The organism is Streptomyces sp. NPDC049879 (genome assembly GCF_044461265.1).
GTDB lineage: Bacteria > Actinomycetota > Actinomycetes > Streptomycetales > Streptomycetaceae > Streptomyces.
This window is the reverse complement of sequence record NZ_JBITKT010000007.1, coordinates 1-229,407: the sequence shown is the minus strand read 5'-3', so window position 1 is coordinate 229,407 and position 229,407 is coordinate 1. Positions and strand designations below refer to the sequence as shown.

Genomic DNA, 229,407 nt, shown 5'->3' with positions numbered 1-229,407 from the left:
TGATGCGCTCCGTCTGCGCGACCGGCAGCGGCCCGGCGTGGTCCCAGGTGGTCGTCACCGGATGCGGCAGGGACGGCGTGACGACGGTCTCCTCGGCCACGTTGTAGCCGTCCCACGCGAACACCGTGCGTTCGACGACGTCCCCGCCGCTGTCCAGGCGCTCCTTTGCCGTCCGGCGCCCCAGGGGGTCGTACCGGTAGCGCCAGACCGTGCCGTCCGGTGTCGTCAGCGACGTCAGCCGGTCCTCGGCGTCCCAGCGGTAACGCCAGGTCTCGGCCTTCTTCGACAGCCTGCTGCGGCGGCGGGCCACCAGGCGGCCTGCCGCGTCGTACGTGTACACGGTGCTCCCGGCCCGCACGAGCCGTGTGCCGTCGTGGCGGCGTTCGCCCCGGGTCCCGGGCGCGCCGTTCGACCCGGGCCAGTGCCCCGAGGTCTGGTGGCCGGACGCGTCGTAGGCGTACTCCTCACGCCAGTCGCCCGCCGTGACGCCGGTGACCCTGCCCCCGGCGTCCAGGTCCAGGGCGGCGTCCCCGCGCAGGGGATCGCGCACCGAGACGGGGCGGCCGTCCGGCCGGTAGGTGTACGCGCGGCGCAGCGGCCCGTCCGGCAGGGTCAGCGTCTGTTCGAGCAGTCTGCCCGCGGGGTCCCGGCTCAGGGTCAGCGCCATCGTGTCGCCGAGGCTCCTGGCCGTCTCCCGCCCGGCGGCGTCGTAGGCGAACTCCATCCGGTGGCCCGCCGTGGTCAGCCCGGTCCGGCGGCCCGCCGCGTCGTACGTGTACGTGGCGTGCGCCCCGCTGGGCGTGGTCCTCGCGGTGGTGCGTCCGGCGGCGTCCCTGGCGAGGAGCGTGGTCCGGCCGTCCACCGTCTCGGCGACGACGCGGCCCGCGCGGTCGCGTTCCACGGTGACGGTGCAGTCGGGGCCGGTGAGGGCGAGGGTGCGTCCGGCGGCGTCGTAGGTGAAGGCCGTGGTGCCCTCCACGGTCTCCTTGGCGGCGACGCGGCCCGCCGCGTCGTAGCGGAAGCGCACCGCCTGTCCCACCGCGTTGGTCCTGCTCGTCAGCCGTCCGGCCGCGTCGTGGGCGTACCGGACGGCGCGGCCGTCGAAGTCGCGCTCCTCGACCAGCCGTCCGGCCGCGTCGTAGGCGTACTCCCAGGTGAGGCCGTCGGGGCGGGTCGCCCGGGTCATCCGGAGCGAGGCGTCGTAGTCGAACGCGTACCGTGCCCCGTCGGGCCAGGTCCTGGTGCTCGGCAGGTCGAAGTGCGTGAACGTCGTGGTGGTGACGCCGCCTTGCGGGTCGGTGTGGCGGACGCAGTTGCCCTCGCCGTCGTACTCCCAGCGCCGCTCTGCTCCCGTCGGGTCCACGAGGCGGGCGATCTTCCCTTCGGCCGTCCACCACAGCCGGGTCGTCGCGCCGTCCGCGCCGGTGACCCGCGTGGGCCTGCCGAACGCGTCGTACGCCCGCGTCGTACGGTGCCCCAGCGGGTCGGTGACCTCCACCGGCAGTCCCGCCCGGTCGGCGACGGTCCTGACGGTCGCGCCGAGCGGGTCGGTACGCGAGGCGACGGCGCCGGACCGGTCGTACGTCCAGCGGGTCGTCGCGCCCGAGGGATCGGTGAGGGCGGTGCAGTTGCCCCGCTCGTCGAACTCCCGGCGCCACACGGCTCCGTCCGGGCCCGTCACGGTCACCGGCAGGTCGTGGTCGCCGTACGCGAACCCGGTCGTCGTGCCGTCGGGACCGGTCACGGCGGTGGGCCGGCCGTCGGCGTCGTACGTGAACGCCGTCACCTGGCCCAGGGCGTCGGTCCTCGCGGCCAGGCGGTCGGCGGTGTCGTACGCGTGACGGGTCTCCCCGCCGCACGCGTCCGCCTCGGCGACGATCCGGAACCGGTCGTCCACCGCGTAGCGGGTGACCTCGCCCGCGGCGGTGGTCAGCGTGGTGACGCGGGCTCCCGGCCACCGGGGGTCGGTGCCGTCGTAGTCGAGGGCGATGTCGATGTGTCCGCCGTCGCCCCGTTCGGCGGTGCAGCGGTCCTGGCCGTCGTAGGTGTACGTGTAGCCGCGGTCGTTGGTGTCGGTCCAGCGGGTCACGCGGAAGCGGTCGTCGTAGGCGAGGCGGAGCGGCAGTCCCGAGGAGTTGAAGGTCTCGGTGAGGTTGCCGTCCGTGTTGTACCCGTACCGTCTGACGAGGGTTTCCCGGCCGTCGGCGGCGGGGTCGGCGAGCCGCAGTTCGGTGATGCGTCCCTCGTGCGTGGCGAGGGTGATGTGGTAGCCGCCGGAGTGGTGGATGGCCGTGGGCGCGCCATCGGGCCCGTAGGCGAAGGTGACGCGGTTGCCGTTGCGGTCGGCGATGGACCGGAGCAGGGCTGTGCCGTCGGTGTCCGGTGGGGCGAAGGACCGGGTCAGCGCTCCGGGGGCGCCGGACAGCAGGTAGCCGCCGTCCTCGGCGCGCGAGAGCGTGAGGCGTGGCCCGGTGAGCGGCCGGACGGGACCGGCGCCGGGCTCGGGGTGGGGGAAGGCGAGGAGCATGCCGTCCTCGGCGACGAAGACCACGCCCTCGTCGTCCACTTCGAGGCGCTGGTCCACGGTGGACGACCATGTGGGGCCGAACCAGCCCCCCGCCCGGTAGCCCGACTCCACGCGCCGGGTGAACGCGAACGGGAGGGTGCCCGGCAGCACGATGTCGGTCTGCGGCAGGTACATCCGCCCTGTGGCCAGGTCCACGGGGTCCGTGCCGCGGCTGGGGATCAGGGAGCGCATTCGGCTGTAGGCGGCGTCCATGCCGTCGGCGAGCATGGTGCGGCCCCGGGTGGCGAGGCCGCGTACGCCCTGCGCCATGCCGCGGAGGCCGGTGCGGGCGGCGGTGAGGCCGCCGCGGAGGCCTCGGGCGAGGCCGCCGAGGGTGGTCAGCCCCTTCATCCCCGGAATGCAGTCCAACGCGGCGAAGGCGACGTCGAGGAGGCCTGCTTCGCCGCGTGCGTATTTGATCAACGTGTCGGCGAGGACGACGAGTGCTGCGGCGAGGACGACCCAGGCCAGTGGTCCGCCGATGATCATGACGACGACGCCGAGGACGGCGACGACGATCTTGCATATGTCGACTATCGTGTCCCAGTTTTCCGTGACCCAGTGGACCGCCTTCTGCCACCACTTGCGGTTCTGGATACCGGCGTCGGACGCTTCGTCGATGTCGCGTGCGGCCTGCCGTGCGGCCTCTTCCCGCATCTCCTTGGCCTGGCGGGCGAGTTCGCGGGCCGCGTCCAGGGACTCCTGCGCGGTGTCCACGCGGGCCTGCGCCGCCTCCTGGGCCTCGTCCGCGGCCTGGCGGTCACGGGTGGCCGCACGCACCTCGGCCTCGTCCGGCGGCGGCGCGCCCGCCCGTTCGCCCTCCCGCTGAAGGCGCTCGGCCTCGTCCCCGGCGCGGCCCACCCAGTCCTGCGCGCTGCCCAACGAGCCCTGCGCTGCCGTCAGATCGGCCTGCGCCGCGATGGCCCGGTCCAAGGCGCGGTCCGCCTGGCCCTGTGCCGTCTGGAGCTTCGGCCAGTACGTCTGCAACGCCTGCGCGCATAAGTCGTAGGAGTCCCGCAGCTTCTCCAAGTTGCCGGGGACACCGTCGAACTCGTTGCGGAACGCCTCGGCGGACAACCCCGCCCAGTCCCGCACCGCGCGATCAGAGGCGAGCCCCCGGACCCTCCCCAGCGCCTCGGCCACATCATCGGAGAACGTCTGCAACTCGTCCGCCAGCTCGCGGACCTGCTCGGGATCACCCGGCGTCGGATCGGAATCCATCCCCACCGGAGACCAGTCGGACGGACGGACCATGCGTGCCCCCCTCGCCAGATCCTCCGCGCCCGGACATCGGGGCGCGCCGGAGAGACCATTCCGGCGTGCACGCACGCCGGACGACGGTCCGCGCCGCTCCTCGGTATCCGGCTTCCGCCGCTGCCCGGCCGGGGAGGACTCCCCGGCGCCCCTGTGGTCGCCACCCCTGCCGGGGGACCCCCGGCCCGTACGGCACGCGGCGACTCGCCCGCGTCACAGGGGCGTCGCACGCCGTGCCGGTACTCCACGGTAGGGACGGTCGGCGTGGGGCGGCAATGGTGCGTCGGTTCCGGATCGGCGGGCCGCGTCCGCCGCGCGCCGTGAATGTCGTGAACGCGCCATGTGCCGGGTCGGCGGTCGCTCCGGAACGGCGGCGGGCCCCGGCCGCGTCGCGGTCGGGGCCCGGGGTCAAGGGCGGTCCTGCTGCCGGTGGGTCAGCCGGGCCAGGTCTCGTCCAGGCGGTCGGCGTAGAAGGTGATCGCCTCCCGGTAGTCGGTCACCCCCGCGTCGCCGCTGGTCGTGGCGAGCAGGTGGAGCAGCGTGCCGACGGCCTCCCGGTGCTCGCCCGTGTTGTACAGCGCCATGGCGAGGAACGTCCGCAGCCCGCCGTCGTCGGGGAACTCCGCCACGCCCTGCCGCAGCGTCGCCACCGACTCCGCGTAGCGCCCCAGCGTCCGGTAGGTGCTGCCCAGGCCGAGCAGCGCGCCCTTCCGGTCGTCCGGCGGCAGCCCGGGACGGCCGACCGCGGTCTCGTAGAACGGCACGGCCGCCGCTTCGAGGCCGAGCGTGTCGTGCGCCCAGGCGGTCTGGAACGCTATCTCCAGGTCGTCGGGGAACTCGGCGGCCAGCGCGACCAGTTGGTCCTTGGCGCGCTCCTTCTCGCCCGCCGTGCGCAGCGCGACCGCCCCGGCCAGCCGTTCGTCCCTCGTCAGTGTGCTCATGCCGCCATTCTGCCTGGCCGCCCGGCGGCCCACGCGTGTCGGAAATGTCGCGGCTGTCCTTTCCCGGAGAAGATCACCAGTGGTCGTCAGGGAAGGAACCCCATGTCCGCATTCCTCTTCCGGCTGGGGCGGTGGGCGTTCCGGCGCCGGCGCCTCGTCCTGGTGATCTGGCTCGCCGCCCTCCTGCTCGCCGGGACCGTCGCCGGGGTGAGCGGCGGCGCCACCAACGACGTCTTCACCATCCCCGGCACGGAGTCCCAGCGCACCACCGACCTGCTGGCGCGGCGCCTGCCCGCGTTCGGCGGCGGGCAGGCCCAGGTCGTCATGGCCGCGCACGGCGGCGCGAAGGTCACCGACCCCGGGCCGCGCGCGGGCATCGAGAAGGCGTTCCGCGAGCTGGGCGACGTGCCGCAGGTGGCGTCGGTCACCGACCCGTTCGGCGAACGGCCGCAGGTCTCGCGCGACGGGAAGGTGGCGCTCGGCGGCGTCCAGTTCACCGAGAGCGCGGGCAACGTCGAGGAGAGCACGCTGGACGCCGTGGAGCGCGCCGTACGGCCCGCGCAGCGCGCGGGAGTCCAGGTCGAGTACTCGGGCAGCGTCTACCCGGGCTGGCAGACCGAGATCTCCGAGGCGCCGGAACTGGCCGGTCTCGTCGTCGCGCTGATCATCCTGCTGGTCACGTTCGGCGCGGTCGTCGCCGCGTTCGTCCCGATCGTGACCGCCGTCATCGGCATCGCCATCACCATGACCGGCGTGACGGCCGTCGCCTCCGTCGTGGACATCGCGTCGGCCTCCACCACCGTCGCGCTGATGCTGGGCCTGTCCTGCGGCATCGACTACGGCCTGTTCATCCTCTACCGTCACCGCAACTACCTGCTGACCGGCCTGGAGCCCGAACGCGCCGCGGCGCTCGCCGTCGGCACGGCGGGCGGCTCGGTGGTCTTCGCGGCCCTGACCGTCATCATCGCGCTGTGCGGCCTGTCGGTGGTCGGCATCCCGTTCCTGACCGTCATGGGGCTGTGCGCGGCGGTCGCCGTCCTGATGGCGATGCTCATCGCGCTGACGCTGCTGCCCGCCTTCCTCGGTTTCGCCGGGCGGCGCGTGGTGTCGTTCATCCGGCTGCCGGGCCGCCCGGGACGCCCCGAGCGCACGGCGCGGCGCACCGCGACCGAGCCGGGCAGCACGGCGGGCGCCGCGTGGGCCCGCTTCGTCGTCCGCGCGCGGGTGCCCGTCCTGGCCGGGTGCGTCGTGCTGCTCGGCGTCCTGGCGCTGCCCGCGACGCAGATGGAACTCGGCCTGCCGAGCGGGGCGTCCAAGCCGGAGTCGGACACGCAGCGCAAGGCGTACGACCTCATCGCGGACGGCTTCGGCGTCGGCGCGAACGGGCCGCTGCTGGTCGTCGCGGACGGCGCGCAGGGGCGCGAGCCGGTGGAGCGGATCACCAGGGCGCTCGGCGACCTGCCCGGCGTCACCAGCGCCGAGCCCGTCGCCCAGCGCGACCGGATCGCCGTCGTCCAGGTGGTCCCGGGCACGGGTCCGAGCGACCCGGAGACCGCTGACCTCGTCCACCGCATCCGCGACGAGCGCGGCCGGATCGAGGAGGGCACGGGCACGCACATCACCGTGGGCGGCACCACGGCGTCCAACATCGACGTGTCCGCGAAGCTCTCCTCCGCGCTGCCGGTCTTCCTGGTCGTGGTGGTCGGACTCGCCTTCGTGCTGCTGACGTTCGCGTTCCGCACCTTCTTCGTGCCGCTCAAGTCGATCGTGGGATTCCTGCTGTCGGTGTGCGCGGCGTTCGGGGCGCAGGTGGCGATGTTCCAGTGGGGCTGGGGGCGGCACCTGCTGGGCATCACCCCGGCCGAGACCGTCAGCTTCCTGCCGATCATCATGCTGGCGATCATCTTCGGCCTGTCCAGCGACTACGAGGTGTTCGTCGTCTCGCGCATCAAGGAGGACTTCACGGCGACCGGCGACGCCAGGGGAGCGGTGGAACGGGGCACCGGCGCCGCCGCCCGCGTGGTGACCGCCGCGGCGCTGATCATGTTCTCGATCTTCGTCGCCTTCATGGTGACCGACGACCCGATCATCCGGTCGATCGGCTTCAGCTTCGCGGTCGGCGTGTTCCTCGACGCGTTCGTCGTGCGCCTGACGCTGGTGCCCGCCGTGATGGCCGTCGTGGGCCGCCGGATCTGGAGCCGGCCGCGCTGGTTCGACCGGTACCTGCCCGACCCGGACATCGAGGGGCACCGGCTGGAACGGCCCGGCGCGCGGCACACGCGGGAGGGCTGATCCGCCGGACCATTGCGCCCGATTCCGGCGAGAGGTTACGGTTTCGCTGGGCCCACCGCCTCAACTCGTCGATACGGAGAGCCAGATGATCCGGCCCGAGACCGCCGGATCGCCGATCCGGACGGCCCCGACCGCGACCACCCCCACGACCGGCACCCCGCCCGCCACCGTGCTCACCGTGACGGCAGCCGACGGCGGACCGCCCCGCGTCCACGACCTGCGCGGCGTCCGCGACACCGGCCCCCTCGTCCTGCGCTGGCCCGCGGGGGACCGCGTCGTCGTCTCCGGGCTCCCCGGCGGCGGCAAGTCCACGCTGATGGCACGGCTGGCCGACCCCGGCGGCCGCGTGCTGCGCATCGACTCGCAGGACGTCCGCGACAGATGGGAGGACCGCCTGCCCGCCAGGCTCCCGTACGCCGTCTACCGCCCGGCCGTCCGGCTCGGCCACCACCGCGTCCTGTGGCGCGCGTTACGCTCCCCGCTCGCCCTGCTCGTGCACGACTGCGGGCGCGGCTCCCTCGTCCGGCGCCGCCTCGCCTCCGGCGCGCGGCGCACCGGCGCCGGGCTGCACCTGCTGCTGCTCGACGTCCCGCCGTCCCTGGCCCGCGCCCGGCAGGAGGAACGCGGCCGGACGGTCTCGGCCCGCGCGTTCCGCCGCCACCGGCGGGCGATGGCCCGCCTGATCACCGCCGTCGAGGCGGGGGACCTGCCGCCGGGCTGCGCCTCCGTGACCCTGCTCGACGCGCCGGCCGCCGCCGCCGTCACCGAGCTCGGCTTCACGGGAGAGTGAGGGCGGGCCCGCAGCACGCGCAGCCCGGCGGGCAGCCGCAGGCGTCACCGGCGGCGTCGTCCTCCCGCGCGGCGCTGAGCGGCACGGCGCAGCAGGCGTCGCCGCGCCAGGCGTTCACGCCCTCCCTGACCGCCACCGCCGCGATCACCAGCGCGGCCAGCGGATCGGCCCACGACCAGCCCACCGTGGCGTTCGCCAGCAGCCCCGCCAGGAGCACGGCGGACAGCCAGGTGCACAGCAGCGTCTGCCGGGAGTCGGCGACGGCCGAGGCGGAGCCGAGCGCCCGCCCGGCCCGCCGCTGCGCGGCCGACAGGAACGGCATCACGGCCAGCGACAGCGCCGCGAGCACGATGCCCACCGGCGAGGCGTCCGCGTCGCCGCCGCCCAGCAGCGCGCGCACGGCGTCCACGGAGACATAGGCGGCCAGCGCGAAGAACGAGACGGCGACGATCCGCAGCGCCCGCGCCTCCCGCGCCTGCCGCACGGCGTGGTCGCGCGCGGAGAACTGCCAGGCCACGGCGGCGGCCGAGGACACCTCCACCACCGAGTCGAGCCCGAAGCCGACCAGCGCGGCGGACGAGGCGGCCGTCCCGGCGGCCACGGCGACGACGGCCTCGGTCACGTTCCAGGCGATGGTGGCCGCCACCAGCAGCCGTATCCGCCGGGCCAGGGCGTCGCGCCGGTCGGCGGGGCGTATGCCGGACGCCATGTCAGCAGCAGCCCTTCTCCGCCGCCTCGGCGCAGGCGCGGTCCGAGGCGACGGCCACCACGGCGTCGCGCAGGTCGTCCAGCGCGTGCCCGAGCCGCTCGTCGGCCAGCTCGTACCGCGTCCGCCTGCCCACGGGGACGGCGACGACGAGGCCGCAGTCGCGCAGGCAGGCGAGGTGGTTGGACAGGCGGGTGCGGGACACGCCGAGCCGGTCGGCCAGGTCGGCGGGGTGCGCCGGGGCCTCGCGCAGGGCGAGGAGCAGGCGGCAGCGGACGGGGTCGGCCAGCGCGCGGCCGAACCGCGTGAGGACCTCGATGTCAGGGGCGATGGTCAGCACACGGCGACTGTAGTACAGCAGATCCTGAATTCATAGATGGCTGAACAGTTGTCGCCGCGTCCGCCCGCCGGTCAGCGGGACAGCCGCAGGCGCACCTCGAACTCGTGCTCGCCCGGCACCCGCCCGACCTCGTCGGCGCGGAAGGCGGCCCCGAGGACCTCGCCCACCCGCGCCACGCCGTCCGAGCTGCCGGTCACAGTCACGTTCACGGTCTCGTCCAGCGCCGGAGCCTCCTCCGTCACCCCGGGCCGGTACGCCTCGGTGGCCACCACCATGCTCCACACGACGGGGTGTCCCGCCCGGGTGCCGCCGCCGTTCCCCTCCGGGCCTGTCCCGGGCGCGGAGCCGGGGTAGGCCGCCGTCAGGACGTCGAAGACGGCGCGGGCCGTGTCGCGTCCGCAGTCGGTGAGGTGGATGCTGACACTGTTCTCGTCTTCGGAAGTACCCATGGGCGTCACTGCTTTCAGAGCGTCAGGTGTGTCGGGAAGGCTCGTCTGCGGGTACCCGGGACCGGCCGGTCCACCTGTCCCCGCGTCGGATCTTTCTTCCCCGAAAGTCCGTTATGCCGCTCCCCGGCGCAAGCTCCCACGCCGCCGCCGCGCGCTCAGGAGCGCGTACGGTACGCGGGCGCGCGCCGCGGCCCGCCGCGCGGGCTCTCCGCCAGCAGCGGCTGCGTCCTCGGCGGCACCACCACGGACAGCACCACCACACTGGTCGAACGGGCCACGGTGCCCGACTGGTTGAGCGCCAGCAGCGTGGCGTGCAGGTCCTGGTGCGAGGACGCCGCCAGCCGGCACAGCACGTCCGACTCGCCGGTCGTCGCGTACGCCTCCAGCACGGCGGGCAGCGCCGCCAGCTCGGCCGCCACCTCGTCCAGCGACCCCTGCGCGATCTCCAGGCTGACGAACGCCTGCACGGGGAATCCCGCCGCCGCCACGTCGACGTCGGGCCCGTACCCGGTGATGACGCCCGCGCGCTCCATGCGGTCGAGCCGCGCCTGCACCGTGCCGCGCGCCACCCCCAGCAGCCGCGACAGCTCCAGCACCCCCGCCCGCGGATGCTCGCGCAGCGCGCCCAGCAGGTCGATGTCCAGCAGATCGATGTCGAGCCCCGCCATGCCCACCTCCCGTGAAGCTGGGCAGATTGTATAGCCGACCACCCGAATGCGCCGGTGATCAGAGCGCCCCGGCCAGCACGCGGAGGGCCGCTTGCGCAGCACATCGGCGCTGGCGTGTTCTAGTTGACCACGAGTGTGCGACGCGGCGAGGAGGCCCGACGTGACGATGGAAGCACCCCTCACGAGCCAGGAGCGACTGGCCGAACTCGACCTCGACCAGCTGCGCCGCCTCGTCGGCCTGGTGGACTACGACCCGGCGGGCGACCCGTTCCCCGTCTCCGGCTGGGACGCCGTCGTCTGGTCCGTCGGCAACGCCACCCAGGCCGCCCTGCACTACCAGTCCGTCTACGGCATGGAGCTGGTCGCCTACTCCGGGCCCGAGACCGGCAACCGCGACCACCAGGCGTACGTCCTGCGCTCGGGCGCCATCCGCTTCGTCGTCAAGGGCGGCGTGGACCCCGCCTCCCCGCTGCTCGACCACCACCGCAGGCACGGCGACGGCGTGGTGGACATCGCACTGGAGGTCCCCGACGTGGACCGCTGCGTCGCGCACGCCCGCGCGCAGGGCGCCACGGTCGTCGAGGAGCCGCACGACCTGGCCGACGAGCACGGCACCGTGCGCGTCGCGGCCATCGCCGCCTACGGCGACACGCGCCACAGCCTCGTGGACCGCTCGCGCTACGACGGCCCCTACCTGCCGGGCTACGCCGCCCGCACGTCCGGGTACGTCAAGCCGGACGGCGAGCCGCGCCGCGTCTTCCAGGCGCTGGACCACGTCGTCGGCAACGTCGAACTCGGCCGCATGGACGAGTGGGTGGACTTCTACCGCCGCGTCATGGGCTTCACCAACATGGCCGAGTTCATCGGCGACGACATCGCCACCGACTACTCGGCCCTGATGAGCAAGGTCGTCGCCAGCGGCAACCACCGCGTGAAGTTCCCCCTCAACGAGCCGGCGGTCGGCAAGAAGCGCTCGCAGATCGACGAGTTCCTGGAGTACTACGAGGGCCCCGGCGCCCAGCACCTCGCGCTGGCGACCAACGACATCCTCACCACCGTGGACACGCTCCGCGCGAAGGGCGTCGAGTTCCTGAACACCCCCGACACGTATTACTCCGACCCCGAACTGCGCGCCCGCATCGGCGAGGTGCGCGTCCCCGTGGAGGAACTGGCCTCCCGCGGCATCCTCGTGGACCGCGACGAGGACGGCTACCTCCTGCAGATCTTCACCAAGCCGGTCGGCGACCGGCCCACGGTCTTCTTCGAGTTCATCGAACGCCACGGTTCCCTCGGCTTCGGCAAGGGCAACTTCAAGGCACTGTTCGAGGCCATCGAGCGCGAGCAGGCCAAGCGCGGCAACTTCTGAGCCGCCCCCGCCCCCACACCCTCCTCCCCCCAGCACACCACCGCGACGCCCCGGAGGTGCCATGCCCCACTACCGCAGCATCGGCGACGTGCCGCGCAAGCGGCACACCCAGCACCCGCGGCCCGGCGGCGGGCTCCACTACGAGGAGCTGATGGGGGAGGAGGGCTTCTCGTCCGACTCCTCGCTGCTCTACCACACGGGCGTCCCCTCGGCGATCACCGACGCCACGCCCTGGCAGCCGGGCGACCTCACCACCACCCCCAACTCCCCGCTGCTGCCGCGCCACTTCAGGCTGCCCCTGCTCTTCGACGACGCCGAGGCCAAGAACCTGGACGCCGTCACGGCCCGCCGCCTCGTGCTGGGCAACGCCGACGTCCGCATCTCGTACGTCGTCGCGGGCGCGCCGAGCCCGCTGTACCGCAACGCGCTCGGCGACGAGTGCGTCTACACGGAGGCGGGCACCGCGACCGTCGAGACCGTCTTCGGCTCCCTCGACGTCGGGCCCGGCACCTACCTGATCCTGCCGCGCGGCACCACGCACCGCTGGCTGCCCACCGGCCCCGACCCGGTGCGCTGCTACGTCATCGAGGCCACCTCCCACATCGCCCCGCCCGCCCGCTACCTGTCCCGCCACGGCCAGCTCCTCGAACACGCCCCGTACTGCGAACGCGACCTCCACGGGCCCACCGAGCCCCTGACCGCCGAGGGCACCGACGTCGAGGTCCTGGTCAAGCACCGCTCCTCCAGGCCGGGCGACGGCGGCGTGACGGGCACGCGCTACGTCTGCCCGACCCACCCGTTCGACGTGGTCGGCTGGGACGGCTGCCTCTACCCGTACACCTTCGACATCGCCGACTTCGAGCCCATCACCGGGCGCGTCCACCAACCGCCGCCCGTACACCAGGTCTTCGAGGGCACCAACTTCGTGATCTGCAACTTCGTGCCCCGCAAGGTGGACTACCACCCGCTGGCCGTCCCCGTGCCGTACTACCACTCCAACGTCGACTCCGACGAGGTGATGTTCTACTGCGGCGGCGACTACGAGGCCCGCAAGGGCAGCGGCATCGCCCAGGGCTCCGTCAGCCTCCACCCCGGCGGGCACGCGCACGGACCGCAGCCGGGCGCGGTGGAACGGTCGCTCGGCGCCGAGTTCTTCGACGAACTCGCGGTCATGGTCGACACGTTCCGCCCGCTCGAACTGGGCGAGGGCGGCGCCGTCACGGACGACGGGCGGTACGCGTGGAGCTGGGCGGGCGGCGCCAGGTGACCGCCGCGCACACCTCCACGCCCGCCGCACGCGCCTGGCACGGTGTCCCCGCGGACCACCCCTTCGGCGTCCACACCCTGCCGTACGGCAGCTTCCGCGCCGAAGGGCTGCCCGGACGCCGCGCGTGCGCCGCCGTCGGCGACCGCGTCCTCGACCTCACCGCCGCCACGGCCGCCCTCCTCCCGCACCGCGCCGCGCTGTTCGCGTCCGGCACCCTCGACGGGCTCCTCGGCGCGGGACCGGCCGTGTGGGCCGAGGTCAGGGCGGCGCTCACCGCCTGGCTCACCGACGAACGCCACCGCCCCGCCGTCGAGCCCCTGCTGCGCCCGGCCGGCGAGGTGGCGCTCACCCTCCCGTTCACCGTCGCCGACTACGTGGACTTCTACTCCAGCGAGCACCACGCGAGGAACCTCGGCCGCCTCTTCCGCCCCGACGGTGACCCGCTGACGCCCAACTGGAAGCACCTGCCGATCGGTTACCACGGCAGGTCGGGCACGGTCGTCGTCTCCGGGACGCCCGTCGCCCGCCCCACGGGCCAGCGGCGCACCGCGGACGGCGTCATCACCCTCGGCCCGTCCGAGCGGCTCGACATCGAGGCGGAGGTCGGCTTCGTCGTCGGCACGCCCTCCACACCGGGCCGCCCCGTCCCGCTGGCGGACGCCGGGCGGCACGTCTTCGGCGTCTGCCTGGTCAACGACTGGTCGGCGCGCGACATCCAGGCGTGGGAGTACGTGCCGCTCGGGCCGTTCCTCGGCAAGTCGTTCGCCACGTCCGTCTCCCCCTGGGTCGTGCCGCTCGCCGCGCTCGGCCACGCCCGCGTCGCCCCGCCGCCCCGCGACCCGCGCCCGCTGCCGTACCTCGACGACACGGGCGCCGAACGGTGGGGTCTTGACATCGAGTTGACGGTGACCCTCAACGGACACCTCGTCGCCAGGCCGCCGTTCTCCGCCATGTACTGGACCGCCGCGCAGCAGCTCGCGCACCTCACGGCGGGCGGCGCGCACGTGCGCGCCGGCGACCTGTTCGCCTCCGGCACGGTGAGCGGCCCCGGCGCGGGGGAGTGCGGCTCGCTGATCGAGCTGACGCGCGGCGGCGCCGTCCCGCTGGAGCTGCCCGGCGGGGAGACCAGGACGTTCCTGCGGGACGGCGACGAGGTCGTCATCGCTGCGACCGCGCCGGGGCCAGGCGGCGTGCGAGTCGGCCTCGGGTCGGTCAGCGGCCGGATCGTGCCCACCGGCACGCCCACCGGCGCCTGAGCGGGTCAGCCGACGGCGGCGAGCAGCTCGCGTTCCTCGTACGCGAAGTGCTCCTCAAGGCCCGCCACCAGCCGTTCGAGGCCCTCCCGCATCCGCGTGACGTCCTTCTCGCCGTCCGCCGCCGCCGTCAGCTCGGCCTCGAAGGCGGTCAGCGCGTCGGCGACGACGCGGTGTTCCTCCCGCAGCCGTGCTATCGCGGGGACGAGCGCCGGGTACTGCCGCTCGAACTGGGTGAACGCGCCTTCCTCGCGCGTGTGGTGGAGGTGCAGCCCGTAGCAGTACGTCAGGCAGTGCTTCCGCAGCTGCTCCGCGAGCCCCTCGGGCGCCGCGGCACCGGCCGCCTCGCCCCGGTCGAGGGCCGCGATCAGGCGGGCGAGCTGGTCGCGGAGGTCCTGGTGGTGCCCCATCAGCTGGCGCACGACGGCCGCCCCTGCACCGGGGTCGGACGCGAGGTCGAGCAGCTCAAGGGCGACCACGGGGATGGTCCGCGACGTCTTGCGCTCGTACTCGCGGAAGGCGGGGTTGTCCGCGCACTGCGCCTCCCACAGCCGGTCGCGTTCGGCGCCCTCCAGGGGCACGGCGCGCGCGGCGAACGACCGGGCCGTGCCCTCGTCCGTCCCCAGCTCCACGGTGACCTGCGGGGACGCCAGGATGTTCAGGTACCAGTCGGGGTGCTGGTCGCCGCCCGCGTTCGACGCGAAGACGAGGTAGCGGTCGCCGTCGCGCCGGTACACCGCCGGATTGGTGTGCGGGCGGCCGGTGCGCCGCCCCGCCGTCGTCATCAGGACGAGGGGCGCGCCCTCGAACATGCCGCCCACACGGCCGTTGTTGCTCCTGAACTCGGCGATCACCTGGTCGTTCCAGCCCATCGGGAATCCTCTCCGCCCGGCGCGCGGCACGGCAGCAGCGGCGGCGCCGGGCCGCCTCGGGTAAGGGGACCAGCGTAGAGCCATTTGTTTTGAAAGCAAAAGTAATGGGGGAGAGGACCCCGGACCCGGCCCGGCGGACGCCCGGGGGACGCCCGCCGGGCGGCCGTCAGCCTGCCCACTCCTCACGGCCGGTGACCACGGGCCTGCCCGTCCGCGCCGACTCGTCGATCGCGAGGCTGAGCAGGTGGTCCTGGCAGCCCTCCGCGAGCGGATACGGCGCCTCCCCCTCGCCGCGCACCCAGGCGCCCGTCCGGCACAGCAGGTCCACCACGGCCAGGTCGTCCTCCGAGAATCCCGCGCCGGTGAACTCGTTGCGGTGCACCACCCTGCCCTCGAAGCCGATGTGCCGCAGCTCGCGCCCCTCCAGGTTGAGGTCCACACCGGTCGCGCGGCGCACGAGCGGCGACTCGACGGGCGTGCGCGGGTCCGCCATCCGCACCACCGTGTCGTCCACGATCTCGCCGAGCGAGCCGCGCACGACCACCCGGCGGGCGCGCAGCGGGTTCCACCACTGGTTGTCCGTGAAGTCGTAGAGCCCCATCCGCCCGCCGAAGTCGAGCGTGGCGATCGTCGTCGTCGCGTCCTTCGGCGTCAGGTCGTCCGACCAGCCCTTGGGGGAGAGCGGGTCGGCCAGCGGGGCGGTGAACGCACCCGCGCTCACCGTGGCCGGGTCGAAGCCCACGCCCAGCAGGTGCCGGATCAGCGACACCGCGTGGTACAGGTGCGTGGACGACAGCTGGACGGACGTCACGTCGCCGATCACGCCCTCGCGCACCAGCGCCAGCCGCGCCGCGTGCCCCGGCATCAGGTTGTACTGTTCGGCCACCTGCACGAGGCCGCTGGCGCCCGTGTCCCGCCACAGGTCGCGCAGCCCCGCCAGGTCGGGCGCGGGCGGCGTCTCGGCCAGCACCGGCACGTCCAGCGCGACCAGTTCACGCGTGGACTCCGGCGTCACCGGCCACGGCACGGACGGCACCACGAACTCCGGCGCCTCCCCGGCCCGCACCAGCTCCGCCGCCGACAGGTACGCGGGTACGCCCCAGGCCGCCTCGACCTCGGCCGCCCGCCCGGTGGACCGCGTCACCACGCCGGTCACGGTGAGCCGTTCCGGCAGGGCCTTCGCCAGCCGGACGAAGAACTCCGACCGCCATCCGCTGCCGACCAGCCCAAAACGCACAGGTGCTGCACTCACGCGACTCGCTCCTCACTCGTACGGCCGGGGGCCAGAGCGGCCCGGCGGCCCCAGCAGCGTACAAAGCCCAGGTCGCCCCGCCCTTCCTCCGGGCGCCCCGGGGGCGGAGGATGGCCGGGCACCGCACCGCAAGGAGAGCACCACCGTGACCGAGCACCGGCTCGACCCCGCCCCCGGCACCGTCACCGACGTCTTCGACCCCGCGCTGCCGCCCGTCGCGGCGCTCGACCCGGGCGACACCCTCACCGTCCGCACCCTCGACTGCGCGGGCCACCTGGAACGGCAGCTCGTCCCGGGGGAACGGCGCCCCAAGCTCATCGAGGACAGCAGGGGCCACTGCCTCGCGGGCCCGGTCCTGGTGCGCGGCGCCGAGCCAGGCATGACGCTCGCCGTCCGCCTCGACGCGCTCCGCCCCGACGCGTGGGGCTGGACATCGGCCGCCGGGCGCGACACCCCGCTCAACCGCCGGCTCGGCCTCGCCGGTACGGAGACCGCGTCCCTGCTCTGGGACCTCGACGCCGACCGGGGCACCGGCACCGACCAGCACGGGCACACGATCGCCCTCGCCCCGTTCCTCGGCGTCATCGGCATGCCGCCGCCCGAGCCCGGCGCCCACTCCACGATCCCGCCGCGCGGCCACGGCGGCGGGAACATCGACTGCCGCGAACTCGTCGCGAGCGCGACGCTGTTCCTGCCGGTGACCGTCCCCGGCGCGCTGCTGTGCGTCGGCGACGGGCACGCCGCCCAGGGCGACGGCGAGGTCTCGGGGACGGCCGTCGAGTGCGGGATGACGACGCGGCTCACCGTCGACCTGGTGACCGACCCGCCCGTCCCCGGCATCCACGCGCTGACCCCGGCGGGCCGCGTCACCTTCGGCTTCGACGCGGACCTCAACGAGGCGTCGGCCCAGGCACTCGCGGCCATGACCGACTGGCTCGCCGCCCTGCACGGCCTGCCCAGGGCGTCGGCGCTCGCGCTGGCCAGCTCGACGGTGCACCTGCGCGTGACCCAGATCGCCAACCGCACATGGGGAGTTCACGCGCTGCTGCCGCACGGCGCCATCCGCTGAGCCCGCGCCGCCGGACCCCTTCCCCTCCGCGCCGTCATGGGCTATCCTCCGGGAACGTCACCGGAGCGAAGTCGCGCGACGACACGGCCCGCGGAGTGGGGAATCCCGCACGCGCCGACCGTGGAACCGACTTGCTCCGGCGCTTGGCATGGGAGTTGACTTCTCCCCATGCAGAAAGCGCTCTACCCCGCTGCACAAGGCAACCCCTCCGACCATCGCTACCAGGGCGAACACCCGGTCCGTACCCTTGCCTACCTCTTCCGGCCCTACCGTGCCCGGCTGATCGCCGCAGTGGCGGTCTTCTGCGTGCGGCACAGCCCGCTGTGGCTGCTCCCGCTGATCACCGCGAACATCATCGACATCGTCGTCCAGCACCGCCCGCTCGGCGAGCTGTGGATGAACGCAACCATCCTCGCGGTGATGTTCACCGCCAACTACCCGGCCACCGTCGGCTTCGCCCGCCTGATGAGCGGCAGCGTCCGGCGCGTCGGCACCAGCCTGCGCTCGGCCCTGTGCGGGCGCATGCAGGAACTCTCCATCGGCTACCACTCGAAGGTGAGCGCGGGCGTCCTCCAGGCGAAGGTCGTCCGGGACGTGGACGCCATCGAGGAGAGCGCCCGGCAGACCGCCGAGCTGGGCCTCGGCGCGATCACCACGCTCATCGGCGGCCTGGTCGTCATCGGCTTCAAGGCCCCGGTGTTCCTGCCGGTGTTCCTCGTCGTCGTCCCCGCCGCATCGCTGCTGATACGTTTCCTCCGCAGCCGCGTGCGCACCCACAACGAATCGTTCCGCCGCGAGGTGGAGCTGGTCTCCTCCCGGGTGACCGAGATGACCAGCCTCATCCACATCACCCGCGCCCACGGCCTGGAGCGCACGGCGCTGGGCCGCGTGGACGGCGCCCTCACACGGCTGCGCAGCGCCGGCCAGCGCCTCGACATCCTCAACGGCCGCATCGGCTCGATCGCCTGGATCATGCTCAACGCGCTGGGCATGGTCTGCCTCATCGGCGCCGCGCTGGTCGCCTACCACGGCTGGCTCGACGTGACACCCGGCGACATCGTCATGCTCAGCACCTTCTTCACCACCCTCACCGCGTCCATGAACGCGCTGATGGGCCTCACACCCATCCTCAGCAAGGGCCTCGAATCGGTCCGCTCCATCGGCGAGGTCCTCCAGGCGCCCGACCTGGAGACCAACGCGGGCAAGCGCGAACTGCCCGAGCTGCACGGCCGGATCGACTTCCAGGACGTCGAGTTCGCCTACGAGGGCACCGACGAGCCGTCGATCAGCGGCTTCGACCTGTCCGCGAGGCCGGGCGAGACCATCGCGCTGGTCGGCCCCTCGGGGGCGGGCAAGTCCACCGTCCTGAACCTGCTGATCGGCTTCATCAGGCCGACCGGCGGGCGCATCCTGCTCGACGGGACGGACGCGGCCGGGCTCGACCTGCGCACCTACCGCCGCTTCCTCTCGGTGGTGCCGCAGGAGCCGGTCCTCTTCGACGGCACGATCCGCGAGAACGTCACCTACGGCCTCGACCACACGGACGACGACGCCCTGGCCGAGGCCCTGCGCGCCGCGAACGCCTGGGAGTTCGTCCAGCGCCTGCCGCACGGTCTCGACACCCTCGTGGGCGAGCGCGGCGCGATGCTGTCCGGCGGGCAGCGGCAGCGCCTCGCGATCGCCCGCGCGCTGATCCGCGACCCCCGCGTCCTGATCCTGGACGAGGCGACCTCGGCGCTCGACGGGCGGTCGGAGGCGCTGGTGCAGGAGGCGCTCGGCCGCCTGATGGCGGGCCGCACCGTCTTCGTCGTCGCGCACCGGCTGTCCACCATCCGGGGCGCCGACCGCATCGTGGTGATGGACCAGGGCCGTGTCCGCGAGGTCGGCAGGCACGACGAACTCGTCGCGCTCGGCGGCCTGTACGCGCAGCTCAGCCCCACCCAGGCCGCGTAGCCCGTCAGTCCCCGGCGCCCGGAACGGCGAACGGCAGGGGCCGCCCGTCCCGGCGGCCCCCGCCCGTCACCCCGGCCCGGTCAGCCGTTGCCGTCCATCGACGGCTTCAGCAGCACCTTCGTCCAGCCGTCCTCGCGCTTGTCGAACCGGTCGTACGCCATCGGCGCCTGGTCGAGCGGCAGCCGGTGCGAGACGACGAAGCTCGGCGTCGCGCGCCCCTGGACGATCAGGTCGCGCAGCTGCCGGTTGTACGACTTCACGTTGGCCTGGCCGGTGCCCATCCGCAGGCCCTTCTCGAAGAAGCGGCCCATGCTGAACACGAGCTGCCCGTTCTTCGCGGACTCGGTGGGGCCGCCGGGGTCGGAGGGCACGTACAGGCCGACGACGCCGAGGGCGCCGGTCGCGCGCACGCAGTCCACCAGCGAGTTGAGGATGATCGCGGGCTGCTCCTCGCCCTCGCGGACCGTCGCCTGGTAGCCCACCGCGTCGATGCCCTTGTCGGTGCCCTCGCCGCCGGTGCGGTCCTTGATCTGCTCGGCCGTGTCGCCCTGGGTGTAGTCGATCGGGGTGGCGCCGATCTGCTCGGCGAGCCGCAGCCGGTCGGGCTGGCGGTCCACGACGAAGACGCGCGACGCGCCGCGCAGGAGCGCCGAGTAGGCCGCCATCAGCCCGACGGGCCCCGCGCCGAAGACGGTGACCGACTCGCCGGGCGAGACCCCGGCCAGCTCGGTGGCGTGGTAGCCGGTGGGGAAGATGTCGGCCAGCAGCGCGAAGTCGTCCTCGTGCTCGGTGCCCTTGGGCAGCTGGAGGCAGTTGAAGTCGGCGAACGGCACCCGCAGGTACTCCGCCTGCCCGCCCCGGTAGGGGCCCATCGACACATAGCCGTACGCGCCGCCCGCGAAGCCGCTGTTCACGGTGAGGCAGAAGCCCGTCTTGTTCGCGAGGCAGTTCTTGCAGAAGCCGCAGGCGACGTTGAACGGCAGGACGACGCGGTCGCCCTTCTTCACGCTGACGACGCCCGCGCCGACCTCCTCGACGACGCCCATGTTCTCGTGGCCGAAGACGATGCCGGGCTCCGCGCCCGTCCTGCCCTCGTACATGTGCAGGTCGGAGCCGCAGATGGCGGTGGTGGTGATCTTGATGATGACGTCGGTGGGCGCCTCGATCCTGGCGTCCGCGACCTCCTCCACGGCGACCGAATAGGGCTCCTGGTACACAACCGCCTTCACAGTTACCTCCCGGGGCGTCCGTGTCGGGGCACGGGCGGACGTCGACTGGTGGCGTACGGCGCATTCGCGGTAATCGCCGCATATGCGGTGATTACGCCACTCGTGTCATCGTAGGGTCAGTCGCCCAGGGCGGCCACCCGACCGGCCTCCTCCGCCCGCTCCGCCAGCCGCTCGCGCTGCGGCAGCACGGTGTACTTCGGGTCGCGCGCCGATGCCATCCCGGCGTGGAAGATCCCGAACCGCGTGCACGCCGACGCAGCCAGCAGCGCCGCGCCGCCGAGCGCCGCCGCCGCCCGGCTCCGCCCGCCGAGCAGCGCCGCGCCCGCCGCCCCCGCCACGCCCAGGCCCTCCGCCGCCCGCAGCAGCCGCCCGGCCGTCCCGGCGGCGTACGTCTCGGCGACCACGCCCGCCCGCCGCCGCAGCGCCCGCATCGCGACCAGCTCGGCCGCCGTGGCGAGCACGGCCGCACGCCGCGCGGGCCCGTTCTCCGCGCGCGGCCCGGCCAGCAGCGCCATCCCCGCCGCGGCCCCGGCGGCCGACGCGCCGAAGAGGTACGGCATCTCGCGGTGCCCCTCGTGCCAGGCGGGAACCGCCGTGTCCGCCAGCAGCACCCCCGTGTACGTGGCCACCGCCGGGCCCACCGCGGCCGCGCCGAGCGCCGCCGCGCGGCCCGCGCGCGGCAGCAGCCCCGTCACGTCCGAGGCGGCGGCGGCGCCCGCCAGTGGCCCGTACAGCGCCAGCAGCCACGAGCCGACGCTCATCGGGGACGTCGGCTTGAAGACGCGCAGCATGTTCACGAACCGGTCCGGCCGCCCCAGGTCGTGGATCAGCGCGGCGGCCGACAGGGAGACCGCGCCGAGCGAGCTGAGCTTCATCGCGCGTGCCGTGCGCCGCCGCCCGCTCAGGTCCGCGCCCGCGCCCAGCACGGAGCCGGCGCCCGCCAGTCCGCCGAGGAACAGGTAGCCCGCGATGTCGGCGGCCTCCCACGCCGGTGCCTTGACCACCGGCCGCCCGTAGTACGACGTGAACTCCGCGTCCGGCACGAGCCGCCGCTCGCCGCCGCGCCCCCGCCGCCGCGCCTTTCGCGCCGAGCCGTCCATCCCGTTGCCGAACAGCGCGTCCCGGCCCGGCCGTTCACCGGCCAGACCGTCACGCGTCACCCTCGCCTCGCTCACCGCGTCTCCTCGCCCGTCTGTGCCCGCACCCGCGCCCTGTCCCGCCTCATCTGCCGCGCCTCCGCCCCGCGAACGTCCCCGCCAGCCCGGCGGCCAGCGCCAGCGCCGCCACCCCCGCGTGCCGCCACATCCGCGGCAGGTCGCGCGTCGTGACCACCGGGTCCGGCGGCAGGCCGTAGACCTCCGGCTCGTCCAGCAGCAGGAAGAACGCCCCGTCGCCGCCGACGCCGTCCGACGGGTCGGCGCCGTACAGCCGCGCGTCCGGCACGCCCGTCTCCCGCAGCCGCTCCACGCGGGCCGCGGCGCGCTCCCGCAGCTCGTCCAGCGGGCCGAACTGGATCGAGTCGGTCGGGCACGCCTTCGCGCAGGCGGGTTCCATGCCGGCGCCGAGCCGGTCGTAGCAGAGCGTGCACTTCCACGCGCGGCCGTCGCCAGGACGCTGCTCGATCACCCCGTACGGGCAGGCCGGGACGCAGTACCCGCAGCCGTTGCACACGTCCTCCTGCACCACGACGGTGCCGAACTCGGTCCGGAACAGCGCCCCGGTCGGGCACACGTCGAGGCACGCGGCGTGCGTGCAGTGCTTGCACACGTCGGACGCCATCAGCCAGCGCAGCTCCGTGCGCCCGTCGGGCGAGGGCGGGCCCGGCGTCGTCGGGCTGACCGCGGCCTGGTCCACGGGCGTGCCCGAGCCCTGCGCCGCCAGCGCCAGCACGTCGATCCCCGAGTGGTCGACGTGCGCCTCCTGCCCGCCCAGCGGCTTCGTCTGCTCGATGAACGCGACATGCCGCCATGTCGACGCGCCGAGGCCGCCGGTGTTGTCGTAGCTCATGCCGGTCAGGAGCAGGCCGTCCTCCGGTACGGCGTTCCACTCCTTGCACGCCACCTCGCAGGCCTTGCAGCCGATGCAGACGGACGTGTCCGTGAAGAAGCCGACCCGCGCCGGCGCGTCCGCGTGCCCCGCGTCGGCCGCCACGTCGGGCTCGGGGCCCGACAGCAGGCGGCCCGCCGGGCCGTCCCCGCTCACCTGTGCCGTCATGCCTCAGACCTCCATGCCCGTACGCTCGTCGCTCCCGGCGCGCCGCCGGTAGTCCGCCACCAGTCGCCGCAGGGCGGGGCCGCGGGGGCGGCGGCCCGGCCTGATGTCCGCCGACAGGGCCTTGACCTCCTGGATGTGCGCGTTGGGGTCGAGGACGATGGCGGACAGCTCGTTCGCCGCGTCGCCGCGCGAGTAGCCGTTCGGGCCCCAGTGGTAGGGCATCCCGATCTGGTGCACGGTGCGGCCGTCCGCGCGCAGCGGCGCCATCCGCGTCGTCACCAGCACGCGCGCCTCGATCGCGCCGCGCGCGGTGACCACGGTGGCCCAGCCCGTGTGGTCGAGGCCGCGCTCGGCCGCCAGCTCGGGGGACACCTCGCAGAAGAACTCCGGTTGCAGCTCGGCAAGGTACGGCAGCGAACGCGTCATGCCGCCTGCCGTGAAGTGCTCGGTGAGCCGGTACGTCGTCACCACGTACGGGAAGACCTCGTGGCCCCGCGCGTCCCCCGACGGGTGGTACGCGTTCCCCTCGTGCGGGAACAGCAGCCGCACCGGTGAGCGCGGCTGGCGCGGGTGCAGCGCGTTGGGGAACGGCGAGTCCTGCGGCTCGTAGTGCGTCGGCAGCGGCCCGTCCGCCAGCCCGGCCGGTGCGTAGAGCCACGCCTTCCCGTCGCCCTGCATGACGAACGCGTCGTCGCCCCGCAGCGCCGCCACGCCCCGCGCGTCCTCGTCCGGCACGTGGTCGGGCGGCAGGTCGGCGACGAAGTCCGGCACGTCGTGCCCGGTCCACCGGCCCGCCTCGCCGTCCCACCACACGTACGCCTTCCGCTCGCTCCACGGCGTGCCGTCGGGGGCGGCGGAGGCGCGGTTGTAGAGCACCCGCCGGTTCAGCGGCCAGGACCACGCCCACTCGGCGGCCACCCAGTCCTGCTCGGTGTGCGGCTTGCGGCGCGCCGCCTGGTTCACGCCGTCGGCGCGGACGCCGCAGTAGATCCAGCAGCCGCACGCCGTGGAGCCGTCGCCGCGCAGCTCGGTGTACGAGGACAGCGGCGCGCCGTCGGGACCCGTCCCGTTGATCTCGGCGAGCACCGCCTCGGCGTCCGGCTCGGCGTGCGGCCCGACCTCCGGGTAGTCCCAGGCCAGGTCGAGGAACAGCCGGTCGGCCGGATCGTCCGAGGCCGCGAGGCGCTCCCTGATCCGCCGGTGCAGGTGGTGCGCGAACCACAGCTCGCTGCGCGCGTCGCCCGGCGGCTCGACCGCCTGGTGGTGCCACTGGAGCCACCGGTTCGTGTTGGTGAACGACCCGGACTTCTCCGTGTGCGAGGCGGCGGGGAAGAAGAACACCTCCGTGCCGATGTCCTCGGTGCGCAGCTCGCCGGTCTCGATCTCGGGGCCGTCGCGCCACCACGTCGCCGACTCGATCAGCGAGAAGTCCCGCACCACCAGCCAGTCGAGGTTCGCCATGCCGAGCCGCTGGAGCCGCGCGTTCGCCGAGCCGACCGCGGGGTTCTCGCCGAGGACGAAGTAGCCCTTGCAGACACCGGCGAGCTGCTCCATCACCGTGTCGTACGTGCTGTGCGAGCCGGTGAGGCGCGGCAGGTGGTCGAAGCAGAAGTCGTTGTCCTCCGTCGCGGCGTCGCCGTAGTACGCCTTCAGGAGGCTGACGACGTACGACCGCATCTCGGCCCAGAAGCCCTTCCGCGTGCGCACCGCCTCGATGAACGTGCCGAGGTCCGTGTGCGCGGGGGCGTGCGGCATCGGGATGTAGCCGGGCAGGAGGTTGAACAGCGTGGGGATGTCGCTCGACCCCTGGATGCTGGCGTGCCCGCGCAGCGCCTGGATGCCGCCGCCGGGCCGCCCGATGTTGCCCAGCAGCAGCTGGAGGATGCTCGCGGCGCGGATGTACTGGGCGCCGACCGTGTGCTGCGTCCAGCCCACCGCGTAGCAGAACGCGCTGGTGCGGTCGGGGCCCGAGTTCGACGTCAGCGCGTCGCAGACCTTGGCGAACGTCTCGCGCGGTACCCCGCACACCCGCTCCACCATCTCCGGCGTGTAGCGCGCGTAGTGCCGCTTGAGGATCTGGTAGACGCAGCGCGGGTGCGTCAGCGTCTCGTCCCGGTGGGGGACCGGCGGCACGTCCTGGCCGCCCGACCCGTGCGACTCCGAGCCGCCCGCCCGGTGCTCGACGGCCACACGGTGCGCGCGGCGGTCCGGCTGCGCCTCCTGGGAACCGGTGGGGGAGGCGACCGGCGCGCCCTCGTACGCCCAGCTCGCCGGGTCGTAGTGCCGCCGCTCCCCGTCGAATCCGGAGAACACGCCGTCCAGGTCCTCCGTGTCGCGGAAGTCCTCGGAGACGAGCGCCGCCGCGTTCGTGTACGCGAGGACGTACGGCCTGAAGTCCTTGCCCTCCTCCAGCACGTGGTGGATCAGGCCGCCGAGGAACGCGATGTCGCTGCCCGCCCGGATCGGCACGTGCAGGTCCGCGAGGGCGCTGGTGCGCGTGAAGCGCGGGTCGACGTGGACGATCGTCGCGCCGCGCGCCTTCGCCTCCATCACCCACTGGAAGCCGACCGGGTGTGCCTCCGCGTAGTTGGAGCCCTGGATGACGATGCAGTCGGCGTTCTGGAGGTCCTGCATGAACGTCGTCGCGCCGCCGCGGCCGAAGGACGTCCCGAGCCCCGAGACCGTCGAGCTGTGGCACAGCCGCGCCTGGTTCTCGACCTGTACGACGCCCAGGCCCGTGAACAGCTTCTTGAGGAGGTAGTTCTCCTCGTTGTCGAGCACCGCGCCGCCGAGCGAGGCGATGCCGAGCGTCCGCGCCACCCGCGCGCCCTCGTGCTCCCACTGCCACGTCTCCCGGCGCGTCGCCACCACACGGTCGGCGACCATGTCCATCGCCGTCTCCAGGTCGAGCGACTCCCACGCGGTGCCGTGCGGACGCCGGTACAGGACGCGGTGCCGCCGGTTCCCGCCGGTGACGAGCTGGAGCGTCGCGGCCCCCTTCGGGCACAGCCGCCCCCGGCTCACCGGCGACGCCGGGTCCCCCTCCACCTGGACGACGCGCTCGTCCTTCACGTACACCTTCTGCCCGCAGCCCACGGCGCAGAAGGGGCAGACCGAGTCCACGACGCGGTCGGCCGTCTCCGTGCGCGCCTCCAGGGCCGCCGTGCGGCGCGACATCGCGGCGGCTCCGCGGCCCAGCGGGTCCGCCCCGGTCAGCTGCCGGTAGACGGGCCAGTCCTGGACCCAGGTGCGCACGCCCATGGGAGTCCTTCCGATCGGTTGCTGACCGTCAGTTCCCCGGAAAAGGCCTCTTTCACGGACAAGTGGGGCAGAACCACCCGATTGACGCCCGCCGCGCGCGCCGATTCACCCGGTGGCCCCAACGTGCCCGTCGCGCAGGCACAACTCCTCACTCAAGTCGACCTGTTCACCTTCCACGGGCCCTCCGGCGGCACCCCGGACCCGCCACGCCGCGCGACCGGCGGACCACCCCACGCCACCGGACACCGCCCACCTGCACAGTCACCCGTACGGACGCGTAGATTGAATGTTCATGGAACACCGTCTTCTCGGCCGCAGTGGCCTTTTCATCAGTGAGATCGCCTACGGAAACTGGCTCACCCACGGCTCGCAGGTGGAGGAGGAGGCCGCCACCGCGTGCGTCCGCGCCGCCCTCGACGCCGGCATCACCACGTTCGACACCGCCGACGTCTACGCCGGCACCCGCGCCGAGTCGGTGCTCGGCCGCGCCCTGAAGGGCGAGCGCCGCGAGGGCCTGGAGATCTTCACCAAGGTCTACTGGCCCACCGGCCCGGGTCCCAACGACCGCGGGCTCTCGCGCAAGCACATCATGGAGTCGATCAACGGCTCCCTGCGCCGGCTCCAGACCGACTACGTGGACCTCTACCAGGCCCACCGGTTCGACCAGTCGACGCCGCTGGAAGAGACGATGTCCGCGTTCGCCGACATCGTCCACTCCGGCAAGGCGCACTACATCGGCGTCTCCGAGTGGACCGCCGACCAGATCCGCGCCGCCCACGGCCTCGCCCGCGAGCTGCGCGTCCCGCTCGTGTCGAGCCAGCCGCAGTACTCGATCCTGTGGCGCATCATCGAGCAGGACGTCATCCCCACCAGCGAGGAGCTGGGCCTCGGCCAGATCGTCTGGTCGCCGATCGCCCAGGGCGTGCTCACCGGCAAGTACCTGCCGGGCCAGCAGCCCCCGGCCGGATCGCGCGCCACCGACGAGAAGGGCGGCGCCAACATGATCAGCCGCTTCCTCGACAACGACGTGCTGGAGGCCGTCCAGAAGCTGCGCCCGCTCGCGGACGAGGCCGGGCTCAGCCTCGCCCAGCTCGCGATCGCCTGGGTCCTGCAGAACCCGAACGTCTCCGCCGCCATCGTCGGGGCGTCCCGGCCCGAGCAGGTCACCGAGAACGTCAAGGCGTCCGGCGTGAAGCTCGACGCGGATCTGATGGCCCGCATCGAGGAGATCACCGCGCCCGTCGCCGTGACCGACCCGGTCCAGGTCTACAAGAACACCCCCCCGAAGCGCTGATCCTTCCGGGACCACAGCGGCCGGCGCGGAACCTCCGCGCCGGCCGCCGCTTTGCTGTGTCGTCGCCCGGTTGTCACGGGACCGGACGGGTATCTTGTCCCAGTCTGTACGGGCTGCCGCGCCCCGCCTCCCCGGCCGGCGCCCGCATCCGGCGGTGCCCCCCCACACGGTGCTCACCGTAAGAAAGGACCGCGACCGTGACCGACACCACGCCCCCCGCAGCCACCGCCCCCGCCCCGCCCGGCGCCGCCCCGGCGCCCGCGGGCGGCCCGGACGCCGACGTGATCGTCGTCGGCGCGGGACCGGCCGGGTCGTCCGCCGCCTACCACCTCGCCCGGCAGGGGCACGACGTCCTGCTCCTGGAGAAGTCGGACTTCCCCCGCGAGAAGGTCTGCGGCGACGGCCTCACCCCCCGCGCCGTCCAGCAGCTCCACCGCATGGGCATCGACACCTCGGGCGAGGGCTGGCACCGCAACCGGGGCGTCCGCTTCTTCTCCGGCCCCGCCTCCGTCGAGGTGGACTGGCCGGAGAGCACCCGCTTCCCCGGCTACGGGCTCACCCGCAGCCGCCACGACTTCGACGACATCCTCGCCCGCCAGGCCGTCCGCGCCGGGGCGCGGCTGTGGACCGGCGCGCGCGTCACCGCGCCCGTCGTGGACCGGACGGGACGGGTCTGCGGCGTCGAGGCCGTCGTCGGCCCGGAGAAGCGGCCGGTCACCTGCGCGGCGCCCGTCGTCGTCGCGGCCGACGGCGTCTCGGCCAGGCTCGCCGTCGCCCTCGGCGTCGAACGGGACCCGCGCCGCCCCATGGCGACCGCCGTCCGCCGCTACTACCGCAGCCCGGCCAAGCACGCCGATCCGTACCTCGACGTCTGGTCCGACCTGCGCGCCCGCCCCGGCGGCCCCGCCCTGCCCGGCTACGGCTGGGTCTTCCCGATGGGCGACGGCCGGGTCAACGCGGGCCTGGGCCTCGTCAGCGGCCCCGGCGCCGACGGCGGCGACCTGCGGCGGCTCCTCGACACCTGGCTCGGCGGCCTGCCCGCCGCGTGGGGCCTCGGCGACGAGGAGAACGGGGAGGGGCCCGTGCGCGGCGCCGCCCTGCCGATGGGGCACAACCGCAGGCCGCACTACACGCGGGGCCTCGTCCTCGTCGGCGACTCCGGCGGCATGGTCAGCCCGTGGAGCGGCGAGGGCATCCCGTACGCGATGGAGTCGGGCGAGGTGGCCGCCGAGATCGTCGGCGACGCCCTGGCACGCCCCGACACCGCCTGGCGCGAACGCGTCCTGCACCAGTACCCGCGCGAGATCCACCGCCGCACGGGGCGGTACTACCGTCTCGGGACGGTGTGGGCCGCGATGCTGACGCGCCCGTCCGCCGCGTCGTTCGTCAGCCGCCAGCTCTTCCGGTCGCCCGCGACGATGCGCACGATGATCCGGCTGCTCACCAACCTCACCGACGACCGGGGCGGCGACGCGGTCGACCGGGTGCTCGGCACGCTGGTCCGCGCCGTCCCGGCACGGACACCACGCCCCTCGACGCCCCGGACCGGGACGCGCCGACGCTGACCCCGCAGGGCGGATTCCCGGCCCGGTGCGGGCGGGGTTCGGCCCCGAGCGGTTGTCCCGGCGACCGGGCGGCTCGTGCCGGACGCGGGAGCCGCGCGGTCCCGGGTGTGTGCGCCAAGTCCCATGGCGCCCCGGATCGGGACGCGCGGATGCTGACCCCGCTCCGGCGGTGGAGGCGGCTTCCCGGGCCAGGTCGCGCCGACGCTGACCCCTCAAGGCGGATTTCCGGCCCGGTGCGGGCGGGATACGGCCCCGAGCGGTTGTCCCGGCGACCGGGCGGCTCGTGCCGGACGCTGGTCCGCGCCGTCTCCGGTGTGGACACCACGTCCTTCGGTGTCCCGGGCCAGGACGTGGGTTGCCGGTCTGGTGCGGGCGGGGTTCGGCCCCGAGCGGTTGCCCCGGCGACCGGGCGGCTCGTGCCGGACGCGGGAGCCGCGCGGTCCCGGATGCGTTCCGGGAGGGTGATTCCGGCGGCCAAGTGCCGTTCAGGGCGGACGTCTTGGCTGTCCCGCCCCGGGCGCGAGAGCCGTGCCGTGTGGGCGTTCGGCGCGCGCCCGTCGCCACGCGGCTTTCCGCGTCCGGATGCGAGGACGCTGATCCCCGGCCCGGCGGGGGAGGAATGGCCGGCTCCGGCGCCGTGGCGCCGGGCGCACCGTCCCCGCCAGGTGGAGGGACCGCAGCGGTGATTGCGGCGGCCTGCGCCTCAGGCGGGCCGGATGTCGGAGACGCCCCGTGCGTCGGCCTCGCCAGGCGGCCTGTCAGGCCCGGACGCGTACGGTGGCGGCCCGCCCGGGCCGTCTCAGGCTCGCTGTGTGCCGGACGTGGAAGTGGTGCCATGGGCGCGTTCGGCGGGCACCGCGCCCTGAGGACTCCCACACCCCGAGGCGAGGGCGCGGGTCCCGCAGGGCGGTCACCCGCCCGTTCCCGGGGATGGTCTCAGTGGCGGCCGGGGGAGCCGTGCCGTGCCGTCAGGCGTCGGCGGTGGGCGTGTCGTCGAAGCGGAGCAGCATCGTGTCCGAGTCGCCGGTGCGGCCCACCTTCACGAACCCCCGCGCCCGGTACAGCCGCACCGCCGCGTTGCCGTCCTCGACGCTCAGGCTGAGGGCGGGCACGCCCTCCTCGCGCGCCCGTGCGACCAGCGCGTCCAGCAGCGCCCCGCCGACGCCCCGGCCGCGGTGGCCGGGCAGCACCCCGAGCGTGATCTCCGGGATGTCGGGCGCCACATGGCCGTAGCCGGGGTCGTCCGCGGGCAGGGGGCGCGCCCAGGTCGCGCCGACCGGGGTGCCGTCGTCGTCCTGCGCGACGACGCCGAAGTCGCCGGGGCGCGGCCAGCCCGCCACGTAGTGCGCGATGGCCGGATCGGCCCAGATGTCGTCCAGGGTGTGGCGGCCCGGATCGTTCCAGGTGAACGCCTCCAGCAGGACCAGCGCGAGGAAACCGGCGTCGTCGGGTGCGGCGGGGTGGATGAACAGGGGGACCACTTCCAGGAGTTCGGCCGCGTGACGGGTGCGGCGGGCGGGGCCGACGCTAGAACGCCGGGCGCACCGCCCGCCACCGGATTCCGTCCGCCGTGCTCAGCTCTCCCGGTGCCGCGCCAGCGCCAGCGTGCGGTGCGCGCCCGCGACGATCGCCGGGTCGACGAAGCGCCCGTCCGGCAGCGCCAGCGCGCCGGAGTCCGTCGCCGCCGCCCGTACGATCTCGGCCGCCGCCGCCACCTCCGCGTCGGTCGGCAGGAACGCCTCCCGGATCACCGGCAGTTGGCGCGGGTGGATCGCCGTCCGCCCGAGGAAGCCCAGGGCGCGGCCCTCGGCGCACGACCTGGCGAGGCCCGCCGTGTCCCGCACGTCGGGGAACACCGACTGCGGCGGCGGCGCCAGGCCCGCCGCCCGCGCGGCCACGACGACGCGTCCGCGCGACCAGGCGAGCCCGCCGTCGTCCCGCAGACCGAGGTCGGCGCGCAGGTCGGCCTCGCCGAGCGCGATGCCCGCGACCGCCGGGTGCGCGGTGGCGACGGCGTACGCCTGCTCCACGCCGAGGGCGCTCTCCAGCAGCGCGTACAGCCGCGTCGGCCGTTCCGCCCAGGCGACGGCGCGCGCGACGTCGGCCGGGCCGTTCACCTTCGGCAGCCGCAGCGCGCCGAGCCCCGGCAGCGGCGCGAGCCGCCGCACCTCGGCGGCGGCGAGCGGGCCGTCCAGCGCGTTCACGCGGACGTGCACCGGCACGTCGTGGCGGTCCGCCAGCAGGTCGGCCGTGGCGTCGAGCGCGTACGCCTTCCGCCCGGACGGCACGGCGTCCTCCAGGTCGACCAGCACCACGTCGGCCCCCGAGCCCAGCGCCTTGGCGACGACCTCGGGGCGGTCGCCGGGGACGTACAGCCACGTCAGGAACACGTCCCGCGGCGCCAGCACGCTGCTGCCGCCCGGCGCGCCGCTCACAGCGCGCCCTCCGCGCGCAGGCGGTCGATGTCCTCGCCGCTGAGCCCGATGCCGGTGAGGACGTCCTCGGTGTCGGCGCCGTGCGGGCGCCCGGCCCACTTGATGCCGCCCGGTGTCCCGGACAGGCGGAAGAGCACGTTCTGCATGGTGACCTGCCCCAGCTCCTCGTCCTCGACGCTGGTGAACGTGCCGAGGGCCCGGTACTGCTCGTCCGCCATCGCGTCCCTGATGTCGTAGACCGGCGCGATCGCCGCCTCGGCCTTCTCGAACGCGGCCAGCACCTGCGCGCGGTCGTGGCGTCCGATCCAGGAGGCGACGGCCTCGTCCAGCTCGTCCGCGTGCCGCGCGCGGCCCGCGCCGGTGGCGAACCACTCCTCGTCGATGAACTCGGGGCGGCCCACGAGGCGCATCACGCGCTCCGCGATGGACTGGGCCGAGGTGGAGACGGCGACCCAGGAGCCGTCGGCGGTGCGGTAGGTGTTGCGCGGCGCGTTGTTGGTGGAGCGGTTGCCGGTGCGCGGCTGGACGTAGCCGAGCTGGTCGTACCAGGTGGCCTGCGGGCCGAGCACCGTCAGCATCGGCTCGATGATGGCCATGTCCACGACCTGGCCCGCGCCGGTGCGGTCGCGGCCCGCGAGGGCGGTCATCACCGCGTACGCCGTGGACAGCGCGGCGATCGAGTCGGCCAGGCCGAACGGCGGCAGCGTCGGCGGCCCGTCCGGCTCGCCCGTGACGGCCGCGAAGCCGCTCATCGCCTCGGCCAGCGTGCCGAAGCCCGGGCGTCGCGACGACGGGCCGAACTGCCCGAAGCCGGTGACGCGGGCCAGCACCAGCCGGGGGTTGGCGGCCGACAGCTCCTCCCAGCCGAGGCCCCACCGCTCCAGCGTGCCCGGCCTGAAGTTCTCGATCACGACGTCCGCGCCGGCGGCGAGCCGCAGCAGCACGTCGCGGCCGCCCGGCGTGGACAGGTCGAGGGTGATGGTCCGCTTGTTGCGGCCGAGGAACTTCCACCACAGGCCGACGCCGTCCTTGCTCGGCCCGTGGCCGCGCGACGGGTCGGGGCGGCGCGGGTGCTCTACCTTGACCACCTCGGCGCCGAAATCGCCGAGCATCGTCGCGGCCAGCGGACCGGCGAACAGCGTCGCCAGGTCGAGGACCCGCAGGCCCTCCAGGGGTGCGGGAGCGGTCATCGGACGGTCCTGCCTTCGTGCTCGGGAACGGGATGCGCGGCGCCGGTGCGGAACGCGTCGATCTCCGCCCGGTCCGGCATGGACGACGACGCGCCGGGGCGGCCCACCGACAGGGCCGCCGCCGCGGCCGCCCAGGCCAGGGCGTCCGGCATCGGCCTGCCCTCGCCGGACGCCACGGCCAGCGCGCCGGTGAACGTGTCGCCCGCCGCCGTCGTGTCCACCGCGCGCACCGGCACGGCGGGGACGGTCACCGGCTCCGCGCCGCGCGCGGCGTACAGGCTGCCCGCCTCGCCGAGCGTCACCACGACCTCGGGCACCAGGTCGAGCAGCGCGCGGGCCGCCGCGCGGGGGTCGGCGTGCCCGGTGAGGGTCTGTGCCTCGTGCTCGTTCGGCACCAGCAGGTCCACGAGGCGCAGCAGCTCCGCGGGCAGCGGCCTGGCGGGGGCCGGGGTGAGGACGGTCCGCACGCCGTGGGCGCGCGCCGTGCGGGCGCCCGCCAGCACGCCGTCCAAGGGCAGTTCCAGCTGGAGGAGCAGCGTGTCCGCGCCCGCGATCAGGTCCTCGTCGCCCGGCGCGAGGGCCGACACGGACCCGTTGGCACCGGGGACGACGACGATCGCGTTGCCCCCGTCGTCGTCCACCACGATGTGCGCCGTCCCGCTCGGCCCGGTGGCCGTACGCAGGCCCGCCGTGTCCACCCCGGCGGCGGTGAGCGCGGCGCGCAGGCCGCCGCCGAAGCCGTCGTCGCCGACCGCGCCGATCATCAGGACGTCGCCGCCCGCGCGGGCGGCCGCGATCGCCTGGTTCATGCCCTTGCCGCCCGGCACGGTGCGGAACGCGGTGCCGGTCACCGTCTCGCCGCGGCGCGGCGCCGTCGGGACGTAGGCGACCAGGTCCATGTTGCAGGAGCCGAGGACGGCGATCCTCGCGGTCATGCGGAGACCTCCCGGGTGAGCGCGGCCAGCTCGTCGAAGCCGACGCCGTCGAAGCCGCCGACGCTCGTCGCGAGCCGGTTCTTCAGGGGGGCGGTCCACCGTGTGTCCAGCGCGCCGGGCGCCCCGGCGAGCAGCCCGGCGACCGAACCGGCCGTCGCGCCGTTCGAGTCCGTGTCCCAGCCGCCGGACACCGCGCGGCAGACCGACGCGGAGAAGTCGCCGTCCGCGTGGGTGAGCGCGGCGGCGAGCAGCGCGGCGTTGGGCAGGACGTGCACCCAGTGGTGGTCGCCGTAGCGGGCGTGCAGCCGGTCCACGACCGTGTCGAAGTCGCCGCCGCGCGCCTCTTCGGCCGCCGCCACGCCGAAGCGGACCGCCTCGGCCAGCCGCGACCCGGGCGGGACGACGGACAGGCCCGCGCGCAGGCAGCCGTGCACGTCGGTGCCGCCGCCCGCCGCCGCCGCGACCGCCGCGGCGGCGAACATCGCGCCGTACACGCCGTTCGCCGTGTGGGTCAGCACCGCGTCCCGGTGCGCCAGTCCGGCGGCGGTCCCCGGGTCGCCGGGGTGCGTCCAGCCGAAGACATCCGCGCGGATCACGGCGCCGATCCACTCGCGGAACGGGTTGCGGTACGTCGCGGTGTGCGGCGGCTCGACGCCCGCCAGCAGGTTGCGGTACGCGACGCGCTCCGCCGTGAACGTACGCCCGGCAGGCAGCTCGTCCAGCCACAGCCGCGCCACGTCCGCCGTGGTGAAGTCACGGCCGTGGCGGCGCAGCAGGAGCAGCCCGAGCAGCGGGTAGTTGAGGTCGTCGTCCTCCGGGCAGCCGTCGAGGGTCTCGGCCAGCGAGGTGGCGCGCGACCTGCGGTTCCACGGGTGGGCGGCGGCGATGTCGGCGGGCAGGCCCTCGGCGGTGAACCAGGTGCGCACCGGCCAGTTGCCCGTCGCCCTGCCGATGGCGCGGATGCCGTCGAGCGGCAGCTTCTCCACCGGTTTGCCCAGGACGCAGCCCACCGCCCTGCCGAGCCAGCCCGCGTGCAGCCGTTCCAGCGGGGCGGGCCCTGCGGGGGCGGGCGGGGGAGCGGGCCAGTCGGGGCAGGCGGCGCGGATCGCGTCCAGCGCGGTCGGCTCGGCCGCGGCCAGCGGCGAGGGCAGGAGTGCCAGTTCGTCGAGCAGCTGCCCGGCGAGCGCGCGCAGCGCCGGGTCGCCGGGGCCGGGGGAGGCCCCGGCGCGCTCCGGCGCCGGGTGGCCGCCCGCGGCGCGCCAGCGCCGTTCGACGGCGGACGCGTCCCGGCCGTCCTGCGCCGCCTGGCGCAGCTCGTGGCCCAGGAGGTCCTCCGGCTGCGCCCAGGTGAGGCGGATCCCGTCGGTCACCGCGCTCACACGCCCGCGATCTCGTGGAACAGCGCCTCGTGCTCCCTGCGCCGCCGCGTGTCCCGCGCGAACACCTCGCGCGCCACCGCCGCCAGCACACCGGCCGGGGCGCGCAGGTCCAGGCGGCTGGCCCGCGCGATCTCCTCGCTCCACTCCGCCGGGACGGCGTCCTCGCCGTGCAGGGCGCCGACGATGGCGCCGCTCATCGTGGCGATGGAGTCGCAGTCCCGGCCGTAGTTCACCGAGCCGAGCACGGTCTCCCGGAAGTCGCCGCCGCCGACCAGCAGCATGCCGAGCGCGACGGGCAGTTCCTCGATCGCGTGCAGCCGCGACGGGCGGCGCGCCCCCAGCGACGGCTGCCGGTACTCGGGGCCCACCGTGTCGAACGGTGCGACGGCCTCCCGCAGCGGCTTCAGCGCGTCCTCGAAGCCGTCGATCCCGGCCGCCGCCGCCGCGACCGCCTCGATGGCCGCGCGCGTGCCGTCCTTGGCCAGCGCCAGCGCGTCCGCCACGACCGAATCCGGCGTGGCCCCCGGCTTGCAGGCCGCCGCCACGGCCGCCGCGAACACGCCCGCCGCCTCACGGCCGTAGCTCGACTGGTGCGCGCCCGCGACGTCCAGCGCCTCGGCGTACGCGGCGGCCGGGTTCCCGGCGTTCACCAGGCCGACCGGCGCCATGTACATGGCCGCGCCGCAGTTGACGATGTTGCCCACGCCCGCCTCGCGCGGGTCCACGTGGCCGTAGTGGATGCGGGCGACGATCCACTTCTCCGCGAGGAAGATCCGCTGGAGCGGCAGCGCCTCCGCGTCCAGTTCGGGGATCCACCGGGGCGTCGTGATGAGGTCGGGCACCAGGTGGTCGGCGACGGCGTACGCGTCCAGGTGGTCGCGCACCTTCTCGTAGACGCGGACCAGCGCGTGCGTCATGAGGGTGTCGTCGGTGACGTGCCCGTCGCCCTTGTGGTACGGCGCGATCGGCCGCGCCGTGCGCCACTGGTCGCGGTGGAACGGCTCCACGATGCCGCGCACCCGGCCGCCGTGCCGCTCCGCGATCGCCTCGGGGCTCCAGCCCTCCACCGCCCCGCCGAGCGCGTCGCCCACGGCGGCCCCCACGAGGGCGCCGGTGACGCGGGACTCCAGGGACGGCGCGGGGGGCGCCGTCGTGCTCGTGCCGGTCGTCGTGTCGGTCGTGGTGCTCATGCGGGGTGTCCTTCCGAACGTTCGGTGAGGGGGGACAGGTGGGGCGTGCGGGCCAGCCGCCCGGCCAGCTCGACCAGGTCGGTGCCGGCGAGGGCGGGCAGCGCGCAGCCGGCCAGGACACGGCAGCTGTCGCGCCAGGTGGCGGGCAGCGCCTCCGCGCCGCCCAGCACGCCGGTCAGCGCGCCCGCGAGCGCCGGGGCCGAGTCGGCGACCCGCGACAGGCAGGCCGCGCTCGGCACCGCCTCGGCGACCGCGCCCGCCGCCGCCGTCGCCACCGCGAGGGCCACCGGCACGGTCTCGGCCGCCGCGATGCCGTAGCTGTAGACGTGGTCGACGATCTCGTGCTCCAGGACGGGGACGAGCGCGAACGCGTTCCCCGGCTGTCCGGGGCGCGCGGCGACGGCCGCCCTGCCGAGGCCGACGGCCCGCAGCGCGTTGCGCCGGATCTCCGTCCCCTCGGGCAGCTGGCGCAGCGCCGCGTCCACGCACTCGTCCACCGGCGTGCCGCCGAGTGCCGCCGCGACGGCGGCGGCCATGGCCCGCGCGCCGTGCACCCCGTCGCCGTCCTGGGTGTAGCGCGCGTCGAACTCGGCGAGGTCGGCGGCGGCGTCCGGGTCGCCCGGGTGCACGGTCGCGAGCACCGTGGCCCGTACGCAGGCCGCGTCGTCGAAGTAGTGCGGGTTGTCGTGCCCGGTCGCCGGGGGCAGCAGGCCCGCCGCCAGGTTGCCGAGGCCCGCCCGTACGGAGATCCGGGCGCGCATCGGGATCTGCGCCGACTCGACCTCGTCCGCGCGGTCGGTGGCCGCCGCCACCTCGTCGGCGAGGCCCTGCCACGCGTCGGCCAGGGCGGCGCGGATCCGCCCGTCCGCGGGCGGCGCGCCGTCCGGCGGCGCCGAGAGGACGGCGAGCGCGGTGAACGCCGCCCACTCCGCGTCGTCGGACGGGCCGAGCCGCAGCGGCTCGGGCGGCTGGTTGAGCGCTATGGGGACGGGCAGGGTCGTCGTCGCGTTCTGCTCGGCGAAGGTGTCCAGCTCGCGGGTCAGGCGGCGCGTCCACTCCGGCAGCCGCGCCGCGCGGTGGCGGCCGGACGGCCAGCCCGCCGCGTCACCGGCCGCGAGGCCCAGCAGCAGGCCCTCGACGCGCCGCGGTTCACCGGAGACGGGGACGGGGGCGGGGCCGGGCGTGCCCGGGGTTCCCGTCGCGGCGGAGGCGTTCACACCGCCACCTCCCTGGACTCGGCGGCCTCCGACGCGGCGTGCAGCAGGTCCGCGACGTCCAGGACATGCCGCCCCGCCATCGACGGCAGGCAGCTGCCGCGCACCGGCCCGATCCGCCGCCCCCACGGCACTGGGACGGCCCCCTCGCCGCGCAGCGCCCCGGCCAGGGCACCGGCGACGGCCGCCGTCGTGTCGGCGTCGCGGCCCATGTTGACGGCCATCCGCACCGCCGGGGCGAACACGCCGCCCGCCGCCGTGAACGCGCCGAACGCCAGACCCACCGCCTCAGGCGCCAGGTCCGTCCACGGGTAGCCGCCGATGACGGTCGCGGACCGTACCGTCCGCTCCATCGACAGCTCGGTCGCCAGCGGGTCGCGCCGCGCCCGCCGCGCCGCGTCCACCGCCCGGTGCAGCGAGCGCGCCGTCCACGAGTCCTCGGGGACCACGGACAGCGCCGCCCGTACGACCTCGTCCGGGTCGTCCGTGCGCATGGCGGCGGCCACCCCGGCGGCCACGGCGCGGCCGCCGTAGATGCCCTCGCCGTCGTGCGAGACCGTGCCGTCGATGGCGACCAGCCTGGCCGCCTCGGCGGGACGGCCCGCCGCGTACACCCCGAAGGGCGCCGCGCGCATCGCGAGGCCGTCGCTCCAGGCGTGCCGGTGCTGCGCGGAGATGGGGGCGGCCAGGCCGCGCCGCAGGTTCTCCAGCGTGCCGCGCTCGCTGAAGCCCGCGCCGTGGAACGGGCCCTCGTCGCGGTCGGCGATCCACGCGTGCCACGCCGCCTCGACGTGCGCCACGGTCAGGGCGGCGCCGTGCTCGGCGAGCAGGAGGGCGGAGAAGATGGCGTACTCGGTGTCGTCCGTGCCGGCCGGGTCGTCGGAGACGTAGCCCTCGATCCGGCCCCAGCGGGCGCGGATCTGGGAGGGCTTCATGTTCTCGGCGGGGGCGCCGAGCGCGTCGCCCACGGCCAGGCCGAGGAAGGCGCCGCGCGCGCGTTCGCCCCCGGTGGGGTGCGGCGGCACCCCGGGCGGGAGGTCGTCGCCTCCCGGGACCCTGGGGTGCGGGGCCGCGCGGGACGCGGGTCGGGGGGACGGGTCGGAAAGGGCCGACACGCTGTCGGGGCTGGCGCTCATGTGCCTTCCGTGCTCACTGCTCGGTGGTGCGGGTGTGCGGGTGTGCGGGTGCGGGGAGGGGGGCCGGTGCCCGTGGGGTGGGCACCGGCCGTCCCGTTCCGTCATATTTTGTGCTGGTCTGCCATCATCAGCGCTGATACCGGTCCAGGATGCGATTGCCGTCCTCGGTCAGGTCCTCGCGCAGGTCGCCGAGGTCGGAGCCGCCGTCGTAGAACCGCTGGAACGCGGGGGTGGCGATCTTGTCCTTCCACTCCGGATAGCCCCGCACCCCGAGGACCGGCGAGGGCCGCAGATACGCGGCCACCGCCACTCCGGTGCTCCAGCCCAGCTCGTCCGTGTTCAGCGACGGGTCCTCCAAGGCGGCGCTGCTCGTCGGCAGCATCCAGTCGCCCTGGGCCAGCTCCACCGCGTGGTCCGCCTGGGTGAGGAAGGCGATGAAGTCGGCCGCGGCCTGCTGGTGGTCGCTGTCCTCCGCCACCGACAGGGTCTGCGGGGCGACGCCCTGGGCGAGCCCCTCGGGGCCGCCGCCCGACGGCATCGGCAGGACGGACCACTCGAACCCGTCCGGCGCCTGCTGCGACACCTGCTGGCGGAAGGAGAAGTTGAGCGGCAGCATCGCGTAACGGCCCGCGAAGAAGCCGGGCAGCGTGTCGGAGCCCGACATGCCGAGGCTGCTGCTCGGCGCGGTGCCGTCCTCGTTCACCTGCCGGTTGATCAGCTCGGCGACGGCGGAGTCGTCGCCGTCGAAGCGGACCTCGTTCTTCCCCTCGTCGTCCTGGTGGAAGATCCCGCCGCCGGTGGACAGCGAGAGGTTCACGGACTGGCTGACGGGCTCGCGCATGGACCAGGCGACGCCGTACGTGTCGGTGCGGCCGTCGTCGTCCGTGTCCTGCGTGAGGTCCGCGGTGACGTCCTCGAACTCGTCCCAGGTCCACGGGTCGTCGGCGGTCGGTATCCGGACGCCCGACTCTTCGAGGAGCTGCGTGTTGGCGATCAGCACGCGCGGCTCCTGGAGGAAGGGGACGCCGTAGATCCCGCCGTCGAACGTGGTCGTCCCCCACGACTCCTCGGGTATGTCGGAGCGCAGCTCCTCCGGGAGCAGGTCCGTGAGGTCGGCGAGGTAGCCGCCGTACGCGAAGTCGGTGAGGTCGGACGCGTCGTCGTGGATGATGTCCGGCGCCTCGCCGCCCATGAAGGAGGTGAGGAGCTGGTCGTGGATGTTGTCCCAGGAGCCCTGGATGTACCGCACCTGCGTCTCGGGGTGGGTGGCGTTCCACTCGTCCACCAGGGCCTGGTTGGCCTCCACGGACTCCTGCTGCCAGGCGAGGCTGAGGAAGTCGAGGGTGACCGTGCCGTCCCCCGCGCCGCCGTCGCCCGAGCCGCAGCCGGCCAGCGCGACGAGGGACAGGGCGGCGGCGCAGGCGGCGAGGCGGGTCCGCGGCCGGTTCCGGTGCGTGGCGCGCATCAGCCCTTCACCGCCCCGGCGAGCATGCCTCCGGCGAGCCGCCGCTGGAGCAGCGAGAACAGCACGAGGCTCGGCAGCGTGGCGAGGACGGCGGCGGCGGCCAGCGGCCCGAGGTCCGCGACGCCCTCGGCGCCGATGAAGTGGGTCAGGATCACGGACATCGTCTGGTTCTCCGGGGACTTGAGCAGGACCAGGGCGAAGAAGAACTCGTTCCAGGCCGTGACGAACGAGAACATCAGCGTCGCCACCACACCCGGGACCAGCAGCGGCAGGACGACGTGGGTCAGCGTGCGCAGGCGGCTCGCGCCGTCCACGGCGGCGGCCTCCTCCAGGAACTGCGGCACCGCCTTGACGAAGCCGCGCAGCATCCACAGCGAGAACGGCAGGTTCCACACGACGTAGACCAGGACCAGGCCCGGCAGCGAGTCGATGAGGTGCAGGTTCCGCAGGACGAGGAACAGCGGGATGATGATCAGCACGAACGGGAACATCTGGCTGACCAGCACCCAGCCCGTCCCCGCCCGGCTGACGCGCGAGCGGCCGTAGCGGACCATCACGTACGCCGCCGGGATCGCGATCGCCACGGCGATCAGCGCGGCGCTCCCCGCGACCAGCAGGCTGTTCAGCGCCGAGCGCAGCAGCGGCTGGGCGTCGAAGGCCGCCCGGTAGTTGTCGAACGACGGGTCGCGCGGTATCCAGGTCGGCTCGATGGAGCCCAGCTCCTGCGGCGACTTGAAGGACGTGGAGACCAGCCACAGCAGCGGGAAGGCGAGGAACGCCAGGTAGCACAGCAGAGCCGCGTACTGCCCGGTCCTGCCCGCCGCCGTGCGGAGCGTGCGGCCCTTGGGCCGCCGCGGTGCGGGAGTGACGGCGCTCACGGGGTCTCCTCCTTGAGGCGGTTGCGCAGGAACAGGGTGAGCAGCACCGCCATGACGCCGACCAGCACGAGGCCCATCGCCGCCGCGTAGCCGAACTGGCCGTACGTGAACGCCTCCTCGTAGACGAAGAGGCTCGGCAGCCGCGTCTCCCCGGCGGGTCCGCCCTGCGTCAGCACGTACACCAGGCCGAAGGAGTTGAAGTTCCAGATGAAGTTGAGCGCGGTGATGGCGAGGACCACCGGGCGCAGCGCGGGCCAGGTGACGCTGGTGAAGCGCCGCCAGATCCCCGCGCCGTCGATCTGGGCGGCCTCGCGCAGCTCGTGCGGCGTGTTCTGGAGCCCGGCGAGCAGGACGACGGTGGTCTGCGGCATGCCCGCCCAGACGCCCACGACGATCACGGCCGGCAGGGCGAGGGCCATGTCGGTGAGCCAGTCCACGTTGTCGCCGTTGCCGAACAGGCCCAGCAGGCCCAGGTCGCCCAGCGTCTTGTTGAGCACGCCCGCGTCCTGGTGGTAGACGAGGCGCCACATGATGCCGACCACGACCTCGGGCATCGCCCACGGGACGAGCGCCAGCGTCCTGGCCAGCCAGCGGAACCTGAGCCGCTGGTCCAGCAGGAGCGCGAGGCCCAGGCCCAGGAGCACCTGGAGGGCGGTGACGCAGACGGCCCAGACGAGGCCGATGCGGAAGGAGTCCCAGAACAGGCTGTCGAACCGCAGGTCGGCGAAGTTGGCGAGGCCCACGAACTGGGTGGACTCGGTTCGCCCGGACTGGGAGTCCGTGAAGGCCAGGGATATGCCGTACAGCAGCGGCACCACGCTCAGCACCAGGATCGGTATGAGCGCCGGGAGCAGCAGGAACCATGCTCCCCTGTCGAGGCCCAGGGCGCGCTTGCGCTGGGCCGGGGTTCTGGGGGGCGGGGCGCCGCGGCTGCCCGGGGCGGCGTCGGCCCGGGGGGCGGTGAGACTCATGCGCACCTCGTGCTCGGGGATGGTGACGGGTCGGGGACTGGGAATCGGCTCGGACGGTGTCGGTTCGTGGGGGGATCGGTTCGTGGGGGCGGCTCGGCGGGCGGGGGTCAGTCGGGCGGCGCGGTGGAGGCGCGGACGACGAGGCGGGGCGGCGCGGTGGTGGTGCGCGGTCCGGGCGGGGCGCCCTCCGGCGTGCCCCCGAGCCGGTCGAGGAGCAGCTCGGCGGCGCGCCGCCCGCGTTCGGACGAGCCGAGGTCCACGCTGGTCAGCGGCGGCCAGGCGGCGCGGGCGAGGGAGCTGTCGTCCATCCCCGCGACCGCGACGTCCCCCGGGATGCGCAGCCCCTGGGAGAGCAGCGCGTGGGACGCGCCCAGCGCCAGCTGGTCGTTCGCGCAGAACACCGCGTCGGGGCGCTCGGCGAGCAGCCGTTCGGCCGCCGCCGTGCCCGCCGCGATGCCGAACTCGGTGTGCGCCACCAGCCGCTCGTCGTAGGGCAGGCCGCACTCGGCGAGCGCCGCGCGGTAGCCCTCGGCGCGGTTGGCGCCAGGCACGGTGTCGGCGGGGCCGTTGACGAACGCGATGCGCCGCCTGCCCGTGCGGTAGAGGTGGCGCACGGCGCTCGCCGCGCCCGCCACCGAGTCCGCGCGGACGCTGTCCACCGGGGTCCCCGGCGGCAGCGAGCCGATGACGACGACGGGGCCCGCCGCGTTCTCCAGCGCGCGCAGGTGGTCGTCGGTGATGCGGATGGGGACGAGGATCAGCCCGTCGCTCGTCCGGTCGCCGAGGCTGCGCAGGACGGCCAGTTCGTCCTCGGCGACCGCCTCGGTGGAGTGCAGCAGCAGCCGGTAGCCGGCGGCCTTGGCCACGGCCTGGATCGCGCGGACCATCGCGACGTACACGGGGTTGCCGATGTCGGGGATGGCGAAGGTCAGCTGCCGCGTCCTGCCGTCCTTGAGGGAGCGGGCCACGGCGTTGGGCACGTAGCCGAGTTCCGCGGCGGCGCGGCGGACCCGCTCGGTGGTGTCGCGCCGGGCGCCCTGGCCGTTCAGCACGCGGGACACCGAGGCGATGGAGACGCCCGCGTGGGCGGCTATCGACACGATGGTCGGCTGGCCGCCGTGCTGCCCGCTGTTCGGCATCCGACATCCCCTCGGCCGTGGACGGTATACGGACCGTGAAGTCCTTACGGGTGGTTCGTCCGATCCTGGGCGGATCGGTGTAAACGTTTTCAGTGACTGGAATCGTTTACAGATGGTGCGACCATATGTCCCTCTCGTCAAGGGGTTCGCGCACGAAATGTTGACGGCGCACGTCACAGATGACGCCCCGTCAGCCCCGGGGGACGAGGCTGCGCGGGGTGCCGCGGCCGGGAAGACATCCAGCGGAGGGCGGCGCGGACCGCCCGGAAAGGGACGCGGATGAACCGCTACGACGCCAGGAACCGCTTCCAGCAACTGCGCGCGCTGCGCGACGGGGTGTCCAGCGACGAGCTGGACCGGATATGGGCCGGCCTCGACCCCGTCCCGGCGGGCGACATCCTCGGCCGCTGGCGCGGCGAGGGCTTCGCCACCGGCCACGCCCTCAACGGAACGCTCGCCTGCTGCCGGTGGTACGGTAAGTCGTTCAACTCTCTCAGTGACGCCAAACCCCTCATCTGTTACGACGAGAACGGCGAGCTGTTCTCCAACGTCGAGCTGGGCAGGGGCGAGGCGAGCCTGTGGAACGTCGAGTTCCGCGGTGAGGTGACCGCCACCATGGTCTACGACGGGCGGGCCGTCCTCGACCACTTCAAACGGGTCGACGACGTCACCCTCATGGGCATCATGAACGGCGACGCCGAGTTCGTCCTCCACAACGGGCGGCACTTCTACTTCCTCCTGGAGAGAGCCTGACCGCCCCCACTCGCGCAGCGGAGGAACTGGCCATGCGGATCACCGCCGCGGTGGCGCGCGCCCCCGGGTCGCCGTTCGTCCTGGAGACCCTCGACCTCGACGACCCGCGCCCCGACGAGATCCTGGTGCGCGTGGCCGCCGCGGGGCTGTGCCACACCGACCTGGTGGCGAAGGCGGCGGCCCCGGCCGGGCCCGCCGTCCTCGGCCACGAGGGTGCGGGGACCGTGGAACGCGTCGGCGGCGCGGTGCGCGGCGTGCGCCCGGGGGACCGGGTGGTGCTGAGCTACCGCAGCTGCCGCGCGTGCCGCCTGTGCCGCGCGGGCAGGACCGCGTACTGCGAGCGGACCGCGCTGCTGAACAACTCGGGCCGCCGCGCGGACGGTTCGGCCACGATGTGGCGCGACGGCACGCCGGTGGCCGGGTCGTTCTTCGGCCAGTCGAGCTTCGCGAGCCACGCGCTGGCCAGCGCGGACAACGCGGTGGTCGTCGGCCGCGACGCCGACCTCACCCGGGCGGCGCCGCTCGGCTGCGGCTTCCAGACGGGCGCGGGCGCGGTGCTCAACGTCCTGCGGCCGGGACCCGGCGCGCGCCTGGCGATCTACGGCGCCGGGTCCGTCGGGCTCGCCGCGCTGCTCGCGGCGGGCGCCGCCGGGGTGCGCGGGACCGTCGCCGTGGACGTGCGGCCGGGGCGCAGGGCCCTGGCCGTGCGGCTCGGCGCGGACGCGGCCCTCGACCCGGACGCGGGCGACCTGGTGGCGGCGGTGCGCGGCGCCACCGGAGGCGGCGCGACGCACGCGCTGGACACGACCGGCGTGCCGTCCGTCGTCGCCGCCGCGGCCAAGGCGCTCGCGCCGACCGGCACGCTGGTCGTCGTCGGCCTCGGCGAGGCCGAACTGACCGTGGACGTGCGGGACATCATGGTCGGGGGCAAGACGGTGCGCGGCTGCGTCGAGGGCGACGCGGTGCCGGAGCGGTTCATCCCCCGGCTGCTCGCGCTCCAGGCGGACGGGCGCTTCCCGGCCGGGGACCTCGTGACGGTCTACCCGTTCGCCGAGATCAACAGGGCGGTCGCCGACCACTGCTCCGGCGCCGCCGTCAAACCGGTCCTCGTCTGGTGAACCCCGCCGGGTGACCGGCCGCCCCGCGCGGCGCCGCGCCGGGACCGGCACGGCGCCGCGCGGCCCGTTCAGCGTCCCGAGAAGTCGCGCAGCACGGGCAGGTAGGCGGTCTCCCGGCCGCCGCCCTGCTCGCGGGTGGACGTCCACACGCACGGGAAGTCCGAGCCGTCGCACTCGGGGCCCCACCACAGCGCGACGTCCGCGCCGCCGTCGCGCATCCCTTCGAGGACGGCGCGGATCGCGGTGGGCGAGCTGGCGTCGGCGCCCTCCTGGAGCGGCGCGTAGAACTCGGCCCACCACAGCGGCAGGTCCGTCCGCTCCCCGATCCACTCGGAGACGGCGCGGAACATGTCGCCCGACCGGGCGGCGGGCGGGTGCCAGCCGTCCACGGTGGAGGCCCAGCCGTCCACCGTCACGAAGTCGGCGCCCGCGCTGTGCTCCAGCCAGTACTCCACGGCGTCGAGGTCGCGCCGGTCCACGGTGCCCCAGTCGCCGGTGAGCGACGAGGGGTGGCTCATCGCGTCCTCGTCCTTGTAGACGTTGAACGAGACGTACGGGCCGCCGATCGCGAGATCCGGGTCGTGCTCCTTCAGCCGCTCGTACACGAGGTTGTACATCTCGGTGTACCCCTCGTGGTCCCAGCGGTTGCGGTCGTCGTCCCAGAAGCCCTTGAACTCGTTCCACACCTGGAAGCGGCGCACCTGCGGGTAGCGCTCGGCGACGCGGAGGGCCAGGTCGGCGAAGTCGTCGTAGTGCTCGGGGGTGGGGGCCGCGTCCATGTCCCAGTCGTCGGCCTCCTTCATCCAGCCGGGGGCCGAGCACAGGGTGATCACCAGCTCGCCGCCGGTGCGTTCCATCAGGGCGACGCGCTCGTCGAGGCTCGCCCAGTCGTAGACCCCCGGCTCGGGCTCGGGGTTCTCGGTGCCCCAGCCCATGAGGTGCTGGTTCTGGAGGGGGCCGACGGTGCCGAGGATCGTCTCGGCGCGGGCGCGGGCGGCGGCGTTCCCGTCCACGCTCTGCTGGGTGTGGGTGACGCCGGTCTGGAAGCCGTCCGCCGCGGGGGCGGCGGCGGGGGCGGGCGGTCCTCCGGTCGCCTGGGCGGTGAGGCCGGTGGCGGCCAGGGCGAGGGCGGCGGCCGCGAGGGCGGCGGCCCGTACGGCGGTCCTTCCGGCGTGAAGTCGCGTGCGTGCGAGGCTTGTTCGAACAGAGCCTGGTGAGGTGTTCCGTCTCTCGAAGGGCACGGCGGCCGATCGTAGATCAGGTGCCGGGCCCGGCCAAGCCGCGCGGACCGCCGTTTCCCCTGTTGCGCACCACCGCGCGCGCCGCTCTCCGCGCGATCGCCGCTTATGCCCCTTATCGGGCTGTATGTGCGCTTCCGGTTCCCTGGTCACGATTCCGGCTCGCCCAGCCGTTCGACCCTTGACGCCATTCGGGCAGCGGTCCACACTTTCGGCTAAGTTCAGTCATTCATCCACGAACGCAGTCAGCGAGGACGCCATGCTGCCAGCGGAACGCCACCGCCGCATCACCGCCGCGGTGAACCGGGCCGGGACCCTCTCCACCGAGGACCTGGCCGCCGCGCTCGACGTGTCCGCCGAGACCGTCCGCCGCGACCTGGCCCAGCTGGAGAAGCGCGGGCAGCTCAGCCGCGTCCACGGCGGCGCCGCCGCGCTGACCGTCGCCCGGGGGCTCACCGGCGAGGAGGCGCCCTACGCCGAGCGCTCCCTCGCCCAGCGCGAGGCCAAGGTCGCCATCGGCCGGGCCGCCGCCGCGCTGGTCGTCCCCGGCATGACGCTGGCGATCGACGTCGGCACCACCGCCGTCGAGGTCGCGCGCGCCCTGCCCGCCGACTTCCGCGGCACGGTGGCCACGCCCTCCCTGCTCGTCGCCGGCGAGCTGGCCGGACGCCAGGACGTCGAGGTCTTCGTGCCGGGCGGCCGCATCCGCGCAGGCGACCTCGTCTGCTCGGGCGCCGCGACGGTCGGCTTCTTCGGCGGCTTCCACGCCGACCTCGCGTTCATCGGCTCCGGCGGCATAGCCGCGGGAGCGGGGGTGACGGACTTCTACTACGACGAGATCGCCACGAAGCAGGCGATACTCGCGCACGCCGCGCGGACGTACGTGCTCGCCGACTCCAGCAAGCACGGACGCATCGCACCCCACCGGATCTGCGACTTCGGCGGCTGCACCGGTGTGATCACCGACCCGGTCGGCGACCCCGCGCTGACCGCCGCCATCGACCGCGCGGGCGGCTCCGTCGTCACCGCCTGACCCGGCCCCGCGTTCCCCCAGGGGCGGCCCGCCGTTCACGGACCCGCCCCCACACGAAAGGCAGCACGACCCATGGCACACGCGGAACCCGGAACGCCGGGCTCGACGGCACCCACGGGTGCCGGTGGCTACCAGCAGGAGATGGCCCGCGAACTGGGCTGGTACGCCTCCTTCTCCATCGCCTTCGGCTTCGTCTCCATCGCGACGGGCCTGTTCACCGCCTACGGCTCGGTCCTCAACACCTCCGGCCCGCGCGGCATCTGGGCCTGGCCCATCGCTGTCGTCGGCCAGCTCGCCGTGGCGCTGATCTTCGGCGCGCTCGCCGCCCGCATCCCGATCAGCGGGTACGCGTACCAGTGGGTGTCCCGCATCGTCGGCCCGGTCTGGGGCTGGATCATGGGCTGGATCTCGTTCGCGTTCCTCGGCGTCGTGGTCGTCGCCGTGGACTACACGATCGCCTCCACGATCCTGCCGGAGCTGTTCCGCTACCAGGGCACGACGCAGAACGCCTGGTTCATCACCGCGATCGTCATCCTCCTCCAGGCGATACTCGTGGCCGTCTCGACCAGGGCCACCCACCGCGTCAACAACGTGGCCGTCACCGTCCAGCTCATCGGGATGGTCTCGCTGACCGTCCTGCTGTTCGTGGTCGGCGCCGCCACCGGGAAGATCGACTTCTCGACACTCTTCGAGGCCGCGCCCGCCGACCCCGACGGCTACTTCGCCCTCGGCAGCGCGGGCCACGCCGGGCCGTTCGCCCTCGCGTTCCTGATCGGCGCGTTCACCATCGTCGGCTTCGAGTCCGCCGCCAACCTGGCGGAGGAGACCAAGGAGCCCGCCCGCGTCATCCCCAAGGCCATGGCGCAGGCCGTGATCTCCCTCGGCGTCCTCGGCTTCCTCTTCCTGGTGGCCATCACCGCGCTGGCCGACGACATCCCCGCCCTGGCCGCGTCCGACACCCCGGTGGCCGCGATCATCACGGACGTCCTCGGCTCGTTCCTCGGCAAGCTGATGCTGGTCCTGGTCGTCATCTCGATCTTCTCCTGCGGCCTGGTCATCACCCTCAGCGGCACCCGCCTGGTCTGGGCGATGTCCCGTGACCAGCGGTTCCCCGCCTGGCAGGCCCTGCGCCGCATCCACCCGCGCCGGGGGACGCCGGTCGGCTCGTCGGTGTTCATGCTGATCGTCGCGCAGCTGGTGCTGCTGTCCTTCTCCGGCTCGACCGACGCCCTGTTCGACCTCTTCTCCGCCGCGACCCTGCTGCCCGCCCTGATCTACGCGGGCACCGTCGTGATGTACATCGCCAAGCGCAGGTCCCTGCCGCCGAGCCGCGGCTTCACCCTGGGCCGCTGGGAGATCCCCGTCATCGTCGTCGCCTCGGTCTGGCTGGTGTACGAGCTGCTGATCTTCCGCGACTCGTCCTTCCGCAACCCCTGGCTGTACGTCCTGATCCTCTTCGCCATCGGCGCCGTCTACTTCGTCTACCTGCTCGCCACCCGCGGCCGCGCCGGGCTGACCATGCCGGACATGATGGACATCGACAAGGCGCTCGACGCCGACGGCGCCGCCGCCCCGCAGCCCGCCGCCCCCCGGCGCGCGGACGGCGCCGACCTCGCCCAGGAGCGCTGAGCGATGACGACCGTCCTCGCCATCGACCAGGGCACCTCCGGCACCAAGGCCATCGTCACCGACACGGTGGACGGCACCCTCGCCATCGCCGAGGAGACCGTGCGCCCCACCTACCTCGACGGCGGCGGCGTCGAGCAGAACCCCGCGGAACTGCTCGACTCCGTCCTCAACGCGGGACGGCGCGCCGTCACCGCCGCCGGGCGGCCGATCGACGCGGTCGCCCTCGCCAACCAGGGCGAGACCGTCCTCGCCTGGGACCCGGACACCGGCCGGCCGCTCACCCAGGCCCTCGTGTGGCAGGACCGGCGCGCCGAGTCGGTCTGCGCCGGGCTGGCGGAGCACGCCGCGTCCGTCGCCGAGCGCACCGGCCTCGTCCTCGACCCGTACTTCTCCGCGCCGAAGATGGCCTGGCTGCGGCGGAACCTCACGACCGAGGGCGTCGTCACCACGACCGACACCTGGCTGGTGCACCACCTCACCGGCGCGTTCGTCACCGACGTGACGACCGCCAGCCGGTCCCTCGTCCTCGGCCTCGACGCCGTCGACTGGGACCCGGAGCTGCTCGCCCTCTTCGGCCTCCAGGACGAACGGCTGCCCCGCATCGTCGCCTGCGACGAGGTCGTCGGCACGACCCGGGCGTTCGGCGCCGAGGTGCCGGTCGCCGGGCTCGTCGTGGACCAGCAGGCCGCGCTGCTCGCCGAGGGCTGCCTCACCCCCGGCACCGCCAAGTGCACGTTCGGCACCGGCGCGTTCCTGCTGGCCAACACGGGCGACAACGCGGTCCGCTCCAGCGCGGGGCTCACCACCTCCGTCGCCTGGCGGGCCGCCGGGTCCACGCCGTACTGCGTCGACGGCCAGGTCTACACGGCCGCCTCCGCGATCCGCTGGATACAGGACCTCGGCTTCATCGACGCGGCCACCGACCTGGACAAGGTGGCCGCGCGGGACGCCGAGGGCGTGCTGTGCGTCCCGGCGCTCGCCGGGCTCGCCGCCCCCTGGTGGCGGCCCGACGCGACCGCCACCTTCACCGGCATGTGCCTGTCCACCCGCCGCGAGCACCTGGTGCTCGCCGTACTCCAGGGCATCGCCGCGCAGGTCGCGGAGCTGTGCCGGCTCGTCGAGGCCGACCTCGGCGCGCCCATGACACGGCTGCGCGCCGACGGCGGCCTCACCAACAGCCGGGCCCTCATGCAGGCCCAGGCCGACCTCGCCCAGATCCCGGTGGACATCTACCCGTCCGCCCACGCCACTCCGCTCGGCGCCGCCGCGCTGGCCCGGCTCGCCCTCACCCCGGGCCTGACCGTGGCCGACGCGGTCGGCGACTGGCGGCCCACGACCGTCTACGAGCCCCGGTGGAGCGCCGACCGCGCCGCCGACTTCAGGGCCCGCTGGGCGGAAGCGGCGGCCACCGCCGCCGGAACGGAAAGGGGAACCGCACGATGACCGACAGCGCGCAGCGCGCCACGGCCGTCCACGACATCGCCGTCATCGGAGCCGGCATCGTCGGCTCCGCGATCGCCCGCGACCTGGCGGGCCACGACCTGTCGGTCGCGCTCGTCGAGGCACGCGACGACGTCGGCGACGGCACCAGCAAGGCCAACACCGCCATCCTCCACACCGGCTTCGACGCCAAGCCAGGCACCCTCGAATCCCGCCTCGTCGCCCGCGGCTACGACCTGCTGGGCGCGTACGCCGAGGAGACCGGCATCCCCGTGGAGCGCACCGGCGCCGTCCTCGTCGCCTGGAACGAGGAGGAGCTGGCGGCCCTCCCCGGCCTGAAGGAGAAGGCCGAGGCCAACGGCTACCGGCAGTGCGAGATCATCGGCGCCGCCGACGTGTACGCGCTGCTGCCCGCACTCGGCGACGGCGCGCTCGGCGGCCTCACGGTCCCCGGCGAGTCGATCATCTGCACCTGGACGACCAACCTGGCGCTGGCCACCGACGCGAAGCAGCGCGGCGCGGACGTCCTCCTCGGCCACGCGGTGACCGCCGTCGCCCGGGACGCGGACACCGGCGTCACCACGCTGTCCACGACCCGCGGCGACGTCCGCGCCCGCTGGGTCGTCAACGCGGCCGGGCTCGGCGCCGACCGCGTCGACGGCATGTTCGGCCACGACCGCTTCACCGTCACGCCCCGGCGCGGCGAGCTGTTCGTGTTCGACAAGCTCGCCCGCCCCCTCGTGGACCGGATCGTCCTGCCCGTGCCGACCTCGCGCGGCAAGGGCGTCCTCGTCTCGCCCACCATCTACGGCAACGTGATGCTCGGCCCGACCTCCGAGGACCTCACCGACCGCACCGCGACCGGCACCTCCGAGGACGGCTTCGCCTTCCTGCTCGGCAAGGGCGAGAAGCTCATGCCGCGCCTGCTGGAGGAGGAGGTCACCGCCACGTACGCGGGCCTGCGCGCCGCCATCGACCACGGGGACTACCTCGTCGAGGCGTCCCCGGAGCAGGGCTACCTGCTCGTCGGCGGCATCCGCTCCACGGGCCTGACGGCGGGCATGGCCATCGCCGAGCACGTCCTCGGCCTCCTCGCCGACGCGGGACTGGCCCTCACGCCGCGCGCGGACGTGCCCCCGCCGCCGCGCATGCCCAACATCGGCGAGGCCACCACCCGCCCCTACCAGGACGCCGCGCGCATCGCCGCCGACCCCGCCTACGGCCGGATCGTCTGCTTCTGCGAGCGCGTCACCGAGGGGGAGATCCGCGACGCCTGCCACGCGACGCTCCCCGCGCCGAACCTCGAAGGCCTGCGCCGCCGCACCCGCGCCATGAACGGCCGCTGCCAGGGCTTCTTCTGCGGCGCCGAGGTCGGGCGTCTCCTCGCGACACGCGGCGCGGACACCGGCGGCGACGAGCCCACGCGGCAGCAGGGAAAGAGCTGAAGAACCGATGAGCACCACACCCACCCCCCACACCCCCGGCGCCCCGGACCTCCTCACCCCGGACGTCCTGATCATCGGCGCGGGACCCGCCGGCCTCACCGCCGCCGCACGCCTCGCGCCCCGCGTCGCGGGCGAGGTCCTCGTCGTGGACCGCGAGGCCGAGGCCGGCGGCATCCCCCGGCACAGCGACCACACCGGATACGGACTGCGCGACCTGCGCCGCGTCATGACGGGACCTCGCTACGCCCGGCACCTCACCGAACGCGCCCTGGCCGCCGGAGCCGTCATCCGCACCCGCACCATGGTCACCGGCTGGGCGGCCGACGACACCGTCGAGGTCACCAGCCCCCAGGGCCGCCTGCACATCAGGGCCCGCGCCATCGTGCTCGCCACCGGCGCCCGCGAACGGCCGCGCCCGGCCCGCCGCATCCCCGGCGACCGGCCGCACGGCGTCTACACGACCGGCCAGCTCCAGAACATCGTCCACCTCCACCACGGCAAGGTCGGCAAGCGGGCCGTCGTCGTGGGCGGCGAACTGGTCAGCTGGTCCGCCGTCCTGACCCTCAGGGAGGCGGGCTGCGACACCGCGCTGATGGTCAGCCGCTACGCCAAGGCGGAGTCGTACGCCGCCTTCACCCTGCCGGGCCGCACGGTGCTCGGCGTCCCCGTCGCCACCCGCGCCCGCGTCACGCGGGTCATCGGCAAGGGACGGCTGACCGGCGTGGAGATCGAGAACCTCGACACCCGCGCCCGCCGCGTCGTCGCCTGCGACACCGTCGTCTTCACCGGCGACTGGATCCCCGACCACGAACTGGCGCGCGCCGCCGGGATCGACCTGGACCCCCGCACGCTCGGCCCCCTCGTGGACACCGCGCTGCGCACCAGCAGGCCGGGCGTCTACGCGGCCGGGAACCTGCTGCACCCCGTGGACACCGCCGACATCGCCGCGCTCGACGGCAAGCACGTCGCCGACCAGGTGCTGCACCGCCTCGCCGGTACGGACACCGCGCCAGGCGGCCCCGGCGAGGGCGTGCGCGTCCACGCCGAGGGCGCCCTGCGCTGGATCGCCCCCGGCCTGCTGCGTCCTGGCGACCCCGCGCCGCCGCGCAACCGCCTGCTGCTGTGGACCGACGAGTTCGTCCGCGTCCCGCGCGTGACCGTACGGCAGGACGGGCGCGTCGTCGCCCGCCGCACCCTGCCCTGGCCCGCCGCGCCGGGACGGGTCCTGCGCATCCCCTGGTCGGTGATGAAGGACGTGGACCGGCACGGCGGCCCTGTCACCGTCGGCGTCACCTGAGGCGCCGCCGCGAGCCGCGCGGGCGCGGGTCCCACCCCGGGGTGACGGCCGGGACGGGACCCGCGCCCGCGCCCGTACGGGTCAGACGCCGCCCATCAGCCGCGTGAACGCCTCGGGGTCCGTGTCGTATCCCCGCAGCAGCGGGCGCAGCGCCCACTCGCCCGACCCGTCGCGCACGAACTCGCCGACCACCGCCGCCGTGGACCCGGCCACGGCGGCGAAGTCGCCCTGGGCCAGCTCGGTGTAGCCCTCGGCGATCCGGAACCGCGTGCTCGGGATGTCGCCGAACGTCCGGCGCCCGCCGCGCTGCTGGATCGCGACGCCCACGACGACCCGGCCGTACGCGGCGGCGAGCCGCTCCAGCTCGAACGTCATCACCTCGTCGAAGCCGAAGCCCTGGCCCGTCGTGCTGTCCCGGCTGAGCGTGATCGTCCCGTCGGGCGACCTGCTGTCGAAGTGCACCAGGTAGACGGGATCGCCGTGCGGCGCGTCGGCGGCGAAGGTCGCCGCGATGATGTCCACGTCATGGTCCGGCTCACCCATCGCACTGGCGTCCCACTTGACCGCCACCTCGACCTTGCCGAGGCCCTTGTTCGGACTGCCCATCGCACTTCCCCTTCCCCGGCCCTGCTGCCTGCACCCGGCGGGGCACAACCCCATGCCCCGCCTTGTCAGTTGCTCATAGTGCCATGATCGCCGCCACGCCTCACCGGTGCCGCGGTCGCGCGCCCGTCCCGCGCGGGGTGCGAGGATCGGCACCGCAGCACACCGAACGCACAGAACGTACCGATCAGCGAGGATCACGGAAGGACGGCCCTCCCATGCCCCAGGAAGTCCGCGGCGTCGTCGCACCCGGCAGGAACGAGCCCGTACGGGTCGAGACCGTCATCGTCCCCGACCCCGGCCCCGGCGAGGCGGTGGTGCGCGTGCGGGCCTGCGGCGTCTGCCACACCGACCTGCACTACAAGCAGGGCGGCATCAGCGACGACTACCCCTTCCTCCTCGGCCACGAGGCGGCGGGCGTCGTCGAGTCCGTGGGCGACGGCGTGACCGACGTCGCGCCCGGCGACTTCGTGATCCTCAACTGGCGCGCCGTCTGCGGCCGCTGCCGCGCCTGTCTGCGCGGACGCCCCTGGTACTGCTTCGACACGCACAACGCCACGCAGCGGATGACCCTCGCGGACGGCCGCGAGCTGTCGCCCGCCCTGGGCATCGGCGCGTTCGCCGAGAAGACCCTCGTCGCCGCCGGGCAGTGCACCAAGGTGGACCCGGCCGTGGCCCCCGAGGTCGCCGGACTGCTCGGCTGCGGCGTCATGGCGGGCATCGGCGCGGCGATCAACACCGGCGGCGTCGGCCGCGGCGACTCGGTCGCCGTCATCGGCTGCGGCGGCGTCGGGGATGCGGCGATCGCCGGCTCGCGCCTCGCGGGCGCGGCCCGCATCATCGCCGTGGACATCAGCGACAGCAAGCTCGCCACCGCCCGCGCCATGGGCGCCACCCACACCGTCAACTCCACGGACACCGACCCGGTCGAGGCGATCCGCGAACTGACCGGCGGCCACGGCGCGGACGTCGTCATCGAGGCCGTCGGCCGCCCCGAGACCTACCGCCAGGCGTTCTACGCGCGCGACCTCGCCGGGACCGTCGTCCTCGTCGGCGTGCCCACCCCCGAGATGACGATCGAGCTGCCCCTGCTCGACGTCTTCGGCCGCGGCGGCGCGCTCAAGTCGTCCTGGTACGGCGACTGCCTGCCGAGCCGCGACTTCCCCATGCTCATCGACCTCCACCTCCAGGGACGTCTCGACCTCGGCGCGTTCGTCACCGAGACGATCGCCCTCGACCAGGTGGAGCAGGCCTTCGACCGCATGCACACCGGCGACGTGCTGCGCTCGGTGGTGGTCCTGTGAGCGGCGCGCGCGTGGACCACCTCGTCACCTCGGGCACCTTCAGCCTCGACGGCGGCACCTGGGACGTCGACAACAACGTCTGGATCGTCGGCGACGACGAGGAGGCGTACGTCATCGACCCCGCGCACGACGCCGCCGCCGTCGAGGCCGCGCTCGGCGGGCGCACGCTGCGCGGCATCCTGTGCACCCACGCGCACGACGACCACGTGGGCGCCGCCCCCGACCTGGCCGACCGCACCGGCGCGCCCATCCTGCTCCACCCCGACGACCTGCCCCTGTGGCGCCTCACCCACCCAGACCGCCTGCCGGACGGCGAACTGGCCGACGGGCAGCGGCTGTCCGTCGCCGGGACCGAGCTGCGCGTCCTGCACACCCCCGGCCACGCGCCGGGCGCCGTCTGCTTCCACGCCCCCGCGCTCGGCACCGTCTTCACCGGCGACACGCTCTTCCAGGGCGGCCCCGGCGCCACCGGCAGGTCCTTCTCGGACTTCCCCACCATCGTGGACTCGATCCGCGACAGGCTCCTCACCCTGCCGTCCGACACGGTCGTCCGCACCGGGCACGGCGACTCCACCACCATCGGCGCGGAGGCCCCGCACCTGGACGAGTGGATCGCGCGCGGCCACTGACGCCCGTACATCCCCTCAGGCGTCGAGCAGCGGCCAGGCGCCGAACGGCTCCGACCAGTCCGCCGTCACCGTCTCCCCGGCGCTCCGCCAGCGCCGGGGAGCGGTCGTCGCCAGCCAGTCGAGCGGCTCCACCCCGCCGGGCACGCCCCCGTCGAGCGCGAGCCGGACCGCCGCCGACAGGTCGCGGTCGGCCGCTTCCGTCCGCGCCTGCGGGTCCACCGAGACGAACAGCGCCGTGCCCGAACGCGCCACCAGGCCGAGGAACCGCCGGTTCAGCGCCCAGTCCGTCGCCGGGGTGCACGGCACGCAGTCGGCGTCCAGGGCGAACAGCCGGTTGTGCTGCGGCAGCCGGAACGCCAGGGTGTTCACGCCCATGCGGCGCGTGCGCTCCCAGCGCCGCCCCGACGTGTCGTCGCCGGTGCGCTGCACGTGGACGAGTCCCGCCGCGAGGTGGCCCACCGTGTTGCAGCCGATCAGCACGGCGCCGCCCGCCGCGTCCGCCAGCGCACGGTAGAGGTCCACCAGGATCTCGGCGCTCGTCCTGCCCCGGTCGGCGGGGGCCCACCCCGGCTCCGCCAGCTCGGCGGGACCGCCCGCGACGGCGAACCGGCCGAACACGTCGTACGTGCTGAAGTCGTGCTTGACCAGCTCGAACCCCCACGCCCTGAACCGCGCGACGTCCTCCGCCACCGCCTCCAGGGCCCCCGGCAGCGACGGGTCGAGCGGATACCCGCCGTCCCGTTCCACGCCTGGCCGCGTCACCCCGGTCGGCACGCGCCACAGCAGCGGCCTGAACCACAGCCCCGGCCGCGCCCCCTCCGCCGCGATCGCCTCCGCCATGCCCGCCATGTCGTCGAACACGCCGGGCAGCCCCCGGTCCCACGGCCCGCCGGGCGCGCTGCCGCCGCCCTCCGTCCAGCCGTCGTCGATGACGCAGTACGGCCGCACCGGGTGCCCGTCCGCGTACGCCACGACGGTGCGCGCGTCCCGCAGGACCGCCTCGGGGCCGAAGCCGCGGCCGTACGCGTAGTACCAGTTGTTGGAGCCGACGACAGGGCCCGGCGGCAGCAGCGGATCGGGGGACAGGGCGCCGCACAGCTCGCCGAGCGCCGCGAAAGGACCGGCGTCCGAGGTCAGCGACACGACGGTGGCAGGCGCGAGTTCACGGTCGCCCGGCAGCACCGGCAGCCCGCCGCAGCGCACGTCGAGCCACAGGCTGACGCCCTCCTCGTCCACCGTCCACGAGCACATCGCGCCCGCCCGCACGCGCACGCCCAGGCCCCACGTCGTGCCGTCCGCCGGATCGTGCGCCAGGACGTACCAGGGCATGACGCGTTCCGGCTGGAGGAGGCCCCACCGCAGGTCGCCGTAGCTGCGCTCCCAGGCGTCGCCCAGGTAGAGCGTGCCGGGCGACGCGCGGCGCGCCCAGCGCAGCACGATCCGGGACAGCCCGTCGGGACCGGCGGCGGCCCGGACACGCAGCCCGTCCGCCGACTCCTCCACGGTGATCCGCGCGCCCCCGGCCGCCCACCGGCCCCCGGGCAGCGGCGCGGCCTGTACGGGCGGCCCGTCACCGGCCGCCACGTGCACGGACGACGGCGGCGGGGGAGTGCCCGCCGTCACGCCGCGCCGCCGCCCGGTACGCGCGCCACACCCGCCCACATCGAGACGGTCCTGTGCGTGGTGTCCTCCGGCGCGGGGCCGTCCGGGCGCCAGTCCTGCGGCGGGACCAGCCCCGGCTCGACCATCTCAAGACCGGCGAAGAACCGCTCGATCTCCGCCTTCGTGCGCACCTGCCCGGTCTGCCCGGTCGCGGCGCGGTCCCCGGCGGTGACGCGGGCGAAGGTGTCCGGGTCGAAGTCGGGCGTGACATGGGTGATCAGCAGGTAGCTGCCGGGCGGGAGGGCGTCCACGTACGTGCGGACCAGGGCGAGCGCGTCCACCCCGGCGGCCTCGTCGTCGGCGATGTAGTGCAGCAGCGCGTTGAGGCACAGGGCGACGGGCTGCGACAGGTCGAGGACCTCCGCGAGCCGCGGGCTGGCGAGGATGCTCGCCGGGTCGCAGAAGTCGGCGTGCAGGTAGGCGGTGCGGCCCTCGGGCGTGCCCTGCATGAGGACCTCGGCGTACCGCAGCACGATCAGCCGGTTGTCCGTGTAGGCGACGCGTGTCTCGGGCGCGATGGCCTGCGCGATCTGGTGGATGTTCGGCTCGGTCGGTATGCCGGTGCCGATGTCGAGGAACTGGCGGACGCCCGCCTCGGCCGTCAGCCAGCGGATGGCGCGGCCCAGGAACTCGCGGTTGGCGCGCGCCGCGATCCTGACGCCGGGCCACATCCGCTCCACGCCGCGTCCGGCCGCCTCGTCCACCGCGTACGACGACTTGCCGCCGAGGAACCAGTCGTACACACGGGCCGGGTCGGGGCGGTTCGGGTCGATCTGCTCCTCAAGCACCCTTGCTCTCCTCACAGTCGGTGGTCCATTCGCCGATGGGCACGCTGTCGGGCACGGAGGCCGCCGAGTCGAGCGCCATCAGGTAGTGCCGTACGACATCGGCCCGTTCGGTGGCGGACGCGCCGTCCACGGTCTGGAGCAGCAGCCGGTCCGCCGCCTCCGGCGCCCGGAAGCGCAGGAGCTGGACGGGCCCGCTCATCAGGGCGATGTGCGTCGTGTGGAGGGGCGTGACCTGGATCGTGACGCCGGGCCGCGCCGCGAGCGCCCGCAGGTGGGCGAGCTGGCGGTACATCACCTCGGGGCCGCCGACGCGGCGGCGCAGCGCGGACTCCTCGATCAGGGCCCACAGCACGGGCGGGCGCGGTTCGCGCCGGTCGAGGACGGCCTGGCGCCGCGCGAGGACGTCGAGGGAACGCGCCACGGTCCCCTCGTCGGCGGCGGGCGTGTGCCCGCGCAGCAGGGCGGCGGCGTAGGCGGGGGTCTGGAGCAGGTCAGGCAGGAACAGGGGCGCGTACAGGCGGATCATCTCCGCCTCGCCCTCGGCGCGGAGCTGGTCGGCGAGCCACTGGGGCACAATGTCGCGGTACGCGTCCCACCATGCCCCGCTCACGGCGCCCGCGGCCTCCGCGAGCACCGAGTCGGTCTCCGCCTGGCGGTCGTAGAACGTCAGGAGCGGACGCACCCAGGCCGGTTCGAGGGCGATCCGGCCCGCCTCGACGCCCCGTACGCGGTCGGCGGGGACGCCGAGCACCGCCGCGGCCTCCCAGACGGACCGCCCGGCGACGTCCCGCATGGCGCGCAGCCGCGAGCCAAGCCGCCTCAGCGCCGCCGACCCGGAGCGTTCCGCCGGCATCAGTGCTCCCTTCCCGCGCGCAGTGCGAGCGCCATTCTGCCAGTTGCAGAATGATCGCACGACGGGACGGCGTACGCCGGTGCGCGCGGGAATCCGTCGGGTTCCCGACCCTTTTGGTGAAGCCGCCGACTCCTCGCGTGAACACGGCACTTGGGGTGGTCACCGTGTGAACCCCCGGTGTTCCGGGGGTGGCCCGCGGGGTGGTGCGCGGGGGCGCGCGCCCCCGCGCACCGTCGGTTTCAGGACAGCCGCTCCGGGCCGGGCGCGGTCAGGCGGCCCCGCGGAACGGGCCCCGCACCTCGTAGGTGACGCCCGCGCCGTTGCTGTTGGACGCGCCCCGCTGGGAGGAGAAGTACAGCCGGTCGCCCGCGGGGCTGAACGCCGGGCCCGTGATCTCCGAGCCGCTGTGCCCGCTGACCCGCAGGAACGGCGCCACCACGTCGTCCGGGGTGATCAGGCAGATCTCCATCGTCCCGCCGTCCTCGGCCACGAACAGGTCGCCGCTGCCGCTCCCGGTGATGTTGTCCACGCCCGTCAGCGGCGGGGAGTCCACGAGGTCGTCGTCGTACACGACGGTGAGGGTCGTCGTCCTGGTGTCCAGGACCCACACCCGGTTGTCGCCCTTGGTCGTGAAGTAGCAGAGCCCGCCCCGGTAGTAGCAGCCCTCGCCGCCGTCGAACGCGCGCGTCCCGGCCACCTGCTGCCGGGTCCGCGTGGTCGCCGCCGACGGGTCGGGGACCGTGCGCCAGGCGAGGGCGCCGTCGTTCCCGGTGAGCACCTGGAGCGTCCCGGCCGACAGGTCGCCCCACGTACGGGGCGCGAACCGGTAGAACGCGCCGTCCGGTTCGTCCTCCGTGAGGTAGACGACCCGCAGGTCGGGGTCGCAGGCGGCCGCCTCGTGCTTGAAGCGGCCCATCGCGTCGCGGCGCACCGCCGCCGTCCGGCCGTGGGGGTCGGTCTCGTACACGAAGCCGCGGCTGACCTCCTCGCAGGACAGCCACGTGCCCCAGGGCGTAGCGCCGCCCGCGCAGTTGGTCGACGTGCCGGACAGGATCGCGTACGCGTCCGCGACCGTGCCGTCCGCGGCGAACCGCAGCGCCCCGGCGCCGCCCGAGCCGGAGCCCAGCTCGGCGTTGGACACGTAGATCCACCCCTGGCCGTCCGCGAAGCAGGCGCCGCCGTCGGGGGCGCCGTGCCAGGTGTGGCCCGTGCCCGCGACCTCGCGGGACGACCTGGCGACGATCCGGCTGCTGAAACCGCGCGGCAGGTGCAGGCCGTTGGCGTCGGCGGCGCCGAGCGGCCCGTACGGGCCGGTGCCGGGCCGGGCGGGGTAGGCGAGCGAGGAGCGGGACATGGTGAAGCCGAAGGCCACGGTGCCGGTGCCGACGACGGCACCGCGCAAGAGGGAGCGACGTTCCATGGCGGTTCCTCCTGAGACCGGGAGCGGTGGGGGAGCGGCGGCCGGTCACGCAGCGCCGCCGGTCGCGCACGCTCAGCTTAGGGCGCCCCGGCGCGCGCCGGAGCCACCGGCGGGCGAACTCCCGGCGGCCGTACGGCATCCCGCCGACGACGGGCGCCCGGCCCGTGCCGCCGGCCCGGGGGCTTCGGGTTCTTCTGTCCCGGATGCCGCCCGCCGAATCCGTCCGGCCCGCCCCTGGTGGGGGGCCGGGTGCGCGGCCTGCGGCGCGGGCCGCGAGAATGGCCCGCGACATCCACGGTCCTTCCCGCCTGCGCGCGGGGGCGGCGGCGGGTGCGGACGGCGCGGGCCGGGACGGTCCGGGGAAGTGGGCGATGATGGACGAGCTGGGAACGGTGCTGGCCGAGACGGTGGCCGGCGGCGTGCTCGTGGTCCGCGTGCTGGGCGAGATCGACGCCGAGAGCGCGACCGGTCTCGAGGAAGCGCTCGCGGTGTCCGGCCCGGCGGCGGCCCGGCGTACAGTGCGTACAGTGGTCGACCTGTCGGAGACGGACTTCGCCGACTCCCGGGTCCTCCACGTGCTCCTGACCGCCGAACGCGCCCACCGCGCCGCCGGGGGACGGATGGTGGTGGCGGGCCCGTTCGGCGAGACGGTACGGCGGCTCTTCGAGGTGACGGGCACCGCCGGGTACTTCACCCTGGCGGACACCGTCGAAGCCGCCCTGACGGAACTGGACCGGCCGCAGACCCCCTGACGGCCGGTGCCGCCGGAAGGGTGCATCGTCCAGCTTTTTCGGACAGGGTGCTCATGGGCCGTGTGCGACGGCCCGCGTCGGGCACGCGCATGTGGACGGCAGGGGGAAGAACTATGGAGCGCAAGGGCGTGTCGGCGGAAGAAGTGACGGGCAGGCACCACGGGCCGGTGCCCGTGAGTGCTGCGGCGGCCCGCAACCACGTCCAGCTCCTGCTGGCCGGACGCCTCCCGGCGCCCGGCGTCGACCCGAGAGACGACCTGACGCTCGCCGACGTCCTGCTCGTGACGTCGGAGCTGGTCACCAACGCCATCCGGCACGCGGGCGGCGTCACGGGCTTCTCGGCCGTCGTCTCGGACGAGGGCCTGTGCCTGTCGGTCAGCGACGGGAGCGACGAGATACCGCGCACGACCGTGGCCCACGCCGACGGGAACGGCCGCGTGTCCATCGGCGGTTATGGCTGGCCGCTCATCCACCGCCTCAGCCAGGACGTCACCGTCCTCCAGCTGACCGGTGGCGGGAAGACCATCCAGGTCGTCGTGCCCCTCGACTGACCCGCGTCCACCGCGTCCCCGCGCCCCCGGCACGCTCCCGCGCGCTGTCCGCCGCCGGGGCGCGCGCCCCGGCGGCCATTGCCATCCACGGGTCCGATGCGGGAGGCTGGGTTCCGGAAGACACGCCTCGCCCCATGCCCCGACGGGCATGACCCGGCAGGCGACCGCGTGTCCTGACAGCTGCGAGAGCCGGGTAGGCGAGAAAGGTGGTGGGCCCGCCCACGGTGGTGCCCCCGAGTGTGGACACGTCCGACATCCGTTCCGACAGCCCGCCCCATGCGGCCGACCACGGCAGCACGGTCGGCACCGTCAGCCCAGACGGTCCCCTCGCCACTGCCGCCATCCCCGGCATCGGCAGCGCCTGGGACGCCGCCCCCTGCCCCGCCCTCGCCGTGGACCGCACCGGCGCCGTACGCCGCGCCAACGAGGCCGCCCGCCGCCTCCTCCCACGCGCCGAGCCGGGCACACCCCTGTGCCACGCCGCCCCCGGCTGGCTCGCCGCCGCCCACCACGCCATCACCGACGGCACGGGCACCGGCGCGCTGACCCCTGCCGCCCACGGCCGCGTCGCCGACCGCCACATCGAGGCCCACCCCACCCCCGGCGACGACGGCGGCATCGTCTGGTGGCTCGTGGACGACACCGAACGCCGCCACGCCGAGGAGGCCCTGCGCCTCGAACAGCGGCGCACCGCCTTCATGGCCGAGACCTCCGAGGCGCTCCTCACCTCCCTCAACCTCGAACGCTGCTCCGAGGTGACCGCCCAACTGGCCACCCGGCACCTGGCCGACGCCGCCGTGGTCGTCGCCCCCGCCGCCGGCCGGCGCCTGCCCCTCACCTCCTGCGGCCCCGACGGACGGATCACCCGCGCCTTCGTCCGCGCCGACGCCGACCAGGTGCCGGGCCTCGGCGAGGCGCTCCGCGGCTTCCCGCCCGTGCCCTCCCGCTGGATCGACCCCGCGTCCGCCCCCGCCTGGCTGATCCCGCCGGGGCTCGACGGCGAGGTCGCGTCCCTCGTCATCACGCCGCTGCCGGGCCATGGCGTCCCGGCCGGGGCGCTCGTGCTGCTGCGCCGGGCGGGCCGCGGCGCGTTCACCGACGCCGAGGAGGAGACCGCGCGCCTCTTCGCCGCGCGGGCGGGCGTCGCCATCTCCGCGGCGCGCCTCTACGCCGAGCAGGCCGGCACCACGGCCACCCTCATGCGCGAACTGCTGCCGCCCCGCCTCCAGCACACCCACGGCGTCGAACTGGCCGGCGGCTACCGCGCCGCGCGCGCAGGGGAGCGCGTCGGCGGCGACTTCTACGACGTGTACCAGGCCCCGAGCGCGGGCGGCGAGTCCCTCGTCGTCCTCGGCGACGTCTGCGGCAAGGGCCTGGAGGCGGCCGTCCTCACCGGCAAGGTCCGCAACGCGCTCCAGACCCTCGCCCCCCTCTCCGTCGGCCACCAGCGCATCCTCGGCCTGCTCAACGACGCGCTGCTCGACTCCCGGCACACCCGCTTCGTCACGCTCGTCCTCGCCTCCGTCCTGCGCGAGGCCGGACGCGTGCGGCTGCGGCTGACCAGCGCGGGCCACCCGCCGCCGCTGATCGTCAGGACCGACGGCCGCGTGCACGAGGCCGACACCCAGGGCTCCCTCATCGGCGTCCTGCCCGAGGTGCAGTCGACCACCACCGTCACCCACCTCGCGCCGGGCGAGACGGCGCTGCTGTTCACGGACGGCATCACCGAGGCGCGCGGCGGCCCGCTCGGCGACGAACTCTTCGGCGACGAACGCCTGCGCGACGCGCTCGCCCAGTGCGCGGGCATGCCGGCCGAGGCCGTCGTCGAACGCGTGCAGATGCTCGCCTCGCAGTGGATCGGCGAAGGCGGGCACGACGACATGGCCGTCGTCGCCATCACCGCCCCCCGCCACGCGCACCTCAGCGCGGTGGACGGCCGCACACCAGGCAGGTACACCGCATGACCACCGGACACCCCGCACCGCCCCGGCCGCGCGCCGCCCCGCCCCGCGCCGCGCCGTCGCCCCGCACCCTGCTGTACGAGGCCGCGATCGCCGGGGACGAGTACGCCGCCGCCGCGATCGTGCGGCGCGCACTGGACGACGGCGCCGCCCCCGAGGACGTCCTCCTCGGCCTGATCGCCTCCGTCCAGCGGACCGTGGGCGAGGAGTGGGCCGCCGCGCGGATCAGCGTCGCCCAGGAGCACGCCGCGTCCGCCATCAGCGACCGCGTCATCGGGACGCTCGTCCACCGGTCGGCGCCCGGCCCCGCCGCCGGGCCGCCGCGCGGCCGGGTCACCGTCGCCTGCGTGGACGGCGAATGGCACGCGCTGCCCGCCCGGCTGCTGTCCGAGGTGCTGCGGCTGCGCGGCTGGCGGGTCGACTTCCTCGGCGCCCAGGTCCCCACGCCCCACCTGGTCACGCACCTCCACATGACCGGCGCCGACGCCGTGGCGCTCTCCGGCTCGCTCGCCACCCGCCTCCCCACCGCGCACGCCGCGATCACCGCCTGCCAGTCCGTGGGTGTCCCCGTCCTCGCGGGCGGCGCGGCCTTCGGCCCCGACGGACGGTACGCCCGGCTGCTCGGCGCCGACATGTGGGCGCCGGACGCCCGTACGGCCGCGGACCGCCTCGCCGACCGGCCGCCCGTCGCCGCCGCGCCCCACCCGCCGGGCGCGCTGCGGCACCTGGACGACCAGGAGTACACCTACGTCACCAGGACCGCGCCCCAGCTCGTCCGGGCCGCGCTCGCCGGGCTGGAGAGCCGCTTCCCGGCGCTGCGCGGGTACACCGAGCAGCAACTGCGGCACACCGCTGACGACATCGCGCAGATCGTCGACTTCCTCGCCGCGTCCCTGTACGCGGACGACCCGGAGCTGTTCACCGGCTTCGTCCGGTGGACCGCCGGCATCCTCGCCGCACGCGGCGTGCCCGCCCGTTCGCTCGTGCCCACCCTCGGCGTCCTGGCCGACCGGCTCGCCGACTTCCCGCGTGCGGCGCGGCACCTGGCCGAGGCGGCGCGGGCCGTGGACGGCGACGCACCGTCCCCCGGCGCGTCCACCGGCCAGGGGGCGGCCGCATGACCAGCCTGCCGTCCCGCGCCATCACCGCCACGGCGCCGAACCCGTTCACCGTCCGCCTCCAGGTCCACGGCGACCTGGACCGGGACACGGCGGACGAACTGCTCGAAGCGGTCACCGAGCAGCTCGCCCGCCATCCGGGACTGCTCCATCTGCGCCTGGATTTCGCCCGGCTCGGCGACTGCGACGCCCTCGGCCTGTCCTGCCTGCTGATGATCCAGCGCCGCGCCACCGCCGCCCGGGTCCGCCTGCACCTGGACAACCGCACGCCCCGCCTCGACCAACTCCTGCGCACCACCGGGACCTTGCACCACCTCACCCCCGGGCCGCCGCGCTCGGGGCAGTTCGGCCCTGGACCCCGGCGACAGGACCGGCCGGTGGCCGACTGACCAGGCGCGCGGGCCGCCGCGGACGGCGCCCGGAAGATCCCGCGAAAAAAAGATGCATGCCCGGGTGAGTCCCGGGTACGTGCCCGTTCAGGCACCACAGTCGAGCAGGTAAGGGGTGGACACCATGGCAGCTGTGACGGCGACGGCAGCGCACTCGGTGACGAAGACCGCGGAGAGCGCGGAGGACCTGGCCGGCGCCCCTCTGCCGCAGATCGGCGCCCCGCAGAAGGTGGCTCCGCGTGACGCGAGGGAGCTGTCGCGGGTCTTCTTCGCCCGGCTCGCCGTCCTCGAAGAGGGCACGCACGAGTACCAGTACGCGCGCAACACGCTCATCGAGATGAACCTCTCGCTGGTCCGCTACGCCGCCACGCGCTTCCGCGGCCGGGGCGACCAGATGGAGGACATCGTCCAGGTCGGCACCATCGGGCTGATCAAGGCGATCGACCGCTTCGAGCTGTCCCGCGAGGTCGAGTTCACCTCCTTCGCGGTGCCCTACATCGTCGGCGAGATCAAGCGCTTCTTCCGCGACACCAGCTGGGCCGTGCACGTCCCGCGCCGCCTCCAGGAGGCCAGGGTCGAACTGGCCAAGGCCACCGAGGAGCTGCGCACCCGGCTGGGCCGCACCCCGACCGTCGCCGAGCTGTCGGCCCTGATGAACCTCCCCGAGTCCGAGGTCATCGAGGCGCGCAAGGCGTCCAACGGCTACCACTCGACCTCCCTCGACGCCACGCTCACCGGCGAGTCCGGCATGGACGGCGAGGCGGTCCTCGCCGACTTCATCGGCCAGGAGGACGCGGGGATGCAGCTGGTGGAGGACATCAGCACCCTCGCCCCGATGGTCAGCAAGCTCGGCGAGCGCGACCGCCAGATCCTGCACATGCGCTTCGTGGACGAGATGACCCAGGCCCAGATCGGCGAGCAGCTCGGCATCTCCCAGATGCACGTCTCGCGGCTGCTGACCCGCATCCTCACCCGCCTGCGCAAGGGCATGCTGGCCGCCAACTGACCGACCGCCGACCGACCGACGGGGCCCGCCGCGGCCCCCGCACGACCGCACGCACCGCATCACGGCGCCCCGCCCCGCAACGGCACGTCCCGGGAGCCGCCGTCCGTCCCCACCGGTCCGCCGGCGGGGACGGACGGCGGCTCCCGCGCATCCGGCCGGGCACCGTGGACACGAGCAGGAGGGGGACGCGGTGTCCGCCGCACCGATCGAGGACTACGCCCTGCTGGGGGACCTCCAGACCGCGGCGCTGGTCAGCCGGGAAGGCTCCATCGACTGGCTGTGCCTGCCCCGCTTCGACTCGCCCGCGTGCTTCGCCGCGCTCCTCCACGACGAGACCGCGGGCCGCTGGCTGCTCGCGCCCGCCACCGGGGGCCGCACCACCGCCCGCCGCTACGTCGGCGACTCCCTCGTCCTGGAGAGCGAGTGGCGCACGCCCGACGGCACCGTCCGCGTCACCGACTGCATGCCGCCCCGGGGCGAGGCCGCCGACATCGTCCGCGTCGTCGAGGGCGTCTCGGGACGCGTCCCCATGCGCATGGACCTGCGGCTCCGCTTCGACTACGGCCAGCTCACGCCCTGGGTCCGCCCGGACGGCGGCGACCTCGCGGCCGTCGCCGGGCCCGACGCCGCCTGGCTGCGCACCGACGCCCCCACCACCGTCACCGACGACGGGCGGATCACCGCCGCGTTCACGGTGACGGCCGGGCAGCGCGTGCCGTTCGTCCTCACCCACCAGGCGTCCCACCTGCCGCGGCCCGAGCCGGTGGACGCGCTCGCGGCCGTCCCCGACACCCGGCGCTTCTGGGAGTCGTGGATGGCGGGCTGCCGCTACGAGGGCGGGTGGCAGGAACCGGTACGGCGCTCCCTCATCACGCTCAAGGCCCTCACCTACCGGCCCACCGGCGGCATCCTCGCCGCCGCCACCACCTCCCTGCCCGAGGAACCGGGCGGCACCCGCAACTGGGACTACCGCTTCTGCTGGCTGCGCGACTCGACCTTCACCCTCCAGGCCCTGCTGGGCACCGGGTTCGTCGAGGAGGCGCGGGCCTGGCGCGAGTGGCTGCTGCGCGCGGTCGCGGGCGACCCGGCGGACCTGCGCATCATGTACGGGCTCGACGGCACGCGCCGCCTCCCCGAGGCGGAACTCGGCTGGCTCGACGGCCACCAGGGCACCGGGCCCGTCCGGGTGGGCAACGCGGCGGCCGACCAGTTCCAGCTCGACGTCTGGGGCGAGGTCCTCGACAGCTTCCACCTCGCCGAGGAGAGCGGCATCGCCCCGGACGCGGACGCCCTCCGGATACAGCGCGCCCTGCTCGACCACCTGGAGGGCGCCTGGGACCAGCCGGACAACAGCCTGTGGGAAGTACGCGGCCCCCGCCGCCACTTCACCCACTCCAAGGTCATGGCCTGGGCCGGACTCGACCGCGCGGTGCACTCCGCGCGCCGCCACCCCGCCGACGCGCCGGTGGAGCGGTGGGCCGCCCTGCGCGACCGCATCCACGCCGAGGTCTGCGAGAAGGCGTACGACGCCGAGCGCAACACGTTCACGCAGTTCTATGGCTCACGCGGCCTCGACGCCGCGCTCCTGCTGCTGCCCCGCACCGGCTTCCTCCCGTGGGACGACCCGCGCGTGCGCGGCACGGTGGACGCCGTGCGCCGCGAACTCCACGAGGACGGCTTCGTCCTGCGCTACCGCCCCGAGGCCGACGGCGAGGTGGACGGACTGCCGGGCGGCGAGGGCGCGTTCGTCGCGTGCAGCTTCTGGCTCGCCGACGCGCTCCACGGCACCGGGCGCACCGCGGAGGCGCGCGACCTCTTCGAGCGGCTGCTCGCGCTGCGCAACGACGTGGGGCTCCTCAGCGAGGAGTACGACGTCGTGCGCGGGCACCACCTGGGGAACACCCCCCAGGCGTTCAGCATGGTCGGGCTGGTCAACACGGCGCGCGCCCTCAGCGGCGAGCACATCGCGACGCACGCCTCGCAGGGACGGCACGTCACGCCGTCCGCCCGCGACGGCGCGCCCGTCCCCGTGCCCGCGCCGGAGCGCGCCCCGACCGGGAGCAGCCGTCAGACGCCCGTCCGGTAGTACTCGTCCACCTGCGGCTCGGCCGCGACGGGTTCCATCCCGGCCCGCCGCAGCTGCGCCGCCCACCGGTCGGACGTCGTGACGAACGCGCGCAGCAGCGCTTCGAGGCGGGCGAGCCGCGTGCGCTGCTCCCGGTTCTCCTCGGTGACGCGTTCCACGGTGGCCTGGAGGACGGCGAGATCGACCCGCCGCTCCTCCGGGCCCGTCGTCACCGCGGCCACACGCGTGTGCGCCTCACCGGTGATCAGCGCCGCGGTCTTCGTGGCCCGCGCCGCGAGCCAGCCCGCGGCCAGCGCGCCCACCGGCCCGCCGATCGCCGCCACCGTCGTCCAAAGACTCATGCCGCCCCTTCCTTGACGGGACGCGCCGCCGGTACCGCCGCCGGCGCCGAGAACTCCGGTATCGCGCTGGCCCACATGATCACCCCGACGTGTGACGACAGGTACCAGGCGGCGATCCACAGCCCTCTCGTGTACTCGCCCGCGAGCCCGGCGGCCACGTACGCCGTGGACCACACGGTGGGCGGCGCCAGCGCGGCGGCGAACCCCGGCCAGTCGTGGCCGATCCGCACGCACGCCGCCGACACCGCCGCCACACCCGCGACCACCCACATCCACGCCCAGTAGTGCACGGGCGCGACCTCGGTCAGCAGCGTGAGCCCCTGCGGGTTGGGCGCCGGATCGAGGACGAACTGGAGGCCCCAGATGATCTCCCCTGCGCCGACGATGACCAGCAGGGCGCCACGGCGCCCGAGATGCCGCCGTATACGGGGGAACAGCATGGCGTGTCCGATCTGTTGGAGTCACTCACTAGCTTATGTGCCACGGAGTAACTCCTTGGTAACGCGTTGTCGCCCTCCCGTGTCAACGGCCTGGTGGACGGCGGTCGAAGCGGGAGGCGGCGGGGCCGCGCGCGACGGGCCCGCCGCGCCCGGTCGTTCGCGCGTGGTGCCCGCGCCGCCCTGCTTCCGGCGCCGCGCGCCGGGGGCGGGGCGTCAACTAGTCACCCAGGGCCAGGTGGTAGGCGATCTCGGGGGAGAACGTGCCGGGCGCCGCGGCGCAACCGTCCGCCTCGCCCGGGGGCTTCACCCACAGGTAGGCGGCGATCGCGGGGTCGCCCGTGTCCGTGGTGGGGCGTTCGCCGAGGCGGCGGCCCCCCGGGTCGCACCACTCCTCGCCGACCGGGCCGTTGCCGTTGCGGCTGGTGTCGATCACGGCGTGCAGGCCGCCGCCGAGCGCGCCGAGGACGTCCTTGGCGTAGGCCGTCTCGTCCGCCGTGGTGCGGAAGTTGGCGACGTTGGTGAAGATGCCGTCCGCGCTCTCCCGGGCCCCGGCGGCGCGCAGCCTGGCGGCCATGTCGGCCGGGTCGTGCCACTGGGAGTGGCCCGCGTCGAAGTAGACGCGGGCCCGGGGATTGGCGGCGTGGAGGGTGTCGGCGGCGCGGGCGAGCGCGGCGTCGCGCGCGTGCTTCGCGTCGGGGGCCATGCAGTCGTTGAGCGCCAGCGAGTCCGGTTCGAGGATCACCATGACGGGGCCGCTGCCCAGACCGGCGGCGAAACGTTCCATCCAGTGCCCGTACGCGGCCGTGTCGGGGGCGCCGCCGCCCGAGTGGCCGCCGCAGTCGCGGCTCGGCAGGACGTAGCTCACCAGGACCGGCACGTCGCCCGACGCCTCGGCCGCCGACGTGACGGCCCGCACCTCGCCCGTCACCCCGTCGGGGTCGTACCGCGTGAACCACACGCCCTGCGGCTCGTCCGCTATCTCCTCGGCGATGACCGAACGCCTGCCGTCCTGGGGATTGTCCGCGACCCACCGGCTCACCTGGCCGCCCGGGTTGACGAACAGCCCGGCCCGGATGGGCGCGCCGCCCCCGGCGGGCCTGGCGCCGCGCCCGCCCGTCCCGCCGCCGCCTCCGCCGCCCGCGCCGTCACCGCCGCCGTCCGCCGCCTCCGCGCCGTCGCCGCCGGTCCCGCCGTCCGCCGCGTCCCGCTCCCCGGTCGGGGACGGGGGCACCACGGACTCGTCGGGCGAGGGGGCGATCAGGGACTCGTCGGCGGGCGGCGCGGCGACGGGGGCGTCCGTCCCGGACGTCGGTCCCGCCACGGCCTCGCGGTCCCCGCCTCCGCCGCCGTCCCCGCCGCCGGACACGACCACGGCCGTGCCGGTCACGGCCAGCACCCCGGCGACCCCGGTGGCGAGCAGGACCTTGGCGCGTGTGGACAGCGGACTGCGGAAGTCGGGCACTCGGCAGGGGGCCACGGCGGCGGAATCCTCTCGGCGGGCTCACGCCGGCGCGAGAGCACTCAGCTGATCAGTCGAGCAGATCATTCACGCTCGCTGACCACCCGTCAATCCCCGCCAGTCACCCTCCGCCCCTCCCGCACCGCCGTCCGCCGTGCGCCCGGGACGGTGAACGCGCCGCCACCCGGACGGGTGCTTCTGCCGCCTCCCGGCCCCCGCTCCGCCTCACGGACCGCCGCCGGGGGAAGGCTGTCCCCGGGGCACGTCCCGGTTCCCCGCCCTCACCCCCCCCGGAGGCAAGCCCGTGTCCACCACCGACCACCGGCGCCTCGTGGCACGGAGCCTGGACGTCATCACCGGCAACCAGGACGCGGGCGGCGGCTATCCGGCCAGTCCGGCGTACCCGGTGTACGGCTTCTCGTGGTTCCGCGACGGCTCGTTCATCGCCGAGGCGGCGTCCCGCGCGGGCGCGCCCGGCTCGGCCACCGCGTTCCACGACTGGTGCGCCCGGATGGTGACCGACCGCGCCGACCGCGTCCTGCGCGTCGTCGCCGCGCACCGCGGCGGCGGGCGGTCCGCCGACCGCGACTACCTGCCGACGCGCTTCACGCTCGACGGGCGCGACCCGGACGTCGCGGGCTGGGGCGAGTTCCAGACGGACGGGTACGGCACCTGGCTCTGGTCGCTCACGGCCCACCTGGAGCGGCACGGGCTCGACCCCGCCCCGTACCGCGACGCCGTCGCCCTGGTCGTGGACTACCTCGCCGTCACCTGGGACCTGCCCTGCAACGACTGGTGGGAGGAGTCGGGGGACGAGCGGCACGTCTCCACCCTCGGCGCGATCCAGGGCGGCCTGGCCGCCGCCGCGCGGGCGGGCCTGGCGGACCCCGAGGCCGTCGGCCCGGTCCTCGCGGACGCCGGGAACCTCGTCGCCGAGGAGGGCACGCTGCGCGGGCGGCTCACCAAGTGGCTGGGGAACGACGCGGTGGACGCGAGCCTCGTCGCGTGCCTGACCCCGTTCGCCGTCACCGACCCGTACGGCCGCGTCGCGGCGCGCACGCTCGCCGCCGTCGAGCGCGACCTGCTGGAACCGGGCGGCGGTGTCCACCGCTACCTGGACGACGTCTTCTACGGCGGCGGGCAGTGGCCGGTGCTGGCCGGTCTCCTCGGCTGGCACCACGCGCGCACCGGCCGCACGGCCGCCGCCAGGCGGCAGCTCGACTGGATCGCCGCCCAGGCGACCCCTGACGGACTGCTGCCGGAACAGGCCGTCGGCGCGCGCCTGTTGCACCCCGAGCAGCTCGCGCCCTGGGAGGAGCGGTGGGGCCCCGTCGCGACCCCGCTGCTGTGGTCGCACGCGATGTACGTGATCCTCGCCGACGCCCTCGGCATCCACCCCACCGGGCCCACGCATCACCCGTGAAGGTGATGCGACGTCAACCAGCGTGACGCGTCGTGCCGTTGACGGGCCGGTCCGGTCACCGACCGGTCCCGCGCGGGGCGGGCACGGACCATAATGCCCTCCATGCCGGAGGCACCGGAGCCACCTTCCATCCGCAACGTCATGAGCGGCGGCACCGCCGAGTACGTGATCCAGATCGGCCAGGTCCACGGCGACGTGACGGTCCACGTACCCCCGCCGCGCGACCCCGTGGACCGCGCCGCCCACGCCCTCGCCCGCGTCGTCCGCGCCCAGTGGTCCGCCGAACTGCGCGCCCAGGACGCCGCCGCCGCCGACGAGCCGCTCCCCGTCCGCTGGCACGCCGACCGCCCCGGCCCCCGCGCCGCCGCCCCCGGGCAGGACGGCAGCGTGTCCCGGCTGGCCGACGCCCTGCTCGCCCTCGAACGGCGGCGGCTCGTCGTCCTCGGTCCGCCGGGCTCGGGGAAGTCCACCCTGGCCGTGCTGCTGACGCTCGACCTCGCCGCGCGCCGTTCACGCGGCGAGCCGGTGCCCGTCCCGGTCCCGCTGACGCTTGAGTCGTTCGACCCGTTCCGCGAGGACTTCCACCGCTGGGTGGTCCGGCGCGTCACCGAGGAGTACCCGGGCCTGCCCGCCGTCGAGGGGGCCGCTCCGGCGCGGCGGCTCGTCGGCGAAGGGCTGCTCCTGCCCGTGCTCGACGGCCTCGACGAACTGCCCGAGCACCGCAGGGCCGACGTCGTCCGGGCCGTGGACGCCGCGCTCGGGCCCGAACACCCCGTCGTCCTCGCGTCGAGGACCGAGGCGTACGCGGCCGTGCGTGCCTCCGGCGCCGAGATCACCCGTGCCGTGACACTGCACGCCCAGCCCGTGGACCTCGCCGACGCGACGCGCTACCTCGTCCGTTCCGCCCGTTCCCCTGTCCGCGACCGCTGGGCCTGGACGGCGGCCGCGCTCGCCGCCGCCCCGGACGGGCCCGTCGCCAGGACGCTGACGAGCCCGCTGATGATCTGGCTGGCCCGCCGCGCCTACGAGACGCCGCCCGCCGACCCGTGCGACCTGCTGACACGCCGCTTCCCGGTCGTCGCGGACGTCGAACACCATCTGCTGGACGCGGTGTTCGCGGCCACCTTCACCGAACGCCCGCAGTCCCTGGAGCGCCTGCACGCGCCCGGCCGCTGGCACCCCGACCGCGCGCGCCACTGGCTCACGGCACTCGCCCGCCACCTCGACCGGCGGCACACGACCGAGCTGGCCTGGTGGCGCCTGCACCGCACGCCGCTGGTCCTCGCGCTCCTCCCGCTGGTGCTGCTGGCGGCGGGCCTCGCCCTGTCCGTTCCGGTGGACGCCTTCATCGCCTGGTACGGCGACCGCCGCTCGGACCCGGGCTTCGACTGGGGCGCGACCGAACTCGGCATGGAGACCTCGCTCGCCATGGGGATGACGCTGTGCTTCCTGATGTGGCGGTCCACCGAGTTCTGGTTCGGCAGCCGCCTGTGGCAGCCGCGCAGACGCGCCAACCCCTTCCGCATCGGCGCCGCCCTGCGGTCCGCGCGGCGGCCCGTGGCGGTGCGCCGCGGGCTGGCGGCCGCGCTGGTGATCGTGGTGCCGACCGCCGGGCTCGGCCTGATCGTCGCGGGCGCGTCGGACACGCGTCCCTACCTGGTGATGATCGTGACCGGATGCGTCCTCGCGCCGCTCGCCATGGCCGTCATCGCCGCGCCCGCCGACACGGAGGACGCGGCGACGCCGGGGGAACTGCTGCGGGGCGAGCGGCGGGCCGCGCTGCTGTCGGCCGGGGTGGTCGCGCCGCTGTTCGGCGTCGGCCAGGGGGCGTTCGGCTGGTTCTGGGGCGGCACGGCGGCGGACGCCCTGGCGCGGGGCGCGGTCGGCTGGCTCGGGCCGGCGGCGCTCCTGGTGCTGCTGAGCCCCTGGAGCCGGTGGCTGTTCGCCAAGGCGGCGCTCGCGACGGTGGGCAGGGTGCCGTGGTCGCTCATGGAGTTCCTGCGGGACGCGCACCGGGGCGGGCTGCTGCAACAGAGCGGCGGCGTCTACCGGTTCAGGCACCTGCGGCTCCAGGAGCACCTGACACGCGCGCACGCGGCCGCGTCCGCCGTCACCCCCGTTCCCTTGCAGTCCCCGCGGCCGCCCGCCGAGGCGCCCTGGCAGCACCCCACGCAGGCCGTCCCCCCGCCGCGCCCGGCGCGTCCATCCCCCGAACCGATGCCCTCCCTGCGGACGACGCTGCTTGCGGCCGAACGGCAGCCGCTCGCCGCCCGCAAGCACTGGACCGTCCTGGAGGACAGCCCCGCCGCCTTCCGCGCCGTCGGACGCGAGCGGCGCGTGGTGATGGCGCACTGGCCCGTGTTCGTCTTCATCAGCGGCCTGACGCTGCTGCGCGGCGCGATCTCGGGCAGCTGGGCCACGGGTGTAGGGGGCGCGGTGGCGTGGCTGCTCCTCGCGCTGCTCGTGTCCTTCCTCTCGTGGCTGCTCAAGCCCCCGCTGCGCACCGAGCTGCACATCACGGCGGATCACTTGCTGTTCGCCATCGGCAGGCGCCACGGGTGGAGCGCGTGGAACGACGTGGACGCCGTCGTACTGCGCCGGGTCATGCGGCGGGGCCGCGACAGCAAGGTGTACGGAGTCCACGTCCATCTGCGCCCCGGCGCCGCCCCGTTGCACCGGGCACTGCACAGCGGCGGGGGCTGGTACTGCGTGCTGCCGCTGTCGGTCGTGCGTGCCGTGCCGGACGATCTGGCGGCGGCGCTCGCCAGGTTCGCCGGGCCCAGGTGGCGCCCGCCGCCGGGGTGACGGGCCCGCCGGGCGGTGTCAGTCGGCCCGCGCCGGGCGGGCGCGGACGTGGAGCCGTTCGCCCTGCGGGCCGAACAGCGACAGCACCTCCGTCGGCCGCGTGCCCCCGCTCACGAAGACGTGCGGGACGCGCGTGTCGAACTCGGCGGCCTCCCCGGCCGCGAGCGTCAGGTCGTGCTCGCCGAGGACCAGCCGCAGCTTCCCGGCCAGCACGTACAGCCACTCGTAGCCCTCGTGCGTGCGCTGCTCGGGCAGCGGGTCGTCCGGCGACCTGCCCGGGATGATCATCTTGTACGCCAGCAGTCCGCCCAGGTTCCTGGCCAGCGGCACGAACGTCCGCCCGTGCCGGACGAACGGGCGCGGGTGGACGCGCGGGTCACCGGTGGGCGGCGCCCCCACCAGGTCGTCCAGCGGCACACCGTACGTGCGCGCCAGCGGCAGGAGCAGTTCGAGCGTCGGCCTGCGCTGCCCCGACTCCAGCCGCGACAGGGTGCTCTGCGAGATGCCGGTCGTGCCGCTCAGCGACGCGAGCGTGAGCCCGCGCTCCAGGCGCAGGGCGCGCAGCCGGGGGCCCACCGTGCTCAGTACGTTCGTCAGGTTGTCGTCCGCCACGCCTCCTATTTGCCGACCCGGCAACAAGCTTTGTCAAATGATGGGGGTCCGGCCGACCATCGCCCGGGAAAGGGAGGTACTCCTGTATGACCGCACCCACACGCTCCTCGTACGACGTCGTGGTCATCGGCGGCGGCGCGGCCGGACTGAGCGGCGCGGTGGCCCTCGGCCGGGCCCGCCGCTCCGTCCTCGTGATCGACGACGGCACCCCGCGCAACGCCCCCGCGGACGGCGTGCACACCCTCCTCGGCCACGAGGGCGTGTCCCCGCTCGCGCTGCTCGCCGCCGGACGCGAGGAGGCCGCGCGGTACGGCGCCGAGATCGTCCCCGCGCACGTCGCCACCGCGGGGCGCACCCCGGACGGCTTCCACGTCGTCCTCGCGGACGGCACCGCCGTCGCCGCCAGGCGGCTGCTGGTCGCCAGCGGCCTGACCGACGAACTGCCCGGCGTCCCCGGCCTCGCCGACCGCTGGGGACGCGAGGTCCTGCACTGCCCGTACTGCCACGGCTGGGAGGTCCGCGACCAGCCCATCGGCGTCCTCGGCACCGGGCCGCTCTCCGTCCACCAGGCCCTGATGTGGCGCCAGTGGACCGACGACCTCACGCTGTTCCGGCACGCCATGCCGGAACTGACCGACGAGCAGGCCGAGCAGCTCGACGCGCGGGGCATCACCGTGGTGCACGAACGGGTGACCGGCCTCACCGTCGCCGACGACCGTCTCACCGGCGTCGCCCTCGCCGACGGCGCCGTCGTCCCCTGCGCCGCGCTCGCCGTCACCCCGCTGTTCACCGCGCGCGCCGCCTTCCTCGACGGCCTCGGGATCACCCCGGTCGAGCGGGAACGCGAGGGCCAGGTCGTGGGCACCGTCGTGCCCGTGGACGAGACCGGCGCCACGCCCGTGCCCGGCGTCTGGGCGGCGGGCAACGTCACGACGCCCTCCCAGCAGGTCGTGGGCGCCGCCGACGCCGGGGTGCGCGCGGGCGCCGCCGTCAACGCGGACCTGACCGCCGAGGAGACCGCGGCCGCCGTCGCCGCGCGCCGCGCCGCCCGCGAGTGGGACGAGCGGTACGCGCAGACCGAGCGCGTCTGGAGCGGCGAGCCCAACACGGAGCTGGTCAGGCACGTCGCGGACCTCACGCCGGGCAGCGCCCTCGACCTCGGCTGCGGCGAGGGCGGCGACGCGGTGTGGCTCGCCGCGCGCGGCTGGCGGGTGACGGCCGCGGACATCTCACGGGTCGCCCTCGGACGGGCCGCCAGGCACGCGGCGGACGCGGGCGTGGCCGACCGGATCGACTGGCAGCGGCACGACCTGGCGACCTCGTTCCCCGGCGGCGGCTACGACCTGGTGTCCGCGCAGTTCCTGCACTCCTGGGTGGACATGCCGCGCGAGCGCATCCTGCGGGCGGCCGCCGCGGCGGTGGCGCCGGGCGGCGTCCTGCTGATCGAGGGGCACGCGGGCTTCCCGCACTGGGAGGAGGGCGAGGACCACCCCGACGTGCACTTCCCGACGCCGCCCGAGGTCATCGCGTCGCTGCGGCTGCCCGAGGGGGAGTGGGAGGTCCTGCTGAGCGAGGAGCACGAGCGCACGCAGCTCGGCCCCGACGGCACGCCCGGCACCCGCACGGACAGCACCGTCATGCTCAGGCGGCTGCCCCGCTGACGCCGGTGCGGACGGCCAGCAGCAGGCCGCTCGCCCAGCCGAGGCGGACGGTGCGGAAGCCGGGCGGGCCGTCCAGCCGCGCCAGCAGCCGCCGCACGTCCGCCTCGTGCCCGGCCGGCCAGCCGGGCACGGGCGCGAGGTCGTCCACGACGTACGTGCCCCCTGGCGCGACCAGCGCCAGGGCCGTGTCGAGGTGGGTGAACTTGCCCGGCCACGTGTCGGCGAACACGAGGTCGAACGGCGGCCCGCCGTAGCCGTCGAGCCAGGCCCCCGCGTCGCCCCGCACCAGTGTCAGCCGGGGGTCGGCGCCGAGGTGGCGGCGGGCCACGGACTGCACCGCCGCGTCCCGCTCCACGCTGACGAGCGAGGCGGTCGCGTCCATCCCGTCGAGCAGCCAGGCCGCGCCCTGGCCGACGCCCGTGCCCAGTTCGAGCACCCGCCCGCCGGGGCGCGCGGCGGCGAGGGCGGCCAGCAGGGCGCCGGTACGCGGGTCGCAGGAGAGGGTGAAGCCGAGCGCGGCGGCGTCCGCGCGCAGCGCGTCGAGCGTGGCGGGGAGCCGTTCCGGGACATCGTCCATGGCGCCGATGCTGCCACTCAGCGCGGGGAGTTGGGGACGTACCCGAAGTCGGCCGGTACGGCGGGCGGGCCGTCGGCGCGCAGCGCGTCGAGGACCTGGGGGAGCTGCGGCGGCCACAGGGCCTCGTCCGCCACGGCGAGTTCGGCGGGGGACCACCAGCGCCAGCGCAGGATGCCGTCCTCGGCGTGGGCGGCGGTCAGGTCGCCGACCGGCTCGCGGCGCGGCCCGTACGCCAGGTAGATCCGCTCGCGCTGCCGTACGGGCACGCCCGCGCGCGTGTAGTCGTGCTCCCACAGGCAGAGCGTCCCGCGCAGGGGGACGCCGGTCCAGCCGGTCTCCTCGCGCAGTTCGCGCGCCGCGGCGGCCTCGGGCGTCTCGCCCGGGTCGAGGCCTCCGCCGGGCATCGCCCAGTGCACGCCCACCTCGGAGTTGTCGTACCGGAACATGAAGACGGCGCCCGCCGGGTCGAGCACCGCGACCCTGGCGGCCTCTCGTGGTGTCCGCATCGGCCCATCCTGCCCGACCGCGGCGGCGGGGCGGCGGTCAGGGGAGCGTGAGGACGCGCGGCCCCTCGTCGGTGACGGCGACGGTGTGCTCGAAGTGGGCGGCCCGGCTGCCGTCCGCCGTCCGCAGCGTCCAGCCGTCCGGCGCGGTGACGTACGCGTCGCCGCCGCCGGAGATCAGCATCGGCTCGATGGCGAGCGTCAGCCCGTGCCGCAGCGGGAAGCCCCGGCCGGGGCGCCCCCGGTTCGCCACGTGCGGGTCCTCGTGCATGCGGCGGCCGATGCCGTGGCCGCCGAAGTCGACGGGGCTGCCGCAGCGGGCCGCGCGCGTCACGCGGGAGACGGCGTGCCCGATGTCGCCGGTCCTGTGCCCCACCGTCGCCGCCGCGATCCCGGCGTCGAGCGCGCGCCGCGCCGCGTCGATCAGCGCCGCGTCCGCCGGGCTCGGGGTGCCGACCGCGAAGGTGACCGCCGCGTCGCCCGTCCAGCCGTCCAGTTCGGCGCCGCAGTCCACGCTCACCACGTCGCCGTCGCGCAGGCGGTAGCCGTCCGGGATGCCGTGCACCAGCGCGTCGTTGACGGAGATGCACGTCACGGCGGGGAACGGCGTCGGCGCGAACGACGGCAGGTACCCCAGGAACGGCGAGCGGGCGCCCGCCTCGTCCAGGACGGCGCGCGCCGCCTCGTCCAGCTCCCGCAGCGTCACCCCGGCCGCCGCGGCCTGCTGCGCGGCGGCCAGCGCCCGCGCGACGACACGCCCGGCCTCGCGCATGGCGTCCAGCGCCGCGTCCGTCTTGATCTCCACCATGTCCCGGTCCTTTCCGCGCGCCCCGGGGCACACCCCGGCGACACCCAATTCTTATACCGGTATTAGTATCACGGTCATGGTGAGGACCCCGCTGACCCCCTGGGAACGCGAACGCGGCGAGCGCTTCGGCGCACTGCTGCGCGAGGCCAGGGGCGAGCGCAGCATGGCGGACGTGGCGGCGGCGGCCGGCGTCTCCGCCGAGACGCTCCGCAAGATCGAGACCGGCCGTGCCCCGACCCCGTCGTTCTTCACGGTCGCCGCCCTCGCGGGGGCCCTCGGGCTGTCCCTCGACACCCTCGTCCGCGAGGCGGCACCGGCTGCGGACGCGGTGGACGCCACCGGGGTGCTTTCCGCATGACGGCCCGCCCGCACGACGCCGTGATCTGCGACCTGGACGGCGTGCTCAGGCACTGGCCGGACGCCGGCCCGGTCGAGCGGCGGCACGGCCTGCCCGCCGGCGCGCTCGCCGCCGCCGCGTTCGCCGACGCCAGGCTTCTCCCCGCGATCACCGGCCGCGTGACCGACGAGGAGTGGCGCGCCGCCGTCGCCGACGACCTCGCCGCGCGCCACGGACCGGCCGCCCGCGCGGCCGTCGCCGAGTGGTCGGCCCTGGTGCCCTCGACCGACGAGGAGGTGGCCGCCCTGCTGCGCGCCGCCCGCGCGGCCGTCCCCGTGGCCCTGCTGTCCAACGCGACCACCCGGCTGGAGAGCGACCTCGCCGCCACCCTCCCGCCCGGCGTCGCCGACGAGATCGTGAACACCGCCCGCATCGGCGTCGCCAAGCCCGACCCCGCCGCGTTCCTCGCCGCCGCCGACAGGCTCGGAGTGCCGCCGCGGCGCTGCCTGTTCGCGGACGACTCGGCCGCCAACGTGGCCGCGGCCCGCCGCACCGGTATGACCGCCGTGCACTTCCGCGCCCCGCGCGACCTGCGGCGCGCCCTCGCGCCCCTCCTCGGCGGAACGCCCCTGCACGCCATCGGGTGAACCCGTCGGCGCCCGCGGTTCGCCGCGGGCGGCCAGGGAAGTGATCGCCCACAGTGGTCCCTGCGTGGTCCCCGCGCCGTGGCACACCGCGTCACGGCCGGATGCGCCGTGGCCCACGCGTTGGAGTTCTCGCCCCTGTGAGGGATACGCAGATGCCGGAATCCACCGTCCTTCCCCTGCCGCTGTCCTCGTCCAGCGCCGAAGGACTGCGCCGCCGCGCCCGCGCCCTCGCCGCGCGGCTCGCGGGGGAGTCCGGCGAAGGGCCGCCCCCCGCCCGCCGGGAAGCCCCCGCGTACCCGGAGCACCGCGCCGTCCTGCTCTACGCCGACCGCGACGACTGCCTCGCCGGGCTGCGCAGGCTGGCCGCCGGGGAGGCGTCGCCGCAGGTCGTCAGGGGTGTGGCCGCCGGGTCCGCGCAGCCGGTCCTCGTCTTCCCCGGCCTCGGCGCGCAGTCGCCCGCCATGGGGCGCGGACTGCTCGCGCACGCCCCTGTCTTCGCCCGGCGCATCGAGGAGTGCGACCGCGCGCTGCGCCCGCACACCGGCTGGTCCCTGCCCGGCGTGCTGTCCGGAGCCCCGGGCACCCCGCCCCCCGACCGCATGGACGTCTGCCAGCCCGCGCTGTTCGCCGTCACGCTGGCCCTCGCCGCGCTGTGGCGGTCGTACGGCGTGACGCCCGCCGCCGTCGTCGGGCACAGCATCGGCGAGTTCGCCGCCGCCCACGAGTGCGGGGCCCTGACCCTCGCCGAGGCCGCCGAGATCGCCGCCTCCTGGGGCCGCGCGCAGGCCGCCCTGGTCGGCACGGGCGAGATGGTCGCGGTGCGGCTGCCGGTCACCGAGGTGGCCGTGCGGCTGCGCCCCTGGCCGGGGCGGCTGACCGTCGCCGCCGTCAACGGGCCGCGGTCCGTCGTCGTGTCGGGCGACCGCGAGGCGGCCGACCGGTTCCTGGCCGGGCTGCTCGCCGACCGCGTGGGCGCCCTGCGCGTGCCCGCCGGATACGCGGCGCACTCGCCGCCGCACATGGCGGCCCTCCGCGAACGGCAGCTCACCGACCTCGCGCGCATCACCGGACGCGCCGCGCCCACCCCGTTCTACTCGACCGTCACCGGGCGCCTCCTCGACACCGCGCGGCTCGACGCCGCCTACTGGTACCGCAACCTCAGCGGCCCCGTCCGCTTCGAGTCGGCGGTCCGCGCGGCGGCCGTGCGCGGCCACACCGTGTTCATCGAGGTGGGCCCGCACCCCGTGCTGACGCTCGGCATGCGGCAGACGCTGGAGACGGTCCACGAACGCCCCGCCGTCATCGCGTCCGCCGTCCGCTCGGACGGCAGCCCGGGCCGCTTCCTCCGCTCGGTGGCGGAGGCGTACGTGGCGGGGGTCCCCATCGACTGGACGGCCGCGTACGCCGGGGTGGACGTCCGCGCCATCGGACTGCCGCTGCCCGTGCTCGCCCCCGCCCCCGCTCCCGCCCCGGGGACCCCGCGGACCGGGGGCACGCCGTCGCCCAGCCCCACCGCCTGACCTGCCGTCCGGTGACTCCCGGCACGCGCGGGGTGGCGCCGCGTGGACGGCCGCCGTGGCCTCCGTCAAGAACCTGCCGGGAGTTCGTTAAGAAGCTGTCAGGGATATCCCGGCGCGCACGCCCGCGCGCGCCGTCAGGGGCGCGCCCGGCGGACCCCGCGCACGCCCCATCCGTGCCATCGTGCCTGGTAGTTGGGCCGCGCGTCCCGCCGACGGGCGCCCCGCGCGGGCTCCAGGACGCCCCCTGGACCCCGGCGCCACCGCTCCCTCCGCTCGGCGATACTCGCTCCTCGTGCCTACCGCTTCATGTGGTTCGAGTGGTCCCGGAGGTGCGCGGTCGTGACCGGCACCCAGCAGACGGCCGCCGCCGTACCGTCCCGCCGCTTCCGCGGCTGGCTGCTCGACGGCCTGAGCGAGCGCGCCGCACGCCACCCCGGCCCGCACGCCACCGGACCCAGCAGGACCGAGGGCCACCCGTGGTGGCGCGTGATGTGCCTGACCGGCGTCGACTACTTCTCCACGCTCGGCTACCAGCCGGGCATCGCCGCACTCGCCGCGGGACTGCTCTCCCCGCTGGCGACCCTCGTCCTCGTCGCGCTGACCCTCCTCGGCGCCCTGCCCGTCTACCGGCGCGTCGCCCGCGAGAGCCCGCACGGCGAGGGGTCCATCGCGATGCTGGAGCGGCTGCTGCCCTGGTGGGCGGGGAAGGTCTTCGTCCTCGTCCTGCTCGGCTTCGCCGCCACCGACTTCATGATCACGATCACGCTGTCGGCCGCCGACGCCGCCGCGCACGCCGTGGAGAACCCCGTCGCGCCCGGCTGGATGCACGACGGCAACCTGTGGATCACCCTGCTGCTGATCGCCGCCCTCGGCGCCGTCTTCCTCAAGGGCTTCCGCGAGGCCATCGGCATGGCCGTCTGGCTGGTCGGCACCTACCTGCTGCTCAACCTCGTCGTGCTCGCCACCGCCGTGCGGCACATCCTCGACGACCCGGTGGTGGTGGACGACTGGTGGGAGGCCGCCTCGGCCGAGCACGCGTCACCGATGGCGATGATCGCCGTCGCCCTGCTGGTCTTCCCGCGCCTCGCCCTCGGCATGTCCGGCTTCGAGACGGGCGTCGCCGTCATGCCGCAGGTGCGCGGCGACGCCACCGACACCGAGGAACGGCCCGCCGGGCGCGTACGCGACACCAGGCGGCTGCTCACCACGGCCGCGCTGGTCATGAGCGGCGCCCTCCTCGTCTCCAGCCTGGCCACCACCCTGCTGATACCGCGCGACGAGTTCGAGAGCGGCGGCGAGGCCAACGGCCGGGCGCTCGCGTACCTGGCCCACCGCTACCTGGGCGAGGCGTTCGGCACGGTCTACGACGTCTCCACCATCGCGATCCTCTGGTTCGCCGGCGCCTCCGCCCTCGCCGGGCTGCTGAACCTCGTGCCGCGCTACCTGCCCCGGTACGGCATGGCGCCCGAGTGGACCCGGGCGGTGCGCCCGCTGGTGCTGCTGTTCGTCGCCATCGCGTTCACCGTCACGATCCTGTTCGAGGCGGACGTGGACGCGCAGGGCGGGGCGTACGCGACCGGCGTCCTCGTGCTGATGGTCTCGGCGTCGTTCGCGGTCACGGTCTCCGCGCGCCACCGCGGGCACCGCCCCGCCACCGCCGGGTTCGGCCTGGTCACGGCCGTGCTCCTGTACACGCTGGTCGTCAACGTCATCGAGCGCCCCGACGGCCTGCGGATCGCCGCCCTGTTCATCGTCGGCATCCTCCTCACGTCCTTCGGGTCCCGCGTCCACCGCGCGTTCGAGCTGCGGTCGGGCGACATCACCCTCGACGCCACCGCCGCCCGCCTCATCGACGAGGCCGCCGCCCGGGGGCCGCTGCGCATCATCGCCAACGAGCCGGACGCCCGGGACGAGCGCGAGTACCGCGAGAAGCAGGACAGCCAGTGCGAGGAGACGCCGATCCCCGACCGGCGGCACACGCTGTTCCTCGAAGTGACGGTGGACGACTCGTCCGACTTCGCCGCCGACGTGACGGTGCACGGCGAGGAGTGCCACGGCTACCGGGTCCTGCGCGTCCGGGGCGCCGCCGTCGCCAACACCATCGCCGCCGTGCTGCTGCACCTGCGGGACCGCACCGGCACCGTCCCGCACGCCTACTTCACCTGGACCGAGGGGCACCCGCTGGGGCACCTGCTGCGCTTCCTCGTGTTCGGGGACGGCGAGGTCGCGCCGGTCGCGCGGGAGGTCCTGCGCCGCGCCGAACGCGACCCGGCCCGCCGCCCGCGCATCCACGTCGGCTGAGCCGGGGGCGGGCGCCCGTGTCAGCCTGCGGGCGCGTCCAGCCGGCGGCGGCGGCCGGGACCGGTCTGGTGCGTGCCCGTGACGCCCATGACCACCGAGTACAGGGTCGTCCGGGCGGTGATGAACAGCCGGTTGCGCTTCGCGCCGCCCCAGGCGATGTTGGCGGCCGTCTGCGGGACGACGAGCCGCCCGAGCAGCGTGCCGTCGGGGTCGTAGCAGTGCACGCCGTCGTCCATCGCGGCGGCCCAGAGCCGTCCGTCGGCGTCGAAGCGTATGTTGTCGAAGTTGGCGTTCCGGCGCGCCCCGCCCTCGGCGAAGACCTCGCCGTCGGAGAGCGTGCCGTCGTCGCGCACGTCGAGGACGCGGATGAGGTTGGCGCCGCTGTCGGAGACGAACAGCCGCTTCTCGTCCGCAGAGAAGACCAGCCCGTTCGGCCCCCGGAAGCCGTCCGCGACCAGGCGCACCTCGCCGGAGGCCGGGTCGACGCGGTAGACGTTGTTCGCGCCGATCTCGCTGTCCGCCAGGTGGCCCTCGTAATCGCTGGTGATGCCGTAGTCCGGGTCGGAGAACCAGATGGAGCCGTCGGACTTGACCGCCGCGTCGTTGGGGCTGTTCAGCCGCTTGCCCTGCCAGCGGTCGGCCAGGACCGTCACGGTGCCGTCGTGCTCGGTGCGCGTGACCCGGCGGTTGCCCTGCTCGCAGGTGATGAGGCGGCCCTCGCGGTCGAGGGTGTTGCCGTTGGTGTGCCCGGCGGAGCGGCGGAAGACGGCGACGGCGCCGGTCTCCTCGTCCCAGCGCAGCAGGCGGTCGTTGGGTATGTCGCTCCAGACCAGCTGCCGCCAGGCGGGCACGTAGACGGGCCCCTCGGCCCAGCGGCTGCCGGTGTGCAGGACCTCCAGGCCGCCGTCGCCGTTCATGCACCGGCCGGTGCGGAACCGGTCGTCGAACATCTCGTACAGCGCGGGGCGCTCGCTGGCCATGGATTTCCTCTCGGTCTGTGCTGCCGCACACTCTCCGGCCGGAGCTTTGTGCTGGTCAAGTCCCCATCGCGTGACCTGTCCCCGCCCGCCCGCGCGCCGTGAAATCCGCGTGCCCGCGCCGTGCGCCGCGTGCCACACTCCGGGCATGTCACCGTCGGACGACGTCCCCTACCGGCAGATACGCGCCGCCTACACCGCCGACACCATCACCGTCTACCAGGCGTACGCGCCCGCCCTCGGCCTGCCCGCCGCCCGCGACGGCCGCTTCCCCGCCGCCTGGAAGCGCGGCCGCATGACGTGGGTGAAGCCGTCGTTCCTGTGGATGATGTACCGCTGCGGCTGGGCCACGAAGCCGGACCAGGAGACGGTCCTCGCGATCGACCTGCGCCGCGACGGCTTCACCTGGGCCCTGGAGAACGCCTGCCTCTCCCACCACGTCCCGGGCCGCCACGCCGACGAGGCGGCCTGGCGGCAGGCGCTCCGGCGGGCGCCCGCGCGCGTCCAGTGGGACCCCGAGCGCGACCTGCGCCTGCGGCCGCTGCCCTACCGCTCCCTGCAACTCGGCCTCGCGGGCGACGCGTCGCGCCGCTACGCGGACGACTGGATCACCGGCATCACGGACGTCACCCCGCTCGCGCACGAGATCCACGCCCTCGTCCGCGCCGGGCGCACCGGCGAGGCCGCCCGCCTCCTCCCCGCCGAGCGCCCGTACCCGGCGCCCGCGAACCCCGCGATCTGACCGGCCGGGCCCGGCGCGACGGTCCTGCCGGTGTCCGACCCGTCGCGTAAGGTCGGCCCCGGTGCGGCGGCACTCGCCCCGTGCCGGGGCCCGACCAGCGAGGCACAGCCATGGAGAACACCGCCGGCACGGCGGACGCGCCCCCCGCGCGCCCCGTCCACCTCACCGGGAACGCGGAGATCGCCCGCCACTTCGCCACCCTCACCACCGCCCACGTCGCCGACGCCTGCCTGCGGCTCGGCGTGCCCGTCCGCTGCGCCCCCGCCGGGCTGCGGCCCCTCACCCCGGGCACGCGCATCGCCGGGCGCGTCCTGCCCGTCCGCCACTCGGGCAGTGTCGACGTCTTCCTCGAAGCCTTCGGGGCGGCCGCGCCGGGCGATGTCCTCGTGATCGACAACGGCGGCCGCACCGACGAGGCGTGCGTCGGCGACCTCGCCGTCCTGGAGGCGCGCGCGGCGGGCGTCGCGGGCGCCGTCGTGTGGGGACTGCACCGCGACACGGCCGACCTGCGCGCGATCGGCCTCCCCGTCGTCAGCCTCGGCGCCCTCCCGGCCGGGCCGCGGCGGCTCGACCCGAGCCCGCCCGAGGCCCTGGAGTCGGCGCAGGTGGGGGAGTGGACGGTCGGCCGCTCCGACCTGGTGCTCGCGGACGACGACGGGGTGCTGTTCGTGCCGGACGCCGGAGCCGCCGGGCTCCTCGACGCGGCGGCGGGCATCCGCGACACCGAGCGTGCCCAGGCCGACCGCATTCGCGCCGGGGTGACGCTGCGGGAGCAGGTCGCGTTCCGCGCCTACCTGGAGCGCCGCCAGGACGACCCCTCGCTCACGTTCCGTGAGCATCTGCGGACCGTGGGCGGCGAGATCGAGGTGTGACGGGCGGGGGTCAGGCCGGGTCGAGGCGCTCCAGCAGCCAGGCGGTCACGGCGCCGTACGCGGCGTGCGGCACCACGTCGCTGACCCAGTCGCCCGCGCTCCACGTCCGGGGGTCCGTCACGCGCAGCACCGTCATCGGGCCGTTGGACGCCACCAGCACGGTCAGCGTCGCCGCCATCCCGAGCGCGGCCGTCCCCGGCCGCCACCCCGCCGCGCGGAGGGTGCCCAGCGCTGCGCCCGCGCCGACTCCGGCGGCGATGCCGGTCAGCGCGCCGAGCGCGGAGACGCGGTGGGGCCGTGTGCCGTCGTCACCCGGTACCGGGATGTGCGTGAGGCCGGACAGCTTCTCGACGGTGGTCTCCGGTGTGCTGCTCGCGGGCCTGCCCCGCAGGGCCATGTCGGCGTAGGTGACGGCATTCAGCGCCGTGGTCCCCGCGGCGCCCGCTGCGGCGCCGAGGGCCAGGCCGAGGAACGGCGAGCGGTTGCGGCGCATGGGGGTCTCCTCGCTCTCCCGGGCTTCCCACCAGGGCGTTCTCCGAGACTAAGTGCCCCGCCACCCGCCCGCAGCCGGGGAGTGACGCGGGGACGTGGGTTCGCGCTCCGTGTATTGAAGCGACGCGAAGTGTGGCGCCTGGCGGAGACGGCACCGCCGCTCGCGTGGCGCTGCGGAGCGTTTCTCTCGCGCTGTGTCACCGCGGCGGCGGGACGGTCGGGTCGTGGCGCGAGGCGGCGCGCGGTTCCCGGACCGCTTTCCTGCTCCGTTCCCGTGGTGCTGCTCACACGCTTGTCGGCCGGTACTGCCTTCTTTAGTAGCACGGTAATTCCTTCGGTCCCGGGACTTTCGTCCCGGGCCGTTCCGACAAACGGACCGCGTCACTTCGCTCCGCAGCGCCGTCCTCACCGTGTACACCGCGAAGGTCCAGGTCAGAGCGTCGTGCACGTGTTACGCGGGTGCCCTTGGTCCCGCCCCCGGCACCGCGGCGGAAAACGGGCCTATTCCGCCGTCGCATTGTCGTTCTTCCCTACTACCTCGCATCGGGAATGCCTTGCTTGAACCTCTCCGGCGCCGGCGGTTATCCATGAACGTGTCAGCCCGGACCTGGGCCGACGACCCCGAATACTGCGAGGTACTTCCCATGCCGAACAGCATCACGATCCGCAGCCTGAAGGACATGCGACTGCGCTCCCGTGCGGGTGTCGCCCTGGCCACCGGTCTGGTCGCCTCCGCCGGAGTCACCGGCGCCGCAGCCGTCGGTACGGGCGGCAGCGCCGCCGAGACCACGGCGCACATCGACAGCACCGCCACCGCGACCGCCCTCGCCAGCAGCGCGGGCGCCCAGGCGGAGGCCCAGCACAAGGCCGCCACCACCTGGACCGCCCCCATCGACGGCGACTACGACCTCTCCGCCTCCTACGGCCACAGCGGTGACCGCTGGGCCCACAAGCACAGCGGCCAGGACTACGCCGTGGACGTCGGCACCACGGTCCAGGCCGTGCACGGCGGCACCGTCGTGAAGGCCGGCGGCAACGGCGCCGGCGACGGCCCGGCGTACGGCAACGCGGTCGTCGTCAAGCACGACGACGACACCTACACCCAGTACGCCCACCTCTCCGAGATCGACGTGAAGCCCGGCCAGCGGGTGAGCACCGGCGAGGAGATCGCCCGCTCCGGCAACACCGGCAACAGCAGCGGCCCCCACCTGCACTTCGAGGTCCGCAGCACGCCGGACTACGGCTCCGCCGAGGACCCCATGCCGTTCCTCCACGAGCACGACGTCAACCACTGACGCGGACCCCGCGCAGAACCGCCCCACGCCCCCTGTCGGCGCACCCCGCGTGCCGACAGGGGGCGTCTGCGCGATGGTGGAGACCCCGCCGCGCACTGTGAGGTCCGCCGAGTGACGAGTTCCGCCGCCCCCGCGTACGCCACGGGGACCGGCCCCTCCTGGGAGTCGGTCCCCTGCCCCGTGCTGGTCGCGGGCGCGGACGGGACCGTGCTCCGGGCGAACGAGGGCGCCCTCGCGCTCCTGCCCGCCGCCGCCCCGGGACGGCCGCTCTCGGAGTCCGCCCCCGACTGGCTCGCCTCGGCCCACCACCGCCTGACACAGCGGAAACCGGAAACGACTCTCGGTGACGACCACGCCGTACGCGGCCCGGTGGGCGGCCGCACCGTGCGGGCCACCCCCACGGCCGGGCCCGGCGGCGGCATCACCTGGTGGCTCGCCGACGACAGCCCCGACCACGACCTCGCCCAGGCCCTCCACCGCGAGCGCGACCGCACGGCCTTCCTCGCCGAGCTGTCGAACCGCCTCCTGGCCTCCCTGAACCTCGACCGGTGCATGGAGGCCACGGCCTGGCTCGCCTCGACCCACATCGCTGACGGCGTCACCGTGATCGCCACCAGCATGGAACCGGCCCACTTCGTCACGTACTGCGTCCGCGGCCACGACCCCCTGCGACGGACCCTGGCCCTCGACCCCGGCGACCTCCCCCCGGAGCTGGAGCGCATCCTGGGCGGCCACACCCCCACGGCCGGGGGCATCGACCCCGCCGCCCTCCCCGGATGGGCCCTGCCCCCCGGCATGGGCCCTGTCGGCTCCGCCCTGCTGACCCCCCTGCCGGGACACGGCACGTCGGCGGGCGCGATGTTCCTGCTCAAGCGCCCCGGGAGCCCGGCCCCCGACGACAGCGACGACGTGACCCTGCGGCTGTTCGCGTCCCGCGCGGGCGCCGCGATGTCCGCCGCCCGGCTGTACGCGGAGCAGTCCGCCATCACGGCCACCCTGACGCGCGACCTGCTGCCGCCAGGCGTGCCCCCGCTCGAAGGCGTCGAGTTCGCCTCCGGATACCGTCCCTCGGGCGACACGGAGCGTATCGGCGGCGACTTCTACGACGTGCACCCCGGCTCGGCGGACCGCGGCGACCCGCTCGTCGTCCTCGGCGACGTCAGCGGCAAGGGCCTCGACGCCGCCGTCCTCACCGGCAAGATCCGCACGACCCTGCACGCCCTGATCCCCGTCGCCCCCGACCACGCGACGCTGCTGCGCCTGCTGAACGGCGCGCTCCTCGACACCACGGGCGACCGCTTCGCCACCCTCGTCCTCGCCTCCATCGGCCGGGACGGCTCCGCCCTGGACCTGCGCCTGACCAGCGCGGGCCACCCCGTGCCCCTCGTCCTGCGCGCCGACGGCACGGTGGAGGCCGCCGACACGAGCGGCAGTCTCCTCGGCGTCCTGCCCGAGGTCGAGGCGCACACCGCCTGCGTGCGCCTGGAGCCGGACGACGCCTGCCTCCTCTACACCGACGGCATCACCGAGGCGCGCGGCGGGCCCACGGCCGACGAGTTCTTCGGCGACGAACGGCTCCGCGCCGTCCTCGCCGAATGCGTCGGCCTGCCCGCCGAGGCCGTCACGGAACGCGTCCAGATGATCGTCGCCCAGTGGCTCGGCTCGGGACGGCACGACGACATCGCCCTCGTCGTCCTGCGCGCCCCGGCCGCCCCGCGCGCCCGGCGGGACGGTGCGCCGTGACCGCGCCGCGCCCGGCGGAGGAGTGGGCGGCCGAGCTGTGGGACGCGGTCCTCGGCGGCGACGAGATCGCCGCGGCCGGGGTCGCCTTCGCCGCGCTCGAGGCCGGCCTGCCCGCCGAGGAGGTCCTGCTCGACGTCGTCGGCGCCGTCCAGCGCAGGATCGGCGACGCCTGGGCCGACAACCAGGTCGGCATCGCCGACGAGCACGCCGCCACCGCCATCGACGGCCGCGTGATCGACGCGCTGCTCGCCCACCCGGCCGTCCGGCGCCCCGACGCCGAGCGCGGCCGGGTGACCGTCGCCTGCGTGGACGGCGAGTGGCACGCCCTCCCGGCGCGGCTGCTCGTGGAGGTCCTGCGGCTGCGCGGCTGGCGGGTGGACGACCTCGGCGCCCAGGTGCCCGTTCCGCACCTCGTGGAGCACCTGCACCTCACCGGGCCCGACCTCGTCGCCCTGTCCACCTCGCTGTCGACCCGGCTGCCCGCCGCGCACGAGGCGATCATCGCCTGCCAGGCCACCGGTATCCCCGTCCTCGTCGGCGGGCCCGCGTACGGCCCCGACGGGCGGTACGCGCGGCTGTTCGGCGCCGACCTGTGGTGCCCCGACGCGCGCGCCGCCGCCGACCGGCTGGGCCGCGGCGCGCTGCCGCGGCCTGCCTCCGGCCACCGCGCCGTGGACGACCTGCCGCACCTCGCCGACCAGGAGTACACGCTCGTCACCCGCAGCGCGGCGCAGCTGGTCAGGAAGAGCACCGCGCCCGGCAGGCAGCCCGGGGGAGAGGGCCCCTGGGCGGGCGGGGACGGGCCGTCGGCGCAGCGCGTCGCCACCGTCGTCGACTTCCTCGCCGCCGCGCTCTACACGGACGACGACGACCTGTTCGCGGCCTACCTCACCTGGTCCACGCACGTCCTCACCGCGCGCGGCGAACCGTCCGGCGGGCTCCCCGAGGTGCTCGACGCCCTCGCGGCGCAGCTCCACGACCTGCCCCGCGCCGTCCGCATCCTCCGGCACGGCCGCGCGGCCCTCACGGACGGCGGGGGGAACGGGGGGCACGGCCCGTCCTGAGCACGTTCACAGGCCGGGGATGCGGCCGTTCCTGAACAGGTCGAGGAAGATCTGGTGGTCCGCCCGCGCCCGCGCCCCGTACGCGTGGGCGAAGTCCACCAGCAGCTCGGCGAAGCCGTCCGCGTCGTCCCCGATCGCCTCGTCTATCGCGTGCTCGGTCGAGAACGGCACCAGCGACTGCCCGCTGGAGTCGTCCGCCGCCGCGTGCATCGTCGCCGTCGCCCGCCCGAGGTCCGCCACCAGCTCGGCGATCGCGGCGGGCTCGTCCAGGTCCGACCAGTCGAGGTCCACCGCGTACGGCGACACCTCGGCGACGAGCTGCCCCGCCCCGCCCAGCTCCGTCCAGCCCAGCCACCGGTCCGCGTGCGCCTGGAGCGCGCGCTGCGAGATCACCGTGCGGTGGCCCTCGTGGCGGAAGTACGACCTGATGCGCTCGTCCGTGATGTGCCGCGAGACGGCGGGCACCTGCGCCTGCTTCAGGTAGATCACGACGTCGTTCTCCAGCGCGTCGCTGTTCCCTTCCAGCAGCAGGTTGTACGACGGCAGGCCCGCGCTGCCTATCCCGATGCCGCGCCGCCCCACCACGTCCTTCACCCGGAACGAGTCCGGCCGCGTCCGCCACGCCTCGGGCAGCGTCCGCAGGTAGGTCTCGAACGCGTCGAGCACCGCCGCGCGCGTCTCCTCGTCGAGCGCCACCGCCCCGCCGCCGGGCGCGAACCGGCGCTCGTGGTCCCGGATCTCGGTCATCGAGTCGAGCAGTCCGAAGCGCGTCCTGGCCCGCGCGTCCCGCAGCGCCCCCAGCAGCGGCCCTGTCGCCGTCTCCAGCGTGAACGGCGCCACCGCCGCGTCCTCGCCGCCGCCGTCCCCGCCGCCCGCCAGGACGCGGACGCGCTCCCGGTACGCGCGGGCGTACGTGCGCACCAGGTCGCCGATCATCCCGTCGCTGAGCGCCTTGGTGTAGCCGAGCAGCGCCACCGACGCGGCGAAGCGCTTGAGGTCCCACAGGAACGGGCCGACGTACGCCTCGTCGAAGTCGTTGACGTTGAAGACGAGCCGCCCGTTGGAGTCCATGTAGGTGCCGAAGTTCTCGGCGTGCAGGTCGCCGTGTATCCAGACCCGGCCGGTGCGGTCGTCGAGGAACGGCCCGCCGTCCCGGTCGGCCTCGACGTCCTTGTAGAACAGGCAGGCCGTCCCCCGGTAGAACGCGAACGCGGAGGCCGCCATCTTCCGGAACTTCACCCGGAACGCCGCCGGGTCCGCCGCGAGCAGCTGGTGGAACGCCGTGTCGAGCACCGCGAGGATCTCCTCGCCGCGCTCCTCGTCGGACGGGGCCGTCGTGGACGCCGCCATCGTGCACCTCCTGGGAGCGAGGAGGGCGGGGGACGCCCCGGCCCTTCCGGCGCGGAAGCCTACTCCCGGGCGGATGCGGGGGGTTTCCGGGGTGCGGGGCGGGCCGTGCGCGGCCCGCCCCGCGCGGGTCACAGCTCGGGGACCCAGTAACGGTCGAGCGTCAGCGTGCCGTTGCCCGCCGCGCCGGTCAGGGTGCCCGCCGTGTCCACGGCCAGCGTGTACCAGGAGTCCACGTAGTCGGGGTCGTCGGTCCACCAGTCGTCGGGCAGCGCGTCGAGCACCGCGTCCACCAGGGGGATGTAGAAGCCCTGGTCGATGATGGTGAGCAGCGCGCCCGCGATGGCGCGGGCCAGTTCGCGGTAATTGGTGCTGCCGTCCTCCTCCATGAGGACGACGTCGGCCAGGCTGTACTTGTAGAAGGACCAGTTGACGAGGATCTGGTTCGGTGTGTAGGTCGTGCCGTCCTCGTCGAGGTAGGGCAGCTCGACCGGGTCGACGCGCGCCTTCCCGTCGTGGCCGAAGCCGGTGACGAGCGCGTAGATCTCGGCGGAGCCCTTCGCCCAGGGCTCCTGGTCGTCCTCCAGGCGGATCGAGGTGATCCGCGAACTCCAGAAGCCCGCCTGGGCGGTGACGCCTTCGGCGTCGAGACCCGCGGCGGTCAGCTCTTCGCGGAGGACGCCGAGGCCCGCGGTCAGGGCCTCCTGCGCGTCGATGTCCACGACGTACACCGGCCGCGCGGGCGCGGTGCGGGCGTCGAGGGTGTGGGCGCGGCCGTCGCTGCCGTAGGCGGTGACGGTCCCGGCGGCGGTGTCGTCGGTGGTCGCGGCGGCGACCAGGGGGGTGGCGCCGCCGCGTGCGGTGAACGCCGCGCGCATCCGGCTGTCGCCGAGCCGCAGCGAGAGCAGGGAGCCGGCGTGGCCGGTCAGCCCTTTGGCGCGGGCGAGTCCGGCGTGGGCGCCGTCGAGGCGGCCGGTGAGGGATGCCGGGGCGCCGGTGCGGGCGGCCAGGGCGGCGATGTCCACCTCGCCGGCGGCGAGCGCCGCGTGGCGGACGTCCGCGCTCCAGGCGGGATCGGCGAGGGAACGGGCGAGGTCGCGTGCGACGGTGTCCAGGATGTCCGCGGGCCCGGCCGCCCGTTCGCCGCGGGGCTGCGCGGTGGCGCCGCCCGCGGAGAGCAGGAGGACGAGCAGGGCGGTGACGAGGGCGAACACGTCACGCCGCGCGGGGGAACCGATTCTCAAGAGAACCTCCGGGAGGTGATCTATGCGCGGAGATCGGAGCGAGGCCAAGTCTGATGCAGGCATGACAATCACGGCAACGGCGCCCCGCCCGGCCGTCGCCCCGCCCGGCGCGGGAGTCACGGCGGGTTGACGCGAAAGCGCCGTGCGCCGCCGCGCGTGCGCCCCGGTGCCCGGTGCCGGGTGGGGACGCTGGGGAGAGCCGGGAGAGGGGGAGCGGCGCCCAACCCCGCGTACGCGCCGGGGCGCGCGCGGCGGACGGGCGTCCGCCGAGGTCGGCGGCGCCCGGCGGTCCGTGGCGTGGGGATGCTGGCACGGCGGCGCCGGTCGGGCGAGGGGGCGTGACGGGCGCAGGACGTTTCCGCGCCGAATCCCGCGCCCGGCGCGCCGGTTCAGGCGCAGGCGGCCCGGCGCGGCGGCGCGAGCAGGCCGGTGACCGACGCGGTGAGGAACGCCCCGACGTCCTGCCAGGTGTCGAAGGCGCGCGGGGTGCCGTGGTGCAGTTCCGCCTCGTGCTGGGCGCAGGTGTGCGTCGTGAGGAGGGTGATGAGGCGGCTGCGCGCGGCGAGGACGGCGGGGGCGAGGTCCTCGGTGTTGTCGCGCAGCCAGCGGCGGATCTCGGTGACGGACGGGCTGCCGTTGCCCGACGCGTGGCACAGCGCGCTCGCGCCGGGGTCGGCCAGCGCCTGCTGGACGAACCGCGCGTGGTGCGTCGGCGGCGGGAGCGCGGCCAGGTGGTCGGTGAGCGGCAGGATGAGGCAGCCGACGTAGTCGGCGGCCCGCCCGGTCCCGCGCGCCCGCGCCAGCCGGGCGGCGCGCAGCGGCTCGACGGCGGCCTGGTGGCGCCGCAGGATCTCCTCGATCAGGCCGTCGCGCGACCCGAAGTGGTAGCCGACCGCGTAGTTGTTGCCGGTGCCCGCCTCCACGGCGATCCGCCGGTTGGAGACCTGGGCGATGCCGTGCTCGGCGAACAGGCGCAGCGCGACGGCGAGCAGCTGGTCCCGCGTGGCCGGGCCCCGGGCGGCGGGCTTCCTGTCCTCGCGCACTGTCCTGCCGTCCCTCGTCAGCCGACGCGGGCCTTCCCGGCCCCGTAGGCGGACACTTTACGAGTTCGGCGCGCCGCGGGGACCCCGTACGGTCGGCCGCCGGAAAGGGAGAACGCCCGCCGAGCCGGTGCGGATTCACCGGACCGTGCACGCCGAACGCGTCACCCGAATGCGGTCGCGGCGAGCAGAAGAAGCCATTCCAGGAGGCTCCCGTCCATGGTCCCGTAGGAATGAATCCCCGTTAAGTCGCTTGACTTAACGGCAACTTACTGATCCTGTCACCCTTCCCCGGGAAGGCCGCTGACCTGCGCGTCCGCTCAGCCCGTGGCGGGCAAGGACACGCGACCCCCGTCAGATCCGCGCGCCCCGCCACCGCGAGCGGTCCGCCGCCCCCGGGAATCGATGGCCCAAAGGAATCCCCGCCCCCTTGTCCCGGTCCGGGCGCCGCTCCTAGCGTCACCGTGTCCGCCGGAAATCCCGGCCGTGTGCACCTCCCGCGCGGGAAAAGGGAAATGCGCCGCGCGCCGGGCCGGTGGACGGACCGGGAACAGGACCGACCCCACCGAGAGGACCGGGAGGCCCCATGGAACAGACCGCGCCGGTGCACTACCCCTTCAACCACACGGACGGACTCGACCTCGCCGCCCCCTACCGCACGGCCCGCGAGACACCGGGACTCACCCGCGTCCGCATGAACCACGGCGAGGACGCCTGGCTCGTCACCCGCTACGACGACGCCCGCCTCGTCCTCGGCGACCGCCGCTTCAGCCGCGCGGCCGCCGTCGGGCGCGACGAGCCACGGCAGTCGGAGGGCAGGCGCAGCAGCGGCATCCTCGCCATGGACCCGCCCGAGCACACCCGGCTGCGCACCCTGGTCGCCAAGGCGTTCACCGTCCGGCAGGTGGAACGGCTGCGTCCGCAGGTCCGCGCGCTCGCCGAGGAGCTGCTCGACGCGATGGAGGCGGCGGGGCAGCCCGCTGACCTGGTGGAGGACTACGCCCTGCCCATCCCCGTCTTCGTGATCTGCCAGATGCTCGGCGTCCCGGCCGCCGACCGGCCCAGGTTCCGCGTGTGGAGCGACAGCATGCTGTCGACCAGGGCGATGTCCGAGGAGGAGTTCGCCGCCGTGCGGGGCGAGCTGCGCGCGTACATGGCGGGTCTCGTCGCCGGGCACCGGCGCGCCCCGCGGGACGACCTGATGACCGCCCTCGTGGAGGCCAGGGACCACGGCGACCGGCTGAGCGAGGAGGAGCTGATCGACCTGTGCATCGCCGTCCTCGTCGCCGGGCACGAGACCACCGCCACCCAGCTGCCCAACTTCGTGCACACCCTGCTGCGCCACCCCGACCAGCTCGCCGGGCTGCGCGCCGACCCGGCGGCGGTGCCGGGGGCCGTCGAGGAACTGCTGCGCTTCGTGCCGCTCGGCGCGGGCGCGGGCGCCGCGCGGTACGCCACGGAGGACGTCGAGGTCGGCGGCACGCTGGTGCGCGCCGGTGAACCGGTCCTCGTGTCGGTCGGCGCGGCCAACCAGGACCCCGGGCGCTTCGCCGACGCCGGCCGGCTCGACGTCGGCCGCGCCGACCCCCACCACCTCGGCTTCGGGCACGGCGTCCACCACTGCCTCGGCGCCCCCCTCGCCCGCCTCGAACTCCAGGAGGGGCTCGGCGCGCTGATCACGCGCTTCCCCGGCCTGCGGCTCGCGGGCGAGGTCCTGTGGAAGGAAGAACTGCTCGTCCGCGGCCCCCGCGCCATGCCGATCGGATGGTGAGCCCCATGACCGCCTGGCACCTCGACGTGGACCGCGGCCGCTGCATGGGCACCGGCATCTGCGCCGGTACGGCGCCCGCGCTCTTCGCGCTGGACGGCCGCCACAGCGCGCCCGTCACCGACACGATCGCCCCGGACGAAGCCGCCCTGGACGCGGCGGACTCCTGCCCGGCGGCCGCCATCACCGTGACGGAGCGGGAGACCGTCATCGGCCCGCGCCCCTGACCCGCGCGCCGCCGCCCACCACGAGCAGGCGGGCGGCGGTGGTCAACCAGGCGGCGGAATCCGGCATTTGCCGTCCGGCGAACGGGCCGCGGTGCTATGACTGGCGCATGGCCTCGACATACCGCACGAAGGACGGCCACACCGTACGGCCCGGGAGCACGGTGTGGGCGATCAACGGACAGGGCCCCTTCACGCTCACGGAGCCCGACTCTGCCCCCTCCGGTTGGGTCTGCGCGGTGAGCGCCGACGGCACCGACCTGCGCCTGCACGCCCCGGAGGACATCGCGCTCTACTACAACCTGGTCCGGCGGGTCGAGGTCTGAACCACCCTCGCTCCACCCCGCCCGCCCCGCCGTTCCGGGCCGGTCGCGGTCAGTCCAGGGACACGCCGGTCATGCGCTCGCTCATCTCCCACAGGCGGCGCGCCGACGCGGGGTCCACGGCGTACGGCAGCACGCCGAAGGCCGGTCCGGGGCCGTCCGCGCGCTCCGCGCCCTCGGGGACGAGCGGCGCGACGTCGCAGTTCTCGCAGTAGACGCCGCCGAGGCCGTCGAGCCGCGGGGACACGGCGCACCACACGGATGTCGCCGCGCCCTGCTCGGGCGTCTTGAGGTTGCGGGACGGGTCGATGACGGGGGTGCCGTCCTCGTCCACCACGCCCATCCGGCGCAGGCTCGCGGCGTCCTGGTGCCGCGCGAGCGGGGTCACGATGGAGCCGGGGTGGAGGGCGAAGCCGCGGACCCCCGAGGAACGGCCACGGCGGTCGAGTTCGACGGCGAACAGGACGTTCGCCGTCTTCGACTGGCCGTAGGCGTCCATCGGGTCGTACGGCCGCCCGGCGTAGTCCGGGTCGTCCCAGACGATGCCGGAACGCCGGTGCCCCCACGAGGAGACGGACACGACGCGGGCGCTCTCCGCGCGCAGCAGCGCGGGCCACAGGCGCAGGGTCAGCCGGAAGTGGCCGAGGTGGTTGGTCGCGAAGTGCGACTCGTGGCCGTCCGCGTCGCGGGTGAGCGGCGCGGCCATGATGCCCGCGCTGTTGACGAGGGCGTGCAGCGGCGTTCCCCCGGCGAGGAAGCGGTCGGCGAACGCGTCCACGGAGGCCGGGTCCGCGAGGTCCATGGGCAGGACGGTGACGCCGCCGATCCCGCCGAGCGTCCCGGCCGCCCTCGCGGTGTCGCGGGCGGGCACGACCACGGCGGCCCCCGCGCCGCGCAGCGCGCGGACCGTCTCGACGCCGAGGCCGGACGCCCCGCCCGTCACGATCACGGTCCTGCCGGTCAGGTCGAGGCCCGCGACGGCCTCGGCCGCCGTCGTGGCGGGGCCGAGGCCGGAGCCGAGCGGCTGTTGCGGGGTGCTGGTCAAGGGGATGCCCTCCCGTGCTCGGTACGACCGCGGAGACGGAAGCGGAGGAGCCTCCGTTCCTCCGGCGAACGTAACGGAGAACGCCCCGGCGGGCAAAGGGACGCGCGCCTCCGTACGGGCGGCGGGACTGTCGGTGGGCCGCCCTACGCTGGGCCCGTGATGGTACGACTCACCCGCCCGACACCCATCCCGCTGGGCCACCGCGTCGAACTCACCTGGTACACCCGCCCGGTGAGGGGTGGCCGGTGGAAGCCCGACTCCGGCGACGCCGCGCTGATACGCGACCTGACGACCGGCGTCACCTACAGCTCCCGTGAACACGTCGCCGACCTCAACGCGTGGACCACGGGCGTGGTCCGCCTGCGGCGGATCGAGGGCGTCGTCCCCGAGGACCTGGAGGGCGTCTTCGCCATCGAGCCCCGTAAGGACCGCGTCGTGCACCGGCGGGTCACCGGCGTCGTGACGGACTGCGTCGTCCTGCAGGAGGCCGAGTGGGCGCGCACCGTGCTCACGCTGACCGTGGAGGAGGACTCGGGAGCAGTCTGACAGGGGCCGCGCCCCCGGTCCCGTCTTCGAAGGGCGTCCCCCTGGCGGGCTGCGTTCCCCGGCCTGGCGGCTGGGGCTGTTCCCGGGCGCACACGCTCGCCGCGTTGCCGCATCGCCCCGGTGCGCCCGGTCCGAGGGCGATCCGGCGTCTTGCGGGCGCACACACCTGAGGGCTGCCCAGGTCGCCGGGCCGGGGGAGCCGCGAACGGCCGGGCATCCCCGTGGCAGACGGACCCTGGAGGTCACGCGTGCGGCGCGGCGCCGCCCTCCGCCGTGCCGACCAGGTGCCGCCTGGCCTCGTACAGCATGATGCCCGCCGCCACGCCCACGTTCAGCGACTCCGCCGTGCCCACCATCGGGATGCGCAGCCGCCCGTCGGCGCGCTCCAGCACGCCGGACGGCAGGCCCTCGCGTTCGCTGCCGAACAGCAGGGCGAGCGGCGGCCGGTAGGACGCGTCCCAGTGGTCGTCCGCCGCGCCGCCCGAGGCGGCCAGCACCCGTACGCCGTTCCCGGCCGCCCAGGCGAAGAACGTGTCGGCGTCCGGCGCGTGCGCCACGTCCACGGCGAACAGCGACCCCATGCTCGCCTTCACCGCGACCGGGCCGAACGGGTCCACGGTGTCCCCGATCAGGACGACCCCGGCGCCGCCCGCCGCGTCCACGGTCCTGATGACCGTGCCCAGGTTGCCCGGGTTGGCGATCCTGTCCAGCGCGGTGAACACGGCGCCGGGGCCGGCCACCAGGTCCTCCAGCGCGCGCGTCCTGGTGCGGACGACGGCCGCGAGCCCGGCGGGACCGTCACGGTCCACCAGCCGCTCGAACAGGGCGCGGCCGAGGCGTGCCACGCGCGTCCCGGCCGCCTCGCGCTCGGCGACCATGCGCTCCGCCGCCGTCCCCGCGAGCAGTTCCGGCGCGACCACGAGGGTGTCGACGTCCCACCCCGCCTCCACGGCGCGCCACACCGGCTGTACGCCCTCCACGACGAACGCGCCCTCGCGGCGGCGGTGCTTGCGGTCGGCCAGCGAACGGACGCGCTTCACCAGGGGGTTGGCGGCGCTGGTGATCAGTTCCTGCACGCCCGTGTTCTCCTCAGTCCGTTCCGGCGCGGCTCCGACATGGCGCAGGGCCCCGCGCCGCCCGGGTGCCCCCGGGGGCCGAAGCCCAGGGTCCGTTTTCCAGGTCTTCCCTGGCACGCGCTGCCGGCCTGGGGGGAACCTCGCCGCGTTGTCGCATCGCGCGCGTACGAAGCGAGTACGAGCTGCGGTGCTCCGCCTTGCGCGGCACCGCGTCCGGCAACGCGGCCCGACCCGGCAAGACCCGGAAGACGCGCACTGGGCCGCCGCGCTCGTCCGGCACCGGGGCGGGTTCCTCTGCGGGGCCGAGCATACAGCGGACCGCCGGACCCGGCCGTTCACGCCCGGCGGCGGCACGCGGCCACGGCGCCCCCGTTGTTCCGGAACCCGGCCCCGGCGTTCCAGGGGGTGGGCAGGGCAGGGCGGCTCTGCTAGGCAGGGGACGGAGGCGCCCCCCACCCCACCCCCACGCCTCCTCCCCCCACAGAGCCGGCGCCGCCCTGCCACGCGCCGGCCGACACAGGAGCCGCTGATGTCCCCCCACACCAACCGCAGGAAATTCCTCGCCCTGTCCGCCGCCGGTGTCACCGCCACCGGCGCGGGCGCGGGCACCGCCGTCGCCGACTCCGGCCCCGCCGCCATCCCCACCGCCGCCACCCCCGGCCCGGCCGCCGACCAGCCGCTGCGCCTCTGGTACCGCGAACCGGCCGCGGAGTGGCTCCAGGCGCTGCCCCTGGGCAACGGGCGCCTCGGCGCCATGGTCTTCGGCGGCGTGGACACCGAACAGCTCCAGCTCAACGAGGACACCGTCTGGGGCGGCGGCCCCTACGACCCCGCCAACTCCGGCGGCCTCGCCCACCTCGCCGAGATCAGGCGGCGCGTCTTCGCGGGCGAGTGGGCCGCCGCCCAGCAGCTGATCGACACCGATTTCATGGGCACGCCGCGCGGCCAGATGCCCTACCAGACGGTCGGCAGCCTGCGGCTCGCCTTCCCCGCGGGCGGCCAGGTCTCCGGCTACCACCGCGAGCTGGACCTCACCACCGCCATCGCCCTCACCCGCTACACGCGCGACGGCGTCACCTACACCCGCGAGACCTTCGCCAGCGGCGCCGACCAGGTCGTCGCCGTCCGGCTGACCGCCGACACCGGGGGCCGCATCGCGTTCTCCGCCGCCTTCGACAGCCCGCAGACGTCGGCCGGCCACTCGCCCGACCCGCTGACCATCGCGCTCGACGGCTCGGGCGAGAGCGTGGACGGGCTGCCGGGCCGCGTACGGTTCCGGGCGCTCGCGACCGTGCGCGCGACCGGCGGCACGGTGCGCAGCGAGAACGGCACCCTGACCGTCTCCGGGGCCGACGCGGTGACGCTGCTGGTGTCCGTGGGCACCAATTTCGTCAGCTTCCGCGACCTGACCGCCGACCAGGACGCGCGCGCCGCCGCGCCGCTCCCGGCGGCGGGGGACCGGCCGTACGACGAGCTGCGCGCCCGCCATGTCGCCGACCACCAGGGGTACTTCGGCCGCACCACCCTCGACCTCGGCACCACCGAGGCGGCCGGACTGCCCACCGACCAGCGGGTGGCGGCCTTCGCGGGCGGCGCCGACCCGCAACTCGTCGCGCTCTTCTTCCAGTTCGGCCGCTACCTGCTGATCTCCTCCTCACGGCCCGGCAGCCAGCCCGCCAACCTCCAGGGGATATGGAACGACCAGCTGCGCCCGCCGTGGAGCTCGAAGTACACCATCAACATCAACATCGAGATGAACTACTGGCCCGCCGGGCCCACCAACCTCGTCGAGCTGATGGAACCCGTCCTGCGGATGCTGGACGACCTGGCGGAGACCGGCGCGAGCACGGCGCGGCTCCAGTACGGCGCGGGCGGCTGGATGTGCCACCACAACACGGACGGCTGGCGGGGCACCGCGCCGGTGGACGGCCCGTTCTGGGGCATGTGGCAGACCGGCGGCGCCTGGATGGCGCTGCACATCTGGGAGCACTACCTGTTCACCGGTGACACCGAGGCGCTGCGCGGCCGTTACCCCGTTCTGAAGGGCGCGGCGCAGTTCTTCGTGGACTCGCTCGTCGAGGACCCGTCGACGGGCGCGATGGTCACCTGCCCGTCCAACTCGCCCGAGAACGCGCACCATCCCGACGCCTCCGTCTGCGCCGGGCCGACGATGGACACGCAGATCGTCCGCGACCTGTTCGGCGCCGTCGCGTCGGCGTCCGAACTGCTCGGCACCGACGCGGAGTTCCGCGGTCAGGTCCTCGCCCTGCGGGACCGCCTCGCGCCCACGAGGACCGGCGCGCAGGGGCAGATCCGCGAGTGGCAGGAGGACTGGGACGCCATCGCGCCGGAGCGCACCCACCGGCACGTCTCGCACCTGTACGGCCTGCACCCCAGCAACCAGATCACCCCGCGCGGCACGCCCGGTCTCGCCGAGGCGGCCAGGACCACGCTGGAGCAGCGCGGCGACGACGGCACCGGCTGGTCCCTCGCCTGGAAGATCAACTTCTGGGCCCGCCTGGAGGACGGCCGCCGCTCCTACAAACTGCTGCGCGACCAGCTGACGCCCGAGCGCACGGCGCCGAACCTCTTCTGCCTCCACCCGCCGTTCCAGATCGACGGCAACTTCGGCGCCACGTCCGGCATCACGGAGTGGCTGCTCCAGTCGCACGCCGGTGAGGTCAGCCTGCTGCCCGCCCTGCCGCCCGAACTCCCCGACGGGCGGGTGACGGGCCTGCGCGCCAGGGGCGGCGGGACCGTGGACATCACCTGGGCCGACGGGGAGATCACCGCCGCCGCCCTGCACGCGGGCCACGGCGGGCCCGTCACCGTGCGCGCCGGGCGGCCGCTGCGCGTCGAGGCGGACGGCGTCGCCGCGGCGGTGCGGCGGCCGGAGGGGAACGCCGTCTCCTTCACGGCCGAGGCGGGCAGGACGTACGTGCTGACGCCGCGCTGACCCGCGGCCGGGCCGGGGCGCGGCGCGGCGGGTGACACGCCCGCCGCGCCCCCGGCCCTCAGCCGGACGTCTCCCGGACGAGGGCCAGCGCCTCGACCTCCACGACCAGTTCGGGGCGGAAGAGCGCCGCCACCTGCACGGCGGTGCTGGCGGGCGGGCGCGCCGTGTCCACGTACGCGTCCCGCGCCTCGCGGACGGCGGGCAGGTGGGCGACGTCCGTGACGTAGTAGGTCAGCTTCAGCACGTCGCCGAAGTCCGCGCCCGCCGCCGCGAGGCAGCGCCGCAGGTTCTCGAACGCCTGCCGGGCCTGCGCGGCGGGGTCGCCGGTGCCGACGACCGCGCCGTCCGCGTCGAACGCGACCTGCCCCGACACGGCGACGAGGCGGCCCGTGCCGGTGACCACGTGCGTGTAGCCGGTCCCGGGGGCCACGCCCTCGGGGGCGGCGATGTGGGTCAGGGAGGAGTTCTCGGGGGATGCCATCCCGGCATTGTGGCCCACGCGTGCGGCGCGCGTCCGTCCCTACCGGCCGCCGTCCGCTCCGTCCCCCGCCCATTCGTCCGCGAGCAGGGCCCAGACCTCCAGGTCCTGCCGCGCGCCGTTCATCGGGAAGACCTGGCGCAGCGTTCCCTCGTGCCGCATCCCGAGGCGCTTGGCGACGGCGACGCTGCGCGCGTTCGCCGGGGTGACGCGCCATTCGACGCGGACGATCCCGCGCTCGCGCACCGCCCAGTCGACGAGGTGCGCGCACGCGCGGGTCACCAGCCCGGTGCCCTCCGCCGCCGGGGAGATCCAGGCGCCGAGTTCGCACACGCCGGACTGCGTGTCGAAGACGCGGAACAGCGCGCCGCCCTCCAGTTCCCCGTCCACGCGGATGCCGCACACCCGCCCCCGGCCGTGCGCCTGCTCGTCGGCGTAGCGCTCCAGCCACTGCCGCGCCGACGCGGTGTCGGTGACCGCGTGCGCCCAGGGCAGCCACGGCGCCAGGTGCGGGCGTACGCGCGCCACGTACGCCGCGAACTCCCCTGCCTGCCACGGTTCGAGCGGCTCCAGCGCGGCCGTGCCGCCCAGCGGGTGACCGAAGAGTGCCACGACAGACCTCCTGTGGGTGCGATCCGGGGATGCGCCGCGCCGCCGCCCGGCCACGGCGCCGATCATGGCAGAGGACGCGGCGGGGCGGCCCGGGGGAGCGTCATCATATGTCCGACAAGTGACCCCGCATCAACATGCGCTGCGTAGATGTGCGAACGATCGCCGTTGCGCCCGGTACAGCCCCTCGGCAGGATTCTCCGCTGTGAGATCGGCCTTTCTGGAGAAACTGTTCAACAGGGGGTAATGCGCTCATGGACAACCGGATCACCGGACTGCCCGCGGCGGCGGTGACCGTCCCTTCCGGCGGGTTCCCGTCCGCCTTTCCGCCGGAATACGGCGGACGGCACGGGAATTCCTCCGTCGCCCCGTCCGCCGATCCGCCCCGGTCCTCCGGCTTCGCGGACCACGGCTGGGGCAGCCGCGGTGTACCGGCGGCCGGCTGACGGCATCCGCATTCCCCCGCCCCGCACCGACGGATTCCGCATTCCTGGAATCCCGGCACTGCCGCGCGCGGAGAAAGCCGGACGTGAATTCCGGCCGATTCCCGGGCGCGTATTCCGAGCGAGGACCCGGACCGAGAGGTGGAAAGGCTGTGAGCATGGCTCCCGGAGTGCATGACACCGTGGCCCGGTGGGCCCGGCGGCGGCCGGACGCCCCCGCCGTCCGCGACCCGGCGCGCGGCGAGGAGCTGACGTACGGCCGCCTGTGGGAACGCGCCGGGCTGCTCGCCGCCGAGCTGGCGCGGCGCGGGGTGCGGCGCGGCGACCTGGTGGCGGTGCCGCAGGACCGCTCGGCCGACCTGGTGGTGACGTTCCTCGGCATCCTGCGCAGCGGCGCCGCCTACCTGCCGCTCGACGCGCTCGCGCCGGTGGACCGGCTGGCCGGGATCGTCGCCGAGTCCGGCACCCGCTGGGCCGTCCACGCGCCGCGGCCCGACGGCCGGTGGGCGGACCTCGCGTCCTGGCTGCCGCCCGGTGTCGAGGCGTTCCCGGTGCCGGGCGACGGCGCCGCCGCCCACCCGGTGCCCGAGCCGGGGACGGAGGGCGACGACGCCGCGTACGTCTCGTTCACCTCGGGCTCGACGGGGCGGCCGAAGGGCGTCGTCGTACCGCACCGCGCCGTGCTGCGCCTCGCGCTGCGCCCGGTGTTCTGCACCGTGGACCCCGGGGACCGGGTGGCGAGCGCCGCCAACCCCGCGTTCGACGCGACGACGTTCGAGCTGTGGAACACCCTCACCGCCGGGGGCACCGTCGTCGTCCTCCCCTCGGCCACCGACCTGCCCTTCGACGCGTGGACGGCCCTCCTGCGCGAGGAGCGGATCGACAGCATGTTCCTCACCACCTCGCTGTTCCACACCGTCGCGCGCGAGGACCCCGGGGCCTTCGCCTCGCTGCGGACCCTGATCGTCGGCGGCGAGCAGCTGGACCTCGGCGCCGTGCGCCGCGTGCTGGCGGCGGACCCGCCCCGCCGCCTGGTCAACGGGTACGGGCCCACCGAGACGACCACCTTCGCCGCGTACTTCGACTGCACGGAGGCGAACCTCGAAGGCCTCGGCCGCGTGCCCGTCGGCCACCCCCTCCAGGACACCACGCTGCACCTCCTCGGCCCCGGTCTGGAACCGGTCGCCGACGGCGAGAGCGGCGAACTGTGCGTCGGCGGGCCCGGCGTCGCCCTCGGCTACCTCGGGCGGCCCGAGCTGACCGCCGAGCGCTTCACCACCCTCCCCGCGACCGGCGAGCGGATCTACCGCACCGGCGACACGGGCCGCCGCCTCCCCGGCGGCGCGATCGAGCTGTCCGGCCGCAGCGACCGGCAGGTCAAGCTGCGCGGCTTCCGCATCGAGCTGGAGGAGATCGAACGGGCCGTGCTCGCCACCGGACTGGCCGACTTCGCGCTGGTCGAGAAGGTCGGCGAGGGCCCGGCCGCCTCCCTCGCCGCGTTCGTCCTCCCCGCCCGCGACCTCCCGGGGCAAGCCTCGGACGGCGGCGCCGACCTGCCGCGCCTGCTCGACCGGCGGCTCGCCGAGACCCTGCCCTCCTACATGCTCCCCGCCCGCTGGCTGGTCCTCGACCACCTCCCGCTCGGCTCCACCGGGAAGGCCGACCGCACCCGCCTGCTCGCCCTCCTCACCGCCCCACCGCCCGCCCCCGAAGCCGCCGCGCGGCCGGCGGAGAACGCCCCGCTGACCGCCGTACTCGGCGAGATCTGGCAGGACGTGCTTCGCGCGGACGACGTGCGGCCCGAGCACAACTTCCTGGAACTGGGCGGCAACTCCATCCTCGCCATGCAGGTCGCCGCCCGCGTCCGCCAGCGCCTCGGCGTACGGCTCGACGCGGGCGCCGTCCTCCTCACCGACTCCCTCGGCGAACTGGCCGGCCACGTCGCCGACACCGACCCGGCGGTGACCACACCATGACCGACGCCCGCGGCACCGCCGCACCCCCCGGCCCGGCGGACACCGCCGGGGACCGGCCGCCCGCCTACCCGCTGTCGTTCGCCCAGGAACGCCTCTGGTTCGTGGACGCCGCCGCGCCGGGCAACGCGACGTACAACGTCCCGCTCCTCTTCCACTCCCGCGCGCCGCTGGACCCCGCCGCGCTCGCCCTCGCCCTCCACGCGGTCACCGCCCGGCACGAGCCGCTGCGCACCGTCTTCCACCTCCGCGACGGGCGCCCCGTCCAGACCGTGCCGGCGCCCCCGCCCGTCCCGGTGGAGGTCGTCCGCCCGGCCGGCGCCGCCGCGACGGAGGAGAGCGTCCGGCGCGCCGCCGAGGCCAGGGGCCGCCGCCCCTTCGACCTCGCCACCGGGCCGCTCCTGCGCTGCACCCTCTGGACGGGCCTGTCGCACGGCGGCGACACCGTGCTCCTCACGCTCCACCACATCGCCGTCGACGGCTGGTCCCTCGCGCCGCTCTTCGACGACCTCGCCACCGCGTACGAAGCGGCCCGCGAAGGCCGCGACCCGGCGCTCCCCGCCCTGCCCGCCGCCTACACCGAGTTCGCCGCCCGCGAGCGGCAGTCCGCCGACGACCCCGCGTTCCACCGCGACATCGACCGCCGCGTCGCCGAACTGCTCGAACTCCCCCCGGGACTGCCCCTCGCCGGGCGCGCCCCCGCCGCCCCCGCGCCGGAGGGCTCACGCCCCGGACGGCAGTACGGGCGCGCGGTGCCCGACGCGGTGCGCCGCGGCATCGCCGGACTGGCGCGCTCGCTGCGCGTGACGCCCTACGTGGTCATCGGCGCGGCCGTGCAGGCGGTGCTCCACCGCTGGTCGGGCAGGACGGACTTCCTCCTCGGCACGATGACGGCGGGCCGGGTGCACGCCGACCTGGAGGAGGCCGTGGGCTTCTTCGTGAACACCGTGCCGGTCCGCTGCCGCGTCGACCCCGCCGAGTCGTTCGCCCGGCTGTGCGCGGCGGCGCGCCGCGAGGCGTTCCGGTCGCTCGCGCACCAGAGCATCCCGTTCGACCGCCTCACCGCCGCCGCCACGGCCGCCAGGGGCCAGGGGCAGCGGCCCCTCGTGGACGTCGGCCTCGTCTACCAGAACACCGCGCCGCCCCGCACCGGGGGCCTCGGCTGGTCGGCGCCCGAGGTGCTGGCCACGGGCACGGCCAAGTTCGACCTGCTGCTGATCGCCGACGAGACGCGGGAAGGGCTCACCGTCACCGTCGAGTACGACACCGACCGCTACCCGGCCGCCACGGCCGAGGCCGTCGCGGACGGAGTCGCCGCCCTGCTGGGCCACGTCGTGGCGGCCCCCGACACCGCCCTGCGCGACCTCCCGCCCCTCCCCGGCGAGCCCGCCGCCGACGCCCTCCCGCCGCCGCCCGGCCCGTACGCCCCCCGCGCCGCCGCCCCGGCGCCCGGGACCGGGCCGCGCACCGACGGCGAGCGGCGCGCGGCGGAACTCTTCGCCGCCGCGCTCACCGACCGCGAGCACTCCGGCCGCGTCGTCACCGCGGCCACGCTCGCACCGACCACCAACTTCTTCGTCCTGGGCGGCCATTCCCTCCTCGCGGTCACCATGCTCGCGGACGCACGCCGCCGCCACGGTGCCGTCGTGTCCCCCCGCGACTTCCTCACCGACCCCACCGTCGCGGGACTCGGCCGCCTCCTCACCGCCGCCGCCACGGCCGGCCCCGACCCGGCCGCCGCCGGGCACGCCGCCGCGCCCGCCCCGATCGCCGACAGCAGCCAGCACACGGCGTCCCCGGTCCAGCAGCGCTTCTGGTTCCTCGACCGGCTGCCGTCCCTGCGCGCCGCCTACCTCGTCCCGACCGTCGTCGAGTACTCGGGACCGGTGGACCGCGACGCCCTGCGCCGCGCCGTCGACACGGTCCTCGCCCGCCACCCGGCGCTGCGCTCCCGCTTCTTCCTCGACCGCCGCAAACGGCAGGTCCGCTACAGCACGGACGGCAGCCCCGCCGTCACCACCGTGACGGACGCCCCCGGCCGCACCGCCGCCCAGCTGCGCGACCACCTGGCCAGGGTGTGCTGGGCGCCCATGGACCTCGCGGGCGGCACCCTCGCGCGCGCCGAGCTGATCGACACCGCCGACCGCGTCCTGCTGGTCCTCGTCGTCCACCACATCGTGGCCGACGGCTGGTCACGCGACCTGCTCCTGTCCGAGATCGCCGCGACGTACCGCGCCCTCGTCACCGGCCGCAGGCCCGAGCCGCGCGCCGCCGTCCACCCCGCGCTGCTGGACGGCGGCGACAGCGGCGAGGGCGCCGGCGAGGGCGACGTCGCGGCGCAGACGGCCGCCATGCTGGCGCACCTGTCCGGCGCGCCCGCCGACATCGCCCTCCCGCACGACAGGCCGCGCGGCGAACTCCAGACGACCACCGCCGACGTCCGCGCGGTCCGGCTCGGCGGCGACCTCGCCGCCCGGCTGCGCACCGTCACCGGCGGCACGCTCGGCTGCACCATGTTCATGACCAGCGCCGCGCTGCTGGCCGTCACCCTCGCCCGGCGCGGCGGCCAGCGCGACTTCCTCCTCGCCTTCCCCTGGGCGGGACGCGAGGCCCCGGGCAGCGCCGACGCGGTCGGCATGCTCGTCAACACCCTCGTGCTCCGCGCCGACCTGCGCGACGACCCGACCTGGGCCGGTCTCCTGGCCCGCGTCCGGGAGAGCTGCATGACGTCCTACCGCAACGCGCACGTGCCCCTGGACGCCCTCGCCGCCGCGCTGCACCCCGACCGGGACCTCAGCCGCCCCGCGCTGACGCCCGTCTACCTCAGCTCCCAGACCACCGCGCCCGTCCCCGAGCCCCTCGCCCCCCGCATCACCGCGCGCCACCTCCCGCTCGACCCCCTGCACGTGAAGTACGAGCTGGAGCTGACCGTCACGGAGAGCGGCGAGCAGGACATCGAACTGGCCCTCGCGTACACCACCGGCCTGTTCGGCGAGGAGACCGCGCGCGGCCTGCTCGCCGGCATGGTGACCGCCGCCGCCGACCTCGTCGCCGCGCCGGACTCGCACCCACTCAAGAGGAGCATGTCGTGAACGACGCCACGGCCGGCCAGTCCCCGGCCCCGAACGACGAGGACCTGCTCGCCCAGGTCAGGCAGGCCTGGGCCGAGGTGCTCGACCTGGACAGCGCGGACGAGGTGCCGCTGGACGTCAACTTCCTGGAGGCGGGCGGCAGTTCCCTGCTGCTCATCATGCTCTGGGAGGAGCTGCACCCGCTGGCGTCCCACACCCTGAAGGTCTCCGACCTCTTCCAGCACAGCACCGTCACGGCCCAGGCCGCGCTGCTCGCCGCCCCGCCCGCCGCCACGGGGACACCTGACGGCGGCGGGGGGCGCGGCCGCGACGGCCTCCTGGGGCGCGCGCGGCGCGGACAGCTCGTATCCGAGTGACGGCGGACGGGACGGGGAGCGGACCCTTGACCAGCAGCACGAGCAGCACGAGCAGCATCAGCAGCACCGACATCGCGGTGGTCGGCGTCGGCGTGCGGTACCCCGACGCCGCGACACCGCAGGAGTTCTGGCGCAACATCGACCGCGGCGCCCTCGCCATGCGGGAGATGTCCCCGGAGCGGCTGCGGGCCGCCGGGGTCACCGACGACACGCTCGCCGACCCGGCCTTCGTCCGGGTCGCCACCTCGCTGCCCGGCGTGGCGGACTTCGCCTCCGAGTTCTTCGGCTACCCGCCGCGCGAGGCGGAGACCATCGACCCGCAGCAGCGGCTCTTCCTCGAAGCCTCCTGGGAGGCCCTGGAGGCGGCCGGGCACCCGGCGCACAAGGGCGGCCCGGTCACGGGCGTCTTCGCGGGCAGCGCCGCCGGCAACTACTCGGCGGCCCTCCTCGTCGCCAAGGCCCTGCGCGACGGCCTGCGCGCCGCCGTGGACGACCTGGACCTGACGGTCGGCGGCCAGGCCGACTTCATGACGTCCCGCACCGCCTACAAGCTCGGCCTGCGCGGCCCCGCGCTCAGCATCCAGACGGGCTGCTCCTCGTCGCTCTACGCGGTGCACTACGCGACGCTCAGCCTGCTCTCCGGCGAGTGCGACATCGCGCTCGCGGGCGGCGCGACCGTCCTCGAACCGTTCCGCGGCCACCTCCACCAGCCGGGCGGTGTCCTCTCCGACGACGGCTACTGCCGCTCGTTCGACGCGAGTTCGACCGGCACGACGTACAGCTCGGGCGTCGGCGTCGTCGCCCTGCGCCGCCTGGAGGACGCCCTCGCGGACGGCGACGACGTCCTCGCCGTCGTGCGCGGCAGCGCGGTCGGCAACGACGGCGGCGACCGGCTCGGCTTCGTCGCCCCCAGCCCGGACGGCGTGGCCGACGTCGTCGCCGCCGCGCTGCGCACCGCGGGCGTGCCCGCCGACCTGGTCAGGTACGTCGAGGCCCACGGCACCGCCACCGCCGTCGGCGACACCATCGAACTCCTCGCCCTCACCAAGGCCTTCCGCGCCACCACCGACAAGAGCGGCTACTGCGGCCTCGGTTCGGTCATGTCCAACATCGGGCACACCGGACCGGCCGCCGGGATCGCCGGCTTCATCAAGGCCGTCCACGTCGCCCGCACCGGCACCGTCCCGCCGCACCCCGCCTTCGAACGCCCCCGCGACCCCGGCGTCATGGAGGAGAGCCCCTTCTACGTGACGACCGCGCCCGAGCGGGCCACCGACCCCGAGCGGCACGTGCTCGTCAACTCCATGGGCGTCGGCGGCACCAACGCGGCGGCCGTCCTCGCCCCGCCGCCCCCGCCGGTACGGCCCGCCGCCCCCGTACGGCCGACCGTCCGGCTCGTCCTGTCCGCCCGCACCCGCGCCGAACTCGACCAGCAGTCACGCCTCCTGGCCGACGCCCTGGACGACGGCGGCCTGCCGCCCGCCGACGTCGCGCACACTCTGCGCGTCGGCCGGGCCGCCTTCGGCGAGCGCCGCGTCGTCACCGCCCCCGCCCACCGGCTGGCCGCCGCACTGCGCCTGCCGCGCCCGCCCGCCGTGCGCACCGAGCGCAGCAGCGCCCGCCGCGCCGTGATCGTCCTGCCGCCCCCGGACGCGCCGCAGCCGCCGGACGCGCTGGTCGCGGCGCTCAGGGCGCTGCTCCCGGCGGCCGCGGTGTCCGCGGCGGCGGTGACGGGCACGGCGGGCGGGGTCCCCGACGGCGCCTTCGCCGTCCTCGCCGGGCATGGCACGTCCGGCCGCGACCGCCATGCCGTCGCCGCCACGGCCGACACCGACAGCGAGACGCTCGCCGGCCTGCTGGACGAGGCCGCGACGACCGCCTGGCTGCACGGCGTGGAGGTCAACTGGTCGGCGCTGGCGGGCGACACGGGCCGCCGGGTGACCCTGCCGACGTACCCCTTCACCCGCAGGCGCCACTGGGCCCTCGACCGCCTGCCCACCCCCGACCAGCCGCCCGCCCCGCCCCCCGCCGCCGCACCCGCCCCCGGGAACCCGGCCGACGGCACGCTGGAGGCCGACCTCACCGCGCTCTGGCAGGACCTGTTCGGGCTCGACACCATCGGCCCCGACGACGAGTTCGGCGCGCTCGGCGGCACGTCCCTGCTGTCCGTCCGCATGGTGCTGGAGATCCAGCAGCGCCACGGCGTCCTCGTCAACGTCCACCGCGCGGGCGGCAGCCAGGCCACGATCCGGCGGCTCGCGCGGATCGTCGGCGGCCTCAAGGCCGGTGCCGCGGCGGGCGACGAGGAGGTGGACCCGGCGGCCGACGGCGACGGCGCCCTCGTGGACGCCGACCTCCAGCTGCCCCTGGAACCGCTGGCCGCCAGGTCCGCGCCGGGCCGCGACGTCCTGCTCACCGGCGCGACGGGCTACCTCGGCGCGTTCCTCCTCGACCGGCTCCTCGCCGCGTCCAAGGGCCGCGTCTACTGCGTGGTCCGCGCCGCCGACGAGGCGGAGGGCATGGCGCGGCTGGCCGCGGCCGCCGCGAAGTTCGGCCTGCCCGCGCCCGACCCGGAACGGGTCCACGCCGTCCCCGGCGACCTGCGCGACATCGCCGCCGTCTGCCGCGCCTACCGCGACGGCGAACTCGCCACGCGCGTCGGCCACGTCCTGCACTGCGCCGCCCGCGTCGTCTTCACCGAGCCCTACCGGACGCTGCGCGAGGACAACGTCCTGCCGCTCGTCGGCCTCCTCAACTGGATGCGCCCGCACGGCATCCGCGACATCAGCTTCATCTCCACCGTCGCCGCCACCGGCCCGGCGGGCGCCGACGGCCTCCTCCTGGAGACCCGCGAGCAGCCGCTCGACCCGCAGCTCGGCGGCTACGGCGTCGGCAAGTGGGTCGGCGAGCGCATTTTGGAGCGCGCGGACCAGGACGGCATGCGCGTGCGCGTGTTCAGGCCGGGACTCATCATGGCCGCCACCGAGAGCGGCGCCTGCAACGACAAGGACCTCATCTGGTTCCTCCTGGCGAGCGGCCTGGTCGTGGGCGCGCGCCCGGTGGACGACCGCGGCATGCCGCTGTCCCCGGTGGACGTGCTCGCCCGCGCCGTCGCCGAACTCGCTCTGTCCGCCAAGTCGGTGGGCCGCGCCTACCACCTCGTGGACGAGACGTCCCCCAGCCTCGAAGACCTCTTCGCGGCCCTCGCGGAGACCGGGCTGCCCACCAGGACCGTGCCGCTCACCGAGTGGCAGCGGCTCATCGCCGAACGGGCCCAGGAGACCGGCAGCGCCGTCCTGTCCGGCACCGCCCTCTACGAGATGGAGGGCCACGAGCTGGACGAGGCCGGTGTCCAGGCGCGCAACTGGCAGCCCTGGCTGCGCCGCGCCGGACTGTCCCCGGCCGTCACCGGCGCCCAGCTGCGCGCGGGCCTCGCGTTCCTGGCGCACCGGACGCCCGCCATCGGCGCCCTGCTCCCCGACCTGGCCGCCGAGGGCGCCAGGGCCGTCACCGCCACCGAGGAGGACAAGTGAGCGACCCCGCCCCCGCTCCCGCCACCGCCCACCGCCTCGCCGTCGTCGGCGCGGGCGTCATGGGCACCGGCATCGCCACCCTCGCCGTCGGCCACGGCCTGCCCGTCGTCCTGGTCGACGTCTCCCAGGACGCCCTGGACAAGGCCGCCGCCGCCGTCCCCCAGCAGCTGCGGCTCGCCCGCCTGACGGGCAGGCTGCCCCGCGAGGGCGCGACCGGCGACCTCGTCACCACCACGCGCCTGGCGGACATCGCCGGCACCGCCGACGCCGGGCACATCACCGCCGTCATCGAGGCGGTCACCGAACTCGCCCCGCTCAAGGCCAAGGTGCTCGCCGAGGTCTCCTCGCTCGTCGCCCCCGGCACGCTCCTGATCTCCAACACGTCGGCCGTCCCCATCGACGAGCAGGCCGACTCCGTGCGGCACCCCGAGGACCTCCTCGGCATCCACTTCATGAACCCGCCCTACATGATCCGCGCCGCCGAGCTGATCCGCGGCCCCCGCACCGGCGAGCACGCGCTCGCCGCCGCCCGCGCCCTGCTGGCGGCCCTCGGCCGGGACGGCATCGTGGTCGGCGACGGCCCCGGCTTCGTCGTCAACCGGATACTCCAGCGGATGATCAACGAGGCCGCGCGCATCGTCGCCGAGGGCATCGCGGACCCCGCCTCCGTGGACGCCGCGTTCGAGGGCTGCCTCGGCCACACCACGGGACCGCTCGCCACCGCCGACCTGATCGGCCTCGACAACGTCGCCGACTCCCTGCGCGTGCTCCACGAGCGCACCGGCGACGGCGGCTACGACCCCTGCCCCCTGCTGCTGGACAAGGTCGCCGCCGGTGACCTCGGCCGCAAGACCGGCCGCGGCTTCTTCGAGTACGGAGGACGCACGTCATGACCACCCCCACCGACAGGACGGACACGGCGCGGCACATCAGGGACGACCTCACCGCGTTCCTCGCGGCACGGACCAGGACGGACGTCGGCCCGGACGTGGACCTGTTCGCCAGCGGCCTGGTCACCTCCCTGTTCGCCATGGAACTGCTGGTGCACGTCGAGCAGTCCTTCGGCGTACAGGTCGCCGGGCCCGACCTCACCCTCGACAACTTCCGCAGCGTCGAGCGGATGACCGCCCTCGTCCTGCGCCTGCGCGGCGGCACCGATGCCTGAGCCGGAGGGGGGCGCGGCCGCCGCCGCGCTCGCCCGCCTCGCGGACGAGCTGATCGGCGACCACGCGGCCGACTGGGACCGCGCGGGCGCCCTGCCGCACGACGTGCTGCGCGCCCTCGGCGGCAAGGGCGTGCTGGCCGCCCAGATCCCCGCCGCGTACGGGGGAGCGGGCCTGTCGAGCGCCGCGAACGGCGAACTCACCGCCCACGTCGGCGCCCTGTGCTCGTCCGTCCGCAGCGTCATGACCTCCCAGGGCATGGCCGCCTGGACCGTCGAGCGGTTCGGCGACGAGGAGCAGCGGACCGCGTACCTGAGCGCCCTCGCCTCCGGCCGCCTCGCCGGGGTGGCCTTCAGCGAGCCCGGCGCCGGGAGCGACCTGTCCGCCATGGCCACCACCGTCGTCCGCGACGGGGACACCGTCGTCGTGGACGGCGCCAAGGCCTGGATCACCGTCGGCGCCTACGCGGACCTGCTCGTCGTCTTCGGCCGGTACGGAACGGGCGCCGCCGCCGTCGTCGTCCCCGCCGACGCGCCGGGGGTGACCGTCACGCGCGTCCCCGACCCGATGGGCTGCCGCGCCGCCGGGCACGCCGACGTGCGGTTCGACGCGGTGCGGCTGCCCGCCGACAGCCTGCTCGGCGGCGCGGGACTGCCCGTCGACTGGCTGGTCACCGCCGCGCTGACATACGGCCGCGTCTCGGTCGCCTGGGGCTGCGCGGGCATCCTGCGGTCCTGCCTGCGCGCCGCCTGCGCCCACGCGGCGGGCCGCGTGCAGTTCGGCACCCCCATCGCCTCCCACCAGCTCGTCACCCGCCACCTGGCCGAACTGCACGTCGCCCACGAGGCCGTCACCCGCTGCTGCGAGCACGCCAGCCGCTGCTGGGACGAGGGCAGCCCCGAGCTGCCCGCCGCCGCCGTGACCGCCAAGCACCTCGCGGCCGTCCAGGCGGCACGCGGCGCCGCCACGGCGGTGCAGGTCCTCGCGTCCGCCGGGGCGCGCGACGGCGGCACCGTCGCCCGCGCCTACCGCGACGCGAAGCTGATGGAGATCATCGAGGGCAGCAACGAGATCAGCCAGCTCCTCCTCGGCAAGCACGCCCTGGCGGTGTGGTCATGACAGCACCGGACACCGCGCCCGTCGGCATCGGCGCGATCCACTGCGTCCTCCCCACCGAGCGCGTCCCCGTCGCCGAACTGCCCGAGTTCGACGGACTCGACCCCGAGGCGGCCGAGTTCGCCCTCGGCAGCGGCATCGCCACGGTCGGCGTCCTGGAGGACCGCACCGCCGGCGACCTCGCGACCGAGGCCGTCAGGGGACTCCTCGCCCGCCTCGACGGGCAGGCCAGGCGGCCCGGCACGCTGATGCTCGTCGGCCCCCGCGCCCCCGACGTCCTGCTCGGCTCCGACGTCTGCCGCGTGCAGGCCGACGCCAAGCTCGATGGCGCGTTCGCGTTCACCGTCGACGGACTCGGCTGCACCGGCTCCAGCGCCGCCTGGGCCCTCGGGCGCGACCTGCTGCTCGCCGACCCGTCGCGCGACAGCGTCCTCATCGCCCACGGCAGCCGCCCCACCGGCTACGACCGCGTACGCCCTCCCGTCACCGTCATCGGCGACGGCGCCTTCGCCATGACGCTCACGCGCGGCGGACGGCCCGTGCTGCGCGCGCACCGCATGGAGACGGACGGCACGTTCCACGACCTGTTCCGCGTCGACTACAAGCAGGTGCCGTCCTACGAGTGGCGCGAGGAGTGCGCCTCCCCGGACCGCTACCGCTTCGAACTCGCCCTGCACAGCCGGATGCGCCTCGGCCGCATGGTGGACGAGGTCCTGGCCGACGCCGGGGTGGCGCGCGCCGACGTCACCACCGCGCTGATGCAGAACGTCACCGCCGGCGCCTACGCGTTCTACACCTCGCTCCTCGGCCTGCCCATCGACCCGGTCTGCGGCGAACACCTCGCCGCCTACGGCCACCTGGGCGCCATGGACGTCGTCCTCAACCTCGACCGCAGACTGGCACGCGGCGACCTGCGGCCGGGGGATCTCGTGCTCGTCCTCAACAACAGCCCGGTCGCCGCCTGGGCCGTCACCCTGTGGGAGGTCTGAACGTGGACGCCGCCGCCGGTCCGCCCGGCAAGACCGTCAAGTGCCTGGTCTGGGACCTGGACAACACCCTGTGGAAGGGCACCGTCCTGGAGGATGGGGAGGTCACCCTGTCCGAGGACGTCCGCCGCGTGATCACCACGCTCGACGAACGCGGCATCCTCCAGTCCGTCGCCAGCAAGAACGACCACGACCACGCCTGGGAATGGCTGGAGAAGTTCGGCGTCGCCGACTACTTCGTGCTGCCCCGCATCGGCTGGGGCCCCAAGTCCCGGTCCGTGCGCGAGATCGCCGACACGCTCGGCTTCGCCCACGGCACGGTCGCGTTCGTCGACGACCAGCCCGCCGAGCGCGCCGAGGTCGCCCACCACCTGCCCGACGTCCGCTGCTACACGGCCGACGATGTGCTGGACCTGCCGCGGCGCCCCGAGTTCAGCCCCGTCGTCACCGCCGACTCGCGCCGCCGCCGCGAGATGTACCGCGCGGGCTTCCGCCGCGAGGCCGCCCGCGAGGACTTCACCGGGCCCGACGAGGACTTCCTGCGCACCCTCGGACTCGTCATGACGATCCGCCGCGCCACCGGCGACGACCTCACACGCGTCGAGGAACTCACCCTGCGCACCAGCCAGATGAACGCCACCGGCGTCCACTACGGCGACGAACGGCTGCGCGCCCTCCTCGCCGACCCGCGCCACGAGGTCCTCGTCGTCCAGCTCGCCGACCGCTTCGGCGACCACGGCGCCGTCGGCATCGTCCTGCTCGAACGGCACCCGGGCGCCTGGCTGCTGCGGCTGCTCGCCACCTCCTGCCGCGTCGTCTCCTTCGGCGCCGGGTCCGTCCTGCTGCGCTGGCTCACCGACGAGGCCGCCCGCGCCGGGGTGCGCCTCTTCGCCGACTTCCGCCGCACGGACCGCAACCGCATGATGGAGGTGGCCTACCGCTTCGCCGGCTTCACCTCGTACGATGGCACGCGCGCCGATGCCCTCCCCGGCGACGGCACCGCGGCGCACGAGGGCATCGACCTGCTCCACATCGACCCGCGGCGGCAGGACCCGCCCACGACCATGCGGCTCGACGCACCGGACCTGGGCGTCGCCGCGCACACCGGGGAGGCGGCCCGTGGCTGACGCCCGGACGCTCCACGCGTGGTTCGCCGCCTCCGCCGACCGCCACGCGGACCTGCCCGCCCTCGAAGCCGACGGCGAGACGTTCACGTACGCCGAACTGCGCCGCGCCGCCGAGGCGGTCGCCGCCCGCATCACCGGCGCGCACGGCGGGCCGCCCGCGCGGGTCTCCGTCATGGCGACCCGCGGCGTCGTCTCCCTCGCCGGATACCTGGCCGCGCTGCGCCTCGGCGCCACCGTCACGCCGGTCAACCCGGCGTTCCCCGCCGCGCGCAACCGCATGATCACCGACCTGGCCGGCACCGAGGTGCTGCTCGCCGACGCGGCCGACGCCCGCCAGCTCGACGGCGGCCTGCGCGGCGCCGTGCCCACCGAACTGCGGCTCACCGCCCAGGAGGTGACCGCCGCCGCGCGGGACACCGCCCCGGCGCACCCGCCGCTGCCGCCGTACGCCGCAGGCCCGGACGACGTGGCGTACGTGCTGTTCACCTCCGGGTCCACGGGCCGCCCCAAGGGCGTCCCCATCCGCCACCGCAACCTCACGCCCTACCTCGCCCACAACATCGCCCGCTACGGCATCGGCCCCGGCTGCCGCATGTCCCACACCTTCGACCTCACCTTCGACCCCTCGGTCTTCGACCTGTTCGTCACCTGGGGCGCGGGCGCCACGCTCGTCGTCCCCGGCCGCGCCGACCTCCTCGCGCCCGTCGACCACGTCGCGGAGCGCGGCATCACCCACTGGTTCTCCGTCCCGTCCGTCGTCTCCGTCGCGGCCGATCTCGGCAACCTCCCCGCCGGGCGCGCCGACCGCCTGCGGCTGAGCGTCTTCATCGGCGAGCCGCTGTCGTACGACCAGGCCACCGCCTGGCGCGCGGCCGCGCCCGCCACCACCGTCGAGAACGTCTACGGTCCCACCGAACTCACCGTCGCCTGCGCCGAGTACACGCTGCCCGCCGACCCGGGCGCCTGGCCGGCGACGTCCAACGACACCGTGCCCATCGGCGAGGTCTACCCGTTCCTCGACCACCTCGTCCTCGACGAGGCGGGACACCCCGCCGACGAGGGCGAGCTGTGCGTGCGCGGCCCGCAGCGCTTCGACGGCTACCTCGACCCGGCCGACAACGCGGGCCGGTTCCTGCTGCACGGCGCCGACGGGGCCACCGTCCTCGACGGCGCAGGGCCGCCCACGCCCGAGCACTACTACCGCACCGGCGACCGCGTCCGCCGCGAGGGCGGCCGCCTCGTCCACCTCGGACGGCTCGACAACCAGGTCAAGATACGCGGCTACCGCGTCGAACTCGGGGAGGTCGAGGCCGCCATGCGCCGCCTCCCCACCGTCCGCCAGGCCGTCGTGATCGCCCTGCGGTCCGGCGGCGACACCGAACTCGTCGGCTGCTACACAGGCAGTCCGGCGGAGCCCCAGGCCCTCGGCCGCGCCCTGCGGAAGATGCTGCCCGTCCACATGGTGCCCCGGACCTTCCGGCACCTGGACGCCGTGCCGCTGAACGCCAACGGCAAGACCGACCGGCCGCGCATCACCTCGGACCTGCTGGCGCCCGCTCCGGCGGACACGGCGGGAGCTGCCACATAGGAGATCTCGGTGTCGTTCCTCCAGGACATCATCCCGCCCAAGGGAATCGTCCGCGTACTGTGCCTGAGCAACCTGTCGAAGACGTCGGCCCACGGCATCCTGATGACCGTCAGCGTGCTGTTCTTCACGCGCGCCGTCGACATCCCCGCCGCGCAGGTCGGCCTCGCGCTGACCATCGGCGCGGCCGTCGGCATGACCGCCAGCATCCCGGCGGGACGGCTCGCCGACCTGCTCGGCCCGCGCAACACGACCGTCGTCTGCCTGCTGCTGCTCGGCGGATTCACCGCCTGCTACGGCTTCGTGCAGAACTTCCCCGGCCTCGTCCTCGTGACGAGCCTGGCGCTCGCCGCCGAGTCGTCCACGGACGCGGCGCGCGGCGCCCTGGTCGCCGGGCTCATCCCGCAGAAGGAACGGGTCCGCGCCTGGTCGTACATGCGGGCCGTCAGCAACCTCGGCGTGTCCCTCGGCGCGGCGGGCGGCGCCGTCGCCCTGTACTTCGACAGCAGACCGGCGTACACGGTCATGCTCGTCGCGGGCGGCGTCCTGTTCATCGCCGCGGGGCTCGCCTACCTGACGGTGCCGCAGGTCCCGCCCGTGCCGCGTGACCAGGAGGGCCCCAAGTGGGTCGTGCTGCGGGACGCGCCCTACGCCATCGTGGCCCTGCTGAACTCCGTCCTGATCATGAACATCGGCATCCTGACCGTGGCGCTGCCCATCTGGATGACCGACGAGACGTCCGCCCCCACCTGGCTGTACTCGCTGCTGATCATCCTCAACTCGGTGGTGGTCGTCCTCTTCCAGGTGCGGGCCGGGCGCGGCAGCGAGGAGGTGTCGGGCGGCGCACGCGCGCTGCGCAGGTCCGGCGTGCTGCTCGCCGTCTGCTGCGCGTTCTTCGCCATGGCGTCCGGGCAGCCGACATGGCTGGCCGTCGTGATCCTGGTGGCAGGGGCGCTGGTCCACGTGGGCGGCGAGATGTTCTACAGCGCGGGCGCCTGGTCGCTCGCCTACGGCCTCGCGCCAGACCACGCCCAGGGCCAGTACCAGGGCATGTTCGGCATGTCCACGCAGCTCGGCACCGTCGTGACGCCCGCGCTGGCCACCGGCCTGATCGCCGGGCTCGGCCGTCCCGGCTGGCTCATCTTCTCGGTGCTGCTGCTCGCCGCCGGGATGGCCGCGCCGTCCGTCGCCGCCTGGGCGGAACGCACCCGGCTGCCCGCACCGTCCTCCGTCGAACAGTCCGTCGCATAGTGCTGTGGCTGGGGAGGTTCACCGGCCACAGCACCAAACCCTCCCCGGGAGGCCCCATGGACTTCAGCCTGTTCTACTTCGCCAACGACAGCACCGAGAAGGACCACGACCGGTACGCACTGCTGCTGGAGGGCGCCCGCTTCGCCGACCGGAACGGCTTCTCCGCCGTCTGGACGCCGGAGCGGCACTTCCACCCCTTCGGTGGCCTCTACCCGAACCCGGCGGTCACCGGCGCGGCCGTCGCCGCCGTCACCGAGCGGATCGGCATCCGCGCGGGCAGCGTCGTCGCGCCGCTGCACCACCCGCTGCGGATCGCGGAGGAGTGGTCGGTCGTGGACAACCTGTCGGGCGGCCGGGCTGGCCTGTCCTTCGCCTCCGGCTGGCACGCCACCGACTTCGCGCTCCGCCCCGAGAACTACGCGGACCGCAGGCGGCTGCTGGCCGAGCAGGTGGAGCAGGTACGGGCGCTGTGGCGCGGCGAGAAGGTGACGTTCCGCGACGGCGTGGGGGACGAGCGCGAGCTGCGGATCTACCCGCCGCCCGTCCAGCCCGAGCTGCCCGTCTGGGTCACCAGCGCGGGCGGCGTCGAGACGTTCAGGAACGCCGGGCGGCTCGGCGCCGGGCTGCTCACGCACCTGCTGGGCCAGGACACCGGCGACCTCGCCGCGAAGATCACCGAGTACCGCGCGGCGGCGGCGGAGTGCGGCAGGACGGACGGCTGGCGGGGCCATGTCGTCCTGATGGTCCACACGTTCCTCGGCGAGGACGACGACGCGGTCAGGGAGGCCGTACGCCGCCCGCTCGGCGACTACCTGCGCAGCTCGCTCGGCCTGCTCCTCGGCTCCTCGCTCGACGGGCGGCGCATCGACGCCTCGCGGCTCACGCCCGACGACGTGGACTTCATCGTCGCCCGCTCCTTCGACCGGTACTACGACGGCGGCGGGCTGCTCGGCACGGTGGAGAAGGTCGCGGCGCACGTGGAGCGGTTCCGGGAGATCGGGGTGGACGAGATCGCCTGCCTCGTCGACTTCGGGCTGCCCGCCGACGACGTCCTCGGCGGCCTCGGCCGTCTCGCGCGCCTGCGCGAGCTGACGGCGGGCGACGGGAGGACGGCGCCGTGACCGGACGCGGGTCCGCCGTCGCGGGCATCGTGGACTTCGAGGTCCGCTTCCCGTCCGCGCGCGCGGACGTCCACGAGATGAGCGCCGCCTCCGGGCTCCCCGCCGCGGACATCCTCGCCATCACGCACACCCCGTCGTTCCCCGTCCTCGACGACAGCGAGGAGGCGTGGCAGCTGGCGGCGGACGCCGCGCGGGCCGTCATCGAGCGCAACGGCGTGCGGCCGGAGGACATCAGCCACGTCATCTACTCAGGCTCAGGGGAGTGGGACCTGCCCTTCTGGACGCCCGCCGCCCGCGTGGCACAGGAGCTGGGCATCACCCGGGCGCACTGCTTCGAGATCGCCAACTTCTGCAACGGCGGGATGACCGCCGTGCGCGCCGGGATGAACGAACTCGCGCTCGGCGCCGGTCCGTTCGTCCTCGTCCTCATCGGCGACCGGCTCAGCAGGCTGGTCGACTACGAGGACCCCGAGTCCAAGGCGCTGTTCAACTTCGGCGACGCGCCCGCCGCCGTCCTGCTCGGCCGCGACGACTGCGCCCTCGCCGTCCTCGGCTCCGCCATGCGCACCGACCCGGCCTGGGCCGACTACTACTCGGGCGACCTGGAGGACGACCGCGTCCTGATGCGCCGCCGGGGCCGCAGACCGGGACTCGCCGACGCGTACCTGGAGAACTTCCCGGCCCGCGCCGCCGACGTCCTCGCCGCCGTCGGCCGCGACCTGTCCGACGTGGCGTTCCTGCTGATCAACCAGGGCGACAAGGGCATGCACGAGCGCCTGCTCGACCGGCTCGGACTCCCGGCGGAGAAGAGCGTCTTCCACTACGACCGGCTGGGCCACATGGGCGGCTCCGACCCGTTCATCGCCCTGCGGGGGCTGCTCGACGAGAAGCGGCTGGCCCCCGGCGACCTCGTCCTCGTCGCCAGCAGCGGCATGGGCTTCACCTGGGCCGTCACGGCGCTCGAACACCGGGGCGGGTGAGCGGCGCGGTGACGGACGTCGCGACCGGCGCCGGGGTGAAGGACCTGCGCCGCCTCCTCGCCCCGGCCTCCGGCGGCGGGCAAGGGGCGGGCGGCGCCGCGCCGTTCACCCTGGTGCTGGTGCACCACGCGGGAGGCTCCGCGGCGGCCTTCGCGCCGTTCGCCCGGCGGTTCCCCGCCGACTGGCGCGTCCTGGCCGCCGACCTGCCCGGCCGCCTGATGGCCCCCGACGAACCCCTCTGCCGCAGCTCCCGGGAGGCCGTCGCCTTCCTCGCCCCCCGGCTGCGCCCGCTGCTCACCGGCCCCTGGGCGGTGTTCGGCCACAGCATGGGCGCGCTGCTCGCCTTCGAGACGGCGCGCGCCCTCGCGCGGGAGGGCACGCCGCCCGTCTGGGCCGGGCTGTCCGCCGCGCCCGCCCCCGGGCACCGCCAGGACGGCGACCAGCGGCACCTGTGGCCCCGCGAGCGGCTCACCGCGTTCCTGCGCGACCTGGGCGGCACGCCGGAGGACGCGTTCGCCATGCCGGACGTCCTCGACGGGATGCTGCGCGTCCTGCGCGGCGACCTGGCGGTCGTGGACACCTACCGGAGGCATCCCGGGCCGCCGCTCGACGTCCCGCTGACCGTCTTCACCGGGCGGGACGACGCGGTGGCGACCGCCGCCACCGCCGCGCCCTGGCGCGAGCAGACGATGGCCGCGACCACGTACCGCTCATGGCCCGGCGGGCACTTCTACCTGTTCGACCACGTGGCGGCCGTCTGCGACACCATCGCGCGGGAGGCCGCCGCGGCGCGCGCCGCACTGCGCTGACACCGCCCGCCCCGACCACTTCGTCACGGACGCCGTCACGCCCCGCCCGGCCCTTCCGGGTCGGCGGGCGCCCCGGCGTCCGTGACGAAGTGGTCGGCGAGCAGGCCGTTCACGGCGATGAGATAGCCGAGCTGCGCGCGGCTGACGCTGCCGAGCCGCCGGGAGATGCGGCTGATGTACTCGGCGACCGTCCGGCGGCTGATGCCGAGGCCCCGCGCGATCCGCTCCTCGGTGTGCCCGGCGACGAGGAAGCGGATGATGCTCTGCTCGATCTCGGAGACGACGGTCCTCGGTCGCCGGTGCATCGCCGGTTCGACCGGCGTGCCGCGCGCCCACGCGTACTCGAAGACGTTGGCGAGGAACCACACCAGCGCCGGGTCGCGGACCTCCAGGGCCTCGTCCGGATAGTCGGGTCCTGTCGGTATGTAGGCGACCTCGCGGTCGCAGATGATGAGCCGGTCGAACATCTCGCCGACCGTCCTGATGTTTCCGCCCGCTTCCGCGACCTTCCTGATGTATTCCGCGGTGGGCGGGTGCGTCCATACCGCGTGCTGGTAGAGCGTGCGCTGGCTGACGCCGCGTTCCAGCAATTCCAGATTGCGCTGGACGACGGTTTCGAGGATATCGGGCGGCCGCCGCCCGCCGGGCTGTGCGGTGAGCAATTCGGATTGGCACGCGGCGACCGACGCGTCGATGGTGCGGGCGATGAGGTCGCCGCCGTGTAAGACGGTCGCGTGCGGAAGGTCTTTCCTGTGTGCCGAAGTGAACACCTCCTCGGCCGAGCGGAAGGACTCGGCCAGGAAGATCAGCCGGCGGTGGGCGGTCGCCACCTCCTCCTCGAGGGGGGCCATCGCCCGGCTGGCGGCCACCACCGGCGGGACGGGCACGTGCAGTCCGGGGTCGTCGGCGGCCGGTTCCAGCAGGCCAAGGGCCACGAGGCAGCGTGCGGCCGGTTCCGCGGCGATCCCGCCGACCGCCATCGCCTCGCGGTACTGCCGCAGCCCGGCCTCGCACAGCTCCGTACCGCCGCAGGCCGCTCTGTCACATTCTGTTTGTCCCATTTCATTCCCCCTGCATGATCGTGCAGTGCGCATACATGTTAGGGCGCGGTGTTGATTCGGCAATGGCGCGGAGAAAGGATCTGGTGACATTCCTCCGTCCCGCTCGACCAGGGCTTCTCCCACGGCTGACATTGACGTGCCTTCACGCCGTCGGGCCGCGCGTCCGTCAGGCGCCGGCGGACGGTCCGGCGCCCGGACAAGGACAGGGAAAATGACACACAGAGTTCATGGTGAAGAGTTCCGCGCCGCCGTCGCCGGGCTGAGCGTCCCCGGTATGGGCACGGAGGTCGTCGGCCCGCTGCTCGCGAACCTCATTCAGCTTCTGCGCCCGGAGCGTGTACTCGAAGTGGGAATGGGGTATACAACTCCCTTTCTCGCCGCCGCCCTCGCCGACGTCGAGGAGACCGTGCGCGCCGAGTCGGCCGCGCTCGCCGCCAAGACCCGCGACCACCTCGCCCGCGGCGCCGCACTCGACGACACCTGGCTGCTCGCCGACCCGCCCCTCGTGTCCCCCTCGCCGCACCTGGCCCCCTACCGGCCGCGGCTGGTCGCCGTGGACAACCTCTCGATCGCCGACTCCTCCGCGGGACGCGTCCGCGAGGTGCTCGGCGGGCTCGGCCTCGACGGGCTGGTGACGGTCGTCAACTCCGACCTGCGGGACGCCGCCGACCGGCTCCCCGACGGGTTCACGCCGATCGACTTCGCGTGGATCGACGCCTGGGAGTGCCTCTGGTTCTTCGACCACTTCTGGGAGCTGATCGACCCGGACGGCGGCCTCGTCGTCATGCACTACCTGATGACCTATCCCGAGGGCGAGGCCCTGCTGCGCTACATCGAGCGGTTCCAGCACGCCCACCCCGGCGAACTGGAGGTCGTGAACCTCCTGGAGTCGCAGAAGCTGATGCAGAACAGCGTCACCGTCCTGCGCCGCACCAGCGGCACACGCGACCGCCGGTACGCGGGGCGCGGCGGCCGGGTCCGCTACACCGACGAGCTGCACCGCGACGCGGAGGCCCACCTGCGCGCCGTCGAGGCCGGGGCCTGATACTCGCCCCCGGCCCCGGCGAGCGCCGTCCTAGGCGACGTCGGGACGCGTCATCAGCGGCGACCGCACGTGCAGTTCCAGGCTGGGGCCGGTCAGGGGCAGGGTGCTCCAGGTCGCCGTCGCGGTCCCCGCGTCGGCGTCGACGGCCAGCCGGACGCGGTGCGGGGTCGTGATGACGTAGAGATCGGCGGCGTAGGTGCTGCCCCGCCAGGCGCCGGCCGCCACGATCGGCCGGCCGAGCGGGGCGCTCTCCCGCCAGTCGCCGTGGCCGACCTCGACTTCGAGGAGCGATCCGAGGCGTACGCGCCATCCGCCGTCGGTGGGATCGACGGTGACCGACGTTCCGTCGGGCAGGGCCGACCCTTCGGCCGAGGCGTCGAGTCTCGCGCTCACCGTACGCCCCGGGTCGGCCGACCCCGGCACCGGCCGCAGCGACAGTCGCCGCAGCCGATCGGCGAGGATCGCGTCGTCCTCAGGGCTTGCCGCGTGACCCACGCCGGGCAGCAGACACTCCCACACGGCGTCGAACACGCCCTGGGACTCTCCTTGGGCGGTCACGGCGACGACGAGATCGTGGGACGGGACGACCACGCACTGCTGCCCGTAGGAGCCATGGCCGTGGTAGCCGTGACGCGACATCCAGAACTGGTAGCCGTAGCCGTGGGAGAAGTCGGCCTGGTCCGATCCGTCCAGGACCCACCCGCTGTCGATGTGGCGGCTGGTCGCCAGCTCCACCCAGTCGCGCGGGACGAGCTGTCGGCCGCCCCACACGCCTCCGCGCCGCAGCAGTTCGCCGAAGGCGGCGACGGCCTCGGTCGTCAGGTGCAGTCCGTGGAAGCCGAAGGCGGCGCCACTTGCCACCCGGTCCCACTCGGCGTGGTCGATGCCCATCGGCGTGAACAGGCGCGCGTCGAGGAATTCCGGGAGACCGCGGCCCGTGACCCGCTCCACCATCCGGGCCAGGATGTAGGTGGTCGAGTTGTCGTAGACGTGCCGCGTTCCCTCGGCCGTGGCGAACGGCAGGCTCAGGAAGCCCTTCACCAGGTCGTCGGGCTCCCGCTCCCATGCCTCGGTGAGGCTGTCGGTGGGGTGCCCGGATGTCATGGACAGCAGGTGGTGGACGGTGATGCGGCGGCCTTGCTCCGACACACCGGCCGGGACGCGGTCGGGCAGGACGTCCACCACGCGGTCGTCCAGCGAGAGCAGCCCGTCGCCGATCGCGAGCCCCACGGCGATCGAGGTGAACGACTTGGTCAGCGAGTAGAGAAGGTGCGGCCGGTCGGCCGAGTACGGCGCCCACCAGCCCTCGGCCACCACGTGACCGCGGTGGACGACCATGAGGGAGTGGCTCTCGCCCGATCGCGCTTCGAGCCTGTCCAGCATGGCGGCGATCGAACGGGACGATATCCCCGAGGCGGCAGGCGCCGAACGGGGAAGCAGGGTGTGGTGGGACGGCATCCCGGCTTTCTAGCATGGCCGCACGGCGGCTCGCGCGGCGTTTTCTCCCCGGCCACCGGGGACAGAGCCCGGCGTACGGCCTCGTCCCGGCCGGACGGCGGCCCTCACCGGCCGGACGAGTGCCCTGCTCGCCGCGTACCTTGCCCGCCGTCCGGCACGTACGGCGGTCGGCCGCGGCATCGGTGGTCTCCGCCTGCCGGGACGAGGACGGCACACCGTGAACAAGGCGCCCGGCCGTACCGCACGCCCGCCGCTCGGGCTTCTCCCACCCCGTCGGACTCCCCGCGACCTCCCGCGCGCCGGGTGTCCGGGCGAGGACTCCCGGGCCGTGTCCTGTCCGGCCCGGCACGCCGCCCGGCGGTAGGGTGGCCCCGAAATGCCCGCGAACGCCCCGTTCTCTCCGGAAATGTCGTCGAGCGCGGGGGCGCGCGGCCGGGTGCTGTGCCGCGTCGCTAGGTGACGAGCCGTGAGATACGGGGGCTTGGCCGTGATAACCCTCCCCGCGCAGTGAGTCCGGCGGGCCGCCCGTCAGCACGGACGGCCCGCGACGCCCCCGGCGCCGGGACCCGGCACGACCGCCTCCCGGCCGGGCGGCGGGAGCACCTCCCGGCGCGCGCCGGGCCGGGACGAGGCTTCCGGAGCCAGGCGTCCCCCGCGCGCCGCGCCGTGCGGCGCGCGTCCCGCCCACCCGTCCCGGCCCTGCCCGCCGCCACCGGCGTCCGTGCTCCACGGGGGAGGGGTGCACCACCCTGGAGTGAACACGAACGTGTCAGAACCGCTGCGTCCACGCTTCCCCGCCCGCCCCGTGACCGCCCTGGTCCCGGTGCTGGCGCTGCTCCTCCTCACGCTCTGGGCCGCCCCGTCGAGCGCGGCGCCCCCCGCCCCGGGCGCGGCACCGGCCGACGCGGCACCCCCCGCCGCGGGACCCGCGGCCACCTCGCCCGACGGCACGCTGACCCTCGCGGTCTCCGCGCCCGGCGGGCGGCTCACCTACAGCGTGTCCCGCGCGGGCACCCTCCTCGTCGCCCCCTCGGACCTCGGACTGCGCCTCACCGACGGCACGGTGCTCGGAGACGGCGTCACCGTCACGGGCCACCGCACCCGCGCGCACGACAGCACCTGGCAGCCGGTCTGGGGCGCCGACGCCGAGGTCCGCGACCGGTACGAGGAGCTGACGGTCGACCTGCGCCAGCGCGACGGCCGCACGTTCTCCCTCGTCGTCCGCGCCTACGACGACGGCGTCGCGTTCCGCTACGACGTGCCGGAGCAGCCGGGCCTGCGGTCGCTCAGCATCGCCGACGAGGCCACCGAGTTCGACCTGACCGGCGACCCGGCCGCCTGGTGGACGCCGCGCGACGACAACAGCGACGAGAACCCGTGGCGCTCCACCCCGCTCAGCGCGATGGGGAAGAGCAACGCGCCCGTCACCTTCCGCTGGCCGGACGGCACCCACCTGTCGGTCCACGAGGCCGACCTCGTCGACTACGCCGCCATGACCGTCACACCGGAGGACGGGAGCCTGCGCGCGGAACTCGTCCCCACCCCCGGCAGGGACGCGGCCGTCGTCACCCGCGCGGGGCGCGCCCTGCCGTGGCGCGCGCTCACCGTCACGCCCGGCGCGGCGGGCCTGATCGAGTCGCACCTGCTGGAGAACCTCAACCCGCCCTGCCGGATCTGCGGCGGCGACACCTCGTGGATCGAGCCGGTCAAGTACGTCGGCATCTGGTGGGTGATGCAGCAGGACCAGGCCACCTGGGAGACCGGGCCCCGGCACGGCGCGACCACCGCGCGCGCCAAGCGGTACATCGACTTCGCCGCCGCCAACGGCATCGAGGGCCTGCTCGCCGAGGGCTGGAACCAGGGCTGGGCGGGCGACTGGGGCGACCAGTCGTTCACCCGGCCCACGGCCGACTTCGACCTGCGCGAGGTGGTCTCGTACGCGCGGGAGAGGGGCGTCGAGTTCATCATGCACAACGAGACGGGCGCCAACGTCGAGAACTACGAGGCGCAGCTCGACGAGGCGTTCACCCTCTACGAGGACCTGGGCGTCAACTACGTGAAGACCGGGTACGTCGGCGACATCCCCGGCCACAACCACTACGACCAGTTCATGATCAACCACTACCGGCGGGTGCTGGAGGCGGCGGCCGAGCACCGGATCAACGTCAACTGCCACGAGTGCGTGCACGCGAGCGGCGAGATGCGCACATACCCCAACGCCATCTCCCGCGAGGCGGTGCGCGGCCAGGAGTGGGACGCGTTCAGCGAGGGCAACACCCCGGAGCACACGCTGATCCTGCCCTTCACGCGCGGCCTGTCCGGGCCGATGGACTACACGCCGGGCATCATGGACATCCTGTGGGACCCGCAGCAGCTCGGGCGCCGCGTGCACACCACGGTCGGCAAGCAACTGGCGTACTACGTCACGTACTTCTCGGGTCTGCAGATGGCCGCCGACCTGCCGGAGCACTACCGGGACGCCCCCGGGCTCGGGTTCATCCGCGACGTCCCCGCCCGCTGGGACCGCACGGAGGTGCTGGCCGCCGAGGTGGGCGACCACCTGGTGACGGCTCGCCGCTCCGGGCGCGAGTGGTTCACCGGCGCCATGACCGGGGAGCACGCCAGGACGCTGAGCTATCCGCTGGCGTTCCTCGGCGCGGGGGAGTGGGTCGCCGAGGCGTACACCGACGCGCCGGACGCCGACTACGACACGAACCCGACCGCGCTCGCCGTCACCCGGACGCTCGTGACGGCGGCCGACACGTTCACCGCCGACCTCGGGCGCAGCGGCGGCCAGGCCGTCCGCTTCCGCCCCGCGACCCGCGCCGACCTCGCGACCCTGCCCCGCCACACCCCCTGAGGCCCGCCCCCCGGCGCGGGAGCCACCCGGCTCCCGCGCCGGGCGCGCGAGGCGCTCACCCCTCGTGCGTCACCCGTCCCGCGAGCGCGGTGAGCACGACGCGGTGGCCGAAGTCCCGCCCGTGGAAGGGCGAGTTGGACGATCGGCTGCGCCAGCCGTCCGGCCGCGCCCGCCAGGGCTCGGCCGCGACCACGCAGAACGTCGCGGGCTCCCCCTCGGCCACCGGCCGCCCGGCGACCTCCGCGACACCGCCGACGCCCGCCGGGCGCGCGGACAGCACGGCGGCCACCGCCGCCCAGTCCACCGCGCCCGTGCCCGCGTCCGTGAACACCTCGGCCGTCACCGGCAGCGCCGTCTCCAGCGAGGTCAGCCCGAACGCCGCGTCCGCCCAGCTCCCGGTCTTCGTCCGGGCCGGGTGGGGCGCGTGGTCGGTGGCGACGACGTCGATCGTCCCGTCCCGCAGCGCCGCGCGCACCGCGGCGACGTCGTCGGCCGCCCGCAGCGGCGGATTGACCTTCACCGCCGGCCCGTGCCGCACGGCGTGGTCGTCGCCCAGCGCGAGGTGGTGCGGCGTCACCTCGGCGGTGACGGGCAGCCCGGCCGCCTTCGCCGCCCGTACGAGCGCCACGCTGCCCGCCGTGGAGACATGGCAGACGTGCAGCCGCCCGCCGGTGGCCGCGACCAGCGCGAGGTCCCGGCCGATCACCGCCTCCTCCCCGGCCGCCGGCCAGCCCGGCACGCCGAGCAGCGGCGCCACCGGGGCGTTCACCACGCCGTCGCGCACGATCGACGCGCTCTGGGCGTGCTGCGCGAAGACGGTGCCGCGCCGCGCCATGGCGGTGAGCAGCCGGAGGACGAGACCGGCGTCGTCCACGCAGCGGCCGTCGTCCGAGTAGACGGTCACGCCCGCGTCCGCCAGCGCGTCCACGTCCACGGTCTCCCGCCCGGCGAGCCCGGTCGTGGCCGCGCCCACCGGGTGGACCCGTACGGGCAGCCCCTCGGCGCGCCGCCGCAGCGCGGCGACCCGTGCGGCCGTGTCGGTGACCGGGGAGGTGTTGGCCATGGCGAAGAGGTCGGTGAACCCCCCGGCCGCCGCCGCGCGGGCGCCGGTGGCCAGCGTCTCCGCCTCCTCGCCGCCGGGCTCGCGCAGGTGGGTGTGCAGGTCCACCAGGCCTGGCAGGACGGTGCCGCCGGTCGCGGCGACGCGCTCACCCGGCGGGACCTGCCCGCCGGACGGGCGCAGCGCCGCGATCCGCCCGTCCGCGACGCGCAGGTCGTACGCGCCCTCCCGCCCGGCGACCCCTGCCCCGGTGACCCACCAGGGGGAGCCCGGCGCGCGGTCCGTCACCGGTCCGCCCCGTCCAGGCGCAGCAGGGTGCGCAGCAGCACGCGTACGCCCGGCACGATCTGCTCGGTCGGCGTGAACTCGTCGGGGGAGTGGCTGAGTCCGGCCTCGCTCGGCACGAACAGCAGGCCCGCCGGGATGATGTGGCCGATCTGCTGGATGTCGTGGCTCGCGCCGCTCGGCAGCACGTGGTGGGGCAGGCCGAGGCCGTCGGCCGCCGCGCGGGTGTGGTCCGCGACCCAGCCGGGGAGCACGACGGGCGGGGTGTCCGCGATGACCTCGGTCACCAGTTCGACGTCACGCGCGGCGGCGAGTTCCGCGAACTCCCGGGCCAGCAGCCGCGCGGTCGCGCGCTGCCGCTCCGGGTCGACGTCCCGTACGTCCACGAAGAACTCGACCTCGCCGGGGATCGTCGTGATCGAGCCCGGCTCGACCGTGAGCCGCCCCACGGTCACCCGCGCCCCCTGGCGCGCCGGGTCCCGCGCGACGGCGTCGCCGCGCACCACGCACTCGGCCGCGACGACCATGGCGTCACGGCGCAGGTGCATGGGGGTGCCGCCGGAGTGCGTGGCGCGGCCGGTCGCGCGCACGCGCAGCCGGGTGCTCCCCGAGATGACGTCCACGACACCGACGTCCAGGCCGCGCGAGCGCAGCACCTCGCCCTGCTCGATGTGCAGTTCGACGAACGCGTGCCACTCCTCGGGCCGCCACCGCGACCGGTCGGCCAGGTCGGGGCGCAGGCCGACGGCGGCCATCGCGTCGGCCATCGTCACGCCGTCGCGGTCGGTGAAGCCGGGCAGGTCGGCGGCGGAGGTGAGCCCGGCGGCCATCCGGCTGCCGTTGCACGCCTGGCCGAAACGGGCGCCCTCCTCGGCCGCGAAGGCGACGAACCGCCACGGCCTGCGGTGCCTGATGCCCGCGCGCACTATCACCTCGGCGACCTCCATGGCCGCGGCGACGCCGACGATGCCGTCGTACCCGCCGCCGCTGGGCACGGTGTCGAGGTGCGACCCGGTGCCGACGGCGGCGGACGCGTCGCCGTCACCGGGGAGTTCGGCCAGGGTGTTGCCCGCGTGGTCGGTGCCGACGGCCAGGCCGAGACCGGCCATGTGCCGGGCGAACACGGCGTGCGCCCGGCGCTCCAGCGGGCTGAAGGCCAGGCGGGTGCAGCCTGGACCCGGCTCGGACAGCGCGGCGAACCGGGCGAGGTGCGCGGCGATCCTGCCGCCGTCCACCTCCGCGTCGGGACCGGCGGGGCGGGAGGCGCCGGGCGCGGCCGCGGTCGTCACGAGACCCCTCCGGGGTGCGCGACCTCGACGCCCTCGGGGTGGGCGGCGCGCCCGGACGGCGGGGTGAGCGAGCAGACCGCCGCGACCTCGCCACCGTGGCTGGTCACCGCGCGGACCAGGCTGCCGAGTTCGCCGTCCGGGGCGCCGCCGGTGACGAGCACGGCGCGCGTTCCCGGCGGGAGGTCCTCGACGATCAGGCGCCCGAGGTCCGCGACCACCACGTGCCGCCGGACGCCGAGCGTGCGGGCGACGACGTGGGCGAGCAGCACGTCCGCCGTGTCGCCGCGGCTGACCACGGCCCGCGGCGCGTACGGGGCGGCCAGGGCGGCGAGGGCGTCTCCGGCGCGTTCGACGGCCGCCGGGTCGTCGTCGCGGAACGGTCCGCCGGGCGGGGACGCGGAGTGGGGGCCGGCCTGGGACGCGCCGGACTGGGACGCGCCGGACACCGGGGCGGTGCTGGGGGACATGCTGCTCTCCTTTCGGGCGGACGGTCCGCCACGGGGCGGCGGACCGTCCCGGATGGTGCTGCCGCCGCGCCGGCCGGTGCCCGGGAGTGGGCGGGACACCTCGTCCGGCGGGCGCGGCGGCGGTCAGGGGTGGTGGCCGGGCGTCAGGGCCGTTCGCCGCCCGCCGCGCCCGCCGCGCCCGCCGCCGCGTCGTGCGCGGACAGCAGGGCGGCCAGCTCGTCGACGCCGGGGTCGGGGCCGAACGTGCCGCCGTAGCCCGAGTCGAGGGAAAGCGCCTGGGCCGTGTCGAGGACGACGCGGGCGGCGCGGGCGCGGTCGGCCGGGTCGGCGACCCGGGACCAGGCGGCGCACACCGTGACGGCCGTGCTGACCCGCCCGGCGGGACCGCTGCGCACCGGCGCCGAGACGGCCCAGACGCCCTCGTCCAACTCGTTGTCGCAGACGTCGAACCCGCGCTCCCGCACGAGGGCGAGGTGGTCGATCAGCCGGTTCATCTCGCGCAGCGTGCCGGAGGTGAACGACGGCCGCGGGTAGGACCCCAGCAGCATCTCCACGAACACCGGGTCCTGGTACGCCAGGATCGCGCGGGCCGACGCCGCCGCGTGCAGCGGGACCTCCTGCCCGAGCCGCACGAACAGCCGCAGCGGGCGCTCGGTGCCCGCTATCGACACGGCCACCACCCGCCCGTCGATGAGCTGCGTCAGCACGACGGTCTCGCCGCACAGCCGCTCCGCCTCCACCAGGGGGGCGGGCGGCTGGATGACGAACGGCTCGTAGTCGTTGACCTGTCCGAGCGCCAGCGCGCCGGGGCCGAGGACGTACCGCTTCGTCGTGGGCGACCTGCTGACGAAACCGGTCTGTTCCAGGGTGTTCATCAGCCGGTGCATGCTGCCGACCGGGATCTCCAGCTGCCGGTGCAGCTGTTGCAGGGTCAGGCCCTGCCGGTAGGCGGCGAGGTGCGTGAGCGCCGAGAGCGCGCGCACCACCACGTGCATGGGTTTGTCCGCCCCGGACTTCTCGGTGCCGGCCTTCTCCATGGAACGACCCCATCCCCTCGGTTTCACCAGTGTTACGTCCACGAGTTTCCGTAACACAGAATCAACACCTCGATTCGGTGCCTGGAGTATCGAAGCACGCGGTCGCCCGTGTCAATGCCGGGCCCTGCCGCCCCCGTCCGCGCCGTCACAACAAAGCAGGTCAGCACAGTTCCCACCCTTGACAGCCCGATCGAGGCGTCCCAATACTGTCGCATCCGCACAGCGGAATCGAAGTTTCCGTCTCGCGGAAACCAAGGGAGGAGGAGTGATGGCCGACTCTGGCGTCGTGGTCTCCGCACCACCGGCCGCCGCACGGCCCCGGGAGCGTTCCCGAGGCCGTCTGCCGCGCGGCGCGCTGCTGTTGGCGGCGCGCAAGCTGGGCGGCGCGCTGCTGGTGGTCTGGGGCGTCGTCACGTTCACGTTCGCCGTCGCACGTGTCGTGGCACCCGACCCCATCGGACTGCTGGTCCCGCCGGGCGCGACCGAGGCGGCACGCGAGGCCGTACGGGCCGACCTCGGCCTCGACCGCTCGATGGCCGAGCAGTACGTCATCTACCTGCGGGACCTGGTCACCGGCGACCTCGGCACCTCGTTCGGCACCGGCCGGGCCGTGACCGACGACCTCATGGGCAGGCTCCCCGCCACGCTCGAACTGGCCGTCCCCGCGCTCGTCGTCGGCATCGTCCTCGGCACGGCGCTCGGCGTCCTCAGTGCCGTCCGGCGCGGGCGCCTCCTGGACCACGTGATCCGCGTCGTCACCGTCATCGCGCTCGCCATGCCGCAGTTCTGGCTCGGCCTCGTGCTGCTGTCGCTCTTCTACGTGCAGCTCGGCTGGCTCCCGGGACCGCTCGGCAGACTCCCGGTCGGCACCCCCATACCCCCCGAGGTCACCGGCAGTTACGTGATCGACGGCGCCCTCGCCGGGCAGTGGGACACGGTCCGGCAGGCGCTCGACCAGCTGATCCTGCCCTGCGCCGTGCTGGCCTGCGGCATCTTCGCCCCCATCACCCGCGTCGCCAGGTCCGGGATGGTCGAGGCGCTGCGCAGCGAGTACGTGCGGACGGCGCACGCCTACGGCTTCGGGCGGTCCACGGTCCACCGCACCCACGCCCTGCGCAACGCCCTGCTCCCCGTCATCACCATGATCGCGGGCGGCGTGGCCTTCGCCTTCACCGGCGCCGTGCTCGTCGAGGGCGTCTTCGGCTGGCCCGGCATCGGCCAGTACGCGCTGACGGCCGTCGAACAGTCCGACTTCCCGGCGCTCCAGGGATTCGTGCTCTACGCCGCGGTCATCTACGTCGTCCTGTACGCCCTGGTCGATCTCGCCCACTCGCTGGCCGACCCGAGGACCCGCTCATGACCGCACCCACCCCGATACCCACCCCCGCGCCCACGGCCGACACCGCCGCGCCAGGACCGGCGGCCGGGACCCCGGCGGGCGGCGGGCGGCGCAGGCGCCCGCTCGCCGGACGGCCCGTCACCCTGACGCTCGGCTGCGCCCTCATGCTGCTGCTGCTCGCCACCGCGGCCGTCGGCCAGGTCTGGACGCCCTACGACCCCGAGGCCCCCGGCGTCGGCCTGCCGTTCCTCTCCCCGGGCGGCGGCCACTGGTTCGGCACCGACCAGGCCGGGGCCGACGTCTTCTCGAAGACGCTCGCCGCCACCTGGACCGACCTGTGGCTGACCGTCGTGGCCGTCGCCATCGCCTTCGCCGCCGGCAGCGTCCTGGGCGCCGTCGCCGGATACTGGGGCGGCTGGGCCGACGCCGTCATCATGCGCGCCACGGAGATCCTCCAGTCCTTCCCCGCCCTGCTGCTCGCGCTGCTCCTCGTCACGACGCTCGGCTCGGGCCTGGTCAACGTGATCGTGGTCGTCGCCTTCGTGGGCCTGCCCGGCTACCTGCGCCTGCTGCGCGCCGAGGTCAGGGCGAGGAAGTCGTGGGAGTTCACCGACGCGGCCATCCTGGCGGGCAACAGCGGCCCGCGCGTCCTGGCACGCCACCTCGTCCCGAACGGCATGATGCCGCTCGTCTCCTACGCGGCCGTCAACGCCGCCTGGGTCGCCATCGTCGTCTCCAGCCTCGGCTTCGTCGGCGTCGGCATCGAACCGGGCAGCCCCGAGTGGGGATCGATGATCGCCGGCGGCAGGACGTCCCCCGACGCGTACTGGATCTCCCTCTTCCCCGGCCTCGGCATCCTGCTGCTCGCCACCGCCTTCTACCTGATCGGCGACGGCCTGACCGACCGGGAGGACCACCGATGACCCGCGCCACCCGCGCCACCGGCACCGCCGGGGCCACCGCCACGGCCGCCTCCGCCGCGTCCGGGGAGACCGGCGCCGCGCCGCTGCTCACCGTCACCGGCCTGTCCGGCGCCTTCCACACGGCCCACGGCAGCACGGAGGTACTCCACGACGTCACGTTCGAGGTGCCGCGCGGCGGCATCACCGCGGTCGTCGGCGAGACCGGCAGTGGCAAGTCGCTGTCCGTCCTCACCGTCATGGGCCTCATGCCCCCCGGCCTCGCCGTCCGGGGCTCCGTCCGCTTCGACGGCCGCGAGCTGATCGGCCTCGGCGAGGACGGCTACCGCGCGCTGCGCGGCAGCCAGATCGCCATGGTCTTCCAGGACGCGCGCTCCTCGCTCAACCCGGTGCTCACCGTCGGGCGGCAGCTCGCCGCCGTCGCACGGCTCCACCGCGGCGTGAACCGCAAGGCCGCCGCGGAACTCGTCGCCGAGACCCTGGCCCGCGTCCGCATCCCCGACCCGCGCCGCCGCATGGCCCAGTACCCGCACCAGTTCTCCGGCGGCATGGCGCAGCGGGCGATGATCGCCATGGCCCTGCTGTGCCGCCCCCGGCTGCTGCTCCTGGACGAGCCCACCACAGGCCTCGACGTCACCACCCAGGCCGACGTCATGGAACTGGTCGTGGAACTGGCCCGCCAGGACGGCCTCACCGCCTGCCTCGTCACCCACGACCTCGGCGTCGTCGGCGAGACCTGCGACCGGGTGGTGGTCATGCGCCACGGCCGGGTCGTCGAACAGGCGGGCGCCGAGGCGTTCTTCGGAGGGCCCGAGTCCGCGTACGCGCGCACCCTGCTCGCGGCCAACCGCACCGACGAGGCCCCGGGAGGCCCCGCATGAGCCCGACCGCCGAACCGGTGCTGACCGTCGCGGACCTGCGGACCGACTTCACCGTCCGCAGCCGCGGCAGGAAGCACACCCTGCACGCCGTGGACGACGTCTCCCTCACCCTCCGGCCAGGCGAGACCCTCGCCGTCGTCGGCGAGAGCGGCTCGGGCAAGTCCACCCTCGCCCGCTCCATCCTGCGGCTCGTCCACCCCGCCTCGGGCGAGGTGGTCCTCGCGGGCCGCCCCGTCGCCGCCCGCCGCCACCGGCGCGCGGTCTACCGCGAACTCCAGATGGTGTTCCAGGACCCCCGCGGCTCCCTCGACCCCCGCCAGCGCGTCCGCTCCATCCTCGACGAACCGCTGCGGCTCCACCTGCGCATGCCCGCCGCCGAACGCGACCGGCGCATCCGCGAACTGCTCGCCTCCGTCGAGCTGCCCGAGACCGTCCTCGACCGGCTGCCCGCCGCCCTCTCCGGCGGCCAGCGGCAGCGCATCGGCATCGCCCGCGCGCTCGCCGTGCAGCCGAAAGCCGTCATCCTCGACGAGCCCACGGCCTCCCTCGACGCCTCCACCCGCGGCGTCGTCCTCGACCTGCTCGCCCGCCTCCAGCGCGAGCAGGGCATCGCCTACCTCCTCATCTCGCACGACCTCCAGGCCGTCCGGCGCATCGCCCACCGCGTGCACGTCATGTACGCCGGGCGCGTCGTCGAGTCGGGCACCACCGACGAGGTCCTGACCGACCCCGCCCACCCCTACACCCGCGCGCTGCTGGACGCCGCACCCGTCGCCCGGTACGGCGGCCACACCCGCACGATCCGGCTGACCGGCGAGAACCCCGGACCGTTCGAGGTGCTCCCCGGCTGCGCGCTGGCCCCCCGCTGCCCGCTGGCGGAGGAGGCCTGCACGGCCCGACGTCCCCCCCAACTCCCCTTCGGCGGCACCCACGAGGCCGCCTGTCCCGTCATCCACCGGCAGGTCGGCGCCGACCCGGCGGACGAGCGAAGAGACGCGCCGGACGCGTGACACCCGAAAGACGAGGAAGACCCCATGACCAGTGAGTCCCCGCGCCGCACGCGCCTGCTGGCGTGCGCCGCCGCGGCCACCGCAGCCGCGCTGCTCGGCGCCTGTTCGTCCTCGCAGGCGGGCGGCGGCGGCAGCCAGGCCGCCGCCGCGGCCCCCGAGACGCTCGTCGCCGCCTGGCCGAGCGACATCTCGACCATGGACCCGGGCAACGCCAACACCGACCAGGACAAGGAACTGGCGATGAACGTCTACCAGAACCTGGTGGGCTACGCCACGACCGACCAGGACGGCTACGCGGTCTCCGACGGCCTCGCCGCCGCCCCCGCGCTCGCCGAGTCCTGGGAGACCGAAGGCGACACCGTCACCTTCACCCTCCGCGACGACGTCACGTTCCACCCCAGCGGCAACCCGCTGACCTCCGCCGACGTCGTCTGGTCCCTCCAGCGCGCCCTCGACCTGAACGGCGCCGTCGAGCTGAACAACAGCGGCGTCTTCGAGAAGGACCAGATCACCGCGCCGGACGCGACGCACGTCGCGATCCGCTACCAGGACGCCGCGGGCGAGCCCGTCCCCGCCAGCGAGGTCAACATCGCCACGCTGCGCACCTGCTGGTACGGCGTCGTCGACTCCGCCGCCGCCCTGGAGCACGCCACCGACGAGGACCCGATCGCCGCCGACTGGCTCAAGGAGAACGTCGCCGGCTCCGGCCCGTACTTCGTCAAGGGCCGCCAGCCCGGCCAGTCGCTCGACCTGGAGGCCGTCCCCGACGCGGCCGTGGATCCGGCGGCCTTCCCGGCCGTCAGCCTCCGCGTCAGCAACGACGGCAACGTCGCCTCGCTCCTGCGCGGCGGCAGCGTCAACATCGCGCAGTACGGCCTGAGCCCCCGGGACGCCGAGGACCTCGGCGAGGCCGGGTTCCGCGTCGCGCACGCCGACACCCCGACCTACCTCTTCCTCCAGATCGCCTCGGACACCGGCCCGTTCACGGACCCGCTGGTCCGCCGCGCGGTCGCCGAGGCACTGCCGTACGACCAGATCCTCGACACCGTCTACTACGGCGAGGCCGAACGCGCCGTCTCCTACGTCGCGCGGAACGCCGCCGGTTACGAGCCCGCCTGGGAGGCGTACGGCGACACCGGCCGCGCCCGGGACCTCATGGACGAGGCGGGCGCCCCGGACATCAGCACCACCCTGCGCTACCCCAGCGACAACGCCGACTCCGCCACCGCCGCGCAGCTGATCAAGAGCGCCCTGGAACCCCTCGGCATCGACGTGACGCTCCAGCCCCAGACGTCGGCCGCCATCATCACCTCGATCATCGGCCGCGCCACCGCCGACTCGGCGGGCGCCCCGGACGACGGCATGGTCCTCTCCAGCCTCTCGACCTACGTCGAGGACGCCAAGACCCCGGTCAAGCTGTGGAGCGTCACCGGCGGCGTCGTCAACTTCCCCCGCACCAGCGTCCCGGAGATCGACGACCTGCAGCACGAGTTCGCCATGGCCGCCCCGAGCCCCGAGCGCGAGGAGGCGTACCGGCGGATCCAGCGGCTCGCCGCCGAGGACGCCTCCTTCCTCCCGCTGGTCGTGACCGGCCGCAACCTCGTCTCGGCCCAGGGCGTGACCGGACTGACCTTCACCCCCGAGCCCGTCACCCTCTACTGGACACTGGAGCCCGCACAGTGACCGACGACCACTCCGGGGCCCGGCCGGCGGCAGGACGGGCGCACTCCGCCCGGCCCGCGCCGCCGCCGGGCCCCGGCCCGGCCGCCGGGGAGCTGTGGCGGTGGCCCGCCCGCGCGCTGGCCGCCGCCTACGCCTCCGGCACCGTCACCCCCACCGAGGCCGTCGAGGCGGTGATCGCACGCGCCGGGCAGGTCGAGGGCCACATCAACGCGTTCGCGCACCAGGCCTTCGACGACGCCCGCCGCGCCGCCGCCGCCAGCACGGAACGCTGGCGCCACGGCACCCCGGCGGGCCCCCACGACGGCGTGCCGCTCACCGTCAAGGACAACATCCCGGTCGCGGGCATGCCCTGCGCCTGGGGCAGCCGCCTCTGGGCGGACCACGTGCCCGACCGCGACGAACTGCCCGTCGCCCGGCTGCGCCGCGCCGGCTGGGTGATCCTCGGCAAGACGAACGTCTCCGAGTTCACCCTCGGCCTCGGCAACGTCAGCACGCTCCTGCACGGCACCACCCGCAACCCCTGGGACACCGCCCTCACCACGGGCGCCTCCACCGGCGGCGGCGCGGCGGCCGTCGCGTCGGGCGTCGGCCCGGTGGCGCTCGGCACCGACGGCGGCGGCTCCATCCGCTGGCCCGCCTCCTACTGCGGGCTGGCCGCCCTCAAGCCCACCACCGGGCGGGTCGCCCGCCTCGACGGCCTCCCGGTGGTGCTCCACGACCTGGAGGTCGTCGCCCCGGCCGCCCGCACGGTCGGCGACGTCGCCGCGCTGCTCCACGCCGTGGCCGGTCCCGACCCGCGCGACCGCCGTTCCCTGGGCGTGCCCGACACGCCGCTGCCGGCCGGCCGCCCGCTGCGGGTCCGGCTGGTGGGGCAGTTCGGGGACTACCCGGTCGAGCCGGAGATCACCGCGTCCGTCACCGCCGCCGCCGACCGGCTCACCGCCCTCGGCCACCACGTGGAGACCGGCCCCGTCCCGTTCGACTTCGCCCGCTTCGACGCCCACTGGCGCACCATCGGCACCGGCGGGCTGGCGTGGCTGATGGCCGGGCGCGAGGACTGGCGCGGGCAGGTCGCGGACATCTACCCGCCGATGGTGGACCACGGCCGCTCGCTGACGGCCGCCGACTACGTCGCCGCGCTCGACGCCTTCCGCGACCTGTTCGCCGAACTGGCCGTCTTCTTCGCCGGGACCGACCTGCTCCTCACCCCGGTCGCCGGGGCGATGCCGTGGGCCGCCGACGAGCTGGCCCCGCCGTACCAGCGGGTCTTCACCGGCATCGCGAACGCCACCGGCGTCCCCGCCGTCAGCCTGCCGGGGCCGCCCTCGGCCGACGGCGTGCCGATCGGCTTCCAGCTGATCGGGCCCTACGGCGCGGACCGTGCGCTGCTCCGCGTCGCGCACGACTACGAGACCGCGTACGGGTGGGCCGGCCGCTGGCCCGAACCGACCGGTCACCTCCCGAAAGGCACCCGAGCATGACAGTCAGGATCGACTCCTTCGACACCGCGGGGCCGGGCGACACCGCGGGACTGGCGGACCGCCTCCGGGCCCTCGACCCGGCCCGCGTCCGGCGCCTCGCGCTGCTGGTGAAGACCGAGGGCAACGCCGACGTCGACGACCACTCGCGCGAACTCGCCTCCTGGCGCGCCACGGAGGCCGTCCTCGCGCACGGCGGCGCCGCGCTGCTGGAGCGGACCGTCCTCCTCCACTCCACCGGCTCCGAGGGCGCCATGACGCCGTTCGGCCACCTGATCGCGGACCTGGCGGACGAGGACGGCCGGGAGCCGGGCGGCACGGGCACGCTCGCCCTCGGTGTCGGGCGCAGCCGTACGGTGCGCGGCGGCGAGATCGGCTCGCAGCAGCACGTCGCGCTGGCGGAGCAGGCCGTCGCGGACGCCGTGGCGGACGCCGGGCTGACCACCGGTCAGGTGGCCCTCGCGCTCGTGAAGACGCCGCTGGTCGGCCACGACGAGCCGACCCGCGTCACCTCCGCCGAGGCCAAGGCGGTCGGCGCCCTCGGGGCGGCCCTCGCGCTGGGCGAGGTGGACCGCTCCCGCGTGGTGTCGGGCGCGTTCGGCCGCGACCTGACGCTGTACTCCCGCCGCTCCATGGTCTTCTCCAGCCCGGAGGCGGCGCGCGTGGAGGTCCTCGTCCTCGGCAACCGGCCCGGCGCGGGCGGCGACCTGCGGATCGCCTCGGGCCTGCTCGCCGACGTCCTCGACGCCCCCGGCATCCGGCGCGTCCTGGCCGCCGCCGGGGCCGGGCTGACGGCGGACGGGACGGTCGCCGACCCGGACCGCGTGGCCGCCCTGCTCGTCAAGGCGGGGCACCGGCACGACGGCACGCTGCGCGGCGCCCGTACCACCGTCCTGACCAGCCATCTCGACCCGGACAAGCACGTCAGGGCGGTCATGAGCGGCGTCGCGGGCTCGGTGCTCGGCTCCGGCCGGATGTTCATCTCGGCCAACTCCGTGCACCAGGCGCCCGACGGCGGCGGCCTGTGCGTCGCCGTGGTCCGCGGCGGGGGCGCCGGGGGCCCGGAGGCGGCGGCGTGACCGCGCCCGGCATCCCCCTCGTCCCGGACGCCGACGTCCGCTCCGTCGTCACGCCCGCCGACGCGCTGGCGGCCGTGCGCGACGCGTGGGCCGACCTGGGCGCGGAGCGGCTGTCCCTGTCGTCGCCCGCCATCACCCGGCTCGGCGGCGCCCCGCACGGCTTCAGCCTCAAGGGCGCCCTGCTCGACCGGTACGGGGTGGCGGGCGTGCGCGTCACGCCGACGCACACCGGCGGGCGCAACAGCTGGTGCCTCGTGCTGGAGTCCGAGTCGGGGCGGCCCCTGGTCGCCGTCGAGGAGAGCTGGCTGTACCGGCTGCGGACGGCCGCGTCGGCGGCGGTGGCCGCGCGGCTGCTGGCACGCCGGGACACCGAGGTGGTCACGGTCGTGGGCGCCGGGCGGATCGGGCGCCTGATGCCCGCCGTCTTCGCCGAGGCGTTCCCGCTGCGGGAGATACGGGTCGTGGCCCGGCGGGCGGAGTCCGCCGCCGCGTTCGCGGCGGAGGCGGCCGGGTGCGGGGTGCCGGTGGTCCCGGGCACCGACCTGGAGGCCGCCGCGCCGGGCAGCGACGTGCTCGTCGCGATCACGTCGTCCCGCGAACCGGTCGTGCACGCGCGGCACTTGTCGCCCGGCGGCACGCTGCTCGGCCTCGGCGGCGGCGCGGAACTGGCCGCCGACGTCCTCACCGGCTCCGCCACCGGCCGCGCGGTGGACCGGCTGTACGTCGACGACCTCGGCTACGCCCGCGAGGTCGGGTCGATCGGCGCCTGGCTCGACGCCGGGCTGCCCCCTGAGACGCTGGCCGCACGGCTCAGCGGGTCGCTGCCCGAGGTGGCCGCCGGTCTGCTGCCGGGCCGCACGGACCCGGGCGAGACGGTCCTCGGCGTCGTCCAGGGCGTGGCCGCCTGCGACGTCGCGCTCGCCTGCCTGGCGATGAGGCGCCTCGGCATCTCCTGAGCCGTCCCCCTCCACCTGCCGCGTCCCCGCCTCACGGGAGCGCGGCAGGCGCCCGGCGGGCCGCCCGGTCACACCACCGCGATGCCCTCGCCGCCGTCCCCGCCGGGGACCGGCACGGAGCCGACCCGCGTCAGCGATCCGTCGCGGCCGATGGCGAACGCCTCGACGGTGGACGCGACGCCCGTCTGCACGTAGAGGTGCCGCCCGTCGGCGGACGCGGCGGCGTCGACGGGACCCGCCTCCGTCGGTGTGGTGGCGCGGAGTTCGAGGTTGCCCGACCGCTCGCCGCGCAGGACGCCGACCGTGTCGCTGCCCGCGCTGGACGCGTAGAAGAGGTGTCCGCTCCTCGCGACCCAGCAGGTCGCCGTCCCGCCGGTGGCGCGCTCGCTCACCCGCCGCAGCCCGCCGTCCGGCGTGATGTCGAAGACCGCGACGGCCTCCGGGCCCGCCTCGGCCAGCACCAGCCGCCCGCCCCGGTCGAACGTGAAGCCGAACGGCACGGCGTCCGGCAGCTCCGTCACCACCGGGCGCGCGGCGGGGCGGCCGTACGCGTCGATCCGGTAGTGCAGCACGCGGTCGCCGTTCGCCTTGGTGGTGACGAGCAGCCCCGAGCCGTCCGGCGTGAAGCCGATCTGCCCCGGGGTGTTGAGGAACTGCGGGGCGGCCGCCGGGTCGAGGCCGAGGTCGCGGTGCGTGCGCGGCAGCGCGGTCAGCCGCCCCGACGCGTACGCGAACCCCTGGATGCTGCCGCCGCCGAGCGCGTTGAGCACGTATACGTGGTCGCCGTGCGCCGTGACGCTCACGGGGAAGTCGCCGCCGGAGGAGATGACCTGGAGGCGTTCGAGCCGGGTGCCGTGGACGCGGAAGACGGTGAGGGTGTCGCTGCCCGCGTTGACGGCGTAGAGCAGGCCGTGGCCCGGGTCGTGGGTCAGGGAGCCCTGGGAGGCCAGGTCGTCGGCGACGGCCCCGTCGAGGGCCGCGCCGTCGCCGCCGGTCGGGTGGACGCCCCGGCGGGTGAGCGTGCCGTCGTACGCGCGGGCGTAGGCGACGATCTCGTTGCCGTCCGCCCCGTTGTTCTGGACGAACACGGCGGACGGCTCGCCGTCGCCGGTCCCCGCCCCCGGCGGCGCGAAGGCCGTGCCCAGGGTGAGGGCGGCGCACGCGAGGGCGAGGCGGGAGGCGCGGGACGAGCGGTGCATGGGACCCCTTCCGACGGTGGGCCGGGGACGGCCGTGGACGCGGGTGACGGGCCGCGTTCCGTCCGGTGAAGGTAACCCCGCCCGCCCCTCCCCGGCGGGTGCGACGCGGCGCCCGTCCGCCGTTGGGGCGGAGCACGCCGCCGGACGCTTCCCTTCCGCTACGGCCGGTGCGGCGCGCTGACCGGGACGGTCGTCCCTGCCTGGTCGTCCGGCGATGATCAGGTGTTCGGCGCCGTATGCGAACGGGCAGGAACAAGGCGACTCCGGGCCCCACCCGGCCCGCACCCCGCTCCCCGCCCGTGCCCCCACACGGGGCCGCCCCCACAGGAGTGTCAGACGTGCATGCGAACGAACTGGCGGACTTCGGTGTGTCCCCGACCGAGGAAGCCGTCTACCGCCACTTCCTGCGCCACCCCGGCACGACCCGCGAAGGACTGCCCCTCGTCCTGGACGCCGACCCCGAGGCCGTGCGCCTCGCGCTGGACCGCCTCACCCGCCTCGGCCTGCTCAGACCTGGCGAGCTTCCCGGCTGTACGACGGCGGCCGATCCCGAGATCGCGCTCGCCAGGCTCAGCGAACTGCGGCTGCGCGACATGTACCAGGAGATCCAGCGCATCACGCAGTACCGCCACGTGCTCGACACGCTACGCGCGGAGACAGCCCGCCGCACCGCGCCCGCCCAGGGCATCGAACAGCTCGACGGCGGCAGCGCCATCCACGACCGGATGGACGATCTCGCCTTCTTCGCCCGCGAGGAGATCGTCTCCGCCGAACCGCGCGCCCGTCTGACGCCCGAGCGGTCGGCTGGGGTGCGGGCCCGCGACTTCCGCGCGCTGCGCCGTGGCGTGCGCCGCCGCATGGTCGTCACCGGCACCGCGCTCGCGCACGAGCCGACGGCCGCGTACCTCGGCGAACTCGTCCGCAGGGGCGCCCGGGTGCGTGTCGCCGCCGAGATGTCGGACCACGTCGTCGTCTACGACCGGCGGGCCGCCCTGATGCCGCTCGACCCCCGGCGGGACACGAGCCGGGCGCTGCTGGTCCGCGACGGGGTGCTGGTCGCGAGCCTGGCCGGGCTGTTCGAGCGGATCTGGGAGCAGGCGGACGACGTGTCGCTCGCCGTGCGCCCCCCGGCCGACCGGCGTCCCGACCTGTCCGGCGCCGAACTGCGCGTGCTGCGGCTGATGTGCACCGTCGGCAAGGACGAGACCGGCGCGCGGGACCTCGGCGTCTCGGTGCGCACGTACCGCCGCCACATCGCGGATGTCATGCGCATGCTCGGGGCGTCGACGCGGGCGCAGGCCGCGCTGCTCGCCCGCGAACGCGGCTGGATCTGACCGCCGCCCGACCACCGACGCCGTCACCCCCACCGTTCCACCGCCCACCCCGGCACCGACCCGTTCGCCAGCGCGCGCCGCAGCGCCGCCCGCGCGGCCGCCTGACCGCCCGGCGGCCCGTCCGCCAGCCGCAGCCGCACACGGTCCCGTTCGATCCCGGCGCAGCGCGGCCGGTGCGCCCGCAGCAGCCACACGAGACGCACGGCGGTCGTCTCCGCGTACGGCGCGGACGCGTCGCGCCGCACCGCGACGACCTCCACCGCCGCCGCAGCGCTCACCCCGCCGCCCGCGCCGGGGCGGGCACCGCCGCGCCGAGCACCCGCCGCGCGGCCCCCGTCAGCGCCTCGACGCCGGTGGGCAGCGCCGTGCGCACGTCGGGCGCGAACGCGGGGGAGTGGTTGGGCGGCAGCGGCGGCCCGCCGGGGGCGAGCGCGGCGCGCCACCGCGCCGCCGGAACGGTCCCCAGCATCCAGTACGCGGTGCGCACGGCCGTCCCGCCGTGCAGCCCGGCGCCCGCCGGGCCGAACCACGGGAAGTCCTCCGTCGCCGTCGCCGGCCGCCACTCCAGCACCCGCCGCGCGCCGAACGCCTCCTCGTGCGCGGCCCGTACGCGCCCGGTCAGCCCCGGGTCGGGCACCAGCGCGGGCGAACGTGCCGCCACGGTCACGTCCGGCGGGCGCGGGCAGCCGGACGCGTCGCTCTCGGCGCGCAGCACCCGCCGCACCGCCGCCGTCATCCGGTCGAGCGTGTCCTCGCCGAACGCCCGCAGGCTGAGGCCGAGTTCCGCCCGGTCGGGGACGACGTTCGCCAGCTCGCCCGCCCTGAGCCTGCCGACCGTCAGCACGGCCTGCTCGGCCGGTGCCGTCTCGCGCGAGACGATCCCCTGGAGCCGCAGCACGGCCGCGGCGGCGGCCAGCACCGGATCGACCGTCAGGTGCGGCGTGCCGCCGTGGCCGCCCGTGCCGTGCAGCACCGCGTCCAGGGTCCTGCTCCCGGCGAAAACGGCGCCCCGCGCGTGCGCCACCGTCCCGGCGGGCAGCGGCGCGGCGTGCTGCGCGAGCACCGCGTCCGGCACGCCGCAGCGCTCGTAGAGGCCGTCCGCCAGCATGTCCCGCGCCCCGGTGAGGGTCTCCTCGGCGGGCTGGCCGACGGCGACGACGGTGCCCCGCCACGACGCGGCCGACCCGGCGAGGACACGGGCCGCCCCCGCCAGCGCGGCGAGGTGCAGGTCGTGCCCGCAGGCGTGCATCATCCCGGGGACCTCGCTCGCCCAGGCGAGGCCCGTCTCCTCCTGGACGGGCAGCGCGTCCAGTTCGGCGCGCAGCAGGACGACCGGCCCGTCCCCGTTGCGCAGCACCCCGGCGACGCCGTGGCCGCCGACGCCGGTGGTGACGGCGTACCCGTCGGCGCGCAGCCAGGCGGCCAGCGCGGCGGCCGTGCGCTCCTCGGCTCCCGCGGGCTCTGGACGGGTGTGGAGCGCCAGGTACAGCTCGACGGCTGACCTGAGCACGTCCGGCGGGACGGCCATGCGGACCCCTCTTCCTCACGCCTGCCTCACGTCCCCGTCGCACCCCAGCATGCACGGGACGCCGCGCGCCGCCCGCGCAGGTCGCTGACACCAGGTGTCAGCGACCTGACAGCGGAACCGGGGTACTCCTGCCGCCGCCCCCCGCTGCAATGGAACGGTGGCGGGCCGCAGCCGGTGCCACCGGCGCCCGCCCCCCGTCCCCGAGGAGACACCATGTCGCAGAAGCCCGAGCTGTCCACGCTGGCCGACGAGATCCTGGAGCTGGAGTCGGAGACCTTCGAGATCTCGGACTACTCGGACGAGGCCGAGGTCGTCCTCGCCGGTTCCACCTCCTGCTCCTCGACCTCCACCTGCTCCAGCACCACCAGCACCACCTCCTGCAGCGCCTGATCCCGGCGCCGCGCGACAGGGCCCTCCCGGCGGACCACCGAGCCGGGAGGGCCCTGCCACGCGTGCGCGGCGCTCAGGGGAACGGGTGCGGCACGGCGTGGGCGCCCGCGCCGGGGCCGCACAGCGCGCGCAGCCTCGGCATGCGCAGCGCGCGCTGCCGGTTCCAGCCGAAGTCCAGCGGCAGCAGCCCCGGCACGAGCGTCGCCACTGTGTGCAGCCCGGCGGCGCGCTGCTCCGGCGTGGTCTGCACGACGGCGATCACGTCGTGCCCGGCGCCCGCGAGCCCGTCGCGCAGCAGCCGCAGGTCGTCCAGCAGGTCGAGGGTGCGGGGCCTGGCGCGTTCCCACCCGGCGAAGACCTCGGCGAGCGGACGGGCGGGCGAGGGCGCGAGGAACGGCTCCGCGTGCCGGGCCATGCGCGGCAGCCCGTACAGCTGCGCGTGGTCCTTCAGCTCGCGCACGCGCGTGAAGTCCTCGGCCATCGCCTCCAGTTCGGCCCGCCGCTCCCGCACCTGGAAGGGCAGGTGCGGGATGTACGTGAGGACTTCGCTCAGCGCGCCCGCGACCGTCTGCTCGGGGTCGAACCCGGCCGCCGCGCCGAACGACAGCAGCCCCTCGCCGCCGTCCCTGCGTACGGCGAGCGCCGTCACCACGGGCACCGGCAGGTCGGCGCGCGTGTCGTAGGCGTGCACGTCGTAGCCGAGCAGCGCGGCGCGGTCGAGCGCGGCGCGGATGCCGGGCGTGCGGCAGGTCGCGAGGTCGATGCGGGGCGGGCGGCGGCGGCCGTACCAGGCGAGGAGGAACGCGTCGCGCTCGACGAGTTCGAGCAGCCCGTGCAGCACCGCCTCGGCCGGATGGCCGCCGGTGGCGCAGCCGTTGGAGCACTCGAAGACGAAGTTGTCCGCCGCCACGCCCGCGCTGTAGTGCACCAGCCGGGCGGGCACGAGGACGGGCCGTTCGTCGCGCAGCGACCAGCCGTGCAGCCACGGGATGGGCCGCCCGGGGTCGAACGGGTCCACCATCGGGTCGTCGCGGTAGGTCTCCGGGGCGTACGCGCCGCAGTCGCCGGGGTCGAGGACGGCGGTGCCGCCGTCGCGGGCGGCGCGGGCCAGGTCGCGGTAGGAGGCGGTGACCGGCAGCAGGCCGCGCCGGTTGTGCGTCCCGGCGTAGCGCTCCAGGCCTTCGAGGAACGCGAGGGTCCCGCTCGTCGCGTAGCTGTCGCCCTGGCCGCTCCAGGTGACGTCGTTCAGCCCCGCGTAGCCGCGCACGAAGTTGCTGCCCGACACCGGCGCGGTCGTCGTGGACGCCGGGTTGAGGTGCGTGCGGGAACCGAGCGCGCCGCAGACCGGGTTGGCCAGCGCCTCGGCCGGCAGGGCGAACGCGGCGGTGGACCGTGTGCGGTAGCTGCCGGGGTCTGGCTTGACCGCGCCGGTGAGGTCGGGGACGGCGTCCTGCGGCCGTTCGGTCCTGGGCGTGACGCAGTGCGGGCACAGCGGCTCGGGCAGGAGCGGGAACGTCACCAGCGCCAGCGTGGCGAGGTCGATCCGCGTGACGCGGGGCAGCCCGTCGCCGGTGGCGGGCGCGTCCGCGCGGGCGGCGACCGCGCGCGCCGCCGCCCACACGGCGTCCGCCGCGTGGTCCGTGACGACCGGCCAGCCGCGCGCGCCGCCGGGCGCCGCGCCGCCTTCGAGCGCCTCGCGCTCGGAGCGCGTCCGCAGCCGCTGCCACCGCATCGCCAGGCACTGCCCGCACGCCGCGCGCCCGCCGCCGCCCCAGGGGCCGAGCAGCACGGCGCGCGCCGCGAGGTGGAACGGGGCGGCGGGCCGCGCGTCCGCGTGCGGGTCGGCGCCGGGCGCCAGGACGTCGGCCGCGCCGAGCGGCACGACCACGGGCGCGGGCCCCGGGCGGCCCGCCTCCTCCCAGCGCCGCCGCAGCGCGGCCTGGAGCGTGTCACGGGCCGCGTCGAGGGGCGGCGGCGGTGCGGTCACGGTCGCGGTCACGCCTGGTCGCTCCAGCGGAAGGTCCGGAAGGCCACGACGCCCATGACCGCCGCGAACGCGACGAGCAGCGCGGCGGCCAGGCCGATGTCCCCTGCGCCGCCCGAGCCGGTCAGCGCGGCGGACACCCCGTCGTTGAGGTGCCGCAGCGGCAGCACCCACGAGATGTTCTGCAGCCACGACGGCATCGCGTCCAGCGGGTAGAACGAGCCGGACAGGAACGCCATCGGCACCATCAGGCAGTTGGCCACCGCCGCCACCGCCTCCGGCGTGCGGCAGTACGCCCCGACGATCGCCCCCAGCGCCAGGAACGCCGACACCCCGAGCAGCAGCACCGGCAGCGCCAGCGGCCAGCCCGCGTCGAGTTCGAGCCCGAAGCCGGGCAGCATCGCGACGGCCACGAACACCACGGCCTGCACGACGCCGACGCCGATCGCCAGCACGTACCGCGAGCCCAGGACGGCGCCGAGCGGCGTCGGCGTCATCCGGATCAGCCGCAGGATGTCGTCCCGGCGCCACTGCATCAGCGTGAAGCCGATGCCGAACACCGCCGCGTTTGCCACGCCCCACGACAGCACGCCGGGCGCGATGTAGCTGATGTACGGCCTGCCGCTCTCCTCCACGTCCTGGCCGCTGAAGATCAGCCCGAACACGACGAGGAACAGCAGGGGGAAGGCGAAGGTGAAGAAGAGGGTGGTGCGGTCCCGGGTGTACGCCCGGTAGCCCGCCTCCCGGAGTGCGGTGTAGGCGCTCATGCGCTCGGCTCCGTCCGTCGCAGCTGGTCCGTGAACCCGTCGGCGCGGGCGGCCTCCGCGGACGGCTCGCCCGCCTGCCCGGTCAGGGTCAGGTAGACGTCCTCCAGGGTGGGGGTGCGGGTCTGCACGCCCTGGAGCCCGGCCACTTCGGCGACCGCCGCGAGCACGGGCCCGGCGTCGGCGGCCTGGAGGACCACCACGTCGCCGTCCAGGTCGGCCCGCAGCACGCCGGGGAGTTCTCGCGCGGTGTCCACGCCGAGCCGTTCCGCCGGGACGAGCAGCCGGGTCACGGTCGCGTTCCCCGCGATCAGCCGGTGCGGGCTGTCGAGGGCCGTGACCCTCCCCCTCGCCATGATCGCGACCCGGTCGCACAGCGCCTCGGCCTCGTCCAGGTGGTGGGTCGTGTAGACGATGGTGCGGCCCGCGCTCTTCAGGTCGCGCAGCACGCGCCACAGCGACCTGCGGGCCTGCGGGTCGAGCGCGGCGGTCGGCTCGTCGAGGAAGATCAGCTCGGGGTCGTGCACGAGGGCCGCGCCGATCGCCAGCCGCTGCCGCTGGCCGCCCGACAGGTCCTCGACCCGTACGTCCGCCTGCTCGTCGAGGCCGACCGAACGCAGCGTGCGCGCCGCCGCGTCGCCGTCCGCCCCGTACAGCGCGGCGACCGTCCGCAGGTGCTCGGCGGCGGTCAGGCGCACGAAGAACGCCGACGACTGCGTCTGCACGCCCAGTTTCGGCAGCAGCGCCGTGTCGCGCGGCCACGGCGGCGTGCCGAGGACGGCGACCGTGCCCGCGTCGGCGCGGCGCAGGCCCTCCATGATCTCGATCAGCGTCGTCTTGCCCGCGCCGTTCGGTCCCAGCAGCCCGAAGAACTCGCCCCTGGCGATGGTGAACGAGACGCCGTCCACCGCCCGCACGCCGCCGTACGTCTTGTGCACGCCGTCCAGGACGACGGCCGGGGGCGCGGGTGCGCCGCTCCCGCCGGGTCCTGCGGTCTCGGATGCGTGGGCCACGGAGATCTCCTTCACGGTGTCACGGCGCCGTCAGCAGGGCGTCGACGAGCAGGACGAACGCGCCGAGCAGCACGGCGGCGGCCAGCACCACGCACAGCCCGTAGACCGTGTACGCCCTGCGCGCGCGGGGCGGGTGGGCGGCGGCGGCCGGGTCGCGGCGCAGCGCGAGCCCGAGGTAGGCGCGGCTCGACGTCGCCAGCCGGGTGGCGCCCAGGGCCTGGCTGACGATGGTGTAGCCGTCGAGCGGCGGCAGCGGCACCAGCATGGCGAACGCCTGGAGGACGCCGAGGAACAGCAGCCCGGCCAGCGCCTCGCGGGTGCCGCCCTCCGGGGCGAGCAGCCACCACGCGGAGAACGGCACGAGGAACAGCAGGTTCGTCACCGCCCCCGCCCCGGCGACGGCGATGCGCCGGCGGCGGCTCGGCAGGAACGGGTAGTCGTCCACGGTGCAGTACATGATCACGACGGGCAGCCGCCAGCGCAAACCGATCTCGCCGACCCGGCCGCCGTGGTGCCGCGCGGTGACGGCGTGCGCCAGTTCGTGCAGCGCCGTGCTGAACCACAGGGCCGTCGCCACCGCCACCAGCAGCACGGGGTTGCGGAAGACGGCCGCCGCGCCGTCCACCAACTCCGGCAGGTGCCAGGCCAGTACGGCCGTCATGCCGGTCAGCAGCACGAGCAGCGCCACGGCCGGGACGGGCGCCAGCAGCGGGCGTACGGCCCGGTGCAGCCGCCCCGCGGTGGCGTGCGCGTCGGCGACGAGCCGGACGCTGCCGCGCAGCACCCCGTTCCCCGGCTTCTCCGCCGCCTCGCCGGGGGCGGCGGGCGTGGCGGGCCCGCCCGCCAGGAGGCCGCGGCCGCCGAGCAGGGCAAGCAGCTGCCGCCAGTTCGCCTCGCCGAGCCTGCGGCCGAACGCCTCCGCGTACGCCCCGCCCAGCTCCTCCACGGTCCGCGCCCCGTCCAGCCGCGTCATCAGGAACGCCTCGCGCGGCCCGACCTCGAAGGTACGCCCGCCCTCCGGCGCCCTCACCAGGTGCACCGTGCGCGGGCCGAGCAGCAGCGGCTCGCTCACCAGCACCCCCGGGCGCAGCCGGGGCCGCAGGCCCGCCAGGGACCCGGGGGCGGTCACCGCTCCCGCCCGGCGTGCGAGGCCGCCGCGCGCGGCGGCAGCTCCCGGCGCAGCGCCCGCCCGAGGACGTGCGCGAGGTACGCCTCGTCCTGGATGGTCACGTGCAGCCGGTTGTTGGTCATGTGCATATAGGGGGAGAGGAGGCGGACGAGCGCCTCGTCCCGGTCGGTGACCCGCTCGTCGCGCTCGCCGTCCCAGGAGCGGAACACGAGCCCGTCCCCGTCGGCCAGTTCCCGTACGCGCGCGGCGAGTTCGGCGCAGTGCGCGGCCCAGCGGGCGAGGAGGGCGGGCAGCCGCCCCGGCTCGCCGGCGGCCACGGCGTCCCTGATCCGCGCGTACCAGCGGGCCAGCGGCGGGCCGACCTCGTCCGCCTTCCGCTCGTACTCCGTGGAGCCGATGAAGCCGGTGTCGGGGAACGCCCGGTGCCAGAAGGTGTAGTAGTCGTCCAGGTAGCCGGCCAGCGCGGCGTCCTCGGCGACGAAGCAGGCCGACATCACCATCATCAGCTGCGCGGACGTGCCGAGCAGCACGGTGCGCAGGTGCAGGTTCTTGTCGCGGAACGCGTCGGTGACCAGTTCGCTGGAGTGCCGGAAGTGCCACTCCGCCAGCGCCACGCCCGCCGGGCCGCCGTACTTGCCGTACTCGGGCTCGTAACGCTGCCAGGCGCGGGAGTTGTTCGGCCGCAGGTTCATGCGGCCGTCGGCGTCGAGGTAGGGCGCGCGGTCCCCGGCGCCGAACTCGATGTCGAACAGCTGGTTGTAGAACTCGTTGAGGAAACCGGAGTCCACCTCGTACAGCGCCGGGCGCTCCGCGAGGAACCGGTCCACGGCGGCCTCCGTCCTGGCCCGCACCTCGGGCTCGGCGGCGGGCGCCGACGGCCGCAGGCGCAGCCGCACGTGCGGGCCCTCCAGCCAGTAGTTGATGAAGAACCAGCCGTCCAGCAGCCCGTCCGCCTCCAGTTCGGCGACGAGCGGGCGCACGCAGTTCAGCAGCATCGGCCGCGGGTTGGCGGCGTAGTGGACATGGACGGCCTGCCACGCTCCGGTCGCGTTCACGACGCGTCTCCTCCCAGTCCTTGCGGGGTACCTTCGCCGTGCGGCGCCCGCACGGTCTCGACGGCGAACTCGGTGACGTGCGCCCCCCGTTCGGTGGTGACGCCGGGCGCGGCCCCGTCCGGCAGGGCCTCGCGGAACACCACCCGGGCCTCCGGCCGCCGCAGCAGCCCCTCGAAGGCCAGCAGCGACAGCGGCGCGGCGAAGTCCACGTACTGCGGCTTGGCGCCGGTCGCGCCCCGTGCCCCGCCGTCCGCCACGGTCGCGAACACCCGCTCCGGCACGCCCTGGCGCCGCCGCCACCGCTGCCAGCCGAGGTACCACGCGGCGTCGCCCCCGGCCCCGGCGCCGCCCGCGCGTGGCGGGAGTGCGGCGGCGGGGGCGCTCCAGCTGCGCCTGGCCAGGACGAGCCGCCCGTGCCGCACGCGGGGGCGGCGCGTCACGCCCTCGTACGGCGCGCTCTCCGCGATGCCGCCCCACACGTCCAGCGGCGCCATCGACGTCGGCGAGAGCAGCAGCAGCGTGCGCGGGACCTCAGGGAGCGCCAGCGGCACCAGGTAGCCGAGGTAGACGGGGACGACCTCGCGGCCGAGCCGCGCCGAGCGCAGCACCAGCCGGTCGGCGGCGGGGTCGTGGGTGAGCGACAGCTCTTCCAGGGCCAGTTGGCGGTCCGCCGGTACGCCGCTGGTCTCGCCGGGGCAGACGATCTCGTAGTCGGTCAGCCGCCCGTGCAGGTTGAGGTTGCTGGTCACGGGACCGCCCGTGACCTCGGCGAAGACGGCGCCCGGCGGCTGGACGGCGCGGGCGCGCGCCCGCAGCCGCCCGGCCAGGTCCGTGTCCTCGTGGCAGTGCGTGAAGCGGCTGAACGGGAACGACAGGCCGCCGTACGAGCGGTTGAGGACGACGAGCGGCCCGTCGCCCTCCCCGGCCGCGAGCTGGACGTGGTGCGCGGAGACCGCCGTCCCGCCGGACAGGTCGGCAAGTTCGTCCGCCGTGCGCGCGAACAGGTCGTCGGGCAGGGTCAGTTCTGACGGCCCGCCAGGGCCCGCCCCGGCCGCGCCGCTCGTCTCCCACAGCTCCCGCACGCCGTCCTGGAACACCTGCCGCGCGGTGTCCAGCGCCTTCAGCCGCGGCAGCCCGAGCCAGTTCTCCTCCGGCACGTGCCGCCCCGCCGCGTCGAACCGCGCGCGCCGTGACGTGAACGACAGGTACTGGTCGAAGAAGTCCTCGTGGAAGTCGTGGATCAGCCGCAGCAGGTCGTCGCAGCGCCCGCCCCTGCCGTACCGCGCGAGGAAGAAGCCGGTGAACGTCAGCCGCTGCGGCAGCGTCAGGTCGAACGCGGGCAGCACCCGTTCCACCGAGCGCAGCGGCTCCGCCACCGCCCGGGTGAACGCGGCGCGGTCCGCCGTCACGGACGGCACCGTCACGTCCTCGTACAGCACCGTGCGCGGGACCCTGGAGCGCTCCGCGCCCAGCGACCGTTGCACGCCGCCGAGCCGTTCGCGCAGCTCCGCCAGCAGCGCGCGCCGCCCGGCGGGGCCCTCGGCCGGGTAGCGGTCGAGGCAGCGCGCCGGGCCTTCGAGCGCGTCCGCCGTCTCCCGCGCCCAGGGCCGGTCGAGCGCCCGCAGCGACCGCTGGAACGCGCGCAGCGGATCGGTGTCGTGCACCCCCGTGTCCAGACTGGGGACGCGCACCATGCCCACCTCCAGCAGGGCGGCGAGATACCGCTCCACGTCCCCGGCGGGGGCGCCCAAGCCGTCGGCGAGCCAGCGCGCCAGCTCGCCGTAGCGCAGCGCGGGCCGCTCGCCTAGCAGCGCCAGCATCCGGTCGAGCACGCCGCTGCGCCGCAGGAAGAACAGCCGGTCGCGCACCGTGTCGAACGTGACGGCCGTGTCGTCCTCGCCCGCCGTCACCCACCGCCGCACGTACCGCACGCGGTCCTCCTCCCGGCCCCAGCCGGGCGCCGGGGCGACCGGCAGGTCCGCGCGGCGCGCCGGGTCCGCGACGACCGCCTCGGCGATCCGGCCGAGCACGGCGACGTTGAGCCGGGGACGGCTGGTCCACGGACCGGCCGCGCGCAGCGTGTCCGGCGCGCCGTCGCCGAGCGTGCCGAGCGCCACGCCGGTGAAGGTGCTGAACGGGCTGGTCTTGCACGCGGTCCTGTACAGGTACGCGAGCAGCGACCGCTCGGTCTTCCGCGCCCGCTTGTCCGGCCCGCCCGCCGCGCCGTCCGCGCCGTTCACGCGCGAGAGGTACGTGTCGAGTTCGGCGTCCAGCGAGGGCGACGCCAGCAGCAGCCCGTTCCGCAGCCGCTCCTCGGCCGCGAGCCCCCGCAGCGCGGCGCGCGTCCCGGCCAGGTCGGCGGCCAGCAGCCCGGGGCCAGCCGCCTCGCGCCCGGCGAGTGCCGCGCGGTCCGCGAGCCAGTCCGCCAGGGCGCGCCCCGCCGCCGTGTCGCGGCCGCCCGCCAGGGCCACCGCCTCGTCCGGGTTCCGGGGCAGGCGGTTGTTGAACACCTCGCGGCGCAGCCGCAGCAGCGCGCGCCGGGCGTCGCCGTCCTCGTTGCTGCCGACCAGGCCGTGCAGCAGGTCGGCGACGCGCTCGCCCGCCGCACGGACCCGTTCCTCGGCGTCCAGGACCTCCGCCGCCCACGCGGCGCTGCTGTGCGCCCGCAGGCCGTCCACCGCCGCCAGGGGCAGCCCGGCGACGCGCGTGGTGAACAGGCCGCCCAGCTCCCAGCGGTGGGTGTGCCCGGTCCGTGTGATGACGTCCGTACCGTCCATGGCCTCTCGCGCTCCCATCCGTCCGGCGCTCGCGCGTCAGGCGATCTCGTAGCGGAAGTCGGCGGGCGCGGGGCGCTCGTGGCCGACCATCATGATCAGCAGCGGCTGCTCGTCGCCGTCGAGCAGCCCCAGCTCCTCGCGGTAGGCGATGTTGTCGAAGCCGAGGGCCACGCCGCAGCCGACGTCCAGCGCGGCCGATGCGGTGTACGCGGCCTGCGCGACGGAGCCGACCAGCGCGTTCACGACGCGGTAGCCGCGGTCGCCCACCGCGTCGAGCACGGCGTGGGTGCGGATCGCGGGGACGATCACGGCCGCCGCCTCCTCCAGGTTGTAGTTGGCCAGGAAGTAGTTCTTCTGGAGGAACGGTCCCGGCGGCCCCGCCTTCACCGTCCGCAGCGCGCTGCCGCCCGCCGGGTCGTACGCGTACGCCCCCGGCTCGACGCCGTCCACGTGGTTCACGAACACGTACAGCCGCGTCAGGTCCCCGGCCCCCGCCGCGTCCGCGTCGCCGCCGAGCCGCGCCCCGGCCCGGGCGGCGGCCAGCAGCGCCGCCAGCCGCCCCGCGGCCAGGGGCCGTCCGGCCGCGAACCGGCCGAAGCTGCTGCGCCGCGCCCGCAGCGCCGCCCGCAGCCCCCGCTCCAGCGGTACGGGCGCGGGCAGCCGCACGTCCGCCTCTTCCTCCTCGGCGGGCGCTGCCGCCGCCAGCGCGCCGGGCGCGGGCCGCCGCGCGGCGTCCGCCGATGTCGCCTCCTGCATCGCCCGCAGCGCGGCGAACTCCAGGACGCGCCGCGACCGTTCCTCGTCCCGCCGTGCGACGGCGGCCTCCGGCGCGGCCGGTCCCGCGCCGGTCCCCGCCCACGGCAGCGGCACGACGGCGAAGATCCCCTCCTCGTCCCCGCGCACGCCCAGCAGCCGCGCGAGCCGCGCCTCGTCGAACCACAGCGCCGGTTCGAGCGCGAGGCCCCGCGCCCGCGCCCACGTCCGCCAACTCCCCAGCAGCGCACCCACGTCCATGCTCACCGCGTGGAAGGAGAAGCTGTTGTACTTGAACGCGTTCTGCCAGTACTTGACGCCCAGCACGAGGTACTGGCCCGTGTCCCGCCCCGGCGCGCCCGGCCCGAGCGCCGCGCGGACCTCGCCCGTCACATCGCCCGTCAGCAGCCGCCGCATCGCGTGGTGGCGCGGCGAGTAGTGGTGCACCCCCGGCGGCACAGGACCGCCCGCGCCCGACACCCAGTAGACCGCGACCGGGTACAGCCCGCCGCCGGAGGCCGTGCCGCGCGACCAGTTGGCGAGCGGGTAGAACGGCAGCGCGTCCAGGTCCGTGTTCGCCTGCACGCCGAGCCGCCGCCCGGTGAGGCCGTACGAGTCGCCGAGCAGCCCGGCCAGTTCGGGCAGGCCGAACGCCCCCGTCCCGCCCTCACCGCCCAGGCCGCGCCCCACAGTGGCCGTCGCGGGCCACGGCCCGGCGTCCGGCAGCGGCAGGCGTTCCGTCCCCGGGTAGTACTTCGTCTTGCGCGGCCCGTCCGCCCAGTCGGGCACGAAGTCGGCCGGCTCCATCGGGACGCGCCCGCGATGCATGATCGCGGTGGCGTAGTCATGGGCGTACCCCATGGTCTGCTCCTTCTCGTACGCCGTCGTGCTCGGTCGGGGTCGCGGGCGGGTCAGGGGAACGGGTGCGGCGCCGGGTTGAGGTCGGCCGGCTCCAGGTCGCGGTCGCGCAGCCCGGCCTCCCGCAGCCCGGTGCGCATCCTCGGCATGCCGAGCGCGCGCTGCCGCGACCAGCCGAAGTCGATGGGCAGCAGCCCCGGGACCAGCACGCCGACCGTCGCCAGGCCGAGCGCGCGCTGCTGCGGCGTCGTCTGGTCGACGACCACCACGTCGTACCCGGCCCCCGTCACCGCCGCGACGCACGCGCGCACGTCCGCCCGCAGGTCGTCGGCGGGCGGCAGCGTCCGGCCGCCGCCGAACCGTTCCGCCAGCCCGTGCCGGGGCGGCCGGGGCGCGCCGGGCGCGCCGAGCAGGAAGTCGGCGTGGACGCCCATCTCCGGGACGCCGTACACGAGCGGGTGGTCGTGCAGCGCGGCGACCTTGCCGAAGTCGGCGGCCATCGCGCGCAGCCGCCCCTCCTCGCGCTCGGTGCGGCCGGGCAGGTTCACCGCGTCGGTGGCGATCTCGCACAGCGCGGACGCCAGCGCCGCCTCCGGGTCGAGCCCGGCGCCCGCGCCGAAGCACATCCGCCCGAGCCCGCCGTCGTGCCGCACCGCGACACCCGTCACCACGGGCACCGGGAACGTCAGCGCCGTGTCGAAGAACCGCGCCTCGTACCCGTACATCGCCAGCCGGTCCACCATCTGCCGCGTCGCGGGCCGCGCGCTGCTCGCCGGGTCGATCTCCGGCAGCGCCGCGCGCCCGTACCAGGCGAGGAGGAACGCGTCGCGCTCGATCACCTCCATCAGCCCGAAGTACACGGCCTCGGCGAGCGAGCCGCCGGAGGCGCAGCCGTTGGAGCTCTCCTGCACGAAGCGGCCCGCGAGGCCCGGCGTGTGGTAGTACGTCAGCACTTCGGGGACGAGGACCGGGCGTTCGTTCCCCAGCGACCAGCCCCACACCCAGGGGATCTCGCGGTCGGTGGTGAACGGCGGGATGTGCGGGTTCGCGCGGTGGAAGTCGGGGGAGTAGAGGCCACAGCGGCGCGGGTCCACGATGCCCTCGGGGGCCGTGCCGTCCGCCGTCAGCGCGTCGAGGCTGGCGCGCACGGCGGCGGAACGGGCGCGCGGGCGCATCCCGGCGTAGCGCTCCAGGCCCTCCAGGATGCCGATGCGCACGCTGTCGGCGAACGTGTCGGCGTGCCCGCCCCAGAACGTCTCGCGCAGGTAGTCGCCCGACCGCAGCGAGAAGCAGCCGATGGTCGCCGAGGTGGACGTGGACGACACGTCGTAGACCACCGACGGGCCGAGCGCGCCGCAGACGGGGTTGGCGTACGCGTCGGTCGGCAGGTCGTAGTCCGCGATGTCGCGCACGCGGAACGAGCCCGGCCGGTGCTTCGGCGCCGGGTCGAGCACCAGGGCGGCGGCCTCGGCGGTGTCCCGCTCGGCACGGCCGCAGCGCGGGCACTCCGGGTCGGGCAGCAGCGGGTAGCGGCGGACGGTGAGGGCGGCGAGGTCCACGAGGTGCACCGCCGCGCGGGGCCCGTCGCCCGCCGTCCGCGCGGCGATGACGGCGGCCAGCGCGTCGGCGGCGAAGGGGGTGGCGTACGGGGGTGTGCCCGCCGCGCGGGTGCCGCCGCCGAGTTCGAGCGCCTCGCGCAGCGCGACCGAGCGGACGGCCTGCCAGCGGCGTTCGAGGCAGTGCGCGCACGGCTGCCCGCCGTCCGCCCCGGGCAGCGGGCCGACGACGGCGTGCCGCCCGTACACCCGCACGGGGACACCGCCCGCGGCCCCGACCGGCCCGGCGAACGCGTCGCGCGTCCCGAGCGGCGCGACATCCACGGGCCGCGCGCCGCCCAGCGCCCGGCCGATCAGCGCGGACAGCGCGCCGCACAGCCCGGCCACCGGGTCGTCGACCTGCACCTCGTCAGCCGTCAGCACGGGCGTCTCCCCTCATGAGCAGGACGGGGACGGAACACGTCGGCCAGTGCCGTGACGGCGATCGCGCCGGGTGCCGCCTCAGCTGTCAGCACGGGCGTCTCCCATCGTGAGCAGCACGCGGGCTGTACGCAGGCCGCCCGCGCGGAGGTCGGCGGGTGTGGTGTCGGCGTACAGCACGTCCCGCCCCGCCGCGCGCAGCCGGTCGAGCAGCGCGGGGAACGTCGCCTCGGGCGCGGCCGGTCCCGCCGGTGCCGTGACGGCGATCGCGCCGGGGGCCAACTCGGGCAGCAGCGGGTCGCCGGTGTCGGGCGGCGCGCCCGTCTCGGCGGCCACCTGGACCGCGCCCAGCAGGTCGCGCAGCGCGGCGGTCGCGGCGGCCCCGGCCGTCAGGTCGCAGGCGACGGCCCACCCGGCGCCGCCCTCGCCGCCCCCGTCGTCCGCCGTGCTCCGCGCCAGCACCGCGTGGGCGCCGGAGCGGGCGTCCTCGCCCAGGTCGAGCAGCTCCACCCGCACGCCGAGCGTCCCGGCCGTGCGGTGCAGGAACACCAGCTCCGCGTCGTCGTCGCGCGGCGGCTGCACGGGCCGTACGGTCGTCGTCCCCCCGACCGCCCGCAGCAGCGCGTCGTGCGCCAGCGCGGCGAGCAGCGCGTGGCCCGCCGCCTCCTGCGGGGTCTCCCCGGCCCCGGCGCCCGCCGGGCCGCGCTGGACGGCCAGGTCGCGGTTGTACGGTCCGGCGGGCCACACGGCCGCCGTGGGCGCGGCGGACTGCTCCTTCGTCAGCAGCGACGTGACGGCGGTCCAGGAGGCCACCGCACGGGAGCCGTTGCCGACGGTCAGCGTCTCGGGGCGTACCACCGGCAGTTCCCCGGGGCCGCCGGGCAGGACGTCGGCGGGCACCACGTGGTCGACGTACGCGAGCGCGGCGGCCCGCAGCGCGCGCCTGCGCGCCCCGGCGAGATGGTGCACGTCGAACGCGGTGACGAGCCGCGTCCCGCCGGTGCCGAGCGGCAGCGCGACCCGGGCCGCCTTGAGCGGCGTCTGCGTCAGCGTCTCGTCGTCCCAGCGGGTGAACACCCCGGCGTGCGGGCGCACCAGCGCGGTGCTCAGCCGGTTCAGCTCCTCCACCAGCTCCTCGGCGTCCCGCGCCGACCCGACCGTCGTCGTCCGCGCGACGGCCAGCCCGTCCGGCAGCCCGTCCTCCGGCGCGGCGGCGGGCGCGCACCGGCGGCAGCGGGGGTGCGGGCGCAGCGGCTCGGCCGTGACGTCGAGCGAGTCGAGGTCCTGCACGAGGACCTGCCCCTCGGTCTCGGCGGGCAGGGCGCCGGTCACGGTGCGGAAGATCTCGTAGCTCAGCAGGTTGCCGAGCATCGCGGCGACCGGGCCGGTCAGCGGCCCGCCCGGCGCGCCGCCCGACGGGCGTGCCCCGCCCGCCAGTTCGCTCCACAGCCCGGCCGCCGTCGCGGCGTCGAGGCCCGCGCCGAAGCGCAGCAGGGCGCAGGACACGCACCCCCTGCTGTCCGCCGAGCCGCGCGGCCCGACGACCGCCCGCTCACCGAACGTCCAGACGGGCAGGACCAGTTGACCGGGCGGCGGGCCCGCGTCCAGCAGCCGCCGCGTACGGGCCAGCGCGTCGGCGCCCGCCACCACCACGACGTCGTACGCCCCGAGGCCGTCGTCGCCCGGCGCCGCCGTCAGCCGTACAGGGCAGCCCGCGCCGTCCAGTTCCGCCGCCTCCGCCTCGGCGGCCGGGGCGGGCGACTCCACGGCGACGGCCGCGCACCCGTTGCGCACCAGGCTCAGCGCGCACCAGGCCGCCACGTCCCCCTCGCCGAGCACCGCCACCGACGTCTCGCGGAAGCGCAGGAAACGTGCCGCCGCGTCGTCCGTGTAGTGGTCCACATATGCGATCTGCGCGGCGAACCGTTCCCGCACCGCCTCCGGCAGTCCCGCGTCGCCCGACGGCACGGTGTCACGCGCGAAGTCCCGTTCCACCAGCGACTCCACCAGCTTCGCGACCATCGCGCGCTGCTGCTCCCCGAGGCCCGCGCAGATGTCCGCGAGCGGCCGCGAGCCGTCCAGGTGCGGCACGACCAGCGTCGCGAAGCGGTACGCGTTCCGTCCCGCCAGGTGGAAGCCGCCGTCCGCGTTGTGGAACAGCACCCCGCCGGGTGTCCGCGTGAACAGCACGTCGCGCCGGATGCGCGGACGGACCCCGGCCAGTTCGTCGAACGGTGTCGCCATCCTCGTCACACCTTCTGTCTCGGTCGGAACCGGCCGTGGCCGGCGGGGCGGGCGTACAGGCGCAGCAGTCCGTGGACGCGGTACGGGCCCGGCGGGCCGTCCTCCAGCAGCCCCGCGTCCACCAGCCGCTCCATCAGGCGGTCGGCCTCCGCCTCCGGCAGCCCCAGCAGGCGGGCGGCGTCGGCCGGGCCGAAGCGGGCGGACGGCAGCCCGCCGACCGCCAGGAACGCGTCCGCGAGCGCCGGGTCGAGCCGGTCGAGCGCGCCCCGCAGCACGCGCGGTACGGACATGCGCGGGTCGTCGTTCAGGGCGAGCCGGGACAGCGGGTCGGCGGCGATCCACCGCACGCCGTCCGCCAGGCCGAGGGCGGGCCGCGTCAGCAGCCGCGCCGCCGCGATCACCAGCGCCAGCGGGTGGTGGCCGCAGGCGGCGGCCAGCGCGGCCGTCTCGCCCGCCCCGGCCGCCACGCGCTCCGCGCCGAGCACGGCGCCCAGCAGGTCGGCCGACTCGCGCGGCGTGAACGCGTCCAGCCGCTGCACCCGCCCGCCGTGCGTCGCGACGAGCCCGGCGAGACCGAGCCTGCTCGTGACGACCACCGCGTCACCGCCCGTGGCGGGCAGCAGCGGACGCGCCTGCTCCGCGTCCGTCACGTCGTCGAGCACCAGCAGCGCGCGCGGGCTCCCCTCCCGGCCGAACGCGGGCAGGAGTGCGGCGGCCTCGGCCGCCGTCTCGGCGGGCGGGCGCGGCACGCCGTCGGCGTCCGTCATGCGCAGCAGCAGGCGGCCGCCGGGGAACCGGTCCCGCAGCAGGTGCGCCACCTGCTGCGCCAGCGCCGTCTTGCCGATGCCGGGCGCCCCGCACACCAGCTCCGTCACCGGCCCGGCGGACACGTCCGCCGCCCCGCCCAACCGCTGGGCCAGCGCGGCCACTTCGGCCTCCCTGCCGGTGAACCACGGCACCGGCGGCGGCCCCTCGGACACGGGCGCGGCCTCGGGCTCCGGCTCCGGCGCGGCGGGCAGCGCGGCGATCACCGGGCGTGCCTCCGGCCCGAGATCATCTCCCCGCAGGATCGCCAGCTCCAGCTTCTGCAGCCCCGGCGACGGATCGACGCCCAGCGACTCCAGCAGGAACCCCTTGAACCGCCGGTACTCCGCCAGCGCCTCCGTCTGCCGCCCCGTCCGGTACAGCGCCTCGATCAGCTGTTCCCTGAACCGGCCGTGCCCGGGGTGCGCCCGCGTGATGCCCCACAGCTCCACGAGCGCCTGGCCGCAGTGCCCGAGCGCCAGGTACAGGTCGCAGACGCGCTCGACCACGCGCAGCCGTTCCTCCAGCAGCCGGGGCACCTCGTCGCGGTGCATCAGCTCGGAGCGCACGTTGGCCAGCAGCGAGCCCTGCCACAGCCCCAGCGCGCCGCGCAGCACGGCCAGTTCGGCCTCGGGACCCGCGCCCGTGGCGGCGGCCGTCCTGGCGCGCTCGCGGAAGTCCACGAGGTCGAGGGAACGCGCGTCGGCGCTGATCCGGTAACCGCCAGGCACCGCCTCGATCGGCGTGCCGAGCACCGCGTGCCTGGCGAACAGCCGCCGCAGCCGCAGCACGCACGTCTGGAGCGACGCGCGGGCGGTCACGGGCTGCTCGTCGCCCCAGACCATCCGCTGGAGGTAGCCGGCGGACACGATGGTGCCGGAGCGCAGGAGCAGCGCGGCCAGCAGGTTGGTCGGCTTGGACGGCTGGAGCACCACGGTGTCCGTTCCGTCCGTGATGCTCAGCGGCCCGAGGAGCTGGAACCGTACGGTCATCCGTCATCCTCCTGCGGCGCTGCGTGGAGCCGGGAATCCGCCGAGGACACCGACGCTACCCGCGTCGACCCTTGCGGCGCAGGGCCGATCGCGTCCTCAAGTTGCAGGCTCCGCAGTCCGGTTGCTGCCAGATGGGGCATGCGGCGACAAGCGCCCCCGGTACGCCCCCGCCCCGCCCGGCACAATGGTCACCATGGCCCGACGCACCCCCCGCCGCCCCCAGCCGCCCACCCCCTGCCCCTGCGGCGGCCCCGAGGCATACGCGTCATGCTGCGGCCGCCTGCACAGGGGCGACGCCACGGCCCCGACAGCCGAGGCACTGATGCGCTCGCGCTACAGCGCCTTCGCACACCGCGACACGGCCTACCTCCTACGCACCTGGCACCCCCACACACGCCCCGCCACACTCGACCTCGACGCGACCACACGCTGGACAGCACTGGAAATCCTGGCCACCACCGAAGGCACGGCATTCCACACAACCGGCACGGTGACATTCCGCGCGCACTACCGCACGACAACAGGCCCCGGCACACTCCACGAGAACAGCACCTTCACCCGCCACAAAGGCGAATGGGTCTACGAGAACGGCATCACCCTCCCCTGACCTGACCTCTCCCGACGGGCACGCATCACATCGAACGCCTCACGCTGCCCCCTAATCGGCACACCCCACTCCCCGAACATCCGGGTGAGCCAGGTGGAGGAGACGCCGAGCCGGAACCGGAGGCTGTTGAGGCTCTCGCCGCTCTCATAGGCGGCGATCACCTCGTTCTTCGCCTCCTCGGCGCGGGCCCGCAGCGCGCGGTGCATCTGCGTCCTGCTGCTCACCATGTCAGTCCCTCCGACTGCATCGGCGCGCTCACCGGAGCCGAACCGTCATCTCGGCGAGGAAGCACGCGAGAGCCACGGCGCCGATGAACAGGACCAGCCCCTCCCACGAGGCCAGACGACTGGCGCAGCTCCAGAGGACATCACCGGCGCGTCGGCGCCTGCTGCGGCGGTGCCGGGGCTCACCCACTGGCGTCCCCCAAACGGCCGCGCCGACTGCGGACGTTGACCTCACGGAGCCGGACCCGCAGCGCGTCGGCGGCACTCGGCTCGGGAACCGGCTCCACCTCGGCCGGGTCCACCGACCACTCCCGCCCACCCCCCGGCGGACGCAGGAACAGCCGCCCACCCACTTCATCCATCAGCTGCCCAGTCCGCCCCTCACCATCCCGCACGAGCTGCCCGGGATGGCATCCGGACAGCGCCCCGTCGTCGCGTTCCTCGTCAGCCTCTTGCACGGCTTCCGCCTTTCTCGAGATGGCCTGAGCCCCCGGCGCGTGGCAGTCGGCCGGTCGTCTCCGAGGCTCGCTGGTCGGCCTGGCGCGGGACCACTGCGAAAAGGCGGTATTTTCGCTGCGCGGGTGCTGCATCAGGTAACTTGACCAGGGCAAACCGTCGTTGCGGAGGACGCCATGGCCGCCAGGCGATCGACATTCACACGACAACGGAAGTCGCGCGGCTTCACCCAGGAAGCATTCGCACACGCGTTGGGCGTCGATCGCACCACTGTCCAGCGCTGGGAGCGCGGCGAAGGAGAGCCGCAGCCCGTACAACGCCCGAAGATCGCGGAACTCCTCGGTGTCACCGCCGATCAACTGGGCCTTCTGCTCACCGGCGAAGCGCCTGAAGCCACAGGCACCGGCCAGTGGTCGAGCACATCACTTCCGGACTCCGGTGACGAACTGGAAGCGATGGAACTGGTGCGACGGGTGGAGGCGAGTGATGTCGGCAACGAGACGCTGTGCCGCCTTGAGCGCGTATTCGAGGAATTGGCAACGGCCTACCCCACCAGCCCGCCGCAGGAGTTGCTGGAACGAGTACGCACGCACACCGCGTATGTCGGCAGGCTTCTGGACGCGCCCAAGACGCTGCGAGAGCACCGACGTCTGCTTGTCGTGGGCGGCTGGTTCTCGCTGTTCGGCGCCACTTTGCACATCGACCTCGATCAGCCGCACGCCGCCACGGCAAGACTGAGGACAGCCGGGTCACTCGCGCGGCACGCGGACCACGCCGAGATCGAGTCCTGGTGCTACGAGACGGAAGCCTGGCGCGTACTGACCGACGGTGACTACGCACGAGCGCTGGAGCTTTCCCTGCGCGCGCAGTCGGTGGCCCCGAGCGGAAGTTCGGTCGCCGTGCAGGCGACAGCGCAGGAAGGCCGAGCGCGCGCCAGGCTCGGGCAGACACGGGAAACGCGAACGGCCGTCGATCGGGTTCAGAACATGGCCGTGTCCGTGGACATGATCCGACGACCGGAGCATCACTACCAGTACGACCCGGAGAAAGCGGTGGCCTATACGGCCACGACACTGGCGTGGATCGGTGACAGAGCTGCCGAGGGGTACGCCAGGGAAATCATCGCCCGACTCTCACCGGGCAACGATTTCCGTACATGGCCCCGCCGGGTCGCATCAGCCAGTATCGATCTGGCCCTCACCTTGCTTGCCGGTGACCGGCTGGACGAGGCGTGTGACGCGGCGCAGAAGGCGATACTGTCCGGCCGTGTCGTGCCGTCCAACCACTGGCGCGCCCTTGAAGTCGTCAAGGCGGTCGAGCATCGACAACTCCCTGAAGCCCCGGACTTGCGCGAGGTGTTCGAGGGAATGAAGTCGCCGTCATCACGCAAGAGGTGACCACCCGGCGAACCTGCGCTTTCCCGGGCACTTCGTCGCTTGGAGAGGACGCGAACTCGCTGTTTTAGAGGGAGCGCTGTCGGCCGGAGCATGGAGTCACCAGGCCGGCTCCGTCGGTACGAAGACGGCCTCGAAGCCGTCGGCGGCAATCCCACCCGCACAGCACCACCCTCCCCTGACTCTTCGGCACAGGAACCACCTCCGTCCTCTCGGCGTTCTTACTCGGGGAACAGGACGAGCCACTGACTGTCAGGGCGCGGCTCGCACGTCAACGGGTTCGGGGGAGCACGGCGGTATGGCACGTCCTTCTGATTGGTCACCGGTGGGCATGGACTCGGACCCGACGCCGGGGGACCCGGAAGAAGTTCGCGGGCTGGCCGACGAGTTGCAGACGTTCTCCGATGATGTGGCGGAGGCGCTGGGCAAAGTCCGGGGGCTGGCCTCTGATCGGGCGGTGCAGGACTGGGCGGGGTTGTCCGCCGAGGCGTTCCGGTCCGAGTTCGACGGCGTGCCGGGCAATTTGGAGAAGCTGCGGGACTCCTATGACCTGTGTGCGCAGGCGTTGCAGACGTACTGGCCCAAGTTGCAGACGGCGCAGGGACAGGCGGACCGTGCGCTGGACCGGGCCATCGCGGCGCAGGCTGATCTGACGTCCGCGCAGGGTTCGTTGAGCAGTGCACAGGACTGGGTCGGCAGGGCGGGGGACGAGGCGGAGCGGCTTCAGCGGGAGGGGGAACGGGACAACGCTCCCGCGCCGGACGAGGCGGAGGTGCGGGCCGCGACCCGTGACCGCCAGGCTGCGAACGAGGCGCGGGAGGCAGCCCAGGCCCGTGTGGACACGGCGCAGGAAAGTCTGGACGCGGCCCGGGAGTTGGCGCGCCAGGCGAAGGAGATGCGTGAGGAAGCCGCACGCCAGGCTGCCCGCGACATCGACGAGGCGTCCGACGCCGGTATCCAGAACCGCAAGTGGTGGCAGAAGGCCGTCCATTGGGTCACGGAGAACTGGGACACGATAGTCGAGGTCTGCAAGATCGTCGTCGCGGTCCTCGGCGTCGTCGTGATGATTATCGGCGGCCCTCTGGCCTGGGTCGTCCTCGCCGCCGCACTCGTCGTCCTCGCCGACACCCTGATCAAATACGCACGCGGCGAAGCTGGACTGCTCGACGTCGCCTTCGCCGCACTCGACTGCATCCCCGGCATGAAAGGCCTCACCACCCTCGGCGGCCTCGCCGCCGGAATCCGGGGCCTCGGCCGCGTCGGCCTGCGCGGCATGGCCCAAGGCGCACGCGGCGTGGCCCGCAGCGCCCGCCGGACCGTGAGCGACGCCGCCCACGGCGCCTACGACCGCATGCGCAATGTCGTCCGCAGCGGTGGCACCGACCCGGTGGACATGGCCACAGGGCGGATGTACCTGCCGCAGACCGACATCGTCCTGCCCGGCACCCTGCCCCTCGCGTTCACACGCCGCGCGGAGTCCGGCTACGGCACCGGGCGCTGGTTCGGCCCCACATGGTCGTCCACCGTGGACCAGCGCCTCGAAGTGGACGACGAGGGCGTGGTCTTCGTCGCCGAGGACGGCATGCTGCTCGTCTACCCCCATCCCGCCGCGACGGGGCAACCGGTCCTCCCGCAGCGCGGTCCGCGCTGGACCTTGATCCGCCGCGAGGACGGCGGCTACGCGGTGAGCGATCCCACCACCGGCCACGTCCGCTGGTTCTCGCCACCCGACGACGGCACCTTCGCACTCCTCCAGCGCGTGTCGGACCGGAACGGTCACCAGATCGACTTCACCTACGACGAGACCGGCGCCCCCGTCTCCATCCGCCACTCCGGCGGCTACCACCTGCGGCTGACCACGGACGACGGCCGCGTCACCGAACTAGCCCTCGCCGATCCATCCGGCGCGGGACCGGACACCGTCGTCAAGCGCTACGGCTACACGGACGGGAACCTCACCGAGGTCATCAACTCCTCGGACATCCCCGTGCGCTTCACGTACGACGAACGCCTCCGCATCACCTCCTGGACCGACACCAGGAACAGCCGCTACACCTACACCTACGACGACCAGGACCGCTGCGTCGCCGAAGGCGGCGACGCCGGCCACCTGGCGCTCACCCTCGCCTACGACGGCGATCACCCGGACTGGCCCGGTCACCGCGTCACGACCCTGAACACCGCGCAAGGCGCTGTCAGCCGCTTCATCGCCAACGACCTCTCCCAGGTAGTCGCGGAGATCGACCCCCTGGGCAACATCTTCCGCAGCGAGTACGACGCCGACCACCACCTCACAGCCAGGACGGACGCCCTCGGCCACACCACGCGCCTGGTCCTGAACGACCTCGGCCAGCCCGTGGAGGTCACCCACGCGGACGGCACCGCCACCCGCTACACCTATGGCGAGCACGCACGCCCGACCGCCATCGTCCACGGCGACGGCACGGCCTGGCACTGGGAGTTCGACCCCTTCGGCAACTGCACGTCGGTCACCGACGCCGTCGGCGACACGACCCGGTACACCTACGACGACCACGGCCGGCTCGCCGCCATCACCTTCCCCGGCGGCGCGACGACCCGCGTCCGCTGTGACGCCGCGGGCCTCCCCGTCGAGATGACCGACGCGGTCGGCGGCCGCGTCGTCAAGGGACGCGACGCCTTCGGCCGCGTCGTCTCCCTCACCGACACCTCGGGGCGCACCAGCCGCACCGAGTGGACGGTGGAGGGCCACGTCGCCCGGGCCACCTCTCCCGACGGGGCCACGCGCAGCTGGGACTACGACGGCGAGGGTTGCTGCGTCCGGTACACCGCCCCCGGCGGCGCCGTCACGGAGTACGAGTACACCCACTTCGACCTGCTCAGCGCCCGCGTCGAGCCGGACGGCACCAGGTACGCGTTCACGCACGACGAAGCGCTGCGCCTCGTGGGCGTGACCGATCCGCGGGGCCTCACCTGGGACTACACGTACGACGACGCCGGACGCCTCGTCGCCGAACGCGACTTCGACGGCAGGGAGATCACCTACCGGCGTGACCCCGTCGGCCGCATGGCCGCCAGGACGAACGCCGCCGGCCAGACCGTCTCCTACACCTACGACCCGCGCGGCCAGCTCGTCGCCAAGCGCCTGGACGACGGGCCCGCGAGCACGTACGCCTACAACGGCACCGGCCTGATGACCCGGGCCACGGGACCGCACGGTGACATCGTGTGGGAGCGCGACGCCCTCGGCCGGGTGCTGTCCGAGACGACCGGGCAGGGCGTCTCGTCCTACCGGTACGAGCACGGTCTCAAGGCGGCCCGCGTCACCCCCACCGGCGTCGGTACGACCTACGCCTACGACGCCGCCGGACGCAGGACAGCCCTGGAGACTGCGGGCCACACCGTTGCGTTCGCCTTCGACGCGGTCGGCCGCCAGGCCGGACGCACCACGGACGACTTCCTCACCATCGCCCAGGAGTGGGACGACCTCGGGCGGCTCACCGGGCAGACGGTCACGGCCGCCATGTCGCAGCCCCTCCACCGCACCTGGACCTACGGCCAGGACGGCCGCGTCACCGGCATGACCGACAGCGCGCGTGGCACCGTCGCCTACGGACACGACGCGAACGGCCGCGTCACCGAGGTCACCGCCCGCGACTGGAGCGAGAGCTACGCCTACGACGCGGCAGGCAACCAGACGGACGCCGCCTGGCCCGACCGCCACCCGGGCGGTGACGCGCGCGGCACCCGTGCCTACGACGGCAACCGCCTCCTGCACGCCGGAGCGGTCCGGTACAGCTACGACGCGGCCGGACGCGTCACCGAACGTCGCCGTACCCGGCTGTCCCGCAAGCCCGACGTGTGGCGCTACGACTGGGACGCCGAGGACCGCCTCACCTCGGTGACGACCCCGGACGGCACGGTCTGGCGGTACGGGTACGACCCGCTGGGACGGCGCGCCTCCAAGGAGCGGCTGTCCGACGACGGCACCTCGGTGGTGGAGCGGACCGCGTTCACCTGGGACGGAACCACGCTCGTCGAGCAGACCACCACTGGCCCCGGCTTCCCCGGCCCCGTCACCGTGACCTGGGACTACGACGGTCCGCATCCGGTCGCCCAGACGGAACGCCTGGGTGCCGCCGACGCACCGCAGGAGGTCGTGGACGAGCGCTTCTTCGCCATGGTCACCGACCTCGTCGGCGCCCCCACGGAACTGGTGGACGAAGACGGTGTCACCGCCTGGCGTGCCCGCCGCACCCTGTGGGGCACCACCGCATGGCAACGGGGCAACACCGCCTACACCCCGCTCCGCTTCCCCGGCCAGTACTGCGACCCCGAGACGGGACTCCACTACAACCTCAACCGGCACTACGACCCGGACACCGCCCGCTACACCAGCCCCGACCCGCTGGGCCTGCGCCCCGCCCCCAACCCGGTCGCCTACGTGGCCGACCCCCGCGTCCAGAGCGACCCCCTCGGCCTCGCCCCCTGCCGCCCCGGCAGCGGCATGGACTACATGGACGGCGCGGACAACTACATCCCCTCCGGCTCCCCCGTGACCCACGGCGAGACCGCCACCGTCATCGGTAACGACGGCGCGACCATGCGCAACTATCAGAACGCCGCCAACGCAGGCCGCCACGACGTGATCGCCCACGGCAGCCGTGACGGTTTCCTTGATCTGCCGGAAGGCCATGTGAACGGCGGCCAGATCGTGGACGCCCTGCGCAACAACCCGAACTATGATGGAAGTGACGTCCGTCTCTTGGTGTGCCACTCGGGCGCCGACTCCTCGGGAATCGCCCAACAGGTCGCCAATGAGTTGGGTGTCACAGTCCAGGCTCCCACGAACGCCGTGGGTACCGATCGGCTGCTTGGCCCAGGGCAGACACCGACAATCGCAGAAGACGGCTACTGGCGGACTTTCCTGCCCATCGTGCCCGGCTGACACGAAAAAAGGTGTTGAAGTGCGATACATCGGCTATTTTCGCGAATTGAATCCCTATTACCCAAGGGTCTACCGCGATTCTATTCACGAGGCGATTGCGCGGGGTGCGGCGTACCCGGTCGAGCAGGTAGTACGGTACCTGGAGTCCGGCCATCCGTTCCTTGACATGATGGGTGTCGAGCGGGATGTCGTGGGTGGTGCGTTCGCGCTGCCCGGTGGTTCGTCGCCGTTGACCGACGGTGAATGGACGTGGCGCGAAGACCTCAGTCATTACGTCCGGCTGTATGCACCGGCTCTTCCGGATGAGTTCACGGCTCACGTCGCCGACCGAGGAGGAGTGGTGCAGCCAATGGCCCGCGAGGAGCTGATCGCGGCGGCCGAAGTCGTCTACGCGGACCTCGGCTACCGGCGAGCCCGCTGAACTGACAGGAGTTTTCGCGGCCTCGGCAAAGAACGTGGGCATGCAGTACATCGGTCTGTATCGCGAGCTGAATTCGCGGCAGTGCATGACATTTATCGAGAGTCGATCCACGACGTGATCGCCCGGGGTAGGGCGTAAGTCTCTGCGTACGGCACTACGCGCCCGCACTGCCCGACGCGTTCACAGCGCGGGTGGCCGAACATCGGGGTGTCGTTCCGGCCAGAACTATTGAGGAGCTGCTCCAGGATACCGAGATCGTCCGCGACGACATCGGATTCCGCAAGTCGGAGCCGTTCCGGTACCGCCGCCGAGGGCAATAGGCGTACGGTACATCGGTTGTTTCGTGGACTTCGGGTACTGGCAAGCAGATCGGATCGGCGGAGAAACAAGGGACGTGCGCGTGCCGCCCGCTGGGGGGTAGCGGGCGGCACGCGGGGGGTGGGGTGGTGGTCAGTCGACCGGTGTCAGGATCACCTCTGCGCTGCCGGTCAGCGGCGGCAGGCCGTCCGTGCCCGGGTCGGTGTAGGTGGCGTTGAAGACGCCGGACAGGTTGTCCTCGCCCTCGTGGCCCTCGGGGTGGCCGGTCTGGATGGTGCCGGAGCAGCCGGAGGCCGACGACTGCGGGTGGCCGTGCGTGTCGTGGCCCAGGATGTACGTCACCGTGACGCGCGAGCAGTCCACCTCCTGGTCGTCGGTGACCGCGACCTCGAACTGCACCGCGTCGCCGAAGGAGAACTCCTGCCCGTCCACCGGGGAGACGAACGAGACCTGCGGCGCCTGGTTGCCCACCACGATCTCCACCTCGGCCGACGCCGACCGGCCGCGGTGCCGGCCGCCCACGTCCGTCACGCGGAGGCTGGCGCGGTAGACGCCGTTCTCCTCGTACGTGTGCGCCGGGTTGGCGCTGCGCGAGTCGACGCGGCCGTCGGAGTCGAAGTCCCAGGCGTAGCGCAGCCGGTCGCCCTCGGCGTCCTCGGTGCCCTCGCTGGAGAACGCCACGGTCAGCGGCGCCTGCCCCGCCGTCACGTCGGCCGAGGCCGCCGGGACGGGGGAGTGGTTGCCGCCCTCGCCGATGTGGTCGATGCGGGCGAGCATCGCCTCCTCGTTCTGGGCGAAGTAGCCCTTGCCGTACTCCAAGACGTACAGCGCGCCGTCCGGGCCGAACTCCATGTCGATGATCCCGGCGAAGTCCATCGACGGGAGCACGTCCCGGATGCCGCTCAGCTCGCCCGTGCGGCGGTCCAGCGGGAACGCCTTGATGTAGTCGCGCGTCCACTCGTAGAACAGCGGCACGCCGTCGAGGGAGCGCGGCCACGCGACCGGGGTCGGGTCGAGGAGGGTCAGCGGGCTCCAGTCGTATGCGGGTCCCGCCATCGGGGCGACGCCGCCGGTGCCAAGCTCCGGGAAGTCGGGGGTGGCGACGCCCGGGTACCAGACGTCGGGCTGCTCGACGGGCGGCAGTTCGGTCAGGCCTGTGTTGTGCGGCGACTCGTTGACGGGCGCCGCGCAGTCGAACGGCCCGCTCGACGCGCCGGTGGCGAAGTCGTAGTCGATGTAGGGCAGTTCCGGTGTGACGCAGTACGGCCAGCCGTGGTTGCCCGCGGCGCGCGCGACGAACCACTTGCCGTGCCCGTTCGGCCCGCGGTCCGGGTTGGGGCTGCCCGCGTCGGGCGAGTAGTCGGCGACGTACAGGTCGCCGTTCTCCCGGTTGACCTCGATGCGGAACGGGTTGCGCAGGCCCATCAGGTAGATCTCGGGCCGCGCGCCCGGCGTCCCCGGCCGGAACAGGTTGCCGCGCGGGACGGTGTACGAGCCGTCGCGCCCGACGCGTATGCGCAGCACCTTGCCGCGCAGGTCGTTGGTGTTGGCCGCGGTCCGCTGGGCGTCGAACGCCGGGTTGCGGCCGTCCCGTTCGTCGATCGGCGCGTACCCGCCGGAGGAGAACGGGTTGGAGTCGTCGCCGGTGGCCAGGTAGAGGTTGCCGGCGCCGTCGAAGGCGATGTCGCCGCCGACGTGGCAGCACAGGCCGCGGTCCGCCGCGACCTCGATGATCTCCTGCTCGGATCCGAGGTCGATCCGGTCGCCGCGCAGCTGGAAGCGCGACAGCCGGGTGACGCCCTCGAACGGCGCGAAGTCCTCGGCCGAGCCGGTCTCCGGCGCGTCGCCCTCGTTGACGCCGGGGGTGGCCGGGTCGTCCAGCGGGGTGTCGAGCGGCGGCGCGTAGTAGAGGTAGACCCAGCGGTTGGTGACGCCGTTGAAGCCCGGGTCCACCGCGACCGACTGGAGGCCCTCCTCGTCGTGCTGGTAGACGTCCAGCTCGGCGGCGAGGGTGTTGAGGCCGGTGTCCGGGTCGTTGAGCCAGACCTGGCCGTTGCGCGTGGTGTGCAGGACGCGGGAGTCCGGCAGCACGGCGAGGTCGATGGGCTCGCCCGGCGTGTCGTTGAGGACGACCTTCTGGAACGCGCTGTCCGTCGTCGCGGGGGCGGCGGGCGCGGGCTCTGCGGGCGGTTGCTCGTGGGCGGCCGAGGTGACGGGGGAGACCAGCAGCGCCGCTGCCACGAGTGCGACGGTGGCTGCGGTGGGGATGGTGCGCATGACGACCTTTCAAGACGTGCCTGCGGTGCGCCCGGACGGCGGCGGGGTGCCGCCGTCCGGGATGGTGCCGAGGTCGTGCGCCCGCCGGGCCGGTGGGGCGTACCGGCGGGGTCTGTCGGTCCGTTGGTGTCAGCGGGTGGTGAAGCGGGCGGTGAAGTGCGCGGTCAGCAGCGCACGTTGCGCAGGTACGAGTAGCCGACGCGGGCGGTCTGGAGCGGCGTGACGTCGGGGGTGTCGTTCTCCACGATGTACTCCTCCACCGCATGCGCGCGGAAGATGCGCGGGAAGTCGATCATGCCCGTGCCGAGGTCGGCCATGTCGCCGGTCACCGGGTCGCGGTCCTTCACGTGGTACTGGCGGACCCGCTGCGGCGCGCTGCGGATGACGTCGATGGCGAACCGCTCGGGGTCGCGCACGCCGTCGCCGCTGTTGATGCCGCCGGTCACCACCCAGTAGATGTCGATCTCCAGGTGGACGAGCCGCCGGTCCAGCTCGCCGGTGAGGACGTCCCACGGCGTGACGCCGCCCCCGAGGTCGCGGGTGAACTCGTGCGCGTGGTTGTGGTACCCGTAGCGGATGCCCGCCCGGCGCGCCGCCTCCGCCTCGTGGTTCATCTGCTCGGCGTACCGCTTCCAGTCGTCCAGCTTCTCCGAGTCGAGCCACGGGACCACCATGTACGACTGGCCGAGCACCCGCGCGTTGCGGATCTTGGTGGCGAGGGCCGCGTCGTCGGGGCTGATCCCGTCGTGGCTCGACGTCGCCTTGAGGCCGAGCCGCCGGTAGAAGTCGCGCAGCTCCGTGGCGGTGCGGCCGAAGTAGCCGAGCGCCTGCTCGACGCGCGGGTACCCCGTGCGGGCCACGGCGCGCAGCGTCGCGTCGAAACCGGCCTCGCCGTTCAGGTCGTCGCGCATGCTGTACAGCTGGAGGCTGATCAGCTCGCGCGGGACGAGGGACCTGCCGCGTCCGCGCGAGTGGGCCTGCGCCGTCCCGCCGAGGGCGGCGGCCGCTCCCACGCCGACCGCGCCGCCGACCGCGCCGCGCAGCAGCGCGCGCCGTCCGGCGCCTTCCGTGCGGGCGGCGGCGTGTGCCTGGTGATCAGAGAATCCGTAACACATGGCGGCTCCTGAAGGCATGACCTCGCGCGGCACCGGCCGCGACGGGGTGGTTCGGGTGGCTCGGGGTACGTCGTGGACCGTCTGTGGGGGAGGAGGCGGCCGCGTGCGGTGGGGTGGCACGCGCCGGGATCGGTCAGTGGAGTCGTGGGGCGGGGGACGGGGGCACTGACGGACGGCGTGGCGGGTGGGCGTCGTCCGCGCCCACGGGGTGTGTGGCCCTGGCGGCGCCGGCGCCGGCCGCGCTGCCATGCGACAACGTAGGAACACTTCTACCGGGCGTCAATAGAAAGTTCTGCTTTCCCCGGCGCAACTCCCGCCCCACACAGGCAAAGACGTCCCTGGGGTAGCGTAAGCAACGCCCTGCTTCAGCGAATCGCGGTGGAGGGACCTCATGACAAGGACCGGGCCGCTCCCCGCGGGCCCCGCCGCGGGCACGGCGGCCGTGCTCCGCGCCGTACGGGACGGCCGCCCGCGCACGCGTGCCGAACTCGCCGCCGAGACCGGGCTGGCCAGGTCCACCGTCGCCGAACGGGTCGAGGCGCTCCTGGAGTCGGGCCTGGTCAGACGCGCCGACAACGGCCGCTCCACCGGCGGCAGGCCCCCGTCGATGTACGCCTTCAACCCGGCGGCCCGCACGGTGCTCGCCGTCGACGTGGGCGCGCGCCACCTGCGCATCGCCGTCACCGACCTGGTGGGCGAGGTCCTGACCGAGGGCTACCGCGCCCAGGACGTCACCGACGGCCCGCGCGCCGTCCTCGAACGGGTCTGCGAGCTGGCCGCGTCGCTGCTCGCCGCGTCCGGCAGGGGCACCGCGGACCTGCTCGGCATCGGCATCGGCCTGCCCGGGCCCGTCGAGCACGCCTCGGGGCGGCCCACCAACCCGCCGATCATGCCCGGCTGGGACGGCTTCGACGTCCCGGGGTTCGTCCGCGACCGGCTCGGCGCCGTCACGCTGGTCGACAACGACGTCAACGCCATGGCGCTCGGCGAGCACCGCACCCACTGGCCGCACCGCCCCGACCTGATCTTCGTCAAGGCCGCCACCGGCATCGGCAGCGGGCTGATCTCCGGCGGCGCGCTGCACCGCGGCTCCCAGGGCGTCGCGGGCGACATGGGCCATGTGCGGCTGCAAAACGGCGCGGACGCGGCCTGCCGCTGCGGCAACGTCGGCTGCCTGGAGGCGGTCGCGGGCGGCGCGGCGATCGCCGCCCGGCTCACGGCCGACGGCATCACCGCCGACACGAGCGCCGACGTCGCGGCCCTCGCCCGCGCCGGGTCGCTGCCCGCCGTGGCCCTCGTGCGGGGGGCGGGCCGGGCCATCGGCGAGGTGCTTGCCACCGCCGTCAGCTTCTTCAACCCGTCGGTGATCGTCATCGGCGGCGGCCTGTCGCAGGCGGGCGAGCACCTGATCGCCGGGGTGCGGGAGGTCGTCTACCAGCGGTCGCTGCCGCTGGCCACCCGCGAGCTGGACATCGTGCAGTCGCTCGCGGGCGACCGCGCCGCCGTGCGCGGCGCGGCGTTCATGGTGATCGAACGGGCCCTCGCCCCCGACCACCTGCCCGAACTGCTCGCCTGCTGACCGCGCCGCCGGTCCGGTACGGTCCTGCGCGGTCAGCGGCCCAGCCCCGCCACGGCCGCCGCCGCGGCCCCGGCGACCAGCTCGTCCCGCCGTTCGGCACCCTCCTCGCCGCGGCTGGACATGACGGCGATCACGACGGGGCCGCCCCCGTCGTCCGGCCACACCACCGCGATGTCGTTGCGCCCGCCGTACCCGGCCGTGCCGCTCTTGTCCGCCACGTCCCAGCCCTCGGGAACGCCCGCCGCGACCAGCGTCTCGCCCGTCGTGTTGGTCGTCATCCAGCGGGTGAGCAGCGTCCGTTCGTCCCGCTCCAGGGCGTCGCCGAGGAGGAACGCGCGCAGGCTCCCGGCCATCGCGCGCGGCGTGCTGGTGTCCCTGACGTCGCCCGGCGCGCCCTCGCTGAGGCCGGGCTCCCAGCGGTCCATCTCCGTCACGTCGTCGCCGAGACCGGCGAGCACCGCCTGGAGGGCGTCGGGGCCGCCGAGCGCTTCGAGGATGAGGTTCGCGGCCGTGTTGTCGCTGTACCAGAGCGTCGCCGCGCACAGTTCGCGCAGGCTCATGCCGCTGTCCACGAAGTCCTCCGTCACGGGCGAGTTGTCGATCAGGTCGTCCCGCGTATAGGCGACCAGCTCGTCGAGACCCGCCGTCCCGCGTTCCCGCAGCAGGGCGCCCACCGCGAGCGCCTTGAAGGTGGAGGCGTACGCGAACCGGTCGTCCGCCCGGTGGGCGACCTCACGGCCCGTGCCGGTGTCGAGGGCGTAGACACCGAGCCGCGCGTCGAACTCCCGCTCCAGGTCGCGGAACGCGCGTTCCCCCGCCTCGGCCGACACCGCCCCGGCGGCGACCGAAGGTGATGCCGCGGGCTCGGGCCCGCCCGGCTCACGGCCGCACGCGGACACCGCCAGCAGCGCCACCGCGGCCCACACCACCCCACTCCTGGCCCCGACGTGCGACGATCCGGCCATCAACGGCACCTCCCGACCCCGGGCACCTCCCGGGCACGCACCCACCCTCGCCGCCCGCCGCCCCCCGGGTCCAAGACCGCCGCGCCCCGCCCCATGCCGATTCGGCATCGGACAGCGTCACGCGGTCGCCGCCGCGCGCAGCCTGTCCCGCAACCGCCTGGCCACCTGCCCCATCAGCGCGTCCACGCCCGGCTGCCCGGCCGCCGCCACCCGCGACTCCGTGAGCGCGGCCACCGCGTAGCTCCGCCCGTCCGCGTGCTCGACCACGCCCACCTCGTGCCGCAGGTTGAGCAGCGTCCCCGTCTTCGAGGACCAGACGGCGGAGTCCGACGCGAAGTCGGGCGCCAGCCGGTGCCGCAGCACGTTGTCCCGCATCAACTCCCGCAGGCGCGCGGCGACATCGGGGTGCACCGGCGAGGGGCGCGTCCACACCGCGCACAGCAGGTCCGTGAACGCGCGGGCCGTCCCCGTGTTGGCGCGCGACAGGTCGAGCTGCGGCACGCGGTGCCCGCCGCCCGGCGTGCCCGCGTCGATCGCGAGGGCGTGCGCGAGGTGCGCCCGCGCCGTGTCGAAGCGCTCCACCGGCGTGTCGGCCAGTTCGGCCATCGTGTGCCGCACGGTGATGCCGCCGAGCCCGGCGCGCCGCAGCTCGGCCGCGACCCCGGCGGGCGGCGTCAGCCCGAACAGCGCGTCGGCCGCCGCGCCGTCGCTGACGCTCGTGCTCAGGTACAGCAGGTCGTCCACGGCGATGCGGGCCGGGTGCCGGAACCGGCTCACGCCCGTCGGGCCAGGCGTGGTGATCCGCCCGGGCGGCACCTCGACCGGCGCCGCGCCGTCCAGTTCGCCCCGCCTGATCCGCTCCAGCGTCGCGAGGGCCAGCGGCACCTTCACCAGCGACGCCACGGGGAACTCCACGTCCGGGTCGATGCCCAGCTCGTCGCCCGTCGCCAGATCCCGCACGAGGAACGACCCGCGCAGCCCGCCGTCCTCCAGCGTCCGCCGCAGCCCGGCCAGGAAGCCCCCGCCGCCCGCGCTCATCCGGCTGCCCCCGCGCCCAGGCAGCGGGCGATCCCCCGGGCGCATGCCGCGCGGAACCGCTCCGTCTCCCCGTCCGCGCCCTCGGCCGGCACCAGGGCGAAACCGCGCGCCAGATCCGGCAGTTCGCCCAGCGGACGCCACACCAGGCCCAGGTCCACCGCCTCCGCCGCCGAGCACAGCAGCGCGTCGCCCCGGCCGAGCACGTCCGCGACAGCGGCGGCCGCCGTACGCGCGACCCCTACCTGCGCCGGACGCAGCCCCACGGCGTCGCCGAGCCGGGCGAGGCGGTCACGGACATGCGGCACGTCGTCCTCCGGCTGCACCCGTACGTGCCGGGGCCGCCGGTCGCCGTCCGCACGCGCGGGGCGCAGCGTGTCCAGCCAGAACGGCCCCTCGCCGGGGTCGTCCGCCTGCGCCAGGCCGAGCGGAACCGTTCAGGCGGCGTCCGCCGACGGGACGGCCAGCAGCGCGGCGTGGACCTCGCCCGACGCGACGAGGCGCGCGCGTTCGGCGGGTGAGGCGGGACGCGGGTCGAGGGTCACGCCGTGGCCGTGCGCCTCGGCGATCAGCCGCGCCAGGGCCCCGGTGGAGCTGCCGGCGGGGACGGCGAGCCGCAGCGGCCGCCGCCCGGCCGCCCGTGCCTCGCGTTCGAGACGGTCGGCCAGCTCGACGAGCCGCCGCGCCGACGGCAGCACGCCCCGGCCGAACGGGGTGAGCGTCGCCGCGCGCGGCGACCGGTCGAGCAGCCGCCCGCCGAGATGCCGCTCCAGCGCGGCGACGCGGCGGCTCGCGACGGACTGCGCCATCCGCGCCGCCGCCGCGCCGACCGTGAAGCTCCCGCGCTCGCTCACGCTGACGAACGCCCGGCAGGCCGCGACCAGATCCACGACGCGCCATTATGCCGAAGCGGCATGGCTTCGGCGGACGGCGCTGTCCGCGACCGCGCTGCGGAAGTGCGCGCAGGACGTCACGTCGTCGTGCTCGCAGCCCAGCGCGCACTCGACCAGCGCGAGCGACGCCCGCGCCGCGGCGATACGGGCGCGCAGCGCCTCGGCCTCCGCGTGCAGCACGTCACGGCGCTGCCCCGCACCGCCCGCCGCGAGCAGCGCGCGGATGGCGTCGAGGGACAGCCCCCCTTCCTTGGCCCGCAGGATGACGGCCACACGCGTCACGTCCGCCGGACCGAAACGGCGGCGCCCGGCCCCGTCACGCGCCGGGTCGAGCAGCCCGCACGCCTCCCAGTGCCGCAGGACGTGCGTCGCGATGCCGAAACGGGCCGCGACGTCGCCGATGGCCATCACGGTTGTCTCCATACCGCCATTAAGTCGCAACCGGGCCGCCTGTGGCCAGCCGGAGGGCGAAGCGGGACGTACGGCCCGACGTTGGCGCCCGGCGGGAGCACGGACGGCGGCCGTCACCCGCCGCCCGGCTCGTCGTAGCCGTACGCGTCCCGCCAGAAGTCGGGGCACTCCAGCCCTTCCGCGGCGGGCAGGGCCTCCCTGTACTGCGCCGTCATGTCCGGCACGGCGGCGCCCCGCACCAGATCGGCTGGGATGTCCCGCTGCCCGTAGACCAGGACGAACACCCGCTCGCCCACCCGCGGGACCGTGTCCGGGTCCGGCTCGGGGATGTCCAGCTCCACCGGGCCCGCCTCCCCGGCCGGGACGAGCGGTTCCTCGACGGCCAGGCCGAGGACGATCCTGCCCGGCTCGTCCGACGGCCGCAGGCCCGTCACCTCGCCCTCCGCGACGAAGTCGGCGCAGGCGACCGACTCCACGAGCGTCAGCCCCTGCCCGCCACCGTCCTCGGCGCCCCCGGCTCCCCCCGGCCCGGAGCCGGACACGATCCCCAGGACCACCGCCCCCACCACCGTCAACCCCGCCACCGCCGCGACCCCCGCCGCCGCCACGCGGGCCGCCGACGCCAGGAACGCCCCCCTCCGGCGCTCCTTCCGCGTACGGCGGCCCGCGAGGGCGTCCGCCGGGGGAACGCGCCCCGCCTCCGCGCCGATGATCGCCAGCGCCGCCCTGAGCCGCGCCGCCTCCTCCGGCGTGAACCCGTCCTCATCCACGGCGGTCCGCCCCCTCCTCGGTCAGCCGGTCGCGGAGCACCGCCGCGGCCGCGTGGAGCCGGCTCTTGACCGTGCCCGCCGGAATCTCCAGCAGGGAGGCGATCTCCGCCACGCTCAGATCCATGTAGTAGCGCAAGGTGATCACCTGGCGCTGCGGCCGGGACAGGCTCTCCAGGCAGCTCGCCACGGACAGCGCGAGCGGCAGGTCCTCCTGCGCGTGCTCCGTCCCCCGGTGCCGCTCCCAGCGGGCGGCGAGCCGCGCCCGCAGGTCCGCCTCCCGCGTCCTGGCGCGGTGCCAGTCCACCGCGACGCGCGAGGCGACCACGGCCGTCCAGGCGTCACGGTCACGGATGCTCCCGGTCCCCCTCGCCTCCTCCGTCAGCAGCTTGAGGCGCACCTGCTGCAGGCCGTCGTCGAGGTCGCCCCAGGGCACTCCGCCCAGGGCGAGGACGGCCCGTATCCGCTCCGTCTGCTCCCGCACCGGCCCGCGCATCCTCGTCCTCTCCTCGGTCCTCCTATGACGGAGCAGCGCCCCGGAACGTTCACCGTTGACTTCACGCCGACATGAAGTCGCAGCCTGTCGCCCATGACCAGCCGAACCGAACGACCGGACGCACTCGTCACCCGTCTCGACGCGGTCGAACGACAGCCCGGCATGCGCGGACTGCGCGAGCGCACCTACGAGTTGCTGCGCCTCGCGCCCGGCGCGCGCGTCGTGGACGTGGGGTGCGGCGCGGGGCGCGCCGTCGCCGAACTGGACGGGCGCGGCGCACGGGCGGTCGGCGTGGACCAGGACGTCCGCATGATCGAGCTGGCCAGGGGACGCTGGCCCGACGCGGACCTCCGCGTCGGGGGCGCGTACGACCTGCCGCTGGCCGGCGCGTCCGTGTACGGCTACCGGGCCGACAAGCTCTTTCACGAACTGCGCGAGCCGCAACGGGCCCTCACCGAGGCCCGGCGGGTCCTCGCGCCCGGCGGACGTGCCGTCCTCGCGGGCCAGGACTGGGACACCGTCGTCATCGACTCCGACGACCCGGCGCTCACCCGCACCCTCGTGCACGCCCGCGCCGACGTCGTCACCGCGCCCCGCGCCGCCCGCCGTTACCGCGGCCTGCTGCTGGACGCCGGGTTCGAGGACGTGACGGCCGAGGTGCGCACGGAGGTGTTCACCGGCCCCTCGGCACTGCCGGTGCTCGCCGCGCTCGCGGCGGCGGCGCAGGCCTCCGGGGCGGTCACGCGCGAGCAGGCGGACGGCTGGCTGGCGGAGCAGCGCGTACGGGCGGACACCGACCGGCTCTTCCTGGCGGTCCCCATGTTCCTCGCGTCGGGCACGGCGCCGGACTGACCCCGGCCGGACGCGCACGGCGCGCGGGCGGATGCGGCGCGTGATTGCATCGACACACTCCGCGCCTCCCTGGAGGAGTGTGCGCGGTGAGATCCCTCGTCACCTCCTGGAGGACGGAATGCGACGGAAGCGTGCGACTCTGCTGCGCCGTGCCGCGGTGCCCGTGCTGACCACGGTGCTGCTGGCCGGGGCGGCGTCGGCGGCATCGGCGGCGGCCGCTGACATGGGCGGGCAGGGCGGTGGCTGCAAGCACGGCTGCTCGAAGCCCGGCCCACCCGGCCCCGAGGGCCCGCCCGGCCCGGAAGGCCCCCCTGGCCCGGCAGGCCCCGAGGGCCCCGCCGGACCCGAAGGCCCTGCCGGACCTGCCGGCCCCGCCGGACCGACCCAGCCCACCGTCACCGTGGAGAGCGAGGTGATGGACGTGGTCCCCGGCTTCAGCCTGGAGCACACCACCCCCTGCCCCGACGGCACGAGCGTCACCGGCGGCGGCGTGGAGAAGGTCACCGGCAACTTCGGCGTGTACATCGAGGAGAGCCACGCGGACGGCAACGGCTGGCGGGCCAGCGTGAGCAACAGCAGCGGCCAGCCCGCCTCGGTCCGCTTCAGCGCGACCTGCATCCCCCTCACCCCCACGACCTGACCCACCACCCCCGCACACGCCCCGCCGCGAGAGCCGCCACCGTCGTGGCGGCTCTTGCCCTGACGGCGGCCGACATCGTGCGAGGGGCGCGTGTCACATGGTGTGCTGTCACGTTTCGACGGGTCCGCGATGTCCTGAGGGCATGACTGCACACACCAACCCCAGCAAGGTCGTGGTCATCGGCGGCGGCTAGGCCGGGGCGATCGCGGCCAACCGCCTGCGCTCGGTACCGTCGTCGGCCTGCAGACCACGATGTGGATCATCGCCGTGTCGCTGGCACTGAGCACGCTGATCCTGGTGTTCAGCCCGATCGCCCGCCTCCGCGACCTGCCCGAGCGGGACGGGCGAGAACACTGACCGGCGAAAGCCCCGCACATGGCCTAGCCCAGTTCGATCGTCGTCGCCGCGAAGATGCCCGCCGTGTCCGTTTCGGGTGTCGGGCCCGTGTACATGCGGGCGCACTCGAAGACCGGTGTGAAGCCGAGGCGTTCCACCAGCCGTACGGCGGGTGGGTTCACGTCCGGGACGTCCAGTACCAGTGGTCCGGGGCGTGCGGTGGTGGCGAGGGCGGTCAGCAGGGCGTGGGCGGTGGCCTCGGAGTCGGCGTGCAGCGGGCCGATCCGTGTGCCCCTGCTCGCCGGGCGCGCCACCGCGAAGCCCCGCAGCGCCCCGTCGGCCACGGCGGCCAGCGACGTGTGCGTGGGCAGGGCCACCCACTGGGCGAGGAACGTGTCGCGCTCGCCAGGGAAGTAGCGGCGGTCGTGGTCGGCGAGCACCGCGAACGGCAGCGAACGGCCGTCCACCAGCGTCACGCCGTCCGGGGCGTCGGCGGCGGCACCGGTGGGGAGGGTGCCCTCGTACCTGATGTGGTTCCACGCGTGGCGGAAGCCGGACCTGCGGTAGTTGTCCTGCTGCGCGACGACCCCGTCGAGCCCCACGTTCCGGTCGCCGAAGCGCTCCATCGCCGCCCGCCACATGCGCATCCCGTACCCCTGCCCGCGCACCTCCGGGCGCGCGATGTAGAGGCCGAGGAAGCCGAAGCCGGGGCCGTGCCGCACGGCCGAGACGGACGCGACCGGTTCGCCGTCGAGCCTGCCGAGGAGGAAGCCGCGCGGGTCGGCCGCCTGGAAGGCGGGGAGGTCCGACTCGCCGGGGTTCCAGCCCTCGTCGTCCGCCCACCGCCGGAGCGTCGGCAGGTCCGCCGCGCCCGCCGTGGTGATCTCGAAACGCCCCACTGTCTCCTCCGATGCCGGTCGCCCGGACGGACCAACGAGATGGCGCGCCAGGGGACACGGCCCGCCCGCCCGCAGCCCCAAGTCCCGTCGCCGCGACGGGGATGCGCGGTACGGCGGCCCACGTCAGGCGGGGTGCCGGTCACCGGTCGCGGAAAGATCCGATGTATCGTGCCTGCATCGGCGGGACGTGTGTGCGGACCCTCCGGTACGGCCGTGTGCCGGGGGAGAGGGAGGACCGCGATGTCGGTGACGGACGACGCCATCGAGGCGATCAAGCAGATGATCGTGAGCGGCGAACTGAGCCCGGGGGACCGGCTGCCCAGGGAACCCGACCTCGCCGAACGCCTCGGCCTCTCGCGCAACTCCCTGCGCGAGGCCGTACGGGCGCTGTCGCTGATCCACGTGCTCGACGTCCGGCGCGGCGACGGGACGTACGTGACCAGCCTGGAGCCGTCGCTGCTGATGGACGCGATGAGCTTCGTCGTCGACTTCCACCGCGACGACACCGTGCTGCAGATCCTGGAGGCCCGCCGCGTCATCGAACCGGCCACCACCGAGATGGCCGCGCTCAAGATGTCGGCCGCCGACCTCGAAGGGCTCGGCGAACTGCTCGACTCGCTGGGCGACTCGCCCACGGTCGACGAACTCGTCGAGAACGACCTGGAGTTCCACCGGCGGATCGCCGCCGGTTCGGGCAACGCGGTGCTGGCCTCCCTGGTGGAGTCGCTCTCGGGCCGCACCCAGCGGGCCCGCACCTGGCGCGGGTTGACGCAGGAGGGGGTGGTGGAGCGCACGCTCGGCGAGCACCGCGCCATCCTCCAGGCCCTCACCAGGCGGCAGCCCGGCATCGCGGCGGCGCTGGCGACCGTGCACATCGCGGGCGTCGAGCAGTGGCTGCGCGAGGTGCTGATCGACCGGGACTGACCGACGGAAGCCGAAGGCCTCCCCGCCCGGCGGCGGGGAGGCCTTCAGCCCCGGGGTCAGCTGCCGGCCGGGCGCAGCCGCAGGTCCTGCATGCCGCCGTCCACGGAGATGCCGACGCCGGTCGTGGACGTCGCGAGCGGGCTCGCGAGGTACGTGACGGCGTGCGCGATCTCCTGCGGGGAGACGAGCCTGCCGTGCGGCTGCCTGGCCTGGAGCGCCGCGCGTTCGGCCGCCGGGTCGTCGGCGCGGTCGAGCAGCCGCCCGATCCAGGGGGTGTCGGCCGTGCCGGGGTGGACGCAGGAGACGCGGACGCCCTCGCGCAGGTGGTCGGCCGCCATGGCGCGCGTCAGGGCGGCCACCGCGCCCTTCGTCGCGCTGTAGAGGGCGCGCTGGGGGAGCCCGGCCGTCGCGGCGATCGACCCGATGTTGACGATGGCCGCGGCGCGGGAGCGGCGCAGGTGGGGCAGGGCGGCGCGGCTCGCGCGGACCATGCCGAGCAGGTTGACGTCGAGGACGCGCAGCCACTCGGCGTCGTCGTTGTCCTCGACGCCGCCCTGGGCGCCGATGCCCGCGTTGTTGACCAGGATGTCGAGGCCGCCGAAGTGCTCGGCCACGGTGGCGATCCCGGCCCGTACGGAGGCGTCGTCGGTGACGTCGGCGCGGACGCCGAGGAGTCCCTCCTCGCTCTCCACGGGCGTCAGGTCCAGCGCGGCGACGCGGGCGCCGCGTTCCCGCAGGGCCGCCACCACGGCGGCGCCTATGCCCGAGGCGCCGCCGGTCACCGCGGCCACCAGGCCGTCGAACTCGCTCATGCCGTCACCTTCTTCTCCGTCTGAGCCGCCTGTGCCGTCTCCGCCGCCCGTGCCGCCCGCTTGTGCGACGCCACGAACTCCTGGCGCTGCGCGCCGAGTCCGGGGATCTCGACCTCCACGACATCACCCGGCGCCAGGTACGGGAAGCGGCCGGACAGCGCGACGCCCTCCGGCGTGCCGGTCAGGATCACGTCGCCCGGCTCCAGCGCGAGGTACTGGCTGAGGTGCCAGACGAGGTACTCGACGCCGAAGACCATGTCGGCCGTCGTGGAGTCCTGGCGGGGCTCGCCGTTGACGCGGCTGCGCAGCCGCAGCGCGCCGTGGTCCACCTCGTCGGGCGTCACCAGCCAGGGGCCGAGCGGCGTGAAGCCGGGGGCGCACTTGCCCTTGCTCCACTGGCCGCCCGACTCCTCCAGCTGGTAGCGGCGTTCGGACACGTCGTTGGCCAGGACGAAGCCCGCGATGTGCGCGAGGCTGTCCGAGGGCGAGTCGAGGTAGAGGGCGCGGGTGCCGATGACGACGCCGAGTTCGACTTCCCAGTCGGTGTGCTCGCTGCCCGGCGGGATCGTGACAGGGTCGTCGGGGCCGCCCAGAGTGTTGGGGGTCTTCAGGAAGAGCGGCGGCAGTTCGGGCGGTGCGGCTCCCGACTCGGCGGCGTGCGCCGCGTAGTTCATGCCGATGCACAGGATCGCGCCCGGCCGGGCGACCGGCGGGCCGGCGCGCAGCGCGTCCGCGTCCGGCAGTTCGGGGAGGCCGCCCGCGTCGAGCGCGGCGCGGACGGCGGCGATGCCGCCCGAGGCGAGGAAGCCGCCGTCGATGTCGGCCGTGAGTCCGGTCAGGTCGTAGGTGGTTGCGGCCTCGACGACCACCGGCCGCTCCTGGCCGGGCGGTCCCAGACGGGCGAGCTTCACCGTGCACTCCTCGCGTCAGCGGCAGCGTCGTCGCTGCGACGCCGCCGGATTGCCGCTGCGTTGCGGCCGGGTTTCCGCCAGGCCGCCGTTACAGCACATTGGTCGGGTGTATCAGGGCGTGATTTCCCGCATGTTAGGACAGAAAAGCGGCAGGACGCGAGTCTTGACGTGCTAGACATCCGATGTCTATGGTCGCGGTGATGTAGATCATACAAGGGAGTGTGTCCGTGCCCCGCTTTATCGCCATGCACGCCCACGACGTGCGGTTCCCCACCTCGCGGACGCTGGACGGCTCCGACGCGATGAACCCGGACCCCGACTACTCGGCCGCCTACGTCCGGTTGCTCACCGACGCGGACGACGGCCACGAGGGACACGGGTTCGTCTTCACCATCGGCCGGGGGAACGACGTCCAGGTCGCCGCCCTGCGGCTGCTGGAGAGCCGCCTCGTGGGCCGCGACGTCGCGGCGACGCTCGCCGATCTGGGCGGCGTCTGGCGCGAGTTGGTGCACGACTCCCAGCTGCGCTGGCTCGGCCCCGAGAAGGGGGTCATGCACATGGCCATCGGCGGGGTCGTCAACGCGCTGTGGGACCTGCGCGCCAAGCGCGCGGGCAAGCCGCTGTGGCAGCTCCTCGCGTCCCTCACCCCCGAGGAGATCGTCGCCCTCGTCGACTTCCGCTACCTCACCGACGCCCTCACGCCGGACGAGGCCCTCGGCATCCTCCGCGCCGCCGAGCCGGGACGCGCCGCACGCGAAGCCGCCCTGCTCGACCAGGGCTACCCCGCCTACACGACGACGCCCGGCTGGCTCGGCTACGACGACGAGAAGCTCGCCCGCCTGTGCCGCGAGGCCGTCGCCGAGGGCTTCACCCAGATCAAGCTGAAGGTCGGCGGCGACCTCGCCGACGACATACGCCGCCTGCGCATCGCCCGCGAGGCCATCGGCCCCGACATCCGCCTCGCCATCGACGCCAACCAGCGCTGGGACGTCCCCGAGGCGATCCGCTGGATCGAGGCGCTGCGCCCGTTCGACATCGCCTGGGTCGAGGAGCCGACGAGCCCCGACGACATCCTCGGCCACGCCGCCATCGCCCGCGCCATCGCGCCCGTCCCCGTGGCCACCGGCGAACACGGCGCCAACCGCGTCCTGTTCAAGCAGCTCCTCCAGGCCGAGGCCATGTCGGTGCTGCAACTCGACGCCACCCGCGTCGCGGGCGTCAACGAGAACGTCGCGATCCTCCTGCTCGCCGCCAAGTTCGGCGTCCGCGTCTGCCCGCACGCGGGCGGCGTGGGCCTGTGCGAGGCCGTGCAGCACCTGGCCATGTTCGACTCGGTCGCCGTCTCCGGCACGACCGAGAGCCGCATGATCGAGTACGTCGACCACCTGCACGAGCACTTCGTCACCCCGGTGGATGTCCGCGACGGACGCTACTTCCCGCCCAAGGCCCCCGGCGCCGGCACCGAGATGCTGCGGCAGTCCATCCAGGAGCACTCCCGTGGCGAGTGACACCTCCAAGCCGGAGCGGTCGGACCAGCACGAGCCCGTGCTCGACACCCACCTGCACCTCTGGGACCGCACGGTCAGCACGTACGCATGGCTGCCCCCCGAAGGGCCGCTGCACGCCGACTTCACCGCGGAACAGGCGCACGCCCAGCTCACCGCCGCCCGCGTGGACCACGCCGTCCTCGTCCAGGCCGAGGACTCCGAGGCCGACACCGCGTCCATGCTGGCCCAGGCGGACCGCCACCCGTGGATCGCCGGAGTCGTCGGCTGGATACGGCTCGACGACCCCGCCACCGCCGAACGGCAGCTCGACCGCTGGCAGTCGCACCCCGCGCTGTGCGGCATCCGCCACCTGGTCCACGACGACCCGAGAGACGACTTCCTCGAACTCCCGGCCGTCCGCCGCTCGCTGGCCCTGCTCGCCCGCCGCGGCCTGCCCTTCGACGTCCCCGACGCCTGGCCGCGCCACCTCACCGGCGTCACCGCCCTGGCCGACGCGCTGCCGGAGCTGACCATCGTCGTGGACCACCTCGGCAAACCGCCCGCCGACCCCGCCGCGTTCCGCGCCTGGCAGGACGCCCTGCGCGCGGCGGCCGAGCGGCCCAACGTCGTCGCCAAGCTCTCCGGGCTCCAGACCCCCGGCGTCCCCTTCACCACCGAAGCGGTACGCCCCGCCGCCGAGACCGCGCTCGCCTGCTTCGGCCCGCAGCGGCTGATGTACGGCGGCGACTGGCCGATGACACTCCCCGCGGGCGGCTACGCCCGCGCCTGGGAGATCACCTCGGCCCTGATCGGCGAGCTGTCCGCGGCAGAGCGGACACACGTCCTGTCCGGCACCGGCACCCGGGTCTACGGTCTGCGGGAGTTCGTCCGGTGAACGAGAGGCCTGCGATGACGAAAGCACTCCTGGAGGTCGAGGGCGTCGGGAAGTCCTTCCCCGGCGTCCGCGCCCTCCACGGCATGCGTCTTGACCTGCGCCCCGGTGAAGTCCTCGCCCTGGTCGGCGAGAACGGCGCGGGCAAGTCCACCCTGATGAAACTCCTGTCCGGCATCCACACCCCGGACGAGGGCACCTTCCGGCTGGACGGCGAGCCCTACCGGCCCACCGGACCCGGACACGCCACCGAACTGGGCATCAGCATCATCCACCAGGAGTTCAACCTGGTGCCCGACCTGACCGTCGCACAGAACATCTTCATCGGCCGCGAGCCCCGCCGCGCCGGACTGCTGCTCGACGACCGGAAGCTCAACGCCGACACCGCCGCCCTGCTGGAGCGCCTCGGCCTCCCCCTCGACCCCCGCGCGGTCGTCGGCCGGCTCACCGTCGCCAACCAGCAGATGGTCGAGATAGCCAAGGCCCTCTCGTACGAGCCGCGCGTCCTCATCATGGACGAGCCCACGGCCGCCCTGAACGACGCCGAGGTCGAGACCCTGCACGGCCTGATCCGCCGCTTCGTCCGCCCCGACACCGGCGTCATCTACATCTCGCACCGCATGGCGGAGATCAAGCGCATCGCGCACCGCGTCACCGTCATCCGCGACGGCGAGTACATCGACACCCTCGACGTCGCCACCGCCGGGACGCCGGACATCATCGGCCGGATGGTCGGCCGCGCCCTGCGGACCGACGCGGCCCCCGAGAACGTGCGCGCCGACCGCGAGGTCCTGCTCGGCGTGCGCGGCCTCACCACCAAGGCGCTCCTCACCGACGTGTCCTTCGAGCTGCGCCGCGGCGAGATCCTCGGCTTCGCCGGGCTGATGGGCGCCGGGCGCACCGAGGTCGCCCGCGCCCTGGTCGGCGCCGACCCCGTCCAGGCGGGCACGGTCACCCTGCGCGGCCGCGAGGTCCGCATCGCGAACCCGGCCGACGCCGCCAGGCTCGGCATCGGCTATCTCAGCGAGGACCGCAAGCGCTTCGGCCTCCTGCTGGAGCAGGACGTCAAGGCCAACATCGCCCTCAGCGCCCTGCGCGGCCGGTTCACCAAGGGCGGCTTCGTCCGGGACGGCGCGCTGCGGGAGGCGGCCGAGCAGCTGATCGGCCGCCTGCGCATCAAGACCCCCTCCGCCGACCAGACCGCCAAGCACCTGTCGGGCGGCAACCAGCAGAAGGTCGTCATCGCCAAGTGGCTGGTGAAGGACTGCGACGTGCTGATCTTCGACGAGCCCACGCGCGGCATCGACGTGGGCGCGAAGGAGGAGATCTACCAGCTGCTCAACGAGCTGGTGGCGCAGGGGAAGTCGATCATCATGATCTCGTCCGAGCTGCCGGAGGTCCTCCGCCTCTCCCACCGCGTCGTGGTGATGAGCGAGGGACGGGTCACGCGCGTGCTCGAAGCAGGCGAGGCGACCCAGGAGAGCATCATGCACTACGCGACGCTGCGGCCCGACGAGGTCCCGGCCGACGCCGCCGAACTTGGCCTCATCGCCGGTGAGCCGCAGGCCGCCGGTCACCCGGAGAAGAAGGCAGGGCAGCCATGACCACGGTGAAAGCGCCGCCGGCGTTCACGCGGCCGGAGGAGAGCGGGCGGCGCGCCGCGCTCAGGAGCCGCCTCCAGCAGGTGCTGGCCTTCGCCAGCCTGATCGTCATCTACACCTTCTTCGCGATCGCCAGCCCGTACTTCTTCACGTACGACAACTTCATCTCGATCCTCTTCTCGACCGTCGTCATCGGGACCCTGGCGATCGGCACGACCTTCGTCGTCATCACCTCGGGGATCGACCTGTCCATCGGCACCGGCATGGCGCTGTGCGCCGTCATGGCGGGCGTCTTCATGGTGAACGCGGGCCTGCCGCTCGCCGTCGGCGTGCCGCTGACGATCCTGTTCGGCGGGCTCATGGGGCTGGTCAACGGCTTCAACATCGCGGTGCTGCGCATCCCGCCGTTCATCGCCACGCTGGCGATGATGCTGGTGGCGGAGGGCCTCGCCCTCGTCGTGTCCGACAGCACGCCGATCTACTTCACCGAGGTCTCCGGCTACACCGACCTGTCGACGGGCCGCCTGATCCCCGGTGTGGACATCCCCAACGCCGTGCTCATCCTCGTGGTGATCGCGGTCATCGCGGGCGTCCTGCTCACCAAGAGCGTGCTCGGCCGCTACACCTACTCCATCGGCAGCAACGAAGAGGCGACCGGCCTGTCCGGTATCGACGTCCGCCGGTGGAAGATCGTGATCTACGTCTTCGCCGGTCTCTTCACGGGCCTCGCCGGCGTACTGATCTCCGCCCGGCTCGGCTCCGCCCAGCCCGCCACCGGCATGGGGTACGAACTCCAGGCCATCGCGGCCGTCGTCATCGGCGGCACGTCGCTGTCCGGCGGCAAGGGCTCGATCATCGGCACCCTGATCGGGGCGCTGATCATCTCCGTGCTCAACAACGGCCTCCAGATCATGTCCATCCCGCAGGAGTGGCAGAACGTCATCCTCGGCTGCGTGATCCTCGTCGCCGTCTACACGGACCAGGTCCGGAAGGAATTGCAATGAGAACGTCCCCGACCAGAACGAGGGAGATCTGGCGATGAAGCTGAGAAGGACCATGGCCGTCGTCATGGGCACGGCCATGGCTGTCCTGATGACCGCCTGCGGCCAGGAGGGCGAGGGCGGCGGAGGCGGCGGCGCCGGTGGCGACGGGCCGCTGATCTCCATCGTCTCCAAGGGCTTCCAGCACCAGTTCTGGCAGGCCGTGAAGCAGGGCGCCGAGGAGGAGGCGGAGGCGCGCGGCGCGCGGGTGACGTTCGTCGGCCCCGCCACCGAGGCGGACGTGGAGGGGCAGATGGACCTCCTGACCAACGAACTGGCCAGGTCCCCCGACGCCATCGGCTTCGCCGCGCTCGACTCGCAGGCCGCCGCCCCGCTGCTGGAGCAGGCGCAGTCCCAGGACATACCGGTCGTGGCGTTCGACTCGGGCGTGGAGAGCGACGTGCCGGTGACGACGGTCGCCACCGACAACAAGGCCGCGGCCGCCGAGGCCGCCGCCCACATGGCGGAGGCGGTCGGCGGCGAGGGCACCGTCGCCCTCGTCGTGCACGACCAGACGAGCCTGTCGGGCAAGGAGCGCCGCGACGGCTTCCTGGAGTGGATGGCGGCCAACGCGCCCGGCATCACCGTGCTGGAGCCGCAGTACGGCGGCGGCGACCAGCTGGAGTCCGCCGAGATCGCCAAGTCCATCATCCGCAGCAACCCCGACCTGTCGGGCATCTACGCCTCGAACGAGGGGTCCGCGATCGGCGTCATCAACGGCGTCCGGGAGAGCGGCCGTGACGACCTCGTGGTCGTCGGCTTCGACTCGGGGCAGGCCCAGATCGACGCCATCACGGCGGGCGAGATGACCGGCGCCGTCACCCAGGACCCGGTGGACATGGGCCGGCAGCTGGTGGACGCGGCGCTGAGCGCGATCGACGGCGAGGAGCTGCCGGAGAGCATCGACACGGCGTTCCACTGGTACGACCAGAGCAACATCGAGGACCCGGAGATCCAGGCGGCGATCTACGAGTAGGCCCCGCTGCCGCGGCTTCCGAGGAGGCGCCCGGGGAACCGTTCCCGGGCGCCTCCCGCATGCCCATACCTCCGATGAGCGCGCCGAGTTGACGCCCGCGAACGGGAACGATCCGCCCGGCGCCGACGCTTGACGCGCTATACATCCGATGTTTGGATCGGAGCGTCCGATCCCGCCGGGCCGTACGTCCGGCGATCCCGCAGAGATGAGATCCGGCATGACCCAGCGCGTCGCCGTCCACACCCGCCTGAAGGCAGGGAAGGAGGCGGAGTACGACCGCGTGCACGCCGCCATCCCGCCCGAGCTGGCGGAACGGCTCCGCGCGGCGGGCGTCCTGGACTGGCGCATCTGGCGCAGCGGCCGTGAACTCTTCCACGAGATCGAGGTGACGGACTACCGCGCCATGCGCACCGCCCTCGCCGACGACCCCGTGAACCTCGCCTGGCAGGCCCGGATGGCGGAACTCCTCGACGTCGAGGACGACTACTCGGGCGACGACACCGTCCTGCCCCTCGTCTGGAGCCTCGCGTGACCGCCCCCGCGCCCGCCCCGGCCGCCGCGCTCCTCGCCACCGGCCCCTGGTGGTTCGGCGGCGCGGGCATCGGCAACCTCGGCCGCGCCGTCCCCGAGGAGCGGGCGCTCGCCACGGTGGACGCCGCCTGGGACGCGGGCGTGCGCGGCTTCGACACTGCCCCGCACTACGGCCTGGGCCTGGGCGAACGGCGCCTCGGCGCCGCGCTCGCCGGGCGCCCGCGCGCCGCGTTCCGCGTGTCCACCAAGGTCGGCCGCACGCTCGTCCCCCACCGCCCCGGCGCCGACGGGCCGGCCGACGACCTCGCCAACGGCTTCGCCGTCCCGGCACACCACCGCAGGGTCTGGGACGTGACGCGGGACGGCGTCGAACGCTCGCTCGCCGCCAGTCTGGAACGCCTCGCGCTCACCCACGTGGACATCGCCTACCTGCACGACCCGGACGAGTACGACCCCGCCGCCGCGGCCCCCGGCGGACCCGGCAGCCCGGCCGCCGCCCTGGAGGCCGGACTCGAAGCCCTCGCCGCGCTGCGGGACGCCGGGGCCGTCCGCGCCGTCGGCGTCGGGTCGAAGTCCGTCGCCGCGCTCACCGCCGCCGTGCGGACGGGACTCGCCGACGTCCTGATGGTCGCCGGACGCCACACCCTGCTCGAACAGCCCGCCGCGCCGCTGCTGCGGGAGTGCGCGCGCCAGGGCGTCGCCGTCGTGGCGGCCGGGGTCTTCAACTCCGGGGCGCTGAGCCGCCCGACGCCCGACCCGTCGCTGCCGTACGAGTACGGGCGGATGCCGGACGCCGTGTACCGGCGCGCCGTGGCGATCGGCGCGGTGTGCGCGCGGCACGGCGTGGACCTGCCGACCGCCGCCCTCGCGTTCCCCCTCCTCGCCCCGGCGGTCACCACGGTCGCCGTGGGCGCCCAGTCACCCGAGCAGGTCCACGAGAACGCCACCCGCGCCACCACCCCCGTACCGCCCGCCCTCTGGGACGACCTCCTCGCGGCTGACCTGATCGACACGCTGACCTGACGCCACCGGCAGCCCCTACGGCGCCTGAGTCGCGCACACGGCCTCGCCCGTACTCGTCCGCAGCTCGACGTCCACGGCGCCCGCCGGGGCGGGGGAGCAGCAGCCGGTGGCGGAGTCCGGGCTGTCCGGGGCGTCGAAGAGCCCGGTGCCGCCGCACACCCCGGTCTCCGGCAGGGTGAGTTCGACGCGGTGCGCGGCGAGCAGGTCGCCCGCCAGGGCGGCGGCGACGGAACGGGCCTGCTCGTGCCCCGTCAGGGCGAGGAACGTGGGCGCGCGGCCGTACGATTTGGCGCCGACCAGGTAGAAGTCCCGCTCCGGATGGGCGAGTTCCCTGGCGCCGTGCGGGGGAACCGTGCCGCAGGAGTGGCGGTTGGGATCGACGAGCGGGGCGAGCGCGGCGGGCGCGGAGAGCCGTTCGTCCAGCCCGAGGCGCACCTCGGAGAGGAAGTCGAGATCGGGCCGCGACCCGGTGAGGACGAGCACGTGATCCACCGGCCCGGTGCGGCGCCCGTCCGCCGCGACGAGGACGAGCCGGCCGTCCGCGTCCCGTTCGACGGCGGCCGTGCGGAAGCCCGTCACGGCCTCGGCGTGCCCCGCCTCCACGCTGCGCCGCGCGGCCAGCCCGAGCGCGCCGCGCGCGGGCAACTGGTCGGCGCTGCCGCCGCCGAACGTCGCGGCGGAGACGCCGCGCCGCAGGACCCAGGTGGCGCGGGTCCCGGCGCCGTCCGCCGCCACGGCGAGCCGTGCGAGCTGCGCGAGCGCGGTGAACGCGGAGGCCCCCGAGCCGACGACGGCGACCCGCTTCCCCGCGAACCGCGCCCGGGTCGCCGGGTCGTCCAGGTTGGGGAGGCGGTAGGTGAGGCGCCCCGCCGCAGCCGCCGCGCGTTCGCCCAGGGCGGGCAGCCCGTCGGCGCCCACCGGGTTGGGAAGGGCCCAGGTCCCCGAGGCGTCCACGACCGCCCGCGCCGCGACGCGCTCCTCACCGCCGTCGCTCCTGGCGACATGGACGGTGAACGGCCGGTCCTCGCGGCCGGAGTCCACCACGCGGTCGCGGTCGGCGCGCGCCACACCGGTGACGGCCGCCCTGTACCGCACGCGGTCGCCCAGCGCGTCGGCGAGCGGCTGGAGGTACGCGTCCGCCCACTCCGCCCCCGTGGGGTACGCCGCCGGGTCGGGGCCGCGCCAGCCGGTGCCGGCCAGGAGCCGCGCCGCCGCCGGGTCGAGCAGTTCGCGCCAGGGGGAGAAGAGCCGCACGTGCCCCCACTCCCGGACCGCGTGCGCGGCGCGCGGCCCCGCCTCCAGGACGAGCGGGGTGAGGCCGCGGCCGGCCAGGTGGGCGGCGGTGGCCAGGCCGACGGGCCCGGCGCCGATGACGGCGACGGGCAGGGACGCGTGCTCGGGCATGGGACGTGCTCCTTCGCTGTTCCGCTTCGCTGATTCGACGGATGTCGATGCGACGGCGGTCAGCGTGGCAGCCTGATGTGACGATTGTCAATATAGAGGCCTGTCGAAACAATGGGCGTTCCCGCCCCCTCCCGGCCTGTTTCGACATGTGTCAACATAGGGGCGTGTCACAGGTGAAGGACTCCCAGGTGCCCGGGCGCGAGGCGGGGCCGTGCTGCCCGTCCCCGGCCGGACGGGTCTACACGGCCGAGGAGGCCGAGGGTGCCGCCCGCATGTTCAAGGCACTCGGCGACCCGGTGCGCCTGCGGCTGTTCACCGCCGTCGCCGCGCACGGTGGCGAGGAGGTGTGCGTGTGCGACATCCCCGACGTGGGCGTCTCCCAGCCGACCGTGTCGCACCACCTGAAGAAGCTCAGGGAGGCCGGACTCCTCACCTCGGAGCGGCGCGGCACCTGGGTCTTCTACCGCGTCGAACCGGCCGTCCTCGCCGCCATGGCCCGGATGCTCACCGCGGCCGCGGGGTGAGCGGCAGGTGAACCCGCCGATCGCCTCCGTACTGTTCGTCTGCGTCCACAACGCGGGACGCTCCCAGATGGCGGCGGGCTTCCTCGCCCAGCTCGCCGGGGACCGGGTCGAGATCCGCAGCGCCGGATCGGTCCCCGCCGAACGCGTCAACCCGGCCGCCGTCGAGGCGATGCGGGAGGCCGGAATCGACATCTCCGCCGCGCGTCCCACACTCCTCGCCGCCGAGGCCGTCCAGGCGTCCGACTACGTCATCACGATGGGGTGCGGCGACGCCTGCCCCGTCTTCCCCGGCAAGCACTACCGCGACTGGGAACTGCCCGACCCCGCGGGCCTCGGCGTCGCGGGCGTCAGGCCGATCCGCGACGCCATCAGGGAACGCGTCACCGCCCTCGTGGCGGAGATCGACACACACGCCGCCCACTGAACCGGCCGCTCTCGCGTGGGTGGTGTCCTCAGTGCTTGAGGTGATCCACGAACGTCGTCCAGGCCGTCCCGGGGACCAGGAGGGTGGGGCCGGGGTTCTTGCTGTCCCGCACCGGAACAATGTCAGGGATGCCGTCTACGACCTCGACGCACTGCCCTCCGTTGTCGGCGGTGTAGGAGGAACGGCGCCAGCGGGCCTCGGAGAGATCGTGCCGGATCATGAGGTGCCTCACCCTTGTTTTTCCTGGTCTCGCGCGAGCCGCGCGATGAGTGACATGGATTGCTGTGACGATAGGGCCGACGCTCTCACCTGGTCAAAGGCGCGCCGGTATCGCTCGACACTCGCATCCTCCTCCAAGTACAGGGTGCCGTCCAGGTAATCGGCCGTCACCACGTCAAGGTGGAGCGGGTCCGGATACGAGTAGATGCTGAAACCTCCGTCAAGCCCGGCGTACCACCCCTGACCGAACGGTACGACCTGGATGGAAAGTTCGGGCGGTGAGTTGATCTCTCGCAGCCGATGCAACTGACCTGCGAGTATGGCCGGGCTTCCGATCTGCCGGTGGAGGACGGCCTCGTCGATCACGCAGACCAGTTGTGGAGGCGAGTCGCGAGTGAGGATCTCCTGGCGTGTCATACGCATGGAGATCCACTTTGCGATCTCCTCCTCGGATGCCGAGCGCTCGGCGCTCCGGATCACCGCCTCGGCGTATTCGGCGGTCTGAAGCAGCCCCGGGACCAGCGATGGCTGGAACGCGAGTATGCGAACGGCGTCGTCCTCCAGGTCAAGTCGTTCCTGGAAAGTCGGGTCGAGATCCTGGCTCTGCTGGTGCCACCAGCCCTTCCGGCGCGTCTGGCGCAGCATCGTGCCCATCGCCGCGAGGGTGCGCTCGTCGGTGACCCCGTAGAGCCTGAGCAACGCCTCCATCTCCAGCCGTCGAATGAACATCCGACCGTTCTCGATGCGGCTGATCTTCGGCTTGTCGCCGTCGATCTCGCGCGCCGCGGCGTCCATCTTGACGCCGGCGTCTTCGCGGAGCCGCCGTAGTTTCGCGCCGAGCCGCCGCAGGCGCACGGTCGGTCGAGGTTGTGTGGCCAAGCGAGTTCTCCACATCCGTTTCTGGGGCGCAAGCCGCACGGACCGCAGCGGCACCCGCCCGTGACAACCGTGGCACATGCCGCTCTCCGCCACCGTCAATTCAACAACGTTGTTGCAAGACAGAGTTGCACCTTCGGCTCGTTGGGTCCAAGCTGACCGAGACGACGCAAAGCGACTGCACCATAACTCGCCGTTGCGTCCACTGCCTGCCTTGCAAGTGGGTGGGCAGCGTCCAGCACAGGAGGTGTAATGACGGTTCCGGTGCAGTTCCCCGAGGCGCGGCAGTGCGTCTATGCGTGGGACTTCTTGGCCGATGCGAGGGGGATTGAGACGTGGCGGCGGACGGTTGCGTTGGTGTTGCGGGTGTGGGGGGCGTCCGATGTGACGGTGGAGGTGGCCCGGTTGGGGCTGAGTGAGCTGCTGGCCAACGTGCTGCGGCACGTGGGGGATTCGCACTGCCGTTTGTCGGTGGTGCCGGATGGTGAGCGGGTGATCGTGCGGGTGGCGGACCGGTCCCCGGGTGTGCCGGTCGTCGCCGAACCGGACCTGGACGCCGAGGGCGGGCGCGGCCTGTGGATGCTGCGGGCGTTGTGCCTGGACTTCGGGTGCGACCTCGAAGTGGGCGGCAAGGCCGTGTGGTTCGTGCTGGGCCTCGGTGCGGAGGAGGCCAGGTGACGGATGTCCTTCGGTGGACCGGGACCGTGCTGGGAGCCGTCGCGCTCGTCGGTGCGGGAGTGTTGCTCGGGATGGCCGTCCTGTTCCTCTGGCTGCTGCGGGTGTTGGGGGAGGACGGCGCGTGAGCGATGGCAACGAGTGGGTCGTTGGGGCGTGTTGGTTGTGGTGTGGGCATCGGGTGGGGTTGGTGATGCGGTTGGGGGTGGTGTCCACGGTTGATCCGCCTGCTGAGGCGCCGTTGTACGGGTGTGGGCGGTGTGTGGAGCGGTTGCGTGGGGTGGTCGCGGACTATCGGGAGTTGGCTGAGCGGGGTCCGGGTGGGGATGGGCTGTATGTGGCGCCGGGGGAGGTGCCGCGTCGTCGTCAGTGGTGGTGCAGGGCGCCGCGTTCGCTGTTGGGGCGGCGGTGGCGCGGGGTGGTGGAGCAGGGTGAGGAGCCCGTCATACCGGCGGGCGGACAACGGACTTGGAGGCGGTGTGGTGCGTGGGCTGGTGGTGGCCGGGGTGTTGGGGGCGGCGGCGGGTGCGGTGGCCGGGCTCGGCCCGGCCGGTGCCGCGCGGCGGGTGCTCGTCGGGGCGGACCGGCGCTGGTGGGTGTTCTACCGGCGCGCGTTGATCGCCCTGGGTGAGCCGCCCGAGGACTTCGACCTGGCCGCGCCCGACCCGGCCGACATCGCCACCGGCCTGGGCGTTCTCGCCGCGCTCGACCAGGCCGCCGCCCGGCGCGCCGCCCTCCCCGGCGAGGCGGAGCTTGCCTTCCGCATCTTCACCGATCCCGATGACTGATACGGAGTCCCCCGTGGACCGGACCTGGCCGGGGCGGCCGACCCTCCTCGCCCTGCTCATAGCCCTGGCGTTAGCGGTCCTGCTGCGCGTCCTGTGGCCCCTGCCCGACACCACCCAACCCGCCCCCGAGCGACCCGCCGCCAGCGAGCAGCGCGCCGCCCCGTGACCGGTCGGCCGGCCACGGGGCGGGGTGCCGGGATCAGCCGCCCGTGCAGGCGAGGCCGCCCGGCGGGGTGGCGCCGCCCGCGACGACGAAGCCGAACGTGGTGGTGCCGCCCGGCGCGAGCGTCCCGTTCCACGCGGTGTTCCGCACGGTGACGGACCCGCTGGTGCCGCTGGGCTGGCCGTTCCACAGGTTGTCGAGGGACTGGCCCCCCGGCAGGGTCAGCGTCACGGCCCAGCCGCTCAGCGCGGCGCCGCCGGTGTTGCGGACCGTCACCTCGCCCTGGTAGCCGCCCGACCAGCTGCCGACCGCGCGGTAGGAGGCGGCGCAGACGCCACCGGGGTCGCCGCCGCCCGTGTCACCCCCGGAGTCGCCGCCGCTGCCGCCCGTACCGCCCCCGTCGTCCGTCAGGACCGGCGTCTGCCAGTTCCGCCACGCCGCAAGGTCACCCCGCTTGGACGCCGCGATCCGGAACACACCGGGCGCCTGCCCCGACCCCCGCAGGAACGTCGCGATGCTCTGCTGAAGCGGCGTCCGCCACTCCGGCCGCACGGCGCAGTGCGTGCCGCTCTGCACGTCCGACACGTACGAGATGTTGGCCCGCGCGCCGAGCGCCTGGTAGACCTCGGCCCCGCCGAGCGCCGCGACGCTGCCCGACCGCGCGGCCAGCCAGTCCACGTGCGGGTTCTCCATGATCAGCAGACCGCGCGGCGCGACCATGGCCACGATCTCGTGCGTGTCCACCGGCAGCGACGCCGGGTTGCCCGTGTACGAGCCGAACGCGTCGCCGAGCCACGGCTGTTCACCGTACGCGCTGCTCAGCGGCTGCGACCCGCTCTCCCCGGCGACGGAACGGAACGCGGGCGCCCCGCCCGTGCCCGACTCGATCGGCATCGTCAGCGCCACACGCTGGTCGAACGCCCCCGCGACGAAGGCGCCCTTCCCGAACCGCGAACACCCCGTCACCCCCGTCGCGTCCGCCCGCAGCACGCTGCCGCCCGACTGCTCGATCACGTCGATGATCCGGCTCACCCCCCACGACCAGGCCATCAGCAGCCCCGTGCTGCTCGACGCGCCGTAGAGGCTGTAGAACGCGCCCTGCTTGCTGCTGCGCGGCGTGCCCTCGCGGCCCACCGCGTACGGGTCGAAGCTCACGACGGCGGCGCCGGACGCCTTGATGGTCGCCGTGTCCGCGCCGAGGCCGCCGAGGACCACGACGGCGGGGAACGGCCCCGTTCCGCTCGGCAGGTCCACGCTCGCGGAGAACGAGGCGCTCCTGCCCTGCTCGGTCACGTTCACCGTGATGCCGGTGGCCGAGACGGTGCCGGTGACGCTGTCGGGCCGCTCGGGCTTCTGGCCGTACACCGTGCGCTCCGCCAGCTCCCTGATCTCGGCGCGGCGGCAGCGCCAGTCGGACCGGTCGGAGATGCGGGTGCCGTCGATGCGGGTGAACGGGTCGGGCAGGAGGGACTGGCTGGGCGAGGGGCCGGGGGAGGGGACGGCGCAGTCGGCGCCGTCGTCCTCGACGGCCGCCGCGGCCAGGACGGTACGGGCCTGGCCGCCCGGGGCGTCCGCCTGCGCGCCGAGCGTGGTGGTGGTCAGCCCGGCGACGGCGGCGAAGGCCACCACCGCCCAGAGCCGGGGCCGGTATCGGGTCAGACGCATGGGACACCTCCGGGGAACGGGCGAGCGGGTGCGGGTGGGAAAGGTGTGGGCAGCTCCCGGCGCGGGCGGCCGACAGGGACGCGGTGACCTGAGGGGACGCGGGTGCGTACCAGGTCAGGAGGGCGTGAGGCACGCCAGCCGGGCGTGGGAGCGCTCCCAGGCTAGGAGGGGTCCCGTGCCGTGACAACACGCCGGACAGCGCGGTCCGAGGTTGGCCGTTCTCGTACTCCTCCGGGCCGCCCGGCGGATCGGGCGGGGGCGGCGGAGCAGCGGTAACCGCCCGGCCCGCCGTCTCCGGGCCCCGATCCGGTGAAAGTTTCCGGCCACTTTCCGGAACAAGTCGCCTGTCCTACCGGAAAGTTGAGCGGCGCGCCGTCCCGCTCAGGCGGCCTCGCGCAGGAAGCGCGTCACCGCGTCCGCCTCCGCGCCGACGCCCTCCCGCACCGCCGCGGGCAGCTCCTCGAACGCGTCCACCCCGACGCCCGTCCGCGCGGACCGGCTCCACGTCCCCACCGCCAGGCCGTCCACGACAACGGCCGCCCGGATGACCCCGCCCCCCGGCCACACCCGCCGCTCGTGCGCGGCCGGGACGGCGAGGCCGCGATCGCCGTAACCGGTCAGGTAGTTGTCGTACGCGGGCAGCAGCCGCACGTCGGCACCCTCCGGCGCCTCCCCGCCCTGCCCCGTCCCGCCACCGGCGGCCACCGACTTCCACGCCCGCCGCGCCCAGGTGACGGGCAGCCCCGACCACGCCGCGAAGTCCGCCGCCTCCGCCGGCCCGTACGCGCGCACGTAGCGGCGGGCCAGCTCGGCGACCGCGCCGTCCGTGTCCCGCTCGGGCCCGTCGGTCTCCCGGGGGAGCCAGTCGTCCAGCAGGACGAAGGCGGGCTCGCCGTCCCGCCACGGCCCGTGGCAGAGCAGGCCGCCCAGCGCGGCGTGGCGGACGAGGTGGAACGGCGCCTGCCCGTCCGTGGCGATCCCCAGCGTGCCGAGGCGCTCGGTCAGCCGCGCCAGATCGAGCGGGCCGTGGGCGGCGAGGGTGTCGCGGAGGAGGCGGTCGGAGCGTGCGCGCAGCCGCTCGTCCAGGCCCAGTTCGCGGTAGCGGTGCGCGGTGCCCGCGAGCAGCCGCGGGCCGAGGAGGCGCAGCAGCCACCGGACGTCCCCGGCCGGGACGGTGTGCAGCGTCCCCCGCATGAACCAGCCCCGTACGACGCTGCGTTCGTCCTCGTACGCCGCACGTACCGCTCGCGCGGTGATGTCGCGGCCCCGTGCGCGGATGCCCAGCATGGCGGCGGTCGCGTCCTGCGACTGCACGGCGAAGACCCGCCGCACGACCGCCCCTGCCGTGGCCTCCCTGACGCCCCCGCCGATCGCCTGCGCCCGCGCGCGCAGCAGGCGCACCTCCGCGTCCGTCGCCGCCGACCGCTGCGCCGTCACTGGCCGCTCCTCCTGGCACTGGTGGTCCCGCCCGCCGCACCGACGCCCGACGCAACGGCCCTCGTACGATAGCCACCCCCACCCCGGCCGAACGGCGCCGACCTGGCCGGGCCCTGGAGTGGCCGGACGCCCGTTTCGCAGACGCGCCCCAGGCCGGTGCCGACCCCCCGCAGTCGCCGCCCCCCACCGCCCCGTTCCGGCGCGGGCACCGGCCACCAGGCGGTCGGGCACGGTCCGCCGGAGGTGGCTACCTGAGGTCGCGCCCTGGGCGGGCGGTTCCCTCCGTGCCTCGCCCGGCGCGCCCGGTGGCCCCGCGTCCCGGCTGCGATGCCCTTCAGTCCGCCTCGCGCCCGTCCGCCAACCGGAGTTCGCGCCCCCGCCAGCGGCGCCGCAGCCAGCGGTCGTGGCTGGCCAGGACCACCGCACCGGGGCCGGTGCCGAGGGCCTCCTCCAACTCGTCGCACAGCAGCGGCGACAGGTGGTTCGTCGGCTCGTCCAGCAGCAGCAGTTCCGGCGGGCGCGCCACCAGCAGGGCCAGCGCCAGGCGGCGGCGCTGGCCGACCGACAGGTGCCCGACCGGCCTGTCGATGTCCGCCTCCCGCAGCAGCCCGAGCGACGGTAGCGGCACCGCCTCCGCCCGCTCGGCGCCGAGCGCGCCCGCGTACGTGTCGCGCGCCGTGCGGTCCGGCCGGTCGAACGCGGTGTCCTGCGCCAGCAGCCCCACCGTCAGCCCCGGCCGCCGCCGTACGCCGCCCCCGGCCGCGAGGTGTCCGGCGAGCACGGCGAGCAGCGTGGACTTGCCCGCGCCGTTCCCGCCGGTGACGAGCAGGCGTTCCACGGGGGAGACGTCCAGGTGCCCGAGGGCGAGCCGCCCCGGAACGCTCGCCTCCCGCAGCGCGACGAGCGGCCCGTCCGGCGCCGCGCCGTCCGGTGGGGTGTGCGGAAGCCGGCGGAAGCGCAGCGGCGGCGGGGGCTCGGCGACCCGCTCGCGTTCCAGCTCGTCGAGCCGCCGCGTCGCGTTGCGCACCTGGCGGGAGATCTGGTTCTGCACGCGTCCGGCGCGGTGCCCGTAGCCCATCTTCTCGCTGTCGCGCCGGGCACGCCCCGGCGCGACGCGGTGCGCGGTCACGCCCGCCGCTTGGCGCAGCGCCGTCACCTCCTCCTGCTCCTCGGCGTACCGCCGCTCCCAGCGCGCGCGGGCGGCGCGCTTCTCGGCCTGGTACGCGCGATAACCGCCGCCGTACCGGACAGGTCCGTCCACGGACGGGTCGAGATCGATCAGATCCGTGCACACGGCGTCGAGGAACGCCCGGTCGTGGCTGGCCAGGACGACCGCCCCCGGCAGGTCACGCACCTGCCGTTCGAGGAACGCGGCGGCGTCGTCGTCCAGGTGGTTGGTCGGCTCGTCGAGCAGCAGCGCCGAGGGGCGGCGCACGAGCAGCGCGGCCAGCGCGAGGCGGCCGCGCTGCCCGCCGGAGAGCGAGCCGAGCTGCCGGTCGCGGCCGACCGCGCCGAGCCCCAGCCCGTCGAGGACGAGCGCGGCGCGCCGGTCGGCGTCCCACGCGTCGCGTTCCTCGGCCCGTTCGAGCCGGGCGCCGTACGCGGCCAGCAGCCCGGCGTGGCCGGGGGAGTCGGACGGGGTGCGGGCGAGCAGATCGGCGAGGCGCGTGATCTCCGCGAGGTCGGCGCGGGCCTCGCGCAGCGCGTCGTCCAGGACGTCCGCGACGGTGGCCGCCGTGTCGAACGGCATCTCCTGGTGCAGGAACCCGAGGTCGTCCGGCCTGACGACGGTGCCGCCGTCGGGCTCGTCGGCCCCCGCGAGCAGGCGCAGCAGAGTCGACTTGCCGACACCGTTCTCGCCGATGAGGCCGACGCGCCGACCCGGCGGCGCGGTCAGGGAGACGCCGTCGAGCACCCGTCGGCCGCCGAGTACGCGGACGACGTCGCGCGCGAGCAGCGCGGTAGGGGGCGGGAGGGGATGGGACATGGTGGGGATCCGCCAGACGTGAGCGATGTGAGGGCCCGCAGGGCGTCGTGCCGCGAACGGGCCAGGACGGCGCGCCCGCGTCACACCGCGGGCGCCCCCGTCTCCGCCAGCTCCCCGCCGGACAGCCGCAGCCACCTGCCGACGCCGATCCGGGCGAGGAACCGCTCGTCATGGCTGACCACGACGAACGCCCCCCGGTAGGAGCCCAGCGCGCCTTCCAGCTGGCCGGTGCTCACCAGGTCGAGGTTGTTCGTCGGCTCGTCGAGCAGCAGCAGCTGCGGCGCCGGCTCGGCGCACAGGACGCACGCCAGCGTGGCCCGCAGCCGCTCGCCGCCGGACAGCACCCCCACGGGCAGGTGGGCACCGGCGCCCCGGAAGAGGAAGCGGGCCAGCAGGTTCATGCGCTCCGCCTCCGGCCTGTCGGGGGCGGCCGCCGCGAAGTTCTCGGCCACCGTGCGGTCGGGGTCGAGCAGGTCGAGCCGCTGCGAGAGGTACGCGACACGGCCGTCCGCCCGCCTGACCAGGCCGCCGTCCGGCGCCAGATCGCCGCCGACCAGACGCAGCAGCGTCGTCTTGCCCACGCCGTTCGGGCCGGTCAGCGCGATGCGCTCGGGCCCCCGGATCGTCAGGTCGGCGCCGTCCCCGGCGAACAGCTCCCGCCCGCCGCGCCGCAGCCGCAGCCCCTCGCCGAGGAACAGCGTGCGCCCCGCGGGGACGTCGGTGGCGGACAGGTCCAGGGTGAGGCGCTGCTCGTCGTGCACGGCGCGGCCCGCCTCGTCCAGCCTGGCCCTGGCCCCCTCGACCCGGGCGGCGTGCGTCTGGCCCGCCCGGCCCGCGGACTCCTGGGCGCCGCGCTTCATGTTCCCGGCGAAAATGCGGGGCAGGCCCGCGTTCTTGAGGTTGCGGGCGGCGTTGCTCGCGCGCCGCTCCGCGCGCTCCCTTGCCTGCTGCATCTCCCGCTTCTCGCGCTTCAGCTCCTGCTCGGCGTTGCGCACGTTCTTCTCGGCGACCTCCTGCTCGGCACGGACCGCCTCCTCGTAGGCCGTGAAATTGCCGCCGTACTGGCGCAGTTCGCCACGGCTGAGATCGGCGATGCGGTCCATCCGGTCGAGCAGCGCGCGGTCGTGGCTGACCAGCAGCAGGCTGCCGTGCCAGCCCTCCAGCACGTCGTACAGCCGGTGCCTGGCGTCGGCGTCGAGGTTGTTGGTCGGCTCGTCGAGCAGCAGGACGTCCGGCCGCTTGAGCAGCTGCGCCGCGAGGCCGAGGGAGACGATCTGGCCGCCGCTGAGCGTGTGCAGCCCCCGGTCGAGGGCGAGCCCGCCGAGGCCGAGCCGGTCGAGCTGGGCGCGGGTGCGCTCCTCGATGTCCCAGTCGTCGCCGATGGCGGTGAAGTGCTCCTCGGCCACGTCGCCCGACTCGACGGCGTTCAGGGCGTCGATCACCGCGTCGATCCCGAGGACCTCGGCCACGGTCAGGCCGTCGGTGAGCGGGAGGGTCTGCGGCAGGTGGCCGAGCGTGCCGTTCACGGTCACGGACCCGGCGGTGGGGCGCAGCTCGCCGGCGACGAGCCGCAGCAGCGTGCTCTTGCCCGACCCGTTCGGCGCGACGAGGCCGGTGCGCCCGGGGCCGACGGCGAAGGACAGGTCCTCGAACACCGGCGTGTCGTCGGGCCAGGAGAAGGACAGGTGGGAACAGATGACGGAGACGTCGGACATGGAGTGACCTTCGGAGAGGACACGGGCACAGGGGTCCGCTGCTCATGGCAGGGGCTTGCCCGTGGCATGGAGGGGAAAAGGGGACGACCGAGCGGCCACGGCGGCGGTGCTCCTGGGCACCTGCCGGTGGCTGTCAGATCCGGGTCTCACCCGGAGATGTCGTCGTCACCCGCCATGACTGGTCTCTCCTCCGAACGGCAGTCGCACCGGAAAGCCTAACAGCCACCGGGCGGCGACGCCGCGCGACGGCCTGCTCGCGCACGGTGCCGCGCGCCCCGCCCGCCGGGGCGCGCGCGAATGGCCGGAATCGCCATCCCGTTTCCGTGCGGGCCGCTGCTAGCTTCACCGGCGGGGATATTCCTACAAGTGGGGGGTCACTTTGCGGAAAACCGTGCTGACGCGCGTCCTGACGAGCCTTGCCGCGGCTCTCTCACTCGGCATCGCCGTCCCGGCGACAGCCGACGCGGCCGCCCCGGCCGGGGCCTACGGCTGCGACGGAACACTCATCGACACGATCGACCATCCGTACGACGGAAGGGTCGTCGCCACCACCTACCTCTACTGGGACGGCACGTACAACTGCGCCGTCGCGGTCAAGAAGGGCTCCTACGAGGGCGTGCGCACCCGCATGGACCTGCTGCTGTTCAACAACACAGGTGCGCAGCCACGCTCGGACGAGGACGACGGGCGCTACCTCTACTACGCCGGGCCGGTCAAGGTGTACGGCAGGAACGCCTGCATCGCCACCGAACTCACCATGTGGAACACGGCGAACTACGACATCTTCCTGCACCGCTCACCGTACGACGGCTATTTCCACTGCGGCTGAAAGGGACGACATGAAACGCGCACGACTCGGCCGTCTCGCGACCGTCCTGGCCGTGAGCCTCGCGAGCGTGGTCGCGGGCGCGGTGAACGCGCCCACCGCCTCCGCAGCGGAGTACGGCTGCGACGGTTCCGTCATCGACAGCTGGAACAACGTCGACGGCGGCGTCACCTACGCGACCACGTACCTCTACTGGGACGGCACGTACAACTGCGTCGCCGCCGTGAAGCGCGGCGCGTACTACGGCGTCCGGTCACGCATCGCCGTCCACGCGTGGACGGACGCGACGGGGTACGTCCCGCCAGGCGACGACGGGAACTACCTCTACTACGCCAACTTCTCCTTCTACGGCCGCAACCGCTGCATCGCCGTCGAGACCGACATCTGGACGACGTCGGGCAGGCTGGTCATCCAGGACCACGTGCCGTCCAGCGGCTGGTTCCACTGCGGCTGACCGGCCCGCCGTGCCGCGCGGGGATTGTCAGAGGGCGTGGCTAGGGTGACGCCATGGCACAGCGCGGACGTCTGGGAGTGATGTACGACCGGGACCTGCCGCCCGAAGGGCTGGCGGATCTCGCGCGTAGGGTCGAGGAGTTGGGGGCCGACGACCTTTGGGTCGTGGAGGACCTGGCGTGGGCGGGCGCCGTGTCCTCCGCGGCCGTCGCCCTGGCCGCGACCAGCCGCCTGCGCGTCGGCATCGGCATCATGCCCGCGCCGCTGCGCAACCCGGTCCTGCTCGCCATGGAGATCGCGACGCTCGCCCGCGCGTTCCCCGGCCGCCTGGTCGCGGGCCTCGGGCACGGCGTGCGCGACTGGATGGCGCAGGTCGGCGCCGCGCCCGCCAGCCCGCTGTCGCTGCTCGGCGAGACGCTTGAGGTGACGCGGACCCTGCTGGCCGGGGGCACCGCGACGCTGGACGGGCGCGAGGTGCGCGTGGACGGCGTACGGCTCGTCCATCCGCCCGCCGAGCCCCCGCCGCTGGTCACGGGCGTGCTGGGGCCGCGTTCCCTCGAACTGTCCGGCCGCCTCGCGGACGGCACCATCATGGCCGAGGGCCAGGGCCCCGGCCGGATCGCCACCGCGCTCGGACACATCGGCCGGGGCCGCGCCGGGCACGGCCGTCCGCACGAACTGATCGTCTTCACCCACCTGTTCGCGCACGACGACCCCGCCGTCGTCGAGGCGGCCACCGCGCCGGTGATCGCGGAATCGCAGGCGTTCCTCGGCGTACCGCGCTCCGAGGTGCACCTCGCGGCGGGCGACACCGCGACCGCGCTCGAACGGGTCGGCGTCCTGTGGGAAGCGGGCGCGGACACCGTCGTCCTCCGCCCCATCGGCCCCGACCCGCTCAGCCACCTGCGCCCGGTCCTCACCGCGGCGCGCCGCTGACCCGCCTCCCGGACCGCGCCGGGACCCGCGCCTGGATACGGAAGAGCGTCACGGTGTCCCGTCCGGGGCCGGGGGCGTCGGCGGCAGGTCGGGCTGCCGCGCCCCGGCGGCGACGATCGTGCCCTGCGCGACGGCGACGAGCCGCTCGGCGCCGTCCCGCAGCGCGAGGACGGAGCACTGGCAGACGGCCTGCCGCCTGGTCGTCACCACCGCCTCCGCACGCGCGACGATGGTCTCGCCGACGGCCGGGCGGACATAGTTGATCTTGTACTCGGCGGTGAGGGCGTCGCCGCCCAGGGCGAGGCCGCCCGCGAACGTGAGCGCGTTGTCGGCCAGGTAGCCGAGCACCCCGCCGTGCACGAAGCCGTGCTGCTGCCGGAGTTCGGGCCGGTTGCGGACGCGGATCTCGGCCGATCCCGGCCCGACCGCGGTCAGTTCGGCGCCCAGGAGGCGGCTGAACGGCTGGGCGTCGAAGATCTCGCGGGCGAACGCGGTGAGGTCGGTCGTCATGGAGGTCGTCCCGTCGCTGGAGGTGGACGTACGAGGGCGGGCGGGTGCGGCCTCCGCATCCTCTCGCGGGGACGTCCCGTGCGGACGGCGGGGTCCCGTCACCCTGCGGCGTAGCAGTGGATCGTCACCCGCTGCGCCGGGCCCCACTGCTCCTCGACCGTCGCCAGCCGCCGCCAGCCCAGCCGTTCGTACAGCGCCGCGGCGGCCGTGTCGGACGCGACGACGTCGAGCACCGGATGCAGGCCGCGGCGCCCGGCCTCCTCCACCGCCCGGCCGAGCAGCAGCGCGCCGATGCCGTGCCCCCGCGCCCAGGGGGCGACGAACAGACGGCTCACGACCGCCGCCAAGTCCCTTGCCCGGCCCGTGCGTTCGCTCCAGACACCGGGGGCCAGACCGCCCTCCCCGCCACGGGACAGGCCCACATGGCCGACGGGGCGGCCGTCCAGCTCGGCGACCCACGCGCCGCAGCCCGACGCCTGCGCCACCCAGTCGCCCGGCCGCTCGGGCCAGTTCACCGGATAGGCGTCACGACGGTGGACCTCCGCGAGCACCCGGACGCACTCCCCCACATCGCCTTCGCCCCGCCGCCGGATCGTCGGGACGGCTGCCGCGTGCTCCTCACTCATGCCTGTACCGCATCACATCCGTCAGGGGCGGGGGCGTCCGGCTCCGGTACCGGGCGCCGTGCCTTCCGCAGCCAGCACACCGCCGTCGCGGCCAGCGTCAGGTGTACGGCTGCGAACCAGCACCGGGTCAGCGGCGAGTAGTCGCCGTAGAAGATGTCGCCCCTGAGCAGCGCCAGATTGGTGACGAGCGCCAGCACCGCCGTCACCTCCCAGGCGGCGCGGCGTCGTGCGAGCTTCTTGTCGCTCAGATGTCCGGACCGCTCACGGGCGTAGAGGGTGCGGAACACGTCCGCCCACTCGGCGGTCGGCCCGTCGCCGGACGGTGCGGGCTCCTGCCAGTCCCAGACCAGCCACCGGACATCCCGCTCCCGCTGCACGCCCAGAACCAGCGGAATCAAGCCCACGGGAAGGATGAACAACCCGATCGCGTCGGCAGGAGTCGCGACCCACAGCCCCGGAATCCAGTTGCAGCCCACCACGACGACCGCGATCTGCGCGTTCCTGTACAGCAGCTTGCGCAGCGACAGGTCACGTATGGCCATCCAGCGCAGCGCCCGCTCCTGCGCCAGGCGGAAGCGGGCCATGGTCATCGCGTCCCCGGGCAGGAGGGCTTCCGGGGGAGCGGGGGGAAGGGGCGAGCGAAGCATCCGTGGACCTGCCGATCAGCCGCACACCTGACACGTGCCCTCATGATCACACGGCCTCCCCGTTTCCTTCACGGCGGGGTCACCGAACTCGGCGCGACGGCAGGGGAGTTCGGGGAGATTGGGGGAGCCGGGCTACGCGCGCAGGCGGGCCTGCAGGACGCGGCGGGCCACGGGACCCAGCTCGTCCACCACCTCCACCAGCCGTGCCAGGCGGTCCAGGGCGTCCAGCGCGGCGCCGGCGCCCGCCGGATCGACGCCGTCGAACAGTTCGAGGCCGATGAAACCGGCGCACACCGCCCGGGAGAGCCCCGGCACGTCGAGGTACGCGGCGAGCGGGGAGCCGGCCAGCAGGCGGCTCACCGTGCGTTCGACCGGGGTGGTCCACAGGCCGAGCGCCCCCGCCGTGGCCTCGGCGAGCCGCGGGTCCGCCTGGGCGCCGGCCAGCATCTGGGCCAGCACGGTGACGTTGCCCAGGTCCCGTTCCTCCGCGTGCAGTCCGCGGCCGAGGGCGAGCAGTTCGCGCAGGGACGCGACCTCGTCGAGACGGGCCGTGAACTGCCCGACCCGCGCACGCGTCGCGGACAGGCAGGCGGCCGTGAGCAGTTCGTGGACGCTGCCGAAGTGGTAGAAGACCAGCGCCTGGTTGACCCCGGCGGTCGCGGCGATGGTGCGGGCCGACGCGGCGGCGACGCCCTGCCGCCTGATCGTCTCGATCGCGCCGTCGATCAGTCGCTGTCGGGTGTCGGCCATGGCCCTCACCGTAGTCGGCGCGCGAGGGCGCCCGGACGTCCGCCGGGTGCCCGGGGCGCGGTCGCCGCGGTGTCCGGGGCCCGTGCGCACAGGTAGGGCCGGGCGAGGGCGAGCCCGGCGGCGGTGAGGAGCATCCCCGCGTACACCGGCGCCAGATGCCAGAAGTCGGTGTACCTGATGGAGCCGTGCACGGCGACCGCGGGCAGGAACCCCGCTCCCGCGGCCAGGAGCAGCGACCACCACACCCACGCCTCGCCCCGCCGCCACCCCCAGGCGCTGAGCAGGGTGACCGCCGCCGCGGCCGCCATCAGCGCGCCGCCGAACCCGGCGCGGTCGTGCGCGATGAACGGCAGCAGCCGCGGATTGGCCGCCCGCAGTTCCTCGGCGGTGGCGTGCAGGAAGTCCAGGTCGCTGCCGACGAAGACGGCGGTGAGCCCGACCGAGGACACCGCCACGCCGCCGGCGAACAGCCCCACGCCGGTGAGGATCAGCAGCAGTTGCCCGGTCAGCGCACGGTTCCGCTCGCGGTCCGTGCCCTCCGGCAGCGGCGTCCAGCGCGGGCGGGCGTGCTCCCGCCGGGTCGCGGCCAGGAACATCGGGAAGAGGACGAGCGCGGCGGCGGTGTGCAGCGGTTCGACGAAGCCGAGGCCGAGGAAGTAGAGGAGGGTCGGGAAGCCGACCCAGCCGGACACGAGGTACGCCTGCCGCGCCCACGGCAGGCCGCGCCGCATCCCGCCCGCCGCGAGCCCCGCGTAGAGCACGCCGATGGTGACCATCGCGCCCGCCAGCGTGATCCGGTCGTGGCGCAGGAAGTGCACGAGGTGGTGGTCCAGGGCGTGCAGCTCGCCGACGCCCGCCCCCAGGTGCGCGCGGTCGTACCACAGCAGCACCGGGCCGAGGGCGATCGCCGCCGCGCCGAGTCCGCCGCAGATCATGCCGAGGCCGACCAGCGTGCCCCACCACCAGGCGGGCCAGCGGCGCGGATCGCGGCCGATCTCCTCCCGCGCGAGCCCCAGGGGCGCGGTCGGCGTGGCGGCCTCGGTGACGCGGGCGAACCAGCCGGGACCCGCGTGCACGAGCACCGGCGGCGCGGCCAGCACCACCGCGGCCGGATCGTCCAGGGCCCGCGCGGCGTCCGCCACCGAGGGGGAGGTGACGCGCCGCAGCGCCGGATCGGGCCGCGTCAGCACGCCGTCCACGTACGGGGCCAGCGCCTCCGCGACCGCGTCGGCGTCCTGGCCGCCGGTGACCCGCGCCAGCACCGGTACGCGGCGGCCGCGCGCCGCCGCGCGTACGGCAGCGACGTCGCCGGGGCCGACCGGCTCCACCACGACGAGCCCGGCCCCGAGCGGCGGCATGGCCCGTACCGCCGACCGCGCGAGACGCGGCGGCACGACCGCGCCGAGCCGCGCCGCCACCGGCACTCCGGCGGCGGTGCCGCCGAGACGGGCGGGCGGGTGCCGGTGGCCGAACGCCCAGGCGATCGCCCGCCCGCCGCCCGGCAGCGACCCGATCGAGGCCAGCGTCCGCAGCGCCGCCCGCCGCGACCGCTGCCCGCCGAGCAGGGCGGCGGCGATCCCGCGCAGGGGCTGGTAGGTCCAGTCGGGCATCAGCCGGCCGCCCCGGGGGTCCCCGCGCGCACCGGCGCGACGGGCCGCGCGCCGTCGCTGTCCGTGCCCGTACGCGGCGACCGCCCTCGCCAACCCGCCGCCGCGTACCGCCACCCACGCCCCATCCGGCCTCCCCCGGTCACGAGTTGAGCGATCGCTCAATAGGCAGGGTAGCCCGGTTTGAGCGAGTGCTCAATCACGTCGGCGTGATCCCGGCCCGCGGGTCCGGCAGACTGGTGCGCGAGCGTGCCGGCGGGGGTCCGGGACGCCGGAGGAAAGAATCCAGAAGAAATCTTCCGCGCCGTGTCGATCCGCCGCCGCCCCGTTCGACCTTGGGGTGAGAGGGCCGGGAAGCGGCCCGTTGCCGAGGAGGCCGAGATGGCGAAGTACATGCTGATCATGCGGGGCACCGACGAGTCCTACGCGGAGATGATGAAGGTGCCCTTCGAGGAGATGCTGGCGACCGTGGGGCGTTTCAACGAGGAGCTGATCCGGGCCGGTGTCCTGGTCGCCGCCGAGGGGCTCGACGACGCGTCGCAGGGCGTGGTCGTCGACTTCGCCGGCGACACCCCCGTGGTCACCGACGGGCCCTACGGCGAGACGAGGGAGCTGTTCGGCGGCTACTACGTGATCGACGTCGCGTCCAAGGAGGAGGCCGTCGAGTGGGCCAAGCGCCTGCCCGCCGTCCCCGGCTCGAAGTGCGAGGTCCGCCGCGTCCCCGGCATCGACGAGTTCCCGCAGGACAACGAGTGGATCGCCAGGGAGCGCGCCTGGCGCGAGCGGACCGGTCAGCTCTGATGGGCACGCCCGGTGAGGGGCCGCCGGGCACCGGAGCGGCGCGGCGCGCCGTCGAGGCCGTCTGGCGGATCGAGTCCGCCAGGATCGTCGGCGCGCTCGCCCGCTGGACGGGGGACTTCGCGCTCGCCGAGGACGTCGCCCAGGAGGCGGTGGCCGAGGCACTCGTCGGCTGGGCGCGCGACGGGACGCCGCGCGACCCGGTGGCGTGGCTGCTGGCCACGGCCAGGCGGCGGGCGATCGACGCGTTCCGCCGCCGCTCCGCGCTCGACGAGCGGTACGCCCTCCTCGCCGGCGAGGAGGGCGGGGACGGCGGCACCGGCGGGGACGACCTGCCCTGGGACCCCGACCGGATCGACGACGACGTCCTGGCGCTGATGTTCGTCGCCTGCCACCCGGTGCTGTCGCCCGAGGCGCGCGTCGCGCTGACGCTGCGGACGGTCGGCGGCCTGTCCACCGAGGAGATCGCCCGCGCGTTCCTGGTGCCCGTGCCGACCGTCCAGGCGCGGATCACCCGGGCGAAGAAGACGATCGCCGCGGCGGGCGTGCCGTTCGAACTGCCCCCGGTGCACGAGCGCGCCGAGCGCCTCGGCGGCGTCCTGAGCGCGCTGTACGTGACCTTCACCGAGGGCTCGACGGCGACCGCGGGCGACGCGCTGCTGCGTCCCGGCCTCGCGTACGAGGCGATCCGCCTGTCCCGCACGCTCGCCGCGCTGGTGCCCGGCGAACCGGAGACGCACGGCCTGCTCGCCCTCCTGGAGCTGACGGCGGCGCGCTTCCCGGCGCGTACCGGCCCGGACGGGGAGGCCGTGCTGCTGGAGGACCAGGACCGCCGCCTGTGGGACCGCTCGGCGATCCGGCGCGGCATGGCCGCGCTGCGCCGGGCGGTCGCGGGGCGGCGCGGCCTCGGCCCGTACGGGCTTCAGGCCGCGATCGCCGCCTGCCATGCGGCGGCGCCCTCGGTCGACGCCACAGACTGGGAACGGGTGGTCCTGCTGTACGAGGCGCTCGGCCGCGTCGCGCCCTCTCCCGTGGTGGAGCTGAACCGGGCCGTCGCCGTCGCGATGGCCGACGGGCCATCCGCGGCCCTCGCCCTGGTGGACGACCTGGCCGTCTCCGGCCGCCTGTCCGGCTCCCACCTGCTGCCGACCGTACGCGGCGAACTGCTCACGCGGCTCGGCAGGACGGGGGAGGCGCGCGCCGAGCTGGAGCTGGCGGCCCGGCTGTGCCGCAACGACCGGGAGCGCGCCGTCCTGGCGCGCAAGGCCGCCGCGCTCCGCTGAGCCGTACGGCCGCCCCCGCGGCAGGGGCGGGGGCGGCCGTACGCGGCACGGCGTGGCCGGTGGCGCCGGTTAAGCTCGGGCCATGGCCGCTGACAAGTCACTGACGCCGCCGCGCCTGCCGGACGGCGCGGGCGACGCGTTCAGGAGCGACTGCCCGGGGCGGACGGTGCTCGACCACGTCACGAGCCGCTGGGGCGTCCTGATCGTGGCCTGCCTGCGCGACGGGCCGCTGCGCTTCTACGAGGTGCGCGACCGCGTCGGCGGGATCAGCGAGAAGATGCTCTCGCAGAACCTCAGGCTGCTCGGCAGGGACGGCCTCGTCGCCCGCGAGGTCGAGCCCGCGCTGCCGCCGAAGGTCAGCTACTCCCTCACGCCGCTCGGGCAGGAGCTGGCCGAGCCGCTGCAGGGCCTGATCGACTGGATCTCCGCCCGGACGCCCGTGATCGTGGCGGCGCAGCGGGCGCACGACGGCGCGTCCTGAGCCGTACGCGCCCCCGCACCGCCGCCTCGCCCCCTACGGCACGCTCCTCCCCGCGTCCAGCCCGGCCTCCACCGGCACGTCGTCGTCCAGGAAGCCGCCCGACTGGTGCCGCCACAGCTTCGCGTAGGCGCCGTCCACCGCCAGCAGCTCCTGGTGCGTGCCCTGCTCCACGATGCGCCCCCGGTCGAGGACGACGAGCCGGTCCATGCCCGCGACCGTGCTCAGCCGGTGCGCGACCACGAGCGCCGTCCGCTTCTCCATCAGCCGCCACAGCGCCTCCTGCACGTAGATCTCGCTCTCCGAGTCCAGGGCGCTCGTCGCCTCGTCGAGCAGCAGGATCGGCGCGTCGCGCAGGATCGCGCGGGCCAGGGCCACCCGCTGGCGCTGGCCGCCGGACAGCTTGACGCCGCGCTCGCCCACCATCGTGTCGAAGCCGTCGGGCAGCGCGTCGGCGAACTGCGTGACGTGCGCGGCCTCGGCGGCGCGCCGGATCTCGGCCTCGGTCGCGTCCGGCCGGGCGAACGCGATGTTCTCGCGCAGCGTGCGGTGGAACATGGCCGGGTCCTGCGGCACGTAGGCGATCAGGCCGCGCAGGTCGGCCTGGCTCAGGTTCCTGATGTCCTGGCCGCCGACCAGGATGCGGCCCGCGTCGACGTCCGTCAGGCGCAGCAGCAGCCGGGTGAGGGTCGTCTTGCCGCCGCCCGACCTGCCGACGAGCCCGATCCGCGTGCCGCCCGGCACGTCCAGGTCGAGCCCGTCGAAGAGCGGTTCGGTGCCCGTGTGGGAGAAGGTGACGCGATCGAAGCGCACGTCGGCGGCGCGGGGCGACGCCAGCGGTTCCGGCGTCTCGGGGTCGCGCACCTGCGAGGGGGTCAGCAGCAGCTCGGTGAACTGGGCGGCCTCCGTCAGCGAGTTCTCCAGGTGGCGGTAGATCCGGTTGAACTCGAACATGATCCGCGTCGCGTTGGTGTAGTAGGTGAACGCGACGACGAGCGCCTCGACACCGACCCCGCCCCCGCCGAGCCCGACGACGATGAGCAGCCCGAGCGCGTTGGTGACCACCGACATGGCCGCCACGACCGTGTCGATGCGGAGGTTCCCGTAGTCCCACGAGCGCACCGACAGCCGTCTCGACTCCGCGACGCGCGAGCGGTGTTCGGCCGCCTCGCGCTCCTCGGCGGCGAACGCGCGGACCGTCTCCATGTGCATCAGCGTGTCGGCGACGTGCCCCGACACCCGGGCGATGGCCTCCTCGCGGCGCGCCACCAGCTCCTGGCGGCGCCGGATCAGGGGCGCCACGCACACGCCCGTCAGCGCGATGACGCCCAGCAGGCCGACGACGAGCACCGGTTCGTACTGCCACAGCACCACCGAGCCGAAGGCGAGCGGCACCAGGCTGCCCACCACGGAGAACGTCAGCGTGTCCACGAACTGCTCGAAGCGCGAGGCGAAGCTGAGGGCGCGCTTGGTGAGCGACCCGGCGTAGTTGTCGTGGAAGAAGGCCGTGTCCTTGGCGAACAGTTCGTCCATGCCGATCACGTACAGGTGCTCGATGCCGCGGCCGTCGAGGCGGTTGACGCAGTGCATCCCGACGCGCCAGGCGCCTTCCGCGAGCAGCAGCACGGCGGCGTAGCCGAGGATGAAGGGGAGGGCGGAGCCGACGGATACGTCCGTCCCGCCGGCGATGTGCGCGACGAGCTTCGCGACGATCAGCGGCGCGATGTAGCCGATGCCGACGTTGCCGAGCGCCGGGAGGAGCATCCCGGGCACCGACAGCCGCCGGAGCCGGCGCAACTCGCGGCCGTAGTAGCGGAGTGCGAGGAGTACCGAGCCCCTGCCCGGTCGTCCCTCGCGTTCTTCAGGCGTTTCCATTCCACCTCGTAGGGTCGTGCGGCGGCTGGCCTCGGGGACGCCCCGGGGGCGGACCGGGTGACGCTCCGGCCTGCCGCGCGGAAGTACTGCGGATCGGAGGGCGGCCGCCCCGGATCGTCATCCGGAGGACGGCATGGCGGAGCCCCCGCCAGGTCGTCCAGGACACGACCGGGCGGGCGAAGGGGCCCCGGTACCCGCAGTGTTCCGCGACGGCACCGGCCTGTGCCACGCATTTTTTCCAGCCGCGAGGACGGCGGGCCATGCGCAATTCCCTCCAGGGGCAAGGGAAAAGCCATCCCGTCATGCGGTGAAAACACGCCACAACGCCCCGCAATCGGACGGCACGGGCCGCTCTCGTACGTCTGACCAGGGGTGACCCCGCGCCCGGCCGATTCCGCCTCGCGCACGGCGCACCCGGCCGCGCGGAATCCCCGGCGCTTCTCCGCACGCCGCCACGAATACGCGGCGGGAAGCCCGTATTCCCCACGCGCGGGACACGCCTTTTCTCCCGGCGCGCCCCGCGGCCCGTCACCGCCCAGGCGCCGCCGCGGCAGCTTGCTGCCGCCGGGTGGCAGCCTCGTGCAGCCCCAACCCCCTTAGCCCGGCGGCCCGTTGTCGGCATCGTTCTCCACGGGACGGCCCAGCCGCTCCCCGCACGGAAACCGCACCGAACGGAAGGAACACCCCGTGTCCGAGACGAGCTTCACCCGCCACGCCGTCGTCGCCGGCCCGCTCGACGAGAGCGCCGAGGGCCGCGTCGTCCGGGGCGCGCTGCCGGTGGCCGCCACCCCCGTGATCGTCGGCGCGGCGGGCGCCATCGTCGTGGCCTACGCCGCCGGCCGCATCGTCGGCGAGCTGCGCCCCGTCGAGGGCTGACCCCTCCGCACCCGCTCCACCGCACCCGCTTCCACCAACTCATCGGAAAAGGACCCGACATGACCACGCACAGGACCGTTCCGTCCGTCCTCGACTCCGTCGCCGCGCTCAGCGAGGACTCCACCGGCCACGCCCCCGGCGGCACCCACCCCGTCCTCGCGACCCCGACGCTCGCCGTCATCCTCGTCGCCGGATTCGCGGGCGGCTACGCCTTCGCCACCGCCGTCGGCGACACCCGCCCCGCCGAGTGACCTGACCCCTCAATCCCACCCCCGCGACCGGAGGTACGCACCATGTCCCGAGAGACCGCCTTCCTCAACCGCTCCGCACTGCTCGCGGACATCGCCGTCGAGGACCCCCAGGGCCGGATCACCATGAACGGCAAGCCCGTCATGTCGACCCCCGCCGTGCTGGCGGGCATCGCCATCGGCTACGCGATGCTCAACGCCTTCGAGGCCGGCCGCAACGGCGGCCCCATCCGCCCCGCCGAGTGACCGGCCGGGACCCGGCCGGACGGTTCCCCACCGTCCGGCCGGGGCCCCGCCCCTCCCACTCCCTCCCCGGCACCCAGCCCGGCCCGTACGCGTCCACCGCACCGGAGACCGCCATGAAACTGCCGTCCATCCCGCCCCGGAAACGACTGTCCGCCCTGCTCGGCCCGATCCCCCTGACGCGTACCCAGGCGCTGGGCGCCTCCGAGCGGCTGGCCGCGGTCACCTCCCTCGTCAGCAGCCTGGAACACCTCGCCAACCGCCGCCACACCCGCCCCGGCGGCCTCAACCACTGGGCCATCGCCCGCGAGGCGTACGCCGCCCGCAGCCGCCCCCTGCGCAAGGCGCTCGACATCACCGCCCACCCCTGGACCACCCGCGCCCTGCACGGCGGACGCATCGCCGCCAGCGCCGCCCTGCTGCTCCCGGGCAACAGCCGCCTGCGCGGCGCCGCGAACCTCTTCCTCGGCGTCTCGGGCGCCATGCTCTACCCCACCCACCGCTACGGCACGGACGGCTCCGACCAGGCGTCCGGACTCGTGCAGACCGCCACCGGCCTCGCCCGCCTGTCCTCCTCGCCGCAGGTGCAGGACGCGCTGCTGTGGTACGTCGCCGCGCAGTCCACGCTCTCCTACGCCGTGTCCGGCTGGGTCAAACTGCTGGGCAGCGACTGGCGCGACGGCTCGGCGCTCGGCGGCGTCATGCGCACCAGGACGTACGGCGAGCGGCACGCCTGGCAGCTCACCCAGCGCTACCCGAAGCAGGCCCGCGCCCTCGCCCACGGGGTGCTGGCGCTCGAATGCCTCTTCCCGCTCGTCTACGTGAAGGGCGGCACGCTGACCAGGCCGCTCCTCGCGAGCGCCGCGTCGTTCCACGTCGCCAACGGCTTCGTGATGGGCCTCGGCCGCTTCGTCACCTCCTTCACCGCCATGCACCCGGCCGTCGCCTACACGGCCGCGTCCCGCAGCCACCCGGCCGTCGCCGGGCGCGACGACCGGCTCCTCACCGTCACCGGCGCCCTCGCCGCGGGCGGGGCCGCCACCGCCGCCGCGCTGGCCGTCGCCCGCCGCCTGCGCGCCGCCGACCCGCGCGCCGGAGCCGGCACGGTGACCACGCGCCACGGCAACGAGCTGGTCTTCGACGGCGTCGTCCGCCCCGACGCGACCGGCCCCGTCCTCGTCTACGTCCACGGACTCGCCGCCACACCCGGCCACTTCGGCTGGTACGTCCGCGCCGCGCGCGAGGAGAACGGGCACGACTGGCTGCTCTACAGCCGCGCCGGCTACGGCCCCAGCCGCCGCACCACCCGGCGCGCGTACACGCTGCGCGAGTCGGCCGACGACCTCGCCGACCTCGTCGCGTCGGCCGTACCGCCGGGGCGGCGCGTCGTCCTCGTCGGGCACTCCCTGGGCGGCGAGATCGCGCGGCGCGCCGCCGGGCAGCTCGGCGACCGGCTCCAGGCCGTCGTCTACCTCGACAGCTCCCACCCGGCCGAGCTGAACCGCTCCCACCAGCAGGGCCAGACGGCCGACCACGTCGGATCGGCCCTCCAGGCCTTCACCGTCAGCCTCCGCGCCGGGCTCGGCGCGCTGCTGTCGCGCCCCGACTGGCTCGACAACCTGCCCGCCGCGTGGCGCCGCCGGACGATGGCCGAGTACGCCGACGCGCGGCTGTGGCGGGCGGCGCTGCGCGAGTGGCGGTCCGCCGAGGTCGAGTTCAGGGGCCACGAGGGCGCCCTGCGGCCGGTGGACGCGCACGCGCTGGTCGTCTCGGCGCAGCACACCGTGGACCGCGACCCCGAACAGCTGCTGATGCACGGGGAGATCGCCGACGCCCACCGCGCGCCCGGCCGCGTCGTGCGCACCACCGTGATCGAGGGCGCCGACCACGACGGGCTGCTGACCGACCCGCGCCTCGCGGGCGAGGCCCTGCGGCACCTGAAGGACTTCCTCGCCGAGACGGACCGCACCGACCGCACCGACGCCACGGACCGCGCAGACCGCACCGGCACCGCCGACCACGCGACCACCGCCCCCGGAGAGGCAGGCTCCCGATGAACGCCGCCACCGCCCTGCACACCGCCAGGTCGTCCCTCGCCCGGCAGTTCACCGGCCCCGGCGGAGCCGCACGCGTCGCCGCCGCGCTGGTCCTCCTCGGCACGGTCTGCTCCCAGCACCCCAACCAGGCGTTCAACCGCGTCGCGAAGCTCGACTCGTTCTCCGCGCTGTTCCCCAACTGGCGCTTCTTCGCCCCCAACCCGGCGCAGCACGACTACCAGTTCCACTACCGCACCCTGGACACGGCGGGGGAGACGTCGCCGTGGCGGCCGGTGGACGTGATCGCCGGGCGCAAGCCGTACCAGATCGCCTGGTTCCCCGGGCGGCGCCCCGAGAAGGCCGTCTTCGACCTGGGCACCGAGGTCCTGCACTTCCTCGACAAGGGCTTCGCCGCCGCCACGCGCACCCCGGCCTACCGCATCCTCTGCGACTTCCTGCGCACGGAGATCGGACGCGAGGGCCTGCCGGACGTGAAGGGCTTCCAGTTCACGCTCCTGCGCACCGCCGGATACGACGACGCCGAGGAACCCGAGATCGTCTTCGTCTCCCCCTACACGCCGATGCGGCCCGTCACCGCCGCCGCCTGACGGGCCACCCTGCCGGAAAGCGAGCTTCCCATGACCGACACGCTCATCCCCGAGGACAGCACCACCCAGGACGGCGCCCCCCTCGCGCCGCCCCCCGCCGAGCCCGTGCCCGACATCGGCTACGGGCAGGTCTTCGCCGACTTCTACGACCGCATCTTCCCCCGCGACGCGGGCGCCGAGCGCACCGCGCGCACCCTGGCCGACTGGCACCCCGGCGGGCCCGCCCTCGAACTCGGCGTCGGCACCGGCCGCATCGCCGTACCACTGGCCCGCCTCGCCGGGCCCGTCACCGGTGTGGACTCCTCACCCGAGATGCTGGACCGGCTGCGCGCCGCCCTCGACGCGACCGCCGCCCCCATCACCCCCGTCCACGGCGACATCCGCACCTACACGGACGCCGAACGCTACGGCCTCGTCTACTGCGTGTGCGCCACCCTGTCCATGATCCTCGACGCCGACGGCCAGCGCGCCGCCGTCGCCCGCGCCGCGGACCGGCTCGCACCCGGCGGCACCTTCGTCGTCGAGACGCACAACCCCGCGTTCGTCCTCGACCTGCACGAAGGACGGCGCCGCACCTCGTACTTCGCCCCCTACCCCGAGCCGGACACCGGCCTCCAGAGCTACTCGACGCTCCTCCCCGAGCAGAGCCTGTGGCACGTCTCCCACATCTGGCACGAGCCCGGCCGCACCCGCATCGGCAGCGAACTCAGCCGCCTCACCAGACCCGACGAGGTGGACGCGTACGCCGCCGCCGCCGGACTGGTCCCCGTCTCCCGGCACGCCGACTGGGCCGGGACCCCGTTCGACCCCGAGCACAGCGCGCTGTACGTCACCCGCTACGCCCGCCGCGCCGACACCCCGGAGGCCGACGATGGCCGCCGCTGAGACCGCCCGTCCCGCCCGTCCCGTCCCCGGCACCGTACGGTCCGCCGCCCGCAAGCAGCGCCGGCTGCTGCTCGGCGGGGTCCTGCTCGGCGTCGCCGGAGTCGTCTCGACCCTCGCGCAGCCCGCCATCGTCGCCGACCTCATCGAGGCGGCGGGCCGGGGCGACCCCGTGGCGGGCGCGATCGTGCTGCTCGCCGTGCTGTTCCTCTTGGACGCCGCGCTGTCCGCCACCCAGGGCTACCTCATCGGCAGGGCGGGCGAGAACATCGTCCGCGACGCCCGCGTCCTCCTCACCGGCCGCGTCCTGCGCGCCGAACTGGCCGAGCTGCACGCCCGCCGCCAGGGCGACCTCCAGACCCGGCTGGTCTCCGACACCTCGCTCGTGAAGATCGCCCTGTCCCAGAGCCTCGCGCAGGTCGTCGTGAACGGCCTGGTGGTGGCCGGCGGCGTCGTCATGATGGCCTGGATCGACGTCTGGCTTCTGCTCATCACGCTCGGCTGCCTCGGCGCCGCCAGCGCCGCGTCCGTCTGGCTGGCCAGGGGCCTGCGCAGGACCGCGCTGGTGAACCGGGAGGACGTCGGCGAGTTCGGCGCCGACCTGCAACGGGTCCTGTCCGCCGTCACCACCGTGAAGGCCGCCGGGGCCGAGGGCCGGGAGCAGCGCAGGCTGGCCGTCCTCGCCGACCGTGCCCGCGCCTCCGGCACCCGCGTCAGCGCGCTCGACGCCCTGCTGTCCCCGGCGATGAACGTCGGCCTCCAGGCGTCCCTGGCCGCCGTCATGGGGGCGGGGATGGCGCGCGTCGCCACCGGTTCGCTCTCGGCCGCCGACTTCACCGGCTTCGTGATGTACCTGTTCTACCTGGTCTCGCCGCTCGTCCTCGTCTTCCTCGGCATCGGCGCCTACCAGCAGGGCCGCGCCGCCATCCAGCGCGTGGACGAACTGGCCGCGCTCCCGCAGGAGGAGGACGAGGCCGGGGACGGCGCCGGTCCCGCCGGGGCGGCCGCCCCGGCGGGGGAGCGGCCCGCCATCGCGTTCGAGGACGTGCGCTTCCGGTACGACGGGCGCACCGTGCTCGACGGCGTCTCGTTCACCGTCCCGCGCCGGGGCCTCACCGCGCTCGTCGGCCCCTCGGGCGCCGGGAAGACCACCGCGTTCCAGCTCGTCGAACGGTTCTACCGCCCCACCGGCGGCACCGTCCGCCTCGACGGCCGCGACATCGCCGGACTGCCGCTCGCCGAGATCCGCGGCCGCGTCGGCTACGTCCAGCAGGACAGCCCCGCCATGCGCGGCACGGTCCGCGAGAACATCGCCTACGCCGCCCCGCACGCCACCGAGGCCGAACTGCTCGAAGCCGTACGCCTCGCCGGGCTCGCCGACGTCGTCGCGCAGCTGCCCCAGGGGCTCGACACCCCGCTCGGGGACCAGGGCGTCGGCCTGTCGGGCGGGCAGCGCCAGCGGCTGTGCATCGCCCGCGCCCTGCTCCAGCGGCCGGAGGTCATCCTGCTCGACGAGGCGACATCCCAGCTCGACGCCGACACCGAGGCCGCCCTGCGCGACACCCTGCGCACCATCTCCGCGCGCTGCGCCGTCGTCGCCATCGCCCACCGCTTCTCCACCGTGGCCGACGCGGACACCGTCGTCGTCCTGGAGGACGGCAGGGTGCGCGCGACGGGCCGTCACGACGACCTGATGGAACGTGACGAGCTGTACCGCCGCTTCGCCTCCGCCCACCTCGCCGGGGCCACGGGGACCGCCGTCCCCGCCGGAGCACGCTGAACGGCGGCAGCATCCTGCCCGCCCCCGGCAGCCTGCTGCCGCCGCCGGAGCCCCCGCACCGGCCGCCCCGCCGCAAGAATCGAGAACACCCCCCCCACCCCCACCGCATCCCGTACGCAGCGCACCCATCACCTCGGAGGAGCTGGACATGACCCGCCGGACCACCCCCCAGGCCCACACCGCCCACACCGCCCGCACCGCCGCCCGCCGCCTGCCCCGCCCGCTGGCCGTCCTCGTCCTCGCCGCCCTGTGCGCCGGCACGGCGACCGGCACCGCCCTGGCCGACACCCCCGCCGCCGAGCCCGCCCCCGCCTGCGGCACCGCCGCGCCGCAGCCCGCCCCGGCCTGCGACGAGGACGAGGGCCCCGTCGTCACCCCCGACGCCAACGGCTGGCAGTGACCCGCCCCGGGGCCGGCCGGACCCGGCCCCGGAGCAACGCCGCGAAGAACGCGACGCAGAACGTGACGACAAGGAGCACCTCATGAACGCCGTGGACGCCGCCGTCGTCGGCAGCGGACCCAACGGTCTGGCCGCCGCCGTCACCCTCGCCCGCGCGGGCCTCCGGGTCGCCGTGCACGAGGCCGCCGACACCCTCGGCGGCGGCCTGCGCGGCGCCGCGCTCTTCGACCCCGACGTGCACCACGACACGTGCGCCGCCGTCCACCCCATGGCCGCCGCGTCGCCCTTCTTCCGCGCGTTCGGCCTCACCGACCGGGGCGTGGACCTGCTGCACGCCCCGCTCAGCTACGCCCACCCGCTGCCCGGCGCCGCCCCCGGGCTCGCCTGGCGCGACCTCGACACCACCTGCGACGGCCTCGGCGCGGACGGCCCCCGCTGGCGGCGCCTGCTGCGCCCCCTCACCGCCAGGGGCGACGACGTCGCCGACCTCCTCCTGTCCGGCATGCGCCGCCCCGCCGGACTGCGCGCCGCCCCCGCCCTCGCCCCCCGCATCCTGCGCCACGGCACGCGGCTGACCCGCTCCGCGTTCCGGGGCGAGCAGGCCCCGGCGCTGCTCGCCGGGGCGGCCGCACACGCCGTCGGCCCCCTCCCGTCCCTGCCCGGCGCCGCCATCGGCCTGCTGATGGCCCACCTCGCGCACACCACCGGATGGCCCCTGCCGCGCGGCGGCAGCCGGCGCATCGCCGAAGCCATGGCCGACGACATCACCGCCCACGGCGGGAGCCTGCACACCGGACATCCCATCACCGACCTGCGGCAGCTCGGCCCCGTCCGCACGATCCTCCTCGACGTCTCCCCGACCGCCCTCCTCGCCCTGGGCGGCGACCGCCTGCCACCCCGCTACGCGCGCGCCCTCGCCCACTACACGTACGGACCCGCCGCGGGCAAGGCGGACTTCCTCGTCTCCGCGCCCGTGCCCTGGACCGACCCGGACGTCCGCCTCGCGGGCACCGTCCACCTCGGCGGCACCGCCGCCCAACTGCACCGCCAGGAGACGGCCAACGCCCTCGGCGGCGCCGACGGCACACCGTTCGTCCTCGTGGTGGACCCGGCCGTCACCGACCCGGATCGCGCCCTCCCAGGCCGCCGCCCCCTCTGGGCGTACGCCCACCTCCCCCCGGGCGACGACCGCGACCCGGTCCCCCTGATCACCGACACCATCGAGCGGTACGCGCCCGGCTTCCGCGACACGATCCTCGCCTCACGCGGCATCTCCGGCGCCGAGTACGCCCGCTACAACCCCAACTACGTGGCAGGCGACATCGGCACGGGCGCCGTCACCCTGCGCCAGAGCCTCGCCCGCCCCGTCGCCCGCTGGGACCCGTACCGGACGCCCCTGCCCGGCGTCTACCTCTGCTCCGCCGCCACACCGCCAGGCCCCGGCGTGCACGGCATGTGCGGCCTGCTCGCCGCCAAGTCGGCGCTGCGCAGGGAGTACGGCCTCCCGCTGCCCGACCTCGCCCCCGCCTGGAAGGTGACGGCCCCCTGATGGACATCACCGTGGACCTGATGGTCGTCTCGCCCGGCGCCGACGACGGCGAGATCGCCGTCGTACGGCTCCTCAGCCTGCTGCCCGCCCACTGGACCTGGCGCCACCGCGCCACCCCCTCGCGCATCGGCCTGCGCATCACGGTGGCCGACGCACGCCCGGGGGAGATACGGGAACGGGTACGGGCCGCGCTCGCCGAGGACCCCGCCCTCAGCGCCTGGTCCCTCACCAGCGACTGACGGCCTCACACCCAGCCCCTGTCCCGCGCCAGCAGCGCCGCCTGCGCCCGGTTGTCCGCGCCCAGCATCGCGAGCAGATCGGCGATGTGCCGCCGGTACGTGCGCAGCGACACCCCGACCTGCCGCGCCCCGCTCTCGTCCTTGCTCACCGCGCACATCCGGTCGAGCACCGCCCGCTGCGTCTCCGTCAGCTCCGGTTCCCGGGCCGCCCCCGCCCCGATCAGATCCCCCAGGTCCTCCGCGCCCTCCCACAACCGCTCGAACAGCGTCACGATGTTGCCCACCAGACCGCTCTCCCGCGCACACAGCGCGCCCCGCGCCGTGTCCTGCGGGTCGATCGGTACGAGCGCGGTACGCCGGTCGTAGACCAGGATCAGCTCGGAGAACTCCTCCGCCACCCTGATCCGCGCCCCCGCGGCCCGCAGCTCCGTCAGGTACCCGAGCGTCACCGGGTCGTCCAGCACCGCCTTGCGCACGAGGTTCCTGATGCGCACGCCGCGCCGCAGGCAGCGCATGTCCAGCGCGCGGGCGTGCGCGATGTTCTCCGCCGTGAGCGCGTCGTACGGCTCGGCGGACAGCACCTCCTCGTGCGCGAAGAACGCCAGGTCGTCGATGCGGCTGCGCACCTGCCGCAGGTCCTCAAGACGCTCGATGCCCGCCGAACCCGCCGAGCCCGCCTGGCCCGCCGACACCCCGTCCGCCGCGGACGGCCGGTCCCCGTCCAGCGACCTGAGGATCGGCTGATACCGCGTCAGCCGCCGCATCTCGCCGTGCAGCTCCTCAAGGCGCTCCTCCGCGAGGCGCGGCACCGCCACGTCCGGCTCCGACGCCCACACGCTCGCGCCGTCCCCCAGCAGCATCCGCAGCCGGAGCAGCCGCGCCACCGCCTGCTCCGCCGTGTCGCGCTCGCAGCGCAGCAGGACGTGCAGGTCGCCGGGGGAGGTGCGCGGGTTGCGCAGGAAATGGCGGTAGACGGCCTCCTCCATGTCCGACAGGCCGAGCACGGCCATGGCGTGTGCCTCCACAGGTCCTCCCGGGTCCTACCGCGCCTACCGCGACACCCCGGTCCCCTGGCGTCCGTCTTGCAAGGGGCGTCCTGCCGCCCGCGACGTCCGGTGCGTGGGGCGGCCCCTTCGAAGACGGACCGTGTCCTGGCCGGTCCCGGGGCGTTCCAACGTAGCGGCGCGGCAGGCCGGTGAAGTCTCACGTGAGTCTCATCCGGTGGCCAACCACCCGGCGGCACGGGCCTGTTGCCCGCGATGCACGGCCGCTAGGGTGGAGCCCCTCCCGCCCCGCCCGTCCGTCAGGGGAGCGCAGCATCCGATGGGAGCCAGGCCGCCCGCACCGGTGGGACACCCCGCGTCCCCGTCACCGCACCCGACGCGCGAGGACGACCCGCCCGCCGCGCTGCGCGCCGCCCTGGCCGCGCACCCGCTGGTCAACCTCACCGGCCCCCTCGGCTCGGGCAAGTCCTGGCTCGCCGCCCGCCTCCCCGACGCCGACGTCACCGACCTGTCTGGCCCGGACCCCCGCGCGACGCTGCACGCCGCCCTCGACGCGCCAGGCGACCCCCGGCGACTCCTGGTCCTCGACGGCCTGGACGGCGCCGACGCGCAGGCCGCCGCCTCCGCCCTGGCCACCCCCGCCGCCCGCCCCCCGCGCCCACTGCTGCTCCTCACCCGCCGCCCCCTCCTGGCGCACCCCGCGTGGATGCACACCGCCCCCGCCACCGTCCCCTTGCCCCAGTGGTCCGACGACCGCCTCGGGCGGCTCCCCGCCGCCGCCGGGCTGCACGACCCGCGCGCCCGGCGGCTCGCCACCGGCATGGCGGGCGGCAACCCGCTCGTCGCCACCGCCGTGTGCCGCGCCCTCCACGCCGGTACCCCGCCCGACACCCCGGGAGCGGTCGCCGACCAGGTCGCCGGCGAACTCCTCCACCGGCTGGCCGCCGAGGCACCCGGCCGCCACTGGCACCGGTCGCTGTTCCTGCTGGCGACGCTGGGGGCCGGTGACGAGGTGCTGCTGCGCGGCGGCCCCGAGGCGTTCGACACGCTCGCGGCGCTGAGCATCGTCTCCCGCGACCCGCTCGGCCTCACCGTGGACGAACCGTTCCGGCACGTCATCGAGCTGGCCCACCAGTGGCGCCGCCCAGGACCCCACCGCTCCGCGCGCAAGCGCGCCCTGACCTACCGGGCGGGCCAGCTCGCCCGTACGGCCGACCACCGCACCCGCGAGGAACTGACCCTCCAGGGCCTCTTCCTCTCCGGTGTCCCCGAACTGCGCGACACGATCTTCCCGCCGTCGCGGCCCGCCGCCGCCGTCACCGCCGCCGTGCCGGGCGACGCCGACGCCATCGGCCGCCTGATGCGCCGCTGGGCCGACCACGGCGGCCTCGACGCACGCCGCACGGACCGCCTGGTCGAACGCTGGCTCGGCTCCGACGTGTCCGGCTTCCACCTCGTCAGGGACCGCGACAGCCGCCTCGCCGGACTCGCCTGGCTGCCCCGCGTGGAACGGCGCACGGTCGGCGCCGTCGAACCCCTCCTCCAGCAGCACACCGAGCCCCTGCTGACCGAGCAGCCCGACGATCCAGGCGGCCTGTTCCTCGGCGCCGCCTACTGCCCCGACCCCGCCCTGCACGCCCATCTCCTGCGCTACATCCTGCGCCAGGCGATGACCCGGCCCACGCGGCTGCTGGTCTCGACCCCGTCGCCCGCGTACCAGCGGCTCCTGAACGGCCTGCGCTTCCAGGCGCACGGGGCGATCCGTGACGACGTCTACCGCTGCGGCAGACGTCCCCTCGTCTTCAGCCACGACTTCGCCGGTGACGACATGACGCACTGGCTCACCCGGCTCGCCCCCCTCGTCCCCGACCCCGCTGACGGCCCGCCGGGACCGTCCCCGATCGGGGAGATCGCCGACGCCCTCGCCCACGTCCGCGATCCCGGGCGCCTCGCCCACAGCCCCCTGCTCGGCACGCCCCGCACGCCCACCCCGCAGGCCCTCGGCACCTGGCTCGCCGACGCCGTGCAGGCGCTCGCCGACAGCGACGATCCGACCGACGCAGAAGCGGGCTGGATACTGCGCCACTACTACTTCGGCCCGCCCCGCACCCACCAGCAGCTCGCCGGACGCCTCCACCTCAGCCGCGCCACGTACTTCCGCCGCCTCCGCCACGGCCTCACCCTCCTCGGCGACCACCTCCACCAGCCCTGAACCCGCCCGGCCGCCGTCAGCGGCGGGCCCCGCGGGGGCCCCGTTCGTGGGCTGATTGCGTCGTTGTGGCGTGTGTGTGGGGGCCGTTATGGTTCTCTGGCTGAACGTGATCGCCTGGGTACAGGGGGTGGGGTTCGTGGGGCGTGCGTCGGACTGGAGTCCGTTGGATCTGGATGCGGATCCGGTGCCGGGTGATCCGGGTGAGGTGCGGCGTCTTGCGGATGAGTTGCAGGAGTTCGCGGATGATGTGGGTGAGGCGTTGGGGAAGATCCGGTCGATGGCGTCGGATCGTGCGGTGCAGGACTGGGCGGGGTTGTCGGCGGAGGCGTTCCGGTCGGAGTTCGATGGTGTGCCGGGGAATCTGACGAAGTTGCGGGATTCGTACGATCTGTGTGCGCGGGCGTTGCAGGGGTACTGGCCGAAGCTGGAGACGGCGCAGGGGCAGGCGGACCGGGCTCTCGACCGCGCCATTGCTGCGCAGGCTGATCTGGTGTCGGCGCAGGGTGCGTTGGGGGAGGCGCAGGGGTGGGTGTCGCGTGCGGGGGAGGAGGCGGAGCGGCTTCAGCGGGAGGGGGAGCGGGAGGGTGTGCCTGCGCCGGATGAGGGGGAGGTGCGTGCGGCGGCGCGGGATCGTCAGGCGGCGGATGAGGCGCGGGGTGCGGCGCAGGGGCGGGTGGATGCGGCGGAGTCGTCGTTGGCTGCGGCGCGGGAGTTGGCGGAGCAGGCGCG

At 74.8% G+C, this 229,407-nt stretch carries 199 protein-coding genes (1 of these 199 only partly in view); 107 read left to right on the top strand and 92 right to left on the bottom strand.

What is annotated here, in order from left to right; all coding sequences use genetic code 11:
• Positions 1-3,787: the 5' portion of a DUF6531 domain-containing protein gene (locus ACIBPC_RS24145; RefSeq protein WP_398847469.1), read on the bottom strand. The gene continues 770 nt to the left of window position 1, outside the view; the window shows 3,787 of its 4,557 coding nt (coding positions 1-3,787); the start codon lies at positions 3,785-3,787; its stop codon lies off the left edge, out of view.
• Between the two features lie 467 nt (positions 3,788-4,254).
• Positions 4,255-4,761, bottom strand: coding sequence for a tetratricopeptide repeat protein (locus tag ACIBPC_RS24140; RefSeq protein ID WP_398847467.1), 507 nt, complete (start codon positions 4,759-4,761; stop codon positions 4,255-4,257).
• 102 nt (positions 4,762-4,863) lie between these two features.
• Here ACIBPC_RS24140 and ACIBPC_RS24135 point away from each other — a divergent pair, with 102 nt between their 5' ends.
• Complete coding sequence (locus tag ACIBPC_RS24135; RefSeq protein ID WP_398847466.1) at positions 4,864-7,053, top strand: MMPL family transporter; 2,190 nt, start codon at positions 4,864-4,866, stop codon at positions 7,051-7,053.
• A gap of 85 nt (positions 7,054-7,138) precedes the next feature.
• The gene (locus ACIBPC_RS24130) at positions 7,139-7,843 is read left to right on the top strand and encodes an AAA family ATPase (RefSeq protein WP_398847464.1); all 705 of its coding nucleotides are present in this window, start codon (positions 7,139-7,141) and stop codon (positions 7,841-7,843) included.
• Here the strand turns inward: ACIBPC_RS24130 and ACIBPC_RS24125 are convergent.
• The 4 genes from ACIBPC_RS24125 to ACIBPC_RS24110 form a co-directional block, all read right to left on the bottom strand.
• Positions 7,830-8,552: a cation transporter gene (locus ACIBPC_RS24125; RefSeq protein WP_398847462.1), complete on the bottom strand. Its 723-nt coding sequence runs from the start codon at positions 8,550-8,552 to the stop codon at positions 7,830-7,832. The genes ACIBPC_RS24130 and ACIBPC_RS24125 overlap by 14 nt on opposite strands.
• A 1-nt stretch (position 8,553) precedes the next feature.
• Positions 8,554-8,889 carry an ArsR/SmtB family transcription factor gene (locus ACIBPC_RS24120; RefSeq protein WP_398847460.1) on the bottom strand — a complete coding sequence of 112 codons (336 nt, stop codon included), beginning with the start codon at positions 8,887-8,889 and terminating at the stop codon, positions 8,554-8,556.
• Positions 8,890-8,960: 71 nt separating this feature from the next.
• Complete coding sequence (locus ACIBPC_RS24115) at positions 8,961-9,338, bottom strand: hypothetical protein (protein WP_398847459.1); 378 nt, start codon at positions 9,336-9,338, stop codon at positions 8,961-8,963.
• 155 nt (positions 9,339-9,493) lie between these two features.
• On the bottom strand, positions 9,494-10,006 hold the full coding sequence (locus tag ACIBPC_RS24110) for an Lrp/AsnC family transcriptional regulator (RefSeq protein WP_362959635.1): 513 nt from the start codon (positions 10,004-10,006) through the stop codon (positions 9,494-9,496).
• A gap of 166 nt (positions 10,007-10,172) precedes the next feature.
• Between ACIBPC_RS24110 and hppD the strand changes: the two genes are divergently transcribed.
• From hppD to fahA, 3 genes are all read left to right on the top strand, one after another.
• On the top strand, positions 10,173-11,372 hold the full coding sequence (hppD, locus tag ACIBPC_RS24105) for a 4-hydroxyphenylpyruvate dioxygenase (RefSeq protein ID WP_398847665.1): 1,200 nt from the start codon (positions 10,173-10,175) through the stop codon (positions 11,370-11,372).
• Between the two features lie 61 nt (positions 11,373-11,433).
• Positions 11,434-12,639 carry a homogentisate 1,2-dioxygenase gene (locus ACIBPC_RS24100; protein WP_398847457.1) on the top strand — a complete coding sequence of 402 codons (1,206 nt, stop codon included), beginning with the start codon at positions 11,434-11,436 and terminating at the stop codon, positions 12,637-12,639.
• A complete protein-coding gene (gene fahA, locus ACIBPC_RS24095) occupies positions 12,636-13,895 on the top strand; it encodes a fumarylacetoacetase (RefSeq protein ID WP_398847455.1) in 1,260 nt (419 codons plus the stop codon). Before ACIBPC_RS24100 ends, fahA begins: the two co-directional genes overlap by 4 nt.
• Positions 13,896-13,900: 5 nt before the next feature.
• Here the strand turns inward: fahA and ACIBPC_RS24090 are convergent, their stop codons facing one another.
• Positions 13,901-14,764: a nitroreductase/quinone reductase family protein gene (locus tag ACIBPC_RS24090; protein WP_398847453.1), complete on the bottom strand. Its 864-nt coding sequence runs from the start codon at positions 14,762-14,764 to the stop codon at positions 13,901-13,903.
• Between the two features lie 166 nt (positions 14,765-14,930).
• On the bottom strand, positions 14,931-16,016 hold the full coding sequence (locus ACIBPC_RS24085; RefSeq protein WP_398847452.1) for a Gfo/Idh/MocA family protein: 1,086 nt from the start codon (positions 16,014-16,016) through the stop codon (positions 14,931-14,933).
• A 145-nt stretch (positions 16,017-16,161) separates the two neighbouring features.
• Between ACIBPC_RS24085 and ACIBPC_RS24080 the strand changes: the two genes are divergently transcribed.
• Both ACIBPC_RS24080 and ACIBPC_RS24075 read left to right on the top strand, forming a co-directional pair.
• Positions 16,162-17,085 (top strand): acetamidase/formamidase family protein, encoded by a 924-nt coding sequence (locus ACIBPC_RS24080; RefSeq protein WP_398847451.1) that lies wholly within the window; start codon positions 16,162-16,164, stop codon positions 17,083-17,085.
• Between the two features lie 168 nt (positions 17,086-17,253).
• Positions 17,254-19,038 (top strand): ABC transporter ATP-binding protein, encoded by a 1,785-nt coding sequence (locus tag ACIBPC_RS24075; protein WP_362959616.1) that lies wholly within the window; start codon positions 17,254-17,256, stop codon positions 19,036-19,038.
• Between the two features lie 80 nt (positions 19,039-19,118).
• Here the strand turns inward: ACIBPC_RS24075 and ACIBPC_RS24070 are convergent, their stop codons facing one another.
• From ACIBPC_RS24070 to fdh, 4 genes are all read right to left on the bottom strand, one after another.
• Positions 19,119-20,267, bottom strand: coding sequence for a glutathione-independent formaldehyde dehydrogenase (locus ACIBPC_RS24070; protein ID WP_398847449.1), 1,149 nt, complete (start codon positions 20,265-20,267; stop codon positions 19,119-19,121).
• Positions 20,268-20,383: 116 nt separating this feature from the next.
• Entirely contained in the window at positions 20,384-21,442 is a 1,059-nt protein-coding gene (gene nrfD / locus ACIBPC_RS24065) for an NrfD/PsrC family molybdoenzyme membrane anchor subunit (protein WP_398847447.1), read from the bottom strand.
• A 46-nt stretch (positions 21,443-21,488) separates the two neighbouring features.
• Positions 21,489-22,481, bottom strand: coding sequence for a 4Fe-4S dicluster domain-containing protein (locus tag ACIBPC_RS24060; RefSeq protein ID WP_398847445.1), 993 nt, complete (start codon positions 22,479-22,481; stop codon positions 21,489-21,491).
• 3 nt (positions 22,482-22,484) lie between these two features.
• Positions 22,485-25,742 (bottom strand): formate dehydrogenase, encoded by a 3,258-nt coding sequence (gene fdh / locus ACIBPC_RS24055; RefSeq protein ID WP_398847443.1) that lies wholly within the window; start codon positions 25,740-25,742, stop codon positions 22,485-22,487.
• Positions 25,743-26,034: 292 nt separating this feature from the next.
• Between fdh and ACIBPC_RS24050 the strand changes: the two genes are divergently transcribed.
• Together ACIBPC_RS24050 and ACIBPC_RS24045 are read left to right on the top strand one after the other, a co-directional pair.
• Positions 26,035-27,036 (top strand): aldo/keto reductase family protein, encoded by a 1,002-nt coding sequence (locus ACIBPC_RS24050; RefSeq protein WP_362959603.1) that lies wholly within the window; start codon positions 26,035-26,037, stop codon positions 27,034-27,036.
• Between the two features lie 197 nt (positions 27,037-27,233).
• Positions 27,234-28,601, top strand: coding sequence for a geranylgeranyl reductase family protein (locus ACIBPC_RS24045; RefSeq protein WP_398847441.1), 1,368 nt, complete (start codon positions 27,234-27,236; stop codon positions 28,599-28,601).
• A gap of 968 nt (positions 28,602-29,569) precedes the next feature.
• Here the strand turns inward: ACIBPC_RS24045 and ACIBPC_RS24040 are convergent.
• The 12 genes from ACIBPC_RS24040 to ACIBPC_RS23985 all read right to left on the bottom strand — a co-directional run bounded on the left by ACIBPC_RS24040 (position 29,570) and on the right by ACIBPC_RS23985 (position 42,533).
• A complete protein-coding gene (locus ACIBPC_RS24040) occupies positions 29,570-30,082 on the bottom strand; it encodes a GNAT family N-acetyltransferase (RefSeq protein WP_398847439.1) in 513 nt (170 codons plus the stop codon).
• Positions 30,083-30,175: 93 nt separating this feature from the next.
• The gene (locus ACIBPC_RS24035; protein ID WP_398847437.1) at positions 30,176-31,036 is read right to left on the bottom strand and encodes an HpcH/HpaI aldolase/citrate lyase family protein; all 861 of its coding nucleotides are present in this window, start codon (positions 31,034-31,036) and stop codon (positions 30,176-30,178) included.
• A complete protein-coding gene (locus tag ACIBPC_RS24030; RefSeq protein WP_398847436.1) occupies positions 31,033-32,226 on the bottom strand; it encodes a CaiB/BaiF CoA transferase family protein in 1,194 nt (397 codons plus the stop codon). Before ACIBPC_RS24030 ends, ACIBPC_RS24035 begins: the two co-directional genes overlap by 4 nt.
• Positions 32,223-33,161: a ribokinase gene (rbsK, locus tag ACIBPC_RS24025; RefSeq protein WP_398847434.1), complete on the bottom strand. Its 939-nt coding sequence runs from the start codon at positions 33,159-33,161 to the stop codon at positions 32,223-32,225. Before rbsK ends, ACIBPC_RS24030 begins: the two co-directional genes overlap by 4 nt.
• Positions 33,158-34,540, bottom strand: a complete 1,383-nt coding sequence (locus tag ACIBPC_RS24020) for an ADP-ribosylglycohydrolase family protein (RefSeq protein WP_398847432.1) — start codon at positions 34,538-34,540, stop codon at positions 33,158-33,160. Before ACIBPC_RS24020 ends, rbsK begins: the two co-directional genes overlap by 4 nt.
• Positions 34,537-35,730, bottom strand: coding sequence for an ADP-ribosylglycohydrolase family protein (locus tag ACIBPC_RS24015; protein ID WP_398847430.1), 1,194 nt, complete (start codon positions 35,728-35,730; stop codon positions 34,537-34,539). The genes ACIBPC_RS24020 and ACIBPC_RS24015 overlap by 4 nt, the downstream gene beginning before the upstream one ends.
• A complete protein-coding gene (locus tag ACIBPC_RS24010; protein ID WP_398847429.1) occupies positions 35,727-36,947 on the bottom strand; it encodes an ADP-ribosylglycohydrolase family protein in 1,221 nt (406 codons plus the stop codon). Before ACIBPC_RS24010 ends, ACIBPC_RS24015 begins: the two co-directional genes overlap by 4 nt.
• The gene (locus ACIBPC_RS24005) at positions 36,944-38,080 is read right to left on the bottom strand and encodes an ADP-ribosylglycohydrolase family protein (protein WP_398847427.1); all 1,137 of its coding nucleotides are present in this window, start codon (positions 38,078-38,080) and stop codon (positions 36,944-36,946) included. The genes ACIBPC_RS24010 and ACIBPC_RS24005 overlap by 4 nt, the downstream gene beginning before the upstream one ends.
• A gap of 127 nt (positions 38,081-38,207) precedes the next feature.
• A complete protein-coding gene (locus ACIBPC_RS24000; RefSeq protein WP_398847425.1) occupies positions 38,208-39,545 on the bottom strand; it encodes an ABC transporter substrate-binding protein in 1,338 nt (445 codons plus the stop codon).
• Positions 39,545-40,423: a carbohydrate ABC transporter permease gene (locus ACIBPC_RS23995; protein ID WP_398847423.1), complete on the bottom strand. Its 879-nt coding sequence runs from the start codon at positions 40,421-40,423 to the stop codon at positions 39,545-39,547. The genes ACIBPC_RS24000 and ACIBPC_RS23995 overlap by 1 nt, the downstream gene beginning before the upstream one ends.
• Positions 40,420-41,394 (bottom strand): carbohydrate ABC transporter permease, encoded by a 975-nt coding sequence (locus ACIBPC_RS23990; RefSeq protein ID WP_398847422.1) that lies wholly within the window; start codon positions 41,392-41,394, stop codon positions 40,420-40,422. The genes ACIBPC_RS23995 and ACIBPC_RS23990 overlap by 4 nt, the downstream gene beginning before the upstream one ends.
• A gap of 107 nt (positions 41,395-41,501) precedes the next feature.
• Positions 41,502-42,533, bottom strand: coding sequence for a LacI family DNA-binding transcriptional regulator (locus ACIBPC_RS23985; RefSeq protein WP_398847421.1), 1,032 nt, complete (start codon positions 42,531-42,533; stop codon positions 41,502-41,504).
• 279 nt (positions 42,534-42,812) lie between these two features.
• Here ACIBPC_RS23985 and ACIBPC_RS23980 point away from each other — a divergent pair, with 279 nt between their 5' ends.
• Together ACIBPC_RS23980 and ACIBPC_RS23975 are read left to right on the top strand one after the other, a co-directional pair.
• Positions 42,813-43,286, top strand: coding sequence for a DUF4334 domain-containing protein (locus ACIBPC_RS23980; protein WP_398847420.1), 474 nt, complete (start codon positions 42,813-42,815; stop codon positions 43,284-43,286).
• Between the two features lie 32 nt (positions 43,287-43,318).
• Positions 43,319-44,404, top strand: a complete 1,086-nt coding sequence (locus ACIBPC_RS23975; RefSeq protein ID WP_398847418.1) for an NAD(P)-dependent alcohol dehydrogenase — start codon at positions 43,319-43,321, stop codon at positions 44,402-44,404.
• Positions 44,405-44,472: 68 nt separating this feature from the next.
• On the opposite strand, the gene ACIBPC_RS23970 is transcribed toward ACIBPC_RS23975, so the two are convergent.
• A complete protein-coding gene (locus ACIBPC_RS23970) occupies positions 44,473-45,645 on the bottom strand; it encodes a xylan 1,4-beta-xylosidase (protein ID WP_398847416.1) in 1,173 nt (390 codons plus the stop codon).
• Positions 45,646-45,901: 256 nt separating this feature from the next.
• On the opposite strand from ACIBPC_RS23970, the gene ACIBPC_RS23965 reads away from it, so the two are divergent.
• The 5 genes from ACIBPC_RS23965 (at position 45,902) to ACIBPC_RS23945 (ending at position 52,486) form a co-directional block, all read left to right on the top strand.
• Positions 45,902-46,675 carry a DeoR/GlpR family DNA-binding transcription regulator gene (locus ACIBPC_RS23965; protein WP_362959563.1) on the top strand — a complete coding sequence of 258 codons (774 nt, stop codon included), beginning with the start codon at positions 45,902-45,904 and terminating at the stop codon, positions 46,673-46,675.
• Positions 46,676-46,747: 72 nt separating this feature from the next.
• Positions 46,748-48,304 carry an APC family permease gene (locus tag ACIBPC_RS23960; RefSeq protein ID WP_398847414.1) on the top strand — a complete coding sequence of 519 codons (1,557 nt, stop codon included), beginning with the start codon at positions 46,748-46,750 and terminating at the stop codon, positions 48,302-48,304.
• A gap of 3 nt (positions 48,305-48,307) precedes the next feature.
• On the top strand, positions 48,308-49,747 hold the full coding sequence (locus tag ACIBPC_RS23955; RefSeq protein ID WP_398847413.1) for an FGGY family carbohydrate kinase: 1,440 nt from the start codon (positions 48,308-48,310) through the stop codon (positions 49,745-49,747).
• On the top strand, positions 49,744-51,189 hold the full coding sequence (locus tag ACIBPC_RS23950) for an NAD(P)/FAD-dependent oxidoreductase (RefSeq protein WP_398847411.1): 1,446 nt from the start codon (positions 49,744-49,746) through the stop codon (positions 51,187-51,189). Before ACIBPC_RS23955 ends, ACIBPC_RS23950 begins: the two co-directional genes overlap by 4 nt.
• Before the next feature lie 7 nt (positions 51,190-51,196).
• A complete protein-coding gene (locus ACIBPC_RS23945) occupies positions 51,197-52,486 on the top strand; it encodes an NAD(P)/FAD-dependent oxidoreductase (RefSeq protein WP_398847409.1) in 1,290 nt (429 codons plus the stop codon).
• 81 nt (positions 52,487-52,567) lie between these two features.
• Here ACIBPC_RS23945 and ACIBPC_RS23940 read toward each other — a convergent pair whose 3' ends face one another.
• Positions 52,568-53,092 (bottom strand): TerD family protein, encoded by a 525-nt coding sequence (locus tag ACIBPC_RS23940; RefSeq protein WP_398847407.1) that lies wholly within the window; start codon positions 53,090-53,092, stop codon positions 52,568-52,570.
• A gap of 215 nt (positions 53,093-53,307) precedes the next feature.
• Between ACIBPC_RS23940 and ACIBPC_RS23935 the strand changes: the two genes are divergently transcribed.
• Both ACIBPC_RS23935 and ACIBPC_RS23930 read left to right on the top strand, forming a co-directional pair.
• On the top strand, positions 53,308-54,393 hold the full coding sequence (locus ACIBPC_RS23935; RefSeq protein ID WP_398847406.1) for an S-(hydroxymethyl)mycothiol dehydrogenase: 1,086 nt from the start codon (positions 53,308-53,310) through the stop codon (positions 54,391-54,393).
• Positions 54,390-55,022, top strand: a complete 633-nt coding sequence (locus tag ACIBPC_RS23930; RefSeq protein ID WP_398847404.1) for an MBL fold metallo-hydrolase — start codon at positions 54,390-54,392, stop codon at positions 55,020-55,022. Before ACIBPC_RS23935 ends, ACIBPC_RS23930 begins: the two co-directional genes overlap by 4 nt.
• Positions 55,023-55,037: 15 nt before the next feature.
• Here the strand turns inward: ACIBPC_RS23930 and ACIBPC_RS23925 are convergent, their stop codons facing one another.
• From ACIBPC_RS23925 to ACIBPC_RS23910, 4 genes are all read right to left on the bottom strand, one after another.
• Positions 55,038-56,645: a hypothetical protein gene (locus tag ACIBPC_RS23925; RefSeq protein WP_398847402.1), complete on the bottom strand. Its 1,608-nt coding sequence runs from the start codon at positions 56,643-56,645 to the stop codon at positions 55,038-55,040.
• Complete coding sequence (locus tag ACIBPC_RS23920; RefSeq protein WP_398847400.1) at positions 56,642-57,472, bottom strand: SAM-dependent methyltransferase; 831 nt, start codon at positions 57,470-57,472, stop codon at positions 56,642-56,644. The genes ACIBPC_RS23925 and ACIBPC_RS23920 overlap by 4 nt, the downstream gene beginning before the upstream one ends.
• Complete coding sequence (locus tag ACIBPC_RS23915; RefSeq protein WP_362959538.1) at positions 57,465-58,325, bottom strand: DUF5753 domain-containing protein; 861 nt, start codon at positions 58,323-58,325, stop codon at positions 57,465-57,467. The genes ACIBPC_RS23920 and ACIBPC_RS23915 overlap by 8 nt, the downstream gene beginning before the upstream one ends.
• Before the next feature lie 268 nt (positions 58,326-58,593).
• Positions 58,594-59,745, bottom strand: coding sequence for an alkaline phosphatase PhoX (locus ACIBPC_RS23910; RefSeq protein ID WP_398847398.1), 1,152 nt, complete (start codon positions 59,743-59,745; stop codon positions 58,594-58,596).
• A 278-nt stretch (positions 59,746-60,023) separates the two neighbouring features.
• Between ACIBPC_RS23910 and ACIBPC_RS23905 the strand changes: the two genes are divergently transcribed.
• The 7 genes from ACIBPC_RS23905 to ACIBPC_RS23875 all read left to right on the top strand — a co-directional run bounded on the left by ACIBPC_RS23905 (position 60,024) and on the right by ACIBPC_RS23875 (position 67,608).
• Positions 60,024-60,497 (top strand): STAS domain-containing protein, encoded by a 474-nt coding sequence (locus tag ACIBPC_RS23905; protein WP_398847396.1) that lies wholly within the window; start codon positions 60,024-60,026, stop codon positions 60,495-60,497.
• Positions 60,498-60,610: 113 nt separating this feature from the next.
• Positions 60,611-61,048: an ATP-binding protein gene (locus ACIBPC_RS23900; protein ID WP_398847395.1), complete on the top strand. Its 438-nt coding sequence runs from the start codon at positions 60,611-60,613 to the stop codon at positions 61,046-61,048.
• A 350-nt stretch (positions 61,049-61,398) separates the two neighbouring features.
• Positions 61,399-63,012, top strand: coding sequence for a SpoIIE family protein phosphatase (locus ACIBPC_RS23895; protein ID WP_398847663.1), 1,614 nt, complete (start codon positions 61,399-61,401; stop codon positions 63,010-63,012).
• Positions 63,009-64,130, top strand: coding sequence for a cobalamin-dependent protein (locus ACIBPC_RS23890; RefSeq protein ID WP_362959526.1), 1,122 nt, complete (start codon positions 63,009-63,011; stop codon positions 64,128-64,130). Before ACIBPC_RS23895 ends, ACIBPC_RS23890 begins: the two co-directional genes overlap by 4 nt.
• A complete protein-coding gene (locus tag ACIBPC_RS23885) occupies positions 64,127-64,516 on the top strand; it encodes an STAS domain-containing protein (RefSeq protein WP_362959523.1) in 390 nt (129 codons plus the stop codon). The genes ACIBPC_RS23890 and ACIBPC_RS23885 overlap by 4 nt, the downstream gene beginning before the upstream one ends.
• Positions 64,517-64,640: 124 nt before the next feature.
• A complete protein-coding gene (locus ACIBPC_RS23880; protein WP_362959521.1) occupies positions 64,641-65,522 on the top strand; it encodes an RNA polymerase sigma factor SigF in 882 nt (293 codons plus the stop codon).
• Positions 65,523-65,712: 190 nt separating this feature from the next.
• Positions 65,713-67,608 carry a glycoside hydrolase family 15 protein gene (locus ACIBPC_RS23875; RefSeq protein WP_398847393.1) on the top strand — a complete coding sequence of 632 codons (1,896 nt, stop codon included), beginning with the start codon at positions 65,713-65,715 and terminating at the stop codon, positions 67,606-67,608.
• On the opposite strand, the gene ACIBPC_RS23870 is transcribed toward ACIBPC_RS23875, so the two are convergent.
• The 3 genes from ACIBPC_RS23870 to ACIBPC_RS23860 form a co-directional block, all read right to left on the bottom strand.
• Positions 67,590-67,949 carry a hypothetical protein gene (locus tag ACIBPC_RS23870; RefSeq protein WP_362959515.1) on the bottom strand — a complete coding sequence of 120 codons (360 nt, stop codon included), beginning with the start codon at positions 67,947-67,949 and terminating at the stop codon, positions 67,590-67,592. The two genes, ACIBPC_RS23875 and ACIBPC_RS23870, sit on opposite strands and share 19 nt — an antisense overlap.
• Entirely contained in the window at positions 67,946-68,389 is a 444-nt protein-coding gene (locus ACIBPC_RS23865; protein WP_362959512.1) for a hypothetical protein, read from the bottom strand. The genes ACIBPC_RS23870 and ACIBPC_RS23865 overlap by 4 nt, the downstream gene beginning before the upstream one ends.
• Positions 68,390-68,606: 217 nt before the next feature.
• A complete protein-coding gene (locus ACIBPC_RS23860) occupies positions 68,607-69,866 on the bottom strand; it encodes a glycoside hydrolase family 6 protein (protein ID WP_398847391.1) in 1,260 nt (419 codons plus the stop codon).
• 286 nt (positions 69,867-70,152) lie between these two features.
• Here ACIBPC_RS23860 and ACIBPC_RS23855 point away from each other — a divergent pair, with 286 nt between their 5' ends.
• Entirely contained in the window at positions 70,153-71,271 is a 1,119-nt protein-coding gene (locus tag ACIBPC_RS23855) for a glycoside hydrolase family 15 protein (RefSeq protein WP_398847389.1), read from the top strand.
• Positions 71,272-71,373: 102 nt separating this feature from the next.
• Positions 71,374-74,076 (top strand): NACHT domain-containing protein, encoded by a 2,703-nt coding sequence (locus ACIBPC_RS23850; RefSeq protein WP_398847387.1) that lies wholly within the window; start codon positions 71,374-71,376, stop codon positions 74,074-74,076.
• Between the two features lie 18 nt (positions 74,077-74,094).
• On the opposite strand, the gene ACIBPC_RS23845 is transcribed toward ACIBPC_RS23850, so the two are convergent.
• Positions 74,095-74,688 carry a helix-turn-helix domain-containing protein gene (locus tag ACIBPC_RS23845; RefSeq protein WP_398847385.1) on the bottom strand — a complete coding sequence of 198 codons (594 nt, stop codon included), beginning with the start codon at positions 74,686-74,688 and terminating at the stop codon, positions 74,095-74,097.
• Between the two features lie 86 nt (positions 74,689-74,774).
• On the opposite strand from ACIBPC_RS23845, the gene ACIBPC_RS23840 reads away from it, so the two are divergent.
• Entirely contained in the window at positions 74,775-76,349 is a 1,575-nt protein-coding gene (locus ACIBPC_RS23840; protein ID WP_398847384.1) for an FAD-dependent oxidoreductase, read from the top strand.
• On the opposite strand, the gene ACIBPC_RS23835 is transcribed toward ACIBPC_RS23840, so the two are convergent.
• From ACIBPC_RS23835 to map, 3 genes are read right to left on the bottom strand one after another with little or no spacing between them, the layout of a single operon-like run.
• A complete protein-coding gene (locus tag ACIBPC_RS23835) occupies positions 76,330-76,926 on the bottom strand; it encodes an O-methyltransferase (protein ID WP_398847382.1) in 597 nt (198 codons plus the stop codon). The two genes, ACIBPC_RS23840 and ACIBPC_RS23835, sit on opposite strands and share 20 nt — an antisense overlap.
• A 17-nt stretch (positions 76,927-76,943) precedes the next feature.
• A complete protein-coding gene (locus ACIBPC_RS23830) occupies positions 76,944-77,432 on the bottom strand; it encodes an NUDIX domain-containing protein (RefSeq protein ID WP_362968755.1) in 489 nt (162 codons plus the stop codon).
• Between the two features lie 37 nt (positions 77,433-77,469).
• Positions 77,470-78,237, bottom strand: a complete 768-nt coding sequence (map, locus tag ACIBPC_RS23825) for a type I methionyl aminopeptidase (protein ID WP_398847380.1) — start codon at positions 78,235-78,237, stop codon at positions 77,470-77,472.
• A 76-nt stretch (positions 78,238-78,313) separates the two neighbouring features.
• On the opposite strand from map, the gene ACIBPC_RS23820 reads away from it, so the two are divergent.
• From ACIBPC_RS23820 to ACIBPC_RS23805, 4 genes are all read left to right on the top strand, one after another.
• The gene (locus ACIBPC_RS23820; protein ID WP_362968750.1) at positions 78,314-78,595 is read left to right on the top strand and encodes a helix-turn-helix transcriptional regulator; all 282 of its coding nucleotides are present in this window, start codon (positions 78,314-78,316) and stop codon (positions 78,593-78,595) included.
• Positions 78,592-79,221, top strand: a complete 630-nt coding sequence (locus ACIBPC_RS23815; RefSeq protein ID WP_362968748.1) for an HAD-IA family hydrolase — start codon at positions 78,592-78,594, stop codon at positions 79,219-79,221. Before ACIBPC_RS23820 ends, ACIBPC_RS23815 begins: the two co-directional genes overlap by 4 nt.
• A 152-nt stretch (positions 79,222-79,373) precedes the next feature.
• Complete coding sequence (locus ACIBPC_RS23810; protein WP_398847378.1) at positions 79,374-80,741, top strand: acyltransferase domain-containing protein; 1,368 nt, start codon at positions 79,374-79,376, stop codon at positions 80,739-80,741.
• Between the two features lie 339 nt (positions 80,742-81,080).
• Complete coding sequence (locus ACIBPC_RS23805) at positions 81,081-83,042, top strand: amino acid transporter (protein ID WP_398847376.1); 1,962 nt, start codon at positions 81,081-81,083, stop codon at positions 83,040-83,042.
• A gap of 20 nt (positions 83,043-83,062) precedes the next feature.
• Here the strand turns inward: ACIBPC_RS23805 and ACIBPC_RS23800 are convergent, their stop codons facing one another.
• Complete coding sequence (locus ACIBPC_RS23800) at positions 83,063-84,022, bottom strand: SMP-30/gluconolactonase/LRE family protein (protein ID WP_398847374.1); 960 nt, start codon at positions 84,020-84,022, stop codon at positions 83,063-83,065.
• Between the two features lie 145 nt (positions 84,023-84,167).
• On the opposite strand from ACIBPC_RS23800, the gene ACIBPC_RS23795 reads away from it, so the two are divergent.
• Positions 84,168-84,761, top strand: coding sequence for a DUF4291 domain-containing protein (locus ACIBPC_RS23795; protein WP_398847372.1), 594 nt, complete (start codon positions 84,168-84,170; stop codon positions 84,759-84,761).
• A gap of 179 nt (positions 84,762-84,940) precedes the next feature.
• Positions 84,941-85,633, top strand: coding sequence for an RraA family protein (locus tag ACIBPC_RS23790; RefSeq protein WP_398847661.1), 693 nt, complete (start codon positions 84,941-84,943; stop codon positions 85,631-85,633).
• Positions 85,634-85,643: 10 nt separating this feature from the next.
• On the opposite strand, the gene ACIBPC_RS23785 is transcribed toward ACIBPC_RS23790, so the two are convergent.
• Complete coding sequence (locus ACIBPC_RS23785; protein WP_398847371.1) at positions 85,644-86,126, bottom strand: hypothetical protein; 483 nt, start codon at positions 86,124-86,126, stop codon at positions 85,644-85,646.
• Positions 86,127-86,769: 643 nt separating this feature from the next.
• Between ACIBPC_RS23785 and ACIBPC_RS23780 the strand changes: the two genes are divergently transcribed.
• From ACIBPC_RS23780 to ACIBPC_RS23770, 3 genes are all read left to right on the top strand, one after another.
• Positions 86,770-87,420 carry a M23 family metallopeptidase gene (locus tag ACIBPC_RS23780; RefSeq protein ID WP_362968659.1) on the top strand — a complete coding sequence of 217 codons (651 nt, stop codon included), beginning with the start codon at positions 86,770-86,772 and terminating at the stop codon, positions 87,418-87,420.
• 111 nt (positions 87,421-87,531) lie between these two features.
• Complete coding sequence (locus ACIBPC_RS23775; protein WP_398847369.1) at positions 87,532-89,163, top strand: PP2C family protein-serine/threonine phosphatase; 1,632 nt, start codon at positions 87,532-87,534, stop codon at positions 89,161-89,163.
• The gene (locus tag ACIBPC_RS23770) at positions 89,160-90,227 is read left to right on the top strand and encodes a B12-binding domain-containing protein (RefSeq protein ID WP_398847367.1); all 1,068 of its coding nucleotides are present in this window, start codon (positions 89,160-89,162) and stop codon (positions 90,225-90,227) included. Before ACIBPC_RS23775 ends, ACIBPC_RS23770 begins: the two co-directional genes overlap by 4 nt.
• A gap of 6 nt (positions 90,228-90,233) precedes the next feature.
• Here the strand turns inward: ACIBPC_RS23770 and ACIBPC_RS23765 are convergent, their stop codons facing one another.
• The 3 genes from ACIBPC_RS23765 to ACIBPC_RS23755 all read right to left on the bottom strand — a co-directional run bounded on the left by ACIBPC_RS23765 (position 90,234) and on the right by ACIBPC_RS23755 (position 93,861).
• Positions 90,234-91,577, bottom strand: a complete 1,344-nt coding sequence (locus tag ACIBPC_RS23765; RefSeq protein WP_398847365.1) for a DUF2252 domain-containing protein — start codon at positions 91,575-91,577, stop codon at positions 90,234-90,236.
• Between the two features lie 128 nt (positions 91,578-91,705).
• Positions 91,706-92,818 (bottom strand): DUF3103 family protein, encoded by a 1,113-nt coding sequence (locus tag ACIBPC_RS23760; RefSeq protein WP_398847363.1) that lies wholly within the window; start codon positions 92,816-92,818, stop codon positions 91,706-91,708.
• Between the two features lie 389 nt (positions 92,819-93,207).
• Complete coding sequence (locus tag ACIBPC_RS23755) at positions 93,208-93,861, bottom strand: helix-turn-helix domain-containing protein (RefSeq protein ID WP_362968653.1); 654 nt, start codon at positions 93,859-93,861, stop codon at positions 93,208-93,210.
• Positions 93,862-94,444: 583 nt separating this feature from the next.
• Between ACIBPC_RS23755 and ACIBPC_RS23750 the strand changes: the two genes are divergently transcribed.
• The 3 genes from ACIBPC_RS23750 (at position 94,445) to ACIBPC_RS23740 (ending at position 96,176) form a co-directional block, all read left to right on the top strand.
• Positions 94,445-95,629 (top strand): cytochrome P450, encoded by a 1,185-nt coding sequence (locus ACIBPC_RS23750; RefSeq protein WP_398847361.1) that lies wholly within the window; start codon positions 94,445-94,447, stop codon positions 95,627-95,629.
• 5 nt (positions 95,630-95,634) lie between these two features.
• Positions 95,635-95,853 carry a ferredoxin gene (locus tag ACIBPC_RS23745; protein ID WP_362968651.1) on the top strand — a complete coding sequence of 73 codons (219 nt, stop codon included), beginning with the start codon at positions 95,635-95,637 and terminating at the stop codon, positions 95,851-95,853.
• A 107-nt stretch (positions 95,854-95,960) separates the two neighbouring features.
• Positions 95,961-96,176 (top strand): hypothetical protein, encoded by a 216-nt coding sequence (locus ACIBPC_RS23740; protein WP_362968650.1) that lies wholly within the window; start codon positions 95,961-95,963, stop codon positions 96,174-96,176.
• 49 nt (positions 96,177-96,225) lie between these two features.
• Here ACIBPC_RS23740 and ACIBPC_RS23735 read toward each other — a convergent pair whose 3' ends face one another.
• On the bottom strand, positions 96,226-97,218 hold the full coding sequence (locus tag ACIBPC_RS23735; RefSeq protein WP_398847358.1) for an oxidoreductase: 993 nt from the start codon (positions 97,216-97,218) through the stop codon (positions 96,226-96,228).
• Between the two features lie 156 nt (positions 97,219-97,374).
• Here ACIBPC_RS23735 and ACIBPC_RS23730 point away from each other — a divergent pair, with 156 nt between their 5' ends.
• Positions 97,375-97,764, top strand: a complete 390-nt coding sequence (locus ACIBPC_RS23730) for a hypothetical protein (RefSeq protein ID WP_398847356.1) — start codon at positions 97,375-97,377, stop codon at positions 97,762-97,764.
• A 242-nt stretch (positions 97,765-98,006) separates the two neighbouring features.
• Here ACIBPC_RS23730 and ACIBPC_RS23725 read toward each other — a convergent pair whose 3' ends face one another.
• The gene (locus ACIBPC_RS23725; protein ID WP_398847354.1) at positions 98,007-98,840 is read right to left on the bottom strand and encodes a TrmH family RNA methyltransferase; all 834 of its coding nucleotides are present in this window, start codon (positions 98,838-98,840) and stop codon (positions 98,007-98,009) included.
• 529 nt (positions 98,841-99,369) lie between these two features.
• On the opposite strand from ACIBPC_RS23725, the gene ACIBPC_RS23720 reads away from it, so the two are divergent.
• Entirely contained in the window at positions 99,370-101,796 is a 2,427-nt protein-coding gene (locus ACIBPC_RS23720) for a glycosyl hydrolase family 95 catalytic domain-containing protein (protein WP_398847352.1), read from the top strand.
• A 58-nt stretch (positions 101,797-101,854) separates the two neighbouring features.
• Here the strand turns inward: ACIBPC_RS23720 and ACIBPC_RS23715 are convergent, their stop codons facing one another.
• Together ACIBPC_RS23715 and ACIBPC_RS23710 are read right to left on the bottom strand one after the other, a co-directional pair.
• Entirely contained in the window at positions 101,855-102,277 is a 423-nt protein-coding gene (locus ACIBPC_RS23715; RefSeq protein ID WP_398847350.1) for a RidA family protein, read from the bottom strand.
• A gap of 39 nt (positions 102,278-102,316) precedes the next feature.
• A complete protein-coding gene (locus ACIBPC_RS23710) occupies positions 102,317-102,886 on the bottom strand; it encodes a GNAT family N-acetyltransferase (protein WP_398847348.1) in 570 nt (189 codons plus the stop codon).
• A gap of 598 nt (positions 102,887-103,484) precedes the next feature.
• On the opposite strand from ACIBPC_RS23710, the gene ACIBPC_RS23705 reads away from it, so the two are divergent.
• From ACIBPC_RS23705 to ACIBPC_RS23640, 14 genes are read left to right on the top strand one after another with little or no spacing between them, the layout of a single operon-like run.
• A complete protein-coding gene (locus ACIBPC_RS23705; RefSeq protein WP_398847347.1) occupies positions 103,485-105,302 on the top strand; it encodes an amino acid adenylation domain-containing protein in 1,818 nt (605 codons plus the stop codon).
• Positions 105,299-108,391, top strand: coding sequence for a condensation domain-containing protein (locus tag ACIBPC_RS23700; RefSeq protein WP_398847345.1), 3,093 nt, complete (start codon positions 105,299-105,301; stop codon positions 108,389-108,391). Before ACIBPC_RS23705 ends, ACIBPC_RS23700 begins: the two co-directional genes overlap by 4 nt.
• A complete protein-coding gene (locus ACIBPC_RS23695) occupies positions 108,388-108,747 on the top strand; it encodes an acyl carrier protein (protein ID WP_398847343.1) in 360 nt (119 codons plus the stop codon). The genes ACIBPC_RS23700 and ACIBPC_RS23695 overlap by 4 nt, the downstream gene beginning before the upstream one ends.
• A 26-nt stretch (positions 108,748-108,773) precedes the next feature.
• Positions 108,774-112,280: a beta-ketoacyl synthase N-terminal-like domain-containing protein gene (locus ACIBPC_RS23690; RefSeq protein ID WP_398847341.1), complete on the top strand. Its 3,507-nt coding sequence runs from the start codon at positions 108,774-108,776 to the stop codon at positions 112,278-112,280.
• Positions 112,277-113,173: a 3-hydroxyacyl-CoA dehydrogenase family protein gene (locus tag ACIBPC_RS23685; protein WP_362968464.1), complete on the top strand. Its 897-nt coding sequence runs from the start codon at positions 112,277-112,279 to the stop codon at positions 113,171-113,173. The genes ACIBPC_RS23690 and ACIBPC_RS23685 overlap by 4 nt, the downstream gene beginning before the upstream one ends.
• Positions 113,170-113,445: an acyl carrier protein gene (locus ACIBPC_RS23680; protein ID WP_398847339.1), complete on the top strand. Its 276-nt coding sequence runs from the start codon at positions 113,170-113,172 to the stop codon at positions 113,443-113,445. Before ACIBPC_RS23685 ends, ACIBPC_RS23680 begins: the two co-directional genes overlap by 4 nt.
• The gene (locus ACIBPC_RS23675) at positions 113,438-114,562 is read left to right on the top strand and encodes an acyl-CoA dehydrogenase family protein (RefSeq protein WP_398847338.1); all 1,125 of its coding nucleotides are present in this window, start codon (positions 113,438-113,440) and stop codon (positions 114,560-114,562) included. The genes ACIBPC_RS23680 and ACIBPC_RS23675 overlap by 8 nt, the downstream gene beginning before the upstream one ends.
• The gene (locus tag ACIBPC_RS23670; protein WP_398847336.1) at positions 114,559-115,548 is read left to right on the top strand and encodes a 3-oxoacyl-[acyl-carrier-protein] synthase III C-terminal domain-containing protein; all 990 of its coding nucleotides are present in this window, start codon (positions 114,559-114,561) and stop codon (positions 115,546-115,548) included. Before ACIBPC_RS23675 ends, ACIBPC_RS23670 begins: the two co-directional genes overlap by 4 nt.
• Entirely contained in the window at positions 115,536-116,672 is a 1,137-nt protein-coding gene (locus ACIBPC_RS23665; protein WP_398847334.1) for an HAD-IIIC family phosphatase, read from the top strand. The genes ACIBPC_RS23670 and ACIBPC_RS23665 overlap by 13 nt, the downstream gene beginning before the upstream one ends.
• A complete protein-coding gene (locus tag ACIBPC_RS23660; protein WP_398847332.1) occupies positions 116,665-118,260 on the top strand; it encodes an amino acid adenylation domain-containing protein in 1,596 nt (531 codons plus the stop codon). The genes ACIBPC_RS23665 and ACIBPC_RS23660 overlap by 8 nt, the downstream gene beginning before the upstream one ends.
• A gap of 9 nt (positions 118,261-118,269) precedes the next feature.
• Complete coding sequence (locus ACIBPC_RS23655) at positions 118,270-119,508, top strand: MFS transporter (protein ID WP_398847330.1); 1,239 nt, start codon at positions 118,270-118,272, stop codon at positions 119,506-119,508.
• Between the two features lie 56 nt (positions 119,509-119,564).
• Complete coding sequence (locus ACIBPC_RS23650) at positions 119,565-120,629, top strand: MupA/Atu3671 family FMN-dependent luciferase-like monooxygenase (RefSeq protein WP_398847328.1); 1,065 nt, start codon at positions 119,565-119,567, stop codon at positions 120,627-120,629.
• Entirely contained in the window at positions 120,626-121,609 is a 984-nt protein-coding gene (locus ACIBPC_RS23645) for a 3-oxoacyl-ACP synthase III family protein (RefSeq protein ID WP_398847326.1), read from the top strand. The genes ACIBPC_RS23650 and ACIBPC_RS23645 overlap by 4 nt, the downstream gene beginning before the upstream one ends.
• Positions 121,606-122,418: a thioesterase II family protein gene (locus ACIBPC_RS23640; RefSeq protein WP_398847324.1), complete on the top strand. Its 813-nt coding sequence runs from the start codon at positions 121,606-121,608 to the stop codon at positions 122,416-122,418. The genes ACIBPC_RS23645 and ACIBPC_RS23640 overlap by 4 nt, the downstream gene beginning before the upstream one ends.
• 35 nt (positions 122,419-122,453) lie before the next feature.
• Here ACIBPC_RS23640 and ACIBPC_RS23635 read toward each other — a convergent pair whose 3' ends face one another.
• The gene (locus ACIBPC_RS23635; protein ID WP_362968454.1) at positions 122,454-123,479 is read right to left on the bottom strand and encodes a helix-turn-helix transcriptional regulator; all 1,026 of its coding nucleotides are present in this window, start codon (positions 123,477-123,479) and stop codon (positions 122,454-122,456) included.
• Between the two features lie 211 nt (positions 123,480-123,690).
• Here ACIBPC_RS23635 and ACIBPC_RS23630 point away from each other — a divergent pair, with 211 nt between their 5' ends.
• On the top strand, positions 123,691-124,524 hold the full coding sequence (locus ACIBPC_RS23630; RefSeq protein ID WP_398847322.1) for a hypothetical protein: 834 nt from the start codon (positions 123,691-123,693) through the stop codon (positions 124,522-124,524).
• 30 nt (positions 124,525-124,554) lie between these two features.
• Here ACIBPC_RS23630 and ACIBPC_RS23625 read toward each other — a convergent pair whose 3' ends face one another.
• Entirely contained in the window at positions 124,555-125,907 is a 1,353-nt protein-coding gene (locus tag ACIBPC_RS23625) for a serine hydrolase domain-containing protein (protein WP_398847320.1), read from the bottom strand.
• Positions 125,908-126,787: 880 nt separating this feature from the next.
• Between ACIBPC_RS23625 and ACIBPC_RS23620 the strand changes: the two genes are divergently transcribed.
• Positions 126,788-128,842, top strand: coding sequence for a glycoside hydrolase family 97 protein (locus ACIBPC_RS23620; RefSeq protein WP_398847319.1), 2,055 nt, complete (start codon positions 126,788-126,790; stop codon positions 128,840-128,842).
• A gap of 55 nt (positions 128,843-128,897) precedes the next feature.
• On the opposite strand, the gene ACIBPC_RS23615 is transcribed toward ACIBPC_RS23620, so the two are convergent.
• From ACIBPC_RS23615 to ACIBPC_RS23600, 4 genes are all read right to left on the bottom strand, one after another.
• Positions 128,898-130,190 carry a dihydroorotase gene (locus ACIBPC_RS23615; protein WP_398847317.1) on the bottom strand — a complete coding sequence of 431 codons (1,293 nt, stop codon included), beginning with the start codon at positions 130,188-130,190 and terminating at the stop codon, positions 128,898-128,900.
• On the bottom strand, positions 130,187-131,476 hold the full coding sequence (locus ACIBPC_RS23610) for a Zn-dependent hydrolase (RefSeq protein ID WP_398847315.1): 1,290 nt from the start codon (positions 131,474-131,476) through the stop codon (positions 130,187-130,189). Before ACIBPC_RS23610 ends, ACIBPC_RS23615 begins: the two co-directional genes overlap by 4 nt.
• Positions 131,473-131,943: a hypothetical protein gene (locus ACIBPC_RS23605; RefSeq protein ID WP_398847314.1), complete on the bottom strand. Its 471-nt coding sequence runs from the start codon at positions 131,941-131,943 to the stop codon at positions 131,473-131,475. The genes ACIBPC_RS23610 and ACIBPC_RS23605 overlap by 4 nt, the downstream gene beginning before the upstream one ends.
• A gap of 143 nt (positions 131,944-132,086) precedes the next feature.
• On the bottom strand, positions 132,087-132,980 hold the full coding sequence (locus ACIBPC_RS23600) for an IclR family transcriptional regulator (RefSeq protein ID WP_398847312.1): 894 nt from the start codon (positions 132,978-132,980) through the stop codon (positions 132,087-132,089).
• Positions 132,981-133,248: 268 nt separating this feature from the next.
• Between ACIBPC_RS23600 and ACIBPC_RS23595 the strand changes: the two genes are divergently transcribed.
• The 8 genes from ACIBPC_RS23595 to ACIBPC_RS23560 are packed head-to-tail and all read left to right on the top strand — an operon-like array spanning position 133,249 to position 142,326.
• Entirely contained in the window at positions 133,249-134,340 is a 1,092-nt protein-coding gene (locus ACIBPC_RS23595; protein WP_398847310.1) for an ABC transporter permease, read from the top strand.
• Positions 134,337-135,242 carry an ABC transporter permease gene (locus ACIBPC_RS23590; protein ID WP_398847308.1) on the top strand — a complete coding sequence of 302 codons (906 nt, stop codon included), beginning with the start codon at positions 134,337-134,339 and terminating at the stop codon, positions 135,240-135,242. The genes ACIBPC_RS23595 and ACIBPC_RS23590 overlap by 4 nt, the downstream gene beginning before the upstream one ends.
• Complete coding sequence (locus tag ACIBPC_RS23585) at positions 135,239-136,120, top strand: ATP-binding cassette domain-containing protein (RefSeq protein WP_398847306.1); 882 nt, start codon at positions 135,239-135,241, stop codon at positions 136,118-136,120. Before ACIBPC_RS23590 ends, ACIBPC_RS23585 begins: the two co-directional genes overlap by 4 nt.
• Positions 136,117-137,130: an oligopeptide/dipeptide ABC transporter ATP-binding protein gene (locus ACIBPC_RS23580; RefSeq protein ID WP_398847304.1), complete on the top strand. Its 1,014-nt coding sequence runs from the start codon at positions 136,117-136,119 to the stop codon at positions 137,128-137,130. The genes ACIBPC_RS23585 and ACIBPC_RS23580 overlap by 4 nt, the downstream gene beginning before the upstream one ends.
• Before the next feature lie 24 nt (positions 137,131-137,154).
• Positions 137,155-138,813: an ABC transporter substrate-binding protein gene (locus tag ACIBPC_RS23575; RefSeq protein WP_398847302.1), complete on the top strand. Its 1,659-nt coding sequence runs from the start codon at positions 137,155-137,157 to the stop codon at positions 138,811-138,813.
• A complete protein-coding gene (locus ACIBPC_RS23570) occupies positions 138,810-140,294 on the top strand; it encodes an amidase (RefSeq protein WP_398847300.1) in 1,485 nt (494 codons plus the stop codon). Before ACIBPC_RS23575 ends, ACIBPC_RS23570 begins: the two co-directional genes overlap by 4 nt.
• Positions 140,291-141,370: a ring-opening amidohydrolase gene (locus tag ACIBPC_RS23565; protein WP_398847298.1), complete on the top strand. Its 1,080-nt coding sequence runs from the start codon at positions 140,291-140,293 to the stop codon at positions 141,368-141,370. The genes ACIBPC_RS23570 and ACIBPC_RS23565 overlap by 4 nt, the downstream gene beginning before the upstream one ends.
• Positions 141,367-142,326 carry a hypothetical protein gene (locus ACIBPC_RS23560; protein WP_398847296.1) on the top strand — a complete coding sequence of 320 codons (960 nt, stop codon included), beginning with the start codon at positions 141,367-141,369 and terminating at the stop codon, positions 142,324-142,326. Before ACIBPC_RS23565 ends, ACIBPC_RS23560 begins: the two co-directional genes overlap by 4 nt.
• Positions 142,327-142,394: 68 nt before the next feature.
• Here the strand turns inward: ACIBPC_RS23560 and ACIBPC_RS23555 are convergent, their stop codons facing one another.
• Positions 142,395-143,525 (bottom strand): lactonase family protein, encoded by a 1,131-nt coding sequence (locus ACIBPC_RS23555; RefSeq protein WP_398847294.1) that lies wholly within the window; start codon positions 143,523-143,525, stop codon positions 142,395-142,397.
• Between the two features lie 338 nt (positions 143,526-143,863).
• Between ACIBPC_RS23555 and ACIBPC_RS23550 the strand changes: the two genes are divergently transcribed.
• Positions 143,864-144,859 (top strand): helix-turn-helix transcriptional regulator, encoded by a 996-nt coding sequence (locus ACIBPC_RS23550; protein WP_398847292.1) that lies wholly within the window; start codon positions 143,864-143,866, stop codon positions 144,857-144,859.
• Positions 144,860-144,882: 23 nt separating this feature from the next.
• Here ACIBPC_RS23550 and ACIBPC_RS23545 read toward each other — a convergent pair whose 3' ends face one another.
• Together ACIBPC_RS23545 and ACIBPC_RS23540 are read right to left on the bottom strand one after the other, a co-directional pair.
• Positions 144,883-145,137, bottom strand: a complete 255-nt coding sequence (locus tag ACIBPC_RS23545; protein ID WP_398847290.1) for a hypothetical protein — start codon at positions 145,135-145,137, stop codon at positions 144,883-144,885.
• Positions 145,134-146,387, bottom strand: coding sequence for an amidohydrolase (locus ACIBPC_RS23540; protein ID WP_398847288.1), 1,254 nt, complete (start codon positions 146,385-146,387; stop codon positions 145,134-145,136). Before ACIBPC_RS23540 ends, ACIBPC_RS23545 begins: the two co-directional genes overlap by 4 nt.
• 213 nt (positions 146,388-146,600) lie before the next feature.
• Here ACIBPC_RS23540 and ACIBPC_RS23535 point away from each other — a divergent pair, with 213 nt between their 5' ends.
• Positions 146,601-146,777: a thiazolylpeptide-type bacteriocin gene (locus ACIBPC_RS23535; RefSeq protein WP_362968761.1), complete on the top strand. Its 177-nt coding sequence runs from the start codon at positions 146,601-146,603 to the stop codon at positions 146,775-146,777.
• A 73-nt stretch (positions 146,778-146,850) separates the two neighbouring features.
• Here ACIBPC_RS23535 and ACIBPC_RS23530 read toward each other — a convergent pair whose 3' ends face one another.
• The 10 genes from ACIBPC_RS23530 to ACIBPC_RS23485 form a co-directional block, all read right to left on the bottom strand.
• Positions 146,851-148,776 carry a TOMM precursor leader peptide-binding protein gene (locus ACIBPC_RS23530; RefSeq protein WP_398847286.1) on the bottom strand — a complete coding sequence of 642 codons (1,926 nt, stop codon included), beginning with the start codon at positions 148,774-148,776 and terminating at the stop codon, positions 146,851-146,853.
• On the bottom strand, positions 148,773-149,528 hold the full coding sequence (locus tag ACIBPC_RS23525; protein ID WP_362968106.1) for an ABC transporter permease: 756 nt from the start codon (positions 149,526-149,528) through the stop codon (positions 148,773-148,775). The genes ACIBPC_RS23530 and ACIBPC_RS23525 overlap by 4 nt, the downstream gene beginning before the upstream one ends.
• Positions 149,525-150,538: an ABC transporter ATP-binding protein gene (locus tag ACIBPC_RS23520; protein WP_398847284.1), complete on the bottom strand. Its 1,014-nt coding sequence runs from the start codon at positions 150,536-150,538 to the stop codon at positions 149,525-149,527. Before ACIBPC_RS23520 ends, ACIBPC_RS23525 begins: the two co-directional genes overlap by 4 nt.
• 19 nt (positions 150,539-150,557) lie before the next feature.
• Positions 150,558-151,667, bottom strand: a complete 1,110-nt coding sequence (locus ACIBPC_RS23515; RefSeq protein WP_398847282.1) for a peptidase M50 — start codon at positions 151,665-151,667, stop codon at positions 150,558-150,560.
• Positions 151,664-152,662 (bottom strand): lantibiotic dehydratase C-terminal domain-containing protein, encoded by a 999-nt coding sequence (locus ACIBPC_RS23510; RefSeq protein WP_398847659.1) that lies wholly within the window; start codon positions 152,660-152,662, stop codon positions 151,664-151,666. Before ACIBPC_RS23510 ends, ACIBPC_RS23515 begins: the two co-directional genes overlap by 4 nt.
• Positions 152,663-152,718: 56 nt before the next feature.
• On the bottom strand, positions 152,719-155,499 hold the full coding sequence (locus tag ACIBPC_RS23505) for a lantibiotic dehydratase (RefSeq protein ID WP_398847280.1): 2,781 nt from the start codon (positions 155,497-155,499) through the stop codon (positions 152,719-152,721).
• A gap of 36 nt (positions 155,500-155,535) precedes the next feature.
• Positions 155,536-157,113, bottom strand: a complete 1,578-nt coding sequence (locus ACIBPC_RS23500) for a nitroreductase family protein (protein WP_398847279.1) — start codon at positions 157,111-157,113, stop codon at positions 155,536-155,538.
• 50 nt (positions 157,114-157,163) lie between these two features.
• Positions 157,164-159,089, bottom strand: coding sequence for a TOMM precursor leader peptide-binding protein (locus tag ACIBPC_RS23495; protein WP_398847277.1), 1,926 nt, complete (start codon positions 159,087-159,089; stop codon positions 157,164-157,166).
• 78 nt (positions 159,090-159,167) lie between these two features.
• On the bottom strand, positions 159,168-161,330 hold the full coding sequence (locus ACIBPC_RS23490; protein WP_398847275.1) for a TOMM precursor leader peptide-binding protein: 2,163 nt from the start codon (positions 161,328-161,330) through the stop codon (positions 159,168-159,170).
• 5 nt (positions 161,331-161,335) lie between these two features.
• A complete protein-coding gene (locus ACIBPC_RS23485; protein WP_398847273.1) occupies positions 161,336-163,126 on the bottom strand; it encodes a BTAD domain-containing putative transcriptional regulator in 1,791 nt (596 codons plus the stop codon).
• Between the two features lie 193 nt (positions 163,127-163,319).
• Here ACIBPC_RS23485 and ACIBPC_RS23480 point away from each other — a divergent pair, with 193 nt between their 5' ends.
• Entirely contained in the window at positions 163,320-163,733 is a 414-nt protein-coding gene (locus ACIBPC_RS23480; RefSeq protein ID WP_398847272.1) for a YchJ family protein, read from the top strand.
• Here the strand turns inward: ACIBPC_RS23480 and ACIBPC_RS23475 are convergent.
• On the bottom strand, positions 163,706-163,960 hold the full coding sequence (locus ACIBPC_RS23475; RefSeq protein ID WP_398847270.1) for a hypothetical protein: 255 nt from the start codon (positions 163,958-163,960) through the stop codon (positions 163,706-163,708). The two genes, ACIBPC_RS23480 and ACIBPC_RS23475, sit on opposite strands and share 28 nt — an antisense overlap.
• 629 nt (positions 163,961-164,589) lie before the next feature.
• Here ACIBPC_RS23475 and ACIBPC_RS23470 point away from each other — a divergent pair.
• From ACIBPC_RS23470 to ACIBPC_RS23460, 3 genes are all read left to right on the top strand, one after another.
• Positions 164,590-165,810 (top strand): helix-turn-helix transcriptional regulator, encoded by a 1,221-nt coding sequence (locus tag ACIBPC_RS23470; protein ID WP_398847269.1) that lies wholly within the window; start codon positions 164,590-164,592, stop codon positions 165,808-165,810.
• 328 nt (positions 165,811-166,138) lie between these two features.
• Positions 166,139-170,734: a DUF6531 domain-containing protein gene (locus ACIBPC_RS23465; protein WP_398847267.1), complete on the top strand. Its 4,596-nt coding sequence runs from the start codon at positions 166,139-166,141 to the stop codon at positions 170,732-170,734.
• A 19-nt stretch (positions 170,735-170,753) separates the two neighbouring features.
• Positions 170,754-171,155 carry a hypothetical protein gene (locus ACIBPC_RS23460; RefSeq protein ID WP_398847265.1) on the top strand — a complete coding sequence of 134 codons (402 nt, stop codon included), beginning with the start codon at positions 170,754-170,756 and terminating at the stop codon, positions 171,153-171,155.
• A 450-nt stretch (positions 171,156-171,605) separates the two neighbouring features.
• Here ACIBPC_RS23460 and ACIBPC_RS23455 read toward each other — a convergent pair whose 3' ends face one another.
• Positions 171,606-173,750, bottom strand: coding sequence for a PQQ-dependent sugar dehydrogenase (locus ACIBPC_RS23455; RefSeq protein ID WP_398847264.1), 2,145 nt, complete (start codon positions 173,748-173,750; stop codon positions 171,606-171,608).
• A gap of 164 nt (positions 173,751-173,914) precedes the next feature.
• Positions 173,915-174,865 (bottom strand): sugar phosphate isomerase/epimerase family protein, encoded by a 951-nt coding sequence (locus tag ACIBPC_RS23450; RefSeq protein ID WP_398847262.1) that lies wholly within the window; start codon positions 174,863-174,865, stop codon positions 173,915-173,917.
• 391 nt (positions 174,866-175,256) lie between these two features.
• On the opposite strand from ACIBPC_RS23450, the gene ACIBPC_RS23445 reads away from it, so the two are divergent.
• A complete protein-coding gene (locus ACIBPC_RS23445; RefSeq protein ID WP_398847260.1) occupies positions 175,257-176,444 on the top strand; it encodes an ROK family protein in 1,188 nt (395 codons plus the stop codon).
• A gap of 32 nt (positions 176,445-176,476) precedes the next feature.
• Here ACIBPC_RS23445 and bla read toward each other — a convergent pair whose 3' ends face one another.
• The 7 genes from bla to ACIBPC_RS23410 form a co-directional block, all read right to left on the bottom strand.
• Positions 176,477-177,409 (bottom strand): class A beta-lactamase, encoded by a 933-nt coding sequence (gene bla, locus ACIBPC_RS23440; protein WP_398847258.1) that lies wholly within the window; start codon positions 177,407-177,409, stop codon positions 176,477-176,479.
• A gap of 117 nt (positions 177,410-177,526) precedes the next feature.
• Positions 177,527-178,447, bottom strand: a complete 921-nt coding sequence (locus tag ACIBPC_RS23435; protein ID WP_398847256.1) for a serine hydrolase — start codon at positions 178,445-178,447, stop codon at positions 177,527-177,529.
• Complete coding sequence (locus tag ACIBPC_RS23430; protein ID WP_398847254.1) at positions 178,444-178,752, bottom strand: hypothetical protein; 309 nt, start codon at positions 178,750-178,752, stop codon at positions 178,444-178,446. The genes ACIBPC_RS23435 and ACIBPC_RS23430 overlap by 4 nt, the downstream gene beginning before the upstream one ends.
• Before the next feature lie 129 nt (positions 178,753-178,881).
• Positions 178,882-179,334 (bottom strand): LysR family transcriptional regulator, encoded by a 453-nt coding sequence (locus ACIBPC_RS23425; protein WP_398847252.1) that lies wholly within the window; start codon positions 179,332-179,334, stop codon positions 178,882-178,884.
• Positions 179,335-179,343: 9 nt separating this feature from the next.
• Entirely contained in the window at positions 179,344-179,760 is a 417-nt protein-coding gene (locus ACIBPC_RS23420) for a MerR family transcriptional regulator (protein WP_398847250.1), read from the bottom strand.
• 101 nt (positions 179,761-179,861) lie between these two features.
• Complete coding sequence (locus ACIBPC_RS23415) at positions 179,862-180,518, bottom strand: hypothetical protein (RefSeq protein WP_398847248.1); 657 nt, start codon at positions 180,516-180,518, stop codon at positions 179,862-179,864.
• A complete protein-coding gene (locus tag ACIBPC_RS23410; RefSeq protein WP_398847246.1) occupies positions 180,511-181,011 on the bottom strand; it encodes an RNA polymerase sigma factor in 501 nt (166 codons plus the stop codon). The genes ACIBPC_RS23415 and ACIBPC_RS23410 overlap by 8 nt, the downstream gene beginning before the upstream one ends.
• A gap of 93 nt (positions 181,012-181,104) precedes the next feature.
• Between ACIBPC_RS23410 and ACIBPC_RS23405 the strand changes: the two genes are divergently transcribed.
• Both ACIBPC_RS23405 and ACIBPC_RS23400 read left to right on the top strand, forming a co-directional pair.
• Entirely contained in the window at positions 181,105-181,863 is a 759-nt protein-coding gene (locus ACIBPC_RS23405) for a methyltransferase domain-containing protein (RefSeq protein WP_398847244.1), read from the top strand.
• Positions 181,864-181,981: 118 nt separating this feature from the next.
• A complete protein-coding gene (locus tag ACIBPC_RS23400) occupies positions 181,982-182,503 on the top strand; it encodes a hypothetical protein (protein WP_398847242.1) in 522 nt (173 codons plus the stop codon).
• A 380-nt stretch (positions 182,504-182,883) separates the two neighbouring features.
• Here the strand turns inward: ACIBPC_RS23400 and ACIBPC_RS23395 are convergent, their stop codons facing one another.
• A complete protein-coding gene (locus ACIBPC_RS23395; RefSeq protein ID WP_398847240.1) occupies positions 182,884-183,738 on the bottom strand; it encodes a GNAT family N-acetyltransferase in 855 nt (284 codons plus the stop codon).
• A gap of 240 nt (positions 183,739-183,978) precedes the next feature.
• Here ACIBPC_RS23395 and ACIBPC_RS23390 point away from each other — a divergent pair, with 240 nt between their 5' ends.
• Positions 183,979-184,662 (top strand): FadR/GntR family transcriptional regulator, encoded by a 684-nt coding sequence (locus ACIBPC_RS23390; RefSeq protein ID WP_362968078.1) that lies wholly within the window; start codon positions 183,979-183,981, stop codon positions 184,660-184,662.
• Between the two features lie 56 nt (positions 184,663-184,718).
• On the opposite strand, the gene ACIBPC_RS23385 is transcribed toward ACIBPC_RS23390, so the two are convergent.
• The gene (locus ACIBPC_RS23385; protein WP_398847237.1) at positions 184,719-185,474 is read right to left on the bottom strand and encodes an SDR family NAD(P)-dependent oxidoreductase; all 756 of its coding nucleotides are present in this window, start codon (positions 185,472-185,474) and stop codon (positions 184,719-184,721) included.
• Complete coding sequence (locus ACIBPC_RS23380; RefSeq protein WP_398847235.1) at positions 185,471-186,385, bottom strand: fumarylacetoacetate hydrolase family protein; 915 nt, start codon at positions 186,383-186,385, stop codon at positions 185,471-185,473. Before ACIBPC_RS23380 ends, ACIBPC_RS23385 begins: the two co-directional genes overlap by 4 nt.
• A gap of 245 nt (positions 186,386-186,630) precedes the next feature.
• Here ACIBPC_RS23380 and ACIBPC_RS23375 point away from each other — a divergent pair, with 245 nt between their 5' ends.
• The 7 genes from ACIBPC_RS23375 (at position 186,631) to ACIBPC_RS23345 (ending at position 193,935) form a co-directional block, all read left to right on the top strand.
• On the top strand, positions 186,631-187,893 hold the full coding sequence (locus ACIBPC_RS23375; protein WP_398847657.1) for an L-fuconate dehydratase: 1,263 nt from the start codon (positions 186,631-186,633) through the stop codon (positions 187,891-187,893).
• The gene (locus ACIBPC_RS23370; RefSeq protein WP_398847234.1) at positions 187,883-188,767 is read left to right on the top strand and encodes an amidohydrolase family protein; all 885 of its coding nucleotides are present in this window, start codon (positions 187,883-187,885) and stop codon (positions 188,765-188,767) included. Before ACIBPC_RS23375 ends, ACIBPC_RS23370 begins: the two co-directional genes overlap by 11 nt.
• Positions 188,768-188,781: 14 nt before the next feature.
• The gene (locus ACIBPC_RS23365) at positions 188,782-190,368 is read left to right on the top strand and encodes a sugar ABC transporter ATP-binding protein (RefSeq protein WP_398847232.1); all 1,587 of its coding nucleotides are present in this window, start codon (positions 188,782-188,784) and stop codon (positions 190,366-190,368) included.
• A complete protein-coding gene (locus ACIBPC_RS23360; protein ID WP_362968073.1) occupies positions 190,365-191,369 on the top strand; it encodes an ABC transporter permease in 1,005 nt (334 codons plus the stop codon). The genes ACIBPC_RS23365 and ACIBPC_RS23360 overlap by 4 nt, the downstream gene beginning before the upstream one ends.
• Positions 191,370-191,403: 34 nt before the next feature.
• Complete coding sequence (locus ACIBPC_RS23355; RefSeq protein WP_362968072.1) at positions 191,404-192,381, top strand: ABC transporter substrate-binding protein; 978 nt, start codon at positions 191,404-191,406, stop codon at positions 192,379-192,381.
• A 217-nt stretch (positions 192,382-192,598) separates the two neighbouring features.
• Entirely contained in the window at positions 192,599-192,913 is a 315-nt protein-coding gene (locus ACIBPC_RS23350) for an L-rhamnose mutarotase (protein WP_398847230.1), read from the top strand.
• Positions 192,910-193,935: an aldo/keto reductase gene (locus tag ACIBPC_RS23345; protein ID WP_398847228.1), complete on the top strand. Its 1,026-nt coding sequence runs from the start codon at positions 192,910-192,912 to the stop codon at positions 193,933-193,935. The genes ACIBPC_RS23350 and ACIBPC_RS23345 overlap by 4 nt, the downstream gene beginning before the upstream one ends.
• Before the next feature lie 15 nt (positions 193,936-193,950).
• Here ACIBPC_RS23345 and ACIBPC_RS23340 read toward each other — a convergent pair whose 3' ends face one another.
• Entirely contained in the window at positions 193,951-195,339 is a 1,389-nt protein-coding gene (locus tag ACIBPC_RS23340; protein ID WP_398847226.1) for an FAD-dependent oxidoreductase, read from the bottom strand.
• A 146-nt stretch (positions 195,340-195,485) separates the two neighbouring features.
• Between ACIBPC_RS23340 and ACIBPC_RS23335 the strand changes: the two genes are divergently transcribed.
• Together ACIBPC_RS23335 and ACIBPC_RS23330 are read left to right on the top strand one after the other, a co-directional pair.
• Complete coding sequence (locus tag ACIBPC_RS23335) at positions 195,486-195,863, top strand: metalloregulator ArsR/SmtB family transcription factor (protein ID WP_362968799.1); 378 nt, start codon at positions 195,486-195,488, stop codon at positions 195,861-195,863.
• A gap of 7 nt (positions 195,864-195,870) precedes the next feature.
• Positions 195,871-196,287: an arsenate reductase ArsC gene (locus ACIBPC_RS23330; RefSeq protein ID WP_398847224.1), complete on the top strand. Its 417-nt coding sequence runs from the start codon at positions 195,871-195,873 to the stop codon at positions 196,285-196,287.
• A 28-nt stretch (positions 196,288-196,315) separates the two neighbouring features.
• Here the strand turns inward: ACIBPC_RS23330 and ACIBPC_RS23325 are convergent, their stop codons facing one another.
• Both ACIBPC_RS23325 and ACIBPC_RS23320 read right to left on the bottom strand, forming a co-directional pair.
• Positions 196,316-196,507: a DUF397 domain-containing protein gene (locus ACIBPC_RS23325; protein WP_362968782.1), complete on the bottom strand. Its 192-nt coding sequence runs from the start codon at positions 196,505-196,507 to the stop codon at positions 196,316-196,318.
• 8 nt (positions 196,508-196,515) lie between these two features.
• A complete protein-coding gene (locus ACIBPC_RS23320; RefSeq protein WP_398847222.1) occupies positions 196,516-197,385 on the bottom strand; it encodes a helix-turn-helix domain-containing protein in 870 nt (289 codons plus the stop codon).
• Positions 197,386-197,634: 249 nt separating this feature from the next.
• Between ACIBPC_RS23320 and ACIBPC_RS23315 the strand changes: the two genes are divergently transcribed.
• The 4 genes from ACIBPC_RS23315 to ACIBPC_RS23300 all read left to right on the top strand — a co-directional run bounded on the left by ACIBPC_RS23315 (position 197,635) and on the right by ACIBPC_RS23300 (position 199,011).
• Positions 197,635-198,060, top strand: coding sequence for an ATP-binding protein (locus tag ACIBPC_RS23315; RefSeq protein ID WP_398847220.1), 426 nt, complete (start codon positions 197,635-197,637; stop codon positions 198,058-198,060).
• On the top strand, positions 198,057-198,185 hold the full coding sequence (locus ACIBPC_RS23310) for a hypothetical protein (RefSeq protein ID WP_398847218.1): 129 nt from the start codon (positions 198,057-198,059) through the stop codon (positions 198,183-198,185). Before ACIBPC_RS23315 ends, ACIBPC_RS23310 begins: the two co-directional genes overlap by 4 nt.
• 351 nt (positions 198,186-198,536) lie before the next feature.
• Entirely contained in the window at positions 198,537-198,845 is a 309-nt protein-coding gene (locus ACIBPC_RS23305; RefSeq protein ID WP_398847216.1) for a hypothetical protein, read from the top strand.
• Positions 198,838-199,011, top strand: coding sequence for a hypothetical protein (locus ACIBPC_RS23300; RefSeq protein ID WP_398847214.1), 174 nt, complete (start codon positions 198,838-198,840; stop codon positions 199,009-199,011). The genes ACIBPC_RS23305 and ACIBPC_RS23300 overlap by 8 nt, the downstream gene beginning before the upstream one ends.
• 33 nt (positions 199,012-199,044) lie before the next feature.
• Here ACIBPC_RS23300 and ACIBPC_RS23295 read toward each other — a convergent pair whose 3' ends face one another.
• From ACIBPC_RS23295 to ACIBPC_RS23280, 4 genes are all read right to left on the bottom strand, one after another.
• Complete coding sequence (locus ACIBPC_RS23295) at positions 199,045-200,673, bottom strand: cellulose binding domain-containing protein (RefSeq protein WP_398847212.1); 1,629 nt, start codon at positions 200,671-200,673, stop codon at positions 199,045-199,047.
• Between the two features lie 381 nt (positions 200,674-201,054).
• On the bottom strand, positions 201,055-202,110 hold the full coding sequence (locus tag ACIBPC_RS23290; RefSeq protein WP_398847210.1) for a winged helix DNA-binding domain-containing protein: 1,056 nt from the start codon (positions 202,108-202,110) through the stop codon (positions 201,055-201,057).
• A 334-nt stretch (positions 202,111-202,444) separates the two neighbouring features.
• On the bottom strand, positions 202,445-204,097 hold the full coding sequence (locus ACIBPC_RS23285; RefSeq protein WP_398847209.1) for an ABC-F family ATP-binding cassette domain-containing protein: 1,653 nt from the start codon (positions 204,095-204,097) through the stop codon (positions 202,445-202,447).
• Between the two features lie 80 nt (positions 204,098-204,177).
• The gene (locus ACIBPC_RS23280; RefSeq protein WP_398847207.1) at positions 204,178-205,812 is read right to left on the bottom strand and encodes an ABC-F family ATP-binding cassette domain-containing protein; all 1,635 of its coding nucleotides are present in this window, start codon (positions 205,810-205,812) and stop codon (positions 204,178-204,180) included.
• A gap of 391 nt (positions 205,813-206,203) precedes the next feature.
• Here ACIBPC_RS23280 and ACIBPC_RS23275 point away from each other — a divergent pair, with 391 nt between their 5' ends.
• The 3 genes from ACIBPC_RS23275 to ACIBPC_RS23265 are packed head-to-tail and all read left to right on the top strand — an operon-like array spanning position 206,204 to position 208,027.
• Positions 206,204-206,641: a hypothetical protein gene (locus ACIBPC_RS23275; protein WP_398847205.1), complete on the top strand. Its 438-nt coding sequence runs from the start codon at positions 206,204-206,206 to the stop codon at positions 206,639-206,641.
• Between the two features lie 10 nt (positions 206,642-206,651).
• A complete protein-coding gene (locus tag ACIBPC_RS23270) occupies positions 206,652-207,092 on the top strand; it encodes a hypothetical protein (protein ID WP_398847203.1) in 441 nt (146 codons plus the stop codon).
• A gap of 53 nt (positions 207,093-207,145) precedes the next feature.
• A complete protein-coding gene (locus ACIBPC_RS23265; RefSeq protein WP_398847201.1) occupies positions 207,146-208,027 on the top strand; it encodes an LLM class flavin-dependent oxidoreductase in 882 nt (293 codons plus the stop codon).
• A gap of 48 nt (positions 208,028-208,075) precedes the next feature.
• On the opposite strand, the gene ACIBPC_RS23260 is transcribed toward ACIBPC_RS23265, so the two are convergent.
• The 5 genes from ACIBPC_RS23260 to ACIBPC_RS23240 all read right to left on the bottom strand — a co-directional run bounded on the left by ACIBPC_RS23260 (position 208,076) and on the right by ACIBPC_RS23240 (position 212,170).
• Positions 208,076-208,537 carry a PaaI family thioesterase gene (locus ACIBPC_RS23260; RefSeq protein ID WP_398847199.1) on the bottom strand — a complete coding sequence of 154 codons (462 nt, stop codon included), beginning with the start codon at positions 208,535-208,537 and terminating at the stop codon, positions 208,076-208,078.
• Between the two features lie 98 nt (positions 208,538-208,635).
• Positions 208,636-209,163, bottom strand: coding sequence for a GNAT family N-acetyltransferase (locus ACIBPC_RS23255; protein WP_398847197.1), 528 nt, complete (start codon positions 209,161-209,163; stop codon positions 208,636-208,638).
• The gene (locus ACIBPC_RS23250; RefSeq protein WP_398847196.1) at positions 209,160-209,747 is read right to left on the bottom strand and encodes a hypothetical protein; all 588 of its coding nucleotides are present in this window, start codon (positions 209,745-209,747) and stop codon (positions 209,160-209,162) included. The genes ACIBPC_RS23255 and ACIBPC_RS23250 overlap by 4 nt, the downstream gene beginning before the upstream one ends.
• Before the next feature lie 195 nt (positions 209,748-209,942).
• Positions 209,943-210,560 (bottom strand): TetR/AcrR family transcriptional regulator, encoded by a 618-nt coding sequence (locus ACIBPC_RS23245; RefSeq protein ID WP_398847194.1) that lies wholly within the window; start codon positions 210,558-210,560, stop codon positions 209,943-209,945.
• Positions 210,561-210,565: 5 nt separating this feature from the next.
• Positions 210,566-212,170, bottom strand: coding sequence for a hypothetical protein (locus ACIBPC_RS23240; protein ID WP_398847193.1), 1,605 nt, complete (start codon positions 212,168-212,170; stop codon positions 210,566-210,568).
• Positions 212,171-212,548: 378 nt separating this feature from the next.
• On the opposite strand from ACIBPC_RS23240, the gene ACIBPC_RS23235 reads away from it, so the two are divergent.
• The 3 genes from ACIBPC_RS23235 (at position 212,549) to ACIBPC_RS23225 (ending at position 214,729) form a co-directional block, all read left to right on the top strand.
• Positions 212,549-212,968, top strand: a complete 420-nt coding sequence (locus ACIBPC_RS23235) for a YciI family protein (protein WP_362968679.1) — start codon at positions 212,549-212,551, stop codon at positions 212,966-212,968.
• Positions 212,968-214,248: an RNA polymerase sigma factor gene (locus ACIBPC_RS23230; protein ID WP_398847191.1), complete on the top strand. Its 1,281-nt coding sequence runs from the start codon at positions 212,968-212,970 to the stop codon at positions 214,246-214,248. Before ACIBPC_RS23235 ends, ACIBPC_RS23230 begins: the two co-directional genes overlap by 1 nt.
• 82 nt (positions 214,249-214,330) lie before the next feature.
• Positions 214,331-214,729 (top strand): helix-turn-helix domain-containing protein, encoded by a 399-nt coding sequence (locus ACIBPC_RS23225; protein ID WP_362968677.1) that lies wholly within the window; start codon positions 214,331-214,333, stop codon positions 214,727-214,729.
• A 33-nt stretch (positions 214,730-214,762) separates the two neighbouring features.
• On the opposite strand, the gene ACIBPC_RS23220 is transcribed toward ACIBPC_RS23225, so the two are convergent.
• Positions 214,763-216,601, bottom strand: a complete 1,839-nt coding sequence (locus ACIBPC_RS23220; RefSeq protein ID WP_362968676.1) for an ABC transporter ATP-binding protein — start codon at positions 216,599-216,601, stop codon at positions 214,763-214,765.
• A 687-nt stretch (positions 216,602-217,288) separates the two neighbouring features.
• Here ACIBPC_RS23220 and ACIBPC_RS23215 point away from each other — a divergent pair.
• The 10 genes from ACIBPC_RS23215 (at position 217,289) to ACIBPC_RS23170 (ending at position 225,462) form a co-directional block, all read left to right on the top strand.
• On the top strand, positions 217,289-217,477 hold the full coding sequence (locus tag ACIBPC_RS23215) for a hypothetical protein (RefSeq protein WP_362968675.1): 189 nt from the start codon (positions 217,289-217,291) through the stop codon (positions 217,475-217,477).
• A 59-nt stretch (positions 217,478-217,536) separates the two neighbouring features.
• Complete coding sequence (locus ACIBPC_RS23210; protein WP_398847190.1) at positions 217,537-217,728, top strand: hypothetical protein; 192 nt, start codon at positions 217,537-217,539, stop codon at positions 217,726-217,728.
• Positions 217,729-217,770: 42 nt separating this feature from the next.
• Positions 217,771-217,971: a hypothetical protein gene (locus tag ACIBPC_RS23205; RefSeq protein WP_398847189.1), complete on the top strand. Its 201-nt coding sequence runs from the start codon at positions 217,771-217,773 to the stop codon at positions 217,969-217,971.
• A 113-nt stretch (positions 217,972-218,084) separates the two neighbouring features.
• A complete protein-coding gene (locus ACIBPC_RS23200) occupies positions 218,085-220,025 on the top strand; it encodes an alpha/beta fold hydrolase (RefSeq protein WP_398847187.1) in 1,941 nt (646 codons plus the stop codon).
• A complete protein-coding gene (locus ACIBPC_RS23195; protein WP_398847185.1) occupies positions 220,022-220,612 on the top strand; it encodes a hypothetical protein in 591 nt (196 codons plus the stop codon). Before ACIBPC_RS23200 ends, ACIBPC_RS23195 begins: the two co-directional genes overlap by 4 nt.
• 30 nt (positions 220,613-220,642) lie before the next feature.
• Complete coding sequence (locus tag ACIBPC_RS23190) at positions 220,643-221,497, top strand: class I SAM-dependent methyltransferase (protein ID WP_398847183.1); 855 nt, start codon at positions 220,643-220,645, stop codon at positions 221,495-221,497.
• Positions 221,484-223,274 (top strand): ABC transporter ATP-binding protein, encoded by a 1,791-nt coding sequence (locus ACIBPC_RS23185; protein ID WP_398847181.1) that lies wholly within the window; start codon positions 221,484-221,486, stop codon positions 223,272-223,274. The genes ACIBPC_RS23190 and ACIBPC_RS23185 overlap by 14 nt, the downstream gene beginning before the upstream one ends.
• 148 nt (positions 223,275-223,422) lie before the next feature.
• Positions 223,423-223,674 (top strand): hypothetical protein, encoded by a 252-nt coding sequence (locus ACIBPC_RS23180; RefSeq protein WP_362968729.1) that lies wholly within the window; start codon positions 223,423-223,425, stop codon positions 223,672-223,674.
• 82 nt (positions 223,675-223,756) lie between these two features.
• Positions 223,757-225,223 carry a phytoene desaturase family protein gene (locus ACIBPC_RS23175; RefSeq protein ID WP_398847179.1) on the top strand — a complete coding sequence of 489 codons (1,467 nt, stop codon included), beginning with the start codon at positions 223,757-223,759 and terminating at the stop codon, positions 225,221-225,223.
• Positions 225,223-225,462 (top strand): hypothetical protein, encoded by a 240-nt coding sequence (locus ACIBPC_RS23170; RefSeq protein WP_398847177.1) that lies wholly within the window; start codon positions 225,223-225,225, stop codon positions 225,460-225,462. Before ACIBPC_RS23175 ends, ACIBPC_RS23170 begins: the two co-directional genes overlap by 1 nt.
• Positions 225,463-225,467: 5 nt before the next feature.
• Here the strand turns inward: ACIBPC_RS23170 and ACIBPC_RS23165 are convergent, their stop codons facing one another.
• Positions 225,468-226,472: a helix-turn-helix transcriptional regulator gene (locus ACIBPC_RS23165; protein WP_398847655.1), complete on the bottom strand. Its 1,005-nt coding sequence runs from the start codon at positions 226,470-226,472 to the stop codon at positions 225,468-225,470.
• Positions 226,473-226,785: 313 nt separating this feature from the next.
• Here ACIBPC_RS23165 and ACIBPC_RS23160 point away from each other — a divergent pair, with 313 nt between their 5' ends.
• Together ACIBPC_RS23160 and ACIBPC_RS23155 are read left to right on the top strand one after the other, a co-directional pair.
• Positions 226,786-228,678: a hypothetical protein gene (locus ACIBPC_RS23160; protein WP_398847175.1), complete on the top strand. Its 1,893-nt coding sequence runs from the start codon at positions 226,786-226,788 to the stop codon at positions 228,676-228,678.
• Between the two features lie 88 nt (positions 228,679-228,766).
• A partial coding sequence (locus ACIBPC_RS23155; RefSeq protein WP_398847173.1) for a WXG100 family type VII secretion target occupies positions 228,767-229,407 on the top strand: 641 nt, incomplete at its 3' end.

Coding starts and splice junctions, on each gene's coding strand:
- ACIBPC_RS24140 (WP_398847467.1), bottom strand. CDS start 4,761: ATGAGCACACTGACGAGGGACGAACGGCTGGCCGGGGCGGTCGCGCTG.
- ACIBPC_RS23800 (WP_398847374.1), bottom strand. CDS start 84,022: ATGGCCAGCGAGCGCCCCGCGCTGTACGAGATGTTCGACGACCGGTTC.
- ACIBPC_RS23255 (WP_398847197.1), bottom strand. CDS start 209,163: ATGAGTGAGGAGCACGCGGCAGCCGTCCCGACGATCCGGCGGCGGGGC.
- ACIBPC_RS23785 (WP_398847371.1), bottom strand. CDS start 86,126: ATGCGCCGCAACCGCTCGCCGTTCCTCGGCCTGGCCCTCGGCGCCGCA.
- ACIBPC_RS23915 (WP_362959538.1), bottom strand. CDS start 58,325: ATGCCGGCGGAACGCTCCGGGTCGGCGGCGCTGAGGCGGCTTGGCTCG.
- ACIBPC_RS23575 (WP_398847302.1), top strand. CDS start 137,155: ATGACCAGTGAGTCCCCGCGCCGCACGCGCCTGCTGGCGTGCGCCGCC.
- ACIBPC_RS23965 (WP_362959563.1), top strand. CDS start 45,902: ATGCTGCCAGCGGAACGCCACCGCCGCATCACCGCCGCGGTGAACCGG.
- ACIBPC_RS23945 (WP_398847409.1), top strand. CDS start 51,197: ATGAGCACCACACCCACCCCCCACACCCCCGGCGCCCCGGACCTCCTC.
- ACIBPC_RS23405 (WP_398847244.1), top strand. CDS start 181,105: ATGACCAGCCGAACCGAACGACCGGACGCACTCGTCACCCGTCTCGAC.
- ACIBPC_RS23295 (WP_398847212.1), bottom strand. CDS start 200,673: ATGCGTCTGACCCGATACCGGCCCCGGCTCTGGGCGGTGGTGGCCTTC.
- ACIBPC_RS23750 (WP_398847361.1), top strand. CDS start 94,445: ATGGAACAGACCGCGCCGGTGCACTACCCCTTCAACCACACGGACGGA.
- ACIBPC_RS23870 (WP_362959515.1), bottom strand. CDS start 67,949: ATGAGTCTTTGGACGACGGTGGCGGCGATCGGCGGGCCGGTGGGCGCG.
- ACIBPC_RS23540 (WP_398847288.1), bottom strand. CDS start 146,387: ATGGCCGTCCCGCCGGACGTGCTCAGGTCAGCCGTCGAGCTGTACCTG.
- ACIBPC_RS23335 (WP_362968799.1), top strand. CDS start 195,486: ATGTGTCAACATAGGGGCGTGTCACAGGTGAAGGACTCCCAGGTGCCC.
- ACIBPC_RS23505 (WP_398847280.1), bottom strand. CDS start 155,499: ATGGACGGTACGGACGTCATCACACGGACCGGGCACACCCACCGCTGG.
- ACIBPC_RS23585 (WP_398847306.1), top strand. CDS start 135,239: ATGACCCGCGCCACCCGCGCCACCGGCACCGCCGGGGCCACCGCCACG.
- ACIBPC_RS24050 (WP_362959603.1), top strand. CDS start 26,035: ATGGAACACCGTCTTCTCGGCCGCAGTGGCCTTTTCATCAGTGAGATC.
- ACIBPC_RS23475 (WP_398847270.1), bottom strand. CDS start 163,960: ATGGTGAGCAGCAGGACGCAGATGCACCGCGCGCTGCGGGCCCGCGCC.
- fdh (WP_398847443.1), bottom strand. CDS start 25,742: ATGGGCGTGCGCACCTGGGTCCAGGACTGGCCCGTCTACCGGCAGCTG.
- ACIBPC_RS23315 (WP_398847220.1), top strand. CDS start 197,635: ATGACGGTTCCGGTGCAGTTCCCCGAGGCGCGGCAGTGCGTCTATGCG.
- ACIBPC_RS23670 (WP_398847336.1), top strand. CDS start 114,559: ATGACAGCACCGGACACCGCGCCCGTCGGCATCGGCGCGATCCACTGC.
- ACIBPC_RS23955 (WP_398847413.1), top strand. CDS start 48,308: ATGACGACCGTCCTCGCCATCGACCAGGGCACCTCCGGCACCAAGGCC.
- ACIBPC_RS23890 (WP_362959526.1), top strand. CDS start 63,009: ATGACCACCGGACACCCCGCACCGCCCCGGCCGCGCGCCGCCCCGCCC.
- ACIBPC_RS23375 (WP_398847657.1), top strand. CDS start 186,631: ATGCACGCCCACGACGTGCGGTTCCCCACCTCGCGGACGCTGGACGGC.
- ACIBPC_RS23635 (WP_362968454.1), bottom strand. CDS start 123,479: ATGGGACAAACAGAATGTGACAGAGCGGCCTGCGGCGGTACGGAGCTG.
- ACIBPC_RS23700 (WP_398847345.1), top strand. CDS start 105,299: ATGACCGACGCCCGCGGCACCGCCGCACCCCCCGGCCCGGCGGACACC.
- ACIBPC_RS23245 (WP_398847194.1), bottom strand. CDS start 210,560: ATGGCCGACACCCGACAGCGACTGATCGACGGCGCGATCGAGACGATC.
- ACIBPC_RS23360 (WP_362968073.1), top strand. CDS start 190,365: ATGACCACGGTGAAAGCGCCGCCGGCGTTCACGCGGCCGGAGGAGAGC.
- ACIBPC_RS23210 (WP_398847190.1), top strand. CDS start 217,537: ATGACCACGCACAGGACCGTTCCGTCCGTCCTCGACTCCGTCGCCGCG.
- ACIBPC_RS23175 (WP_398847179.1), top strand. CDS start 223,757: ATGAACGCCGTGGACGCCGCCGTCGTCGGCAGCGGACCCAACGGTCTG.
- ACIBPC_RS24110 (WP_362959635.1), bottom strand. CDS start 10,006: ATGGCGGGGCTCGACATCGATCTGCTGGACATCGACCTGCTGGGCGCG.
- ACIBPC_RS23385 (WP_398847237.1), bottom strand. CDS start 185,474: ATGAGCGAGTTCGACGGCCTGGTGGCCGCGGTGACCGGCGGCGCCTCG.
- ACIBPC_RS23355 (WP_362968072.1), top strand. CDS start 191,404: ATGAAGCTGAGAAGGACCATGGCCGTCGTCATGGGCACGGCCATGGCT.
- ACIBPC_RS23535 (WP_362968761.1), top strand. CDS start 146,601: ATGTCGCAGAAGCCCGAGCTGTCCACGCTGGCCGACGAGATCCTGGAG.
- ACIBPC_RS23810 (WP_398847378.1), top strand. CDS start 79,374: ATGCCGGAATCCACCGTCCTTCCCCTGCCGCTGTCCTCGTCCAGCGCC.
- ACIBPC_RS23590 (WP_398847308.1), top strand. CDS start 134,337: ATGACCGCACCCACCCCGATACCCACCCCCGCGCCCACGGCCGACACC.
- ACIBPC_RS23510 (WP_398847659.1), bottom strand. CDS start 152,662: ATGCTGCTGAACTGCGTGCGCCCGCTCGTCGCCGAACTGGAGGCGGAC.
- ACIBPC_RS23250 (WP_398847196.1), bottom strand. CDS start 209,747: ATGGCCCGCTTCCGCCTGGCGCAGGAGCGGGCGCTGCGCTGGATGGCC.
- ACIBPC_RS23795 (WP_398847372.1), top strand. CDS start 84,168: ATGTCACCGTCGGACGACGTCCCCTACCGGCAGATACGCGCCGCCTAC.
- ACIBPC_RS23185 (WP_398847181.1), top strand. CDS start 221,484: ATGGCCGCCGCTGAGACCGCCCGTCCCGCCCGTCCCGTCCCCGGCACC.
- ACIBPC_RS23975 (WP_398847418.1), top strand. CDS start 43,319: ATGCGGATCACCGCCGCGGTGGCGCGCGCCCCCGGGTCGCCGTTCGTC.
- ACIBPC_RS23420 (WP_398847250.1), bottom strand. CDS start 179,760: ATGGAGACAACCGTGATGGCCATCGGCGACGTCGCGGCCCGTTTCGGC.
- ACIBPC_RS23715 (WP_398847350.1), bottom strand. CDS start 102,277: ATGGCATCCCCCGAGAACTCCTCCCTGACCCACATCGCCGCCCCCGAG.
- ACIBPC_RS23465 (WP_398847267.1), top strand. CDS start 166,139: ATGGACTCGGACCCGACGCCGGGGGACCCGGAAGAAGTTCGCGGGCTG.
- ACIBPC_RS23350 (WP_398847230.1), top strand. CDS start 192,599: ATGACCCAGCGCGTCGCCGTCCACACCCGCCTGAAGGCAGGGAAGGAG.
- ACIBPC_RS23630 (WP_398847322.1), top strand. CDS start 123,691: ATGACACACAGAGTTCATGGTGAAGAGTTCCGCGCCGCCGTCGCCGGG.
- ACIBPC_RS23480 (WP_398847272.1), top strand. CDS start 163,320: ATGGCCCGACGCACCCCCCGCCGCCCCCAGCCGCCCACCCCCTGCCCC.
- ACIBPC_RS23165 (WP_398847655.1), bottom strand. CDS start 226,472: ATGGCCGTGCTCGGCCTGTCGGACATGGAGGAGGCCGTCTACCGCCAT.
- ACIBPC_RS24075 (WP_362959616.1), top strand. CDS start 17,254: ATGCAGAAAGCGCTCTACCCCGCTGCACAAGGCAACCCCTCCGACCAT.
- ACIBPC_RS23300 (WP_398847214.1), top strand. CDS start 198,838: ATGACTGATACGGAGTCCCCCGTGGACCGGACCTGGCCGGGGCGGCCG.
- ACIBPC_RS24005 (WP_398847427.1), bottom strand. CDS start 38,080: ATGAGCGCCAGCCCCGACAGCGTGTCGGCCCTTTCCGACCCGTCCCCC.
- ACIBPC_RS23780 (WP_362968659.1), top strand. CDS start 86,770: ATGCCGAACAGCATCACGATCCGCAGCCTGAAGGACATGCGACTGCGC.
- ACIBPC_RS23985 (WP_398847421.1), bottom strand. CDS start 42,533: ATGCCGAACAGCGGGCAGCACGGCGGCCAGCCGACCATCGTGTCGATA.
- map (WP_398847380.1), bottom strand. CDS start 78,237: ATGGTGGAGATCAAGACGGACGCGGCGCTGGACGCCATGCGCGAGGCC.
- ACIBPC_RS23470 (WP_398847269.1), top strand. CDS start 164,590: ATGGCCGCCAGGCGATCGACATTCACACGACAACGGAAGTCGCGCGGC.
- ACIBPC_RS23650 (WP_398847328.1), top strand. CDS start 119,565: ATGGACTTCAGCCTGTTCTACTTCGCCAACGACAGCACCGAGAAGGAC.
- ACIBPC_RS23850 (WP_398847387.1), top strand. CDS start 71,374: ATGCCGGAGGCACCGGAGCCACCTTCCATCCGCAACGTCATGAGCGGC.
- ACIBPC_RS24135 (WP_398847466.1), top strand. CDS start 4,864: ATGTCCGCATTCCTCTTCCGGCTGGGGCGGTGGGCGTTCCGGCGCCGG.
- ACIBPC_RS23270 (WP_398847203.1), top strand. CDS start 206,652: ATGAAACGCGCACGACTCGGCCGTCTCGCGACCGTCCTGGCCGTGAGC.
- ACIBPC_RS23705 (WP_398847347.1), top strand. CDS start 103,485: ATGGCTCCCGGAGTGCATGACACCGTGGCCCGGTGGGCCCGGCGGCGG.
- ACIBPC_RS23225 (WP_362968677.1), top strand. CDS start 214,331: ATGGCCGCTGACAAGTCACTGACGCCGCCGCGCCTGCCGGACGGCGCG.
- ACIBPC_RS23220 (WP_362968676.1), bottom strand. CDS start 216,601: ATGGAAACGCCTGAAGAACGCGAGGGACGACCGGGCAGGGGCTCGGTA.
- ACIBPC_RS23170 (WP_398847177.1), top strand. CDS start 225,223: ATGGACATCACCGTGGACCTGATGGTCGTCTCGCCCGGCGCCGACGAC.
- ACIBPC_RS23445 (WP_398847260.1), top strand. CDS start 175,257: ATGACAAGGACCGGGCCGCTCCCCGCGGGCCCCGCCGCGGGCACGGCG.
- ACIBPC_RS23880 (WP_362959521.1), top strand. CDS start 64,641: ATGGCAGCTGTGACGGCGACGGCAGCGCACTCGGTGACGAAGACCGCG.
- ACIBPC_RS23580 (WP_398847304.1), top strand. CDS start 136,117: ATGAGCCCGACCGCCGAACCGGTGCTGACCGTCGCGGACCTGCGGACC.
- ACIBPC_RS23500 (WP_398847279.1), bottom strand. CDS start 157,113: ATGGGGTACGCCCATGACTACGCCACCGCGATCATGCATCGCGGGCGC.
- ACIBPC_RS23910 (WP_398847398.1), bottom strand. CDS start 59,745: ATGGAACGTCGCTCCCTCTTGCGCGGTGCCGTCGTCGGCACCGGCACC.
- ACIBPC_RS23390 (WP_362968078.1), top strand. CDS start 183,979: ATGTCGGTGACGGACGACGCCATCGAGGCGATCAAGCAGATGATCGTG.
- ACIBPC_RS23830 (WP_362968755.1), bottom strand. CDS start 77,432: ATGCGGACACCACGAGAGGCCGCCAGGGTCGCGGTGCTCGACCCGGCG.
- ACIBPC_RS23205 (WP_398847189.1), top strand. CDS start 217,771: ATGTCCCGAGAGACCGCCTTCCTCAACCGCTCCGCACTGCTCGCGGAC.
- ACIBPC_RS24115 (WP_398847459.1), bottom strand. CDS start 9,338: ATGGGTACTTCCGAAGACGAGAACAGTGTCAGCATCCACCTCACCGAC.
- ACIBPC_RS23485 (WP_398847273.1), bottom strand. CDS start 163,126: ATGACCGTACGGTTCCAGCTCCTCGGGCCGCTGAGCATCACGGACGGA.
- ACIBPC_RS24125 (WP_398847462.1), bottom strand. CDS start 8,552: ATGGCGTCCGGCATACGCCCCGCCGACCGGCGCGACGCCCTGGCCCGG.
- ACIBPC_RS23400 (WP_398847242.1), top strand. CDS start 181,982: ATGCGACGGAAGCGTGCGACTCTGCTGCGCCGTGCCGCGGTGCCCGTG.
- ACIBPC_RS23720 (WP_398847352.1), top strand. CDS start 99,370: ATGTCCCCCCACACCAACCGCAGGAAATTCCTCGCCCTGTCCGCCGCC.
- ACIBPC_RS24090 (WP_398847453.1), bottom strand. CDS start 14,764: ATGGGCTGGAACGACCAGGTGATCGCCGAGTTCAGGAGCAACAACGGC.
- ACIBPC_RS23280 (WP_398847207.1), bottom strand. CDS start 205,812: ATGTCCGACGTCTCCGTCATCTGTTCCCACCTGTCCTTCTCCTGGCCC.
- ACIBPC_RS23200 (WP_398847187.1), top strand. CDS start 218,085: ATGAAACTGCCGTCCATCCCGCCCCGGAAACGACTGTCCGCCCTGCTC.
- ACIBPC_RS23835 (WP_398847382.1), bottom strand. CDS start 76,926: ATGGACGATGTCCCGGAACGGCTCCCCGCCACGCTCGACGCGCTGCGC.
- ACIBPC_RS23900 (WP_398847395.1), top strand. CDS start 60,611: ATGGAGCGCAAGGGCGTGTCGGCGGAAGAAGTGACGGGCAGGCACCAC.
- ACIBPC_RS23555 (WP_398847294.1), bottom strand. CDS start 143,525: ATGCACCGCTCGTCCCGCGCCTCCCGCCTCGCCCTCGCGTGCGCCGCC.
- ACIBPC_RS23195 (WP_398847185.1), top strand. CDS start 220,022: ATGAACGCCGCCACCGCCCTGCACACCGCCAGGTCGTCCCTCGCCCGG.
- ACIBPC_RS23490 (WP_398847275.1), bottom strand. CDS start 161,330: ATGGCGACACCGTTCGACGAACTGGCCGGGGTCCGTCCGCGCATCCGG.
- ACIBPC_RS23595 (WP_398847310.1), top strand. CDS start 133,249: ATGGCCGACTCTGGCGTCGTGGTCTCCGCACCACCGGCCGCCGCACGG.
- ACIBPC_RS23980 (WP_398847420.1), top strand. CDS start 42,813: ATGAACCGCTACGACGCCAGGAACCGCTTCCAGCAACTGCGCGCGCTG.
- ACIBPC_RS23265 (WP_398847201.1), top strand. CDS start 207,146: ATGGCACAGCGCGGACGTCTGGGAGTGATGTACGACCGGGACCTGCCG.
- ACIBPC_RS23410 (WP_398847246.1), bottom strand. CDS start 181,011: ATGCGCGGGCCGGTGCGGGAGCAGACGGAGCGGATACGGGCCGTCCTC.
- rbsK (WP_398847434.1), bottom strand. CDS start 33,161: ATGACCGCGAGGATCGCCGTCCTCGGCTCCTGCAACATGGACCTGGTC.
- ACIBPC_RS24130 (WP_398847464.1), top strand. CDS start 7,139: ATGATCCGGCCCGAGACCGCCGGATCGCCGATCCGGACGGCCCCGACC.
- ACIBPC_RS24000 (WP_398847425.1), bottom strand. CDS start 39,545: ATGCGCGCCACGCACCGGAACCGGCCGCGGACCCGCCTCGCCGCCTGC.
- ACIBPC_RS23960 (WP_398847414.1), top strand. CDS start 46,748: ATGGCACACGCGGAACCCGGAACGCCGGGCTCGACGGCACCCACGGGT.
- ACIBPC_RS23765 (WP_398847365.1), bottom strand. CDS start 91,577: ATGGCGGCGTCCACGACGGCCCCGTCCGACGAGGAGCGCGGCGAGGAG.
- ACIBPC_RS23260 (WP_398847199.1), bottom strand. CDS start 208,537: ATGACGACCGACCTCACCGCGTTCGCCCGCGAGATCTTCGACGCCCAG.
- ACIBPC_RS23235 (WP_362968679.1), top strand. CDS start 212,549: ATGGCGAAGTACATGCTGATCATGCGGGGCACCGACGAGTCCTACGCG.
- ACIBPC_RS23940 (WP_398847407.1), bottom strand. CDS start 53,092: ATGGGCAGTCCGAACAAGGGCCTCGGCAAGGTCGAGGTGGCGGTCAAG.
- ACIBPC_RS23190 (WP_398847183.1), top strand. CDS start 220,643: ATGACCGACACGCTCATCCCCGAGGACAGCACCACCCAGGACGGCGCC.
- ACIBPC_RS24015 (WP_398847430.1), bottom strand. CDS start 35,730: ATGAGCACCACGACCGACACGACGACCGGCACGAGCACGACGGCGCCC.
- ACIBPC_RS23950 (WP_398847411.1), top strand. CDS start 49,744: ATGACCGACAGCGCGCAGCGCGCCACGGCCGTCCACGACATCGCCGTC.
- ACIBPC_RS23675 (WP_398847338.1), top strand. CDS start 113,438: ATGCCTGAGCCGGAGGGGGGCGCGGCCGCCGCCGCGCTCGCCCGCCTC.
- ACIBPC_RS23990 (WP_398847422.1), bottom strand. CDS start 41,394: ATGAGTCTCACCGCCCCCCGGGCCGACGCCGCCCCGGGCAGCCGCGGC.
- ACIBPC_RS23325 (WP_362968782.1), bottom strand. CDS start 196,507: ATGATCCGGCACGATCTCTCCGAGGCCCGCTGGCGCCGTTCCTCCTAC.
- ACIBPC_RS23230 (WP_398847191.1), top strand. CDS start 212,968: ATGGGCACGCCCGGTGAGGGGCCGCCGGGCACCGGAGCGGCGCGGCGC.
- ACIBPC_RS23455 (WP_398847264.1), bottom strand. CDS start 173,750: ATGCGCACCATCCCCACCGCAGCCACCGTCGCACTCGTGGCAGCGGCG.
- ACIBPC_RS23820 (WP_362968750.1), top strand. CDS start 78,314: ATGGTGAGGACCCCGCTGACCCCCTGGGAACGCGAACGCGGCGAGCGC.
- ACIBPC_RS23365 (WP_398847232.1), top strand. CDS start 188,782: ATGACGAAAGCACTCCTGGAGGTCGAGGGCGTCGGGAAGTCCTTCCCC.
- ACIBPC_RS23745 (WP_362968651.1), top strand. CDS start 95,635: ATGACCGCCTGGCACCTCGACGTGGACCGCGGCCGCTGCATGGGCACC.
- ACIBPC_RS24100 (WP_398847457.1), top strand. CDS start 11,434: ATGCCCCACTACCGCAGCATCGGCGACGTGCCGCGCAAGCGGCACACC.
- ACIBPC_RS23435 (WP_398847256.1), bottom strand. CDS start 178,447: ATGAGCGCGGGCGGCGGGGGCTTCCTGGCCGGGCTGCGGCGGACGCTG.
- ACIBPC_RS23605 (WP_398847314.1), bottom strand. CDS start 131,943: ATGTCCCCCAGCACCGCCCCGGTGTCCGGCGCGTCCCAGTCCGGCGCG.
- ACIBPC_RS23865 (WP_362959512.1), bottom strand. CDS start 68,389: ATGCTGTTCCCCCGTATACGGCGGCATCTCGGGCGCCGTGGCGCCCTG.
- ACIBPC_RS23740 (WP_362968650.1), top strand. CDS start 95,961: ATGGCCTCGACATACCGCACGAAGGACGGCCACACCGTACGGCCCGGG.
- ACIBPC_RS23525 (WP_362968106.1), bottom strand. CDS start 149,528: ATGAGCGCCTACACCGCACTCCGGGAGGCGGGCTACCGGGCGTACACC.
- ACIBPC_RS23680 (WP_398847339.1), top strand. CDS start 113,170: ATGACCACCCCCACCGACAGGACGGACACGGCGCGGCACATCAGGGAC.
- ACIBPC_RS23450 (WP_398847262.1), bottom strand. CDS start 174,865: ATGTGTTACGGATTCTCTGATCACCAGGCACACGCCGCCGCCCGCACG.
- bla (WP_398847258.1), bottom strand. CDS start 177,409: ATGGCCGGATCGTCGCACGTCGGGGCCAGGAGTGGGGTGGTGTGGGCC.
- ACIBPC_RS23160 (WP_398847175.1), top strand. CDS start 226,786: ATGGGAGCCAGGCCGCCCGCACCGGTGGGACACCCCGCGTCCCCGTCA.
- ACIBPC_RS23340 (WP_398847226.1), bottom strand. CDS start 195,339: ATGCCCGAGCACGCGTCCCTGCCCGTCGCCGTCATCGGCGCCGGGCCC.
- ACIBPC_RS23935 (WP_398847406.1), top strand. CDS start 53,308: ATGCCCCAGGAAGTCCGCGGCGTCGTCGCACCCGGCAGGAACGAGCCC.
- ACIBPC_RS23180 (WP_362968729.1), top strand. CDS start 223,423: ATGACCCGCCGGACCACCCCCCAGGCCCACACCGCCCACACCGCCCGC.
- ACIBPC_RS23285 (WP_398847209.1), bottom strand. CDS start 204,097: ATGTCCCATCCCCTCCCGCCCCCTACCGCGCTGCTCGCGCGCGACGTC.
- ACIBPC_RS24030 (WP_398847436.1), bottom strand. CDS start 32,226: ATGACCGCTCCCGCACCCCTGGAGGGCCTGCGGGTCCTCGACCTGGCG.
- ACIBPC_RS24060 (WP_398847445.1), bottom strand. CDS start 22,481: ATGACGGCACAGGTGAGCGGGGACGGCCCGGCGGGCCGCCTGCTGTCG.
- ACIBPC_RS23240 (WP_398847193.1), bottom strand. CDS start 212,170: ATGCCCGACTGGACCTACCAGCCCCTGCGCGGGATCGCCGCCGCCCTG.
- hppD (WP_398847665.1), top strand. CDS start 10,173: ATGGAAGCACCCCTCACGAGCCAGGAGCGACTGGCCGAACTCGACCTC.
- ACIBPC_RS23600 (WP_398847312.1), bottom strand. CDS start 132,980: ATGGAGAAGGCCGGCACCGAGAAGTCCGGGGCGGACAAACCCATGCAC.
- ACIBPC_RS23815 (WP_362968748.1), top strand. CDS start 78,592: ATGACGGCCCGCCCGCACGACGCCGTGATCTGCGACCTGGACGGCGTG.
- ACIBPC_RS23905 (WP_398847396.1), top strand. CDS start 60,024: ATGGCCCGCGACATCCACGGTCCTTCCCGCCTGCGCGCGGGGGCGGCG.
- ACIBPC_RS23625 (WP_398847320.1), bottom strand. CDS start 125,907: ATGCTGGACAGGCTCGAAGCGCGATCGGGCGAGAGCCACTCCCTCATG.
- ACIBPC_RS23565 (WP_398847298.1), top strand. CDS start 140,291: ATGACAGTCAGGATCGACTCCTTCGACACCGCGGGGCCGGGCGACACC.
- ACIBPC_RS23840 (WP_398847384.1), top strand. CDS start 74,775: ATGACCGCACCCACACGCTCCTCGTACGACGTCGTGGTCATCGGCGGC.
- ACIBPC_RS23885 (WP_362959523.1), top strand. CDS start 64,127: ATGACCAGCCTGCCGTCCCGCGCCATCACCGCCACGGCGCCGAACCCG.